This window comes from Photobacterium sp. GB-210, from assembly GCF_003026075.1.
Classification (GTDB): Bacteria; Pseudomonadota; Gammaproteobacteria; order Enterobacterales; family Vibrionaceae; genus Photobacterium.
The window spans coordinates 634,385-807,792 of sequence record NZ_PYNU01000001.1 but is presented as its reverse complement, the minus strand read 5'-3'; the positions used below and the strand labels follow the sequence as shown (position 1 = coordinate 807,792).

General features: G+C 39.2%; 151 protein-coding genes, 5 tRNA genes, 1 pseudogene and 2 riboswitches (1 of these 159 cut by a window edge). Of the genes and pseudogenes, 78 read left to right on the top strand and 79 right to left on the bottom strand.

What is annotated here, in order from left to right; translation table 11 throughout:
* The coding region (locus C9J38_RS03685) for a transposase (protein ID WP_199195407.1) at positions 1–619 on the top strand (619 nt) is incomplete at its 5' end.
* Positions 620–867: 248 nt separating this feature from the next.
* On the opposite strand, the gene C9J38_RS03680 is transcribed toward C9J38_RS03685, so the two are convergent.
* From C9J38_RS03680 to C9J38_RS03670, 3 genes are all read right to left on the bottom strand, one after another.
* A complete protein-coding gene (locus tag C9J38_RS03680) occupies positions 868–2,112 on the bottom strand; it encodes an Atg14 domain-containing protein (RefSeq protein WP_233218465.1) in 1,245 nt (414 codons plus the stop codon).
* Between the two features lie 334 nt (positions 2,113–2,446).
* Entirely contained in the window at positions 2,447–2,902 is a 456-nt protein-coding gene (locus C9J38_RS03675; protein WP_006645769.1) for a YaiI/YqxD family protein, read from the bottom strand.
* Between the two features lie 126 nt (positions 2,903–3,028).
* Complete coding sequence (locus tag C9J38_RS03670) at positions 3,029–4,624, bottom strand: ABC-F family ATPase (protein WP_105060337.1); 1,596 nt, start codon at positions 4,622–4,624, stop codon at positions 3,029–3,031.
* A gap of 332 nt (positions 4,625–4,956) precedes the next feature.
* Between C9J38_RS03670 and C9J38_RS03665 the strand changes: the two genes are divergently transcribed.
* Positions 4,957–6,309 (top strand): phosphatidylserine decarboxylase family protein, encoded by a 1,353-nt coding sequence (locus tag C9J38_RS03665; protein WP_107205914.1) that lies wholly within the window; start codon positions 4,957–4,959, stop codon positions 6,307–6,309.
* Positions 6,310–6,434: 125 nt separating this feature from the next.
* Here the strand turns inward: C9J38_RS03665 and C9J38_RS03660 are convergent, their stop codons facing one another.
* The 3 genes from C9J38_RS03660 to C9J38_RS03650 form a co-directional block, all read right to left on the bottom strand.
* Positions 6,435–6,908: a VF530 family DNA-binding protein gene (locus tag C9J38_RS03660; protein ID WP_005367537.1), complete on the bottom strand. Its 474-nt coding sequence runs from the start codon at positions 6,906–6,908 to the stop codon at positions 6,435–6,437.
* 250 nt (positions 6,909–7,158) lie between these two features.
* Positions 7,159–8,190: an L-threonine 3-dehydrogenase gene (gene tdh, locus C9J38_RS03655; protein ID WP_107205913.1), complete on the bottom strand. Its 1,032-nt coding sequence runs from the start codon at positions 8,188–8,190 to the stop codon at positions 7,159–7,161.
* A 135-nt stretch (positions 8,191–8,325) separates the two neighbouring features.
* Entirely contained in the window at positions 8,326–9,519 is a 1,194-nt protein-coding gene (locus C9J38_RS03650; RefSeq protein ID WP_107205912.1) for a glycine C-acetyltransferase, read from the bottom strand.
* A 265-nt stretch (positions 9,520–9,784) separates the two neighbouring features.
* On the opposite strand from C9J38_RS03650, the gene C9J38_RS03645 reads away from it, so the two are divergent.
* Both C9J38_RS03645 and C9J38_RS03640 read left to right on the top strand, forming a co-directional pair.
* On the top strand, positions 9,785–10,696 hold the full coding sequence (locus C9J38_RS03645; RefSeq protein ID WP_107205911.1) for a LysR family transcriptional regulator: 912 nt from the start codon (positions 9,785–9,787) through the stop codon (positions 10,694–10,696).
* Positions 10,697–10,883: 187 nt separating this feature from the next.
* A complete protein-coding gene (locus C9J38_RS03640) occupies positions 10,884–11,171 on the top strand; it encodes a hypothetical protein (protein ID WP_107205910.1) in 288 nt (95 codons plus the stop codon).
* A gap of 245 nt (positions 11,172–11,416) precedes the next feature.
* Here C9J38_RS03640 and C9J38_RS03635 read toward each other — a convergent pair whose 3' ends face one another.
* Entirely contained in the window at positions 11,417–11,935 is a 519-nt protein-coding gene (locus tag C9J38_RS03635; RefSeq protein WP_107205909.1) for a hypothetical protein, read from the bottom strand.
* Between the two features lie 81 nt (positions 11,936–12,016).
* Complete coding sequence (locus C9J38_RS03630) at positions 12,017–12,379, bottom strand: hypothetical protein (RefSeq protein WP_146144054.1); 363 nt, start codon at positions 12,377–12,379, stop codon at positions 12,017–12,019.
* Between the two features lie 178 nt (positions 12,380–12,557).
* On the opposite strand from C9J38_RS03630, the gene C9J38_RS03625 reads away from it, so the two are divergent.
* From C9J38_RS03625 to C9J38_RS03615, 3 genes are all read left to right on the top strand, one after another.
* Positions 12,558–14,318 (top strand): ABC transporter transmembrane domain-containing protein, encoded by a 1,761-nt coding sequence (locus C9J38_RS03625; protein ID WP_107205907.1) that lies wholly within the window; start codon positions 12,558–12,560, stop codon positions 14,316–14,318.
* A 218-nt stretch (positions 14,319–14,536) separates the two neighbouring features.
* Positions 14,537–15,652 (top strand): anhydro-N-acetylmuramic acid kinase, encoded by a 1,116-nt coding sequence (locus tag C9J38_RS03620; RefSeq protein ID WP_107205906.1) that lies wholly within the window; start codon positions 14,537–14,539, stop codon positions 15,650–15,652.
* 119 nt (positions 15,653–15,771) lie between these two features.
* Complete coding sequence (locus tag C9J38_RS03615) at positions 15,772–16,740, top strand: LD-carboxypeptidase (RefSeq protein ID WP_107205905.1); 969 nt, start codon at positions 15,772–15,774, stop codon at positions 16,738–16,740.
* Positions 16,741–16,800: 60 nt separating this feature from the next.
* Here the strand turns inward: C9J38_RS03615 and def are convergent, their stop codons facing one another.
* From def to C9J38_RS03600, 3 genes are all read right to left on the bottom strand, one after another.
* Positions 16,801–17,313, bottom strand: a complete 513-nt coding sequence (gene def, locus C9J38_RS03610) for a peptide deformylase (RefSeq protein ID WP_005367524.1) — start codon at positions 17,311–17,313, stop codon at positions 16,801–16,803.
* 187 nt (positions 17,314–17,500) lie between these two features.
* Positions 17,501–19,378 (bottom strand): ATP-binding protein, encoded by a 1,878-nt coding sequence (locus C9J38_RS03605; protein WP_233218464.1) that lies wholly within the window; start codon positions 19,376–19,378, stop codon positions 17,501–17,503.
* Positions 19,379–19,530: 152 nt separating this feature from the next.
* The gene (locus tag C9J38_RS03600; RefSeq protein WP_233217601.1) at positions 19,531–20,421 is read right to left on the bottom strand and encodes a sulfurtransferase; all 891 of its coding nucleotides are present in this window, start codon (positions 20,419–20,421) and stop codon (positions 19,531–19,533) included.
* A 342-nt stretch (positions 20,422–20,763) separates the two neighbouring features.
* On the opposite strand from C9J38_RS03600, the gene C9J38_RS03595 reads away from it, so the two are divergent.
* Both C9J38_RS03595 and C9J38_RS03590 read left to right on the top strand, forming a co-directional pair.
* Positions 20,764–21,045: a hypothetical protein gene (locus tag C9J38_RS03595; protein ID WP_173425657.1), complete on the top strand. Its 282-nt coding sequence runs from the start codon at positions 20,764–20,766 to the stop codon at positions 21,043–21,045.
* A 121-nt stretch (positions 21,046–21,166) separates the two neighbouring features.
* The gene (locus C9J38_RS03590) at positions 21,167–22,534 is read left to right on the top strand and encodes a DEAD/DEAH box helicase (RefSeq protein ID WP_107205902.1); all 1,368 of its coding nucleotides are present in this window, start codon (positions 21,167–21,169) and stop codon (positions 22,532–22,534) included.
* 102 nt (positions 22,535–22,636) lie between these two features.
* Here the strand turns inward: C9J38_RS03590 and fruA are convergent, their stop codons facing one another.
* Genes fruA through fruB form a run of 3 tightly spaced genes read right to left on the bottom strand, consistent with a single transcriptional unit; the run spans position 22,637 to position 26,496 of the window.
* Positions 22,637–24,376, bottom strand: coding sequence for a PTS fructose transporter subunit IIBC (fruA, locus tag C9J38_RS03585; protein WP_107205901.1), 1,740 nt, complete (start codon positions 24,374–24,376; stop codon positions 22,637–22,639).
* Positions 24,377–24,415: 39 nt separating this feature from the next.
* On the bottom strand, positions 24,416–25,366 hold the full coding sequence (gene pfkB, locus C9J38_RS03580; RefSeq protein WP_107205900.1) for a 1-phosphofructokinase: 951 nt from the start codon (positions 25,364–25,366) through the stop codon (positions 24,416–24,418).
* An 11-nt stretch (positions 25,367–25,377) separates the two neighbouring features.
* Positions 25,378–26,496 carry a fused PTS fructose transporter subunit IIA/HPr protein gene (fruB, locus tag C9J38_RS03575; protein WP_107205899.1) on the bottom strand — a complete coding sequence of 373 codons (1,119 nt, stop codon included), beginning with the start codon at positions 26,494–26,496 and terminating at the stop codon, positions 25,378–25,380.
* Positions 26,497–26,802: 306 nt separating this feature from the next.
* On the opposite strand from fruB, the gene cra reads away from it, so the two are divergent.
* The 3 genes from cra to C9J38_RS03560 all read left to right on the top strand — a co-directional run bounded on the left by cra (position 26,803) and on the right by C9J38_RS03560 (position 29,469).
* The gene (cra, locus tag C9J38_RS03570; protein ID WP_107205898.1) at positions 26,803–27,786 is read left to right on the top strand and encodes a catabolite repressor/activator; all 984 of its coding nucleotides are present in this window, start codon (positions 26,803–26,805) and stop codon (positions 27,784–27,786) included.
* A gap of 140 nt (positions 27,787–27,926) precedes the next feature.
* Entirely contained in the window at positions 27,927–28,976 is a 1,050-nt protein-coding gene (locus C9J38_RS03565) for an FUSC family protein (protein ID WP_107205897.1), read from the top strand.
* Positions 28,977–29,094: 118 nt separating this feature from the next.
* Positions 29,095–29,469, top strand: a complete 375-nt coding sequence (locus tag C9J38_RS03560; protein WP_107205896.1) for a hypothetical protein — start codon at positions 29,095–29,097, stop codon at positions 29,467–29,469.
* 97 nt (positions 29,470–29,566) lie between these two features.
* On the opposite strand, the gene C9J38_RS03555 is transcribed toward C9J38_RS03560, so the two are convergent.
* Entirely contained in the window at positions 29,567–30,451 is an 885-nt protein-coding gene (locus C9J38_RS03555; RefSeq protein WP_107205895.1) for a putative PEP-binding protein, read from the bottom strand.
* A gap of 339 nt (positions 30,452–30,790) precedes the next feature.
* On the opposite strand from C9J38_RS03555, the gene C9J38_RS03550 reads away from it, so the two are divergent.
* The 5 genes from C9J38_RS03550 (at position 30,791) to C9J38_RS03530 (ending at position 35,995) form a co-directional block, all read left to right on the top strand.
* Positions 30,791–31,849 carry a 3-deoxy-7-phosphoheptulonate synthase gene (locus tag C9J38_RS03550; RefSeq protein WP_107205894.1) on the top strand — a complete coding sequence of 353 codons (1,059 nt, stop codon included), beginning with the start codon at positions 30,791–30,793 and terminating at the stop codon, positions 31,847–31,849.
* 147 nt (positions 31,850–31,996) lie between these two features.
* Entirely contained in the window at positions 31,997–32,479 is a 483-nt protein-coding gene (locus C9J38_RS03545; RefSeq protein WP_005367504.1) for a YajQ family cyclic di-GMP-binding protein, read from the top strand.
* A gap of 593 nt (positions 32,480–33,072) precedes the next feature.
* Positions 33,073–34,362 (top strand): HAAAP family serine/threonine permease, encoded by a 1,290-nt coding sequence (locus C9J38_RS03540; RefSeq protein ID WP_107205893.1) that lies wholly within the window; start codon positions 33,073–33,075, stop codon positions 34,360–34,362.
* Between the two features lie 139 nt (positions 34,363–34,501).
* Complete coding sequence (locus tag C9J38_RS03535) at positions 34,502–35,128, top strand: DNA-J related domain-containing protein (protein WP_107205892.1); 627 nt, start codon at positions 34,502–34,504, stop codon at positions 35,126–35,128.
* A gap of 114 nt (positions 35,129–35,242) precedes the next feature.
* Entirely contained in the window at positions 35,243–35,995 is a 753-nt protein-coding gene (locus C9J38_RS03530; protein ID WP_107205891.1) for a YdiY family protein, read from the top strand.
* A gap of 102 nt (positions 35,996–36,097) precedes the next feature.
* Here the strand turns inward: C9J38_RS03530 and lpxL are convergent, their stop codons facing one another.
* Both lpxL and C9J38_RS03520 read right to left on the bottom strand, forming a co-directional pair.
* The gene (gene lpxL / locus C9J38_RS03525; RefSeq protein WP_107205890.1) at positions 36,098–37,030 is read right to left on the bottom strand and encodes an LpxL/LpxP family Kdo(2)-lipid IV(A) lauroyl/palmitoleoyl acyltransferase; all 933 of its coding nucleotides are present in this window, start codon (positions 37,028–37,030) and stop codon (positions 36,098–36,100) included.
* Between the two features lie 227 nt (positions 37,031–37,257).
* Positions 37,258–38,184 (bottom strand): LpxL/LpxP family Kdo(2)-lipid IV(A) lauroyl/palmitoleoyl acyltransferase, encoded by a 927-nt coding sequence (locus C9J38_RS03520; protein ID WP_107205889.1) that lies wholly within the window; start codon positions 38,182–38,184, stop codon positions 37,258–37,260.
* A 364-nt stretch (positions 38,185–38,548) separates the two neighbouring features.
* On the opposite strand from C9J38_RS03520, the gene C9J38_RS03515 reads away from it, so the two are divergent.
* Both C9J38_RS03515 and C9J38_RS03510 read left to right on the top strand, forming a co-directional pair.
* Complete coding sequence (locus tag C9J38_RS03515; RefSeq protein WP_107205888.1) at positions 38,549–38,842, top strand: helix-turn-helix domain-containing protein; 294 nt, start codon at positions 38,549–38,551, stop codon at positions 38,840–38,842.
* Positions 38,843–38,921: 79 nt separating this feature from the next.
* A complete protein-coding gene (locus tag C9J38_RS03510) occupies positions 38,922–40,007 on the top strand; it encodes a site-2 protease family protein (RefSeq protein WP_107205887.1) in 1,086 nt (361 codons plus the stop codon).
* Positions 40,008–40,094: 87 nt separating this feature from the next.
* Here C9J38_RS03510 and C9J38_RS03505 read toward each other — a convergent pair whose 3' ends face one another.
* The gene (locus C9J38_RS03505; RefSeq protein ID WP_005367488.1) at positions 40,095–40,451 is read right to left on the bottom strand and encodes a YajD family HNH nuclease; all 357 of its coding nucleotides are present in this window, start codon (positions 40,449–40,451) and stop codon (positions 40,095–40,097) included.
* Positions 40,452–40,906: 455 nt separating this feature from the next.
* Between C9J38_RS03505 and C9J38_RS03500 the strand changes: the two genes are divergently transcribed.
* The 4 genes from C9J38_RS03500 to C9J38_RS03485 all read left to right on the top strand — a co-directional run bounded on the left by C9J38_RS03500 (position 40,907) and on the right by C9J38_RS03485 (position 46,945).
* On the top strand, positions 40,907–41,575 hold the full coding sequence (locus tag C9J38_RS03500) for a DUF2760 domain-containing protein (RefSeq protein ID WP_199188044.1): 669 nt from the start codon (positions 40,907–40,909) through the stop codon (positions 41,573–41,575).
* Complete coding sequence (locus C9J38_RS03495; protein ID WP_107205885.1) at positions 41,575–43,410, top strand: Hsp70 family protein; 1,836 nt, start codon at positions 41,575–41,577, stop codon at positions 43,408–43,410. The genes C9J38_RS03500 and C9J38_RS03495 overlap by 1 nt, the downstream gene beginning before the upstream one ends.
* A 151-nt stretch (positions 43,411–43,561) precedes the next feature.
* Positions 43,562–46,414, top strand: coding sequence for an Hsp70 family protein (locus C9J38_RS03490; RefSeq protein ID WP_107205884.1), 2,853 nt, complete (start codon positions 43,562–43,564; stop codon positions 46,412–46,414).
* Positions 46,415–46,741: 327 nt separating this feature from the next.
* A complete protein-coding gene (locus tag C9J38_RS03485) occupies positions 46,742–46,945 on the top strand; it encodes a hypothetical protein (protein WP_005367479.1) in 204 nt (67 codons plus the stop codon).
* Positions 46,946–47,071: 126 nt separating this feature from the next.
* On the opposite strand, the gene C9J38_RS03480 is transcribed toward C9J38_RS03485, so the two are convergent.
* From C9J38_RS03480 to C9J38_RS03470, 3 genes are all read right to left on the bottom strand, one after another.
* Positions 47,072–47,905: an ABC transporter gene (locus tag C9J38_RS03480; protein WP_107205883.1), complete on the bottom strand. Its 834-nt coding sequence runs from the start codon at positions 47,903–47,905 to the stop codon at positions 47,072–47,074.
* The gene (locus C9J38_RS03475) at positions 47,902–48,774 is read right to left on the bottom strand and encodes an ABC transporter ATP-binding protein (protein ID WP_107205882.1); all 873 of its coding nucleotides are present in this window, start codon (positions 48,772–48,774) and stop codon (positions 47,902–47,904) included. The genes C9J38_RS03480 and C9J38_RS03475 overlap by 4 nt, the downstream gene beginning before the upstream one ends.
* Positions 48,775–49,340: 566 nt before the next feature.
* Positions 49,341–49,646, bottom strand: coding sequence for a hypothetical protein (locus C9J38_RS03470; RefSeq protein WP_107205881.1), 306 nt, complete (start codon positions 49,644–49,646; stop codon positions 49,341–49,343).
* Between the two features lie 555 nt (positions 49,647–50,201).
* Here C9J38_RS03470 and C9J38_RS03465 point away from each other — a divergent pair.
* Positions 50,202–51,215: a ribonuclease T2 gene (locus C9J38_RS03465; protein WP_107205880.1), complete on the top strand. Its 1,014-nt coding sequence runs from the start codon at positions 50,202–50,204 to the stop codon at positions 51,213–51,215.
* A gap of 564 nt (positions 51,216–51,779) precedes the next feature.
* Positions 51,780–53,282, top strand: coding sequence for a sodium:alanine symporter family protein (locus C9J38_RS03460; protein WP_107205879.1), 1,503 nt, complete (start codon positions 51,780–51,782; stop codon positions 53,280–53,282).
* Positions 53,283–53,350: 68 nt separating this feature from the next.
* Here C9J38_RS03460 and C9J38_RS03455 read toward each other — a convergent pair whose 3' ends face one another.
* Both C9J38_RS03455 and C9J38_RS03450 read right to left on the bottom strand, forming a co-directional pair.
* Positions 53,351–53,932, bottom strand: a complete 582-nt coding sequence (locus tag C9J38_RS03455; protein ID WP_107205878.1) for a glutathione peroxidase — start codon at positions 53,930–53,932, stop codon at positions 53,351–53,353.
* 108 nt (positions 53,933–54,040) lie between these two features.
* On the bottom strand, positions 54,041–54,322 hold the full coding sequence (locus C9J38_RS03450; RefSeq protein ID WP_005367462.1) for a hypothetical protein: 282 nt from the start codon (positions 54,320–54,322) through the stop codon (positions 54,041–54,043).
* 290 nt (positions 54,323–54,612) lie between these two features.
* On the opposite strand from C9J38_RS03450, the gene C9J38_RS03445 reads away from it, so the two are divergent.
* Together C9J38_RS03445 and C9J38_RS03440 are read left to right on the top strand one after the other, a co-directional pair.
* Positions 54,613–54,978 (top strand): hypothetical protein, encoded by a 366-nt coding sequence (locus C9J38_RS03445; RefSeq protein ID WP_107205877.1) that lies wholly within the window; start codon positions 54,613–54,615, stop codon positions 54,976–54,978.
* A gap of 221 nt (positions 54,979–55,199) precedes the next feature.
* Positions 55,200–57,140 (top strand): FUSC family protein, encoded by a 1,941-nt coding sequence (locus C9J38_RS03440; RefSeq protein ID WP_107205876.1) that lies wholly within the window; start codon positions 55,200–55,202, stop codon positions 57,138–57,140.
* A 30-nt stretch (positions 57,141–57,170) separates the two neighbouring features.
* Here the strand turns inward: C9J38_RS03440 and C9J38_RS03435 are convergent, their stop codons facing one another.
* From C9J38_RS03435 to C9J38_RS03420, 4 genes are all read right to left on the bottom strand, one after another.
* Entirely contained in the window at positions 57,171–57,869 is a 699-nt protein-coding gene (locus C9J38_RS03435; protein WP_107205875.1) for a hypothetical protein, read from the bottom strand.
* Between the two features lie 95 nt (positions 57,870–57,964).
* Entirely contained in the window at positions 57,965–58,432 is a 468-nt protein-coding gene (locus tag C9J38_RS03430) for a hypothetical protein (protein ID WP_107205874.1), read from the bottom strand.
* A 54-nt stretch (positions 58,433–58,486) separates the two neighbouring features.
* Complete coding sequence (locus tag C9J38_RS03425) at positions 58,487–59,089, bottom strand: HAD family phosphatase (protein WP_107205873.1); 603 nt, start codon at positions 59,087–59,089, stop codon at positions 58,487–58,489.
* Positions 59,090–59,118: 29 nt separating this feature from the next.
* Entirely contained in the window at positions 59,119–59,727 is a 609-nt protein-coding gene (locus C9J38_RS03420) for a TetR/AcrR family transcriptional regulator (RefSeq protein WP_107205872.1), read from the bottom strand.
* A 134-nt stretch (positions 59,728–59,861) separates the two neighbouring features.
* Here C9J38_RS03420 and C9J38_RS03415 point away from each other — a divergent pair, with 134 nt between their 5' ends.
* Complete coding sequence (locus C9J38_RS03415) at positions 59,862–61,013, top strand: efflux RND transporter periplasmic adaptor subunit (RefSeq protein WP_107205871.1); 1,152 nt, start codon at positions 59,862–59,864, stop codon at positions 61,011–61,013.
* Position 61,014: 1 nt separating this feature from the next.
* Positions 61,015–64,107 (top strand): efflux RND transporter permease subunit, encoded by a 3,093-nt coding sequence (locus C9J38_RS03410; RefSeq protein ID WP_107205870.1) that lies wholly within the window; start codon positions 61,015–61,017, stop codon positions 64,105–64,107.
* A gap of 55 nt (positions 64,108–64,162) precedes the next feature.
* On the opposite strand, the gene C9J38_RS03405 is transcribed toward C9J38_RS03410, so the two are convergent.
* Positions 64,163–65,143, bottom strand: a complete 981-nt coding sequence (locus tag C9J38_RS03405; protein WP_107205869.1) for a DnaJ domain-containing protein — start codon at positions 65,141–65,143, stop codon at positions 64,163–64,165.
* An 87-nt stretch (positions 65,144–65,230) separates the two neighbouring features.
* Entirely contained in the window at positions 65,231–65,932 is a 702-nt protein-coding gene (locus tag C9J38_RS03400; protein ID WP_107205868.1) for a DNA-binding response regulator, read from the bottom strand.
* Positions 65,933–66,433: 501 nt separating this feature from the next.
* Between C9J38_RS03400 and C9J38_RS03395 the strand changes: the two genes are divergently transcribed.
* The 3 genes from C9J38_RS03395 (at position 66,434) to C9J38_RS03385 (ending at position 70,256) form a co-directional block, all read left to right on the top strand.
* A complete protein-coding gene (locus tag C9J38_RS03395; protein WP_107205867.1) occupies positions 66,434–67,759 on the top strand; it encodes a glycoside hydrolase family 18 protein in 1,326 nt (441 codons plus the stop codon).
* Positions 67,760–68,124: 365 nt separating this feature from the next.
* Positions 68,125–68,217, top strand: a riboswitch (glycine riboswitch).
* 77 nt (positions 68,218–68,294) lie between these two features.
* Positions 68,295–69,689, top strand: coding sequence for a sodium:alanine symporter family protein (locus C9J38_RS03390; protein WP_107205866.1), 1,395 nt, complete (start codon positions 68,295–68,297; stop codon positions 69,687–69,689).
* Between the two features lie 258 nt (positions 69,690–69,947).
* Positions 69,948–70,256 carry a high-potential iron-sulfur protein gene (locus C9J38_RS03385; RefSeq protein WP_107205865.1) on the top strand — a complete coding sequence of 103 codons (309 nt, stop codon included), beginning with the start codon at positions 69,948–69,950 and terminating at the stop codon, positions 70,254–70,256.
* Between the two features lie 53 nt (positions 70,257–70,309).
* Here C9J38_RS03385 and yegD read toward each other — a convergent pair whose 3' ends face one another.
* Positions 70,310–71,662, bottom strand: coding sequence for a molecular chaperone (gene yegD / locus C9J38_RS03380; protein WP_107205864.1), 1,353 nt, complete (start codon positions 71,660–71,662; stop codon positions 70,310–70,312).
* Positions 71,663–71,886: 224 nt separating this feature from the next.
* Here yegD and C9J38_RS03375 point away from each other — a divergent pair, with 224 nt between their 5' ends.
* The 3 genes from C9J38_RS03375 to C9J38_RS03365 all read left to right on the top strand — a co-directional run bounded on the left by C9J38_RS03375 (position 71,887) and on the right by C9J38_RS03365 (position 75,660).
* Positions 71,887–72,513, top strand: a complete 627-nt coding sequence (locus C9J38_RS03375) for a thiol:disulfide interchange protein DsbA/DsbL (RefSeq protein WP_107205863.1) — start codon at positions 71,887–71,889, stop codon at positions 72,511–72,513.
* A gap of 242 nt (positions 72,514–72,755) precedes the next feature.
* Positions 72,756–74,441, top strand: a complete 1,686-nt coding sequence (locus C9J38_RS03370) for a methyl-accepting chemotaxis protein (protein ID WP_107205862.1) — start codon at positions 72,756–72,758, stop codon at positions 74,439–74,441.
* A 178-nt stretch (positions 74,442–74,619) separates the two neighbouring features.
* Positions 74,620–75,660, top strand: coding sequence for an FUSC family protein (locus C9J38_RS03365; protein WP_107205861.1), 1,041 nt, complete (start codon positions 74,620–74,622; stop codon positions 75,658–75,660).
* Between the two features lie 40 nt (positions 75,661–75,700).
* Here C9J38_RS03365 and rlmC read toward each other — a convergent pair whose 3' ends face one another.
* From rlmC to pheS, 7 genes are all read right to left on the bottom strand, one after another.
* On the bottom strand, positions 75,701–76,846 hold the full coding sequence (gene rlmC, locus C9J38_RS03360) for a 23S rRNA (uracil(747)-C(5))-methyltransferase RlmC (protein ID WP_107205860.1): 1,146 nt from the start codon (positions 76,844–76,846) through the stop codon (positions 75,701–75,703).
* Positions 76,847–76,997: 151 nt separating this feature from the next.
* Entirely contained in the window at positions 76,998–77,756 is a 759-nt protein-coding gene (gene btuD / locus C9J38_RS03355; protein ID WP_107205859.1) for a vitamin B12 ABC transporter ATP-binding protein BtuD, read from the bottom strand.
* A gap of 4 nt (positions 77,757–77,760) precedes the next feature.
* Positions 77,761–78,753 (bottom strand): vitamin B12 ABC transporter permease BtuC, encoded by a 993-nt coding sequence (gene btuC, locus C9J38_RS03350; RefSeq protein WP_199195406.1) that lies wholly within the window; start codon positions 78,751–78,753, stop codon positions 77,761–77,763.
* Between the two features lie 100 nt (positions 78,754–78,853).
* Positions 78,854–79,897 (bottom strand): succinylglutamate desuccinylase, encoded by a 1,044-nt coding sequence (astE, locus tag C9J38_RS03345; protein ID WP_107205857.1) that lies wholly within the window; start codon positions 79,895–79,897, stop codon positions 78,854–78,856.
* Between the two features lie 203 nt (positions 79,898–80,100).
* The gene (gene ihfA / locus C9J38_RS03340) at positions 80,101–80,397 is read right to left on the bottom strand and encodes an integration host factor subunit alpha (protein WP_005367406.1); all 297 of its coding nucleotides are present in this window, start codon (positions 80,395–80,397) and stop codon (positions 80,101–80,103) included.
* 489 nt (positions 80,398–80,886) lie between these two features.
* Positions 80,887–83,274: a phenylalanine--tRNA ligase subunit beta gene (gene pheT, locus C9J38_RS03335; RefSeq protein ID WP_107205856.1), complete on the bottom strand. Its 2,388-nt coding sequence runs from the start codon at positions 83,272–83,274 to the stop codon at positions 80,887–80,889.
* 20 nt (positions 83,275–83,294) lie between these two features.
* Positions 83,295–84,278 carry a phenylalanine--tRNA ligase subunit alpha gene (gene pheS / locus C9J38_RS03330; protein WP_005367402.1) on the bottom strand — a complete coding sequence of 328 codons (984 nt, stop codon included), beginning with the start codon at positions 84,276–84,278 and terminating at the stop codon, positions 83,295–83,297.
* A 745-nt stretch (positions 84,279–85,023) separates the two neighbouring features.
* Between pheS and C9J38_RS03325 the strand changes: the two genes are divergently transcribed.
* From C9J38_RS03325 to C9J38_RS03315, 3 genes are all read left to right on the top strand, one after another.
* The gene (locus tag C9J38_RS03325) at positions 85,024–85,269 is read left to right on the top strand and encodes a phenylalanyl-tRNA synthetase subunit alpha (protein WP_107205855.1); all 246 of its coding nucleotides are present in this window, start codon (positions 85,024–85,026) and stop codon (positions 85,267–85,269) included.
* A 145-nt stretch (positions 85,270–85,414) separates the two neighbouring features.
* The gene (locus C9J38_RS03320; RefSeq protein ID WP_107205854.1) at positions 85,415–85,672 is read left to right on the top strand and encodes a YiaA/YiaB family inner membrane protein; all 258 of its coding nucleotides are present in this window, start codon (positions 85,415–85,417) and stop codon (positions 85,670–85,672) included.
* Between the two features lie 14 nt (positions 85,673–85,686).
* On the top strand, positions 85,687–86,136 hold the full coding sequence (locus C9J38_RS03315) for a hypothetical protein (RefSeq protein WP_107205853.1): 450 nt from the start codon (positions 85,687–85,689) through the stop codon (positions 86,134–86,136).
* Positions 86,137–86,235: 99 nt separating this feature from the next.
* On the opposite strand, the gene rplT is transcribed toward C9J38_RS03315, so the two are convergent.
* The 5 genes from rplT to yqfB all read right to left on the bottom strand — a co-directional run bounded on the left by rplT (position 86,236) and on the right by yqfB (position 89,942).
* Positions 86,236–86,589 (bottom strand): 50S ribosomal protein L20, encoded by a 354-nt coding sequence (gene rplT, locus C9J38_RS03310; protein WP_005367388.1) that lies wholly within the window; start codon positions 86,587–86,589, stop codon positions 86,236–86,238.
* 44 nt (positions 86,590–86,633) lie between these two features.
* The gene (gene rpmI, locus C9J38_RS03305) at positions 86,634–86,828 is read right to left on the bottom strand and encodes a 50S ribosomal protein L35 (RefSeq protein WP_005367387.1); all 195 of its coding nucleotides are present in this window, start codon (positions 86,826–86,828) and stop codon (positions 86,634–86,636) included.
* Between the two features lie 99 nt (positions 86,829–86,927).
* Positions 86,928–87,479 carry a translation initiation factor IF-3 gene (gene infC / locus C9J38_RS03300; protein WP_107205852.1) on the bottom strand — a complete coding sequence of 184 codons (552 nt, stop codon included), beginning with the start codon at positions 87,477–87,479 and terminating at the stop codon, positions 86,928–86,930.
* A 3-nt stretch (positions 87,480–87,482) separates the two neighbouring features.
* Positions 87,483–89,414: a threonine--tRNA ligase gene (thrS, locus tag C9J38_RS03295; RefSeq protein WP_005367384.1), complete on the bottom strand. Its 1,932-nt coding sequence runs from the start codon at positions 89,412–89,414 to the stop codon at positions 87,483–87,485.
* Positions 89,415–89,615: 201 nt separating this feature from the next.
* Entirely contained in the window at positions 89,616–89,942 is a 327-nt protein-coding gene (gene yqfB / locus C9J38_RS03285; RefSeq protein ID WP_107205850.1) for a N(4)-acetylcytidine aminohydrolase, read from the bottom strand.
* A 358-nt stretch (positions 89,943–90,300) separates the two neighbouring features.
* Between yqfB and C9J38_RS03280 the strand changes: the two genes are divergently transcribed.
* Both C9J38_RS03280 and C9J38_RS03275 read left to right on the top strand, forming a co-directional pair.
* Positions 90,301–91,170 carry a fructosamine kinase family protein gene (locus C9J38_RS03280; RefSeq protein ID WP_107205849.1) on the top strand — a complete coding sequence of 290 codons (870 nt, stop codon included), beginning with the start codon at positions 90,301–90,303 and terminating at the stop codon, positions 91,168–91,170.
* A gap of 230 nt (positions 91,171–91,400) precedes the next feature.
* Positions 91,401–91,604: a CPXCG motif-containing cysteine-rich protein gene (locus C9J38_RS03275; protein ID WP_107205848.1), complete on the top strand. Its 204-nt coding sequence runs from the start codon at positions 91,401–91,403 to the stop codon at positions 91,602–91,604.
* 61 nt (positions 91,605–91,665) lie between these two features.
* On the opposite strand, the gene C9J38_RS03270 is transcribed toward C9J38_RS03275, so the two are convergent.
* A complete protein-coding gene (locus tag C9J38_RS03270; protein WP_107205847.1) occupies positions 91,666–92,274 on the bottom strand; it encodes a riboflavin synthase subunit alpha in 609 nt (202 codons plus the stop codon).
* 294 nt (positions 92,275–92,568) lie between these two features.
* On the opposite strand from C9J38_RS03270, the gene C9J38_RS03265 reads away from it, so the two are divergent.
* From C9J38_RS03265 to C9J38_RS03215, 11 genes are all read left to right on the top strand, one after another.
* Positions 92,569–93,216, top strand: a complete 648-nt coding sequence (locus C9J38_RS03265; RefSeq protein ID WP_233218463.1) for a riboflavin synthase subunit alpha — start codon at positions 92,569–92,571, stop codon at positions 93,214–93,216.
* A gap of 10 nt (positions 93,217–93,226) precedes the next feature.
* Positions 93,227–94,249 carry a glycosyltransferase family 2 protein gene (locus C9J38_RS03260; protein WP_107205846.1) on the top strand — a complete coding sequence of 341 codons (1,023 nt, stop codon included), beginning with the start codon at positions 93,227–93,229 and terminating at the stop codon, positions 94,247–94,249.
* Entirely contained in the window at positions 94,242–94,622 is a 381-nt protein-coding gene (locus tag C9J38_RS03255; RefSeq protein ID WP_005367375.1) for a GtrA family protein, read from the top strand. Before C9J38_RS03260 ends, C9J38_RS03255 begins: the two co-directional genes overlap by 8 nt.
* Complete coding sequence (locus C9J38_RS03250; RefSeq protein ID WP_107205845.1) at positions 94,619–95,773, top strand: hypothetical protein; 1,155 nt, start codon at positions 94,619–94,621, stop codon at positions 95,771–95,773. Before C9J38_RS03255 ends, C9J38_RS03250 begins: the two co-directional genes overlap by 4 nt.
* A 225-nt stretch (positions 95,774–95,998) precedes the next feature.
* Positions 95,999–97,369: an MATE family efflux transporter gene (locus C9J38_RS03245; protein ID WP_107205844.1), complete on the top strand. Its 1,371-nt coding sequence runs from the start codon at positions 95,999–96,001 to the stop codon at positions 97,367–97,369.
* Positions 97,370–97,461: 92 nt separating this feature from the next.
* Positions 97,462–98,544, top strand: a complete 1,083-nt coding sequence (locus C9J38_RS03240; RefSeq protein ID WP_233218462.1) for a DUF3080 domain-containing protein — start codon at positions 97,462–97,464, stop codon at positions 98,542–98,544.
* 131 nt (positions 98,545–98,675) lie between these two features.
* Positions 98,676–98,936: a DUF5062 family protein gene (locus C9J38_RS03235; protein WP_005367367.1), complete on the top strand. Its 261-nt coding sequence runs from the start codon at positions 98,676–98,678 to the stop codon at positions 98,934–98,936.
* A gap of 219 nt (positions 98,937–99,155) precedes the next feature.
* Positions 99,156–99,232: transfer RNA gene (locus C9J38_RS03230), tRNA-Val, on the top strand.
* Between the two features lie 38 nt (positions 99,233–99,270).
* A tRNA-Val gene (locus tag C9J38_RS03225) sits at positions 99,271–99,347 on the top strand.
* A 42-nt stretch (positions 99,348–99,389) separates the two neighbouring features.
* Positions 99,390–99,466 (top strand) — tRNA-Val (locus C9J38_RS03220).
* A gap of 43 nt (positions 99,467–99,509) precedes the next feature.
* Positions 99,510–99,586 (top strand) — tRNA-Val (locus C9J38_RS03215).
* Between the two features lie 257 nt (positions 99,587–99,843).
* Here C9J38_RS03215 and C9J38_RS03210 read toward each other — a convergent pair.
* From C9J38_RS03210 to C9J38_RS03155, 12 genes are all read right to left on the bottom strand, one after another.
* Entirely contained in the window at positions 99,844–100,170 is a 327-nt protein-coding gene (locus tag C9J38_RS03210) for a hypothetical protein (protein WP_107205843.1), read from the bottom strand.
* 47 nt (positions 100,171–100,217) lie between these two features.
* Positions 100,218–101,504 (bottom strand): hypothetical protein, encoded by a 1,287-nt coding sequence (locus C9J38_RS03205; RefSeq protein WP_107205842.1) that lies wholly within the window; start codon positions 101,502–101,504, stop codon positions 100,218–100,220.
* The gene (locus C9J38_RS03200) at positions 101,504–102,766 is read right to left on the bottom strand and encodes a hypothetical protein (RefSeq protein WP_107205841.1); all 1,263 of its coding nucleotides are present in this window, start codon (positions 102,764–102,766) and stop codon (positions 101,504–101,506) included. The genes C9J38_RS03205 and C9J38_RS03200 overlap by 1 nt, the downstream gene beginning before the upstream one ends.
* A complete protein-coding gene (locus C9J38_RS03195) occupies positions 102,759–105,845 on the bottom strand; it encodes an AAA domain-containing protein (RefSeq protein ID WP_158259493.1) in 3,087 nt (1,028 codons plus the stop codon). Before C9J38_RS03195 ends, C9J38_RS03200 begins: the two co-directional genes overlap by 8 nt.
* Positions 105,846–105,850: 5 nt before the next feature.
* Positions 105,851–106,675, bottom strand: a complete 825-nt coding sequence (locus tag C9J38_RS03190; RefSeq protein WP_107205839.1) for a protein kinase — start codon at positions 106,673–106,675, stop codon at positions 105,851–105,853.
* A complete protein-coding gene (locus tag C9J38_RS03185) occupies positions 106,666–108,714 on the bottom strand; it encodes a protein kinase family protein (protein ID WP_107205838.1) in 2,049 nt (682 codons plus the stop codon). Before C9J38_RS03185 ends, C9J38_RS03190 begins: the two co-directional genes overlap by 10 nt.
* Positions 108,715–108,745: 31 nt before the next feature.
* Complete coding sequence (locus tag C9J38_RS03180; protein WP_107205837.1) at positions 108,746–109,630, bottom strand: hypothetical protein; 885 nt, start codon at positions 109,628–109,630, stop codon at positions 108,746–108,748.
* The gene (locus tag C9J38_RS03175; RefSeq protein ID WP_107205836.1) at positions 109,630–111,381 is read right to left on the bottom strand and encodes a DUF3696 domain-containing protein; all 1,752 of its coding nucleotides are present in this window, start codon (positions 111,379–111,381) and stop codon (positions 109,630–109,632) included. Before C9J38_RS03175 ends, C9J38_RS03180 begins: the two co-directional genes overlap by 1 nt.
* Positions 111,382–112,020: 639 nt before the next feature.
* On the bottom strand, positions 112,021–113,205 hold the full coding sequence (locus tag C9J38_RS03170) for a restriction endonuclease subunit S (protein ID WP_107205835.1): 1,185 nt from the start codon (positions 113,203–113,205) through the stop codon (positions 112,021–112,023).
* Positions 113,202–114,779: a type I restriction-modification system subunit M gene (locus tag C9J38_RS03165; protein ID WP_107205834.1), complete on the bottom strand. Its 1,578-nt coding sequence runs from the start codon at positions 114,777–114,779 to the stop codon at positions 113,202–113,204. The genes C9J38_RS03170 and C9J38_RS03165 overlap by 4 nt, the downstream gene beginning before the upstream one ends.
* Positions 114,780–114,954: 175 nt before the next feature.
* The gene (locus C9J38_RS03160; RefSeq protein WP_107205833.1) at positions 114,955–118,392 is read right to left on the bottom strand and encodes a DEAD/DEAH box helicase family protein; all 3,438 of its coding nucleotides are present in this window, start codon (positions 118,390–118,392) and stop codon (positions 114,955–114,957) included.
* 79 nt (positions 118,393–118,471) lie between these two features.
* On the bottom strand, positions 118,472–119,956 hold the full coding sequence (locus C9J38_RS03155) for a sigma-54-dependent Fis family transcriptional regulator (protein ID WP_107205832.1): 1,485 nt from the start codon (positions 119,954–119,956) through the stop codon (positions 118,472–118,474).
* Positions 119,957–120,220: 264 nt separating this feature from the next.
* A riboswitch (TPP riboswitch) is annotated at positions 120,221–120,321 on the top strand.
* Positions 120,322–120,421: 100 nt separating this feature from the next.
* On the opposite strand from C9J38_RS03155, the gene thiD reads away from it, so the two are divergent.
* The gene (gene thiD / locus C9J38_RS03150; protein ID WP_107205831.1) at positions 120,422–121,267 is read left to right on the top strand and encodes a bifunctional hydroxymethylpyrimidine kinase/phosphomethylpyrimidine kinase; all 846 of its coding nucleotides are present in this window, start codon (positions 120,422–120,424) and stop codon (positions 121,265–121,267) included.
* A gap of 81 nt (positions 121,268–121,348) precedes the next feature.
* Here the strand turns inward: thiD and C9J38_RS03145 are convergent, their stop codons facing one another.
* The 3 genes from C9J38_RS03145 to C9J38_RS03135 all read right to left on the bottom strand — a co-directional run bounded on the left by C9J38_RS03145 (position 121,349) and on the right by C9J38_RS03135 (position 131,614).
* Positions 121,349–124,606 (bottom strand): M66 family metalloprotease, encoded by a 3,258-nt coding sequence (locus C9J38_RS03145; RefSeq protein ID WP_107205830.1) that lies wholly within the window; start codon positions 124,604–124,606, stop codon positions 121,349–121,351.
* A gap of 155 nt (positions 124,607–124,761) precedes the next feature.
* Positions 124,762–126,996, bottom strand: coding sequence for a penicillin-binding protein 1C (gene pbpC / locus C9J38_RS03140; RefSeq protein ID WP_107205829.1), 2,235 nt, complete (start codon positions 126,994–126,996; stop codon positions 124,762–124,764).
* Positions 126,986–131,614 (bottom strand): alpha-2-macroglobulin, encoded by a 4,629-nt coding sequence (locus tag C9J38_RS03135; protein WP_107205828.1) that lies wholly within the window; start codon positions 131,612–131,614, stop codon positions 126,986–126,988. The genes pbpC and C9J38_RS03135 overlap by 11 nt, the downstream gene beginning before the upstream one ends.
* Before the next feature lie 259 nt (positions 131,615–131,873).
* Here C9J38_RS03135 and C9J38_RS03130 point away from each other — a divergent pair, with 259 nt between their 5' ends.
* Positions 131,874–132,209, top strand: a complete 336-nt coding sequence (locus C9J38_RS03130; RefSeq protein WP_107205827.1) for a hypothetical protein — start codon at positions 131,874–131,876, stop codon at positions 132,207–132,209.
* A gap of 121 nt (positions 132,210–132,330) precedes the next feature.
* Here C9J38_RS03130 and C9J38_RS03125 read toward each other — a convergent pair whose 3' ends face one another.
* The gene (locus C9J38_RS03125; RefSeq protein ID WP_107205826.1) at positions 132,331–132,807 is read right to left on the bottom strand and encodes a GNAT family N-acetyltransferase; all 477 of its coding nucleotides are present in this window, start codon (positions 132,805–132,807) and stop codon (positions 132,331–132,333) included.
* A gap of 165 nt (positions 132,808–132,972) precedes the next feature.
* Between C9J38_RS03125 and C9J38_RS22110 the strand changes: the two genes are divergently transcribed.
* The 4 genes from C9J38_RS22110 to C9J38_RS03110 all read left to right on the top strand — a co-directional run bounded on the left by C9J38_RS22110 (position 132,973) and on the right by C9J38_RS03110 (position 136,605).
* The gene (locus tag C9J38_RS22110) at positions 132,973–133,098 is read left to right on the top strand and encodes a hypothetical protein (protein ID WP_255418319.1); all 126 of its coding nucleotides are present in this window, start codon (positions 132,973–132,975) and stop codon (positions 133,096–133,098) included.
* Between the two features lie 244 nt (positions 133,099–133,342).
* The gene (locus tag C9J38_RS03120) at positions 133,343–134,812 is read left to right on the top strand and encodes a C69 family dipeptidase (RefSeq protein WP_107205825.1); all 1,470 of its coding nucleotides are present in this window, start codon (positions 133,343–133,345) and stop codon (positions 134,810–134,812) included.
* Positions 134,813–134,980: 168 nt separating this feature from the next.
* Positions 134,981–136,096 (top strand): cytochrome-c peroxidase, encoded by a 1,116-nt coding sequence (locus C9J38_RS03115; RefSeq protein WP_107205824.1) that lies wholly within the window; start codon positions 134,981–134,983, stop codon positions 136,094–136,096.
* Positions 136,093–136,605: a hypothetical protein gene (locus C9J38_RS03110; protein ID WP_107205823.1), complete on the top strand. Its 513-nt coding sequence runs from the start codon at positions 136,093–136,095 to the stop codon at positions 136,603–136,605. The genes C9J38_RS03115 and C9J38_RS03110 overlap by 4 nt, the downstream gene beginning before the upstream one ends.
* A 43-nt stretch (positions 136,606–136,648) precedes the next feature.
* Here C9J38_RS03110 and C9J38_RS03105 read toward each other — a convergent pair whose 3' ends face one another.
* The gene (locus C9J38_RS03105; protein WP_005367305.1) at positions 136,649–136,930 is read right to left on the bottom strand and encodes a hypothetical protein; all 282 of its coding nucleotides are present in this window, start codon (positions 136,928–136,930) and stop codon (positions 136,649–136,651) included.
* A 213-nt stretch (positions 136,931–137,143) separates the two neighbouring features.
* Here C9J38_RS03105 and C9J38_RS03100 point away from each other — a divergent pair, with 213 nt between their 5' ends.
* Together C9J38_RS03100 and C9J38_RS03095 are read left to right on the top strand one after the other, a co-directional pair.
* A complete protein-coding gene (locus tag C9J38_RS03100; protein ID WP_005367304.1) occupies positions 137,144–137,524 on the top strand; it encodes a hypothetical protein in 381 nt (126 codons plus the stop codon).
* Positions 137,525–137,668: 144 nt separating this feature from the next.
* A complete protein-coding gene (locus C9J38_RS03095; protein ID WP_107205822.1) occupies positions 137,669–138,322 on the top strand; it encodes a nitroreductase family protein in 654 nt (217 codons plus the stop codon).
* A gap of 260 nt (positions 138,323–138,582) precedes the next feature.
* On the opposite strand, the gene C9J38_RS03090 is transcribed toward C9J38_RS03095, so the two are convergent.
* The 4 genes from C9J38_RS03090 to C9J38_RS03075 all read right to left on the bottom strand — a co-directional run bounded on the left by C9J38_RS03090 (position 138,583) and on the right by C9J38_RS03075 (position 140,486).
* A complete protein-coding gene (locus C9J38_RS03090; RefSeq protein WP_107205821.1) occupies positions 138,583–139,029 on the bottom strand; it encodes a GyrI-like domain-containing protein in 447 nt (148 codons plus the stop codon).
* Positions 139,030–139,383: 354 nt separating this feature from the next.
* Entirely contained in the window at positions 139,384–139,860 is a 477-nt protein-coding gene (locus C9J38_RS03085; RefSeq protein ID WP_107205820.1) for an N-acetyltransferase, read from the bottom strand.
* A gap of 128 nt (positions 139,861–139,988) precedes the next feature.
* Positions 139,989–140,222 carry a hypothetical protein gene (locus C9J38_RS03080; protein ID WP_107205819.1) on the bottom strand — a complete coding sequence of 78 codons (234 nt, stop codon included), beginning with the start codon at positions 140,220–140,222 and terminating at the stop codon, positions 139,989–139,991.
* 3 nt (positions 140,223–140,225) lie between these two features.
* Positions 140,226–140,486 carry a hypothetical protein gene (locus C9J38_RS03075; protein WP_146144053.1) on the bottom strand — a complete coding sequence of 87 codons (261 nt, stop codon included), beginning with the start codon at positions 140,484–140,486 and terminating at the stop codon, positions 140,226–140,228.
* A 419-nt stretch (positions 140,487–140,905) separates the two neighbouring features.
* Between C9J38_RS03075 and C9J38_RS03070 the strand changes: the two genes are divergently transcribed.
* Complete coding sequence (locus C9J38_RS03070; protein ID WP_233217869.1) at positions 140,906–141,118, top strand: hypothetical protein; 213 nt, start codon at positions 140,906–140,908, stop codon at positions 141,116–141,118.
* A gap of 227 nt (positions 141,119–141,345) precedes the next feature.
* Here C9J38_RS03070 and C9J38_RS03065 read toward each other — a convergent pair whose 3' ends face one another.
* From C9J38_RS03065 to C9J38_RS03045, 5 genes are all read right to left on the bottom strand, one after another.
* Positions 141,346–141,924: a hypothetical protein gene (locus tag C9J38_RS03065; RefSeq protein ID WP_107205817.1), complete on the bottom strand. Its 579-nt coding sequence runs from the start codon at positions 141,922–141,924 to the stop codon at positions 141,346–141,348.
* Positions 141,925–142,328: 404 nt separating this feature from the next.
* Positions 142,329–142,419: transfer RNA gene (locus C9J38_RS03060), tRNA-Ser, on the bottom strand.
* Positions 142,420–142,505: 86 nt separating this feature from the next.
* On the bottom strand, positions 142,506–143,297 hold the full coding sequence (locus C9J38_RS03055; RefSeq protein ID WP_107205816.1) for a phosphorylase: 792 nt from the start codon (positions 143,295–143,297) through the stop codon (positions 142,506–142,508).
* A 21-nt stretch (positions 143,298–143,318) separates the two neighbouring features.
* Positions 143,319–143,714: a hypothetical protein gene (locus C9J38_RS03050; RefSeq protein ID WP_107205815.1), complete on the bottom strand. Its 396-nt coding sequence runs from the start codon at positions 143,712–143,714 to the stop codon at positions 143,319–143,321.
* Between the two features lie 453 nt (positions 143,715–144,167).
* Positions 144,168–144,629 carry a hypothetical protein gene (locus tag C9J38_RS03045; protein ID WP_233218461.1) on the bottom strand — a complete coding sequence of 154 codons (462 nt, stop codon included), beginning with the start codon at positions 144,627–144,629 and terminating at the stop codon, positions 144,168–144,170.
* A 259-nt stretch (positions 144,630–144,888) separates the two neighbouring features.
* On the opposite strand from C9J38_RS03045, the gene C9J38_RS03040 reads away from it, so the two are divergent.
* Together C9J38_RS03040 and C9J38_RS21965 are read left to right on the top strand one after the other, a co-directional pair.
* Positions 144,889–145,242: a DUF6404 family protein gene (locus tag C9J38_RS03040; protein ID WP_107205813.1), complete on the top strand. Its 354-nt coding sequence runs from the start codon at positions 144,889–144,891 to the stop codon at positions 145,240–145,242.
* A 12-nt stretch (positions 145,243–145,254) separates the two neighbouring features.
* A pseudogene (locus C9J38_RS21965) lies at positions 145,255–145,668 on the top strand (MFS transporter); the annotation flags it as partial.
* 88 nt (positions 145,669–145,756) lie between these two features.
* Here C9J38_RS21965 and htpX read toward each other — a convergent pair.
* Entirely contained in the window at positions 145,757–146,644 is an 888-nt protein-coding gene (gene htpX, locus C9J38_RS03035; RefSeq protein ID WP_107205812.1) for a protease HtpX, read from the bottom strand.
* 448 nt (positions 146,645–147,092) lie between these two features.
* On the opposite strand from htpX, the gene C9J38_RS21865 reads away from it, so the two are divergent.
* Entirely contained in the window at positions 147,093–147,254 is a 162-nt protein-coding gene (locus tag C9J38_RS21865) for a hypothetical protein (RefSeq protein ID WP_199186999.1), read from the top strand.
* An 88-nt stretch (positions 147,255–147,342) separates the two neighbouring features.
* On the opposite strand, the gene bioD is transcribed toward C9J38_RS21865, so the two are convergent.
* The 4 genes from bioD to bioB are packed head-to-tail and all read right to left on the bottom strand — an operon-like array spanning position 147,343 to position 151,056.
* Positions 147,343–148,023, bottom strand: coding sequence for a dethiobiotin synthase (gene bioD / locus C9J38_RS03030; RefSeq protein WP_107205811.1), 681 nt, complete (start codon positions 148,021–148,023; stop codon positions 147,343–147,345).
* Positions 148,016–148,840, bottom strand: a complete 825-nt coding sequence (bioC, locus tag C9J38_RS03025; protein WP_107205810.1) for a malonyl-ACP O-methyltransferase BioC — start codon at positions 148,838–148,840, stop codon at positions 148,016–148,018. Before bioC ends, bioD begins: the two co-directional genes overlap by 8 nt.
* A complete protein-coding gene (bioF, locus tag C9J38_RS03020; RefSeq protein WP_107205809.1) occupies positions 148,833–150,017 on the bottom strand; it encodes an 8-amino-7-oxononanoate synthase in 1,185 nt (394 codons plus the stop codon). Before bioF ends, bioC begins: the two co-directional genes overlap by 8 nt.
* Complete coding sequence (gene bioB / locus C9J38_RS03015; protein ID WP_107205808.1) at positions 150,004–151,056, bottom strand: biotin synthase BioB; 1,053 nt, start codon at positions 151,054–151,056, stop codon at positions 150,004–150,006. The genes bioF and bioB overlap by 14 nt, the downstream gene beginning before the upstream one ends.
* A gap of 215 nt (positions 151,057–151,271) precedes the next feature.
* Here bioB and bioA point away from each other — a divergent pair, with 215 nt between their 5' ends.
* From bioA to C9J38_RS02970, 9 genes are all read left to right on the top strand, one after another.
* A complete protein-coding gene (gene bioA, locus C9J38_RS03010) occupies positions 151,272–152,555 on the top strand; it encodes an adenosylmethionine--8-amino-7-oxononanoate transaminase (protein WP_107205807.1) in 1,284 nt (427 codons plus the stop codon).
* A gap of 157 nt (positions 152,556–152,712) precedes the next feature.
* Positions 152,713–153,282, top strand: a complete 570-nt coding sequence (locus C9J38_RS03005; protein WP_107205806.1) for an LON peptidase substrate-binding domain-containing protein — start codon at positions 152,713–152,715, stop codon at positions 153,280–153,282.
* A 124-nt stretch (positions 153,283–153,406) separates the two neighbouring features.
* Positions 153,407–153,979 carry a sigma-70 family RNA polymerase sigma factor gene (locus C9J38_RS03000; RefSeq protein ID WP_107205805.1) on the top strand — a complete coding sequence of 191 codons (573 nt, stop codon included), beginning with the start codon at positions 153,407–153,409 and terminating at the stop codon, positions 153,977–153,979.
* On the top strand, positions 153,969–154,670 hold the full coding sequence (locus C9J38_RS02995) for a ChrR family anti-sigma-E factor (protein ID WP_107205804.1): 702 nt from the start codon (positions 153,969–153,971) through the stop codon (positions 154,668–154,670). Before C9J38_RS03000 ends, C9J38_RS02995 begins: the two co-directional genes overlap by 11 nt.
* Positions 154,671–155,317: 647 nt before the next feature.
* Complete coding sequence (locus tag C9J38_RS02990) at positions 155,318–156,901, top strand: L-lactate permease (protein ID WP_107205803.1); 1,584 nt, start codon at positions 155,318–155,320, stop codon at positions 156,899–156,901.
* A gap of 99 nt (positions 156,902–157,000) precedes the next feature.
* The gene (locus tag C9J38_RS02985; RefSeq protein ID WP_107205802.1) at positions 157,001–157,720 is read left to right on the top strand and encodes a (Fe-S)-binding protein; all 720 of its coding nucleotides are present in this window, start codon (positions 157,001–157,003) and stop codon (positions 157,718–157,720) included.
* A 12-nt stretch (positions 157,721–157,732) separates the two neighbouring features.
* The gene (locus tag C9J38_RS02980; protein ID WP_107205801.1) at positions 157,733–159,145 is read left to right on the top strand and encodes a LutB/LldF family L-lactate oxidation iron-sulfur protein; all 1,413 of its coding nucleotides are present in this window, start codon (positions 157,733–157,735) and stop codon (positions 159,143–159,145) included.
* A gap of 16 nt (positions 159,146–159,161) precedes the next feature.
* Positions 159,162–159,914 carry a lactate utilization protein C gene (locus C9J38_RS02975; RefSeq protein WP_107205800.1) on the top strand — a complete coding sequence of 251 codons (753 nt, stop codon included), beginning with the start codon at positions 159,162–159,164 and terminating at the stop codon, positions 159,912–159,914.
* Positions 159,915–160,077: 163 nt separating this feature from the next.
* On the top strand, positions 160,078–160,980 hold the full coding sequence (locus C9J38_RS02970; protein ID WP_107205799.1) for a LysR family transcriptional regulator: 903 nt from the start codon (positions 160,078–160,080) through the stop codon (positions 160,978–160,980).
* A gap of 49 nt (positions 160,981–161,029) precedes the next feature.
* Here the strand turns inward: C9J38_RS02970 and C9J38_RS02965 are convergent, their stop codons facing one another.
* Positions 161,030–162,244: an ROK family protein gene (locus tag C9J38_RS02965; protein ID WP_107205798.1), complete on the bottom strand. Its 1,215-nt coding sequence runs from the start codon at positions 162,242–162,244 to the stop codon at positions 161,030–161,032.
* 275 nt (positions 162,245–162,519) lie between these two features.
* On the opposite strand from C9J38_RS02965, the gene queE reads away from it, so the two are divergent.
* The 5 genes from queE (at position 162,520) to C9J38_RS02940 (ending at position 169,310) form a co-directional block, all read left to right on the top strand.
* Positions 162,520–163,188, top strand: a complete 669-nt coding sequence (queE, locus tag C9J38_RS02960; RefSeq protein WP_107205797.1) for a 7-carboxy-7-deazaguanine synthase QueE — start codon at positions 162,520–162,522, stop codon at positions 163,186–163,188.
* A gap of 274 nt (positions 163,189–163,462) precedes the next feature.
* Entirely contained in the window at positions 163,463–164,863 is a 1,401-nt protein-coding gene (gene asnS, locus C9J38_RS02955; RefSeq protein WP_107205796.1) for an asparagine--tRNA ligase, read from the top strand.
* Positions 164,864–165,853: 990 nt separating this feature from the next.
* Complete coding sequence (locus C9J38_RS02950) at positions 165,854–167,155, top strand: GGDEF domain-containing protein (RefSeq protein WP_107205795.1); 1,302 nt, start codon at positions 165,854–165,856, stop codon at positions 167,153–167,155.
* A 102-nt stretch (positions 167,156–167,257) separates the two neighbouring features.
* Entirely contained in the window at positions 167,258–168,013 is a 756-nt protein-coding gene (locus C9J38_RS02945) for an enoyl-CoA hydratase-related protein (RefSeq protein ID WP_107205794.1), read from the top strand.
* A 106-nt stretch (positions 168,014–168,119) separates the two neighbouring features.
* On the top strand, positions 168,120–169,310 hold the full coding sequence (locus tag C9J38_RS02940; RefSeq protein ID WP_107205793.1) for an amino acid aminotransferase: 1,191 nt from the start codon (positions 168,120–168,122) through the stop codon (positions 169,308–169,310).
* Positions 169,311–169,418: 108 nt separating this feature from the next.
* On the opposite strand, the gene C9J38_RS02935 is transcribed toward C9J38_RS02940, so the two are convergent.
* Complete coding sequence (locus C9J38_RS02935) at positions 169,419–169,724, bottom strand: hypothetical protein (RefSeq protein WP_107205792.1); 306 nt, start codon at positions 169,722–169,724, stop codon at positions 169,419–169,421.
* Between the two features lie 275 nt (positions 169,725–169,999).
* Positions 170,000–170,410 carry a MarR family transcriptional regulator gene (locus C9J38_RS02930; protein ID WP_107205791.1) on the bottom strand — a complete coding sequence of 137 codons (411 nt, stop codon included), beginning with the start codon at positions 170,408–170,410 and terminating at the stop codon, positions 170,000–170,002.
* A 296-nt stretch (positions 170,411–170,706) separates the two neighbouring features.
* Between C9J38_RS02930 and C9J38_RS02925 the strand changes: the two genes are divergently transcribed.
* A complete protein-coding gene (locus tag C9J38_RS02925; protein ID WP_107205790.1) occupies positions 170,707–171,378 on the top strand; it encodes a DUF2982 domain-containing protein in 672 nt (223 codons plus the stop codon).
* On the opposite strand, the gene C9J38_RS02920 is transcribed toward C9J38_RS02925, so the two are convergent.
* Positions 171,365–172,657, bottom strand: coding sequence for an MFS transporter (locus tag C9J38_RS02920; RefSeq protein WP_107205789.1), 1,293 nt, complete (start codon positions 172,655–172,657; stop codon positions 171,365–171,367). The genes C9J38_RS02925 and C9J38_RS02920 overlap by 14 nt on opposite strands.
* A 29-nt stretch (positions 172,658–172,686) precedes the next feature.
* On the bottom strand, positions 172,687–173,408 hold the 3' portion of the coding sequence (gene uhpB / locus C9J38_RS02915) for a signal transduction histidine-protein kinase/phosphatase UhpB (RefSeq protein WP_107205788.1). The gene runs 850 nt beyond the window's last position; the window shows 722 of its 1,572 coding nt (coding positions 851–1,572); its start codon lies off the right edge, out of view; its stop codon occupies positions 172,687–172,689.

Here is a 173,408-nt window from a genome sequence, read left to right as displayed (position 1 = left end):
TAATCGGCGTCGAGATTTACATCCTCATATTCATATGGTGATCACTGGCGGTGGCTTTGATGACAAGAAACGACAATGGAAAAATTGTAAAAACCACTACCTCTTTAATGCATTTGCTCTCGCAAAAATATGGCGAGCAAGATTATTAACCTATATCACTACTGAGCTTTCACTTCCTTTGCCTAACCTCATCGCAAAGAAATGGGTGGTTGATTGTCGGCATGTAGGGCAAGGAAAGCCTGCATTATTGTATTTATCGACATACCTTTATCGAGGGGTAATTGCGGATAAAGACATTCTGTATATCAATAATGAACAGGTGACATTTCGTTATAAAGATAGCCAAACTCAAACGATGAAGACACGCACGTTACCCGTGTTGCAATTTCTTTGGTTGATATTGCAACATGTGTTACCAAAAGGGTTTCGACGAATACGTGATTATGGTCTGCTGCGGGGTCATGAAAAGAAGCTGCTTCAAGCAATCCAATTTATGTTCATGTTAGCCGGGCAACTAACGTTGCCCTCACCGAATAAAACGGTACGTATAAAAGCCCAACCCTTTTGCCCCTGCTGCCAACATGTCATGCAACTAACGGGAATATTTCGACCCAGATAACCGACGCTCAATAATAAGGATAATGGCTTTCACGCTGCAGAACTAAAGAGGGTTTTATTACAAATCAGAGTGTTAAAGTTATTGGTTCACACCAAGGATAACGTTCGACTTCTTTTTAGCATCACCCTTCATGATATTTCCAATATTTACTTATATAAGGTAGCTTAGGCTTGTCCAACACTTCGGATAGGTGCCGACTGCGCGACACATATCCTTATTTGTTAATTGCCTTTCTCCAGTACATAGTGCTATTTGGTATTCTTAGATTCACCAGCTTTCATTACTCCTATGATATCTTTAAGTTTATCGAGAGTCTGTGGCTGAAAATCGACTTGTTGAATTTCTTTAAATGCGCTTTGACTTTCCATGTTCCAGTTTTCAAAAATGGACTTCATATCTTCTTTACTTACATCGTTGCCATATATTTCCAAGTACAGCTTACCGAAGCTAATAGCATGTGTACGTTCGGTACGTTTGAGAGCTTCGTGCATATAAGCATTTGATTGGTTATATGCATGCTTAGCCCACGCACCAAATAAGCCAATGACAATTAACCCCTTGAGCATGAGGTAACCGAAGAACAACCAACTAACATCCGCTTTGTCGGTGTTGCTGAATTCATAAGCACCGTAGGCTAGTGCTAGTAATGACGCACCTACCGCGCAAGCTAATGCTACATTACCCTTGAAACTCCAGTCGTGAGCTTTTGTTTTGTACTCCGTTTCCTTGGCTTCTAGTGCGGATAACGCATTTGACACATATTCAGGTACTTTTGCATCAATTCTGTTCTGTATCTGCTTTTCGTGTTCTTCTTTTAGTTTGAGTAATTTGGCTGACAGGTCATTTTCACGTTTTTTAAGCGTGTCATGCTCTTTTTGAGCTCGAATTTGCTGATCATGTAAGTGCTTTTCTGATTGAGCAATCTGCTGCTGTATCAATGACAACTTATGTTCAGATTGTTGAATGCGCGCCTCTGCCTGTTCTTGTCTTAATTGGGCTTGCTGCTCCAACGAGCGGATGCGATCTATCGCTTCTTTTTCTAATGAGTTGTCAATTCGGTTTGCTGTAATATGGCTAAGTTCCTTATTTAGAAGAGTTTCTTCGTTAATTAAACGCTTCCACTCTTCGCGGACTTTTACCGGTAGTGTGTTTAACAACTTAGTTCGAAGACTCGACGAAGAACAAGACAGAACCCTAAATTTAGCTTCATTCGATAAGCTAGAAATAATTTTTCGAATGTTAGCTTCCGAAGCTAACAACAGGTATTTGTTTATTCTATTTTCAGGAATTCGCTCGAATATTGCGTTCAACGATTTTGGGGATTGCGAAGAGAACAAATCATTTAAATTGCGCTCACTCATATGTGATAGAAACCTGTTTAGCTCTTGCCCACTGCTTTTTACAAGCAGTGCATCAAGCTCATTCGTTTCCATAGAATGATAAAGATTTATCAATTTGTCTTTAGGCATATTACCTATTCTTACGTCTTCCAAACTATCTACCTATTATGAAATGTTCTGCTCTGGCAACTAACAGTATATTAATAAGCATTCTTACTTTTACGCTTTATTAATACTTTAGATAACCCACATTTTACTAAATAAAAGCACTAAGTTTCATAGTTTTAGTCGCAAAAAATCACATTCAATCGATATTTTTACTGTGATAAAAGTAAGAACTGTATTTCGTCCGTCGGATTAATAACTAAATGGTTTAATTACCAGCAAACAAAAGCATTTCGCCTAAATAGGAATGACTGAAGTATTAAAGAAGGAAATAAAGATAAGAAAAATGGAGAAAAACGGCGTTCATCTCCATATTTAGGAGTTATTGTGGTTTGTGATTTTTAGCTAAAAACGTATCTAGTTTGTTAGCGAAGTTTTGACGATCCGCTTGGCTTAATGGTGCTGGGCCGCCCGTTTGTACGCCACTGCTGCGCATAGTTTCCATGAAGTCACGCATTTGTAAACGCTGCTTAATGGTATCTTTAGTATACAGTTCACCACGAGGGTTTAATGCATGTGCGCCTTTGGTGATAAGTTCGTCTGCCAATGGGATATCAGCGGTAATCACCAAGTCCCCTGCTTCGGCTTGTTGCACAATATAATTATCCGCAACATCAAAGCCTTGCTCTACTTGAATCGAACGTAAAAACGGTGAAGGTGGCGTGCGAATGTATTGGTTAGCCACCAGCGTTACGTTCACTTTTGCGCGATCAGCAGCGCGAAATAGAATCTCTTTTACAACGTTTGGACATGCATCAGCATCTACCCAAATTTTCATAGATAATCCTTTCATTCTTTCTCTACGTGCCATAAAACACGTAAGCTTTATTTGTAAAAAAGCCGCCCTATCTAAAGGCGGCTTTCAATTAACTTTTTGGCTTAGCCTGTTTTATTAAGTAAAAACTTAACCAACAAGACCTTTCTTCGCGATGTACTCATCGTAAGTACCGTGGAAGTCTTCTACACCGTCTTTAGTGATCTCAAGAATACGTGTTGCAACCGATGTTACAAACTGGCGATCGTGAGATACGAACATTAATGTACCTTTGAAGTTCTCTAACGCAAGGTTAAGTGCTTCAATAGATTCCATGTCCATGTGGTTTGTTGGTTCATCCATTAGTAGGATGTTAGGACGTTGCATGATTAACTTACCAAACAACATACGACCTTGCTCACCACCAGAAATCACTTTAACTGATTTCTTAATGTCGTTTTGTGAGAACAGCATACGGCCTAGGATACCACGAACAGTTTGCTCGTCATCACCTGGCTTTTTCCACTGGCTCATCCACTCTAGCAATGTAATATCTTCTGCGAAATCAGCACTGTGATCCTGTGCGTAGAAACCAATGTTATTGTTTTCTGACCACTTAACCATACCCGCCATTGGCTCCATTTGGCCTGCTAGCGTGTTTAGGAATGTTGATTTACCGATACCGTTCTCACCGATAATCGCGATGCGCTCACCTACTTCTACCAGTAAGTTAACACCGTTGATTAGGATGTTTTCACCGTAACCTTGCTTCAAACCTTCTACTTCTAATGCGTTACGGAACAGTTCTTTTTCCTGATCGAAACGAATGAATGGTGTTTGACGGCTAGATGCTTTTACTTCTGTTAATTGGATTTTATCCAATTGCTTTTGACGAGACGTTGCTTGTTTCGCTTTAGATGCGTTAGCAGAGAAGCGGCTTACGAACGTTTGTAGTTCAGCCATTTGTGCTTTCTTCTTCGCATTATCTGCATGTAACTGCTCACGAGCTTGCTCTGCAGCCATCATGTATTCGTCGTAGTTACCAGGGAATAGACGAAGCTCACCGTAATCTAAGTCAGCCATGTGTGTACATACACTGTTTAAGAAGTGACGGTCGTGCGAGATGATGATCATAGTGCAGTTACGCGCTAGTAGGATCTGCTCAAGCCATGCAATGGTGTGAATGTCCAAGTTGTTCGTTGGTTCGTCAAGTAGCATGATGTCTGGGTTAGCAAACAGTACCTGTGCAAGAAGCACACGAACTTTAAGACCCGGAGCAACGGCACTCATTAGGCCGAAGTGCTGATCTTCTGGAATACCAAGACCAAGTAGTAATTCACCTGCACGCGCTTCTGCTGAGTAGCCGTCCATTTCTGCAAATTCTACTTCTAGATCCGCAACACGCATGCCGTCTTCTTCTGACATTTCAGCCATTGAATAGATGCGATCGCGCTCTTCTTTTATCGTCCATAGCTCTTTGTGACCCATGATCACAGTGTCTACTACGCTGTAGTTTTCGAATGCAAATTGATCCTGACCTAATTTAGCCATACGCTCATTAGGATCAAGTGAAACAGTACCTGCAGACTGCTCTAGCTCGCCACCCAAGATTTTCATGAATGTCGATTTACCACAACCATTCGCGCCGATTAGGCCGTAACGGTTGCCGCCACCAAATTTTACTGAGATGTTTTCAAACAATGGCTTATCGCCAAACTGCATTGTGATATTAGCTGTTGAAATCAATGTACTGTTCCAAAATTTATGAATATATCAAGCATTAAAAAAGCCGCCTACTACAAGCGACTTTTCTCTAAATTGATGCAGAGTATAACAGATTTAGTGACTTACATCACCTTTAAATTAACAACAAAATTGTAACTAGTAATATTGCTGATAACTGTCCTCTTTTTCTTATTTCATACTTACCTTATTTCAATTAAGTATGTATTTACATTGAGTTAATAAGATTCGAAAAAAGAATAATGAAATATGAAGTTATGTTTTTGTGTAATGATAATGTTTATTCAAAGCGTATAGTAATTTTCAAACATTAGGTTAATAAATAGGGAGTTATTATGAATATCCATTCTTTCGGTAACTGGCTACCAAAAAGCAAAGCACATGTTAATGCTTGGATCCAACACTTAAAAACACACACTGAGCAACATCCAGCAGAGCTTGTTCAACCTATCCAAGAATTTAAAGATTTGGTTGATAATGATGAAAGCCTAAAAGAACTCGCTGAACGTATGTTTAGCTATGCGGGTAATCAAAAAGAATTAACGCCGCTAGGTACACCAGAAGTCATGAGTTTTGATGAATTTATTGTGCTATTAAACGCGATTATGACGCAAGCGCCTGAATGTACTGAATATACCGACCCTAAAACCGGCGAACTCAATCCTTGTGGTTTAATTGGTTTTCCTATTAATGCGTTATTAGATTGGCCGATGGCTACACCTGCTGGCTACACTTTTTTCTCAAATGCATTAGTCAATCAGCAAATTAAGAAAATATTAACTTACTGGTCTTCTTTCCTTTCAAGCTCTGACTCCCGTTACGTATTAGTAAACGATGATCTTAATCGCACACCAAAAGTACTAGGTTGGTTAAATCCAACAGCTAAACGTGAAATGGTCGGAGTCGCTTGCCAAGCCACTTCTGATCCAGCACTTAAAGCATTACCGTTTGAGCACTTTTTCCAATGTGATCCTGATGATAAGTATTATGGCTTTAAATCATGGGATGACTTTTTCACTCGTGAGTTCGTAAAAGGTGTTCGTCCAATTGCTGAAGGTGATGACATTATTGCTAATGCATGTGAATCAGCACCGTTGCAAGTGGCTGAAAACGTGGCTGAAACATCCGAGTTTTGGCTAAAAGGTCAACCTTATTCACTACAGAATATGATGGATTTTGATCCACTCGCGAAACAATTCGTGGGCGGTACAATTTATCAAGCATTCTTAAGTGCATTAAGTTATCACCGTTGGAATAGCCCTGTTTCAGGAACAGTGAAAAAAGCCTTCATTGTTAACGGTTCATATTACTTAGGTAATAAATACCAAGGTTTTGATAATCCAGAAGGGGCTGATGACAGCGCGCCGAATAACTCTCAGCCTTTCTTAACCGCAGTTGCAACTCGCGCAGTGATCTTTATTGAATCAGACAATCCAAAGATTGGTTTAATGTGCTTTATTGCAGTAGGTATGGCAGAAGTGTCGTCTTGTGAAATTACCGTAAAAGAAGGTCAACACTTAAATAAAGGCGATGAATTGGGTATGTTCCACTTTGGTGGTTCTACACATTGTCTTGTATTTGGACCAGATGTGAAGTTAGCGTTTGACTTCCACAATACAACACCAGGTTTAGATGCAACCAATATTCCTGTTTGTTCACGTATTGCAACCGTATTATCCGATAAATAATACCAAGATTTAAATTAGCTGATCACTAAATACAACAACGCCTTATTACTATGTCACTTTGTAATAAGGCGTTTTTTTATTGCTTAAATATCAGCTTACTCGTAACTAATACTTACTAAACAAAATTATCGACGGTTACGACCACCGCCACGGCTATTACTGCGACCGCGAGAAGCACGTTCTTTGTAAGCTGAAGCCGCTTTTGCTTGCGATGCTAGAATTGATTCAACGGTTAGTTCCATTGGCTCTTTTGGTACAATGCCATCAGCAAAGGTACGCATACGTGGTGGAATTTCTAATTCAGCGGCTGTTGCTCGTGGCATACGCTTAAAACGTGATAGGTAGAAAGCTTCTAGTTTCTCTCTCGCCCACTCTGTTTTCTTCAAGTATTTCACACTACTCGCAATAGACGGTTTAGTATTGAAACAGTTAAAACGCATTGCCGTGTCTAAAATTTCCCAACCGTAGTGATCGACGAGTTCGGTTAGCATTTTTTCAAGGCTCAAGCCATGAAGCGGATTATTTTGTAAAAGTCGCTGCTCTAGCGTTAATTCTTTTTCTTTTTTTGCTGGTTGAGCAGGTTGCTGTTGTTCTTGCATTACCTTTCCTAACGGATATTTACAGATATCTTTGTAGTATAAAGGCTACGAGCAAGAAGTTATAAACAATTTAATTTGTAATGGAATGAAATTTTAAAAGCGAAGGAAAGTATGACGAATAGTGGCAGTCATAAACAGTCAAAATATGTCTGTGGTGTTCGATTTGAATAGCACCGTCAATTCAACCTATTAATGAGATATCGTTGACGGTGCCGTTTTTATTATGTCGATTAAAAAATAACGTTAAATGTTATTCCCAATCAAGAATAACCTTACCAGACTGACCAGAGCGCATAACATCAAAGCCCTGTTGGAAATCATCAATCTTGTAATGGTGAGTAATGATTGGTGATAGATCTAAACCTGATTGGATCAAGGTTGCCATCTTGTACCATGTTTCAAACATTTCACGGCCATAGATACCTTTGATGATCAAACCTTTGAAGATCACTTGGTTCCAATCGATTGCCATGTCTGATGGTGGAATACCTAGCAGGGCAATTTTACCGCCGTGGTTCATGCTTGATAGCATGCTGTTGAATGCCGCAGGGTTACCCGACATTTCCATGCCCACGTCAAAGCCTTCTTTCATGCCAAGCTCTGCCATCACATCCGTCAGGCTTTCTTTAGCTACGTTAACCGCACGGGTCACGCCCATTTTACGAGCAAGATCTAAACGGTATTCGTTCACATCCGTGATCACAACATAACGCGCACCCACATGTTTTGCTACAGCCGCAGCCATAATACCAATTGGGCCTGCACCTGTGATCAGCACATCTTCACCCACTAAGTCGAACGACAGTGCGGTGTGAACAGCATTACCAAACGGGTCGAAAATAGACGCAACATCATCTGAAATATCATCAGGAATTTTGAATGCGTTAAATGCCGGGATCACTAAGTATTCCGCAAATGCACCTTCACGGTTTACACCCACACCAATGGTGTTACGGCATAAGTGAGTACGGCCACCACGACAGTTTCGGCAGTGACCACACGTGATATGGCCTTCACCCGAAACGCGATCGCCAAGAGCAAAGCCACGCACTTCCTGCCCCATCCCAACCACTTCACCGACATACTCATGACCAACAACCATAGGTACAGGGATCGTTTTTTGTGACCACTCATCCCAGTTGTAGATATGAACGTCAGTACCACAAATTGCTGTTTTCTTGATGCGGATAAGCAGATCGTTATGACCGACCTCAGGCTTATCTACTTCAGTCATCCAGATGCCTTCTTCAGGCTTTAATTTAGAAAGAGCTTTGATTTTCATTATATTAATCGCTTATTTCTTTAGGATACAACATGCTTTTCAGCGTCCATCTACCACTGCATGTTATTGAACCTTTGCCTTACCATGCAGTAGTAGCAATATGTTTTCGTCACATTGAATAACGTAAAGCTTTAATTAGATAATGCCCATCTCTTTACCCACTTCGATAAAGGCATCAATCGCTTTATCCAGTTGTTCTGGTGTGTGTGCTGCTGACATTTGCGTACGAATACGTGCTTTGCCTTTTGGTACAACAGGGAATGAGAAACCAACCACGTAAATGCCTTTTTCTAGGGCGCGCTCGGCAAACTCTGCCGCAATTTTTGCATCACCTAACATGATAGGAATGATCGCGTGATCAGCCCCTGCCATCGTAAAGCCAGCTTCTGTCATGCGAGTACGGAAATGCGCCGAGTTTTCCCATAAACGATCGCGAAGTTCGCCGCTTTCCGCTAATAAATCAATAACGCGATTTGAAGCAGAAACAATTGCAGGTGCTACTGAGTTAGAGAACAGGTATGGACGTGAACGTTGACGTAACCAGTCAATCACTTCTTTCTTACCTGCGGTATAACCGCCTGATGCACCACCCATCGCTTTACCTAATGTGCCGGTAATAATGTCGATACGATCCATAACGTTATGGTATTCATGCGTACCACGACCATTTTCACCCATAAAGCCAACTGCGTGAGAGTCATCAACCATCACTAGTGCGCCGTATTTATCCGCTAAATCACAAATCGCAGGTAGGTTCGCTACAACACCGTCCATTGAGAACACGCCATCAGTTACGATTAATGTATTACGCGCACCTGCTTCTTTTGCTGCAATTAATTGTTGCTCTAATTCTGCCATATCATTGTTGGCATAACGGAAACGCATCGCTTTACATAAACGTACACCGTCAATGATTGACGCGTGATTTAATGCATCAGAAATAATCGCATCTTCTGCACCTAAAATCGTTTCAAATAAACCCGTATTTGCATCAAAGCATGAGGTATAAAGGATCGTATCTTCCATACCAAGGAAATCAGACAGCTTACGCTCTAACTCTTTGTGCGCATCTTGCGTACCACAAATAAAACGTACAGACGCCATACCAAAACCGTGCTCATCCATCCCCTCTTTAGCCGCTTTGATCAACTCAGGGTGGTTGGCTAAACCAAGGTAATTGTTGGCACAGAAATTTAAGACTTCTTGACCCGATTGGATATATACCGCTGCTTTTTGCGGTGATGTGATCACACGCTCAGATTTGTATAACCCTTCACTTTTTACATCTTCAATTTGTTTTTGGATTTGGGTATAGAATGCAGAAGTCATGATGTCCCTCACAGTATTATTATGGTTAATGTTGGTTAGCAAAAATTAGCTCACAACATTCTCGTCACATGATATAAACAACTATCATAGCAACTATATCTGAATAAAAATCGTAGCTAGACCTTGTTTTAAGCTATTTGTATTCCTAAATCACAATTAATCCAATACAGATAACTACAAGCTAATATTGCCATTCTAAATCATGCTAAAAACAACTATTATCCCCTGCGATGGAAAATGATTAATGAACTGTAGGCACAAATAAATGGATACACATAAGCTCATCGCACTAATGCCAGATTTAGCCACCTTCATCGTTATTGTAGATGAAGGCAGTTATACTGCCGCTTCACGCAAATTAGGTGTTACGCCATCCGCACTCAGTAAACAAATCGCACGGTTAGAAAAAGCCTTATCGGTAAAGCTGTTAGAACGTACAACACGCAAATTGATGATCAGTGAGTCGGGTAATCGTATTTATAAACAATGTACTCAGATGATTGATGCGGCTAAACAAGCCATTGAAATATCAAGCTCTGAGCATACTGTGCCCTCAGGGACTGTCACAATTGCAGCACCAAAAGCCTTTATGAACATTCTTCTTCAACCTTTAGTTAAACCTTTCTTAACACAATATCCGGAAGTAAATTTAAAACTAAAAGCCTGTGATGGTGATATTGATATTATCGCTGAAGGTATTGATGTGGTATTTCGTTTAACAGAAAGACCCTCTGAAGGCTTAGTACTAAAGAAAATTGGCAAAGTGAATCTGACGTTGTGTGCCAGCCCTAACTATATTGCCCAGCGTGGGATGCCAATACATCCGCGCGATTTGAAACATCACGATTGTTTATACCTTGGTGAAAATAACATCGATCACATATGGGATTTTGATAAGAACGGAGAACAAATAACCGTTGCTGTTTCTGGTCGATATGCCGTCAATCACTCTCAAATGCGATTGAAAGGCGTAATAGATGATTTGGGTATTGGGATATTTCCTGACTTTGTGATTAAACACGATCTTGTTGCTGGTAAGGTGATCCAAGTGTTACCAGATTGGACTATTCGAGGCAATTATCACGGTGATATTGCACTGCAATACGCGCAAAGTAAGTTTATGCCAGCAAGAATTCGTGCAGTCATTGACTATTTTACGGCTCATTTGACTCTTTAATGAAAATTGAAGTTGAGTAATTTGCTCAATCTCTCCTTTTTGGCGTTAGAGTAATTATTTTAATAACAATTCATCGATTATTTTTTCGTGATGGTTGATACTCTATCATCACTAAGTAATTATAAATAAAAGCATTTTTATACAATTAGACGTTAGAAAATGCACTAATACATCAAGGATAGAGCATATGAATGCTAAAATTATCGAAAACCACGATGAGTTGATGTACTGGATGAATTTAGTTGAAAAAGAGTATGGACACTCAATTTTGATTAATACTTCGATTCATTTTGTATCTGGTACATATGAAGATGGCACCACAGGCCATGCGATTGAAATCACTAATGATCAAGAAGAGCTGATTGCACGCTCTCCAGTTAGCCTTGAACTAATGAATTTTGCCAATAAGATGCAATCAGTCGTTTCGGATCAAGGCGTACAAAGTTTAAAAGGCAATACGACTAGATTACATTAATGAATAATTCACATTGTCTTTCTAATGAACAATAAAAAGCCACTAACCCAGTCAAGCCTATACGGATAATTGGATCTCAAGCAGGTGTCAAATAGAAAGCCATGCAGAAAAATGTATGGCTTTTTCGTTATTTAGTTACAATGCAGATACTACAAATACTTTAGCTTTTATATTAACTGGTATTAATCGGCAATAATTTGGGCTTTGATTAGAAGGAAGCAACACCGTTCTCGGCTAAAGTAAGTTTATAAAGTTGCTACATATGTAATACAGTAACTAACTTCTGAAGGCTCATTTTCATTGAGATATAATGGAACATACCTAATCTCGGATTCTTTGTTATTTGAGCCAGAATACTTTATTAGATCTGGATAACAAGCATCTGGTAAGTACTTGTCATAAACTGGAGCAATTCTCCATAAAGTATGGCTCCCTATTTCAATTACCTCGTATAAATGCCGGCCTTTCTTCTCTCTTCTCGCACTAACAACGCCTTTAAGTACTTGTGCATCTTCAAGTACTAATTTATCCCTGCCCCATTTAGAGTTAAACATCACATCATCAATCGCGAGTAAGCCAACCAAAGCTATAAAAGCAATAGCTGCTGTTAACGAAACTAAAACTTTTTCCTGCTTTTTCAGGTTTAATTTAATAGAGATTAAATAGCCGATTACCCCGAATATGAATAGACCGGGCAACATCCAAAGAAACTCAATTAGTAACTTACTAGTTCCAGATTCAGAATATAAATTAAATATTTCCATAACTATTTGTCTCTAAATCAATTTTTAAATGTCCGTTTATCGCTCAAAGAAGTCATACAGTACGACAATATATCAGCTATTTTATTTGTATTTATCAAAATAAATTATCTTCTCAACCTTTACAGGACCCTTAGCTAAGCCCAATTTCATTGCAGGCGTTGACTTGTGCTTGTCATCTACATTGCAATAGTTGTAGTAGACTCTAAATATCTCGCCAAGCTTAATGTAAATCTCTGGATTATAGGGTTGATAACCGTACCAAGTACCTTGGTTTGTGTTGGCTGTTCGAGTTGGTCTTGAAAATGGGTTAAGTGAAGTCCTAACCTGATTAAAGAATCTATCAATCGCATTTAGAGAAGCTTTCTTATAGAGGTTTGCCTGATGGTCTAAATCATACCTTTCGATGTTCGTGACCGCAGCGATACGCTTCTCAATTTCATTCATGCTAGGCATTGGGTTTCTAACCCAAGCTTCAAATCCAATTATCCGTATAGGCTTGCTAACCCAGTGGCTTTTTTGTTAGATGTAAAGCATGATTCAATGACTGATATGAAGTGATTACGATCTTTCAACTAGAAAAGTACGTATTAAGCTATTTATAACGAGGTTTCTTTCCCACACAATGAGTAAGAATAACAACAAAAAGCTCAGTATCCTTTTAAAGCTTAACACCTACATTACACCTTATAAGTGGCGTGTAGTTGCTGCTTTAGCTGCGCTTCTCACTACAGCAAGTCTTACACTTTCAATTGGTTACGGGGTTCGTATTTTGATTGATCAGGGTTTTGCCCAACAATCACTAACCGACCTTCGCCATGCCATTCAATTTATTATTGGCGTGACTATCTGTATCGCAGTTGGCACATATTTCCGTTTTTATCTCGTCTCTTCCGTTGGTGAGAGAGTGAGTGCAGATATCCGTCTTGCCGTATTTAACCATGTTATCTCACTACACCCTAGTTACTTTGAAACTAACAGTAGTGGCGACATTATGTCACGACTAACGACTGATACCACTTTATTGCAAAATATAATTGGCTCCTCATTTTCAATGGCCATGCGCAGTGCATTATTATGTTTCGGCGCCATAATCATGTTATTTGCGACCAACTTTAAACTGACATTTATCGTTCTTGCTTCTGTTCCTTTTATCTTGATACCTATTTTATTTTTCGGACGACGTGTACGCGCATTATCAAGAAAAAGCCAAGATACGATGGCAGATATTGGTAGCTATGCAGGAGAAGCCATTGAGCATATTAAAACAGTACAAAGTTTTAGTGCTGAGCAATATGAAAAGCAAGCTTTTGCGGAGGAAGTAGAAAAAGCCTATGAGGTGGGGCGACAACGAGTAAAACAACGCGCTATTTTAATAGCCGGTGTCATTGCCATCGTTTTTAGCGCAATTGCAGGCATGCTATATGTTGGTGGCAGTGATGTAATAAAGGGTGAAATGTCAGCTGGTGATTTAGGGGCTTTCGTTTTTTATGCCATCATGGCTGCATCATCAATGGCAAATATCTCAGAAGTGCTTGGTGAGTTACAAAGAGCAGCTGGCGCGACGGAAAGACTCATAGAAATCCTGCAAGTAAAAAGTGATATTTGTACGCCACATGATCACGAATCAATTGACTGTTCTCAGCCATCAGACATTCGTTTTAACAATGTGAGCTTTCACTACCCTTCTCGCTTAAATCATCCCGCTATCAATCAATTAAACTTAGTTGCTGAACAAGGAAAAATTTTAGCTCTTGTAGGACCGTCAGGTGCTGGTAAAACAACGCTTTTTGAATTACTTCAACGTTTTTACGATCCACAACAAGGCCAAGTTTTAGTTGGTAATAAAGATATTCGCCAATTTGCTCCAAATGAACTTCGTCAACACATGGCACTCGTTCCGCAGCAACCTGCATTATTCAGTAATGATGTATTCCATAACATTCGTTACGGCAACCCAGATGCAACAGATGAAGAAGTGATTGAAGCGGCAAAAAAAGCCCATGCCCATGCGTTTATTGAAAAACTACCTAATGGTTATCATAGCTTCTTAGGCGTGCGAGGCGTGCGTTTATCTGGTGGTCAAAAACAAAGAATTGCGATTGCACGGGCTATCCTTAAAAACCCTAAAATTCTTCTACTTGATGAAGCAACCAGTGCGCTAGACAGTGAGAGCGAACACCATGTACAGCAAGCGCTTGAAGAACTAATGAAAGATCGTACTACATTAATCATTGCTCACCGACTATCAACGATACAGCACGCAGATAAAATCGCTGTATTAGAGGGTGGCGAACTTATTGATGAAGGCGATCATGAATCATTACTTAAAAGCTGCGAACTATACCAGCGCTTAGTCCATCTTCAGTTCAAGCATTTAAAATAAGACTATCTCGATATTACTTATTCACTCGTAATATCACTTCAATAGCCGACACTCCGTCGGCTGTTTCTTAGATCAATTTCAAAACCTTTTGGGCTATTCGCCTATATTTTGGTTTCACTTTTAAAATATATGCAAAGCACTTCGTTAAAATCTATTTAATTATGAAACAGTAAGCTCTAAAGTATGGCTACAGCCTTGTAATATGTATGGAATTTGCGATGGAAAAGTATATTGGCCTAATGTCTGGCACTAGCATGGACGGTGTTGATGCTGTGTTGGTTGAAATAGATAACACTAAAATCACCCTATTAGGCAATTATGACCACCCAATGCCGAGTGATTTAAAGCAAGCATTACTCGACGTTTGTATTGGACAGTCAACCAATCTCCTAGCCATTGGCGAGCTTGATCACCGTTTAGGCCATTTATTTGCAGATGCAGTAAATGGATTACTTGAGAAAACAGCTACCTCAGCAGAGAGTATCAAAGCCGTTGCCAGTCACGGTCAAACCGTTTTCCATGCTCCCGATTCACCCTATCCTTTTACCATGCAATTAGGTGACGCCAATATCATCGCTGCTAACACAGGGATTACTACCGTTGCTGATTTTCGCCGTAAAGACATGGCATTTGGCGGTCAAGGTGCGCCATTAGTGCCTGCATTCCACCAGCAACTATTTAGCGATAAAAACATTAATCGTGTCATTTTAAACATTGGCGGTATTTCCAATATAACCGTTCTGACACCGAATAAACCCGTAATAGGTTTTGATACTGGTGTTGGCAACATGTTAATGGATGCATGGATCAACCTACACCTTCAACAAAGCTATGATAAAAATGCACAGTGGGCATTATCAGGAAAGGTTAACTCAAAGCTATTAGCTAACCTACTCAGCGAACCTTACCTATCACTATCTGCACCGAAAAGTACTGGACGAGAATTGTTTAACTTGCCTTGGTTAGAGCAACATTTATCAGGTTTAACCATTAAGCCTGAAGATGTACAGGCAACCTTAGCGGAATACACTGCAGTAACCATTGCCAACGATGTAAGAAAAACAGCGCAAGATACGCCCGATAACATGCCTAATGAGTTATTAGTGTGTGGTGGCGGAGCCCATAACCCATTAATAATGCGTCGTTTAACAGAACTGCTAATTGATTGGACAGTGACGACCACCAATGAGCGTGGTGTCGATAGCGATAACATGGAAGCAATGGCATTTGCATGGCTTGGCTATCGCACGCTACATGGATTATCAGGTAATTTACCCGAAGTAACTGGCGCATCACGATTAACCACATTAGGTGCAATTTACCCTGCGCCGTGATTTCTGACGCTGACCTAAAATAACGAAGAAACAATCTGTTATACTCATTGCCATCTTTAAAAACCACGCTTTTCAGTGGTTTTTAACATGGCACACGCTAAATTGAAGACAGATCTAATATGAATACAATGAACAATAATGCGTTAGATTCCGATCATATTTGCGCAAAAGATTTGAACCAAATCGCCCTAATTTCATGTTCAACTCAATATGATGAACAAAGCGTCAATAACGTGGTTGATACTTTTATTGCCCATGGTTACATGGTTACCACCAAATATTTAAACCAAGTGATTTCCGACATCGGTTATGTGAATACAGATCAAGAACGAGCAAATAACCTTATTGCCGCTTTACTGGATCCTACGATTGATGTCCTATGGTTCTTCCGTGGTGGTGGTGGCGCGTTAAACCTCTTGCCATTTTTGCACGCTTACAAGACACAGTTGCAGGAAATAAAACCAAAAATGATTGTTGGTTTTAGCGATGTTACAGCTATCCATAGTTTTATTAATAACGAATTAGGCTGGCAATCAGTCCATGCTGTGAACGCCTCAACCAATCAAGCGACCAACGGCGGTAATGAGCAACCTATTCCTGATTTAAAAACCTTAATAAATGACGGGGTGAGCTACAACAACGTATTGCCTCTCAATGATTTAGCTAAGAGCGCATCTGTATCGGGTCAGCTTATCGGTGGTAATCACACATTAGTTTCAGCCACCTTTGGCACACATTACCAACCTGATTTTTCAAATAAAGTCCTACTGCTGGAAGATATTGGCGTTACTTACCGCCAGCTTGATCGCTATCTTCAGCAATTACTGTTCTTAAAAGACTTTGACGTTAATGCGATTGTGTTTGGTCAGTACTACAACATGGATCCTAACGATCAAGACCGTCTAATGTATAAACATGTGCTTGAACAATTTGCTAAACAACTTGGCAAACCCGTGTATTACTTCCCTTTTATCGGTCACGGTAAATATAACCAACCGGTTATTTTTGGTCGTCAAGTTTCGTTACAGCGTCACGAATTAAACGAGCATGGTATGCCATCTGATTACTGTAATTTGACGCAAAATTAAGACATAAAAAAACGGTGAGAGGCTATCAACCTTTCACCGTTTTTTCTAAGCGAGAGTGAATTACTTCGCTTGTGCCTTCAAGAATTTCTTCACTTTCTTCATTGCCATTTGGCGCTTAAGAGGTGATAGATAATCAATGAATAGAATACCTTTTAGGTGATCAATTTCATGCTGTAATGCGATAGCAAGGAAATCATCACGCTCAAGGTGAATATCATTACCATCACGATCAAGCGCTGTTAATTCGATTTTTTCAAAACGCTCTACATCTGCGTAGTAATCAGGAACAGATAGACAACCTTCTTGACCAACAACAGGATTTTCACCACGAACAATCTTAGGGTTTACGAATACCTGTGGCTCGTTGCGCTCTTCAGATAAGTCGATAACAATGATAGATTCTTTACGGCCAACTTGAGGTGCCGCTAAACCGATACCATTACCCGTTTCGTACATGGTATGAAGCATGTCATCAATCAGCGTTTGAATGTGCTCAGCTTTCACGTCTACAACATCTTCTGCTTGAACGCGTAGCTTTGGATTTGGTTCGGTTAAAATTTCTAAAACTGCCATTTTCTCTCTACTTACTTAATGGTGTTAAATACCTTGCTGGGTCGTAACTTATCAGATAGGCGCTAACTCTCAAAGTGATAATTCATATCGATACTTTATGACTAATAAATTACAGAAAATAGCGTGTAAAAAACAATCGTTTTTTTCAATTAGACTGATAGGCAGTATTAATAGGTAGGATAATTTTTTAAATATTGGCAGCCCAATATTCACCATGTTCATTATCAAATGCACGTAGTAAGCTTTTATAAAGCATGATTTTTTCAATCGGTTTCGATACATAATCATCCATACCGACACTTAAACAACGTTTCTTCTCTTCCTCCATGACGTTTGCTGTTAAGGCTATGATGATAGGTCGAGACATTGACGGCATCTTTCTAATTAATTCTGTCGCCTCTAATCCCCCCATATTAGGCATTTGACAATCCATTAATATCACATCGGCGGTATTTTCTATCATATACTCAACCGCCTGTACCCCGTCATTAACAATGGTGATGTTTTTCAAACCAAATGCTGTTAAAAATGCCTTAATTAATTGTTGATTAACCATACTGTCTTCAACCACTAAAATCTTACGATCTTCATACATGCTAAGATTAGTGATTAATGCATGATCTTCGCCATTTTCATTTCTCTGAATATCCGATTGTTTTAGTGGAATATCGAACCAAAACTCTGTGCCATTACCAATCGTACTTTCAACCTGTAATTTTGCTGACATTAATCGACATAAGCTGTTAGATATAGATAAACCAAGCCCTGTTCCACCAAATTGGCGAGAAATAGAGCCATCAGCTTGGGTATAAGAATCAAAGATAAATGCGAGTTTTTCTTCAGCAATGCCAATCCCCGTATCTTTCACTTTAAAGCGCAGCCATTGAATATATTTATCGTTATATTTTTTTAATTCTTCGCACTGCTGCTCAGGCGGTTCTCGCTTTTCAACCACTAATGTCACAGAGCCTGTATGGGTAAATTTAACCGCATTACCAATAAGATTAATCAGAATTTGTCTTAATCGACCTTCATCTGCAGTATAGCTATCTGCCAACCCCTCACCTATTTCTGTTGATAATTGTATTTTTTTTATCTTGGCTTGATGGATAAATGGAGTCGCACAGCTATGCACAAACGGCTTTAAATTAAATGGCGTCATGTGTAATTCCACATTACCCGACTCTAGTTTAGAGTAATCCAATATTTCATTAATAATAACTAACAATGAATAAGCCGACTCTTTGATATAACCAATCTGCCGTTGTGATTCTTGATCTAAATTTCGCTCTTCTAAGCATTGTACAAAGCCAAGGACTCCATTCATTGGCGTTCTTATTTCATGGCTCATATTCGCCATAAATTCGGCTTTTATTTTTATTGCTTCGCTTAAATCGTTGGCCTGCTCTCGTAATTTTCTATTTAAGCCTTGTAGCTTGCTTTCCGTATTGTAAATACACTCATCAGCTTTTTTTAATTCACTGGCTAATAATGACACCTCCCCTTCTGCATCTTCAACTTCCGCAATATTCACACCACCCGAACCAATTTTAGGAAGTTGACCAATCAAAAACGTTAGTGGTCTTGTCACTTTGCGGTACATGTACACTAAAATAAAGATAATAAAAAACAAGAACGGGAGAATAAAAACAAAAAGCTGTATTAATATCGTCCGAATAATGTCAGCCGAACTGTAATATATAACGTAATTAAAAATATTATCGCCATTAAAAGATACTGGATAAGTAAGGGTATAGTTCCCATCATAAATAGATAAACCAGGGGCTTGTGCTAATGGTGTATAAGTGTTGCCATCATTCTTCTCATAAAAATGGATTAAATCCCCATCTAAATCATACAATGATAAAGAGAGTATTTTTTTATGGGTTTCCAATGAGCGATTTAATTCTATCGACGTTTCTGTATCTTTATAAATAGCGGCATCAATGATTAATGGTGAAAAGGTATTCATCATTACTTTAATGTCTTTGACGACTCGCTGGGTATTGTTGTAATAACTAATATATAGCGCGGTTAACATCACACACAGTAGAACACTGCTCATTACCAGCGCTATTTTACTGAATAAACTCGTTTTATGGTACAAATGATGCACATCAATATCATGTGATATCTTGGCGTTTAATCGCTCATTCTTTCCATTTTTAAGACAATTATCGTCCAATTTATTTTTCATCATTAACCCTTTAGATAATATTACTTCTCTATGGGTAGTCCTTTTGCAGACCAATCTAACCATGAACCATCATAATGAGCGACATTAAATCCAGCTTGTTTAAATAAGAAATAAGATAACGTTGAAGCCGTACCTTTATTACAGTATGTAATTGTTTTCTTGTTATTATCTAATTTACTTAATATGTCAGACAATTCTGATTTAGGTTTTAAGATTTTTTGACCATCTGCATTAGTCGTAAAAAACTCATTCAACTCGATATATTTAGCTTTAGGTATTCGACCATATTTATCAGTCACGGATTTTTTCCCTAAATATTCATCATATGTGCGGCTATCATAAAGCTCATAATTAGGGTTATGGACAGCGACTTTTGCTACTGTCGTACTCGCATAAATATTCGATTTTAAGACAGGAACAAAATCAGACTTAGGTAATCTATTTGCTGTTTGGGACAAAGCATTATGTTGTTGCCATGCATTCAATCCGCCATTGAGTATGGCGACATTTTTCACGCCATATAGCTCTAATACCCAAAATAAGCGTGACGCATGCATAAGTTCACCTTGATCATAAACAATTATCTTGGTGTCTTTTGTTACCCCTTTTTTACGTAAAAGAGGGGCAATAGTGACCTTATTTTTAACGTAATAAACACCGTCTTTGATAACGTAAGTATCATCCACAGGAAAACTGATTGCGGTAGGTATATGGCCTTTATCATAATCTTCTTTCGCACGGGCATCGAAAATCACAACAGGCTGTTTATCTGCAATCTGCGCTTTTAACCAATCAGGCTCTGCGACCATATCTTGCTGTGCAAAGGCATTACTACTCAATAACGCCCAAGTCATAAACATAAAAGATGCTACGAATTTCGAGAGATCTCGCCTTTGAATCATTCTTGCCATCCTTATCACCCTGCAATACTGAATTTTATCAACACACAATCAAGTGACTTACCTAAAAACAGAGCAATTAACCAGCCAATTTATCAAACAGGCAACTTATTGATTTATCAGGTAATTAAGTCTTATTAATTAAAACTGTTATTCTCAAAATGCATTTTGCAAAGCATATTTGCGCTTTATGGCTAATTTTTTAGACATGATCATTGAATAAAAATAGTGTTTTATATCAATATGATATTTATCTATATCTTCGTTTTATTACCTTTCATAAGTATAGGATGATTACCAATAGATATTTGTTTTATGCTGTTTTAGAATATTATTTTATCGGAAGTCTTTATGATGAATAAGAAGCCCGACCGTAAAACGGCGATGTTGAGTATAATCAGCCAAGTAAAAGAACAATTTCCTCTTTATGATGAAAGTACGTTTGTCTGTGGCCCTGATAACAAATGCGTCGGTTGTCCTAAAAAATTGTTAGAGCTCGTTGATACTGATTTAACCTATTGGGAATCCGCTATTTCACGAGGTGAAACACCGCAATTTGATGAGATCCGTCGATTTGGCAAACTTTGTAATAATGTCCGCCGCGCATTAGTGAGAAACAACATCATTAGTAACTAGTTGCTTTTGTCTTCTCTGCCTGACTACATACAGCTGATTGTTAAGCGTGGTATAATATGTACGTATTTGCGTTAGTTAGTGCTCCGCATTAGCTATTTAATGATTTATTTTGAGATTCTACATGCCATTCTCTAAGCTTGGATTAAACGATTCTATCGTTAAAGCCGTAACCGAAATGGGTTACACCTCTCCTACTCCTATTCAAGAAAAAGCCATTCCTGTTGCACTAACCGGTAAAAACTTGATGGCAGCAGCACAAACAGGTACGGGTAAAACCGCCAGTTTTGTACTGCCTATTCTACAAATGCTAGATGATGGCACCAAAGTTCGCGCAAAACGTATACGTGCGCTCATTCTTGCGCCTACACGTGAATTAGCCGTTCAAGTAGAAGACAATATTAAGCAATACAGTAAGCACTTAAATTTAACGTCAATGGCAATGTACGGTGGTGTTGATTACGAACCACAGAAACGTCGCCTAATTGAAGGTGTCGATATTCTTGTCGCTACCCCTGGTCGTCTATTAGATATGTACACTAAGCGTGCAATCCACTTTGATGCCATTGAAATTCTTGTTCTTGATGAAGCTGACCGTATGTTAGATATGGGCTTTATTGAAGACATTAATAAGATTGTTGAGCGTTTACCTGTTGATCGTCAAAACATGCTGTTCTCAGCAACGCTTTCTGATCAAGTACGCTTTCTTGCAAAAACAGCGGTGCGCAATCCCATTGAAATCTCAGTTGCAAAAGATGCTTCTGCTGATCCAAAAATCGAACAATGGCTTGTTACTGTTGATAAAGACATGAAATCGGCTTTGTTGAGCCATTTGATCCAAGAACAAAAATGGGATCAAGCATTAATCTTTATCGAAACCAAACATGGCGCAGCAAAACTGGTTACCCAGTTAGAAAAGCGTGGCATTTCCGCTGAATCTTTCCACAGTGGTCGTAGCCAAGCAGTACGTTCTCAATTACTGGAAGATTTTAAAAACGGTAAATTGCAATACCTTATTGCTACAGGCGTCGCTTCGCGTGGTATCGATATTGAGCAACTGACTCGTGTTGTTAACTACGATCTACCGTTCCCACCAGAAGAATATGTGCACCGTATTGGTCGTACGGGTCGTGCAGGAGCATCGGGTGAAGCGATTTCATTTGTTTCACGCGATAACTTTAAAAATCTATGCATGATTGAAAGCCTACTTGGCCATTTGATCACACGTAAAGAAATCGAAGGTTTTGTACCGAAAAAAGACGTACCCGTTTCGGTTTTAAACTATAAGCCTAAGTTTAAAAAACCAATGGCACCTCGTGACGGTGATAGCGATAATTCTGAGCGTAAACCTCGTCGCGATACACGCTCGAAAAACAATGCGCCACGTGGTGAAAGTACAAAATCAACTAAGCCTAAACGTCGTAAACCAATTACTGATCGTGATACGGGCATTCCACGTAACCCACGAAATAAAGCGAAACCTGCGCAGTAAGTACAGCGTTAAACTTTAAACAAAAAATGGCGAGATGGACTGAATATACTTTCTAACAAAGTGTATTCAATACATCCCGCCATTTTTATATCTGTCGTTATATTACGCTTTTGCTGTATCTAATGCCGTTGCCGAATTTTGCTCTGGACGCTTTAATATAGCGTAAGAAATACCCGTTACTAATGTACCTGCAATAATTGCAACAAGGTAAAGTAGTGGCGGTGTGATGGCGTTAGGGATCAACAGTACAAACAATCCACCATGAGGTGCCATTAGTTTTGCACCAAACAACATCGATAATGCACCTGTTAATGCGCCACCTAGCATACAGCATGGAATAACACGCATAGGATCACGCGCTGCAAATGGAATCGCACCTTCAGAGATGAAACATAAACCTAATACGAAAGAGGCTTTACCTGCTTCATTTTCACTTGCCGCAAATTTACGTTTTGCAAGGAACGTCGCTAAGCCCATGCCCATTGCTGGCACCATACCTGCAGCCATAACCGCAGCCATTGGCGCATAAGTATGTGAAGCTAATAAACCCACACCAAAGGTGTAAGCCGCTTTATTTACTGGACCACCAAGGTCAAAGCACATCATACAACCTAGAATCACACCTAAAAGCACAGCATTTGCAGAGCCCATTGTATTTAGGAAGTGGGTTAACCCTTCCATTGCTGCCGATACTGGACCACCAACAATGTAGATCATTACAAGACCGGTAATTAAACTCGCCACCAGCGGAATGATTAAAATAGGTTTTAATGCATCCATTGATTGTGGCAGTTTCACTTTTTCAGCTAAGAATTTTGCACTGTAACCTGCGAGGAAACCTGCAACAATACCACCTAAGAATCCCGCACCTGTCGCACTTGCTAACATACCGCCAATTAAGCCAGGTGCTAGACCCGGGCGGTCTGCAATAGAGAAAGCGATAAAGCCAGCTAATACAGGAACCATCAATGCAAAGGCAGATTCACCACCAATTTTCATTAAGGCCGCCGCTAATGTGCCCTGCTCTTTAAATGCCTCGATACCAAAAACAAACGACAGTGCAATAGACAAACCACCCGCAACAACTAATGGCAGCATGTAAGATACACCTGTCATTAAGTGTTTATAAACGCCTGCTTTTTCTTCTTTCTTCTCGCTATTTTCTTTAACGGTATGTGTATAAGGCGTTGCTTGTTCAAACGCCTTCTCTATTTCTTGAGATGTTTTCTTTAGTGCCAATCCAGTACTGGTTTTATACAGTGCTTTGCCATTAAAACGAGATAAGTCGACATCAATGTCGGCGGCAATAATTACTAAATCAGCAGCTTCAATTTCCTCGGCTGTTAACTGATTTTTAGCGCCTACTGAACCACGTGTTTCAACTTTAATCTCATAACCTTGACGTTTCGCTTCCGTCTCTAGCGCTTCTGCTGCCATAAACGTATGCGCAACACCTGTTGGACACGCGGTGATTGCTACAATCTTTTTCTTGGTCGATATAGCTTGAGTTGCCACACTTTCAACAGTCAGCTCTGATGCCTGTTCAACCGCTTTTTGTAACCACGCGGTTGGGTTTTCCATGCAAGCGGTAACATCAGCACGAAAGACTCGCTTACCAACAAAACGTTGCTCATCAATAGCGAGATTTTCATTGGCGGCAATCACAATACAGTCAGCTTGTTCGATCTGTAGTTGTGTTAGCAAATTGGTTGCTTTTAACGAGGAATGGCGCTCAATATTGGCTTGCCATTTTAATTCGGCGGCAGCTTTTTCAAGTAAACCTGCAGCAATTAAACTTGTTGCGATACCGCTTGGACATGCGGTAACAATACTAATATTCATTATTCGACCCCTGCACTTTTCACGTTATATTTTTATGAGTTATGAAAGTTGAACGTTATCTTCGATTGCTTTGACTGCGCTAATATCATCAACACCAACACCCACTTGTGTTACTGCATACGCCGATAGCGCCGTTGCAAAACGTAATGTCTCTGATTTTGTCCAATGCTGTAGGTGCCCCCAACACATACCAGCAACTAAGGTATCACCTGCACCAACAGTACTAACTACCGTCATTTTAGGCGGCTCGGCACGTAACCAACCTTCATGATTGCGCCACATCACTCCTTTCGCACCCAGTGACACCACTACATTTTCAATGCCTTTAGTAGCAAGCTGCTCTGCCACTTCAATGATTTCTTCATCGCTGTGTAATTCGCATTTTGCCCAGTCCGCTAATTCTTCATCATTCGGTTTAACCAGCCATGGTTTTGCGTCTAACCCTTCAGCAAAAGCCGCTTTACTGCTATCAAACAACACTTGCTTACCTTGCTGTTGAAGTTGCTCGATCCATTTCGCACATTGCTGGGTTGAAATTCCACGGGGTAAACTACCTGCGATAACAAAAACGTCATGGCTATTTGCCAGTTCAAATAATGTCGCTTCAAATTTCGCAATGTCAGTGGCATTTACTTCAACACCGGGGAAGTTTATGTCGCTTACTCGCCCATCTTGCTCAACCAATTTAACGTTAATACGTGTTGCGCCTGATACCCTGACAAATTTATCAATAACACCGATCTGTTCAAATAACTGACAAAAACCGTCTTGATTTTCACGGCCTAATAATCCCGTTACCGTTACTTCCGCACCTAATTCCGCGAGTACTTTTGCAACATTAACGCCTTTACCTGCTGGATGAAGTGAACCTGAATCCACCACATTTACCGTACCGGCAGTAAGAGATGATAGGTGCCCAGTTAGATCCAAGGCAGGATTTAACGTCACGGCGACAACTTTAAGTGACGGTTTAATTTCTGTTTCGCTCATTATTTTCACCCTTAAAGTTTCTCGCCTAAACCATCGGCAATAGCTTGTCCGATCGCCGTTAGTGCTTGTTCAGCATCACTACCACTGGCTGTAAATTTCAATTCGTTACCACATTTAACACCAAGCCCAATCACTTTCATTAAGCTCTTTGCATTAACCGCTTTGCTGCCGCCAGAAACATTAACGACTTGTATATCTGCATCAAACTTCTTGGTGGTATTAACCAGCATTGCCCCCGGACGAGCATGTAAGCCATGCGGGTTTTTAATCGTAAATATTGCGCTATTGCCTTCTAATTGAGTTTGAGAAAGCACTGCACACATTTGCTCTGGGCTTGATGACAAAAACGCATCAACCGTTTGGCTATAAATCAGCTGAGTGAGTCGTTCAATATTGGCAATATAGCTACTGTTTTTCGCCGCAATAACAATTACCCCTTTAACTGGATGATTGTGCTCTTCAAAGATTACTGATGGTGTCACAATAGCAATCGCTGTTCGCTCAACCTCTTGATTGCAACTTATTAACCACAATCCCTGACCTAAGTAACTCGGCTCTTTTGCGACAACATCCGCCACCATTTGCTTGCTCGCAAAGCCTTGATGCTTTATTAAACCGGCAGCAACCGCACTTAGCTGTAATAAATCAGTTGCTGGAAAATCTTTTAAAACAAGTTGAGCATTGCATTCTGCTTCCGATTGCTCTGAACCCATTAAAATCGTAATAACTTCATCTGCTGAATCACAACGCTTTAATTTCTCATCGATACCATCTGCTGACAGCACTTTGGTTAATTGCTTTAAAATCTCAAGGTGCTCATCGGATTTAGCAGCGATCCCAATGGCTAAATAAACAGTTTGCCCCTCGCCCCAGTCTACGCCTTGAGGAAAATGATGAACCTTTACACCTGTTTTATTAACAAGATTTCGCGTCTCTGTTGTACCGTGTGGGATCGCTATACCATTACCAAGATAGGTTGAGTTTTGGGCTTCACGCGCCAACATACCATTGACGTATCCCGTTTTAACTAAGCCTTCTGACTCTAACTCTGATGCCAGTACTTTGATTGCATCTTGTTTATTGTTTGCTGATTTACGCAAAGCAATATCGTGTTTTGATAATGACAACATCTCTAACTCCGATAGTATCGAATCTTATTCATATAGGCTGAATCGTTTCAGCAAATGGGCAAATTAAAAGTTTCAGTCGAATTATGGGAACATTTTATACCTATAGATTCTGCTGAAACCTTTCAGCTTGAATACTGAATCGTTTCAGCTTAAATTACAATTGATCAACGCATAGCGATTATTAGATCTATGATGAGACGCACAAATTGGCCTTAAATCTATATCTAGTGTTATGAAATAAGGATAGGAATTGCTATTTATAGCAAAACGCGCTGCGCAAACAGCTTTAAATGGAAGTATCAACTGATGACATTGAATGAAATTGCCAAGCTTGCTGGTGTATCAAGAACAACAGCTAGCTATATTATTAACGGTAAAGCTGAGCAATATCGAATCAGTAACAAGACACAGCAAAAAGTCCTCGCTGTGGTTAACGCGCACAATTATCGCCCCAATCACGCGGCGTCTTCCCTTCGTGCAGGAAGTAGTCAATCGCTAGGTTTGATCATCCCCGATCTCGACAATACGAGCTATGCAAAGATTGCTAAGTTACTAGAATTGAATGCTAGAACTGCAGGTTATCAAGTTATTATCTCGTGTAGTGATGATGATCCTGTCACTGAAGTAGACGTCGCAAATCTATTATTAAGTCGTAAATTAGACGCACTTATTGTTGCGAGTGCCCTTCCTGCTGATAATGAGTTTTACAAAAAAGTACAGGCAAAAGGTACCCCTGTTATCGCCATTGATCGCGCGTTAGATGACGAATACTTTGCATCCGTTATCAGTGAAGATCTTGATGGTGCTTATGCATTAACGAACGCATTATTAGATCAACCTATTTCATCGATCGGCTTAATTGGCGCCGTTGCGGAACTGGGTGTTTCTATTGAGCGAGAGCAAGGTTTTCAAGCTGCAATCAACAATCACCCTAAAACAATGAATGTTAGCCTTGCCTATGGTGAGCAATTTAGCCAACACCATGGTGCACTAATTGCTCAACAATGGATTGATGAAAACTGTTTTCCTGAAGCTATCCTTGCCACTTCTTATACCTTGTTTGAGGGTATTCTAGATTGTTTGTTAAAGTATCCCGATGTAATGGCAAAAACATACTTGGCAACCTTTGGTGATAATCGATTACTTGATTTTTTACCCAATAAAATCCAATCACTCCCACAGCAATTCGATTTAATTGCTGATCATGCGCTACAACTCGCCCTCTCTGCAATTCAAGGTCATTATCAGCAAGGCGTTGAAGTCGTACCAAGAAAAGTGATCCGCCGATAAATAAATATCCATTACAAAATAACAGCATAATTTTTAGTAACCCGTTAGATACCCGATACCTACAACACATAAATAGGTGGATAGACTATGATTTTAATCGCATAATCACAGCAAGTAATTACCTAACTTTATGGCACGCTATGTATCTTCGTTTTAAAAATTTGCTGTTAACGCACGCACAATTTTCTCATGCCCTTCGTGTCACTATGGCTATCGCATTTAGCTTGGTCTTTTATCACTTTATTCCAGTACCTCATTCAATGTGGGGACCAGTCACAGTCGCAGTGGTGTTAATGCAGCCTTATGCAGGCGTGATCAAACAAAAAGGCTTTCAACGTGTAGGTGGAACATTACTCGGCGCCATTTTAGGTTTAGTTACTGTCTTTTTTCCACAAAACCTCGTTGCATTTATTCCTATTTGGATACTAACCTGGTGTTTTTTACTGTCGCTTAAGTCACATGGTAAAAATACATATATCTTTTTCTTAGCCGTAATGACACTGATCATCGTGGCATATCAAGGTAACAGTGCCCAAGAAGTCTCTGTTGCATTATGGCGAGTCACTAATATCATTATTGGTAGTTTGATCGCGATGTCTTTTTCAATGCTCTTCCCTATTCGCGCTAAATATTCATGGGATATGCTATTTAATCAAAACATGCATGATTTACGTCAGCTTTATCAAGCACATGCATCAGCCCATATACCAAGTATTAAGATCCTAGCGCGGATCAAAAACCAAGTGAATGAACGCCAAATAAAAATGATTAGTTTGCTGGCGAATGTACAAAAGGAAAACCCAAAGTCAACAGGACACTATAAAGCGATTGTAACGATTCAAAGTTCAATGATTAGCTTAATTGAACAACTCATCGAAACCCATTGGAGCTCAGATATCGGTCGCCGTAAGTTATTAGAGCAAACAGGATTGAAAAACTATCAGCAGCAAATTGTGTTGATTTTAAATCAATTAGCCGATGATAAAGATCTTAATATTGAACTGCCGGACATTCATCAACTAAAACAGATGGCATTACAAATATCACAACCAAAAGACTCGATTTTATTGGGCCCTTATGGTTATCTATGGCTAACACGTCAATTGGTTTATCGTTTAGATGAGTTAATTGTGCAATTGAAATTAATTAAGAATACAAAACCTTATCATGATGATACGAATGGTGAATAATCGGTTTTGATAACAATTTTGACACTTGCATTATGTCTAAATAAAGAAATGCCAAACGGTAAACAACAACGTAAATTGACTCAATAATATATTTACAGCTATGTCGGGAGAATCAGCAATGACTCATAAAACGAAAACAATGGAAGTACCTGTAGCCATCGCCGATCGAGTACAGGCTTTAATTGATGCTTTTGAAGCCAAACAAAAGTTTAATGCTAAGCAGAAAGAAATAGTAAACAACTTCCTTGCTATGGATGGTTTGAGTTGTGAAATGGCCGTTTATAGCCTACCTCAAGCAGAATTAATGGATACATTACGCTTTGCTTATGAGCTCTCAGGTACGAACAGTAAATTTGTCACCAGTATTTTGACGCTAACCCGTGAAAACCCGAAAAAAGTTTTATCTGACGCTCAACGCGCTTCAGCAAAAAGCTTGTTATTTAACCTAATCAACGATCCTTCTGTTGTTTCTGCTATGCAAGAAATGGATTAATTCAGCCTATTCTCTTTATAAAATACAAAATATAACGGCATGGTTAAAATTAACCATGCCGTTTTTAATTCTATAGCACTAACTATTTAGCATTAGCTCAACATATAACGTGAGTGACACCTTGCTCTTGTAACCATGAACTAAAACGTGGTGAGTCTTCAATAAAACGACTGTATACCAAGCACGGCTTATTCGAGTTTCCAACCGAGGTTAATAACATTTTCACTAACAAAAGTAGCGCGTCGTTTTGTGCATCCGACATGTAGTTTAACGATGTATTCTCAATATCTTGACCAAGAGTAAATTGCGCTAATTGTTCAACATCAACAATAAAACCATCAAAATACTGCAAGAATGTTTCTGCTAATAATGCATTAGAAGGGACACTACACATCATAAAGACTTTTAAATCATCAGCACCGCGACATAATCCTTGCTCAGCCAATAAATCAATCACTGTTGCCGCTTCACTGAACGTACGAACAAACGGTACAACAAGTTCGATATTTTTCGCATCAAGGCGTGCGCGTTTAATCGCTTCACATTCTAGCTCAAACTCTTTTCGGTAATCGGCATGACCTAGTCGAGATGCACCACGTAATCCCATTGCTGGGTTAATTTCGTCTGGCTCTACTTCCGCACCTAATAAATGGCTACGAGAATATGAGTTATCACTGGTTAAACATACTTTTAACGGCGCATCACCTTGTGTGGCTGCCGCTGCAATTAATAACTGGCTAAGTTTGGTTACAAATAACTCAGCGACAGGCGTTTGATTATCGGCTTCTAGCGCATCAAAAATAGCCGCTGTCGTTTCAGTAGAAAGTGATTCAGGCTTTGTAACAGCACAAGGGTGAACACCAATATCATGAGCAATAAGATCATCGAGTGAGACAATCCCCACCTCACCACTTTCAAGTCCAGTTAACTGCACTGATGACGTCAACATTGCAGTTAACGTTAATTCATTTTCAGTTGTCATAAAACACCAATACTTCCTTGTTAATAAGACGAGTATTTAAATAAATCGTCATCTAAACCCTGTGTATTCAAAAATACATTAAACACCATTACTGTATATCGACCTTACTTTGTGTTGAATTATGAGGCAAGAACTAAAGCTAATTACTGATAACTTATTCATATCAATCAAACTTTAAAGTTAGATCATTTCTTGATTACAAAATCATCATTAGTTTTCAATCGTAGTCATAGGATGGTTAGAAAGCTAAGTGATATCACAAGTTTGGTTTATTAAAATCGATTTTTGGGATATCTTAGCGGTGTTATTACAGAGATCCCCAAGGTAGGCAAACATATTATGCCAATGAAAACAGATGAACTTCGCACCGTGAGTTTAGGCTTGATGCCAACTCCTGCTGAAATTGAAGCAACATCACCAATGACTGATGAAATTGCGGCGCATGTAGACCACTCTCGCAAACAGATTGAAGCAATTTTAACGGGTCAAGATTCCCGTTTACTGGTGATTGTTGGTCCATGTTCTATACATGATACCGATGCCGCAGTTGATTATGCGAAACGCCTTGTTGCTGTACAAGAAACATATAAAGACCAATTGTTTATCGTAATGCGTACCTATTTCGAAAAGCCACGCACTGTTGTTGGCTGGAAGGGTTTAGTTACTGATCCACATTTAGATGGTAGTTTAGATTTAGCAACTGGTTTAAAAAAAGCACGCAAACTATTAATTGATATTAACTCGCTAGGCTTACCTACTGCGACTGAATTCCTCGATATGATCACTGGTCAATACCTTGCTGACCTTATCAGTTGGGGAGCCATTGGTGCGCGTACTACCGAATCTCAGATCCACCGTGAAATGGCGTCAGCACTGTCGTGTCCAGTTGGCTTTAAAAACGGCACTGACGGTAATACCAAAATTGCGATTGATGCTATTCGCGCCACACGTGAATCTCACCTTTTCTGCTCACCGGCAAAAAATGGACAAATGACAATTTACCGTACTTCCGGTAATCCTTACGGTCATATTATTTTACGTGGCGGTAAAATGCCAAACTACCACGCTGAAGACATCGCAACAGCATGTGAGGCATTAGCCGAGTTTGAATTACCACAGCGATTAATTGTCGATTTTAGTCATGGTAATTGCCAAAAACAGCATAAACGTCAATTAGATGTTGCTGCTGAAATTTGTGAACAATTGAAAAATGGTAGCCATTCAATTGCGGGCATCATGGCAGAAAGCTTTATTGAAGAAGGGAATCAAGCGGTTATTGAAAACAAACTTGATGAGCTTGTTTACGGCAAATCTATTACTGACCCTTGTATTCATTGGAAAGACACGCTTAAGATGCTCGATATGCTAGCGGATGCTGTTAAAACAGCACAACGCTAAAATATCAATAAAAACAATTTGATGATATATAATACCGAGATAGAAAGAGAGGCATAGATTGCTTCTCCTTCATTAATAAACAGTATACTATTCGTGTTAATGTAGATGGGAAATATTCCCTTAGACTTATGATAAGAGGCCATAAACATGCCATCTTTTGATATTGTTTCAGAAGTAGATTCCGTAGAAATCAAGAATGCGGTAGACAACTCAAAGCGTGAATTAGACACGCGTTTCGACTTCCGTAATGTTGAATCAAGCATTGAATTAAATAAAGAAATCGTAAAAATCACATCTGAGTCTGAATTCCAAGTAGACCAAATTGTTGCAATTTTACGTAGTAACCTTGCTAAACGTGGTGTTGATGCTAATGCGCTTGAGCGTAAAGCAGTCACTTTCTCAGGTAAAACTGCGTCTCAAAATATTGAATTTAAGCAAGGCGTAGAAACCACAAACGCGAAGAAATTAGTGAAAGCGATTAAAGACGCTAAACTGAAAGTTCAAGTTTCTATCCAAGGTGAGAAACTGCGCGTAACGGGTAAGAAGCGTGATGATCTACAAGCGACTATGTCACTGGTGCGTGAACAAGAGTTAGGCCAACCATTCCAGTTTGATAATTTCCGCGACTGATTTTATCCAAATAGTTAAAAAAGGAAGGCTCTTTGCCTTCCTTTTTTTAAACTTTTTTTGCATGGATTAAAATAATATTGTAAAAAATACACTCAAGACGCATTATTCAAAAATATAGTTTAAAAGTCATTTTAATCATACAAATTGCATATTTTATCCAATATATACACTCTTATGACATAAAACCCCTACCATTATCACTACATAATAATGTTATTAATATAACGTTAACGCACTTGCATGCTTTTTAAGCAAACGTAAATTTTTTCTCTGCAAAATTTGTTGAACCCAAGTTTATTCCCCTATAATGCGCGCTCTTCGATAAGGGGACTATTTACAAGGTTATTATAAGAGAGAATCACAGCAGACATTGTTTATAACTTGCTTGATGTAAGTATGGAAACACAAGATCGACAACGGACCCGTCACTGAATATAGTGTATATATCCTATATTTCACCATCAAATCGCACGTTCACTACTTCTTATTTTTTGAAGCTTTATCTGTTGCTCTTCGCGTATGCGACCAAGGAAGATCAGAATAACTCAGCCCTTTGAAAGTTAAACATAATACTTATAAAGGAGATGTCCATTATGGACACCGCACAAAATTTAACGGCGACGACTTCTGCACAAAACAAAAAATTAGGGTGGAGCAAAAGTGATACATTATGGATGCTTGGCCTATACGGTACCGCCGTGGGTGCAGGTACTCTATTTTTACCCATTAATGCGGGTGTTGGCGGTTTAATTCCATTACTTGTAATGGCCGCTCTTGCATTTCCAATGACATTCTTTGCCCACCGTGCGATGACACGTTTTGTGTTATCAAGTTCGAATCCGGGTGCTGATATTACAGAAGTTGTTGAAGAGCATTTTGGTAAGGGCATGGGCAAAGTGATCACATTACTTTATTTCTTTGCTATCTACCCCATTCTATTAGTTTATAGTGTTGCACTAACAAATACTGTTGAAAGCTTTATGCTTAACCAGTTAGGTATCGAGCCACCAGCACGTGCAATTTTAGCGTTAGTATTGATCCTTGGTTTAATGGCAATTGTTCGTTTAGGTGAGCAGTTAATTGTTAAAGCGATGAGTATCTTAGTATTCCCATTCGTTGCTGTATTATTAATGTTGGCACTGTTTCTTGTACCGTACTGGAATGACTCTATCTTCCATAACATCATCCCAGCAGACGGTGGCTTAAACTCAGTAATGCTTGCTGTATGGTTAATCTTACCGGTAATGGTTTTTTCGTTTAACCACTCACCTGTTATCTCATCATTTGCTGTAGCTAAGCAAAAAGAATACGGCGAAAACGCAGAGCGTCAAAGTTCACGTATTCTAGCCCGTGCACACATTATGATGGTATTAACCGTAATGTTCTTCGTTTTCAGCTGCGTATTAAGCTTATCACCTGAAAATCTAGCAGAAGCTAAAGCAAATAACGTATCGATTCTAACTTACTTAGCGAACCACTTTGATACACCGATCATTGCTTACGTTGCGCCGATTGTAGCGATTATTGCAATTACTAAGTCTTTCCTTGGCCACTACTTAGGCGCCAGTGAAGGCCTAAATGGTTTAGTGATCAAAGTTACTCGTGATAAGAATAAAGAGATCTCAAAAAAAGCACTAAACCGCTTTACAGCAATCTTTATGCTAGTAACAACATGGGCTGTAGCGACACTAAACCCAAGTATTCTCGGTATGATTGAAAGCTTAGGTGGCCCTATTATTGCGATGTTGCTTTTTATTATGCCAATGTACGCAATCAAAAAAGTACCATCCATGAAGAAATACTCAGGCGCAATCAGCAATGTATTTGTGACGGTTATCGGCCTTGTTTCTATCTCTGCAATCTTCTACTCATTATTTATATAATGTATAAACAATGAGTTAAAAGGCTAGCTTAGTGCTAGCCTTTTTTATTTTTAACTCTTACCACTCTCAATATTGTTAAAAATTTGCTACATTAATCATAACGTATGCCATTTTTTATGACTTAAATATTGGGAAGCCAATGACTAATCAGCCAATTGATTTTCAACTCGAACACGAGAACCCGCTTATTTGGCCGATCCTGTCCTTACTGCAACACCAACCAAAAAACTGGATGATCCACACCCTTAGCCAAGCATTACGTGAAAAAGAAATGTTAGATACGCTTGATAGTGACAGCAATAAGGATCTCTTCAAACGTAATTTCTTATTAATGAATGCACTCTACCAACTGCAGATTTTATTGTTTCCAAAACAGTGGCTACAAGTTCAAGCAATGGATATTCAACTGCTTAATATTGTTTATCAGACCCATCATATAGAACAAGAAGATCCGCTACGGGAGTATTATTTAGACTGGAAGAACTATCATGCTAATGGCGATGCGATAGAGCAACTACTGAGCTCTTTTTGGCGACGATACCAGCAACATATTAATAACCAGCCAATTAATATTACCACGACATCCATTGATGATGATTTTGATTTATTTTCTTTATCCAATACAGCATCACTAGCGGAAGTCAGAAAACAATGGCGTCGTTTAGCATTACAATGGCATCCTGATCGTGAAAATGGTGATAGTGAGAAATTCAAACTACTTTATAACGCTAACCAACGATTAATTAATTACTTAAAGAATAGATAGCGACACTGATAATCATACGGCTGATATTTCACACATAGCTATCACACAGTTCTGACAGCACATTAACCTTCATCACCTACATTGTCCGCGACATTTATTTTTGGCTGCGAGACAATGAAACGATACTCTATATTGCTACTTTCCCCCCTTTTGTGTCAGATGGCTTTCGCAACAACGTCATCCAATACAGCACAAAGTACCCCAACCCCAGCCTTTGATGGTTCAGCAAAGCTGGGCTTTATCTATTCAAAAACGACCAACACTTCTATGTCGTTAAATTCCGGTACTGATTTTAATTACGATAAAAATAATTGGTCGAATAAATTATCATTAAGCTCTTTTTATACCGATAGCACTAAAGAAGAAGATGGTGTTAATAAATACCAAATAGCACTAAAAAATGAATATGCTATCGGGCCTCATTCTTTTACTTATTTAAGTAATACCTATAACCACGATCAATTTGGCACATACCACAGTGAATATATTGTCTCGACCGGTTTAGGCTACAAATTTTATAACACCAAAACAACAAAACTAACAGTTGGTGGTGGTCCGGGTTATCGTCATAGTCGTCGCCAAAAAAATGATCCCGATTATCCAAATCAAACTGAAAAAAACATGATTGCCAATGTATTCTTGCGTGCAAAAAAACAGTTCACTCCGACTTTTTCTGCTGGGCTTGAAAGTAATATTGACTATGGTCGTTCAAATACAACCTATGATGTAAAAGCCTTTGTAAAGAACCGATTAATTGATCATATTGCACTCATGTTAGATACCCAATATATCTACAATACAGAAGTAGCAAGTGATAAAAGTAACGATGAGATATACAGTACGGTCAGTATTACTTACGACTTTTAATATTTTCCCTGATAGAAAATATTAGGTTAGATATAAAAAAGCCGAAGATAATAACCTTCGGCATTTCTATTCTCTCTTTATATATTCGCTATCTTTGTCTAACTACTTATATAAACATGGTTCACCCTCTGGGCGGGTTTTAAAGCGGTGATGTAACCACATATATTGCGAAGGTGCCGCCAAAATAGAGTGCTCTACCGCTTTATTAATATAAGCTGCAGCGGCATCTGGGTCGTTGTGTGGAAACGCTTCCAAAGGTGGAAATATTTTCAACGTATATTGACCGCTATCAGTATCACGGATCATCGCAAAAGGTAATGGCACCGCATCAGTATTATCTATCAATAAACTGGTACCTGTCGTTGTACACGCTTGCTCTACCGCAAATAAAGGTGCGAATGTGGAATTTCGGCCACGACCATAATCATGATCGGGTGCATACCACAGCATTTCACCCTGTCTTAAATCCTGAAACATGCCTTTTAAATCTTTACGATCACGCATATGTTTATTTGAACGGACACGCCCTTTAAATTGAAAGAAATCAAAACATGGATTGTTATTAGGACGATATACGCCGACACCTGGCGTATGTAAACCAAAAGCACGCGCACCTAATTCAAGGTTCAGTGAATGAACAGCAATTAACAAGATCCCTTTTCCTTGTTCTTGCAGCTTATAAACATGCTCTAAACCTTCAACCTTAACGTGGCGCTCAACCCGTAAGTCAGGCCAAAACCATGCCATGCTGGTTTCAAATAACGCTAGGCCAGTATTATCGATATTTTGTTTAATAAGCTTATTACGCTCATTAATATCCATATCTGGAAAGCACAACTCTAAATTACGCTCAATCGTTTTACGTCGGTCACGCATAAAATGCATTACTAAACGTCCAACATTTTGACCTAAGCGAAATTGTATAAAATAAGGCAACCAACTAATTAAATACATCACTGCCATAGATATCAGAACAGGCCAATATCTAGGATGTAAAAAAGATGAAGTAAACGTTGGAGCTGTGAACTTTCTCATAGCGACGATAATCCCGTTACAATGTATGTCTGCTTAGTGAAGTATAAATTTCTAATTATATTGATAGTATTTCTAAGCAGTTAGTAACAGTATTTTATGTTGAGTTGTGGAATAGTTGCAAGCTCAAGTGTGATCATCATCGCAAATAGACAGCTTGCGTTAAGATTTTGAAAAATAAAAAACCTGCAATATTTGCAGGCTTCAAAGTATTAATCAGATAGCTTAGGTTATTTATACAAGCATTCTTGCCCTTCTGGGCGAGTTTTAAAGCGACGATGTAGCCACATATATTGGCTAGGCGCAGCCATAATTGATTCTTCAACAATTTTATTGATGAAGGCTGCAGCTGCATCAGGATCTTTTTTCGGAAACCCTTCAACCGCTTTACGTAAGGTTAGTGTGTAATGCCCTTTATCGTCTCTTACCATAGTAAAGGGTACGATAACGCAATCAGTATTATCAACTAACAAACTTGTACCTGTTGTTGTACACGCTTGCTCTACTGCAAATAATGGCGCAAATGTTGAACGACGACGACCATAATCATGATCGGGTGCATACCATACTCGCTCACCCGTTTTTAATGCCTGCAACATTGATTTTACGTCTTTACGATCAATCAAAGTACGGTTTGAGCGTGAACGACCTAAATACTGAAAGTAATCAAAACAAGGGTTACTATTAGGACGATAAACCCCCATACCTGACATTTTAATGCCAAACGCACGCGCACCTAATTCAAGATTCATTGAATGCACAGCAACCATTAATGCGCCTTTGCCTTCTTTGGCAAGTTGTTCCATTTGTTCAAGACCCACAATTGTCACATGGCGATTCACGCGTTCATCAGACCAAAACCATGCCATGCCAGTTTCAAACAGCCCCATACCTGTATTATCGATATTTTCTGCAATTAAACGTTGTTTGTCTTCTTCCAGCATCGTAGGAAAACATAGCTCTAAATTACGCTCAATTGTACGGCGACGTTTTTTCATCAATTTAATCGCTAGGCGACCGATGTTTTTACCCATCGTTAATTGCCATGAGTACGGAAGACAACTCAGCAGATACATTACGCCAACGAGAATAAGCGTCCCCCAATAACGGGGATGAAGAAGAGATAGGGTAAATTTTGGAGTGTTATTTTTTGTCATATTTATAGCCTTCTGCCTCCTATCGTGCAAAAAGACAACAGAACGCATAATCATGTAGACGGACATAATAAGCGGTTAACAACTAATGAGGTAGTAAAATATTGTAAATAAATTATTTCCCCTAATTCATTTGATATACATCTCAATATTTACTCATAACATCGTACTAAAAGAATCATTATTGTAAGTTGGTTTTATTTAAAAATTCGTTAACCAATTAAAAAATAAATGTTTATTATTTAAAATTAGCTCATAATTAAAGGTATTAGTTCATTTTGTAATAAGTTTAAATTTTTACAAAAATAGAACATAAGTTTATTGACTTATCCCCCAGGATAATTTTTCAACTCAACGGAATCTGTATATGGAATTAAGCAAAACAAAATCGAGTTTTTATCGTCGTCTTTATATCGCTTATTTAATCGAAAATGGCATTAATAATGTCCCTAAAATTATTGCCTTTTCAGGTATGCCTCGCCGTACTGCACAAGATACTATCAAGAGCTTGATTGAACTTGATATTATTTGTCAATTTACCCAAACCAAGGGTGAGCGACATCAAACAGGCCATTATAGCATTGAACAATGGGGAGCGATTAATAAAGACTGGCTTAACCAGAATATTGAACAGATAAAAGTAGCACTAGATTATCCATAACTCGTTACACATTTACGCTATAACATTGTGCTTTTTTCCGTATAATTTTCTCACTAACCTTAGATAGACAGGTAACGCATTGGAACTGCTTCAACTAGATGACTTTTTAGGTAAACCGCTTCGTTTAGAAGGTTCACTTGCAGGCTGGCAACAGTTGTTCTGGGACAACACGCTAGTTTCACAAAAAGATGCTTCAGCATCAGATAATAACAATTTTCATCACCAATTTGCGCTTCAAAATGGCGATGAAACCATTGAATGCCAGCTATCAGGTAATCTTTCATGGCAACCTTTTTTGATCAGTTACCAAGCGCAAGTGAATAACCAAGTTATCGCGCAGGGTGAGCGTAACGAAAAAGACATAGAGCGCCAAACGCCTCATACACCAATTGTTGCTGAAAGAAGATTCAGCATAATTGGTCTAGTCTCGCTCGGTATGAAGGCATTAAAAAGTGCCAAGCTGATCAAAGTGGTATTAGCGTCAGCCAGCCTTGCTGCCTATTCTTGGCTTTTCTCATTTCAGTTTGCTTTAGCACTTATCGCTTGTTTAGTTTTTCATGAATACGGTCACGTCCGTGCCATGAAATATTTTGGTATGAAAACCAAAGGTATTTATCTTGTGCCTTTTCTTGGTGGGCTTGCGCTAAGTGATGAGAAAATAAATACTCGCTGGCAAGATGTGGTTATCTCTATTATGGGACCACTCTTTGGTTTGATCATGTCTTTGATCTGTATGGTTGCCTATTGGATCACAGGCGAGATGTTCTTTGCAGGTCTCGCGGTATTTAATGCTTTACTGAATTTATTCAATCTACTGCCTATTTTACCGTTAGATGGTGGACATGTACTGAAAAGTATCAGCTTTTCTATGAACAGTAAGCTTGGCATTATTCTATGTGCCGGCGCGGCTATTGGTGGTGTCATTCTCAGCTATAAACTAGGATTAACCCTCTTTGGTTTTTTACTTATCATGGGCTGTATTGAAATCGTTTTTGAATGGAAACAGCGCCATCATAGTCATTTGCTTCCACTTGATCGCTATGGACAGATTTTCTCTTTCGTTTGGTATGTCGGCCTTGTTTCGTCGCTAATGGCAATTATTTGGTACTTTGCAAGTATGGGCGATACCTTACTGAGCCTGCCATTACAGATTCTAGGCACCTAATAGATATTCCAAAACGACAGAAACAAAAAAGGGACGAATTATCGTCCCTTTTATCTTTCTAGCTGGCATAAGCAAGTTATTACTTTTTTACTTTTTGCCTTTTTCCATCATTGCTTTTAAATCTGCAAATGGGTTGAACGTAGCAGCTTCATGCTCATTTTCACCGGCACGGATAACACTACTTTGACCGTTATCCGCATCAGTATATTTCTCATGCTCATGGTCGTGACAGAATAAACAAAGTAGCTCCCAGTTACTGCCATCTTCTGGATTATTAGTATGATCATGATCTACGTGGTGAACGGTTAATTCACGGAGATTTGAATATACAAATTCACGAGAACAACGACCACATACCCACGGGTAAATTTTTAATGCTTTTTCACGGTAACCCGCTTCTTTACGTGCATAAGCGGCACTGGTGCCGTAGAAATCAGATGACATATCTTGACCTATCTTCTAACACAACAGCCCATACACTTAAGAACTATCATGCTTTAGTACTAATTTTGCTGTATTGAACCACCACCAAAGTGGTTATATCAAGCAATTCTTTTAAGATTAATGACCTTGTTATCGAATTTTAAGCCATATCTTTTTAATACAATCAGTTAGCTTGAAAACGTCACCCTCCATCCCCATTTTAGCTACATGTCAGAACATCGATGTGTCAAATACGCTAAATACACTAGTATTTAACGTAATATATTGATTGCAAATTAGGCTAAGAAACCGTTTGTTCTCGCTTTTAAGCAAAAAAACACGCTCTAGTAGGCATCTTTTGCATACGTCTATGTTAATATTCGACTAATTATTTGAAGCTGATTCACACTTAATATTTAACCGAATCGCCCTTTAACCGCTAAGAGTAAACAAATATGGCTTTTGATTTTTCTAAGATGCACGTTGATTTGTCGGCTGTGCCAACTACTATCGACATGGGTCACGCATGGTTAGGCGCTCTAGTTCTAATTCTATTGGTTATGTACCTAACGAAAAAAGGTAAGCCAGTCGAAGTTGAAAAGATTATCGAAAAAGAAATCGAAGTAGAGAAAATCGTCGAAGTTGAAAAACCGGTTGAGAAAATCGTTGAGAAGATTATCGAAAAACCCGTCGAGAAAATTGTCGAAGTTGAAAAAGTTGTTGAAAGAATCGTTGAGGTTGAAGTTGAACCTAAGCTAAAAACATCGACCCCTGATGCTGCATTACAACTTCTTTCTCTGCTTCAACAAGAAGCGCGCTTTATCGACTTCATGCAAGAAGATCTTAAAGGCTATGCTGACGCCGATATCGGTGCCGCAGCACGTGTTATTCACGAAGGCGGTCATAAAGTATTAAATGAATACTTCAGTTTTGCGCCAGTTCGCACTGAAGAAGAAGAGACACGTATTACCCTGCCACAAGGCTTCAACGCATCTGAAGTTCGCCTAACAGGTAATGTGGTTGGTGAAGCACCATTTAACGGAACTTTGATCCACCGTGGCTGGAAAGTAACAGAAGTTAAATTGCCTAAATTGGCAGAAGGCCACGATGCACATATCATCGCAGCCGCTGAGGTAGAATTATAATGCAAGACACACAACAACACCGTTACAGCGTTGGTATCGATTTAGGTACAACACACTGCGTACTCTCTTATGTTGATCTTCAAGATGAGAACGCTGATGTTACGGTTATGCCCATCCCACAATTAACCAATCCGGGTAATGTGGAAGAAAAGAACCAGCTTCCATCGTTCATGTATCAAGCACATGAATCTGAACTGGCAGAAGGTGATACTGCACTTCCTTGGAATGCAAAACCGAATGCGATTGTGGGGGCAATGGCACGTTCATTAGGCAGTAAGACTCCTATCCGTCTTATCTCTAGTGCGAAAAGCTGGCTATGTCACGGCGGCGTAAACCGTCGTGATGCATTCTTACCATTAAATAGCCCAGAAGAAGTGGTCAAAGTATCACCTCTTGAAGCCACACAACAATATCTTGAGCACATGGCTGATGCATGGAACTTCCAGCATCCTGAAACGCCTATTTTTGATCAAGACGTAACGATTACTGTCCCAGCGTCGTTTGATCCCGCAGCGCGTGATTTAACCGCAGAAGCAGCACGTAATGTTGGCTTTAAGTACCTTACGTTGCTTGAAGAGCCGCAAGCGGCAGTATATAGCTGGATTAAAAACAACGATGAAAGCTGGCGTGATCAAGTGTCTGTTGGCGATATTATCCTTGTGGTTGATATCGGTGGTGGTACAACAGATTTATCGTTAGTCGCTGTCACTGAAGAAGACGGCAACCTTACTCTGAATCGTGTAGCGGTTGGCGATCACATCCTACTGGGTGGCGACAATATGGACTTAGCTCTGGCTTATCGTTTAAAAATGAAGCTAGCGCAAGAAGGCAAACAGCTACAACCTTGGCAAGTATTAGCGATTACGCATGCATGTCGTGATGCTAAAGAAGCATTACTTAATGATGCTGAATTACAAGCAATGCCAATTGTTGTTCCTAGTCGAGGTTCTAAATTACTTGGCGGCACACTTCAAACTGAACTGACTCAAGAAGAAGTGCAACAGACACTTGTTGAAGGTTTCTTCCCACAAACATCTGTTGAAGAGCACCCAGTTCAAGCTCCACGTGGCGCATTAACCCAAATGGGCTTACCTTACGCACAAGATGCTGCGGTTTCTCGCCATGTGGCAAGTTTCCTTAGCCGTCAAAGCCAAGCAGTTGATGAGCTTTTTGAACAATTTGAACAAATGCACGACGGCTTCATCCGCCCAACTGCAATTTTGTTCAACGGTGGTGTTTTAAAATCAAATCTATTATCTGATCGCCTACTGGGTATCATTAATAGTTGGTTAACTACAGGTGGTTCAGAGCCAGCAAAATTACTTCAAGGTTTAGATCTTGATTTAGCGGTTGCAAGCGGCGCATCCTACTACGGCTCTGTTCGTCAAGGTAAAGGCGTTCGTATCCGTGGCGGTATCGCAAGTAGCTACTATGTCGGCATCGAAAGTGCTATGCCTGCAATCCCAGGTATGGAACCACCACTTGAAGCACTATGTGTCGCACCATTTGGTATGGAAGAAGGCTCTCAAGCTAACGTACCAAGCCAAGAGTTTGGCTTAATCATTGGCCAACCCGTACAGTTCAAGTTCTTCGGTTCTACAGTTCGCCGTGACGATGTTGCTGGTACTCATCTTGATTGGTGGCAACCGGAAGAGATGGAAGAATTACCATCGATTCAAATGACACTGCCAGTATCTGATGGCCGTACCGTAGGTGAAGTGGTTCCTGTTAAGTTAGCATCACGCGTAACAGAATTAGGGACACTTTGTCTTGAAGCGATTTCGACTGATAACGGTCAGAAATGGCAGGTAGAATTCGACGTTCGCGAAAGCTAATATCGAACTAACGGCGCATCTTTTGATGCGCCGTTTATCTATATACATACTCGTGGGTTTATAGTTATAACAATACACAATCATCTACCTTCTGTAGGGCTTTCATTTATTCCCACTTGTCAATTTTCCTATTTTACTTTGTGGAGTCGTCATGCCTTCATCTTCCCCTCGATATTTAGTCGGTATCGACCTAGGGACAACGCACACCGTTGTAGCTTACGCTGAAATTACAGATGATCTTGAAAATAGCCCAATGCATATTTTCAATATCGATCAACTCATTGCACCGGGCGAAGTCGCTCGTAAACCTCTACTACCCTCTTTCCGTTATCACCCCGCTCAAGGTGAAATGGATGCAACTCAACTTGTCTTACCATGGAACCCTGAACCGGTTAACGGCGAAATTGATACCGTGATCATTGGTGAATTAGCGCGTGAACTGGGCGCAAAAGTTGAAGGTCGCCAAGTGGTGAGTGCGAAAAGTTGGCTATCTCATCCCAACGTTGATCGTAACGAAGCTATTTTACCTTGGTCATCAACAGCATCTAAATCAGATGTTAAGAAAGTTTCTCCTGTCATTGCTAGTGCCAGTTACTTAAACCATGTTCGTCAATCATGGGATTATCACCATAAGAATGCCAAGCTTGCCGATCAAGAAGTAGTGATAACTGTGCCTGCATCATTTGATGAAGCCGCACGTGCGTTAACACTACAAGCAGCAGAGTTAGCAGGACTAAAAAAAGTCTTACTGCTAGAAGAGCCGCAAGCAGTATGTTACGACTGGTACGCGCAAAATAAAGATAACGCTGATGAATTATTAAAAGACATACCACTATTAATGGTGTGTGACGTAGGTGGTGGTACAACCGATTTAAGCTTAATAAAAGTCGGTAGCAAAGATAATAAGCTCACCCTTGATCGTATAGGTGTTGGCGATCACTTAATGCTTGGTGGGGATAACCTTGATTTATCCCTTGCGCATGTTGCCGAGCAACGTCTGAACGGTGAATCAAACAAACTCAGTCAATCTGCGCTGTCAAAGCTTATACAGCAAACACGTAAAGTGAAAGAAAGCTTATTATCAGGTAATGCTCCAGATACAGCAAAAGTAACCATGTTAGGTAGCGGCTCACGATTGATTGGTGGTGCCAAAAGTATTGAGTTAAATCGTGACGAAGTGCATCGCATTGCGCTTGACGGTTTCTTCCCTATGACAGCATACAGCGAACAACCAAGCCAACGTCAAGCGGCTATGGTCGAATTTGGCCTACCCTATGCGGCAGATCCTGCTATTAGTAAACATATTGCACAATTTATCGATCTTCATGATCATGTGTGCCGTGATGCGTTCAAAGAAAATGGTATTGAAATCGATGACGATCAGCCAGCGATTCCTGTTGCCGTACTGCTAAATGGTGGTGTCTTTAACAGCCCATTACTGACTGAGCGCACACTTAACGTCATTTCATCATGGCGCGACGATAGCAGTATTACAGAGCTTAAAAACCTACATCCCGATCTTGCGGTTGCCTTTGGTGCGGTTGCTTATGCCAAAGCCCGTCATGGCGCACAACTAAAAATTGGCGGTGGCTCTGCCCGTTCTTTCTTCCTTGTTATTGGTCAAAATAAAGACGTAAAACAAGGTATCTGTTTATTACCAAAAGGTATTGAAGAAAGTACTGAAGTTAACTTAACTCATCGTAAATTTGCTTTAACCTTGGGTGAGCCCGTGCGTTTTAACCTTGTTTCTACCACTGATGAAAAATACTCAGAAGCCGGTGAACTGGTTGAAATTATTGGTGATGGTTTTGTTACTCTACCGCCATTTATTGCGACTCTTGATAGTGAACGAGATCGTAGCGAATTAGCGGCAAACCAGAAAGATCGTGAAGAGGTAACCTTAGCATGTCAGCTAACTGAAGTCGGCACCCTTCAGATCGAAGCGGTTAGCATAGCAGATCCCAAAAAACGCTGGAAAGTTGAATTTGCGATCCGAAAAGATCTCGCAAAATTACATCGTGGTGATGTCGACAGCACCCTTGCTGAAAGTGAGCTTCCTCCACGAATGAATGACGCCATTGATGCTATCAAAAAAGTTTATGGTGGCAGCAAGAATAGCGATAACAGTAAAGCGGCGAAAACGTTGCGTAACGATCTGGATAAGATGCTGGGAAAACGTGATAACTGGGAAACCCCCTGTTTACGTGAATTAGCTAACGCTCTGTTAGAAAGTAAAAAGCGTCGACGTCGTTCAGATCTTCATGAGCGTAACTGGTTAAAACTTATAGGCTTTACCATGCGTCCGGGTTTTGGCTACCCTGCTGATGATTTCCGTATGAATGAAATTTGGGCATTGTACCAACAAGGTATTCAATTTGAATCCAATACCCAAACTTGGTGTGACTGGTGGACCTTCTGGCGTCGTGTTGCCGGTGGTTTAACCCAAGAGCAACAATTAGTGATCTATAAAGACATTGCTAAATACATCACTCCTGGTGCTAGTCGTAATGCCAAACTGAATAAAGAGCTTCAAGAACGTAGCTATGAAGACATGGTACGTTTAGCCGCCTCACTTGAACATTTGCCTTTTGACAAAAAGCTTCAACTTATTGAGTGGTTATTTGGACGCTTACAGAAAACCCAATACGCACAAGCGCATTGGTGGGCGATTGGACGTATTGCTACACGTACGCCTTTCTATGGTTCAACTCATAATCTTCTCTCGGCAGAACATGTCTCTTTCTGTTTACCAGAGCTGATGGAGCTTGATTGGCGTAAAGAACCCTATATTGGCTTTGCGGCTGTTATGATGACGCGTAAAACGGGTGATCGTAACTTAGATATCAATGATGCTTTACGACAGCAAGTTATTGATAAACTTAAAGCAAGTCGTGCACCTGAAAGCTGGATTGAAATGGTATCAGAAATTAAAATATTAACTGAAGATGAAACCAAGCGCGTCTTTGGTGATGCTTTACCTAATGGTTTAAGATTAATTGGCTAATCTGCTAATTTATAAAAGTTAACCTTACTTTTAATTAAAAGGGTGAGTTTTTACTCATCCTTTCATCATTTATGAAATATAACATCTGTATTTTATTACTTATCCGTTGATAAATATAAATAAACAAAGAGAATCTATTAAAATTATGAATCAATATCTACTTTTAATAACGAAAGCCTAATCTATTAATCTTCTGTTAAGGTTCATCTTGTTATTGTCTTATTAACAGCATTTGTTTGCTTGTTTTATTAACAAGTAAAGCTATTGGGGGACTCCCTTTAGCCCCTCAATAAAGACATTTAAATATATAGAAGAGTAGAAGTCGCTATGAATAATTCTCAATTCCACATCATCGCACAACGTATTTTTAAGTCAGAAAATCAACGTGTTGCAGTAGCAGCTGTTGTTTTTGATGGTCTATCAAGCTATGAGGCTGAAAAACGTTACGAACTTCCTAAAGGCACATTATCACGTAACGTGCGCAAATATAAAAATGAAGTAAAGTACATTGAATCTGTAACAGCAGCTTAATCTAAATTATAAAATAATAAGCTTTCCCATGCATATAACTGTATAGATAAAAAAACAAACGAAAGCTTAATACCGGTGCGTATAAAAAAAGGAGAGTTGATACTCTCCTTTTTTATTGTCTACTGTTTATTTTCCCGATCTAAATCTGACAGTGAGAATAAAGAAAATAACCGCAATAATGAATAATCCCATCAATGTTGGGCTACCTATTGCCATTAATGTCCCCCATGGGTGATCACTCATTAATATATTAATTGACAGATTGTTGACTTGACTTATCCAATCACCAATGGCACTTGAATTAAAAACAATAGATCCCATTATTTTAATAAGTAAGATAATCACAAATATTGTAATTAATGGATGCTCATTAAATTGAGAAATAAAGAATATAATACAAGCGACAGGCAATAACGCTAAACTCATGGCTGCCATTGTCGATATAAATTCGCCATAATGCTGTCCCAATGCCACAAGATTAACTGAATAGTCCGTTAATAAACTTTGTGGAAGAAACCATTGTCCGACACACCAAACAGTAAGATCAGCAAACAACAATAGGAAAGAAGTAATAATCGGTATAATCACTAAGGCAAAAATAAGTTTTACAGCTATCGCTTTAGCATCCGATACTGGCATTGAATGCCAAAACGCTAAACTGCCCTCTTTTCTCTCTTTCGACAGTGTTCTTGCTGTATAGGTGAAAAAGCTCACTAATGTCACCAACCCTGCCAGCATGAAATTAATTAGCCCGGCAATACCCGCAAAAGAATCGCTATGAGTAAAATTTGGCGACCAATTTTCTAACCCTGATGATTGCACATTAAATGAGAAGTTCTGGCTATTACTCATAATTAATATGATGCAAATAATCGAAAAAGCAGCAAGAAACAGTGGTAAGCGAGTGACAAGCTTATGCTCAAGCAATTCTTTAGTTAACAATGCTTTTATTGGGTTCATAAAGCCTCCTGTTGCTTGGCAATAAATATATCAGCAAGACTTGGCTTAGTAACTGTACCTAACATTGCTAATTCAGTTGGTGAAATATTTTCAAACAATAAACGGTGTTGGCCTAAACCTACTTTACAACTAATCGGTTTTAACTTTTTCGCTTGATCAATATGTTGATCATCAACCGAAAGGATATTAAAACGCTCAGATAAATCGCTAAGTTGTCCTTGTAAAACAGTTCGCCCTTTTTTCAACACCAACACATTTGTCAGCATATGAGCTATTTCATCAACTTCATGACTTGCAATAATCAACGCTCTTTCGCCCTCATGAAACCATTCCATTAAATAACGATAGAAGGTTTCACGGTACATTAAATCAAGGCCTAGCGTAGGCTCATCAAGAATTAAAACATTCACATCTGTCGCCATCACAAGTGCAAGATGCAACTGTACTTTCATCCCTTTAGATAGCGCAGCAATTTTACTTTTTAATGAAATATTGGTTTGAGCTAAGTATGCTGTCATCTTCTGTTGATCATAGCGAGGATGTACACCTTGTACATATTTCATCACTTGCTTAACAGTCATCCATTCAGGTAATACTGCAACATCCGATATATAGCCAAGACGCTCTACAATTTTTTCCCGTTGTTTTTGTGGCTCTAGACCAAAAATAGTTAATTCACCACTATGGTTATGCATCCCCAGCATTGCTTTAATTAATGTCGACTTTCCTGCGCCATTATGCCCAAGTAAGCCTAAGACTTGTCCCGATTTCAACTCAAAATTAACATCACTTAATACTTCATTATTTTGGTACGCTTTACTGATGTGTTGGGCTGAGATAAATGTTAGATCTACAAAACTTTTATTCACGTCCGCTTCCTTTGGAAATACCTAATAACGGTTATTTATTGGCTTGCTTATAGTAAGAGTAACGAGAAGTTCGGCAATGAATCAACTGTTAATAAAAGAATGGCTTTGCATCGTTTGATTTTTATAATGAAAATCGACAAAATTTGAAAGTCTTTGTATTTAGATGAAATATATGAAGATAAAAGTTAATCGTACTCAGCCTAGCAATAAAAGATCTCATTTATGCAAACGGATAAATAAGAAACGCCTTTATGAGGGTAAATAGCATTATAAATTTATTCTTCTCACGATTATTTAGCTAATGTCGAATTATCATTTCATTAAAAGAAACATCGTGGAAAATTGGACTATCAAGTAATATAGATAGGCTAATAGAAGGCATGAACAAGCGTACGCAGAGCATTGAATAATGCATACGCTCTGCATACGACAGCAATTCGGAGTAATAAAGCAATCTATTATGAATGCGATATATAATTTACATATAAAAGACGATACAAACCTTGTTGTATATTCTATATATAATTATCATTCTTTTTATAAATCAATAAACTGCTTGTTACTGTTTAATCTTCATATTCATCATCTAACAGCTCATAAGGAGAAACATCATCTTTTTCCATCATGGCTAATATTTCAATCATACGCGTTTGGCGTGATTCTTGTTTAAATTCATGCAGAACAGCAATAAGGTTGTTTATTTTTTGGAGTGGTATTCTTTTAATCACTGCTTTTTGACGACCTGGGACTTCATCGGCAAAATCAATCAAAATTTGGCGGTAGTCGACACGTGTTTCTTTAACAACGCCCGTCTCTTCTACACTCTTTAACATTGCACTCAGCGCTTTTTCTGCAGCTGCGAAACTATCCATTAATTACCTCGAGGACACAAATTCGCTACGGTAAAAGTACCGTATCATTTATTCGTAAAATTACTAATACCAAGCTTGATTTTGCATTAGTTTCTACATATTTAGTCTTAATGATATTAACCTCCCAACAAAGGATCGTGGGATGATAACTGTAAACACTAATGAGTTGTTCACCAAGTAGGTCTTATGCTTTAATTATAATTGAAATTTACAATTTCGTATAACAGGGAGTGTTACTTAGACAGATATTACTCTCTGTTTTGATGATTGTGAATACATAATTAAGTAAAAATTTAATTCATAACTTAGAACACACTGGCCACTAATAGAATTGTACAAAAAAAAAGGGCACAATAATGACTCGTCATTCATATTTATAACCAGAATCACATATTGATTATTGTCACTATCATGATGTTTCAATTGAGATTTGTCTAGATAGACTGGTCGATAGCTAAAATCTAACTTTTACAACGACAAAAAGTCACAACTATTAAGGTTTATAAAATAATAGACTATAGTTAGCGCCATATCATCTTTGTTATAGGTTTTACTGTGCGTAAACATCAACAAACACTAACAGCGCTTTGCTTAGGTACACTTTTCTCTTTCTCTAGTTTTGGCTCTTATGCCTCTATTGCCACATCTGGTGGTTTTACAGCAACACAAAATTGCGAAGCCTTCCAATCCTTTCGTAAGCAAACGAACCCTGACGACACTAAACTTGTCGTCGGTAAACAATATCAAATAAAGGCACTCAATGAACGCGATTATCGCTGGGTTCATATACTTGTGCCAGATGCTAAACCTGCTGTTCGCTGGGTAAGTAAAGATTGCGGTACTGTGGATTTAAGCCAAAGCATCAGCGCCCCCGTCAAAAAGCATGACAACAAATATTCGAACTCTCGTAAAAGTTGCAGCACTGTGGGAGATTTTGATTCTTATGTCTTAGCACTTACTTGGCAGCCAGGTTTTTGTGAACACTTTCGCTATAAAGGTACAAAGCCTGAATGTAATGCAATTAACGATGGTAAGTTAAAAATCACCAACCTAACATTGCATGGCTTGTGGCCGAATAAAGCCAGTTGCGGAACCACCTATGGTTACTGTGATCGTTACGCTCGATTAGACCTTTCTCGTAATACCATAAACCAAATTGCACCGTGGATGCCTAACTTCTATTACCAAACAAAGTTTGGTGAATATGAGTGGAAGAAACATGGTACTTGTCAAACGCGTGATGCTAACGACTACTTTATAACAGCAACAAAGCTGGTTGAAAAAGTAGACGCCTCTCCTATTGGCTTATTTATTAAAGACAATATAGGTCGTAACGTTTCTGTATCTAGTTTCAAGAAGAAACTCGTTGCCAGCTTTGGTAACAATGCCGTTGATCGTATCAGTCTATCTTGTACTCAGGGTAAATACCTCAATGAAGTACGCCTCAATTTAGGAAAAGATATCGATTTGAGTAAACCTATTGTTGATTTACTTAATTCTGGTCCAAAAGGCAGAGCGTTTTACGGAAACTGCCGTAAAATAATTTATATCGAAGATTCTGGTAAATAATATAAAAGGGATAAACATTGTTTATCCCTTACTCTTCACATGTATATTCTTATACAATGTAAATGTCATTCAATATAATCATATATATGACTATTTATCTCCATTTACACTCCTCTCAATCTACTGTTAATTCTCTTATCTCGCGCGTTATAAAAAAATAAAATGCCACTTAAAAAGTTTAAATCGCTCGAATATTCTTAACCTGTGATAATGCACAGTGTTTATTTGAGTAAGTTCACTATCACCGCATACAAAAATATAACTAATTGATTAAAATAAATAAAACACTGTAACACACAGCGAAATGTAACGCGTTACATAGAATTGATTCTTTTTTTGTGATATAAACCCACTTGGATTTTTAGTGATTCGTGCTACCTTTCATCGCCTTTAGAGCAGCTAAGTCGGTGAGATGGTTGTGATATGTTCACTATAGAATATTCATTCATATTAATTATAAAAAATACCATCATACAAGCCGATAAATTAAGAACACTCACTAAATATGAATGTTCCTATTCACTTAATTATCTTGATGATTAAGTTTTATTTACAGGAAAAATTATGAATTCTACGAATGAAAATTTGCTTACAACTATTAACGATAGTCTGTTAGCAATCATTGGTTCAATCAATGGTGTACTGTGGGGACAGGTATTAGTGTATTTACTCGTAGGCGTGGGTATTTATTTCTCTCTACGTTTAGGTTTTATACAAATCCGTCAATTCGGACATGCGATTAAGGTGCTTAGAAGTGGCCGTGAACTTGAAAATGGAATCAGTTCATACCAAGTATTTTGTACATCAATGGCGGCGCGTGTTGGTACCGGTAATATGGCAGGTATTGCAGTAGCCTTAAGCATTGGTGGACCTGGTGCTATTTTCTGGATGTGGGTTATAGCTTTATTTGGTATGGCAACCGCGTTTATTGAATCCACTCTTGCGCAAGTATACAAAGTAAAAGACGTTGATGGTCAATATCGTGGCGGCCCTGCTTATTATATGGAAAAGGGCTTAGGCAAGCGTTGGATGGGAACGCTATTTTCTATCTGCTTAATTATCGCGTTTGGCTTTGTATTTAACGCAGTTCAAGCAAATACGATTACAGATGCGCTTCACCACTCTTTTGGTTTTAATGAAACAACTCAAGGTATCGTACTCGTCATCTTTTCTGCTTTCTTTATTATGGGCGGTCTTCGCCGTGTTGCTTCAGCATCAGCTAAAATTGTTCCTGTGATGGCAATTGGTTACCTCGCTATTGCTGTTATCGTCGTAATAATGAATATCACAGAAATCCCTGCTGTTCTTTCTCTTATTGTGAAGAGTGCATTTGGCTGGCAAGAAGCGGCTGCAGGCGGTGTAGCATTTACAATTTCACAAGCAATGCAAACCGGTATTGCACGTGGTTTGTTCTCAAATGAAGCGGGTATGGGCTCGGCTGCTAATATCGCAGCAAGTGCAACACCAAACCCTAACCACCCTGCCTCACAAGGCTTTGTACAAATGCTAGGTGTATTTGTTGATACTATTGTTATCTGTACTGCATCTGCTGCGATGATCATGCTTTCTGGTGTGATGGATATGCCAAATGCGGGTCAAGGTATTAGCTTATTACAAACCGCACTGTCTAACGAATTAGGTAACTGGACAACATACTTTATTGCCGCAGCAATCTTGTTATTTTGTTTTTCATCAATTATTGCAAACTACTCATACGCTGAAACAAATATCATGTTCCTAAATGGTAATACCAAAAAAGGTCTGATGCTTTTCCGCTTGTGTGTACTAGGTATGGTGATGTTTGGCTCAGTCGCTTCTCTACCTGTGGTATGGAACTTAGCTGATGCATCCATGGGCTTAATGGCATTTGTTAATATCGTAGCGCTAATTTTCTTATCAAAATTAGCTATCCGCGTTATTAAAGATTACGAGCATCAGATAAAACAAGGAAAAACGCCTGAGTTTGACCGTTCTAAATTCCCAGAGCTTGAAGATCTTGACGGTGCATGGCACCCAGATACCATTGCGAAAGCGCGCCGTAAACACGGCAACCATTTCACTAAATAATCTATAAGCGTTTTTAAAAGCCAGTATTGATATTCAATACTGGCTTTTTTCTTTTCTAATCTCCGGTATTACATCTTCAATTGTTGCGTAATTGCAGCAACCATTTCATCATTTGTTGGTGATAGACTTGATGGAAATACGCCGACTACTTGACCTTGTTTATTTAATAAATACTTTTGGAAATTCCACCCAACCGACTTACCAGACTGTGCGATTAAATGTTTATAGAATGGATTGGCCTTACTTCCCTTAACACTTGTTTTTGTCATCATAGGAAACGTTACGCCATAATTGCTATAGCAGATATTAGCCGTTTGCTGATCGCTGCCTCTATCTTGCTTAAAGTCATTAGATGGAAAACCAATAACCACCAATCCCCTGTCTTTATACCTTTTATATAATTCTTCCAGCTGTTTAAATTGAGGTGTAAAACCACATTGGCTAGCCGTATTCACCACTAATACCACTTTGCCAGTCAATTGCTGGCAAAAATCATAATACTCATCGCTATTGAGTTTCTTTAAAGGATGTTGATAGAGCATTGGGCAACTTGAAGCATTCGCTGATGTTGTAACAAGAGAAGTAAAAAGGATCGAACTTATTAATAAAATAAGTCGTAAAATAAAACGATTATTACTAACCACTTGCATGCTGTTTCCCTTCTATTTATCAATTAATTATTTAGCTAATTAGTCAACAATACGAAAAAGGGCTAAAGAAAGTTTATTTCTTTAGCCACTATTGAAGAGAATAAAACATTAGATATAACCGTTTTGAAATTTCCACGCCTCGCTCATCTTATCAATAACACAAGCAGGCAATGGTCGATGTGCTTTAGCTGGCTGCGTAGCAATATTTCGATAACCGCACCGTTTTAAGCGCAAATCAAACGCACGATCGATTTGCATTCCAGCACGAGCGAGATCCCAACGAAATACTCGGAGTGCTAAATATTCATGCTGCTCTAATTCACCTCCAAATGGGTATTTAAGCACTTTATTGTACGCCGTTTTTGCTAAATCGAAGTTCACTTGAATCATAAGTTCCTCCTTAGCTTTCAGCCATTAATATAAATTATCGGCTAACTTCAAGCTAAAACGTTACAGTGTCGCAAGCAAGCTTTTTCGCAATAGAAATGACAAGAAAGTGCAAATTTAGATAAATAATGTGATGTAAATCCGCTGATAATTGGTTGTTAATAGTAAATATGGCTAACAATAAAACAAAGCATAAAGAGATCTACCATCGATTTTGCTTTTCGGTAAGAAAGGCTTTTATCCGTAATTAAGCTGAATTATTATGCTTTATCGAACAACGCTAGGAACTCAATATGCAACAAATTAAAATCGCCGCTAATTCGCAGATTGCCGTTATTTTTAAGACTTGGTCATCTGAATGGGAATCGGAAGTGGAAGCAGATAAAAAAGATGCTGCGAACAAATTCCATACAGTTTATAACATTGCCGCTGAGTTGTTCGCAAAAGGCGGAGAAATTGAAATTTCTTTTATTTCTGCGCTATTTAATGATTGTAAGCAAAAGACTGAAATGGCAGAGCAAATGATCAGCAAGATCAAAGCTAGCCTAAAAGATGATCCAGAACGAGCAGAGAAATACATCGCTAAAGTTAATACCGCAGCGCAAGATGCTGCATTTTCGATGAACTACCTTGGCCAACTACTCTTAAAATCAGCTTAATGTCGCCACTTTCTAGAGCCCTTAACACAAGGGCTTTATTGCATTTATTTGCTGCTATATTCAGCAATATTTAACTAATAAGCACTAAATAAGCCTTATACTGAGAATCCTCTTGTAAAGCCTCTTTCATGGGCATACATTACGCTATAATATACCTCTTACGAATTCCGTTAGTTTTATACTAACTCATCTCTATATTTCTTGCGTTTGTACTGTAACTAATGAAAAAGCACTCTCTTCGCTCTCTATGGTCTCGTTGGTTTTCTAATGCGGCAGATATACCTGACTCTATTCGCATTACCATTCCTATGGTGATGTCACTCGGCTTATTCTATTTTTTTGGTTTTACCGCTGCTGGAATATCAGGACTCATCACCGCTTGGCTACTCGGCACTCAAGCGCGCGATCTCCCCTATTTAAAGCGCTTACAAATCTTATTGATCTCAGTGCTTTTAACCGCTTTATCAACCTACCTCGCTTTTAGTGTCTTTGATAACTTATGGCTTAGCGCCATTACATTATGTAGCATTGCAATTGTATATGGCTTGATGTCTAACCAACGTCCGCATATTCGTTCGTTTGGTTATAATTTTGGTTTCACTTACATTATGTCCATTCATTTTGCGAGCACCGAAAATTCCTTTTTCATCATTCTGTTCGCGAACCTGTTTGCCGCAGGCAGTGTAATACTAACGTCACTGATCTTATGGCCTTTTTTCAAAGGACGTATTTTACAAAACCATATACACTCAGTGACGTTTACTCTTGCTGACTGGCTAAATACAGTCCGTTTAACCGATGATGAATCTGTTCTAGAAGAGAAACGACAGCAATTTTATTTATGCGCGCACAAAGTCGCTTACTACAGCAATTCAATTACTTCAGTTAAACGAACTGAACAAGTGCGTATGGATTTACAACGTTCACTTGAAGTTGCTGAATATGTAATTAGTCTTGAGCGTATTTTAAGTTTCAATTTACAAGAAAATACGCGCAGCCGTTTATCTAATTGGATTGAGCAAGCTGCGAGAGAAATCAAACACCACCAGCAAATTACAGCGATCTTTGATGTCAACGAGCATAAAAACAACCAATACATTGTCGATTTATTAGAACAACTTAAGCGCTGTTATAATTTCTCAACCTTTTCTACACTCGATTACAGTAAAAATATTTATCTTTTCACCTCAGATACGGTGTCCTTTTTACGTAATTTTAAGCATGCTTTACATCTTAAATCTAAAGAATGGCGACACGGTGGTAAAATAGCCATTACATTAGCGATTACGCAATTTTTAACGATTTTCTATCAAATCCCTCAAGGTTATTGGATTTCATTAACAGCCTTTATTGTATTACTCACCTCGTCAATAGGTGTAACTAACCACCGCATTTGGCATCGTTTTTATGGTACTGCATTAGGCGGTTTATATAGCTTTGTATGCTTATATTTTTTTCCAAATCAACACTTGATTATACTAACTAGCATCTCTGTCTTTTTTGCTTTTACGACATACCATAAAGAGCGCTATGACATTCACGTATTCTGGTTAACATCGATGATTGTATTCTCTATCAGCTTACTCTCACCGGATAATACCTATGTGACGTTTTATCGTATTATTGATACCTTATTTGGTGTAACCATTGCCTTTTCTATTAATTATTTTGTCGCGCCGAGTTGGACAATGCGTTGGTTAGATCTCTATATTGCACGCATGATACGCTCACAGATTTTGTATGTAACAGTACTCAATAAGCCACTGTTTGAGCAGAAACTAAACCTGTACAAAGCACAGGATAATTATTATGCCCTTAAAGCTGAGATATTTAATTTACTAAAAGAACCAAATCTTAGCCCTCGTACCTCTCAAGATTGGAAGAGTTTGTTGGTTATCTTACGCCGTTTAAGTGATTCACTTTTATTAGCAACCAAGCTTGGACTGAATACTCCTGATGATAATAACTATACCCAGAAGTGGATTAAACAGCTTTCTGACATTGAAAAACGATTCCCACAACGATATGAGATAGATCAACCTATTGATATTGATACGGATAATTATGAACATTCGGCTGATATGCTATGTTCATTAATTGAAGAAGATATTAATCAATTAGAATTGTGGCTATGTTATCAACAAGCATTTCCATTAAAATAAGCTAGGTTTACCGTTCAGAAAAATCTACTTTCACTGTTTATTTTGAGAGTCATTCACCCTTCTAACACTGCCAGTCGCAACATTCACTGCTAAGTAATGTTGCTGACTGTTAGCATTATCAAGTTCTTCATAACTAAATAAATAGCAGGTTTGACAATCAAAAATCGGCTGGTTGTAATCAAGCTCTAAATTCGTCCCGTTCGCTTGATAATATTCACTGTTTATTGCTAATCCTACGGCTTCTAATGCTTGTGCTTTATCCGTATGTTTAGCAGCTGTCGTTATATTTTCATTATAGGTTTTATCTACATATTTAATGAGATACGTTTGATTGTCAGATGTTAATAAAATATCTTTCCAACCGTTACTCATATCATTACCCACCAATACGGGTTGCTGAATTTTTTCCCACTTTGCCATTAATTGATATTGGTCATCAAATAAATAGGCCTTACACTCATCTTTCTCACAATAACGTTCGCTCTGCATAAGTACAAAGGTTTCGTCTTTACCGTTATTATTTAAATCCGCTCGCCCATAGAGGTAATAAGGTAGTTTCTGGTCAGTATTAGGTAAGGTTTTATCTGAGGGTAAGATCTGTTTTTTTATCGCGGAGGCTAACTTTTCTTCCATACTTTGTTGATGTACTTCTTGTTCCCTTAACGCAAACACAACAAGAGCAATTATAGTGATGACAATAGAATAAAATACAATGTGGCGTTGTCCCATAATGCCTTCCTATTGATAACAACACACTCGCTCCTATTAGTGTAAGTCTAATTCAGCATCCTTGCTTTTATTGCTATAAGAACAGTTGTAATAATCTATCCATTCAACTGTTTTTTCTCATCAATGCGTTTACGGTGCCAGATAGAATAATGACGTAATCCCGCTGGACCATGGGCAATAAATACTGAAAGTAAAATCACTGCTATATAGATATGTGCTTGATGTGCTGGAAGCCAAATAATAGATAACAACATGAATAATTTAACAAAGGTTAAAATACCTTTAAGCTGAATGAGCCATAGTTTTGAACGATAAATTTCTAGCGACATCATGGTAACACCGCTCATCATGGCTAAAACCCACCAATTGATCCAAAGTGCTTTATCAACAGCGAACATAAAACCAGCACTAGATACTGCAACCCCTAAAATATGTAGTGCTCTGATGGTTGTTTTTGCTAAACGCTGGCACCAAAATCGCGTTTCAGAAATAGTGTAAGGCTGGCCTTTATTCGGGTGTGGTTTATGTGTTCCACGTTGATGCGTTGATTTTTTATCGGTCATAATCGTCGGTATTAAGCGAGTAGGCGCGCAAGCATAACTGATCTTCAGTTAACACTACATATTTGCAGGGCGGAATTCTTTCATTTCTCCACCAGCGACTAAATAACAGTCCATGCCTGCCGATTTAGCTGCTTGGCAACCTAATTCGGTATCTTCAAACACCACACAATCTTGTACTGCAATACCTAATTTTTGTGCCGCTAATAAGAACGTTTCAGGAAGCGGTTTATGCTGTGTAACATCATTGGCAGTGACAATAGCATCAAGATACGGCATTAAGCCTGCACTGGTTAAAATTTCTTCAGTGTGGCGACGCTGACATCCCGTCCCTATTGCAGTTGGAATACCTTTCGATTTTGCTTGTTTCAATACCTCGAAAGTCCCCGTTATCACCTCACCTTTATGTGTAATATCATCAAAGTGATGGAGTTTTGATTCAGCAAGATAAACAGGATCTACATCTAACTGATATTTTTCAATGAGAGCTTTTGCCGTATTTAAGGTTGGTGAACCGCCCATGGTATAAAACCAATCGAGATCAAAAGGAATATTGTGCGCTTCACACGTGAGTTGCCAAGCATAAATATGAGCTGGCATAGAGTCCACTAAGGTTCCATCCATATCAAAAATGACTGCTTTGTATTTACTAATATCCATTGATTAAATCCCTTCTCAATCGTTTATCGTTACTTTTTTGCGGCGTAACCTGTCATAAATAAATCAACACAGCTTTCAATATAAGCATCATTTTCTTGCTCTGTCATATCACAAGGTTGACCTAGTTGCGCTAAAAATACCATTCGACCATGCAACATTAATAATAACTGCATCGCTGCGTCAGAGGCTGAAATTGAAAAATTCAACACACCTTGTTGCTGTTGAACAGATAAGTATTGAGCCAACATTTCAATAGTCGTTTCAGGTCCGGCAGAAACAAACACTTTAGCCAGATCAGGATGCGATTCTAACTGACGAATCGCTGTTCTATAGGTCAAAATAGCTTCTTCTGTTCGTAAAATCGTTTGAAAACGTTTAGCAAAATCACACAATACATCTCGTGGCTTTCTTCTATCATCTAATGGCAATTTATCCATCTGGCTTTCCATGCATTTAGCACGAATACACGTTTCAAACAGATCATCTTTAGTTTTGAAATGCGCATAAACCGTTTGTTTAGAAACATTCGCAGCCAATGCAATGCTATCCATAGAAATCGCATAACCATGTTGAGTAAAGAGCTCAGTCGCCGCATCTAATATTTGTTGTTTCTTTAATTGACTTCTTGCTGTTAGCAATTTTCCACCTACGAGCACATAAATGCTAATTATTTACATAAATACACGCATTCAAACTAGACAGTCTAGTTTGAATGGTATACTTTTTAGTCATATGGACTTGCCAGTCTAGTTTAATATTAGGATAGCCATTAATGCAACGGATAACCAAATCTTCTTTAGCGTTATATGTGATAATGAGCACTGCTACGCTAACTGGGTGTGATGCGCCAGCAAAAGAAGAAAATAAAGCATCATTACAACTGCTTAGTGTAGACACTCATCAACTCAAGCAACAACAAGAGTTTGCGATTGAGCGTGAATACGTTGGATTTGTTCAAGCAGGTCAACAGGCAAACCTTGGCTTTGAACTCGGCGGTAAAATTGACAGTATTTATGTCAATGTGGGTGACACAGTTCAGCAAGGTGATCCTCTTTTAGCGCTCGATACTTTATTACTTGCCACTGAAGCCGACCAATTAAAAGCCCAACAAGCTCAAATATCAGCGCAACTTGAGTTAGTTAATGCTAATTTAAAACGCCAAAAATCACTCAAATCCAAAGGCTTTAGCGCGGCATCGGACATAGATAGCCTGACAAGCCAACGTAAAGAGCTTCAAGCGAACTATCGTCAACTCTCAGCGACCCTTGCAGCAAACCAACTACGGTTAGTGAAATCCACCATTATTGCTCCCTACAGTGGGGTCATCAGCGCCCGTCATGTTTCCCATGGCGATGTTGTAAACGCAGGCTCTCCTACTGTTACTCTACTGGCGAATAAAAACAAAGAAGTACATATCGGTATTCCTATCGACAAGGTACAAGGCGTGACCCAACAAAAAACATGGACAGTACGGGTGGGTAAAGATACATACCCTGTCACTTTGCTCAATCCGGGTGCTACCGTGAACCTTAATAGTCGTGCAATAAATTTCCGTTTTTCATTGCCAACGAATGCCAATGTTATTAATGGTGAATTAGCGTATCTCAATTACAACGATACACAACAGCAAGCAGGATTTTGGGTTCCCTTATCAGCGTTAACTGACGGTATACGCGGTACATGGAATATTTTTGCGGTTGTTGAAAATGGTGCGGGGCCGGAAGTTGAACGACGCTCAGTACAACTCCTCTATGCTGCAAATGATAAAGCCTATATCCAAGGTGCCGTTGATGAAGGCGAACAGATTATCGCAACAGGATTACATCGTTTAGTACCAGGCCAAATCGTAACCATAACCCCAAGCGTAACACCGAAACAAAAAACAGCCACCAAGCCAGCATTAACTGATGATAATGGGGCTTAAAATGAAACGTATTCTTTCTAATACCCGCCTACTGGTTTTGGCTGTCGCTTTATTGATCGTGAGTGGTCTTTCTGCTTTATCTTCGTTGCCAAGAGCTGAAGACCCAATTATTAATAATCGTAACGCTTCAATTATAACCCATTATCCGGGGGCAACGGCTGAACGTGTTGAAGCGCTCGTTACCGAGAAAATTGAAAATAAACTACGACAAATAGATGATATTAATAACATTACATCGGTTTCTCGTCCGGGTATTTCGCTTGTCAGTATAGAACTAAAAGACAGCGTTACCGATTCAGAACCAGTATGGTCTGATGCAAGAGATAAACTCTCTGATATCACACCGAACCTACCAGAAGGTGCTTCTGTTCCTAATTTAGACAGCGATCATTCTTATGCCTTTACCGTCATTACCGCGCTTACTTGGCAAGGTCGCTCTCCCACAGATTTACTCACTCTACGCCGTTATGCCATTGAACTAGGTAACCGCCTACGTGCACTTAATGGTACAGAGTTTGTTGATGAATATGGCTTACCCGAAGAAGAAGTGGTGGTAAAAATTGATCCTGTTGCCGTTAGTGCATTAGGACGCTCAGCCATTTCTATTTCTTCTGCCATACAAGGTGCAGATGCAAAAAATGCTGCCGGTGAACTGGTAAATGGACAAAGTCGATTTAGTTTAGAAATTGCCGATTCTTTAGACTCACTCGACCGTATCAGACAAGTACCTATCACTATTGATAGTAACGGTCATCTTGTGCGGTTAGAAAATATCGCCACCATTCAACGTCAGCAAACAAACCCAGCAGCTGAGATAGCTGTTATCGATGGAAAGCTCGCTGTTATTGTTGCTGCGCGTATGCAGCCTCATCTACGCGTTGATCAGTGGACAAAAAACGTTAATCACTTTCTGTCTCAATTTGAACAAGAGCTTCCGAGTAATATAAAACTCAATCGTATCTTTGAGCAGCAAGGTTATACCCAAGTTCGACTTACTGACTTAGCCCACAATTTATTGCTCGGCTTCTCGCTCATCTTAATCGTATTATTTATTACGCTTGGGATCCGATCTGCGTTTATTGTTGCACTATCATTACCACTTACTTGTTTATTCACCCTCGCTTTAATGCATTTTACTGGGTTACCGATGAACCAAATGTCGGTAACGGGGTTGATTGTTGCGCTTGGGATCATGGTCGATAATGCGATTGTAATGGTAGATACTATTCAACATTATCGTAAGAAAGGTCTTGAACGAATCGATGCAGCCTTAAAAGCTATTCAGCATTTATGGATACCATTACTCGGTTCAACACTAACAACCATTCTTGCCTTTGCCCCTATTTTCCTAATGCCAGGTCCTGCTGGTGAATTTGTAGGTGCTATTGCTATCACCGTATCTTTTTCTCTGATCGGTTCTTATCTTATTGCTCATACTCTGGTTGCAGGATTTGCAGCGCGTTGGCTTCCTAAACAAACCCAACATAATGAATGGTACCAAACAGGCTTAACCCTACCATGGCTTGCCAATGCATTTGGCAATACCGTAAAAATGGCAATTAAGCGTCCGTTATTAGCGCTCATTACAATGTCAGTATTACCTTTTGTTGGTATCTGGAGTGCATCTCAGTTAACCGAACAATTTTTCCCACCTTCTGATCGTGATATGTTCGAGATCCAAGTGTTTTTACCGCCACAAGCGAGTATCAATGCAACAGAAGCAACCACGAAAAAAATCGATCACTTACTTAAAGAATATAAGGATATCGAACAAGTTAATTGGTTAATTGGGACTAATTTTCCCTCGTTTTACTACAACATGGTCGCCAACCAACAAGGCACACCTAACTTTGCTCAAGCGATGATCAAAACCACTAACTTTAAAGTTGCTAATACGCTGATCCCTAAACTGCAAAAGCAATTAGATAAAGCGATCCCAGAGGCGCAAATTTTAATACGTAAGTTAGAACAAGGCCCTCCGTTTAATGCGCCACTTGAAGTACGTTTATACGGCAATAACCTTGATATGTTGAAAACCATTGGTGAAGATATCCGCTTATTGATGGCGAGTACGCCAAATGTCACGCATACCCGTGAAACATTATTATCAGGTTTACCGAAAGTCAGTGTGGATGTGAATGAACAAGCCAGCCAATTAAGTGGTTTAAACCTCTCTCAAATCGCAGATCTCTTGCAAGCATCACTGATTGGGATCACTAACGGCAATATTATCGAAGGTGCAGAAGCAATCCCTATTCGTGTTCGTGTGGATAACCTCTCTCGCGAAAATATGACGAACTTAGCAAACCTTCATATTCCAGTGGTTAATAACCATGCAAGTGAGCAGTTTTCAGGTATTGCTATTTCATCCATTGCTGATCTATCACTGACCCCAACACGTGGTGCAATACCACATCGAAATGGTCAACGCATTAATGTTATTGAAGGTTATTTAGAAGCCGGTGTTTTACCGCAAACAGCATTGAATGCATTTAAAGTAAAGCTCAATCAATACATGACGACATTACCTGCTGGATATACTGTTGAAATTGGGGGGGAATCTGCACAACGAAATAAATCTGTAGGCAACCTCATCACCAATTTATCCATGGTATTTACACTCATGATCATGGTGGTTGTGATTTCATTTAATTCCTTTAGATTAAGTTTGATCATTTTCACCGTTGGCTTTATGGCATCAGGGTTAGGGCTGCTCTCAGTATGGCTGTTTAATTATCCGTTTGGCTTTACCGTCATTATTGGTTTACTCGGTTTAATTGGTTTGGCAATAAATGCCGCTATTGTCATCCTTTCCGAGCTAAAAGCAGATCCTAATGCATTAAATGGCGATAAACAGGCCATTCATATTGCCGTAATGAGTTGTACGCGACATATAACCTCAACCACGATTACAACCGTTGGTGGATTTATTCCTCTGATGTTAGAAGGTGGTGGTTTTTGGCCTCCATTTGCCGTCACCATTGCTGGCGGTACAGTATTGACCACATTACTTTCTTTCTACTTTGTGCCTGCAGCTTTTACACTATTGATGAAACCTAAACAGCAACATGTAATGCCATTACAAACGGCCTAATAAAACAAAGCCCAATGTTATCACTTCAAGTGAGACATTGGGCTTTATTTATAAGCTACCCCCTAGCACAGTGCTGTTTCATTATATTGTTAGAATCCAAAAAAGAGGTATTAGAAAAATACTCTTTGTTAATTTTAATACTCAGACTATTTACCCAATGATCCCGTTCTGAACCTATTCCATAGGCAATGTTATAAACCAAAAAATTCTGCTGCTGGTACATAAAACGTAAATTAGCGGGTAATGCCGTTCGTTGCTGAGTCATATTGGCATAATAATAAAATTGGAGATCACAGCGCTGCACAATGTAAGAACCTGTTTGATTACGTATAGCAATATAAGGTGACCGATCTATTGGTTGGAATAAACGCCATTCTCCGACGATTTGTGTTAGATCCAACGGTCGATATGTCGTTAATTCTGGCTTAGGGGAAATAAGCTCTTCAACAGCGACTTTTTGTGGAACTACCGATGGCTCTATCAACCTATTTTCTCTTTTGAAAATTACACGATCAACAACATTAGACTTGGTAAGTGTTATTGCGGCAACTGCTAATCCAACATTTAATACAACAGAAGATATAACTAATCCATATTTAATTATTCGATATCTTTTTTCCCACGTCTTATTTTCATAAGGCAGCACTGTACTAACAATCTTTTTTCTTTGTTTCTTTTCTAACGTTTCCGTTAATCGTTTATTCTCACACGATTGATGTTCTAATTTTTTTCTTAATTCTAAGACTTGTTGTTCTAACTCAACATTCTTTCTTTTTTGCAGTGCTAACTCTTGCTTTACTTTTTCTGCATACTTCTTTGTTAATAATATTTTTTCATGATTAATATGGGTTAATTCGCAATGCCTATTACCATTACCACATAATACTTCATTATAAGCATGCGAGATTAATTGCATTAAAATAACAGAACCTGATTTATCAGGATGCAATCGATGAGATAACAATTTATAACGTTTTTTGATATCACTTCTTGTGAAGTCTTCTGTTGTTCCCAGCAGTTCATGGTATGTTGTCATTGTGAATATTAGTAACGGTGACGTTAAAATACTCTGCAATGAAGATGTTCGTTAGGCAACTATTAATTAAATTTACTACAAAAAAATTCATTTTTTTTGACGACTGGCACGAAATTCACCAGGGGAACAACCAATATGCTTTTTAAATACTCTTGAAAAGTAAGACACGTCTTTAAATCCAGCAGATGAGGCAACGGCTGATATTTTTTCTTGATCTGAACTTAAGAGGCCACAAGCTAAATCTAACCGCTTTTTAATAATGTACTGCTTGAGTGTCACTCCCATTATGTTGTGAAATAAACGAGAGAAATACGTCGATGAAAATTGACACGCACTTGCTAACTCTTCTTCCCGCAAGGGGGCACTGATATCTTTATCGATAATTGTTAAAGCAGGAAGGATCGAAAGTTCTCGCTGAGAAATATCTTCAACATTTATCATATTATCGTCATGGGTATGTAAGCGCGTTAAGCAGGCATCAACTTTTTGACGGATTGCATTACTCGATAAAATATCTTCAGCACCAGATCGCAAAGCAGACACAGCCAATTCAGCGTCTAAATCATGATAAACAATAACAATCTTCACATCAGGAAAGCGCTGCTTTATGGTACGTAATAATTTAAAGCCATTTGATTGTGAGTCTTGTATTTCAATGAAAATTAATTCAAAACCAGTCATTGTTGATAGTATTTCAAATGGCGATACATCAACGAGATTGTGATACTGCAGTAGAATATCTTTAGTGCTGGTATGTTTTTCTTTATGACAACAATTTACCCAAATCACATCATCACCTGTTTGGTTATTCTCTTAATAAAATTCTTTAATGATCATCCTTTATCAAAAAATAATATTGTTCCTAATTTACTCAGATATTAATTATTAGATACTTATTAATATGGCTAATAATGGTTATAAACACTAATTTATCCAGTCATATTACATATTCTTAATTATTAATAACGAGATAACTATTTTGTTCTAGTCCGAATTAATTATCAACTATATACATATATTTGTTATTTATAGTGATTCCTTTATAACATAACGAACCATCCAACATCCGTTAAAATAACAATTCAGTATAAAAAAAAAAGAAATACTTTGTAGCAAAAAAAAAACAAATACCGTATTTCTAATACAAATTTTTACATATAAAATTTGCGTTTTAGTGTATCTTTGTGATCATTGTCATAATATATAACAAATCACATAACTCAATAAAAACAAACAACGATAGTATACTTGTTTGATATTAATTTATGTTTCGCGATTAGGGATCTATCAATGCGTTATTTCTCACGGAATTATTATCTTTCCGTTATTACCGCAACTCTTGTTAGTTGTTTTTTTTCCAATCAAGCTGCAGCTCAGCCAATAACGCATTCGTCACCTGTTATTGCAGCCTATTATCCAGATTGGAAAGTATATACTCCTAAAACGCCCTACAGTGCCAACATGCTTCCTGTTAATGATTTAACGCATGTTATTTATGCCTTTCTTGCTGTGTGCGGACCTGTTGATGCCTCTCCCGACAACATAAAAAAAATAATGAAAACCCAATGTAAGGATAAACCAATAGGTACCGCTATTGTCTTAGATGACTATGCCGCACTTCAAATGAAACTAAAAGGTAAGACATCAAGTAAAGTTAGTTACCGTGGTAACTTCGGTCAACTAAAGTTACTTTCAGACGAAAATCCAAATTTATCTATTCTTCCTAGTTTTGGCGGCTGGACATTATCAGAGCCTTTCCATACAGTCGCGTTAAACGATGAATACAGAAAAACATTTGTTGATAGTGCTATAAAATTAATCCAAAAATATGATTTCTTCGACGGCATTCAAATCGATTGGGAATACCCCGGTGGACATGGTTTATCAGGCTTAGGCAATGATAATGTGGAAAGTGAACGTCTTGCATACACAAAGTTAATTCATGAACTTCGTACCCAATTAAATACGTTGGCTATAAAAAATAATCGCACTTACCAACTTTCAGCGGCAGTAAATGGTGCACCTAAAACATTACCCGGTATTGATTGGAAAAAAGTATCACAAGATCTCGATCAAATATTCTTAATGAGCTTTGACTTTTTAGGCAGTTGGGGTCCTACGGTTGGTCACCATAGCAATTTATATAGTACGCCTTTAACGCCTGATGACATGTCAGTTGACAACCAAGTAAACGCTTTATTAAAACAAGGCGTTGACAGACAAAAAATCATTATTGGCAGCCCCTTTTATGGTCGTGGATGGAAAGGTGTCGACAAAGCTTCTGCTGAAAGACTCGAAGGGCTAAGTAGTAAAGGAACAATGGAGAAAGGTTCAGATATTGCTGACCCTGGTTATTTTAACTACTCAGATATTATGAAATATCTAATAAATAATAAAAAATTGGGTTACCAGTACTATTACGACGAAAAAGCTGAAGCTGCCGTCTTATTTAGCCCAAAGAAAAATGAATACATTAGTTTTGAAGATAAGCGTTCGTTACAAGCTAAAGCTGATTATGTGAAGAAACATCAACTCGGTGGCGTTTTTGGCTGGGAAGCTACATCAGATAACAACCATGAGTTAATAAAATTACTCAGTAAAAACTTCAAACAATAACGACGTCTTGTTTATATAAACTGATCCCACATACTAATAAGCTTACTTTCCCGATAAGTAAGCTTGTTTTTTGTCCACCAACAAATTTCTGCCCCCATCACCCGCTTATTTTTTTCACATTTAGACTTTTTTTCACTGTTTGCACATTTTTTTTGCTGACAATCACATTTCATTCCCCTAACATTGCAATCCGAAATATGAGTTCCGATGAAGACAGCAGGAGAGCGGCAAAAGAAATTACCATGATGGTATCTCTTACGCCCGCCGAAGAAGTAAGCGTTTTTAATAAGTTGAGCCCTCAATTTATTAAATCGTAAATCTTTCAGGCACCATGTCGTATTTTACGATAGGTATGGACTGTTGTTGGAGGAGCCTCTGGAGAGACTCGTTAAATCGAGCGCCGAAGGAGCAAGCCCTATATGGGTGAAACTCTCAGGCAAAAGGACAGAGGAGATAAGAGCAGCAACCAGATATTATCTGCATCCAACATTTATGTTGTTCTATATCTCTTCCTTTGAAGTTTAAAGGAGGAATAATGAATCCACTACACGATACAATTTTTAATTTTCTTAAAGCCTTTGACAGTCTTGTTTGGGGACCGCCATTACTGATCTTACTAGTCGGTACAGGTTTGTACTTAACCATCCGTCTTGGTTTTATCCAAGTCCGTTATCTACCACTGGCATTGCGCTATGTATTTGGTGGCAAAAAAGATGCTGATAGTAAAGGTGAAGGCGATGTTTCTAGCTTCGCCGCACTATGTACTGCCCTTTCTGCAACAATTGGTACCGGTAATATTGTTGGTGTAGCCACAGCAATTAAACTTGGTGGCCCTGGTGCACTTTTCTGGATGTGGCTTGCTGCTGTACTAGGAATGGCAACGAAATATGCAGAATGTTTATTAGCGGTAAAATACCGCGAAGTTGACAGTAACGGCCAAATTTTAGGCGGCCCAATGTACTACATCGAAAAAGGTGTGGGTAGCAAGTGGCTTGCGAAACTGTTCGCACTTTTTGCTGTTGGTGTTGCATGTTTTGGTATTGGTACTTTCCCACAAGCGAACGCCATCGTTGAAGCCGCACAGCTTTCTTTCAATATACCGAAAGAAATCACCGTTGTTATTTTAACCGTATTGGTTGCGACAGTGACACTGGGTGGTATTAAATCCATTTCAAGTGTTGCAAGTACTGTTGTTCCACTCATGGCTGGTTTTTACATCATTGCTTGTATCAGTGTATTAGCGAGTAATTTTGACGCCATTCCAAATGCTATTAGCTTAGTTATTGAATCTGCATTCACAGGGCATGCCGCTACAGGTGGTTTTGTTGGCGCAGGGATCATGCTTGCTATTCAGTCTGGTATTGCGCGCGGGGTATTCTCTAATGAATCTGGCTTAGGTAGCGCACCTATTGCAGCGGCTGCAGCACAAACTGATTCTTGTGTGCGCCAAGGCCTTATTTCTATGACAGGTACTTTCTTTGATACCGTCATTATCTGTACGATGACAGGTCTAACATTGATTGTTACTGGCGCTTGGTCTTCTGATTTTGCTGGTGCTGCAATGACAACCCATGCTTTTGCTGAAGGTCTACATTCGAGCTATTACGGTCCATTAATGGTCTCTGTTGGCTTAATGTTCTTTGCCTTTACCACTATTTTAGGTTGGAATTACTATGGCGAACGTTGTATTACTTACCTTTTCGGTGTGAAAGCAATTTTACCTTACAAGTTATTTTTCCTTGTACTTATCGCTGGCGGCGCCTTCATGCAGCTAGATATGATTTGGGTAATTGCAGATATTGTTAATGGCTTAATGGCTATCCCTAACCTTATTGGTCTCGTTGTATTACGCCACGTAGTCATTGCTGAAACACAGGCTTTTTTCGCAAAATTAAAGCAAGAAAATAGCCAACCTATTTCAGCACTATAAAATAGAATATCTATGGGCCTCACTATTGTGAGGCCCATTCTTCACTCTTTGCTTACTTTTACACAGCAAAAATCATCTTTTTTGACATTACTTACGTAATATTGATTTAATCTATAAGTAGATTAAACAATCAGCTTTATCCATCACTCGTCTATATTAGTAGTAGATGATGCGTAGGTCACTTATTGATTATCCCCTACTTTAATAATTAATAAGTTAAATGAGTTGAAACTCATGTGCTTAAAAAAGGACATTGCAATGAAAAATCAATCTTCACGTCGACGCTTTTTACAATTGACTGTTGGTGGAATTATTGGTCTGAGTATTGGAAGCAAGCTATTAGTAAAACCGGCCCAAGCGGCTGAACTTCCACATTTGTCTACCGATGATCCACAGGCAAAAGCACTAAAATATGTTAACGAATCCACTAAAGGTGACAGTAATTGTAATAGCTGTATGCTTATTGAAGGTGATGCAAGCGCGGCATGGCGCCCATGTAAAATATTCCCTGGTAAGCTTGTTAATGCTAAGGGATGGTGTTCTGCTTACGCCCCTAAACCTGCCTAGCTCTTTTCAAATAAAAAGGCCATATCAAAGGCCTTTTTATCACTTTATTAGAATTAACGGTAACAACGTTCAGCCCAACGTGCTAATCCAGCAGTAACTGAACCAAAAAAATTACCACTTACAATAGGAATATCTGGCAACTGCAGCTCAATACACTGCCTCAAAATTGGAGAACGTGCGGTTCCTCCCGTCATAAACACCACATCTGGTTTTTTATTACTCTGTGCTAGCACTTCCACGATAAGATCACGCATCTTATCTGTCGGGGTTGCGATCGCTTCTGCAAATTGCTTAACAGTAATATCGACTGCAAATACGTCGTTGATTATTGCCATATCAACACGATATTTATTTTGCTCAGATAACGCTATTTTAGCTTCTTCTGCACGTCGTACAATTTGGTATCCCAAGGTCTCATGATAAACATGAATAAGGCGGCTTAGTTTTGCAGGATCTGCAGCGTCATAACGTAACTTTTCTAACGCGCGTAAATTGGCTTCAGAATAAAACTCAGTTTGTGCCGCAACATTATTAATCGCGATAGGATTCCAAAATTGATTAAACGGCATATCAATGCCTCGTGCAGTTCTGCTCCCTAAACCAAATTCTGGCATCAATTGCTTAAAAGCAAGATGAATGTCTAAATCATTCCCACCCACACGCTGTCCGCTATGTGCAAGTAGAGACTGTGTTCTATCTTGCTCATTAATCCATTTAGGCCCCATTTCTATGAGTGAGCAGTCTGTAGTACCACCACCGATATCAACCACAAGTACTGTCTTATTCTCAGTTAATGTTGATTCAAACTCTAAACCAGCTGCAACGGGTTCGAACTGAAACGAAACATCTTTAAAACCTGCGCGTTTCGCTGCTTGAGAGAGAATTTTTTCAGCCTGAATATTTGCAGCTTCCCCCCCTGTCCCTTGAAAGTTGATCGGACGACCAATCACGGTTTGTGTAATATCTGATTGAAGATGCTGCTCTGCATTATGTTTAATATTCGCCATCATAGCGCAAACAAGATCTTCAAAAAAACTGATCTGCGCGTCACGTAAGCCATTGGCACCAAGAAAAGATTTAGGAGATTTAACGTAATAGACTTCTTCAGGATCAGACAAATAGGTATTTAGTGCGGCTTCACCAAACTGTAAATCACCACGGAAAATTTCAATATCTTCTTCACGGTTAACAGCCATTGCGCGACGTAATACTTGCTCTCCAACACTGTCTGTTGGGGATATCCCCATAAAACGGTATAGATACTCTGATACCGCCTCTCGTGTAGGGGCACACAACGTTGATGGAATAAAATGATTATTGTGTTCTAGCGGTAACAGTTCGGGGTTACCATTTACCATTCTTGCGACTGAACAATTTGCCGTCCCATAATCAAATCCAATAAACATTTGAAGCACTCAAAGCAATAATAAAGCCAGCAATAATAAAGCCAGCAATAATACCCCATCAACATAGGCTTTTCACTTAGTTATTCACACTATTTCTTTACGTTTATTCATCAACAAAATAACGCTAACATTAGACAATTTGGTGTTATTTTGTAACTTTACGATGCAATGTTATTTAATTATCGCCATAATACTCTTTATTTAATTCTATAAAGAAGACCACAATGAAACGTATTTACCAATCTTTCTTCGTTGTACTATTAGCAGCACTAACATTAACAGCATGTTCTGATTCTAAAACACCCCAAGAAGGCGATAAGTATTCAATAATTCCAACCCCTATGCCTAACATGCCCGCTGTCACAGAGATTTTTTCACTGTCTTGTGGGCACTGCCGTAATATGGAAGGTATGCTGCCAGAAATTCAAAAATTAACAAACACTAAAAACATCAATCAAGTACACGTGACTTTCAATGAAAGCGCGCAAAAAGCGGCTTTTATTTTCTACGCAGCAATGATTCAAACGAATAACGAACCTAGCCATAAACTAGTAGAAGCGTTATTTTCTTTCGTACAAGACTCACCAAAAGATATGACAGATGCGCAACGTAAAGTCGCATTATCGAAAATCTTCCATGATAACGGTTTAAAAAGTCCGTATGAATTAACAAAACAACAACAAGCTGAAATCTTTAAGCTACTCCAACAATCTGAAGATACCGTTCGCAATGCTGCATTACAATCAGTGCCCGCATTCCTGATTAATGGCAAATATCTTGTAAATACAAGTGCTCACGACAGCTTACAAGATATGGCAAACACAATTACATACCTTAAAAACAAAAAATAAATACATGCTCTAAAAAAATACCTACCTCATTGGTAGGTATTTTTTTATCGATCCAACCCTTATTTTTATTCCCCCCAATGTAAAAGTCTGCAACAACCGCACTATTAATTGAATAAATATCAAAGATACATCTATCAGTAATATTTTTCTCTTATCATTACATAAACTTATATGTGCATACTACACAGCAAACGCTCTCGTATGCATATCAGTGATTAATAATGGATAAGGCAAATGGAATTATGATCAACACACTTAAGCACAAATTATTACTACTAAGCTTATTGCCTATGATCGCTATTCTCGGTATAGCGATGTGTATCGTCATCTATTTAGAGAACCAATCTCTAACAAAAAATGTGGCACATTATAAGCAAGAGCTTATTTCAGAAAGACAACAAGAACTCAAAGACGCGGTTATTATTACCAAGCACGCCATTGAAAATATCATTTCTAAAAACAGTGATGAAGCAACACAGCTTGTAGAAATCCGCCAACTTATTACGCCTATTCGATTTGCAGCCAATGATGCAGGTTACTTTTTTATCTACACAATGGAGGGAGTAAATGTTGCTCACCCTCTTAAGCCTTCAATTCAAGGTACTGATCAAATTGGCGCGACGGATGCTAACGGCGTTGCGTACATCAAAGTATTAATTAATGCGGCTAAAAATAATGGACAGTTTGTTAAATACAGCTTTCCTAAAAAAGCGAACCAGCCAGCCCAACCAAAAGAAAGTTATGCGATTACACTTAATAACAATAAATGGTTTATTGGTACAGGCTTATATCTAGATGACATAGATAACAGTGTTGAACAATACACAGCACAGATTCATGCTGATATGAAAGATCGTATCAATACCGTCGCTTTTATTTCGATCATTTTAGCCGTAATTTCTGCCATGATTATTTTATTGATCACAAGCCGTATCATTAAACCAGTTGAGCGTATGGTTAAAACACTTAATGATATTGCAGATGGTGAAGGTGATCTAACCAAACGTCTGGTGGTTGAAGGTAATGACGAAATTGCACAACTTGGAAAAGCATTTAACCGTTTTGCTAATAAACTACAAAGCATTATTTCCCAAGTTTCAGCGACGACAGATAGCCTGACAACAACGGCGCATAATGTACATAATCAAACTAATGCCTTAACTGCTAAACTGAACGAGCATAATTGCGAGACTGAACAAGTCGTTGCTGCCGTTGAACAAATGAGCCTAGCTGCAAATGAGATAGCAGAGAACACAAACGATGTTGCTTCTGGTACTGAAAAAATGAGTGATGTTGCGCTTATCGCTCAACAACAAGTGGATACATCATTAGTATCAATAAATACATTAGTAGATGAAGTAACCCAAGCCTCTGGCTACATTGATGCACTAAATCAGCAATCGCATAATATTAACAATGTACTAAAAGTGATTGGTGATATTGCTGAGCAAACAAACCTACTAGCATTAAATGCCGCTATTGAAGCCGCACGTGCTGGTGAACAAGGTCGCGGTTTTGCCGTTGTTGCTGATGAGGTTCGTGGGCTTGCGAGTCGTACTCAAAGTAGCACATTAGAAATTAATGAAATGCTAGACCAATTACATAACTTGGTTACACAAGCCGTTCAAGCGATGGATAAAAGTCAGACATCTTGTAATGATGCGGTAAGTTCGACAAATCAAATCTCGAATAACCTCATTTCTGTCACAGAAGCCGTAACCGAAATAAATGGCAAGATTAATCAAATTGCAGCTGCCTCTACCGAGCAAAATGCAGTAACTGGTGAGATAAGCGGCAATATGGGTTCTATCCAAAGTATTGTGACCGACTTGATTCGCGAAAATAAAAACTCTGAACTTATCGTAAGCCAACTGGATGACGCGGGTCATAAATTACAGCAACTAGTTGGACAATTTAAAACACAATAATTGCCATTTAAGTTATTTATAAAACCCACTAAAGGCACTATCTTGTGCCTTTATTTTTATCTAAAACTCACCAATGTCGCACATATTTCAGATAACTGACTAGTTCAGCTGACACAATTAAATAGTGACTTTCATCACGTTCTTTGTATGATTTAGAAAATTTTAACGAATGTTTTGTATGAAGAATTATTCTCGCTTTGCAATCAAATATTTCCGCCAACTACTTGTGTTTCGCGTGTTTGTTGCACTTAGTATTATTGTCTCTATTATTCAAATGTTTAGCTTACCTTATGGCTCATGGGCGCTGATTACTACAGTAACAATCATGGGCAGTATTCACTTTCTTGGTGGTGTTTTATCCAAAGCTAATCAACGAATAACAGGAACTATATTAGGGGCGATTATAGGTTTATCTCTCTATTTAATACCCACTTCATACAGTTGGCTCCACCACATTATTTTAATCACTACGGTGGTTACAGCAATTTACTATACACAAGGTAAGTATTCTTATGCGGCACTTGTTGTTGCTATTACTGTTGTTGTGGTTGCCGGCGGTGGCCCAGAGGATTTACATGCTGCAATGTGGCGCACAATCAATGTGTTTTGGGCCGCTATCGTTGCTATTTGTTGTAGCTTATATATTTTTCCTGCTCGTGCAACGGAGCATTATCTTAATTACACTCATCAGTTCATCAAGCTCTGTTGTAACTATTATCATCAGCATAACCAGCAAATAGCGGCAGAAAACTTTCAACTTATAGATATCAATCCCCTATCAAACATACTTGATAAACAAACTAGCCTTCAGCCACATACTAAAAATGAGAATATTGCCAGTAAACAGCTCTTAACTGAGATCATGCTGACAGAAGAACAAATATTTACCATGATGGGATCAATGCTACACACAAGGTGGGATAAACAGTTAGGACAGAATAAAATTAACGACATGCCTGGTCTAATGGAGGCAAAAGAGCAATTAGCAGACCGATTCTCACGTCTAGCTATTCAAATAGAAAACCAACATATTTTACCTGTTAAACAAGAAGAAATAAAAATGCTCTCACTTTTACCTCCGGCAGAAAACCATGAGCAAAGTGATGCCAGTAATATTAGTTATTATGGTTATTTATGGCTTAACCGTGAGATAGCTCGCCAATTTTCAGTGCTTACTCATTTATTAAGTGAATACTACTCTCACTTGAATAACAAATAAAAATAAGGGCATAACGTTATGCCCTTTTACCTTATAAACATTAAATATGTTCAAGTAGCACCATAACTTCAACATGCTCTGTGTGCGGGAACATATCAAACCATTGTAACTTCATTACCTTATATCCTGATAACCTCGCTAAGTCTTGCTCTAGCGTATAAGGGTTACAACTTGAATAAATAATATGTTTTGGTGCAAAATCATTTAGTTGTTGGCACAGTTGTTCACCAATCCCCCGCCTCGGTGGATTCACCAATACTAATTCTGGCGCACTTTTATTTGATTGCGAAAAACTGGTTGAATCTAAAGCTGCAAACCGTAAATTCGTCACCCCCATAATTTCAGCAGAATGTTTAGCACTCTCAATGGCTTCTAGCTCTATTTCGATACCAGTAACATGCTCTACCTCTTCAGCACAATGTAACGCAAAACCACCAACACCACAGAATAAATCCCACATAGAAGCTGGCTTTATCTCACTAACCCAACGTTTTGCTGTTGCATAAAGGCTCTCTGCCACTTTTGGATTGGTTTGAAAAAAGCTTTTAGGTCTTACAACTAATGGAACATGATTAAATTGTTCTAATAAATAATGATCAGAGGTTAAGAAAATTTCTTCTTCCCCTTCTAAGCGTGCCATGTGTACGGGCTGAATATTCACCGATACGACTTTTACCGTAGGAAATGCCGCCATTAGTTCAGGTAAATTATTAACAATACGAGCGATAGCCTCATGGCTTCTCAATACAAATCGAAGCATAAACTCACCTCGACTATCACTGCGTGTTAATAACACAAATTTCAGCTCACCTTTCTTTTTCTTTACGTTATAAGGTGGAATACCAGCACAACGAATCCAACGCTCAATATAGATCAACAACGCTTGCATATCTGCGGGATACAAAGGACAAGTACACAAACTAATCGGTTTAGATCCTGCCGTTGAATCCTCAGTCTGCTTTTGAATACCTAAACATGGTTCATGAGCTGCGCCCAGCACCACCATTTTGGCTTTATTACGATAGCCAGAAATGGCACTTTCTACTGGTGCTAACCATTGCTGTGGGTGATGTTCTGAAAACAAACTACGTAACACATCATCTTTTTGTTTAATCTGCTGCGGATATGAAAGCGAAGCTAAAGGGCACGATTGGCATACCCCTTGAAGTGAGAATGGACAATGCATAGTTAAAACGTTTACAGGAAAAAATGGTAGTCTAACCTGTGAAATAAAAATGACTATTTAGATTACAAATCATCATAATTAAAAATTTTTATCACCCATTTAAATGTCGCATTTTATTACTGCATATCATCAATAAATCAATACCATTTGCCTAATCAACAAATACTAAATTTTCAATGCCTTGATAATTCACTTTTACAATCCCAGTACTAAATACCTTCTCTAACTGTGAAACAATCATTACCTCCTGCGTCCTGCCAACAGCAAAACAATGGCCTGCTTCTAGCAATACCACTTTGTCGGCTTCGCGTAATGTCCGATTCAAATCATGGTTAGCCATAATCACTGCGATCCCTTGTGACGCAATCTTCCGTATCAATTTATACATAGACGCTTCTTGGCCAATATCTAAAGATGCAGCGGGTTCATCAAGTAATAGAAATTTAGCGTCGGGATTTAATGCAGGCCAAACTTGTAAACAAGCGGAAGCTAATCTGACTCTCTGCCACTCACCACCAGAAAGTGTTTGTATACTTCGCGATAATTTATCAACAATACCTAAATACCCACACACTTCATCAATTGCAGCTTGTTTAATCACGTCTTTTACTTCACCCAACGCCGTAAAAGACATTAGAAGATACTGGTATACAGGAATGGCAAAATTTGGCTTATCTTGCTGAGACATATAACTACGCACACGCGCTAATGAAGCAAGATCATAATCCATTAGATCAATTCCTTCCAAAGTGACATTGCCAGCCGCAGAAAATAACCCAGAAATAAGCCCTATTGCGGTACTTTTGCCACTACCATTAGGACCAATAAAATGCACGATCTCACCGCTATCAACAGAAAAGGTTAAAGGCTCTAATCGATGTTCAGCAGCAATACGATTAATCATTAACATATTATTAATCCAGTTGTGCTCGCATAAGCATCCAAATAAACACTGGTGCACCCAGTGATGTAGTCACAACGCCAACAGGAAGATCAGCAGAAGGCAGTAAAATACGTGATAACGTATCGGCGAAGGCTAATAATACCCCTCCAGCTAAAGCAGATAACGGCAACAAAAAACGATTTTCTGTGCCTAACATCAAACGTATCAAATGCGGAACAACAAGCCCAATAAAGCCAATAATCCCAGCTAACGCGACAGCACTACCGACTAATAACGATACCATTAAGATCAATTTCCAACGTAGAGTCGCTACGTTCAAGCCAAGTTGCCGCGCATGGAGCTCTCCCAACATTAAAATATCGAGTTTTTTCCCCTGACAACATAAAACAGCTAACACAGGAACAATAAAAAATAGCAAAGAGAGTTGCTGCCAATTAACCCCACCAAGGCTTCCCATAAGCCAGTACATTAACTGTCGCATATTAAGATCATCACTAAAATAAAATGCCCAAGTAATAGCAGCACTAGACAAAATACCCAACGCGACACCAATCAGTAATAAACGAGTCATTGAAACACTACGTCGACGTGAGAGCCCTACGAGAATTAATGTAAATAATAATGCGCCTCCCATCGCTGTAAACATGGTAAGCATTGGAGATGGTGCAAATGGCAAAAAGAATAATACTGCAACTAGTGCTAAACTTGCACCACCGGAGATACCCAATACACCCGGCTCTGCTAATGGATTACCAAGTAATACTTGCAGAACGGCACCAGAACTTGCTAAAGCAGCCCCTATAGCCAGAGCAGCTAATAACCGAGGCAGACGTAACTGTAGGAGTAATTGTTGTTCTAAGCCGCCTTCAGGTGCCCATGGTGTGATCCACAACTCCCCAACGGATAAGGAAAAAAAACAAACAAGAATAAGTAGTAAAACTATTAGCCAAAAACTAAACCGCCAGCGTGATTGCTGACGGGCTAATAATGCATTAAGAGACATACGATCCATCGTCAAAATGGTAAAAGCCCCCTACCCTACAACCTTCGTAAAAGAACAAAAGTATGAGATTGTAATAATGAAAAACATGATTTTTTAAAACTTATCCACATAACCGTATCTGCTCATCAAAGATGATATGTGCTTTTTTTACCATTAATGCTGCTCGTTGGCCTAAAGCTACATTCGCATTAGGAAAAACAACAGCCTCTCCTTTTTCATCCGCAATAAACTCTTGTTCTTTATCGCTACCTAAATAGGTGCCTTCTTCGAAAAATGTAAAATTTGGCAAGTCATTCGGAAAAGAGAAATTGAAATCGTCAGATTGCTTCAGCAGAGTGCGGCTAACGCGGTAGACCTCGACATCATTATTCCATGTAATAGGCAAGGAGCTTTCAGTCACCAACTTCATCATCGCTCTACTAAAATGCGCCAATAGCGCTAAATTGTTATTGCCAAAATCTGCAACTTTACCCAGTTCAATCGTCAGCGCTTGTGCGCCATGATATTCCGCACTAAACCAACTAAAAGTAGAAGAAGGATCGTTTGCCAATAACACCGCTTCTATTTTTGCATGCTGAATAAAACTAAACAGACTATTGCTACGTGATAACTTATGGCTATATGGACTAATCGCAAAGGTATAGTGTTCTGAGCGTCGAATTGCACAGTGAAGGTCAAGATGCCACTTTTCTGGTTGAATAGCTGTAGAAGAACCATAAAAGCTATTTACAGCCTCTTGCAGTTGATTTGCAATCGTACAGTCAATGTTCCTTTCTTGATTCCGAACTTTGAATAAACGATTCATATTTTCATCAATGAAGCGTGTTTTGTTATTAATAGCTTCAGGGTGAGCAATAATTAACAGTAACCGATGAACCGGTTCAATATGCCCAAGTAAAATACCTTCCGCTAACTGTTGTATTAATTCTATTGGCGCCGTTTCATTACCATGCACACCAGAAGATAAAACAATATCTTTTGCCGTACTCATTTGCTCTACCGGCGTGATTTGTAGTACACCACGCTGCAACAATTTACAATGAATACCAGATTCCAATATCCATTCGCCGACCGTGAATGGTAATGATAAATCACAAGTTGCCGATAAAAAACGGCCTTTTTTCACTTCATCAACAAACGTCATATTACCTCCATGTACATAAACGTTATGAAATACAATCGCCCAATAGCTTTAACCTCTAGTATAAAACACCAAACTTTAAACACAATAGCAACATAATGACAACCCACAGCCTCATGAAGGTTCACTTATCTCAGCAAGAGGTAATAAAAAACCCAAGAGAATAAATTCACTTGGGTTTCGATTTGACTAAGCGTTAAACGGGCTTATTTAGGTACTTCTAATGTTTCTACACGTGCTTTTAGTTTCTGACCTGGACGGAAAGTGACTACACGACGCGCAGAAATTGGAATATCTTCGCCAGTTTTCGGGTTACGCCCTGGTCTCTCGTTTTTGTCTCGTAAGTCAAAATTACCAAAACCAGACAGTTTTACTTGTTCGCCATTTTCTAGAGCCTTCCTAACTTCTTCAAAGAAGACTTCCACCGTATCCTTGGCGTCCCGTTTGCTTAATCCAACATTCTCAAACAGGTTCTCAGCCAAATCGGCTTTTGTGAGCGCCATAGATAACTCCCTCAAGACTATGTTGAATGTATAGTAACAACACTGGCATCATTCCAATTTGTTACTGTGAATAAGGTTACGTTAATAAGGCTAATAACACCTATAGTTGGTGCTTGAAGAGATTAACATCTCAACTTCCTTATCAACTAGAGTCAAGTCTAAGCCAACTTGCTGATTTCCGCCAACTTTTTTACGTAAACTTCACGTTAATTTCTTAATATATTTTTGCTTCACACACTTTCCATTGTGCAATCAGTTGAAATAAAAACAAAACAGACCAACAATAAAATCATTTAAAAACAAACAGTTACCATCTTATATATTTTATAAAACATAGAAAAAGTAAAAAATATCTATTAATCAGAGTCTTATTAATTTTTTGGAGAAAGATCAAAAAAAAAAGCAGCCGTTGCTGGCTGCTTTTAAAAAACAAGGAGTTAAACGCGTCAATATTTTGTAATTAACGCTATTAACTTTTATTGACGAGTCTTAGTCACGTAGTGATGCACCGAACTTTTCAGCAAGTGCAGCAACAATAGCTTCTACTGCTGATGCAATATCGGCTTCTTCTAATGTGCGCTCCGCTGATTGTAGCGTTAGTGCGATTGCAAGGCTCTTGTTACCTTCTTCAACGCCTTTACCCGTGTAAACGTCAAATAGGTTAACATCTGTCAGTAGCTCGCCACCGTTTTCACGACAAGCAGCAACAACATCACCAGCTAATACATCTTCGTTTACCACAACGGCGATATCACGACGGTTTGCAGGGAACTTAGATACAACTACCGCTTCAGGAAGCATACGAGTGTTAATTGCCGCCCACTCGATTTCAAACATAATTGTACGACCATTCAAACCGAACTTACGCTCTAGCTCTGGGTGTACAGTACCAATGAAACCAACTTCATTGCCGTCAACAACGATTGCTGCTGATTGGCCAGGGTGAAGTGCTGGGTGCTTAGCGGCTTTGAAGCTAAATGCAGCTTCATTAGCTGTTAGCTCAAGTACGGCTTCTACGTCACCTTTAAGATCAAAGAAATCTACAGTGTTAGTTGCAATATCCCAGTGCTCATCACTACGGTTACCTGCAATCACACCAGCAAGCATCATTTCTTGACGCATACCGTTTTCTGCTGATTGCTCAGGAACAAAACGTAAGCCAGCTTCAAATAGACGAACACGTGGTTGCTGACGCTTCTGGTTGAACACAACTGTATTTAGTAAGCCAGTCCACAAGCTTAAACGCATTGCTGACATATCTGCAGAAATTGGGAAAGGCAGAATCAATGGCTCAATTTCAGGCACGATAAGTTTTTGTTGCTCAGGCTCAACGAAGCTGTAAGTAATCGCTTCTTGGTAACCACGATCAACAAGCAGATCACGTACACGCTTAAGCGGAAGGTTCGCTTCTTTGTGTAAGTTCATGCTTAGTGCAGCAACTGGCGATTGATTTGGAATGTTGTTGTAGCCGAAGATACGACCCACTTCTTCCACTAAATCTTCTTCAATTGCCATGTCAAAACGCCACGCAGGTGCTGTTGCTTTCCAGCCAGCATCTGTAGTTTCAACGTCACAGCCTAGACGTGTTAGGATTTCAACCACTTCCTCAGAAGCAATTGAGTGGCCTAATAGACGGTCTAACTTAGTGCGACGAAGTTCAATCGTTGCAGCTTTTGGCAAATCAGCTTCTGATTCAGCTTCAACGATTGGCGCAACTTCACCACCACAAATTTCAACGATAAGTGCTGTTGCACGCTCCATCGCCTTCATTTGTAGTGTTGCATCAACACCACGCTCAAAGCGGTGTGAAGAATCAGTGTGTAGGCCATAGCTACGAGCACGACCACGGATAGCATCAGGAGCGAAGAATGCACACTCAAGTAGTACGTCTTTCGTCTCAGTGTTAACACCAGAGAACTCCCCACCGAAGATACCAGCAATCGCTAGTGCTTGCTTGTTATCAGCAATGACTAGGGTGTTGTCGTTAAGTTCAGCTTCGTTACCGTCAAGAAGTGTTAGTTTCTCACCTTGCTCTGCCATACGAACAACGATGCCACCGTCGATCTTAGCAAGATCGAATGCGTGCATTGGTTGACCCATTTCAAGCAATACGTAGTTAGTGATATCTACAATTGGATCAATTGAGCGTGTACCACAACGACGTAGTTTTTCTTGCATCCATAATGGTGTTTCAGCTTGAACATTAACATTACGAACAATACGACCAAGGTAACGTGGACATGCCGCAGGTGCTTTAACATCAATAGCAATAGTGTCAGCAGCTGTAGGTGCAACGATCTCAAATTGAGGCTCAGTGACTTCAGCACGGTTAAGTACGCCAACTTCACGAGCAAGACCTGCAATACTTAGACAGTCAGCACGGTTAGCAGTTAGATCAACGTCGATAGTAACATCGTCAAGACCTAGGAATTCACGGAAGTCAGTACCTAATACTGCATCCTCTGCAAGTTCCATGATGCCGTCAGATTCAACATCAATACCTAGCTCAGTGAATGAACAAAGCATACCGTGAGAAGGTTGACCGCGTAGTTTTGCTTTCTTAATTTTAAAATCACCAGGAAGCACAGCACCAACCGTTGCAACCGCAACCTTGATACCTTGACGGCAGTTAGATGCGCCACAAACGATGTCTAGAAGCTCTTCAGCACCTACATCCACTTTTGTAACACGAAGTTTATCTGCGTCTGGGTGTTGTGCACACTCAACCACTTGACCCACTTTAACGCCAGTGAATTCACCAGCAACTGCTTCAATACCGTCAACTTCCAGACCAGCCATTGTGATCTGGTGAGCTAGCTCTTCGCTGTTTACTGCAGGATTAACCCACTCGCGTAGCCAAGATTCAGAGAATTTCATAGATTTCTAGCCCCTAGTGCTTACTTAAACTGTTTTAGGAAACGTAAGTCGTTCTCAAAGAACGCACGTAAATCGTTAACGCCGTAACGAAGCATAGTTAGACGCTCAACGCCCATACCAAATGCAAAGCCTGAGTATTTCTCAGGATCGATGTTAACTGAACGTAGAACATTAGGGTGTACCATGCCGCAGCCTAATACTTCTAACCACTTACCATTCTTGCCTTTTACATCAACCTCAGCTGAAGGCTCTGTAAATGGGAAGAACGAAGGACGGAAACGTACTTCAACTTCTTCTTCAAAGAAATTACAAAGGAAATCGTGAAGAATACCTTTTAGTTGCGCAAAGTTTACGTTTTCATCAACTAACATACCTTCCACTTGGTGGAACATTGGTGTGTGAGTTTGATCGTAGTCATTACGGTAAACACGACCAGGAGCAATGAAACGGAATGGCGGTTGACCATTTTCCATTGTACGGATCTGAACACCTGATGTGTGCGTACGTAGCATTAGATCTGGGTTAAAGAAGAACGTATCGTGGTCGGTACGTGCTGGATGATCTTCAGCAATATTTAGCGCATCGAAGTTGTGGAAAGCATCTTCGATTTCAGGGCCAGCTTCAGTTGTAAAACCAAGCTCACCAAAGAAACTTTCAATACGCTCAATGGTACGTGTTACTGGGTGTAAGCCACCATTTTCAATACGACGACCAGGCAGAGAAACATCGATAGTCTCAGCCGCAAGCTTAGCTTCAAGCTCTGCACGTTGTAGGCCATCTTTACGCTCTACAAGGAGTGTTTGCACTGCTTGTTTCGCTTTGTTGATCTCTTGACCAGCAGTGCGACGTTCTTCTGGTGGTAATTTACCTAGGGCTTGAAGTTGAAGAGTTAAGTGACCCTTCTTACCTAGGAATTGAACTCGGACTTCGTCCAGAGCGACTAATGAATCAGCCTGCTCAATAGCTGCCGTTGCGTTGGCAATAATCTCGTCTAGATGTTGCATCGTATCCTCATCCACCCACAGGTGGCGTCCTTAAGGGAGATATAAAATCGCGTATTGATACATACTAAAGAAAGCAGCGTCTAAATCCAAATTGAATCGTACTAAAAGCGCAAGTTTGGACGAAAAAAAAACGTCTTTATCAGTTGAACGGCAAAAATTGAGGATTTCAATCAATTAGCGCCTAACAATAAGAAAATCATTACATTGTATGAGCATTCCTATTTATCATTTTTTACGTATCAAACTTTCTCTACTGAGAGTAATTTTATTACGTCTTTTTTGAGGGAATAACAGTGGACATTAAAGATTTCACAGCACTATTAAAAATCTTAAGAGTCACATTACTGCTTTGTATTGCCCTCATAATCATGGCCAATATGGGTATGCTCTCTAGCATGCCTATTATGGTTTAAGAACCGTTAATAACTCAGTTTCATATCGACTATATACATGTGCTGTATTACTTTGCTTTTAATGGTTTATTTGTGGGATTTCTCATCTCTTTATTAATGAGTTTTAAACACACTAAAACACAGACCAAAAACTATATTCAGCAACATTGAGACCCTTTTATTTGTTAAATAAAAACCAAAATTGATAACAAAATATCAATATAGATACGCAATAATTATCGTCGCTTTTTTTATACTTCTGACGATAAATAGTGAAATTAATTATCAAACCTGTTTTAAAATTACATTTTTCAGTGTAAATTATGATCAAAATCAAAGTTAGGAAGTCTCTGATGAACAATAAAGATCTAGCTGCACTATTAAAAATCTCAACAATTGCAATGATCCTTTGCACCGCATTACTTGCTCTTGGTAACTACGGCCTAGCGCATTCAATGCCTATTAACTCAGCTGCAGGATTTAACATTGTTAACCTTGTATTCTTCATTGGTCTTAACGCTCTTTTAGTTCCATTCCTTGCGTTTCTATTTAAAACTCGTGCTCGCGCAAACAAGCAGCGTCGTATGATTAAAGCATAAGTTTTATTTTCTTTAATTTTTAAACCAGCACCTCTTTCTAAAGTGCTGGTTTTTTTATATCTGATAAAAATAAAATACACTGTTGAATTATTTAGCAATATCACACACCATAATCGAACACTGTTTTATTTAATTAGGATATAACATGAAAAAACAAGATAACTATTGGTTAACGTATGCTAAGGCTACTTTTGTTATTGCGACCATCGCAATGATCATTAGTATCGTCAAATTACCGGGCGATTTAATCGTGAAAGGCTATTACAGTATTTGTAGCTTATTTCTTGTCAGTGCAACGATCACTTTAAGTAAAGCTATTCGTGATGAATCTGAATCAAATCGTTTAATCAATCGAATAGAAGAAGCGAAAACAGCTAAATTACTTAATGAGCTCGATGAATAACATAGCTATCAGCCATGACGAATATTTCCTTCAAATACCTCTACTTTCAATATTCGCAATTAAAACAAGTCATAACAACATTGGAAGTAAAGAAGAGTCAGTTGCTTGAGGATGAAAAATGCCTCAAGCAGCAACTTACCGATGCTGATCAACATTTCTTAATGCTTATTAACAATCCACTACCAGAGCCTCACCCTTCTAGACCAAGAATATTAAAAGATAACCCTCAATTAAAACCTAAATGTACAAAGCCTATTCACCATGCTTTATTTGCATTAAGTAAACAGCAACAACAATTAAACAAAGATCTCATCAAACGACAAAAATATAAGGAGAAGACTAAACGCCTTTTAATTCTTTTTAAAAAAGCAATATCTAATGAAGCTTACTTAGATATGGAGCATAGAATGCAAATAGAACAATTGAGTTTACAGTTAGAGCTATTACTTGCAAGCCATCTATAAATCAATAGAGAAGTGAATATTTAGAAGAAATAAGTATGATATACAACGAAAAAAGGAGAGCCGAGGCTCTCCTTTTAACTTAAAAACTAAACTGAGAAATTACAGTGCAGCTTTTGCCTTTTCCACAAGAACAGTGAAAGTAGCTTTGTCGAATACAGCGATATCTGCAAGGATCTTACGATCGATTTCGATAGATGCTTTCTTCAGACCGTTGATTAGACGGCTGTAAGACATACCATTTTGACGTGCAGCAGCGTTGATACGTGCAATCCAAAGTTGACGGAAAGTACGTTTCTTCTGACGACGGTCACGGTAAGCGTATTGACCAGCTTTAGTAACAGCTTGGAAAGCTACGCGGTAAACACGTGAACGTGCACCGTAATAGCCTTTAGCTTGTTTAAGAACTTTCTTGTGACGTGCACGCGCTTGTACACCACGTTTTACGCGAGGCATAGGAGACTCCTAACTAAAATAATAAAATATAAAACTAAAAACGATTAAGCGAACGGAAGCATACGAGCAACTGCAGCCACTTCACACTTAGGAAGGATTGCATTTGGACGAAGCTGACGTTTGTTCTTAGTAGTACGTTTAGTCAGGATGTGACGCTTAGTAGCGTGCTTAAACTTAAAGCCACCAGCTGTTTTTTTGAAGCGCTTAGCTGCGCCACGATTTGTTTTCATCTTTGGCATGAGATGATAACTCCGCATTGTTGATAGTTAATAATCACAGTAATAGGGCGAACAAAAAGCGCTGCTTAAGCAGCGCTTTTAGCTACTTGAATGCCTTTATTACTTCTTCTTTGGGGCAAGCATCATGGTCATTTGACGACCTTCTACTCGATTAGGGAAGCTTTCACAAACCGCGATTTCTTCAAGCTCACTCTTAATACGATTTAGAAGTTCAATACCAATGCCTTGGTGGGCCATTTCACGACCACGGAAACGTAGCGTTACTTTACCCTTGTTGCCCTCTTCTAAAAAGCGAGTCAGGTTGCGTAGTTTTACCTGATAGTCGCCTTCGTCTGTACCAGGTCGGAATTTAACTTCCTTGATCTGGATTTGTTTCTGGTTTTTCTTTTGCTCTTTAGCAGCCTTGCTCTTCTCGAACAGGTACTTGCCATAGTCCATCACACGACAAACTGGTGGCTCGGCATTAGGGCTAATTTCAACTAGATCCACACCAGCGTCTAGAGCAACTTCCATTGCTTCATCAAGTGAAACAACACCAACTGATTCGCCATCAAGGCCAGTCAGGCGAACTTCACGTACGCCACGAATTTCTTCATTTAGACGATGCGCGTTTTGCTTAACTGGTGCTTGGGTTCTTTTTCCGCCTTTAATACCTTATTCCTCCACAATATTGAGCTTACGACTGCTAATTTCTTCTTGCATAAATGCAACAAGTTCATCAATCTTGAATTTACCCAAATCTTTACCCTTGCGAGTACGAACTGCTACAACGCCTGCTTCGACTTCTTTGTCGCCACAAACCAGCATGAAAGGTACTCGCTTCAAAGTATGTTCGCGGATTTTAAAGCCAATCTTCTCATTTCTCAAGTCCGCATTGACTCTAATTCCACATTTTTTCAATTTTTCTACAATTTCTTGCACATATTCTGACTGAGCATCAGTAATATTCATCACTACAGCTTGTTGAGGCGCTAACCATGTTGGGAAGAAGCCTGCATAATCTTCGATAAGAATACCGATGAAACGCTCTAGTGAGCCAAGAATTGCACGGTGAATCATAACCGGTGTGTGACGTTCATTATCTTCACCTACATAAGTAGCGCCTAAACGCTCTGGTAATGCAAAATCTAGCTGAACGGTGCCACACTGCCATGCGCGATCAAGGCAATCGTGAAGAGTGAACTCGATCTTAGGACCGTAGAACGCACCCTCACCTTCTTGAATTTCAAATGGAATTTCCATTGATTCAAGCGCGGTAATTAAGTCTGATTCAGCTTTATCCCACATTGCATCAGAACCTACACGTTTTTCAGGACGTGTTGATAATTTAACAACAATGTTGTCGAAACCGAATGTCTTGTAAGTATCATACACCATTTCGATGCAAGATGTAACTTCTTGTTGTACTTGAGCTTCTGTACAGAAAATATGCGCATCATCTTGGGTGAAACCACGTACACGCATAATGCCGTGAAGTGAACCTGATGGTTCGTTACGGTGACATGAGCCAAACTCAGCCATACGCAATGGAAGATCACGGTATGATTTCAGACCTTGATTAAAGATCTGTACGTGACCTGGGCAGTTCATTGGCTTGATAGCGTATTCACGGTTCTCAGAACTTGTTGTGAACATCGCATCTGCGTACTTATCCCAGTGACCAGAACGTTCCCAAAGCACACGATCCATCATTAGAGGACCTTTAACTTCTTGGTAATCGTATTCATTTAGTTTTTCACGAATGAATACTTCTAGCTCACGGAAGATAGTCCAACCGTTGTGATGCCAGAACACCATACCCGGTGCTTCTTGCTGCATATGGAACAGATCAAGTTGCTTGCCGATTTTACGGTGATCACGCTTAGCCGCTTCTTCTAAACGAGTAAGGTGTGCTTTTAATGCTTTTTTATCGTGGAATGCAGTACCGTAGATACGTTGAAGCATCTTATTGTCGCTATTACCACGCCAGTATGCACCCGCAACGCTTAATAGTTTGAAGTTTTGACAGAAGCCCATGTGAGGTACGTGTGGACCACGACACATATCAATGTATTCTTCGTGGTGGTAAAGACCTGGACGGTCATCACGCGCTACGTTCTCATCAAGAATTTCAATTTTGTAAGTTTCGCCGCGAGCATCAAATGCATCACGTGCTTCTTGCCAGCTTACTTTTTTCTTAACAACCTGGTATTTGGTTTTAGCAAGCTCAACCATGCGCTTCTCAATCACTTCAAGATCTTCTTGAGTTAGTGATTGCTCTAAGTCGATATCGTAGTAGAAACCGTTATCGATTGTAGGACCAATAGCCATTTTTGCATCTGGGTAAAGCTGCTTAATTGCATGGCCTAATAGGTGAGCACATGAGTGACGTACAATCTCTAAACCATCGACTTCATCTTTTGCAGTGATGATTTCAAGGCTTGCGTCGTTTTCAATTAGATCACATGCATCTACGCGTACACCATCAACACGCCCTGCGATCGTTGCTTTAGCAAGACCAGGACCGATTGAAAGTGCCACGTCCATAGTTGATACAGGCGCGTCGAATTGACGTTGACTACCGTCAGGAAGAGTAATTACAGGCATGAATAATGTCCTTTAACAGTGGTGCCACACACCAAGTAGCACATGTTGAATTTATAAAGCTTTCAGAAGCTTTTACGAATAAAAAACGCCTTACTTTCGATACCGCAATACTGAGCGGCACACTAAAAGAAAAGCGAGGCTGTACTATAGCAAACGGATTAAAAGGATTGCAAAGAATCCTCTTAAATTAATAACAATAATTTAGTCAACGAGGGTGTAACTAACAACGTACAGTTTTTCTATCCCAGGATAGATATCTTGAATAACGCTTTTAAGGACATCGAGTGTCATATTTTCTTGTTTAGCATGAAAATCATTTAGTTCAGAAAACAAGATAGGCTCTACCCTATCGATTTGTAAGGTACAAAATTCACGGCCATCTTCAAATGTGGAGACTTTTACTTGTGAACCTGGAACATAATGACTTTCAGACTCATCACGAATAGTGATTGTCTTTTTTCCTGAAAGAATATCGGCTTCAAAACGTTCAAAAAATGTCATGTCTGTTGGTATGATTTTCTGGTTCATATTTTATATCTTTTCCTAAAAGTAATGTGCTGTAGATTACCTGCATTCTCAACGTGAATACATTTTGTTTTGTAAGTATCTTTATCAATTAGTGTCTAATTACTTTTTATTGAATCGCCATCTAAGATTTACGCATATTTTTACGATGTGATTATTTTTTATTTAAAAAAGAAGAACATATATTTTATGCGGTGGTTTATTTTAATACTTTGTTTTTGTTGTTCTTTCTATCGTCTGAATTCTAAGTTTTTAAAAACAGTAACTAAAATCACACTGAGTTCACATTTATTCACTCGATATATAGTCTAAGATGTTGATAGACAAGTTGTATACATACGTTTCAGTGCGGAGGATGATTATGTGGCAAGCCATTTCTCACCAACTGTCAGATGTACTAGGTCGACCATTTAAGATTATTGAGCGACAAACGCTTGAAGGGGGCGATGTCAATGAATGCTATTGCGTTAGCGATGGTGATCAACGTTTTTTTCTCAAACTCAATGATAAAGAACAGCTCGTTGTCTTTGAAACTGAATCAGAAAGTTTACGTATTCTTAATGAAGCCAATTGTGTTCAAGTACCTCAGTATATCCATGTTGGTACATGCCGCGATAAATCCTTCCTCACACTGAATTATTTACCAACAAAAAAAGTCGATGATAATGCTGGTTATCAATTAGGTCAGCAATTAGCAAAACTGCATTTATGGGGTGAGCAAGCTGAATACGGTTTTGATTTTGATAATTATGTTGGTTTAACGCCACAACCTAACCGTTGGCATCGCCGGTGGTGTCGTTTTTTTGCAGAGCAACGTATCGCATGGCAATTACAACTATGTGAAGAAAGAGGCATTATATTTGGTAATATTGACATTATTACTAGCAATGTCATTAAACACTTAGTTAACCACCAGCCAAAGCCTTCTTTATTACATGGCGATTTATGGCATGGCAATACTGCTCTAACTGTATCTGGCCCAATTATTTTTGATCCCGCCACATACTGGGGGGATCGCGAATGTGATATTGCTATGACAGAACTGTTCGGTGGTTTCCCAAACAGCTTTTATAAGGGTTACAATTCAGTCTATCCTCTTCCCCCCGAGTATCAAGAGCGTAAAGAGCTTTATAACCTTTATCATATTCTTAATCACTGCATACTCTTTGGTGGCGAATATATGGGCCAAGCTGAATACATTATAGCCAAGCTTAATCTATTAGATGAGTAATTAAATTCTATGTATGTGTCGACGTAAGGTATGTATAAGCTTTTGCATATCTTTCGTCGTACATTAGTTTTCATTGATAGCTATTATCACCACAGTAAAATAAGTTTACCTGCAAACGCTTTTGCCAGCGTCTAGGCTATCAATAGTATTTTTAGTTATAGCGAATATTATCAACATAACCTAAATTAAATTTGCTGCTGATAACTGACTGCGAGTGAAGGAGTGCAATAATGAAAAACTATTCAGAACAAAGCGTTAGCTGTCCCCATTGTGGACAAATCATACGCATTGAATTAGATGCAAGCGCTGGTAGCCAAGAGTTTTATGATGATTGCTCTGCATGCTGTAATCCGATTCATATCAATATGCAGGTTGATGATCTCCACAAAACCATTAATTTATTTATCGATGCTGATGACGAGCAAATTTTTTAATACTAATTCCATGATCAATTAACTAGACCAGTTACGCTAAGCGGTCTAGTTAATCTCTCGTTTATGATTTTGCTGCCATTACACGCTCAACAGTATCAACTATCGCTTGGGTTTGAGGATCTATTTCAATATTAATCACATCACCAATCACACGACTTTTTAAATTTGTACGCTGTAATGTTTCAGGGATTAAATTCACATTGAAGCGATTTTCGACCACATCACCTATGGTGAGGCTTATACCATCTATCCCTATATAGCCTTTAGTGAATACATACTTCATCTGTGCTTGCGGTAAAGTAAACCAGATCTGGTGATTATTTTCTGATGTAACAACATTAGATACTTCTGCTGTACACATAATATGTCCAGACATAGAGTGCCCACCGATTTCATCGCCAAACTTTGCTGCACGCTCAACATTGACGACATCACCTTCTTTAACTAAACCAAGGTTAGTGATATTTAGTGTCTCTTGCATCAAATCAAATGACCACAAATCATCATTAATCTCCGCCACTGTCAGACAACAGCCGTTGTGAGCAACCGAAGCCCCTAACTCTACATTACTTAATAAATTAGCAGGCATACGTATTACGTGAGTTTGAAAATCTTGTTTCTTACTAATCGAAATAATTTCTGCTGTTCCCTGTACAATTCCCGTAAACATAACGCTCCTAACTGAGTTAATAATTAACTTAGGCTGTTAATCAGTATCTTGATTTTATAGCTCTTTTTTATAGAAAAACTATCAAATAAGCCAATATTTAAAAGTGAGTATTCAATGTCTTACTTTTACTTTTCTTATACAGCATTGATTAACCTTTTCTATGTTATTTACCAATGACAATTAATTGTCAAAAAAACAACTTGGCAATGAAATCCATATCCCTTCTGGGAATAAAGTTATAAAGTGTATTCTTACAGCAATAAGATAACGAATACAAAATAATATAGGTATATTATGACTATTGATGTCGCTAATGATGCCATGCCAATAAGCACTAAAAAAAACCATTCTTGTACAACATTACGTATTACGCTACTAACGTTAATTACGATCTTATCGTGTTATTATCTTTGGGTTTTATATAAAGCAGTAACCCCGAACGTAAGTATTGCGTACAAGGCTTATTACATTAAAACTCAGACTCTCTTTTGGCAGCCTAAAGAGCCTAACCTTGCTCTAAAGATTCCATCATCGCTAGAACTTTCAACAAAAGTTCCCTATTTATCACGCGCAGGATGGAATGAAGACGCTGATAATGGTGCTCGATTATTAACAAGTACTGGCGGGTTTTATTTCACGCTTCCGCATAAGGTAAAGCAAAAGGTTAAAGTCAGTATCACATTAGCATCTTCACTATCCTCACCATTGCACTTTTCAGTAAACCAATGGCATGGCATTTTTGCACCAACAAAACAATCTAATGTGTTTGATGCCATTATCCCAGCATCTGCATTTAAGTCTGGCGATACATTACAAACATTGCAGATAAAGACATTAACACCGTTGGCATTTAAGTTGGTGGACTTTGCCTTTTTATCTAAAACGATAGTCATCAAGCAACAAAACCAACAATCGCGTCACCTTTTAATGATCAATTACTAAGGTAAATAATATGAATAATAACCTTAAAAATACAGACTATACCCTGTCACTTATCGTTCCTGTATATAACGAAGAAGTCGCTATTGAGCCATTTATTAACGAAATCAATAATAAGCTTTCCTCCATCCGCTCACATATTGATATTGTTTTCATTAATGACGGTAGTAAAGATAAAACACAGTCTGTAATTGAAGCTCAAATAGCCAAAGATGATTCAATTAGCTTAATTAACTTCGCTCGTAATTTTGGCAAGGAAGCAGCCATGACCGCAGGCCTTAATTACGTAAAAGGTGATGCTGCTGTGATTTTAGATGTTGATTTACAAGACCCACCAGAACTGATCCTTGAATTTGTCCAATTATGGCAAACAGGGGAATACGATACAGTTTATGGTGTTCGTGTTGACCGTTCACAAGATACTTTGTTAAAGCGTGTGACTGCAGGCGGTTTCTATCGTTTCTTCAACTTTTTATCTGCAGAAACAATCTTACCCGAAAATGTCGGTGATTTTCGTCTCATTGACCGATGTGTTATTGAAGCAGTAAAACAATTACCTGAACGTAACCGCTTTATGAAAGGTTTATTGGCTTGGTCTTCATTCCGCTCAATCGGCGTCGATTTTCAGCGTCCTGAGCGAAATGTTGGTGATACTAAATTCAACTATTGGAAGTTATGGAACTTCGCAATGGATGGTATTACAAGTTTTACTGCTTGGCCTCTACGTGTCTGGGGGTTTGTTGGTTTTGGTATTTCGTGTTTATCTTTTACCTTTTTAATGTATGTATTAGTCAGTACTGTTTTCTTTGGTATTCATACACCAGGGTACGCATCAACCATTTCCGTTGTTCTGTTCCTTGGGGGGATTCAATTAATTTCATTAGGCGTAATTGGTGGCTATATCAGCCGCATTTATACCGAACTAAAGCAGCGCCCTATTTACCTTGTTGAAGGTGTCTATGGGAAATATAGTGAAAAAAACACACAACCTCTTGTTACAGAGACAGAAAAAGAGTTAGAAACCATCAATGAATGAGTCATTTTTAAAGCACTTTTGGCAATTAAATCGATTTGCAATTATTGGCTTACTTGCAACAGCCGTACACTTGTCTGTTGTTAGACTATATTTTTTCCAAATCCAAGATCCATCAGAATACAGTGCCAACGTGATCGGTTTTAGTATTGCTTTTTTAGTGTCTTACTTTGGACATCGCCACTTTACGTTTGGACAGAAAGGATCATTTTTAAAATTTTTGGCCGTATCATTGATGGGCTTTTTTATTAACAATTTAATCCTTGCTTCATTGTTGAAATCTGCAATGTTCTCAGGTTGGCTGGCGGTAACAATATCAACCCTTTGCGTACCTGTAATTACCTTCATCTTGGCTAAATTTTGGGTGTTTAAATGACTACATTAAGCTTACCTTCAATCAAAATTAGTCAACAAGAATGGCTGACCATTATATTTGCCGTTATTGTGAGTCGCACCGTTATCTACTGTTTAGGTTTATGGGGAGTAGCCGAGTTTGCTTCTGGACATTATGCTGAACAGCCTTTATTGCAAACTATTTGTCGCTTTGACTGTGTCTGGTTTTATCGGATCATCGAAAATGGCTATGATTTAGTGCCACAATGGCTAAGTCAAAAGAATGCGGCTAACTGGGCATTTATGCCTCTACAGCCCTTTATTGGTTGGATCTTTTCAAAATTTTTCTTTTTTGAAAACCCAATTAACAATGCCCGCTTAGGTTTAGTCATAGCGTCAAACTTAGCGTTTTTATTCAGCCTGCCGATTATTTTAATGGCGTTAAAGCAGCTTAATTTCAGCAAAGCAACGCAGTCTGCTGCTATCTGGTTATTGTGCTTTTCACCTTATACTGTGTATTCAACTGCAGGCTATACCGAACCGCTCTTCATTGTTTTCGTGACTGGTGTATTCCTGTTTAGTTATCGCCAACAATGGGGATGGGTCGCTATTTTAGGTCTATTAGCCGCTATTACCCGTAACCTTGGCGTGTTCTTGGTTTTTCCTGTACTCATTATTGCGATTCAACACTACGGTATAAATAGCTTTTTTCGCTTAAAAACCCCGGCACTGAAAGCAATTTCAGCCATATGGGTGATCCCTTTCGGCTTTTTCACCTATATGGCTTATCTCTACTTTCATGTAGGTGATGCGCTGGCTTTTGGGCACATCCAAATTGCATGGGGACGTCAATTAACCAATCCGTTTCACTGGATCCTCTATGGTTTTGAAACAGGCGGCCCTAAGCTTTACTTAGCCATCATGGCGATACTCGCGTTTATACTAAATATCTATTTGGTCGTGCGTAAATACTACGCTGAAGCCATATTTATGTTCATTTGTTTGATATTACCGCTGTCATCAAATTTAAATGCGATGCCTCGTTATGCGTTTGGGTTGTATCCAACCTTTTTTGGCTTACTTTTACTTATTGAACGTTATCCGAATATTAAAACACCAATGCTATGTGTCTTTAGTGCAGCAAGTACTTTTATCGCGATTGGCTTTTACAGCCATATGATGTTTACGGTTTAACTTTCTCGATAAAACAGCAGCTTAATGAGTAAACACTATCTACTAAGCTGCTGTTATTCCCACCCCAAAGCAATAATTATGTAAATTGCCAATATTCTGTTTTGGTTATACGCCTTTTGTTTATATAATCCTGAAAAATCATTGGCAGTACAAAATAGAATGCCATAGAAGCATTTTAATACTTGACTCCTCCCCTTTATATTCCTCTTTTTGGAGCCAAAAATAGTGCATAACTATAAAAAAGAAACCGCGCAGCTTATAAAGCTTGCCGTGCCTGTGCTCATTGCCTCTGTTGCACAAACATCGATGGGCTTTGTTGACACAGTGATGGCGGGTAGTGTCAGTGCGACTGACATGGCAGCCGTTGCTGTTGCTGCAAGTATTTGGTTACCTTCTATCTTATTTGGTGTTGGTTTACTTATGGCACTTGTGCCCGTGGTGGCACAACTTAGCGGCTCAGGTAAAAAAGAACGTATTCCGTTTGAAGTTCAACATGGCTTCTACCTTGCGATCTTAATATCCATCCCAACCATGTTGATATTGTATAACGCGGGTTCTTTAATCCATTACATGAATGTAGAGCCTGTATTAGCAGAAAAAACGGTCGGTTACTTATATGCCGTACTTTTTGCTGTACCTGCTTTTTTGTTCTTCCAAACTCTAAAGAGTTTTTCTGAAGGTTTATCTTTTACCATTCCAGGCATGGTGATCGGCTTTTTAGGCTTACTGGCCAATATCCCACTAAACTGGGTTTTCGTTTACGGAAAGTTTGGAGCGCCTGAATTAGGCGGGATCGGCTGTGGTGTGGCAACAGCTATCGTCTATTGGTTCATGTTTTTTGCGTTACTAGCGTATGTCTTAATTAATAAACGGTTAAAGAGTGTTGGGGTATTTAGCACATTTTATCGCCCTCAATTAAAAGCGCTTTCACGTTTATTTAAACTAGGCTTTCCCGTTGCAGCTTCGCTATTCTTTGAAGTTTCACTGTTTGCTGTTATTGCCTTACTGATTTCACCATTAGGCCCAAATAAAGTAGCGTCGCATCAGATAGCGATGAACTTCTCATCACTGGTGTATATGCTGCCAATGAGTATTGGTGCAGCGGTGAGCATTCGTGTTGGCCACAAAATGGGACAACAAGATATTGATGGTGCACGTATTGCAAGCCATTGCGGTTTAATTGTCGGTACGGCTTTAGCTATTTGTACCGCTATGATGACGGTTATTTTCCGCGAAGACATTGCCGAGCTCTATACTCATAATCCACAAGTCATCGTGCTTGCTGGGCAATTATTACTACTTGCAGCGATCTATCAATGCAGTGATGCCGTTCAGGTTGTTGCTGCAGGTGCGTTACGTGGTTATAAAGATATGCGTGCCATTTTCTTTTGTACATTCATCGCTTACTGGCTAATAGGACTACCATCAGGTTACGTCTTAGGCCTAACAAACTGGATTGTGCCAGCAATGGGCCCGCAAGGTTTTTGGATTGGTTTTATTCTCGGCTTAACTGCGGCAGCCATTATGCTTGGTTGGCGAATACACCATGTGCATAAACTTGATGCTGAAAAGCAACTTGAAATGTCATACCGATAACACAAAAAGGCGATCATCAGATCGCCTTTTTTGATCTAATATTGATAATAATCAGTATGATGAATATTCACTTAATGCTTTAAGAGACGCCTATGCCTGTATCTATCTCTATTTTCCCACATAGACTGTCTCTGATTCTTTTCATTTCAATAATGCTGATAGGCTGTAAGCAAAATGACAATGAAGACGCCTTTGATACCTATCATCAGCGTCTGGCTAATGTACTCGATATAGACAAAACCCCCTTTCCTGAAACGCCCTTACAACTTTTACCCGCGAAACGAGTGCTTATTCAGCCTTTAGCGGATATTAGAATTGGTCTACTTGATGCCTATGAATTACGGCAATGTGGCTTATTCCAATTGATTGCAGAGCGAAATTCGATTTTGGGTAAAGTTCAAGATAAAACCCGCGGTCTCCGCTATGAACTTTTACTATTAGATGGGCTACAGTATTGTTTAGAAACACTGCCTAAAGACTCTGATTTATTAACCGAGCTAGCACCTATTTATCAACAAAAGAAACAGCAGCTCCCATTGGTTTTTTGGAACACGCTTTTTACTGGAGAAGAATGGCGTAAACAGTTAACGCTAGGCCATCATCTACTTGAAAGTAATCAAACCACTCAATTTAACGCTAGCCTAAGCGCATTTAGCTATATCAATAATTTACTTTCAAATAGCATCAAACGCTCAAATAACATCACTGCACCTTATTCTAACAAGGATAAATATCAGAATCTTTTTGAGCACCAACAACAAATTTATAATAGCCGATATATTGGTGATCTTTTCTATTCAATGCAGCGCACCACAACATTGCTGAACACAATTACAGAACAACTTACTCAGTCACAAGATGCAATTTTGTGTGGCAAAAATATGAATCAGCAAAAAGCACAATATCTTCGTAATGTTTTCTATAAGTTTTATGTTCCAACTATCCAGCCTTATTTATCAACACTTGATTCACAATATCGACAAATACAGCCCGTTTTACAGCAGATACTTCAACAATTGAATCAACCGAATATTCACCTCTCCTCACCGATGCAAACCTATATAGCATTCTATGTTGATGGCGATCTGTATCAGCAATTTCATGAAGCCACATTAGCGCACGTTAAATTCTGGCAACGTCTGTTTAAACAATGTAAATTCAAAGTTGGACAATAACTTTATTCTAATTTGATAGAATAACTTTGCTTCAAAAATTTGAGCTTTAAACTAAAATTTAAACTCAGCTTCTACAGTCGCGAAGACAATAAATTTGTATATATTTTCGCTAAGGGATATAGGAGATACGCATGAAGAAAACCAAGAATGAAGCAAAACTTCTCAAAAAAGCATTAGAAATAGGCTTTGCATTCGCGAAAAAACAAGGTTTTGGCGATTTAGACCGCAGTGTTGGCTCTACCGACCGTGTTGAGTGTATTTATCGCTTACTGGTTGATTGTAAACAAATCACTCCTCTTGCCGTGGATCAAGAGGACGGCGTTCATATGAAACATAAGCTGGTTTTATGGATCAGCCGCTTACTTCCGCCCGATCACGAACTTTTAAACTAACCTATCTGCTTGTGTAGCGCACATTCTGTTGCGCTACACATTACATTTAATTGGCAATGCCCTACTTAAAAATATGACTTCGACTATTTCATCACCATAATTTTATTAAAACTGGCTATTGTGCAAGCAAACGCACTGAATTTACTAAAAAATCCAACTTTAATACTTGCCTCGTTACAAGTGACTCGCTAATATGCTTGTCGTTCAGTAGAACATATTACGAGCGTAGCTCAGCTGGTTAGAGCGCTACCTTGACATGGTAGAGGTCGGTGGTTCGAGTCCACTCGTTCGTACCAATTTATGATTAAAACCAGAAATCATAAATATACAATTTGCGTCTGTAGCTCAGCTGGTTAGAGTACTACCTTGACATGGTAGGGGTCGGTGGTTCGAGTCCACTCAGACGCACCATTTATATGTGCATACTTATTTAAGTAAACGCTATAGAAAATTGGAACCGTAGCTCAGTTGGTTAGAGTACCGCCTTGACATGGCGGGGGTCGGCGATTCGAGTTCGCCCGGTTCCACCAAATTTCATTCGTTGTTTTAAGATGCCGTATAGATAACATATTTGGATCCGTAGCTCAGTTGGTTAGAGTATCGCCTTGACATGGCGGGGGTCGGCGATTCGAGTTCGCCCGGATCCACCAAATTTCATAAAAAAGCCAAGCGTTATGCTTGGCTTTTTTGTATCTCTATCAAACAAATCTTAAATTCCTACTTTATCAATAAGAATTAATGTGAATTTATCTTCATTACCCTTTTTCACTATCTTCGATTTAAAAATCAAAAAACAATCAATGTGACCAAAAATCACGAATTACTGAGCACCTTTTATTTTGCAATTAAGTCAGACTCATGTAACCGTACTATAAATCAATAAATCTCATGACTTTCTCAACATAAACTACTTTGAGTTATTGTCCCAATCTAATTTATTTTTCTCTTTACGGTCGTTATCGACTTTGAAATTCGCTGTATCATAATCCAAGGACGCCACTCGAAATCTATAATCTTTTTCGATTTCAATGAGTTCCTCATTCGTAATTGGGTCTAGCTTTTCATTACAGAACCGACACTTTTTTGCCTCTAACTGAACTCTTTCTGCACATGTCGGACACTTTCGTAATTTATCTATTTGCGCTTGTTGTAACTTAATATTATTCCTTTTTCCAGCATTAGAAAAATAACCTAAAACTAAAAATAAAATGATAAATAATAAAACCCAAAACATACCTCACTCCTTAATGATTGATTATTTTTAAAATTAGAAATAACTCTTTACAGCTTCTCTAATTTTCTATCTTTTAGGTAACGCTTAAATGGCGGCCAAACCATAACAACGATTGTGATAAGGGTAATAAAACCCGACAGAATCCAATAAACAGGCGTCATCTGATCGTCGCTAAGAGCCATAATTGTTGCAATCGAACTCGCTGGCACTAACAGTGCAGCCACAAGGGAAACCAGTAAAAGCACCGTATTTGTAGATTCTTCTCTCTCCTGTTTCCAAAGCGCATGATTGTGCTCTAATTCAATAAACGTTTTATCTTCAATCGACGATAAATCAGCTTGAACGCAAAAATACTGGTAAAGCCTTTCAGCAAAGGGATATGTCGAAATATGCGCTATTTTGTATTGCCTTCTGAAATTAGAAATACGCTCATATAACTCGCCACGCTTCTTATTACTACAAAGCATCATTTCATCTTTAAAGCGATTTAATATCGTTCTTTGATAAATAACAGCGGCAAATAAATCGAGGTAATAGTGATTATTAGATAGATTCCACTTCAAGGACGATTCTTCAGGCGTTTGATCCACAAAAACTAAACGATTTAGATTAAATTGACAGCGCCAATCTGCCCAATAATCGAATTGTGAATCGACCAATCTCTGCTTCTCTGTTTTAGACAGTTTATACCTTGGATCATTGCAATTAATGCCTGCACTCAACTCACTAACGCAAATAGACTTATCGTCTTCGAATCCATTTATTTGCTTAATCCAAGTACAATTAACCAGTTCATGTCCGAATGTATCTTCTTCATAATGACTGTCTTGCTGTAGGGAAATATCTAGCAACTCGCTAATATGCTGTTTTAAGCCTTGGGTCTTATCTTCAGCACTAAGCCATTGGCTTACTTTATGTTTTTCAGTTCTTGGCTCCCACTGAAAAACGGTTTTATTTAGATTAGAAATATCAGATTCAGTAAATGTTAATGGTGAGTCAAAATGAATATACAGCAAGCTCACCTCACCTAAAGCAAGTAACTGTAGCTGAGTAATATTAATAACTTTTTCATCATCTTCATTTTTACTGGGTAGTGACAACGAAAATAGTGGCTTAGTATCACTGTCCTGACTTATCACGTACCTTCCAGACTCAATTGGCCTTAATAAATCAGCACAAGATCGCGAATAAAACCTTCTTTTATCCTTAATTTCATCAACCGTCAGATCCTTTGTCCAATGTTGCCACTTTCCATCACTGACAATTTTTGCGAATGCTTGCTTAGAAATAAAGAGGGGGAAAAACCCCCACCCTTGCCATTTATATTCCGTCATTAATCTACCACTACTTCCTGTTTGGGTAAGGATTTACTAATCCGTGTAATCGAGTATCGCTCTGCAAGTTCTCGTAACTGTTCAATTTCCTTACTCGGTAGTGTCTTCTCTACATATTTCGCAATCGTTGGGTACTCTCTTTCATCCCTTGGCGTTAACATATATGCGTCACACATCTCCACATATTTACGCAACTTAGCAGCGTCATCTTGCAAATTCTTTTCTCTAAGAAAATAGCGAATTGTCAGCCCAGATAAACTTGAAAACTTGCCCCATGCTTTTAAACCTATTGGTTTAGCGGCTAAATGATCAGTACCACACATTAGAATACCTTGTTGTCCTGACTCTACGCCTTTAGATAACCACTCAACATTCGCTTTAGTAATGTTGATAATAGGTAAGCCAAATTCATCAAGCGCAATCTCACCTTCACCAAATAATAGTTTTTGTTTTTTCTCTTGTTCCTGATTGAACTCACCCAGTTTTCGTACAATGTTAGGATCTTTTAATGCTGTAATCGTCGCTAAGATTTCCTTTAAATCATATTCGATACACGTCTTACCAAAAGCGACCATCGCTCTCTCTGGCTTATTCCGACCCACTAAAAATAACCTTGTTTGCAGGTATCCTGAGGAATAACCCACGATATCACCAAATGCGAGTGCTTCATCTGTAATGCCAAGGTCTCGTTTAGATTCAATTAGCGAGAGATCCATCCCTTTCAAGTTAACTAGCTGTGACTCTTCTAAAATATGGCTTGATTTTATTTTTCCTGTGAATTCCTTACTTCGTAAGCTATCCAGCTCTGTATAAGGTAATTGGTATGCCTCTCGCGGCAACAATTGTTCTGATACCGCACAATAACGAAAAGCTCGCTGTACAATTCTGACTGGCACACCATGCTCAAGGGTTTCTTCACCAAGCTCCGTCAGCAGTAATTTACCTTCATCCATTTCAACAAATGAACGGCCAGCCATTTCACTGATATGTTTTGTCACCAACTTCTCAGCAAGGCCAGTTAAGACCACAATTGAATTAATAGAGCTAATACCTTGTTCAATTAACTTGAAGATCATCAAGTCAATATCACTGAGCTCCTCTCGGCTACGCTCTTTGACTAAAATTTTCACGTTGAGTATTGGTAATAAATTATCACGAACGTAAAACAGCGTTTCATCTGGCTTTATTTGAGAATTCAAAACCTCAGCGTAGCTTTTTGACATATTGAAATAAGGGTTAGTTGTTTTCTTTTTTTTAGCCATTTTCACTCACCAACGTTTTCTTAGCAGATCGAGTATTTGAGTTTTTACGGTTATTTGATGCGGTATTATATTTTGGTCTTTGAACCGTTTTTGCATCAGGAAGGAAGCGTGAAGCTTGCAGCAATGCGCCTTTCTTATGACACTGACTTTTTAGCAATACCATTGCTTTTTTAAACTCAACATCATGGGCATTCTGTCTGTCAGCACCTTTGGTCAACGTCTGGGAATCACCTATCATTACCAATTGTTTCTTAGCACGTGTTTGCGCCACATTCAGACGTCTCCAGTCTGATAAAAATCCCACTTTGCCCTGTCGATTTGAACGCGTAAAAGTGAAAATAATCAGATCGCGCTCTTGCCCTTGAAAGCTATCTACTGATGCAACTAACTCATTTAGAGGCATGGTTAACTCAGACAATTGCCCTCGTTTCTGCTCTCTTCTTATTGCTTTTTGAATCGCCTTTACGTGATTAGCGTAAGGAACAATAATCCCAATCTCGCGATTTTCAGCAAGCTCAGGCATCTCTTTTATGGAAGACTTAAGAAGCGCGATAACAAGTTCAGTTTCACAGACATTGTCTTGTACAACAGCGCGTCCATCTTCAGACGTTGCTTTTTCAGCCTTTTCTTGGAGCCAAGTAGTATCAATCCAGATCATTGGCTGAGGACAATAAGACAGTAATGGTTGCTTCTTATCCATCCCTACACCCGCAAAATACTTACCTTCATAGAATGCTTCAGAAACAAAATCACTGATCATAGATGGACATCGGAATTGCGTGTCTAACATAATTTTGCGGTCTTCAGGGGCGCCATTCCAAAGATGTTCAAACCAGCTAAGACGATAGAGATCTTTATAATCACCAAAATCTTTAGCTTCGACTTCTTCTAGAACTTCATCACTCACAACAGGTGGAAGTTGTTTGTGATCACCAACAAGAATTGCCTTATTAGCACGTGATAACGGAACGATTAAATTATGAAGTTGGATTTGTCCTGATTCATCGACAATAACAACATCAAAATCGAGTTCCCTAAACAACGCCTTCGTATTGATACCAATACAGGTAGCCCCAACCACGTTTACATTTTCCATTAAAATCTTATATAAGGCTTGCTGACGTTCCGTTTTTAATTTATTGAACCATTCGGTAAGGTTGGTATGAATACTGGAAACCTTTACTAGTAGCTCATCAAGACTTTCCATCTCGAATTTAGTCACTTTTTTTCCACTGCTTCCTGGAATATTAATATCATCAACCAGTGAGGTGACTTGTTCGAAATAGCCTTCAATCTGACAATGAATACTGTCCATAAGGCTGTGAGCTTGAGTAATTTTCGATTCAGTTTCCTCAATAGTATTGCCAAGCTGAAAACGCTGATCTTTTAACTCACTCGTCTTGAGATTAACTTTATTGATCCGATAATTAATTAAACTTATTTTTTTGTTATTGAGCCAACGCGACACAGATTTAAATATTGGCCATTCTTTTTGTTGAGTCTCAATGATTTGTTTACTTAGTTGCTCTAAGGTATTATTTTTTAAAACAATATCTCGCTCAACTTCAACCAAGTTATCTTTAAGTTCTAATAAGGTGTTGGTATGGTGAGTATGATCACTTTGAGCCAGTTCTGCAGCGTCTAGTTGTTCAATGATCTCATCTTTACTAACGAGTAACCCCTTTATATGCGCCAATTGCTGCTCAAGCACTTTCAGCGTTTCATCTGCTGAACTGAACATCCGCTCCTGTAACTTCGCTGCTTTGTTGTCTAATGTAATATCTTCAAGGCATGAGCTGATCTTATTCTCATTACCGATACGAAGACATTCAAAATCATCCTCTTCAGCAAGGCGCTCTAAAACGTTATCAACGGCTTTATTATTTTGCGACGTAACAAGTACCCGTTTACCTTGTGCAGCAAAGTACTTCACCCATTGAAGAATAACTGTGGTTTTTCCCGTCCCAGGAGGCCCTAGAACAAGGGTATAGTCATCACTACCCGCTCCACTATCAATCGCTTTAACTTGAGAAGGCGTTGGTGGGAACTTGCTTGGAGGAACAGGTACTTTTACTGGCGTTAATGGGGAGTGATCGTATACACCTGCAGCCAAAGATAGCAGCCAAGGGTTTTTAGATGTTTCTGACTCAAGCGAATCAACCACTGCATTACGCACCTTCTTCAAGGTTGGTAATGCCGCAACATTCAATAACGCTTGCTCTGGTATTTGCGAATCTAATGCTTGTTTTTCAATACTGACATGGATAATAGGTTCATTCTCAACAGGGTTAAGATCTGCTATCTCCATTAAGATATCTGTCGGTTCACGCATCTCATTCAGCATTTCCAACAATGTTGGCTGTGTCTCAACAAGGCGAGAATAGTCAAACTCATCAAATTTCAATTCATAATGAAGTCGGTAAGTCGTCCTTTCACTTCGCGCAGTGATAGACGTCGCTTGAAAAGGCATACATTGCTGGGCGGCTATCCTTTCAAGTTCGTACTCCGAGTCAATAAAACAGCGAAGTACTTCAACCATTTCTTGCTCTTCAAAAGACAACGACTCTTGTGTTATATCATTCTGCTCTCGCTCTTCTCCTTCAACATTCCAAGGTGACTTAATAATATCCAAAAGCTCTGAAGCGTATTCTCCTGAGCTGTACCTATAGTCAGTCTTTTCTAAACCAACACCGAACTCTCGGCCAGATAAAAGCCGTACACCACCAAACTCTAAAAGTACGCCCTTTTCAAGCATACGTTGGCGATCTTGGTTGTTTGCATAATAAATACGACCTAACCACAAGCGAGGATTATCATCACTTTTGGCAACATTCATGGTTACTTTGTACTTACCTACAAGCAAGGTAACAAATATGGAATCATTCCTTTTAAATGAGGTAACCCATCCCTTTTGAGCCGATCTTATTTGTTTAATAACCGCTTCTTGAGACTCACCATTATCAGGCCAATTTTTATCAAGATAATTTTTCTCCACTTTATAAAGTAAAGGCAAAATTGATGGGTATTTAGCGGTTTTTTCCTCTGGCCAAAAAGGAACGGTTTGATTGTGTGCCAACATAGTCATTACCTTTTGCTATTTAATTGTTTTGATACGTCTTGTAGCGCTTTCACAATGGTAAATACCTGCTTACTGCGCTTTCGTACGTCAAATTCCAAACCCTGCATTAAGGTATCTTTGAGTTTCTGAGGAATGAGTGGCGGTAATTCAAGGTTCAATTCATCCCAACCAGAACCATCAAAATTAGGTTGAAGTAGAATCGGTGAACCCGTTAATAAAAAATGAATTAACTGAGAAAATGAGAAAATATCAGAAGAATGTGTAAGCCCTGTCTGCCTTACAAATTCCTGTTCGGGCGAACGATAATGTGCAGTTCCCTCTTCCATCTGGCGTTTTTGGTTAGATAAACCAAAATCGATAAAACTCACATCTCTGACATTGGCGTTTTTATCACAATGAATGATGATGTTTTCCGGTTTCAAATCCCTGTGGGTGACGTTGTAACGATGAAGTTCAACTAACTTCCATCCCACTTTTTCCGCTATTTTAATTCGCTGAGCGAACTCACGGCGATTTGTTGGTGCTGAACGGATAAATTCATTAAGAGGAATCCCCTCTATCCAGTCCATCAATAAAAAATGCTTATTTCCTTCTTGCCAATACTGATGACATTTTGCAGCAATGCCAAAAGGTAAACGGTTTAACGCAATGATTTCATTTTTAATTTCTTTTATTGCTCTCGCTTCCGCTACCTCAATTTCTTTAAGCCCGTAATACAAGCCAAGTTGAGGAAGCTTGACACGATAAAAAGCCCGTTTAGTTGCATGGCATTGATAAATTACTTTATCTCTAGGGTACTGTTGTGCATAACCACTTGTTGTCATTTCCATGTCTTTAAGACCTCTAACACTTGTTCAATGGTTGGGCGATATTTTGGTGTCACATGAAGAATTCGCTGCCAGAATTCAGCATGTTTTGGTGATACATCCAGCTGTTGACATAACTGCTTCCAAAATACAGGGCGGCGTCCTTTGGTTACCAATTCCTTGGCAGATTGTTCAAAAGGCAATTCGCCAGTTAATGAAAACAATATAATTAAGCCAAAACTGAAAATATCGGCCGCAAAAGTCAGTGATTGACCAGGCTCATTCACTTCTGGCGCTTGATATTTTTGCTCAAACGTTCGGCGTGCATTAAGCGGTAACGTTGCCACCATTTCTTGTTGGCAAAGCTCAAAGTTAATCAAAATAGGGTTACTGTCGTCACCAACACGAATATTCGATAAGTTAATCGCACGGTGAATGATCTCTGGTTCGCCAACAGACTGAATTTGTTTCATTGTCTCAGCGATAGCAATAAGAACATTAAGCCGTGCTTCTTTCGCTGGCTGCGTTTGTAACCATTGTGCCAACGTTGTCGTAGGGGCTTTTTCAACAAACACATAGAATTTATCGTCAACCAACTCCTTATCTTGATAACGTTGCACGCCTTCAACTCGACTCAACCTTTTCAGTACTAACGCTTCTCGACCTAAACTTTGAAGTTCACTTTGACGATGAACCGCACTCAAATGGTCTAAATCAAAACACTTGGCCCATACCTGTTCATTAAATAAATGGGCGTTATATACGGTGAAATAATCGGTCGATTCAGCTTGTATGGGTGCTAATTCCAGCTCGTAGTCACCTACCGTAATAGCTCCCTGTGCAGGTTGCGTTGGCAACGTAGTCAAATCTTTTACTAACTGATTAATCTCAGAATCTGTCAGTCTTTTCTTCAACTTTTTGCCAAACCTTGCACGGCAGAACTGAAATAGCAGCTCGCTTAATTGCGTTGATTTAGCCACCATCACCTCACCAGCCTGCATAAATGGCGCAGGTGTCGATTGCCCATCAAACACACATTCAACATCAGCATGATGCGAAGTAAAAATCACAAGACCGGCGTTCTTTAACTCAGGTGTTAAGCCTTTTAATTGAGGCAAGTCGCCAAATCGCCTTAACGATTCGCGTAATTTTGTGGCTGGGTTTGATAAATAGCTTGTGCCAAGATCGTTTTCCACCAGCAAGCTATTACGCTTATTCGTTCCCATATCAATGGTAATAGCGCCATGGTGATCTTTTAATTCCAGCGGAATAACCCCGAATGGGTACACCAATAACCCATCAAACAGCCGGGACGAATTTTCATTTAAAATCGGCGGGCACGAGACAATGCGAAACCCTTCAAACATTGGTTGTTTAAATAGTTCTGTCGCTATTTCAGCCAGGCCTCTTCGTTCATGTAAGCGATCTTCCTGTGGCCCAACAAAAGGGTTATAAGGCCAGTGATGATTAACAAATGATTGGGCATTTGCCATTGGGAAAACAAGTGCCGACCAATCTTGATCACACACTGCTGGTAGCAATTTGCGATGTAACTGACCACCACTCAGTGTTTCTGAACTCAGCGCTAATGAACGCATAAGTGAACTGTCTAGCCCGTCACTGGTCACTATAAATTTAGTGTGATGCTCGGGGGTTAATACTGTGTGCTGAATAACTGGAGAATATTCACTGCCAACAACAGACAAAGGATGGATCTCATCCCCCACCTCTTTGATCTGCTCAACCTGTTTTTCTACTCTGTAGAGCCTTATATTGCCCACGAAGTGAAGTTCAAAACAGGCCTGTTGTTGCGTGATAATACCTAGCGTCGATTGAACGTTGTTTGCCTGAAACAAATCATGCAGTTCCGCAATCACTTGTTCAGCATTAAAAGGTTCATTCGTTTGGTTAACTGTCAGCCAACTGCTTAATAAATCGAGACCTTTGTGAACATCAGAACCCGATACCATGTCCGCAATTAACGCTTGACGTCCAGACTGGTGTATCCACGTAAAATCCCCTACGTTGTCTTTACCCGAGACATTTTTAAACTGCAATTCCATTGTCGTTTTCTAGCCATTTTTATATTTATCTTTATCCCAAAAGCTCACAGCTTTCAGGGTATTGTTTTTGGTATTCTTCGATCCGTTTTTTGGTCTCTCTGTATTCTTCCAAACCACATAAGCTGATGCTTAAATGGTCAGACTGAAGCCCCTTTTCTGGCGCAACAGCAAAGCCTTGCCCAGCCTTAATTGCTGCTTTATCAGTCAGTACATATCTATCGTGGATAAACTGATTTGGTACTCGTACATAACTGATTTTTATTGCTGTATCGAGCAAGTGTTTATATTCACGGTCAAACACCCCCGAAAGATTGCTGCACTCCATCGTAGTAACAAGCGTTACTTTCTTTATTTCACCTAACATCGCTTTTTTTAAAATGGCTTTAAATAACGCGTTGTTTGGCAATTTAAAGTAGGGATCGGCAATAATAAGCTCTCTACCAACATGTATTAATGGCTCCACCACCGATACAATGTCTTCGATACTTTTATCAATCCAACGTGTTGGCGGCATTGCCCATATTTCCGCCCCCTCGATGATTTGCTCATAATTAATGTAAGCAGAACCATCTTTTTCAGAAACAACGGCATTAAAACGTCGCAACGATTGTTGTGCCCCAATCCATTGCAGCCAATTCTCATAACCCTTTTGGGTCGTTAAACCCGCGCGATCTGTAGGTAACACAATTAACGGATGCGCCTTTTCCCTTTGTAACTTATTAAGAAAATTCGTCACCGATTTTTGTTTTGTCGGCGAGATACTAGAAGCCTTAACACATTTGTAAGCCTCCCTGACCCATTCTTTGGTAGGCGCAATAACATAACGCCCGCTTTCAAACCCAAACGCACTTTTTAACAGACCGTAATAATGAAATTCAGACATACAGTGAGGATCGAGTGCTATCTCTTTATACATCAGAACAACTCCTCATCCCTTTCATCAAAGAAGCCGTTAGGCCAATCCGTTTCAAGATCGCCATCATCAGTTAATAATGTTCTATGCGCGATAACGCCAGACTCAGCAGTTTCGAGATAAATAATCGAGATATCTTCTTTTTTAACCGGCGTTAAATGTTTAGCCAAAGTGCCCTCAGTGGTTTCACGCACACGACGGAGTAAACGTAAAATTAAATGTTCGCTGTGGGTTTCTATCAAAAACTGATTTTTCTCATCAACTTGGGTTAATAAATCCCCCAGCCCAACTTGTGCTTTGGGATGTATATGTAACTCGGGTTGCTCAACGCAAATTAACCCTTTATTCGCGTAAGCGGCTGCGACAATTAAAGGAAATACCTGAGAAACACCGGCACCAATATCTGCGGCTGATACTTCAATATCATTATGCAGATCCCAAAGCGTAATATTTTTTTTACGGTAATCCATGGTGGCAATATAAGGCGCAGGCAACGCTTCATCGCGCCCGCTGTCAATTAACTCCTGCGTTGCCTCGCTGAAACTATCGGGATCATGGATATATTCAATCTGGCCTTGTTCACATTTACGAACCAGCGCATAGCCTAAATCCAACTGATCTTTACCTGCCAACCAATGGTTTATTTTTGATAACAACTTTTGCTCAGCATGAAAAACAAGATCCCAACTGGCTTTTCCGTTGTACCAGTCTCTTTGCTTAATATTGGTGTCTGCATCAAAGGTCGAATCAGGAATATGGCGCAGTGGACCAATGGTTAAGCTGTCTTGCAGCAACTCCTGTAAGTTATCTAAACTGGCAACAAAAATATCACTGAATATTTCTTCTATACGTTTGGTATTTAATGCATCATCCGCTTCAATACTGGTTGTTAGCACTTTGCCAAGCTGAGGAAGTACTCCCCCCATCGATTTGTACTGAAATAACGCATGTTGCTGTTCTTGTTGAAGGTGTCGACTGTACATGGTTTCTGCTTCTGAGGTTGCAGACGCCAAAACAAAATCATGAAATTCTCCACAAAACCCCAAAGTACTCGCTTCATGCCCACTAGATATTGATGAATGAACACCTTGCCCCTTGTCTTGACTAGCAAAGTCAGGATGAAATACACCACCAGCCTCTGTTGACGCGACCCACTCATCTTGCTGATCGGTAATTAGCAATGGATGGAGATAATTCACAGCATGGACCTGCGCGTTCGGTGAATATTCCGTATTGACAGATTCAGCAATAAACTCGTCGTCTAACCACACAGCCTGACGACACACAAAGGCGGTATTTGCTGCCTGCGACCAAGCAATTTCGATTTCGACAGCAATCTTATTGGCCCACTCTATCGGGCTACTCATCGATAACAGCTTACGTTGTGTGCCTAATGGATCGTTATTTTCTCTTTCTTTACAATCATCAATAAAAAACAAACTATCGTCATAGCTATGACCAGCCATGACTTCAGGTTTTTGATATTCCACCTTGATCGTAATATTTTTAGATAAATCTTTGCCATGAACGAGATGTTGAAAACCACCGACATACTTGTTATTCATCGCTTCAAGGCGCTGTGGGTTGCACTGGCCTTTTTCGACTATCTGTTGCAGGTAGAATAGCGCCATCAGTACCGTACTTTTCCCCACACTATTAGGGCCAAAAAGCAAAGTAACAGGGGCAAACTCAATGGTTTGAGTTTGTTTAAAAGAGCGGAAATTGGTTAGTGATAACTTTGTAATCTTCATCATTCATTATTTTTCGTTATTGATTATTCGATTTTTGCCTATATAAAAACAGTCACTTAGATAAAAAGCTAACACCTGCTTAGATATAATCACAGTTTGAACATCACAATTTATAAATAATTTTAATTTTAAAGTTTCGCAATGTTATGCAAAGCAAACATTTGAAATTAATTGCAAAAAATAACTTGTCACTTCCAGCCTTTGTTCTAAAAATTTCACTGCCTAGCAGCAACACTTCAATCGTCACCAGAGCCAGCCTATATAAAGCGCCTATCCTCTGTTGTTCTTAGATACTTCCAATAAACACGCCAAGTTGTAATCAATTGTTTTTACAAGAAATAGATGAAAATCACCCAGTATAAAAAGTAAAATAATTTACTAATAGTAAATATTTTTACAGACATAACAGTGAAGAAAAGTATGAGGGCAGGAATCGACTAGAGTGCGGATTTTCAAAGCAATAATAGATAAATGAGTGTTTGATGACGTAGCGACAGATGCTTGAGACATATCCCGATCTCTGGGCTTTAGGATTATAGGAAAAATGAGAATTGAGGGTTTACGATTGAGAAATTATTAGCGCAGCTTAATTGAAACAATAAACGTTAATTAAAAAGAGGCATCTGAAGATACCTCTGAAATTTATAGTTGGCCTGAGAAAGCTTTTTGGGAAAGAGCACTAAAGTTGTCGTCCGAAAGCGAACCTGCATCGTTCAACTTTTCTACCTTATTTTTGACTAGTGACGCGATTTCCATAAATTGCAGCCTAAGACTTTTTGGGGGAAGTAGTATGTTTAGTCTTCTTAAGTCTGTTAGATGTAGGTGCTTAATAGCGACTCCTTTTGTACTTTTAAGCATCATATATTTCGTGGGATTTGAACGCAGGTAGTGGAGTAGATATTCAGGTTCAATAAGCTCTTTGTTTAATTTAAACAAAGCAGCACTTTCGAACAGTGAAAATTCTTTATCAACTTCAACTATTGCAGGTGTACCCAAGGAACCACTTTTGCTAAGAAGTACATCACCTTTTTCGGGATTACAACGCCTAATCAAGTCATTGTGCTCATCCGTTGAAACAAATTTAGTGTCACTCCAATCAAGCCCCCAAGGTTTAATATTTTTTGCTGACAAAAACGGTACACCTTCGGAAGTATAGGTAGGAGTTTTATGTGTTCCATCAGTAACCTTATGGGTAACATCTGCTAACTCCACTACCTCCCACCCCTTCGGATTCGTCACCGGATCACCAAACATGTCCAAAAACACGCTGCGTAAAAACTCATCGGCAAGTTCTATCGCTTGCTTACGCTTTTGGCGAATGGCATCCGCTTTATCCAAAATAGCCGCAATGCGTTTTTGTTCTTTTAGTGGTGGCAGTGGGAGCTCTATTTCCTCTATTCGAAAAAGCGCTAATTTTGGTTGACTGGTCGCTTTTTTCTTTGATTGAATTTGATCTTGACCTTGCGTCGTCAAAAACCAAATCAGGAAATTTTGATCAAGCAATTGACCGTCTTTAATTACTAATTTTGCGGCATTTTCTGTTAAGTTGGCTCCATCAAGCGATGACGGTATTTTCCCAACAATTCCTATACTGCCAGCAATTGAAATATATACATCGTCTTTACTAATGGTGTACCTCTGAATTTTATTATGAGTTTCCTCTGTGATATATTTCAAGCCTTGGACATTCACAGATCCATTTATAAAATCAGTAACTCGTATATAAGGGTGCTTGGTTTCTGAGTTGTGATAAGTATCCCCCTTCGGTAATCGCTTTCCTCCTTTTACATCAACAAGATTACCCAGTTTTACAATTGGCCAACTCATAGCATCGACTCCAACTCATTAAGATCAGCCAGAATCTCATTTTCTAACGCTTTTAGTTTTCCAAGGATCACTTTTGGTTCTTCGTAGCTTTCTTGCTCGTACACCACTTCTTTATAGCGATTGATCGACAAGTCATATTTGTTCGACGTAATGTCATCTTTTGCTACCAAGAAGGCTTTTTGGGTTTTGTCCGCCCATTGCTCGGTTGACTCACCTGTCATCACCGCCGCTTGGTAGGCTTTGTACTGCTTAACCAAATCAGGCAAGTCGTTGTCTTTAATTGGGGTGCGCTTATCATCGAGCGATTTACCATCGGCTTGTACATCGTAGAACCACACATTATTGGTGCTACCACCTTTGGTGAAAATAAGAATCGCCGTTGAAACGCCCGCGTATGGTTTAAACACCCCGCTTGGTAACGAGATCACCGCTTCCAACTGGTTATCTTCCACTAGGTGTTTACGCAGGGTTTGGTGCGCTTTTGAACTACCGAATAACACGCCATCAGGTACGATGGTGGCGGTGCGGCCACCTACTTTCAACATGCGTTGAATAAGTGCCACAAACAGTAATTCAGTCTTTTTGGTTTTCACCACTTTTAAAATCGCAGGATCAACATCTTCTTCATCTAAGCTGCCTTTAAACGGCGGGTTCGCTAAGATGATATCGAAACCGTTTTTCGCTTCATCAGGGAAACGCTCAATAAAGCTTTGGCTCAATGTGTCTTGATAGTGGATATCAGGCTGTTTCACCCCGTGCATCACCAAGTTCATTGCTGCTACACGTAACATGGTTGAGTCAAAATCAAAGCCGTGGAACATGTCGTAATCGATATGCGTGCGTTTTTCGAGCAAGTCACCTGCGTATAAATAATTGAATACTGGCTTACCATGCACGTCTAGTACTGGCTTACCTTCTTTATCAAACGCTTGTTCTTTTTCGGTGCCTTCTGGTGAAGAGTACTTTTCTAGTAAGTATTCATAAGTCGATGATAAGAAACCGCCCGTACCACAAGCTGGATCACAAATGCGGTGAGTCTCTTCCACGTCTAACATTTCGATCATCGCACGAATAATATGGCGCGGTGTACGGAACTGACCGTTAATGCCGGCGGTGGTCAATTTAGACAATAAATACTCGTATAAATCGCCTTTTACGTCTTTGTTTTCTAAAGGCAGTTCACTGACTAACTCCACCGCTTTGACTAATAGTGATGGCTTTTGGATCATCAGTTGCGCATCTTTCATGAAGTCCGCAAATAGCGTGTCATCAGATGTGAGATCTTTGAAGTTCGGGAAGACTTCATCTTTTACGAGTGGGTATAACTTTTCTGCGCCAAGGTGACGGAAGTTTTCCCAGCGAATATGTTGTTTATCGTCTGCAAAGCGGCGGTTAAAAGGCTTACCTGTACGAGCACTGCGTTTTTCATCATTACGCTCATTCATGTCTAACATACGGGCGTACATTAAATAGGTAATTTGCTCAACAACGGTTAATGGGTTGGTAATACCGCCAGTCCAAAACTCTTCCCATAACTTGTCAATTTGGCTTTTTAATGCGCCTGATGTGATCATTTTTATTCTCTTTGTTTATTGCGCCAGCCCTTCAAAGTGAGGCCAGTGCGTTTTTATTGTTGTTATGCGCGTTAACGCTTTCTCGTGTAAAAAGAGTTTCGCGCTAAAGCGGCTGTTATCAAGCCGCTTATAATAATGCGTGGTAGTTTACTCGCTTGTTTCTTTATACCAAATGCTAATTTACGACTTTCTCGACACTTGTTTGTTTATCCCCCAAATGGACACTGAAGCGACGTACAAATTGTTCAACCACGTCGGCTTGTGCCGGGTTGGGGAATACGCCATCTAGCCCTGCATCATCAATTTGATTAAACGGCGCATCGTAGAGCTGTTCAATATCAACGCTACCGTAGCGACAAAGGTGGTTTTTAAGCATACCGATAAAACGCTGCTGTCTTGCGTTTAAATGGGTATGCACGTTTTGCACAAAAGCCGTAAACTCATTTTCTATTTGTTTTGCATCCATACCGACAATCGTGCGCAGGATTTGATCCAGCCCTGAGGTTGATTCAGGGAAGAACTCTTTAAGGGTTCGCAAGTCAACATTGGGGTTTTGGGTCAGTACCAAGGCGCTTAATGTCGCTAAGTCAGCTTCTGTTACCGCTTGCCCACCACGGATTTTTTGCAATACGTCGTTAGTGTCAAACAGTGGCGTTAAGGTCTTTTCTACCTCTTGGCGGTAGATTTCATAATCAACCGTGATGATGTCTGTTTTTATCTCTTCTGTTTGATAACGGCTTTCATCTTCACGTACATCAATCACAGGGATTTGAGTTGATGCTGGTGCTACCCCTTTATCACGTAAGTGAATCACACTGCGCAAGTTATGACGACAGGCCTCAACGGCAAAGTAATCGGCATCACTTAAGTAGTTCTGTTGTTGTATCTGTTTGATGGTTGTCGCTTTACTTCGCACTTCATTTAGGTGCATCGACAAGCTAGTCACCTTATCTAAAATAGGTTGCGCTTCAATATCTACCTTACTTGGCTGTTGTAATTTAGTCAGTTGCAGTTGAAGAAATTGCAGATCTAAACGAAGGGCTTCGCTTTCGCCTGTGGTTTTCTTCCATTGCATCAACGGCGCCATTTCATCAAACAACAACGTTTTGGTATCTGGCGCCATTTGCATTAAGCGTTTTTCTTCGCTCAATTGGGCTTTCAGCTTCCACTTTTCACGCACAGCAATGGTTTTATCATTGAGCGAATCGATATCCGCTTTGATCTGGTGAACAGCATCAGCAAAAATCTCCATTTCTGCTTTCTTTAGTGCTTCAACAGCCAAGTTGAGTTTGGCTTCAAACACTTTTTGCGGCAGAGATTTAGTTTGCGAACCTTCATCTTCTTCTGGGTTCATTTTGAAGTAATCAAAGTTTCCCCAATGGTCAAAAATTAAGAAGTGCTTTTTATCTAAACCAGGACCGTAGAGATTTGCACACAAGCGAGTACCACGCCCCACCATTTGCCAAAATTTCACTTTCGATTTAATCGGTTTCGCAAACACCAAGTTGACACATTCAGGGACATCAATACCGGTATCTAGCATATCGACCGATACCGCGATGGTAATGTCATCATCGTTCCCTTCTGCGCTTTTGAAGTTGTCGATTAACTCTTCAGCCCGTTCGTATTTAGAGTGGATCACGCGGCAGAAATTACCGCCTAAATCTGGGTACATTTCGCTAAATAGTTCAGCCAATAACTCTGCATGGGCAATGCTGCGGGCAAAGATGATCGATTTACCCGGCAGTTGGTTATCTTTATCTTTTAAGCCCTTTTCCATTAAGTTACGAATAATGGCTCGGTTGGTGTCTTTATTGAATATCGCTTTATCAATTTGCTTAGAATCGAAATCCAAGGTATTGGGATCAATGCCCTGATCTTCTAGCTCTGCAATTTGCTCATCCGTCAGTTCGCTTGCTTTGATCCCTTCACGTAAAAATTGCGTGGTATGGGTAACCACCTTAAACGGGACAAGGTTCTTCTCTTCAATCGCTTGTTCTAATGGGTAGTTTGCTGTGGGCAGTTTATAGTCACAGCCAAACAGTTGACTGGTAGAGCGTGAGATCATCTCAACTGGCGTTGCTGTTAGCCCCACTTGTAGCGCATCAAAGTATTTAAATAACTCGCCATATTTGTTGTAGATAGAGCGATGAGATTCATCGGCAATGATCAGATTAAAGTGACCGACATCGAACTCTTCATAGTTTTGGATCATGCCCGGGTAAGTCGCGATTACGATACGTGCATTGGAAGCCGCATCTTTTTTACTTTTCCCTTTGATGAAAAGTGGCTCTTTGGTGTGTTCATTAAACGCATGACCTGCCTGTTTACGTAACTCTTTTCGGTCACACAAAAACAGAACACGCTTCGCCCATCCCGCATCAAGCAGACGTTTTGCTAATGCTATAGATACACGGGTTTTACCTGTCCCTGTTGCTTGTACCACTAACGCTTTGCGGTGTTTGTCTGAAAAGCGTTCACAGACACGACTTATGCTTTCCATTTGATACATACGCCCTGCAACCTTGGTGTCGATAGGCGTGGTATTAAGATCTTGTTTAAGAGTACGTTGTTGGATCAGATATTGAAGGCTGTCTTTAGCGTAATAGCCAAAGATCGCGCGTGGTGCATAGCCTTGAGCGTCATCCCAAATATAAATTTCATAGCCGTTGGTGTAGAAAATCACAGGACGTTGGCTATAACGTTTTTCTAGCGCATCAGCATACAATTTTGCTTGTTCGCGCCCTGCTTTGGCATCTCTCTGTGTACGCTTCGCTTCAATGACCGCTAACGGTTTACCATTGTCGTCCCAAAGTACGTAGTCACAATAACCAATGCCTGTTTGCGTTGGCTGCCCATCAACTTCAACTTCTTTGGATACTTGCTCTGTACTCTCTTCATCAAGTGCAACATCCCAGCCACAGCTACGCAGATCTGCATCAATGATTCGCTTGCGAGTCTCTTGTTCATTAAAATCAAAGCTGCTCTTCATTGCTAGCGTATTGCTACGAAGTTTATCTGCTTTGGCTTGATCCACTTGTGCTTTAAGCTGTGCCGCTTCTTTCTGAGCCTGTAATTGAGCAAGCTTAGTTTCTTCCAGCTCTTTCAATGCCTGTTTTAAGATCTCATCATGCTGTTTAAGCTTTTGTTGTAATTGCTTATTCTTGCGCTTAAATTCGCCTTTGGATTCATCTTCTCTTTGGCTATTTTCAGGTGTGGTAAACGATGGGCAATCTTTTAGTTTACCCTCGCCATATGCCATAAATAGCCAGCAGCCAATGAAATAAGATTCTTTTAGCAACCAAATGGCATCGTGTTGGCTAACTTCGCCTTCATGAGCGGCTTTGTTTCCGCCTCGACGAACAGCGTGAAACTTATCAACAATGGTTTTATCAACGATAGATGTGAATGAACCGCTCACCAACTTATCATGCATAGAGGCGTTAGGTGCAACAGGAAGGTGAAGCTCGCGGTATAAGTAGCCTACGATTTTTTCAACGTAGCAGCGCAGTTTAACCAGTGCACTTTGCGGATCACTCACGGCATAGGTTTCAGCAAATGCGCCAAGCTCTGCCAACTCTGGCCACTGATTACGTAAATGTTCGAAATTCATGGACGTTTTCACCTTAGTTGCTCTCCTTTGATACCTATGCCTATCGCAACGTTTATGCCATTCGCTTTTCTTTGTTTCATCAAGCATCTAAATCGTACGTTTTAAGCCAATTATTCAATGTTTGATGATTTTTTAAACCTAATGATTTAGCAGCCTTAGATTTGTTTCCACTGGCAAAATCCATGGCAGAGATAATCGCATCTTTTTTAATATTATCAATATATTGCTGCAAATCGCCCGGAATATGGAACTTATCTTCAGCGGACGGTGTATTATCTAAACTTAATGTTGCTTTTTCGATATCCGCACGGCTTAGCTCTTTATTTTCAGACCATAGCGTAGCACGGTTCAATGTATTCCAAAGCTCACGAATATTACCCGGCCAGTGATGTGAAACGGTAAAATTTATTGCAGCATCGGAAATGTTTTTACTTTCAAACAGCGGATGCTTTTCCATCTGTTGATTGATGTCTGCCATGAACGTGGTAATGATGTCGGGAATATCTTCAGCGCGCTGCCTTAATGGCGGTAATGTGATAACGCCAACAGCGAGGCGATAAAATAAATCTTCACGAAACGTTTCATCAGACACCATACGAAATAAATCACGATGCGTCGCTGCGATTATCCGTACATCGATGGTGCGGGTAACGGTATCACCCACACGCGTGATCTCTTGTTGTTGTAACGCTCGTAATAGTTTGACTTGCACCACTAAAGGAAGCTCACCGACTTCATCTAAAAACAGTGTGCCGCCGTTTGCTTGCTCAAACAGTCCTTCATGATCACGCTCAGCTCCCGTGAAGGCTCCCTTTCTGTGACCAAATAAAATTGAATCGACGAGGTTTTCAGGTAGCGCACCGCAGTTGACGGCTTTAAATGGCTTTTGCTGTCGGAGGCTGGCTTGATGAATAGACTTTGCAAGTACCTCTTTACCCGTTCCGCTTTCACCTAATAATAATGCTGGTAGATCCGAATACGCTAAACGTTGCGCTTTTTTGACGGTTTCTTGCATTACGGCTGATTTGGCGGTTATTGAGCTAAAAGCACCCTCATTTTTAGGGTGTTTGGATACCAGTTGTGAAATCGCAGTAGATGAAGATTTCGCATACTCAGAGGCAAAATCTACCGGGATATCGACATTATTGATTTCCCCTTTTGGCGATGTTTGAACGAACTGACATTTAGCATTACCCTTGCCCAGCAGCACTGATACAACAGTCATGGCTGGGGTACCTGATGTCAGATTGATATACACCTGAGTCGCATCTGAGGAAACGTCACTCAATTGCTTTTGCATGACTTTCGTTATTGATAAATAATCAATCGGTGAAGTTAATCTGACACGTTTTATCTCTACTGATGTTTTAGAACGCCCAGCACATGCTAACTTTCTTTTTAACCAGTCCTTGTAGTCAAACCATTCGTCATCCCATGTACTCGCAAGAATAACGACGCTATCAAGCATCGGCCCTCTAAGAGCGAGGGTTGCAATGGAAGCTGGTTTATCTAGCTTCATTTGATCTAAATCTGTTCTACCAAGCCAGCTAAGCAGAGTTGCCATTTTAACGTCCGTGATTTTAGTTTTGTTTATTTTAATCAATCTGATGCGGTAAAGGTGTGAGGTAATCTACAGTGTCTTAACCGAGCAGTTGCATAATACATAATATGTCAATGAAACTAATATTGTTTTTATTGCTCGGGTTCTTTGTCGGGGAATGATTATTTCACCTGACCATTACATCTTTGGTTTTTATCTAACATGAATGCTGATGTAACCCCTTATTTTATAAGTACGTGACAACAAAACGTTTATCTATTAGGATTTGAGAGTTAGTCGGGGGGCATTACGCTGAGATCACAATTTAAGTGGGACCCGTTGAACCTGAACCAGTTAACACTGGCGGAGGGAACTAAATAAACAATATCCGTATTGTTTAGCCAAGTTATCACTGGATCTCATCACTTCACATCAACCGATCCTTTCATTACTTGGCACCGGTTCCTAACGCGTAATTAGGAATCTGTTATGTCATCACACACCAATAATACATCCCATGTTACAACGCCTATCGTTTTAACTATTGCTGGCTCTGACAGTAGTGGTGGCGCGGGTATTCAAGCCGATATCAAAGCTATTTCAGCAACTGGTGGCTATGCTTGTTCGGTGATCACTGCAATTACGGCGCAAAACACCCAAGGTGTTAGTGGTATTCTTCCTATTCCTCTTGTGATGATAGAACAACAGTTAGATGCTGTTTTTACCGATCTAAATATTCAGGCAGTTAAAATAGGCATGCTTGCCGATAGTGACATCATCACGCTAGTTGCGAACAAAATAAAAGAGTACAAGCCACGCTATCTTGTGATTGATCCCGTTATGGTTGCCACCAGTGGTGACTTATTATTACAACAGTCAGCCATTAGTACATTAAAACAAAAACTACTTCCATTAGCTGATCTCATCACGCCTAATTTACCTGAAGCCGCTGCGCTGACAAACAGCGAGATCCCACACAATCATACAGATATGTTGGGATTAGTCAGCAAACTGCGTGACATACAAACAAAAGCCATACTGCTTAAAGGTGGGCACCTAGAAAGTGATTCAGAAAGTAATGATTTATTGATATTAAGTGACGATATTATCGAGCTAAAAACAAAACGTATTGATACCCACAATACCCATGGTACTGGCTGTACCCTCTCTTCAGCTATTGCTTCTTACCTTGCTCAAGGTTATTCGATCGAACAAGCAACACAGCGTGGCAAAGAATATATTACCTCTGCCATTTCAGCCGCTGATCAGCTCAATATTGGTCGTGGTCATGGCCCTGTGAATCATTTTTTCACTCATGATCCAAATAGATCGTAATAAGTGGAATATCATATAGCGTGATATAAAAAAGCGGTGATTTTACTCACCGCTTTGATTTATATAGTAAATATTATGTGATTACAGTTTTGTCCAAGCATCTTGCCAATAAGCACTGCTTGCTGGGGCATAAGAAGCACTTGAGCACCAACCTGAATTAGGCCACGGTTTACATTGGTATAACTGCTCATCGCTAGCACGAACAATATCCCCTTGTTGGTAAACTGTGCCCGCTTGATACGTTGGATATTCTCCCGGCGCAGGTGGCGTCACTTCTGGTTTGACTGAGGTACACCCTTCGGTTGCAATTTGTTTCCAAACACCCCACTCACCCGTTGTTCCCGGCTCTTCACCTTTTGTCCACCAACCTGCTAGCCATACCACACCATTGTGGCTGACTTCATCTCCTGCCACATAAATACTTTGTGCACTCCATGTGTTTTCGCACACTGCGCTACCTTCAACCGTCACAACACGTTGCGCTTCTGTGGTTTGTTGTGCGCTGTCAGTAATACGGTAATTCAAGGTGTAGTTACCAGCTAGGCTCGTATTGACTTCACCTTCGATAATAATATTGGCCGTTATGTCGCCATCTTCTGCATCTTTTGCGGTAATACCTGTTTTTGCATCAAAGGTATCACCGAGTTGAATAGTCGTATCGCTAATCCCTTCTAACACAGGTTTTGCACTAAACACTTCAACTTTACGCACAACAACAGATTCACTTAAAGCACTGTCATAAGCTTTGTAAGTTAGCGTGTAATGACCCACTTTATTGGTATCAACAGTACCTTCAACCACGATAGAGGCAGTGACATCACCATCGTAATCATCTGTCGCTGTTACTCCTGCAAGTGGCGCAAATAAATCACCATGTGCAACAACAATATCGTCAACACCTGTGATAACGGGTGCTTTTCCTGCCTCCGTTGTCACAATACTTGCTTTTAACGACGCTTTTGCCGGCACTATATCCATTGTATTTAATACTTCACCACCACAGCTAACTTCTGCGCGGTATGGTTTCAGTGCACTTTCAATATTGATGTGAAAACGGTTCATGTGACCATCTTGCAAACGACGGTTATACAGGTTGAACGTTTTGGTGCCACCGTTTTGCGTCAACACATCCAACTGACATGTTGAAGCCGTGAAGTTATCAACGTAAACATTACCGTATGCACCATGCAGAGCTGGGTAGATGTAGCTTGGTAGTGTTTTCTGTGGATCGTAATACCCTACCAAGGTTGTTACCTGTACGCCTTGCGCGTATGGGATCAAATCCACGTTGCGCTCTAATAGCGCATTATCTGTTAACTGCCAAACACCATTGGTAAACATAAAGACATGTTTTTGACCATGGCTTAATGTCATTTGTTGGTCGTTATAATGGATAGTTGAATTCCAACCCGCCCATGATTCAAATAGCGCCACTTTCCCTTCTAATTTCGCATCAGTCGGTAAATAAAAGTCACGAGCCCAAGCGGCATTAGCCGTTGTTAAGTGAACCACTTGATGTTTAGCAAATAACTGTTGAAATTTATCGCTATTTTCACCAAATTCACTAAGCGGGCCGTTACCACTGACCGTAACAACCGAAAACGCTAAATCATCAGCCACTGAATGCGTCCATGGCTTCATCACTTTTTCTGTGTGATCCCACTTGCTATAACCTGTTGGTGACGCTGGATCAAAATTCGCTTTATTTTCTACAAAATCTTGGAATACACTCAGCTCATACGGCGCGTGTAATGTATATGCATTGTATTTAGGGTAAAGCGGTTGACCGCCAGACATGGTACCAAAACCAAAACTGTGACCTTCAAAAGGTGCAACACATTCCCCTTCATAGCATGACTCTTGGTTCGTTACACCTTTAGTAAAATTAGGAATAAAGATATTTTTATAACCATCCCACCCCCATGTAGAGTTCGCTTCGGTAGAACTTTTGTGAATCGATCCCATAAAGCCACCAGGGTAATGGGCACCGACTCCTAGTTCATGACCGACTTCATGGCTAAATTCGTTACCCGTTGAGCTCACGACAGAAGCAACACCTGCGTAAGAACCCAACATACCGTGTGTAATTAAACCATCAGTATAATTACCAATTGAGTTATTCACCGTGACTTGTGTTGCATGGTATGGCGCTTCAATATTCCACTGGCTTTCGGGGCGTACTTTTGATGAATTGACACCATAGTTAGCACTGTTAATACCTGAAGAGATAAGTTCACGTGCAATACGGTAATGTGAATCACTGCCGTAACCGTCTGCATCACTAGGATCAACACCTTGAAGTAAGCGACCATCTGGCAACATGATCTCTTTAAGATGCACGGCTTCATAAGGGTTAACGATCAATTTACTGATCTGAAGACTTTGGAAATACTGACGGTGTAATTCTGGATCATCGATAAAGATAAATTGATCTCTTGGCTCTGTTAATAAACCAATATCGATTGTATTTAAGATCATACTGGTATTCGCACCGATCTTAATATCTGAAACCGTCCCTTCTTTCTTATTTCCACTGGTGAAAGTTAAGCGTAAACCCAACTTAACGGCTTCGGCTGGAAGTACCGCTGAATAAGCTTTATCGCTATATGAAATTCGGCTGATTGCCATATCCGACTCACCATACCAAACGCCATCAATATTTTGATAGGTCAATTGGTTACCACGGCTGATTGTATCTGTACCTTGTGCATATTCAATTTGAGAATTGTAGCCAGCATCTGAAATAAAGGTGATCTTCTTATTATTGAAGCTCTTATCATCAGGCAAAATAAAATGCCCTGCCCAATGGCCATCTCCAGTTTTAACTAAAACGGTATCGTGTTGAGCAAGTAGTGCTTTAAAATGTGTTATACCCGCTTCACCAGAGATATCACTAAGATCGTGATTGCTAGTGATAGTTAGAGAGAACTGTGATGGCTTCGTTATCTCAACATACTTGTCAAGCTTACCCGCCACTTGTGGCAACTGTTGTGGTTGACGCATCACCGTGTGATAAACCACGTCGTTTTGTTTATTTTTAGCAGTCACAGTAACCACTTCGTCTTGCTCTAGCATATCTGCATGAGGCTCAAACAGCACCAGTGTACGACGAAGAGAAACAAGATGTGGTTGGCGATCATTTTCAATCTTATTGCTCGTTTGCATGATCACGCTTTGAGCAACACTAACACTACCTTGCAGTGTGCCTTGAGTGTCTGATGGCAACGCTTTTTTATTAAAATAAAGTGTTTCTGGTACTGTGGATCCGATTGTTTCTGCTTGTCCATATTGCGCCATAAGCAATACTGGCAATAGGCTGACTAAATACTTCTTTTTCATTATTTTCGCACAATGTTAATAATATGTATTTGGCGAAATATAAACAATAACAATACAATTTAGAATTAATTTATCTATTTGATTTGTAATAATTTATTTTTAAATAAACCGTCAAAAACACCACTTAATAAACACTGTTTTCTTGACGCTTTCGATTACGGATGAACAACAATTTCACGTTTATCACATACTCCATTAATACAAGCAGTGATACGCACCTTACCCGAGTAATCCACTAATTTAATTTCATTACCGGTAAATGGTTGGTTATTAACATACCAATCAACCTTTACGTTTTCATCTAGCGTTTGTAGCGGTAATACGTCTAATTGATCTTTATAGTAATGCTGTCCTGTCACTATTTGCTTAATATACGGCACAACTCGTGCGTTCCTTTTCTCTAGCTCACCTTGTCCTTTAGGCGTTGCAATACCTCCTCGTTGTTGTTGCCAATTTGCTAGACGTTTCGGCCACGTTGTTTGAGCCGTATCCAAACTTGGAAGTAAAAAACGTCCATCGGTTTCCAACGTGGGTGGCGTAATTCCTCTTACGGTATAGGCTTTTCTTTGCGAAACACATTGTGCAAGAGGCGTAATTTGCTTATCACGCCCACTCGGCCAACAAATGGTCTTTGTCACAACGTCTTTAGGTTTTATTCGTTGGTGTTGATCGCGGGGTAACTGATCAAAGGCGTCAAACATAATAGGTGCGGCTTGTGTCGCTCCTAAATAACCCACAACAGGGCTAGAGTCTGGGCGTCCTATCCACACGCCAACGGTAAAATCAGGGCTAACACCTATCGACCAAAAATCACGATAACCATAACTGGTTCCTGTTTTCCAAGCAATTTGACGTCTTATCGATGGTACTACTCTATCTGGTGCGCTTATTTCACTCAGTGTTTTAAAAATAATCCAACTTGAAGCCGGTGAAAGTAGTGGTTTACTCACAACTGATTTGGCATTTTGTAGCAGTTGTAAAGGCTGATATTGCCCATTCGTTGCCAGTGTTCGGTACATAGCTGCCAGTGTGATTAAATTGGTTCCTGTCCCACCTAACCCTACCGCTAAATTTGGTTTTATATGCTGTAATTGAATCCCAGCATGTTGCAGTTTTTGATCAAAAACCTCTGGTGTTTCTTTATTAAAAACTTGTATTAAAGGAATGTTCAGTGATTGTTTTAATGCCTCACTCATACTCACTGCGCCTTGAAATTTGCCATTTAAGTTTTGTGGCTTATAACCTGAAAACGATGACGGAATATCACTGAGCAAACTTTGAGAATGAATGATCCCAAGATCAAGGGCCGTACCATAAATGAATGGCTTTAAGGTTGAACCTGGCGATCGAACCGCTTGCACCATATCAACATAAGAAAAACGGCTAACATCATTAAAATCAGCTGAGCCTTGATAGGCAATAACATTAGCAGACACATTATCAACCACAACGATAGCCGCAGAGCTTTTTGCAGGTAAGCGTTGAGAAACAGTCGTGAGCAGACGGTGAATTCGCTTTTGAATATCCGCTCGAATAGTGGTTTTCATCACCGCTTGGTGTGGATAGCTTTGCTGTAGCATTCGGCTCAATAACGGCGCTTGCAGTGGTTGAAAATAAGGAACAACAACGACGGGTTCCTGTTGCAAAAAGTTCTCACTGTATTGATCGAGCTTGTTATAACGCACTAATCGTTCAAGCACTTTATTACGCATCGCTTTTGCACGTTCAGGGAAACGGTCTGGGCGATATAACGATGGTTTTTGCGGTAATACCACCAGTAATGCCGCTTCTGACTTTGTGAGCAATTGAGCAGACTTTCCAAAGTAACGTTGCGCCGCAGCCTCAACCCCTTCGATATTGCCACCAAACGGGGCGAGATTTAAATATAAGGTTAAGATCTGATCTTTACTAAAAAACCACTCTAATTGAAGCGCTCGAAATAACTGGGTTAGTTTGCCTGATAATGAACGTGAATGCGGTGATATTAAACGCGCAACTTGCATGGTTAATGTTGAGCCACCAGAGACGACATGCCCATTAACACCCCATTGCCATGCAGCACGAAAGATCGAAAAAGGGTTAAACCCGGGATGGAAATAAAACCAACGATCTTCATAGGTTAATAACGCTTGTCGATAAAAAGGATCAACTTGATCCGGTGATGTTAGTTGCGTTCGACGAACCCCTTGCATATCTGCAAATGCTCGCAGTACCTCTCCCTCTTGGCTTTTAATAACAACCGCAGAGCCATTCGGATAAAGTGGCGGTAATGGAAATACGTAATTCAGCACCACACCACAAGTAGCTAATAACACAATGGTTATACAACAAGCCCGCATCCACCTTTTATAACGTGATGCAGGCTGTTGAATAGAGTGATTACTTTTCAATGGTTACCGTATCTTGCTTAGGCCAGTACACTGCATGTTGTGATGGCTGGTACATCGACTCCATGTAAATTGGCGGAATAGTAAAGGTTCCCGGTACTTCAGCACGAAGTAAATACGCAAATGAATAGGTTTTATCCTTATCAAATGACTGAGAAATTACATAACGGTCATTACGATATTCACTATGCTCTGGTGAACTTAATGTCACATCGTTAGGCGCTAATGCTGCTACATCAAGCCCTTGATTAAGTGCAGGGTTTTCTAACACAAAACCTGCTGGGATCATCTTAGACAGTAACCCTTCATTTACTCGTTGGTTGAGACTAACACTCAATACAACCAATAATCGCTGACCGACTTTTACCGTATTTCCAGTAAATGGCTTGCCGTCTAATTGATAAACAGAGCGTGAAAGCGTATTCACTTTTAATGTATTCAACGGATTATCACTATTTGATTCCGATTTATTTCGTTGCTGGTACCCCTCACCCTGTAATTTAACGTACAGCGGCTTGGTATTATGATTGGTAATTGTTAATCCTTCCGTTAATGGTACTGAAAATGGACCCGTATGTTGCTGATCATGACCATTAATTGTCACATCAAACGGCTGATCTTTATTCAATGTTTGGGTCAATATCGCAGCTTGTAACAATGCACCACGCTCTTGGGTGCTCAACCACAATTTATCGCCCGACTCTGCAACAAGTTGTTCTAATAACTGCTTTTGAATTTCCGCCGCTTTATGAGCCAAAATACTATTCGATTTTAGTTGCTGCAAAATCAATACAGACAAGGCGCTATCACGCAGGTTAGATCCATAATCTTGAAAATAGCTGCTGTAACGTTTAACCGTATGGTAATTATTTAACAGTGCTAATGCCTTATCACTATCTCCCACATTGGCATAACTTGCCGCAAGCTGTAATTCACTTAGTCCAGATGGGAAGAGTTTAAGACCTAAATTATCAATATCGCTCCACTGGAGCAGTCCTTGTTGAGACAACACATATGCCGCATAGGTTAATGCACTATCCGCATTTTGTTGGTTATACGCCCATTGCTTCATGCGTGTTGGGTTCTTCACATATTCGAGGATCTCGTCTTGCGCTCGTTTCAGCATGGCTTTCGGTACTATATTTGGAAATTTTTTATCAGCACGTAGCAAAAAGTCAGTCACATAAACAGTTAACCAAGGCTGATCGTTAACACGACTGCTATAGCCATCACTTGGCCACAAAGAAAAACCACCTTGTGATGTTTGCATTGGTTTCAAGTTCATTATCACTTGATAAATCATATCCCTATCAGATGGCATCGCTTCAGCATTCGGTGCTTTTCCTTGCGCTTTCAATCGCTGCTCAAACGCGGCTTTTTTAAAGCGGGTTAATTCTGGTAAATCATATAAATACGGTAATGCTTTACTGGTTATTTGCTCTGCACAGCCATACGGATATTGATAAAGATCTCTTGCTTGCTCTATCACGCTTAGCATCGGTGTTTGGCTGATATAAGCAAAGCCTAATTGATCTGGAATCGTATCAAGTCCTTGCCACAATGATGATGTCACTGTCAGCTTTTGTTGCGGCTCTAACAGATCCGAATGCATCTTATAAACCCACGGCATTACTGACTTGATCGGTGTTGTCCATGAACGATCAATATGGATCTGATTGTTGCTGTTTTGTGACAGCGAGTGAGCTTGCAGTTTAAACTCCGCACGATTTATTTGTATTGGTGAATCAACCGTAAACGGGACGTTGTAACTTATATGCTCGCCATCTTGTAATGTCACCTTAGCAGGCAGTAGTGAAATCGCTAAGTTCACGCCTTTGTTGGCGCTCAATGCCAGTGATAACATCTGTGCTGTTCCACTAATGTTGTGAATATCTACCGTTACGCTCGATTTATCTCCCGCTACGAGAAAACGAGGAATACTTAATTCAGCGACAACGGGAGCTGCAATTTTATTACTTGATACACTTCGACCCACTTGTGAATCGTTAAATGTCGTAATGATTAACTGACCTTCACCATTGTAATCAGGGATAGCTAATTTCACATTCGCCTTGCCGTTTTTAACCATTATCGGCTTGGACATCAAAATGACGGTTTTACTTTCAACGAGATCGTCGTTTTTATTATCAGTACGCGTAACGCTATCGCTGCCGAAACGAGATTGAGCAAAGGGATTAGGACGCAAATCATAGAGACGTGAATACAGATCAACCACATCCGCGCTATAACGACGCTGTGCAAAGAAGTAGTTAAATGGATCTTGTGGTTTAAAACGGCTGAGGTTAATAATGCCTTTATCCACCAGCGAAACCGTTACCCAAGTATTATCATTTTGTTGCTTCTCAATACCAGCAACGGTAATTGGGATATCTAAGGTCGTTAACGGACGAATAATTGGCGGTACTGTCGCTTTGATTGAGAGCTTTCTCGCATCACGATTAAGCTTAACGGGCTTAATGCCAAAATAACGTTTCGGCGCATTATCAACATTACCTGTTAACGTAGCGGTTAAATAAATATCGTGACGATTTAGTCCCTGTGGCAGTGGGATCTCAATATCTTGTTTGCCTTTCGTTACCTTAATGCGTTGCGACCAGATCACTTTATCTGTTTCTAGCGTCACTAATAAGCTACCTGCAATTGGTGCGGTGATCGCTGAACGGATATTCTCGCCTGCGTGATAACGTGATTGATCAAAAGCAATATCAAGATGTTCAGGCTTGGCTTTTATTTGCTGATAACCATCATACCAACCGGCATAGAATTGATATTCAGTGACTGTTTTACTCGCTTGATCAGTCACTGTAATACGGTACTGCCCCCATTTAGTCGCAAAAGATAATCGATGACTTTTTCCTGCTTCAACATGAATCGTTTGCGAAGAGATCGCTTTCCAACGCGCTTGTTTCTTACGCTGCCAACCAACACCTTGCTCATATAACCAATAATAAGGCCCCTGATCGTAATCCACTTTTACGGTCAAATCACCAGCAAGACGATGTTGACCATCATGGCTTAATAGTGCGATATCAAATTGTGGTTTAGCATCATAACCAACACTTTTTTGCAGCGGCTTTACTCCAGCTATTGGACTATCTTTCCACACCGTGTAACGTAAATCCCGTTGTACAGCGGCCCCACCCGTTTCTAATAAACTGAAATTAACGACCGCATTAACTGGTGATTGAATTTTAGCAGCAGGAGGTGTCGGTAAAACTATCTCTGCTTTCCCTTCTGCTGATAATGTTTGCTTATCTAATTGCTGATAACGGCTAGCCAATGAAAATCGCTTACCGACTCGATAATCACTGTATTTACCGCTAAAGCTCGACGTTGGGTTATACATAACCTCGGCAGTAACTTTATTACCTGCCGCTGGGCTACCAAATAGATAGCGCCCATTTAGTTCAACCTTGGTTTGACTGCCCGCCATAACAAGCTTTGCAGGATCGAAAAAGGTTAAGTCCATCCGCTCAGGAACAAACTCTTCCAGCTCGAAGAAGTATTGGCTGATCGGCTTTTGCGCTTCAGGATCGAGCCTTACTTCAACGGTATAGCGCCCCGTACGCCAACTAGATGTCGTGTTCAGTTGCTTAGAATAAAAACTCGCTGCTTGCGGAGAGAGTTGCTCAGATAACACAACATCATTACGTGGATCTAATACCGTTAATGTGATCGGCTGATCTTTAATCGCCAGACCGTCTTGATCACGCAGCAAAATATTTAACGGTAATGATTCACCCGGCTTAACCAAATCACGGTTGCTGTAAATAAACGCTTCATAAGGTTGATAAGCTCGCCCTCCTACTTTGCTATCCGATAAATCTAAGGGCGCTTCACGCAGAGGTAAAATACCGATCTCTTGTTGTGACTTCTGTTGTAATGAAGGAGCGAGTTGGCGTTCTGCTGTTGTTTTATTGGTACGAGCAATAACGATATCGGTGTTTTTCGCCACAACATCAAAGTTAGCTTCACCTTTATGGTCGATGGGTGCTGTTCTAAACAGTTTATGATCGCGATAAATATCAACGCTACCTGAAGTAACAGCGTCACCCGTAGATAAACGTGACACAGAAAAACTCGCTTGGTGGGTATTTAACCGTGCTTGAATACCAATATCTGTTAATAACACATGTTTAACTTTTAGCTCATCAAACGCGCCAGGTGCCTTTAACACCACAACATACCAACCTGACGGCAAATGATGTGAAAGAGGGATACGTGCTGCAGTTTGTTGATTTAACTTGCTTGGTGGCAGTGTAAAACGATCAGCATAAACACTTTCATAAGCGTGTTGTAAACGCTCTAAACCATAAGGGCTTAGGTTATCTAATAGGTAACTGTCATTTAAAAAGGTGTCGGGATCAGTTATATGTAAAATTTCAACATCAACTTTATCAAGATTCATAAAGTTAATTGGAATTGATTGGTGGTGAGATTGCGGAACTAAAGGGCCATTACCAATCACTTCCACCATGGGTGGCTGACGAATGGGATCTTTCTCTTGATTAGCGTAAGCGGTGCCAAACAACATAAAACTAAAAAATAACGCTATTAAATATAATCCCGCTACCGATCGTTCTGATCCCATTATTCGCATCACTTTCCCCTTTAAGAACCACTCAACTCTATGCACTGCATACGGTGTAATTCTATACAGAAAAGCAGATATATTCATCCGAACATCGCTATATGTTTTCTAAAACATTCTAAATTTTCTAATAAAATTAATAATATATTTCGCCATTTCTTCATGGCTAGCTGTATACACAGGCAATTGTCCTTTTTATCTTGGTGTCATTATCCGTTATAATCACTGCCACTTATTTAAAGATATTACCTACAGGTGTAGCGACAATATGGCTAATCAACCTAATTTTACTGATGAAGAATATAAAGCATTCGCGGAATTAATGGACTCATACAATCGTACGTTCGCCGTATCTATCACGACATTAGTATTAGCCGTAATTGGTTTTATTATTGCAGAAGTTCAGGTTGGTTATTTAATGACTAACAATATTCGTTGGCTGTTCGGCTTACTGGTTATGCTCCCTCTTGCCGTCACCTCAATTGGGACAAAATACGACTTCAACCATCTGACTTTTAGTATGCCTAAAACTATCTTATATAGCGTACTCAATGTCATTGCTCTCATTACAATTATCGCGATCGTGGTTATGCTTAATCGCTGAGTCCATATTGATAAATATCGTACAGACAAAAATCTCCTTGATCGTATAACGCTCGCTTAGATGTGAGCAACGAAATACCAAAGCCGCGCATAGTGAAAATGCTATGCGTTGTTAATCCCTCTTAAACAATTTTTTCTGTTCTCAACCTACGCAAAAATAGATTACTCCTGTCATTCAAATCAAGCTGAAGCTCCAATATTCCTTTCGACTCACTTAACTTCTGAAAACCAACTAAACTATACATTTCTTTAGCCTTATTATTGCTAAACACACAACACTTGATGTACGGAACGCCAAGTGATGTAGCCTCTTTCACTATGTGTTTAAATGCCCGATAGCCTAATAAACTGCCTTGCTCTGACTTTGTAATTTGTAGCGAATGTATAAATAAACACTTTTCATTAGCTTCAATTGAAAATCCAGCAACAATAATATCGCCACTTTTAATTACCCAATTATCTTTAGCCCTATAATGGCGCTTTATACCCTCGGCATTCCAAGGTAAGCCAAGCTCGGATTGTAGTTGATACATATTTTGATAGATCAAATCGTATAGCGATTCAAAATCAGAATCACCAGCTTTATTAATTGTAAACACGTAACCCCTTCTAATCACTTATGCCAATGTATTAATAGGCATTCTTATCACGCAAAAAAGACCTATGAGTTTATCTTTATCATACGCGATATAATCATTATTATTGACGTTGAATTCTCAAGAAATTCAACGAACGTTGACATTCACACAAGCCAACGCGATTTGATGAATACTTCTCAAATTTATGAAATTAACCAGCAAACTCGCGCAAGCAATATGTCGATTAATTATCATGATGAAGAAATAGGTGGTTATATTCATCGTGAAAACGAAGAAAAAAAACCACAATAATTTTTTAAGTTCAACTTCATATAAAAAGGAGAAAGTATTTAATTATTTTCTCCTTTTTATTTTTATTCGTCATATTTAATTAAATCAGAGTCACGCTATACAAAATAATTACGCATTTTTACTCCCGTAATCCATGCAATATTAGTGTGCATCAAGCTAAAAAAATTATATGACGAATATCACGTTTTATATTTCATTCAACTGCAAGAATATTCGTTCAATGCCTATAACTTAACGATAATTAATGAAAAAGATAACATTACTTTCCGCACTTATTACTTCAGCTATTAGTGTACCAGCATTTGCCTGCACTACGATTTTAGTGGGTAACCAAGCAACAACTGATGGGTCTTTTATTGTCGCACGTAATGAAGACTATCAAGCCACTAATGCAAAACAGTTTATCTACCACCCCGCTGAAGCAAAACAAAAAGCTGATTTCAAATCTAACGCCAATGACTTTACTTACCCTGCAGCAAAAAATGCACTGGAATACACGTCATTGTCAGATTTTGACACCCATGGTACCAGTATGGGTGAAGCTGGATTTAACTCTGCTGGGGTTGGTATGTCTGCAACCGAAACCATTTATAACGGTACTCAAGCACTCGCGGCGGATCCGTATGTAACCAAGACTGGTATTGGTGAAGATGCGATTGAAAATGTCATTTTGCCACGTGTAAAAACAGCCAAAGAAGGCGTTGAACTGTTAGGTAAGATCATTGAAAAACAAGGCGCATCTGAAGGGTTTGGCGTTGCCTTCGTTGATAAAACCGGTATTTGGTATTTAGAAACCGGCAGTGGTCACCAATGGATGGCACAAAAAATCCCAGCTGATAAATATTTCGTTTCAGCTAACCAAGGTCGATTAACTACCTATAAACTGCATAATCCCGATTATTTAGCTTCTCCTACGCTAGTTAGCTTTGCCGAACAACATGCTTTATATACTCCAGTTACAGGAGAGGCTTTCAATTTCCACAAAGCTTACTCGCAAGATACCAAGAATGATCAAACGTACAATTACCCCCGTGTTTGGACGTTACAACACATGTATACAAAGGGCTTAAATACCAAGATAACGCAAGGTGAGAGTTTCCCTGTCTTTTTAAAACCAAGCCATAAATTATCGGTTGCAGATGTTGAACAAGGGCTACGAAATCACTACCAAGGTACGTCACACGACCCATACGCGAATAGCAATCCGAAAGAACCATACCGACCAATATCTGTATTTAGAACCCAAGAATCACACATATTGCAAGTTCGTCCTAATCTACCTATCGCTATCGGTGAAACCGAATACATGGCGTATGGGATGACAGCACTTAGCGTTTATATTCCTTATTATCAAGGCATGACAGAAGTGCCTAAAGCATTAACGATTGGTACAGATAAAGCAGACAATCTATCTGCTAACTGGCAATTCCGTAAGTTACAAACCATTGCCATGACCAACTGGAATGAGTTCTCACCCATTGTTCAAAAAGCCTATCAACAATTTGAGCAACAAACAGCCGTTAAACAACAAGAGCTTGAAAAGCAGTACCTTGCGATATACAAAACGCAACCTAAAAAAGCACAAGCATTAATTAATCAATTTGAACAAAAAACAGTTGATAACGCATTGGCATTAACCAATAAATTAACCAATACCTTATTGACCAAAATGACCCACAACACCGATATGCTGTATCACTTTGAAGGCGCTTAAGTTGCTAACACATCAGCATTAGTAATAAACGAGAGATAGCCCAAGGTTATAAAATTAAAGGTTATTTCTCGTTTTATCTTTTAATGTCGCACTTTGAAACAATATTTATTCCTATTCTTTTTCCGTATCTTATATCATTTGCTCATTCTGTTAAGAGCACTCTCGACAATGCGTCCACTACTCACCTTTCTTAGCCTTATTTTTGTTGTCTTAGTTCCTCATTTTGCATTGGCAACAACCAGTGAGCAGCAAGCTCAGATCACCTTAGGTCGCTATTTATTTAATGATGTTCGCTTGTCAAAGCTCGGCAACCGCAGTTGTGCCCTTTGTCATGCCGCCGATCTAGGTTGGACCAATCGATTTAGCAAAGTGCCAGATATCCATGGCAATCCAACAACGCTAAACACGCCAGCATTACTCAATGTTGCCCACTATGATCAATTCATGCAAAGTCGTGAAGGATTACAGACATTAGAACAAGCTATTTTGTTACCTTTATTTGGCACAGCCCCAACAGAAATGGGGATGACAGAGCCGTTATTACTGCAACGCTTACAACAAGCGTCTGATATCTACACCCCACTATTTGAAGCCAGTTATCAATCAGCAGATTTCACAACCCAAAAAGTCATTAACGCATTAGCGAAGTATGTAGAAACAATTCAAAGTGTTGATACCCCCTATCACCGTTATTTATCCGGTGATACTGATGCGCTAAATAAAGAGCAACAGCTAGGATTAGCTCTGTTCAATAGTGATCGCCTAAAATGCTCCCAGTGCCATGGTGGTGAGCTATTAAATACCCCTAAAAACAACGCCGATCCACTTTATGTCAGCACAGGTTTGTACGGCATAAAAAATAAAGATGGCAAATACTTATACCCTGAAAATGAACGTGGCAAAGCCAGTTTTAGCCATAAAGAAACTGACGACGGAAAATACCGTATCCCTTCATTGATCAATGTGAGCGAAACAGCACCTTGGGGACATGATGGCAGCGTACAATCACTCGAGCAGTATATTGAACATTATGCCGCCGGTGGACGAATACTGACGATAGGTAAAAATGCAGGAGATGGTCGTTATCATCTCAATAAAGACAACAAGATCTCAGGTTTTAGTTTATCGAATAAAGAGAAAAAAGCGCTCGTTGCCTTTCTCAATAGCTTAGCCATAACTCGACTACCAACACAGCAACACCAAGATCCTTTTTGCCAGTTAGTCCCATTAAAAAATAAAAAAGACAGCCCGAACTGTCTTCCACCTTTTAAAGTGAAGTCATGAAGACCATAAACAAGACCATGAAAAAGACGATTAAGTTAATGACATTAAGCGCCTTACTAAGCCAATCAATGGCCGTAAGCGCAAACACCGACATTAACCCTGAACATAAAGGGCGGAATGATTATTTTGCCAAAAGTTATCAGCCACTATGTAACTTGCCAACAAAACACATTGCGACAGCTTCAACACTTGAAGAGGCCAGCCAACAAGAATTTATTTTAGATAAAGAATTAGGCTTATCCACCCAACTAAATTCCCAAGGTGAAGCTTATATTCAATTGGCGATCAAAGAATGGAATGAAAAGTTTATCGTCGGTGTCACACCAAAAACCCACGTATCGATGGCGGGAGCTGATATTCAAGGCGCAGATATTGTTAACTTGCAATGTGCCGAGCCATCACAATACCTGACCCACTTAAACACCCACGAATGGGGAAGCTATACCCTGAAACTGACAGGTAAGCCAAACCAGTTGGTGAAAGTACAAATCATCACAACAGATAAGTAGAAACAAGCCTGAGCAATCATTGCTTAGGCTTATTGTTTCAAACTTATAAACCTGTGTTGCGGTGGTATTCTTGCTCAGCAAATTCTTTGCCTTTTTGTGCCGCCGCCGCACAAGACTCTGGCGCAATATCACCACGCTCCGTCACATATTGCTTAAGCTCCGCCGCTTTCTCTGTGCGATTAAAAAACTCATGATAGCCAATGTTTTTACATAGTTCCCATGACGATACACCCGCTGCATTTTTTAATGTGTAGCTATTTGATGGCGTTCCAGCGCAACCCACTAGCCCAAATGCAATCAGTGAAAATAACACCTGCTTTTTCATCAAAAATCCTTTATTTCAACTTTATCTCAATGATTTGACATACAATATCACATCATCTCTTACTTATGTTTTAGTATAAACATGATACTGATTCAAAGCCTCATTATTGATTAGACGTGAATAGGATAATTTCCTAATATACGCATGGTTCAAATACGTTTATGATCGTTGCTAATATAACCTTCATCGCTAGAGCTATTTTTAGGATTCACCATGAGCAATTTTAATCTTTATACCGCCCTTTTACCTTGTTTCGATTGCCGTCAACAAAAAGCAGAAGCAAGCTTAGGTTGGCTAACCCCTGCTATGCATGAAGCGGTTCTTGCGCAAGTAAATACCATTATTACAGCGAGCAATGATTACCCTGATGATCTTGTTACCACTATCACCTGTTCTGTTGATGAAGCTAAGTATTACCTATTGTTAAATGCCTTCGCTTATTCAGAAGAAGAAATGCAAACAACAGGTGTAGATCCAGACGACCTTGTTGAAATTGAAAAAGAAATCAAAGCAAACAAGAATGCTGATGGCATGATTGAGCTTGAGCATGACATTGCGCTACAAGGCTGCACTGCTTGCTGCCCTGACGCATAATTCCATACTATTTACTATGGTGTACGCGATGTATGCCATAGTCATATTCCCCCCTCTCGCCTCAACATACCGCCTAAACCTTGAAATTGTGCTGACTAGCCCCATTTTATTAATACGACAATTAATAATAAGAGCAAAAGTAAGATGAACAGCCCTATTTTAGATGACTTAAATTGGCGTTATACCACCAAGAGTTACGATCCTAATAAAACCATCTCAACAGAAAATATTGCCATCATTTCAGAAGCACTACGCTTATCAGCATCATCAATCAACTCGCAGCCATGGCGCTTTATTATTTTAGAATCAGATGATGCTAAACAACGATTTAGCAATACCTTTGAGACTAAGTTTTTAGCCAATAAACCTCACGCAACTAACGCCAGTCATATCATTTTATTTACTCACAACCCTCATTATTCGATTGAAGATTTTGAAGCCGTGATTGATAAAAATATTCTTGATGGCCGCATTAAACCAGAGAAAAAAGATGATGCTGTGAGCAAATTTAGCTTTGCAGACTTATACACCGAGCCGAGTGGCTACAATGCTAATTGGACAAAAGCACAACTGTATCTGGCTTTCGGTAATATTCTGCACGTTCTTGCACGATTAAAAATAGATTCAACACCTCTTGAAGGTATTGACGTAAAGCGTGTTGAGAAAGAATTCAGCCAAGAGTTAGATGGATTTTCATGCCCTGTCGCACTCGCGATTGGCTACCATGATGAGTCTGATTTTAACGCTCGCTTACCTAAATCTCGTATGCCATTAGAAACCGTTGTTCATAAAATCTAACAGCATGTGGAATGATAAAGTGATAGGTGAAACTTAAATAATAAGCCAACACACTAATGACATTCTTCAACCAGTCGATGGTTGAGAATCTAGTAACTATAAAAAAGCCACTGATTAATTAGTGGTTTTTTCTTTTAAAACTTGGCGGAGAGACAGGCTTTGAACTCTCGATACAATATAAAACCATTGTAACCACCAAACGTTACGCATAGTAAATGTGCCACGCGTGCGAATCACGCTTTAGCTATTTGTTATGTCAATTATTTCAGCGCAATGTAGACGCTAACTTTACTAGCACTTTCGTAGTGCTCAAAATCTGTTGTATAAGCTCTTTCATGCGCACAATTAGAAGAAGCAAAGTACGACCAAACTGACTGCCACGCGGCGATAACAGCAGCAGGAAACTCACCTTCGGATTCAAACTTAAGGTAAGAGCCAGGAAGAACAGATACCGATGACAGCGCAACATTTGAAGAAGATATTTCGTTTGACCCCATCAAAACATCAAAGTAGCCATCAACATCTGACTCGTAATTGCAGTAGACACTATAAGCCCTTGCCCCCGATTGATAGTTGATGACTAAGTTCGAGTCAACGTATGCAACATGTTTTGGGATATTCGCCGTTTCAGGATTCATCTCAATTTCATTGCGAGTTCTTAGAACTAAACCTTCGATTTCAAAACCTTTTACTTCAACAACTTCCATTTTTTACTCCATTTATATAGCGTTAGCATAACGGGCGTCCTCACCGAATAAAACGATACGTATAAAAGCCCAACCCTTTTGCCCCTACTGCCAACATGTCATGCAATTAACGGGAATATTTCGACCCAAATAACCGACGTTCAATAATAAGGATAATAGCTTTCTCGCTTCATAATTAAAGAGGATTTTATTATAAACAAGGGCATTAATATTATTGGTTCACACCAAGGATAATGCTCGAATTCTTTTTGGCATCACCCTTCATGCTATTTCCAATATTTACTTATATAAGGTAGCTTGGGCTTGTCCAACACTTCGGATAGGTGTCGGCTACGCGACACATATCCTTATTTGTTAGGTGCGTAGCCAAAGTTGGTAAAAGTCGGTTTCATCGTGCTTGGGATTCTTGCGCACGAACTCCCAACCATGGCGCTTGTAGAATGTGAGAGCTCTATGGTTAGTTCGGCTTACTAAAAGTACAGCACGCAAACAACCCGCTGTACTCAATACGCTTACAATATAATCCTGCAATTTTGCAGCGAGTCCTGAACCACGAAAATTCGGTTTTAAGTAAATGAGATGCACATAGCCAGTCTCCGGCTCGGGTGAAAAGCTACGAAACTCTAACTGCCCTGCAAACTGACCATCCACAAATATATGGATATAGAACCATCCTGATGTTGCTAGCCGGTCTAATACTCGTTCACGATAACCACTGATGAAGTCGTCGAAACCATCGTAATGCCCAAAACTACAAAAGTATGCATCTTTTCTCGCAGCTACGCACAATTCGAAATCATCAATGTTTATCTGCTGAAAAGCAATTTCCATACTTACCTTTTCCTTCAAGCACCTAACGCCCGCCTTAACAGGCGGAAAATAGCAGGCTAAAATTAGCGACGAAGGAGCGCAAAGCCTGCTGTTTTTGCGTCCTTGTTTAAGCTTTTGTTATATGCACTCTACTTGCAGGCCAAACATTCTGAGTCATCAATTGTTGAATACTCTGCATGCCAATAGTGTGAGTCTTTAATTTCACGATAAACTAAATTACCGCAATCATATTCTTTAGCAAACCGATTGTTAAGAATAATTAGCGACTCACACTTAGGTGGCCAAGAAGAATTTTCAGCAATTTGATTACCTTTTATCAATTCTTCTTCAAGAAGCAAATTGAGCTCTTTGGATTTAAACATACATTACCACCCAAATACTGAAGTCTTTAACCTACTAATTAAGGTTGCAGGTCTTATATTATCTATATCTTCACTTTGGAAGTTGTATTTAGATTTACTTTCACCTGCAACAGGGACTATAACTTTAGTAGCGTGGACAGATAAATCATTAACAATTTCTCCGCTTTTAAGCTTTACATCTACTTTGTAGTAATCCCAATGTAAGTTCCTACCGCAGTTACCTTGTAAGTGGTTTGGGATAATTATAGATGTCTCGGTTTCCAAGCGACTTCCTTGTGCATATAACAGTATATTAATAAGCATTCTTACTTTTACGCTTTATTAATACAGCAAATATTCAACATTCTAATAAATAAAAACATTTATTTTCATTACCTTAATCGCAAAAATTAGCATCCACCCGATATGTTTACGTTGGTAAAAGTAAGAACGGTATTTTGTCCGTCGGATTAAAAACACAACCATGAATATTACATCCTATATATCAATGCCTTATAAATAGAAGTTGAAATAATTAAGCATTTTTTCTTATTTAAAACGAAGTCTAAGCGTAAAAATTTACGACTTGCATTATAACTGGACAAATAAACAGGTTGCTTCGTTAGCAGAAATCAAAAATATCTCGCCTAAATTGATATAGGAATAACACAAGTACTAAAAGAAAGAGAATGGAGATAAGAGAGATGGAGACAAAGCAGGGTTCATATCCATGTTTAAGAATTATTGTGGCTTGTGGTCATAATAAGAAACAGCTTCAAGCGATCCAATTTATGTTCATGTTAGCCGGGCAACTGACGTTGCCCTCACCGAATAAAACGGTACGTATAAAAGCCCAACCCTTTTGCCCCTGCTGCCAACATGTCATGCAATTAACGGGAATATCTCGACCCAGATAACCGACGCTCAATAATAAGGATAATGGCATTCACGCTGCAGAACAAAAGAGGGTTTTATTATAAATCAGGGTATTAATATTATTGGTTCACACCAAGGATAACGTTCGACTTCTTTTTAGCATCACCCTTCATGATATTTCCAATATTTACTTATATAAGGTAGCTTGGGCTTGTCCAACACTTCGGATAGGTGTCGGCTACGCGACACATATCCTTATTTGTTAGCCTTACAGGTTACCAGACGAAGACAATTTGGTTTTTGTAACTACATTTTCAGAATTAAATTCAACAACCAAAAGATCCGTTCTAGTTTTAAACCCTTTTGTCTGTGAAAACATATACACTAGTGCGTAGCCAGTTTGATCCTCAATAATAGGATACAAATACTTACCTTTTGGCTCACCCATAACAGATACTACATTTTCTCGATTTTGACCTTCCTTTATGGTTTTAGCAGTATCTAGATCAAATTTTGTGTTATCTAAAGCGAAGGAACTTGTATACTCTTTACCCGCTAAAACTTCACCATTGAATAGTAAGCCTTGAGCTCTTGCTGGCGTTACACCAGGAAGGACTGCATCCCCACCGACTTTCGCGTACGAATAAGTCATTATGTCCAATGTTTGACCGTTAAATGTGTTTGTGCCATTTATATTAGCCTTCCCCATAGAAGCGACTACTTCTGCTTTTGTAGTAGAGCCAACCACTAACTGCTCTTCGCTCATTTTTTTGAAATTAACCCCTGCAGCACACCCCGTAATAACACTAATGATTGCACCAATTAATAACAATTTAACTTTTTTCATTTTTCTACCTCTAATTGTTGTTTAAAAATTTTGTAAGGCATATAACAGTATATTAATAAGCATTCTTACTTTTACGCTTTATTAATACAGTAAATATTCAACATCTTACTAAATAAAAGCACTAATTTTCATAGTGTTAGTCGCAAAAAATTACATCCAACCTATATTTTACTGTGATAAAAGTAAGAACAGTATTTCGTCCGTCGGATTAAAAAAATTATTGCGGCTTGTGGTGATGATAAGAAGATGCTTCAAGCGCAGTACTTTAGGTAGAGAAAGGTATGTAATAAATACAGGAAAGTAGTTTGTATTGAACCCTTTGTATCACCCCATTGGCATGGGCAGTTTCAATACGCTAGATACAAAAAAGCCGCTGATTAATCAGCGGCTTTTCGTTTTAAATATGGCGGAGAGATAGGGATTTGAACCCTAGATACGCTATAAACGTATGCCGGTTTTCAAGACCGGTGCTTTCAACCACTCAGCCATCTCTCCATGGCGCGAATAATAGCGAAGTGAATACCGAGTGTAAATAGTAATAAGTGCTATCTGGACAGACTTTAATCGAATTTAACGGATTATTATTTTGGAACACCGCAATCTGTTAAAAAACGTTCAAAACCGTAATTTTCTAGCCATTCCAATTGTTCAGTTGAACTCACCAAAAAGCGGCCAATAAAATTCACCCCATGCCCTTTTATTTCGCCAACTTGATTCTTTGTGCGAGGAATAAGCAACATCCAACGTTGTGTTAATAATATATTATACGGGTGACATTCTGTTAAGCCATTGATACTCGATGTCATATACAACTGCATTGATTCCATAACCGACAAATAATGCTGGTAAAGCTCTGCTGCATTTAAATATTCGAATCTCATCAAGTTATGTTTAAAGGGTAATAGTCCCTGAAGAATTGTCTTTTCTAAAGGCAGTGATGTTCTAATAAGCTGCATATGCCGATGCATTTGACTAGAACCTGCTATCGCACCTGAATTAAAAAAACCTAAGACGCTATCATCCGTTATTCCTTCTATCCAAGCTTCAAAATCCTTTAACACTAATGGCGACGTTTGCGGAATATAATTTTTCGCACAGATAAGTAGATGAGGAACAACAATAGGAAATTTATTTAATAAACAAACGTGTTGCTCTCCAATCGTGTTGATATATGCTGAAGGATTATATGGTGATACAAACGGATCATGAGTGGCTACAGATGGAGAATGTTTAACTTTCATATTCTCTGTCTCAACATTAACAATAAACTCTATCCCATTTTGCTCAATGATAAGATCGTTTGTTATTAACGGTAGTAACTCGCCTGACGCTAAACCCTTGTTCGACTTTTCATAACCGATATCCCACAGCATATTCTTTCCTTTACCACTTATTTAATAGTCTTCATCAATCTCAGGAGTACACTCTTCACAGCTTTGTAACGCAATCTCATGTTTAAACATTGCAACACCTTCTGATGTCATATGCTCTGAAATGAGATCATTCACTTCGGTTGAATCTTCTGAGTTAACTTGTCCATGGTTAATTTCATGTTCAGAATAACCATAATAGTTCAGTAGCAAATAATCGCGCGCTTCATCTTCTGAACATATGATACTGACTGAAAAATACTCTTCATAGTCTGTATTTGATTGAGAGATAACGCTTTTTATCTGTTCAAGCACATCGTCTTTCATACTTGGTGTAAACCATCCAAGTTCAGTTTTAGCCATTCGTTTATGACAGATAAAGCAAGGTAAATCTTCGCTGTAATATTTAAAGTTAGTCATTGTGAAACTCCATAAAAGAGGTACACGACAAAATATTCCTAATATAAATAAAATAATAGCTATAAAAATGGAATTTTGTGTTGCGTTTTGAGCTTTTATTCTAAAAATAATAACGTTAGCGAGATCATATGTTTTATAAATATAATCTCTTTACTTATTTTATTGACTCGAGATCACAAGTTAACAACTTTGTTATAAATTTTATGTTTTTAATAGCTATTCTTAAATAATCATAAATTGAATGCTTAACAGGATGTAAGATAAGCATTAGCTCTTAAATGGATTAGGAGGTTCAATCGGAGTGCAAAATAATAAAGAAACAAAAAAACAATGGATTATACCAGCAGGGATCAGCTTACTTATGGCTGTTCTCGGAGTAGTTATTCTATCTCCATTTATTAATATTTAATTTAAATGGGGAGTTCCTTCTCCCCATTTACTTGTTACTAAACATTAACTTACAGATTCCATATTGAATGGATAATAATATTTTGGCATCTTCGCAAGCCGATTAATGTTTTGTCGTTCTTCTTCTGTTAATGCTAAATTATCTCTTGCAGTATATAAAGCGGATTGAAATATAAGCCAACTATTTAGAAATAATTTATCTCCTGTTTTAGCTGTATAATCCAATAACTTATATGTAAAATCTTTTTCTTTTTTTATAACACACCGCTGAAGAGCCATATTATTCAATTCATTAAGTATTATCTTTTTTCTTTCTAAAGGTTGGCTACTTAACCATGAGTCATTAATAGGTTTTAATTTTCTATTTTCAAGTAATTGACATTGATGAATTTGGTTCTCATATTCTTGTTTAACTTTTAACAACTGCATTTTCTCTGAAGAGCTATTTATGCTTAATGAAAATGAAGGAAAAGAGATAATTAAAAATATATACAATAACTTATACACTTATAGCTACTCAATAAGAAATAATGCTTCGGTGAGAAACATTAATTAAATGATATTTTATATCTCGGTCGGCAACCTTACAGCAATAATTAATGCAAAACAATAAAGACATTTATCGATAAAAAATACAAATCACAACCATAAAAATTTCTTTATTAATTTATTAGCTTTTCATTTTAATTTGATTGTTTAAACTCATTTTTTACTACAAAATAATAACGCTGTCTTTTTCACATACACTATGTTTAGGGATAAAATAATGCATTTCGAACAGCAATTAGCCTTAGCACATCAAGAATTAACGCGCTATGGCATTCAGCCATCGAATAGTCATCCTATCAGCTTTCAATTATTGCACTGGTCAGGATTACAAGCACCTCTCCCTCATTATGGCCATTTCAAAACCAACTTTTCCATTTTTACTGCATGGTATAGTCTTATTTTTGCGATTATTTTCATTCTTGCAGAGATAATCAGCGATACGCCTATTGCTCTTTTTTCTGCTATTTTTACCTCTCTATTTGCAGGCATAACCGCAGGTATTTCAATGGCTACGTATTATTACTACAGCGCAAAGCGTTTTAATTTAAGCCCTTGGCATCAGTTAAAATAATATTAATTATAGAGCCAAACACAACCAGAAGCCTTAAAGGAGTATTTCAAAACAAAAGCTTTGATTTATTCACTTAGGTTTCTTGTCTGCGGTTTTCAGGTTATGTTTATCGCGACGCACTTACCAAACTATTTCGCAGATAAAGACTTACCTGCACCAACCGCTGCTATTGCGCAGACCTATGTCGGTATCTTTAATATCCAGGATCTTATTTTTGGGGCATTTGGGGTGACCGATTCAACAAAAGCGACGAAATAGCATCACTCTACCTGCAAGAACAGGCGTCATTACTGCGTTTTTATACTGCCTGTAACTGAAAATACTGCGGTTATTTCTGATGGGACTATCGTTTTTTGCTGGCTGGGGACTGTGCCATTAACTTCTGGCGTAGTTCGACAAGCCTCTTTCTCGTTTTACTTGCTCACTACGCAAGTTAAACGCAAAAAAAACCCTACTAATTTTCATTAATAGGGCTTTATTTAACGCTTTCTAGTTGAGAAAGTGTCTTTGTCGATTACTTGTTTAAGTACTCGCCTTGACGAAGTGCTTCAATACGTTTTTCTAGTGGTGGGTGAGTCATGAATAATTCAGATAATGACTTCTTACCATTAATACCAAACGCCATCATTGAACCTTCTAATTGTGGCTCGTGGCTCACTTTTAGACGCTCAAGTGCTGCGATCATCTTCTCACGACCAACAAGCTTTGCAGAACCCGCATCAGCGTAGAATTCACGATGGCGGCTGTACCACATTGTTAGAATACTTGCTAAGAAACCAAATAGAATTTCCATGATGGTCGATACGATAAAGTATGTCATGTAGCTACCGCCACTTTCACCTTCTTCATCGTTATTGTTCACACCACTGATTGCGCCAGCCACTAAACGTGAAACGAAAATAACAAAGGTATTCACAACACCTTGCATTAACGTCATTGTTACCATGTCACCATTCGCCACGTGACTCACTTCGTGAGCAAGTACAGCTTCAGCTTCATCACGTGTCATACTGTGTAATAAACCTGTAGAAACAGCGACAAGTGAATCATCACGTTTCGCACCTGTTGCAAATGCGTTAATATCTGGCGAATCATAAATCGCGACTGTTGGCATACCAATACCCGCCTGTTGTGCTTGGCGAGATACTGTTTCCATCAACCAGTGTTCTGTTTCGTTACGTGGGCTTTCGATAACCACACCACCAACAGAACGAAGGGCCATTGACTTTGACATCATCAAAGAAACCAATGAACCACCAAAACCAAATAGTGCAGCCATAACTAGCAAACCAGAAAGGCTACCGGGTTGCATCCCTGTTACAGCATAAACAATGTTCAATACAACACTGAACACCAGCATTACTGCTAAGTTTGTTAATAAAAACAATGCAATACGCTTCATATTTCTAATATTCTCCACTTAGAAATTATTTCAATTCCTACCGTTATCAGTAGAATCGATGCTATCTCTTAATACTGACTCTATAGTAAACAAAGTCTGTAACTTAACACTATATTCAATGAATATACGTATGATTTAAAGAGTTTAATTGTTACTAATTCTTTATATATGTTCAAAGTGGCAATTTATCAATAGCGAACACAGACAAAGGTTTTGCTTTATTTTTTTAATATCCTCAATCTATGACGTTCTTTAATCCTCTTATCCCTCATTAATATAAAATTAATATCATATTCACCATGATCATTAACTACATAATATCAATAAGTTATGAACAATAAATGTGCACTATCTTACTTGTTAGACTTTAGTCTTATTGCCTCAGAAAACATTCTCTACTATTGTGGCTGTGTTTATATTAGACAAAATGTTGAACCAGGGAGGATTCATGGCTAGTAAAGAGAATTACCAAGTTGCCGTTGATATTTTACGTTGTCACCTTGGCATGTCTTTAGAAGAAGCACATAAAGAGCTGGGTATTGATCAGGTATCAAAATCATCAGCAACAGAAACACAAGAATTACTCATTGGCCTTAACCAAGATAATTAATTGTGTAATACCGCGGTCAGTTATAAAGATAAAGGCACTCAATGAGTGCCTTTATCTTATTCTGTGTATAAAAAACGATGATTAAACGCTATAACCCAAGCTTTTCTAATTGAATATACGATGATAAATCACGCCTATTAATACCTGGCATATAAGGAATTTCCCCTAATTTCACACCCGGTAAATTAAGCTCTAGCATTTTTATCATTTCTGCGTAATTTTCAACTCCAGGGTTAACCCGATTAGCAACCCAGCCAACCAGCTCTAAACCATCAGCTTCAATAGCTTCAGCCGTAAGCATGGCGTGGCTTAAACACCCTAATTTAATGCCTACCACTAAAATGACAGGTAACTTTTCTTGTTTAACCCATGTAGACAAGAAATCGGTACGTGTAACGGGCACACGCCACCCCCCCGCTCCTTCCACTAATACCACATCAGATTTCGCTTTAAGGTGTGCTAAGCCCTGTGAAAGCACATCAAAATCAATGGTTTTACCTTCTCTTTCTGCAGCCAAATGCGGCGAGACCGGATCTTTAAACGTATAAGGGTTCACTTCTTGATAAGTAAGCTCAACCGGCGATGCTTGTTGTATAAATAAAGCATCTGAATTGCGAAGTCCTTCGGCTGTTTCTTCACTGCCTGAAGCGATAGGCTTGTAACCTGCCATTTGAATATTGTGCTGACTGGCCGCTTGTAAAATAGCGCGACTACTGACTGTTTTACCGACTTCGGTATCCGTCCCAGTAAGGAAAAAAGCATTAGTCATTAATTAAAACTCCAAAACAAACTTGATACGTGGCGGGTAATAAATAGCTTTCATCACGATAGGCATCATAGGCATGCTCTAACGCGTTCAATGTTTTACGACCTAATAACACATTTTTCCTTTTTTGTTGCAAATGTGTAGCGCCAATGCCTTTTAGATCTTTCATTAACCCCAATGCTGATGGGTAATGAACGACTATGGGTGAGAATACTAATTTATCTATCTGTGTTCCTGTTTGCGCCAGCGCAACTTTTATTTCATTTTCTGTTTTAAAATCATTAACATGTTGATATTGATCAACTTGTGCCCACGCATCTTTTAACTCATTTAACGAACCATCAACCAACGTTGTGAAAAAGATCATACCGCCCGGCCGAACAATACGCTTTAATTCTTGAAGTGGTACAGCTAAGTCATCACACCACTGTAACGCCAAGCTACTAAAAGCAATATCATAGCTATTGTCTGCCAATGGCAAATTTTCAGCATCAGCCAATAGATAATCACAATCACTATTACAGCGTTGCTTGGCTTGCGCTAACATTTCTAAAGACAGATCAACTGCCGTCACATTAAAGCCAAGCTTTACCAATTCCGCACTAAAATAGCCCGTACCACAACCTACATCGATCGCTTTTTTATGGCTTCCTACGGCATGAAGATGAGGTAATTCCTCTAATAATAAATGCCCAACTTTACGTTGAAATGCCGCGGCGTTATCGTAATTTTTTGCCGCTTTACCAAAAGCCGATGCAACCGCTTGTTTATTTATTGGCATCGCTGGCTCGGTATTTAACGCCGTATTAAATTTATCCATTATATTGCTCATTAATTACCTCATTTAATGATGCAGCAAGCAGACGAATATCTTTATCATTATGTGTCGCTGTTAATGTGACGCGAAGACGAGCTGTATTTTGAGGAACCGTCGGAGGACGAATTGCACCTACCCATAATCCACGCTGTTTTAACTGCTCAGATATCGCGATAGTTTGTTCACTACTACCAATAACTATCGGTTTTATAGGGGTAATGGTGTACTGCAAAGGTATAGAAGCATCGAGGTGCTGGGTGAACAAATCACTTAACGCTGTTAATTTTTCTCGTCGCCAAGGTTGTTGCTGTATCACTTCACATGCTTTACTTAATGCATAGGCTTGAGCTGGCGGCATTGCTGTTGAGTAAATAAAGTGTCGTGCAAACTGAATCAAATATTCAGCAGTGTCGTTATCACATAATATTGCAGCGCCTTGAAGCCCAAACGCTTTACCGAATGTGATCACTAAAATATCTGCTTTTATTCCGCTCGCTGCACAACTCCCTCTTCCTTCATCGCCAAGTACACCACACCCATGTGCATCATCAACCACTAACCAACTTTTTTGTTTATCACAAACATGACGTAATGCTTTAAGCGGTGAACAATCACCATCCATGCTAAATACGCCTTCTGTAATCACCATTCGTGCTTGGTTAGGCTCGAGGACTTGTTTATCAAGTAATCTATCTAGGGCATCAATATCATTGTGTGGAAAACGCTTCATCATTGCTGGTGATAACATGCCCGCTTCCATCAATGAAGCATGATTCAACTTATCTTGGTACACACTGTCGTGCTTTTGTAATAGCGTAAAAAGCAAAGCTTGATTTGCGCTAAATCCGCTACTGAAAAGTAACGCCCTGTCATAACCGAGCCATTCCGATAATTGCGCTTCTAGATTTGCATGGGGAGAGTGATAACCTGTCACTAAGGGTGATGCGCCACTGCCAGCACCATATAGGCTCAACCCTTGCTGCCATGCTTCGATGATTTCAGATGACTGTGCTAATCCCAAATAATCATTACTTGAAAAGTTAACAAATGATTGTTGATCCGCAGAAATGTGTCCTGATTCATTACCCAGCTTACGAGATAAACAGGTACGGCTACGATAAAGCCTTTGTTTATCTCGTTCTGCTAACGCATGGCGAAAGCGTTGACTAAACAGAGGCATCGTAAAAGATGTCATCTTTAGTCGGGCGAGATGCCACACGTTGTGCCACTTTGCCTAATAATTCATGTTCTTGAACTTCATCAGGTTTCGCTGCTTGTTGCTCACTGTTAATCCCTAACTTAGCAAACAACTGCATGTCTTTATCTTCACCTGGGTTTGGTGTTGTCAGTAATTTGCAACCATAGAACACAGAATTAGCACCCGCCATGAAACAAAGCGCTTGCATCTGCTCATTCATGTCTTCACGACCAGCTGATAAACGTACCGCTGACATTGGCATAATAATACGGGCAACCGCAATAATACGTATAAAGTCAAAAGGATCGACATCATCAACACTTTCTAACGGTGTCCCTTTCACTTTTACCAACATATTAATCGGTACACTTTCAGGGTGAACAGGCAGGTTCGCTAGCTCAACCAATAATCCGGCGCGATCACGCGAGCTTTCACCCATTCCAATGATCCCACCTGAACAAATTTTCATCCCAGCATCACGAACATGAGATAACGTATCAAGTCGATCTTGATAAGTACGTGTGGTGATAATATTGCCGTAGTATTCAGGGGAAGTATCAAGGTTATGGTTGTAATAATCTAAACCAGCATCGGCAAGCGTATCGGCTTGATCACTGGTGATCATACCCAGCGTCATACACGTTTCTAAACCCATTTCTTTTACGCCTTTAACCATATCGAGTAGATACGGCATGTCGCGCTCTTTCGGGTTCTTCCAAGCCGCTCCCATACAGAAACGGGTTGCGCCTGATTGCTTTGCTTTATTTGCAGCGTCTAGGACACGCTCAACTTCCAATAAGCGTTCCTTATCTACATCGGTACGATAATGAGCACTCTGTGGGCAATACTTACAATCTTCAGGACATGCGCCTGTTTTAATCGAAAGCAAAGTACTGACTTGTACTTGATTAGGCTGATGATATTGACGATGTACTTGCTGTGCTTCAAAGACTAAATCCATAAAGGGTTTATCGAATAAAGCTTGGACTTCCTCTACTGTCCAATTATTACGTACTTCCACAGTCTGACCTCAATTATAGTTATCTTACGACTCACAAGGACTTGCTCGATCCTTCATGTTTACCTTATGTTTCACAGCTCTATTTGTTAACGTCTTGTTTCACTTTTACTAAGTAAAAAGCTATTAAATGATAACTCTATGAACTATTACTACTTGGCTAGTCTACTAACAGCACGTAGACTGTCAACTATGGATAATAACAGAGGTTTACATCTGTGCAAAAAACAAACAATATAGATGTTGATTTTGATAAAGAACACGTTTGGCATCCCTATACATCAACAGTTACTCCCCTACCTTGCTACCCTGTTACATCAGCCCAAGGCGTTTATCTCACCCTTGAAGATGGTACGCAGTTAATCGATGGTATGTCATCATGGTGGTCGACTATTCATGGTTATAATCACCCAGTTTTAACTGAAGCGGCAAAAGCGCAGCTTGATAAAATGTCACATGTGATGTTTGGTGGTATCACCCACCAGCCAGCCGTTGATTTGTGTAAAAAACTCATTTCCATCACCCCAGATCCTTTAGACAAAGTGTTTCTTGCCGATTCTGGCTCTGTTGCCGTTGAAGTTGCTCTCAAAATGGCATTGCAATATTGGCACGCACAAAATGAATCTCGTGCAAAATTTCTAACGGTTAGCCATGGCTATCATGGTGATACTTTTGCCGCAATGTCTGTGACTGATCCAACAAATTCCATGCACCGCATTTATAAAGGTTTTTTACCTGAGCATATTTTTGCCAAATCGCCAGAATGTGGATTTGGGGATAATTGGGATGAATCTGACATCGCTGACTTTGAACAAAAAATGCGTCTTCATCATCAAGATCTTGCTGCGGTGATCATTGAACCCATTGTTCAAGGCGCAGGTGGCATGCGTTTTTATCATCCAACGTATTTAAAACGTATTCGTGAGCTCTGTGATCAATACAATGTTTTACTTATTGCTGATGAGATTGCTGTCGGATTTGGTCGAACAGGTAAATTATTCGCCTGTGAACACGCAGAAATAAGCCCTGATATTATGTGCTTAGGTAAAGCGTTAACGGGTGGATATATGACCTTGTCAGCCACGCTGACCACCAAGCATGTCGCCGATACCGTATGCAGCGGTGAAGCGCAATGCTTTATGCATGGACCAACATTTATGGGGAATCCCCTTGCTTGTGCCGTCGCAAACGCCAGTTTAGATTTATTAGCAGAAAATAAATGGCAACAACAAGTCAAAAATATAGAGCAGCAATTAGCGCAGGAACTGCCAGTAATTGCAGAACTTGAAAATGTAAAATCTGTCCGTTGGTTAGGTGCAATCGGTGTGGTTGAACTGCATCACCCTGTTGAAATTAAAAGTATTCAAGAGAAGTTTGTTCAACAAGGCGTTTGGGTTCGCCCCTTTGGCAAACTTGTCTATATTATGCCGCCATTCATTATTAGCTCTTCACAGCTAACCCTACTGACGACTGCAATTAAAAAAGTTATAAGTTCAATATAACGGTCATTAATTCTAGCGAAAATATCGCATGATTTATCATAAAGCAGACAAAAATCTTATTTATGTCTGCTTATACTTTAGGTCATGATGCCAGTACTAAAAATAATAATAATTTAAGTACAGTATCGATGAGAGTACGTCAGCTAGGGCTAAGATTATGCAAATACCTCTGTTTCCACTAGATGTTTATCTATTACCAGGCGGGATCAGCAAATTAAGGATCTTTGAACCTCGTTATATCAAACTGGTAAAAATTGCAGCTACAAACAAAAATGGATTCGGTTTGTGCATGTCAATCGATAATACGATCTGCCACTTTGGCACACGCGTAGTTATCACTGATTTTGATTCCTTACCAGACGGTGTATTGAGTATCACAATTCAAGCCGTTGAGTTATTTCTTATTGACGATCATTGGCGTGATGAAGACGATCTTTTCTTTGGCAGGATATCTTCCGTCCCTAATTGGCAAAGTACTGATATTAACTATACCGATGTTGAGATAGCAAACAGCCTTAAAGTACTTTTCCAAGAACATCCAGATCATGCAAGCTATTACCCTGCCCCTAATTTTGAAGACATGACATGGGTATGTCAGCGCTGGCTTGAAATTTTACCCTTAGAAGTCAACCAAAAGCAGTGGTTCATGAGCCGAAACGACCATACTGCCGCCTTATCTTTTCTACACACGGTAATTGATGATAATTTGCAGAAAAATGATCCATAACTAAATTAATGACGTATCACTATGTAACTATTCACTATTTATATCAATACACATTGAGATTATGTCTATTATTACATACCCTAATTCTCAATCTAGTCATCATTATAGGTTGAGAACACCCACAATGAATGAGATCAGTATTGAGCAACAAAAACAATTACTCGTTAGTGTAGCAACAGACCGTGATAAAACGGCCTTTTCCGCTATATTTTCTCATTTTGCGCCAAAAATCCGCTCTTATGGTTTAAAACACCTCAAGCATGATGCGAATGCGATGGAGCTTGTTCAAGAAACAATGCTTACTGTTTGGCGTAAAGCACACCTTTTTCATCCTGAGAAAGGGGCAGTATCAACATGGGTTTATACAATAATGCGTAACCAATGCTTTGATATTCTACGTAAGCGTCAAGCAACAAAAGAAGATAATTACAGTGATGATATCTGGCCTATTTTTGAACAGAGACTCGTCACAACATCTGATGATCCAAGTAACGAACAGCTCAGTGATGAGCTCGTTACATTAATAGCAACATTACCAAAAAATCAACAAGTTGTAGTGAAGGAAATTTATCTCAATCAGCGTTCACATCAAGAACTTGCCGATCAGTTAGGACTCCCAGTGGGGACCGTAAAATCAAGGTTACGCTTAGGCTTGCAAAAGCTGCGTTCGCATTTGGAGAGTGACGATGCCTACTAATAATATATCGTTAATCAAACATCACCCCAATAAACAATTACTCGAGCAACACATAGAAGGTAGATTACCCCTTTCTATGTCGCTGGCTGTGGCAGCACATATTGAACTTTGCCCTCATTGCCAACAGTTAGAATCACAATTAACACCTCAAATTGCCAATGCTTCTTGGGCGCAAGCAAAAGATGCACAACGTGATTTACAGCATGATCTTAAAGTAGATGCATGTTTTTCTGCCATGCTGAGTGACATTACAGAGAGTAGTGATGACAATACGCCATACCATGAGCCAGAGTCCCTTACTATTGAATGTAAAGGTATAACCTATGCATTACCGAGAGCATTCACTAAATTTCATCAGTTAAATTGGCGCAATTTAGGGAAAATTAGTCGTGCTCGATTACCCTTTGAAGAAGGTGAAGTCAGATCCAGCTTATTGCACATAGGCAAAGGCGGTACTATCCCGACTCATACTCATAAAGGCTACGAACTTACGCTGTTGCTTGCTGGGGATTTCGAAGATGAAAACGGGCACTATGTTGCTGGTGATTTTATCTTACTTGATGAGTCACATTCAGGACACAGCCCAAAAACTTCTGAAGGGTGCCTTTGCTACACCGTCTCAAATGCCCCACTTCATTTTACTCAAGGTGTGAGCCAACTGTTTAACAGTATAGGTAAAGCCATATACTAAGACTTACTTACAGCCTCTCGCTAAATTCCTTATAGCTAGAAATACCGTTGAGAGGCTCTATAACCCTATTCATTTATTGACTCATTGCATTTATAATTTTTCACTTCACCTCGACAATATATATTTAACCTGACCATTCATTTACAATTTCAAATATAAAAACAACCTTATTTATAATATAAACAAAATAACGTCGTTTTATATTTCCATTCTTATACAAAAATAAAATCGCACTTGTAGTTTAATTACAACAAATACGATTTCATTTGAAAATAAGTCTTATTTTATTTTTTACTAAACTTATCTATTATTCAAAAAATTAGCATCTTTATTAGGTTGGAATCGCAAAATGTTTGTTTCCAATACTCACCTAATCAATTATTAAACACTCTCTCCAGAAACACACAACCCATTGATTATAAATAAATATAAAAATAACCGCTGATACATAACTGTCAACTAGCATCACATTTCTTTTATTTTTCATCACCTTTGGGATTAAAAAATAGATAGTCATCATCTATTTCCAACCTAAAATACTCTCCCCACTGCGGTTATGCGTTCAGTTATTACGTGTCACTCAGTAAATAATTAAAAATAACAACAAAACAATTTCGTGAAACAACGAAATAACCTAGGTGGGAAATATGTTAAATCTTGCAATATCGGTTATCCCTATTTTGCTTTTAATTTGGATGATGACAAAAAAGAATGCGTTACCATCACATATCGCATTACCAGTGACGGCACTCATCGTTGGTTTTTTACAACTTGTCTATTTTGGTACAGACAGCCAACTTTTAGCCGCAAACGTCATTTCTGGTGCATTATCCGCGATAACGCCAATATCAATTATTGCAGGTGCTATTTTATTAAATCGTACGTTAAACGTATCTGGTGCTGAAGATGTGATTCGCCAATGGTTAGAAGGCATCAGTAAAAACCAAGTCGGTCAGTTGATGATTATTGGATGGGCATTCGCTTTTATGATTGAAGGCGCATCAGGGTTTGGTACCCCGGCAGCAATTGCAGCGCCGATATTAGTCGGTCTTGGTTTTAATCCATTACGTGTAGCCATGCTAGCACTGGTTATGAATTCTGTTCCAGTCTCTTTTGGTGCAGTGGGTACACCTACATGGTTTGGTTTAGGCAACTTAGGACTTCCCGATGCAGAATTGCTTGATGTCGGTCGCCTATCAGCAATTATGCATACAGCGGCAGCGGTGGTTATTCCCGTCATTGCGCTTAAGTTTGTTGTTAACTGGCAACAAATAAAACGCAACTTTGTGTTTATCCAACTAAGCATTTGGTCATGTACTATACCTTATGTATGTCTAGCCCAGTGGAACTACGAGTTCCCAGCATTGATCGGTGGCGCAATTGGCTTAACGCTGTCGATTATTTTTGCTCGTTACAATATTGGTTTAGAAAAGCAGACAGATGCTCATAACAAAGAAAAATTAGCAAGATTACCATTTGGTACTGTTTTTAAAGCAATGGCGCCAACACTGTTACTGATTGTTATTTTAATCGTAACCCGTATTAAGCAACTTAGTCTCAAAGGCCTATTAAATGATGCAACGCCGATGTTACATCTAAATGTAGGTTTTGCTGATTTACATCTTAGCCAAGCGTTAATCATTCAGCTTAGTCATATTTTAGGTACAGATACATCTTGGGCATATAAAACACTCTATGTGCCAGCATTAATTCCGTTTTTTGTGGTAGTGCTTATTTCAATTCCTTTCCTAAAAATGAATATGCAGCAAACAAAACAAGTATTTAGTGATACCGCATCACGCATTAAAACACCGTTTATCGCCCTAGTAGGCGCGTTAATTATGGTGAAGTTTATGATGATTGGTGGAGAGCACTCACCCATTATGACAACGGGTAATGCCTTTGCTGATCTAATGGGTAAAAACTGGCAATACTGCGCCGCTTATTTAGGTGCGCTTGGTGCTTTTTTCTCAGGATCAGCAACCGTTTCAAACCTAACCTTTGGCGCAATTCAGCAGAGTATCGCGCACAATGTTGGGTTGCCTGAAACCACTATTTTAGCCATGCAATCTGTTGGTGGTGCGATGGGTAATATGGTGTGTATTAACAATATTATTGCGGTATCGACCATTCTTGGTATTGCAAATAAAGAAGGCTACATCATTAAGCGTACAGTGATCCCTATGATTTTGTACGGTGTGATTGCAGCATGTGTCAGCATTTTTATCTAATTGTCCCTACATAACATTAGATAAATGATTGGCTTGCTTTCGGGTAAGCCAATCTCAAATATGAACAATCAGGCGGTAACCCGCCACTGGAGCAATAAAATGAAGGTAAACTTTTTTGTCACCTGCCTAGGCGATACAGTAAAAGCTGAAGTTGCCAAAAAAACAGTAGGTTTACTAGAACAACTTGGCTGCGATGTGATCTTCCCAGAACGTCAAGGTTGTTGTGGTCAGCCTGCATTAAATAGTGGCTACATTGAAAAAAGTAAGCCGGCAATGAAAAGTATGATCCAAGCTTTTGAGATCAATGACTTCCCTATCGTAACCCCTGCCGGTTCTTGTGCGGCTGCGGTTAAAAAGTACCCTGAGTATTTAGCAGATGAACCAGAATGGGCAGAGCGCGCGAAAAAAGTCGCTGATCGTCTGTTCGAACTAACACAATTTGTTGTACGTCAGCTAGGTGTTGAAAACGTCGGTGCTCGTCTTGAAGGTAAAGGTGTTTACCATCCTTCTTGTAGCTTGATCCGTAAACTTGGCGTACGTGAAGAACCTCTACTTCTTCTAAGCAACGTTGAAGGACTTGAGCTTTTACCTATCGAAAACCAAGAAACATGTTGTGGTTTTGGCGGTACATTCTCTGTGAAAATGTCTGAAATCTCCGGTGAGATGGTGACAGAAAAAGTGCGTCACATTAAAGCAGCAGAGCCTGATTTCTTAATCGGCGCTGATATTAGCTGCTTATTAAATATTGGTGGTCGTATTAGCCGTGAAGGTCAACCAATCAAAGTGATGCACATTGTTGATGTGCTGATGAGTCGTTAAGAGGTCATTATTATGTCAATGAAAACAAGCAACCAAAAATTTAAAGATCGTATTCATGTAATAATGAAAGACGAGTCTATGCGTGCCGCTGTTGCTAATGCACAAGAACGTATGTTCAAAAATCGCGCTGTTGCTGCGGAGAAACTCGGTAACTGGGAAGAGTGGCGCGAAATGGGTATGGATATCCGTAACCATGTGCTTGAAAACCTAGACTACTACCTACAACAACTTAGCGATAACGTTGAAAAGAACGGTGGTCATGTATTCTTTGCAGCAACAGCTGAAGATGCAACTAACTACATCGAAAAAATTATCCAGCAAAAGAATGCGAAAAAAGTGGTTAAGTCTAAATCCATGGTGACCGAAGAAATCGGTATGAACCAAGTGATTCAGCGTAATAACTGTGAAGTGATTGAAACCGATCTTGGCGAATACATTCTTCAAGTCGATGATTGTGATGCGCCATCACACATCGTTGTACCAGCACTACATAAAAACCGTACTCAAATTCGTGATGTTTTCAACAAGAAACTCGGTTACGAAGGCTCTTCTGATCCAGAAGAAATGACACGTTTTGTTCGTAAACATATTCGTCATGATTTCCTTGAAGCAGAGATCGGTATTACTGGCTGTAACTTTGCTATCGCAGAATCAGGCACCGTTACCCTTGTGACCAATGAAGGTAACGCACGTCTTGCAACCAGCCTACCGAAAACGCATATCGCGGTAATGGGTATGGAGCGTATCGTTCCTACGTTTGAAGAATTCGATATTGTTGCGAGTTTGCTATGTCGAAGTGCAGTAGGTCTACCTCTAACAGGTTATGTGACAGCACTTACAGGTCCTCGTGAAGACGGTAACTGTGATGGTCCTGAAGAGTTCCACTTGGTGATTGTAGATAACGGTCGTTCTGAAATTCTTGGTTCTCAATTCCGCTCTATCCTACGTTGTATCCGTTGTGCAGCGTGTGTTAACACGTGCCCTGCATACCGCCATATCGGTGGTCAATCTTACGGTTCAATCTATTCAGGCCCTATTGGTGCGGTACTTTCGCCACTACTTGGCGGCTATGAAGATTTTAAAGATCTACCCAATGCTTGTAGCTTATGTCGTGCTTGTCATGACGTATGTCCGGTGAAAATCCCATTGTCTGATTTGCTACTTAAACACCGTCAAATCATGGGTGAAGAGAAAATCACAGATTCCATGGAGCGAGCTTCCGTCAGTGGATTTAGCTTTGTGAATGCTCACCCTGCACTATGGGATAAAACCGTTAAGATCGGTGCTATCGTTGCAGGTAAACTGATTAAAAATGGTCAATTACCATTTAAAGTTGGTCTACTAAACGCATGGACTCAGACGCGTGATTTACCAAACCCATCGGGTGAGTCATTCCGCAGTTGGTTTAAAAACAAAAATAAATAATTAAGGAGCTTTCCGTATGTCATCTCAAAATGAGCAACGCATTTATAATCGCGATAGTTTCCTTAACAACATCGCTAAACAACTTGGTCGTGAGCGTATTACTACCCCAGTAGAGCGTCCGAACCTAAAATATAACTGTCACAAAGACGTATTTGCTGATAAATCACAAGATGAATTAAAAGATATCTTGATCGAATACACGCAGTCTTCTTTAGGCGCACAAGCTGTTGTGACAACCAAAGCACAGTTAGCAGAAGCACTGCGTAATGTTTGTTTCAAATATTGCAGCGAAGACGAAACAAACATTGATCCTGTTGGTGAAACCATCTTTACCGCAGATACTCGTCTACTTAACATTATTGACCCGAAAGACTTGAGCGCCGATAAGCATGGTGTTTACATTTGGGATCACTCGGCGGGTTACGAAGCAAACATCACAGTAGCTGAACGTGCAAAAGTTGGTGTTGTATTCGCTGAACAAGCGTTAGCAGAATCAGGCACAATGGTACTTTACAGCAACCCAGCACAGGGTCGCGCAGTAAGCCTATTACCAGAAGCTTCTGTATTCGTTGTACCTAAAAGCTCAATCGTTGCTCGTTTAACACAAGCAACTGAGATTCTGCATCAAAAAGCCATGAACGGTGAACGTGTACCTTCATGTGTTAACTTTATTTCAGGTCCGAGCTCGACAGCAGATATCGAGCTGATCAAAGTTGTTGGTGTGCATGGGCCCGTCTTTGCCACCTACATCATTATTGATGATATGTAAGCTTACTTATCACCAATAGTGATAGCAAACTAGTAGGATACTAGTGGTTAAGCACATTACGGGAATACGAATAACGCAGTCTTCGGGCTGCGTTTTTTTATCTAGAATTTAATCTTTTTAAGTATATAATCCTTCGCCTATTAGGCTTTAAGTGGGATAAATAATGCCAGCTATCGATGATCTCGTTTTATTCACTCAAGTTATTGAACATGGCTCATTCAGTAAGGTTGCTGAACTCAATAATGTGACTAAATCCGTTGTTAGCAAGCGTATTAGTAAACTTGAAACCGAATTAGGCTTACAACTTATATATCGCACCACACGAAAGCTAACACTCACAGAACCCGGTGAAGTCCTTTACCATCGTGCTAAAAGTATCAACCATGTTGCTCAAGCTGCTTTTGACTCTGTGAAGGGCTACAGCGAAGCACTCTCTGGTAAAATTCGGATGTCAGTACCGACAATTTCAGGCGAATTAGTATTAGCAAAAGCCGTGTCTGATTTTTGTCAGAAACACCCCGGTCTTTCGGTTGATATGTCGCTAAACAATCACTTTGTCGATCTCGTTGCTGATAACTACGATTTGGTGATCCGTACCGGTTATCTCGAAGATTCAAGCTTAATCGCTCGTCATATTTTTAATTCTCGCTGGGTAATATGTGCCTCACCCGCTTACATTGAACATTATGGCAAGCCAGAAAAACCTAAAGATCTCAATAGCCATAATTGTCTAGGTTATAACCCTCAAAGTACTGGCCCTTTTGACTGGCAATTTATTAAACAAAATAAAATTTACACTCAAAAAGTCAGCGGAAACTTTTCATCCGACAATGCGATAGCGTTGAAAAAAAATGTCCTCGCAGGTAATGGTATCGCTTATCTACCCAATTGCTTAGTTCATGATGAATTAGAGCGCGGTGAGTTAGTTGAATTGCTCTCGGCACATGCGGGTAAAGTGGTGGGGATTTATGCTGTCTATCCGTATACCAGAAAACCTGCTAAACGGATTCAAGCACTGATTGAACATATTCGAGAAAGCTACATGGAAATTAAAGAAAAATTCTAATATCCATGTAGTATCAATTAGTTATAGCAATCAGTTAAATCAAATATAATTAACCGTCGACGAGTTTCATCAATAAATGTCCATCGTACAACGCTTGTTTAACCAAAGCCGCTCCCGGCATCGTCGCTTGAGTGTAAAAACAGCTTTCTTCTATTTCTAAGCCATCGAAATAAACAGGTAAGGTTTGCGAGCTAATACGATCCATAATCGCAGGATAGAGTACCGATTTAGCACGATTAAACTCCCCACCAATCAAAATGCGCTGAGGGTTAAATAGGTTAACCATTATCGCAATGGCTTGCCCTAAATTATGACCTAACTCCACAATAATTTGTCGCGCTAAACTGTCACCTTCTACTGCCGCATCACATACTGATTCAATCGTTAAAGGCATATGATTCAGCATAGATTCATGTCCTGCTTTAAGCTGCGTTTTCACTTGTTCTAAAATGGCCTGTAAACTCGCAACGGTTTCTAAGCAGCCATGATTACCGCAAAAACAACGTTTGCCAAACGGCTTAATTTGAATATGCCCAAGCTCACCCACGTTACCGGTTTTCCCTTGCAGCACATTATCATCAAGGACAATCCCCGCCCCCACACCATGATGAATAGAAATCAAAATGGAGTTTGCAATACCACGAGAATTACCGAACAATTTTTCTGCTAAAGCCCATGAACGTGTGTCATTACCGATAAAAACAGGCAATCCAGTTTCATTGTGAATAATTTCACCCAAGGGTAAATTAGACACATTATAATGTGGCATCTGTAATACCATACCTTCACTGGAATTAACTAACCCCGGTAATGACACCGCAATCGCTGTCATTCTGTCTAGTTCGCTAACATGATTGGCAAAGAAAATGTTTATTTCAGCTAATAACTTTTTAACCACATCTTCTTGATGCAGTTGCTCAATATCTTGACGTTCTTCTACTAGAATTTCGCCGCCAAGTGCATGTAAAGCAATAGTAAGATAACCACGACCTAAACGAATAGATAAAAATTGCCACCCTTCATTGGCAGGAACTAGCCCAATAGCAGGTCGTCCACGGCTGCTCGGTTCTTGAAATTGCGTTTCTTTAATTAAATGCGCATCAATTAATTCACGGGTGATCTTAGTAATACTTGCGGGGGCAAGTTGACTGCGTTTAGACAATTCAATGCGCGAGATCGGCCCATACAAATCAATTAGTTTATATACGCTGCCGGCATTATTTCTTTTTATATGATCGATATGGCCTGGCTGAGCGACGTACATGTCGATACTCCTGAGAAAAATCAGCTTAAAAACCTTCGGAAACTAATTTTTTTACTTTGCGAAGTAATTGTGAAGCCTCTTATCGTCAGTACGTGACAAGTATCACTATCAACGACTAAAGACATTGAGTTTCGCTTCTGCGATAATGAAAAAAAGGCTTTTTTGCCTACTCTTTTTTTTAATTAGCGGATTTATTTCACGCAGTAACTTTTCTAATAATGATCATGTTTCATTGACACTAGAATGGTTATAGACGTGAAAATAAGAGGTTCAACGTGTACAAAATTAACGAAGTATTCGAAACAATTCAGGGTGAAGGTGTATTTACTGGCGTGCCTGCAATTTTTGTTCGATTACAAGTCTGCCCTGTTGGCTGCTCATGGTGTGACACCAAACAAACTTGGACAGCAGAGCCACAAGATTTAGTTAGCTTAGAGCAGATCATGGCTAAAACTGGGGACTCACCACTTTGGACTAATCTTGACGCTAATGGTGTAGTGCAATTATTACAAGATCAAAAATATACGGCTAAACATGTTGTTATTACAGGCGGTGAACCTTGTATTTACGATCTTCGTCCTTTAACTCATGCACTAGAAGATGCTGGCTTTAATTGTCAGATCGAAACCAGTGGCACATCTGAAATTCAAACCAGTGATAATACTTGGGTAACGGTATCGCCAAAAATTAACATGAAAGCAAAGTTGCCCGTTTTAGCTTCTTCCCTCGCGCGCGCTAACGAGATCAAGCACCCTGTCGGCACTAGCAAAGACATTGAACAACTTGATGCGCTCATTGATGGCGTGACGCTAAAACCTGATGTCACGATTGCGCTTCAACCTATCAGTCAAAAGCCACGTGCAACAGAACTATGTATTGAAACATGTATTCAACGTAACTGGCGTTTATCGATCCAAACACACAAATATCTAGCCATCGCTTAATCGCTCTGTACTTTGCTTGATTTATAAAACATTTATCAAAAAACCGCTTCGCTTTAATGTTTTACAACGCTAAAGCGAAGCGGTTTCTTGCAAATGACCGATAATTAACCAACTATCACCTCAAATTGCCTATTTCTTTCATCAATTTATCATTTGATTGATATCAATACTTGATGCTTGTCGTAAGAAAGGTAATATTGCTAATACATAAATATCTTTAAGCACGAGATACTTTAATTCCAAAGTCAGTGCCTAAACGGAGAATGATTTAAACATGACTTACGCGCCTGTAACAGACGTATTAAGCGGCAAACTAGCGGTAGACAGTGAAGTTACTGTTCGCGGTTGGGTTCGCTCACGTCGTGATTCCAAAGCTGGGATCTCTTTCCTTGCCATTTATGACGGCTCTTGTTTCGACCCGATTCAGGCCGTGGTCCCTAATGAGTTAAATAATTACCAGGATGAAGTACTTAAGCTTACAACTGGTTGCTCTGTTGAGGTTACCGGTACAATCGTAGCATCTCCTGCTAAAGGTCAAGATTTTGAACTAGCAGCAACCAACGTGAAAGTCGTTGGTTGGGTTGAAGATGCAGATTCTTACCCAATGGCTAAAACTCGTCACTCAATTGAGTACTTACGTGAAGTTGCACATCTTCGTCCACGTACTAACGTGATCGGCGCTGTTGCACGTGTTCGTAACTGTCTATCTCAAGCGATCCACCGTTTCTACCACGAGCAAGGCTTCTTCTGGATGTCTGCACCACTTATCACAGCATCTGACTGTGAAGGTGCCGGTGAAATGTTCCGTGTATCTACGCTAGACATGGCTAACATTCCAATGACTGATAAAGGCGAAGTAGACTTTGACAAAGATTTCTTTGGTAAAGAAACTTTCCTAACAGTCTCTGGTCAGCTAAATGCTGAAGCATATGCGTGTGCACTAAGCAAGGTTTACACTTTCGGCCCAACATTCCGTGCTGAAAACTCAAACACAAGCCGCCACCTAGCTGAGTTCTGGATGGTTGAGCCTGAAGTTGCATTCGCAGAACTTGACGATGTAGCTAAACTTGCTGAAGACATGCTGAAGTACGTATTCAAAGCGGTACTTGAAGAGCGTCGTGACGACCTTGAGTTCTTTGCTCAACGTATCGACAAAGACGCAATTTCTCGCCTAGAGAAGTTCGTAACATCTGACTTTGCACAAGTTGATTACACTGATGCAATTAAGATCCTTCAAGACTCTGGCCGTAAATTCGAGTTCGATGTTGAGTGGGGCATTGATATGTCTTCTGAGCACGAGCGTTACCTTGCAGAAGAACACTTCCAAGCACCTGTAATTGTTAAGAACTACCCGAAAGACATCAAAGCATTCTACATGCGTTTGAATGACGACGGTAAGACAGTAGCAGCGATGGACGTATTGGCACCTGGCATTGGTGAAATCATCGGTGGTTCTCAACGTGAAGAGCGCCTAGACATTCTAGATGCACGTATGATTGAGATGGGTCTAGATCCTGAGCACATGGGTTGGTACCGCGACCTACGTCGTTACGGTAGTGTTCCACACGCTGGTTTCGGTCTAGGCTTTGAGCGTCTAGTCTCTTACGTAACTGGTATGGGTAACGTACGTGACGTGATCCCATTCCCACGTACTCCACGCTCTGCAAACTTCTAATCGTATTTAGTTTAGAATTGCAAAACGCAAAAAGGCTGCCCTATTGGCAGCCTTTCTTTTATCATCCATTTTGAAGAAATCTGATTAACAATGACATTAAACGACGTTAATCATTAAAGTCTAGGTTGTTAAACGGCACAGGTTTTGAGTAATAATACTCTTAAATCTTCTTATCAAGAGATATAATAGGTTGATAATATGAAATAAATTCATTATTTTCACACCCTAATCCTAATAACTTTTTAATCCCAGCTAAGAATGAAATAGTCAATAATACCCGCTGCGATCAAGCACAATAATAAGAAATATATTAACCAGTAATAATAAATATTTCTCTGGTTTAATTTGTCTTTTAAATAACGATTAACGACAACCAGTCCATTCAAATGATCTAAATCAGAACAGATTATGAACCAACTTGTGGGTGTAAAACTATCATCATATTCAGAATGAAAAGATAAACACTTATTACAAAAATGATTGGAAAGTCAATGAGTCCGTTCGAAGTGCTTAGTTTATCCGCTCCTATTTTTACACCAATATAGCGGATATCATGACTATCATATTCTAACACTCTTAATTGTATTTGAGCGGCTTTGCTACACGTTGATATTTTTCGATTTATTGTCTTTCTAACCAATAATCTGTATCTAATTTTTTGCCATAATCTTTTATATCAGAAACAATAGTCGAATAGGTAATAAGGTAAGATAACCAAGATGCAGTTATCTTTTCGAATCCATAACTCATGAAAATAAGAATAGCAGTCAGCTGTCTTGATATTTTTACAATAGGATTAAAAACACCGCTATGACCTTACTCAAAACCCATAAATGTGCTTTAATTGCATCTAATATGAATAAAAAAAATTCGATAGATTTTACTTGTTGATACAATAAAATATCCTCATCAAAGAGATGGCAAATATGATTGAATTTATACTTTTAAGATATAAAATCCCATCCTTCATTTCTTGTATTGATATTGCAAATGTTTGGTAAGTTGACAAATAAAAACAAAAGTTTAATCAGTAGCCTTAAACTTTTCTCTCTTTTATTCATAGGAATATCAGGTGGATATTTCGCTTACAACGCCTATCATTTAGACGAATTTCATGAGCAATATTTTGAAAAAATTAATTCTATTTACTCTGTAAGTCGACGTTTTAGTTCATATTACAACAATACAAGCACCACCTTTATCCCAAAAGGGTTACACGATTACAATGACGTTGACGTTTGGGTAAAAAAACCTTCAGATGTGAAATTATTATCAACAGGAATAAACCGTCTTCGCTCTCAACTCGATGAGCTTACAGATAATAACATCTGGACGATTGCTGTTTTTGAAAATCCTGCTGACTATGTCCATTTTGATCCCGCTAGACCCCTTTATTTAGAACTTTATAAAAATAATCATGACAACGATATAATAAAGCGAATTATTAAACGAGAGGGTCTTGGTGAAACTTACCGCTATTTTTATGGCTGTAATTTAAAATTGACTGAAAGGTATGTAGAAGAAGGATCTAACCAAAATATCAGATCATTATACTACCCTATCTACAATAATCGTAAGTTAGATGCATTGCTGGCTATTGATATAAAAAGTAACTTACTTCATGAAGCACTTAAAAGTTACAATAACGAATTCAAAACGGTGCTTTATGAAAACCCAGCAAAGCATGGCTATAACATAAAAGAACTATTACCTTGTGCTAGCCAAGATCCCTTTTATGTAGGTGTAAACTTATTGGCTATTTTAAAAGTATCGCTTACGCCTGCATTATTTTTAACCTTCATGATTCAGCTATTACGTTCAAGATTGAAAAGAAGAAAATTTTCGTTACAACGCGATCTTATGACGCATTTCTATCGACGTGATTACTATGAGAAAAAGCTTCTTTCTCAAAAAAGCTTCTATTTGTTAATTATTGATATTGATAACTTTAAGTCTATAAATGATACCTATGGTCATGAAATGGGCGATGAAGTAATACGTACTGTCGCGGAAAGAGTTAATCAATGTATCCGCCAAAGTGATATCGCTATACGTTGGGGCGGGGAAGAATTTATTTTAAGCTTCCCGGTTATGACAAAAGAGCAATTAGAGCTGAAGGCAGAAGAAATACGACATATTATTCAGGTATACCCAATCCATGGGATTGATGTCACAATTTCAATTGGGGGTACGGTGTCGGACACATTATCATTTACTGAAGCATATAAAGTCAGTGATGATGCGTTATATCAGTCAAAACATAACGGCCGTAATCAATCAACGATTATTTAATGACGTTATTGCTGACGACTGCTTACTTTTGATACTAAATTAGCAAATAATGACTGTTATATGCCATCCTTGATAGATCACTCATTGTTCAAGGATGGCAACATGATCACTTCATCTTTATCAAATCATATTCTTACGCTCTCTATTGACCGCCCTTCCGCAAAAAATGCACTTAGCCTTGCTATGTATCAAGATCTTGCTCAACAGTTAGAACGAGCAAAAAATGATGATATATCCGTCGTTATTATTACAGGCAATGCTAATATTTTTTGCAGTGGTAATGATATTGAAGATTTTATTCAGTTAGCACAGGCAGATAGCACTCAAACACAAAAAAATAGAGCGATTATTGAACGCTTTATGTTCGCTATGATTGACTGTCCTGTGCCTATTATTGCTGCGGTTTCTGGTGCTGCTATTGGAATAGGTATGACACTGTTACAACACTGTGACTTTATTTTTGCCACTCCTAATACAATCTTCACTCTTCCCTTTGTAAAGCTCGGATTATGCCCTGAATTTGGTTCAAGCTTATTATTACCGCAATTACTCGGCGAACGAAAAGCCAAAGCAATGTTACTGCTTGGCGAGGAAATGACAGTAGAAGAAGCGCTATCTCTTGGTTTTATCAATCAAATAACCATTCAACCTGAACAACACGCTGTGCACTGTGCTAATGCACTTATCGCTTTACCTAAAGAAGCATTGCAGCACACTAAAAAACTCCTATCTGACCATTCACGCCAACAGCTAATTGATTGTATTGACAAAGAGAATGACCTTATTTTTAAGCTGATTAAACGCTCAGAAGCAACCAGTGCATTGTCTCGATTTAAGGAAAAAAAAAGTCAGACTTAATTCATGAATAAAAATTATGACTAATTTGTTGCATTTTCTTGTAAAGGTTCTATGACAAAGGGTATAAATAGACATTACCATTTATTAACGCCACGGATGACCAAATATGTTTGAGAAAATTACAGCAGCTCCTGCTGACCCAATTTTAGGTTTAACAGAAGAATTCAAAGCAGATACACGCGCAACAAAAATTAATCTAGGCGTTGGTATTTATAAAGATGAAACAGGTAATACGCCTGTCCTTGCCACAGTAAAAAAAGCAGAAGCTATTTTACTTGAAAAAGAAACAACAAAGTCATATTTAAGCATTCCTGGTACGCCTGAATACGGCCTAGCGGTTCAAGAGCTACTTTTTGGTAACGATGCAACAATCATCACTGAAAAACGCGCACAAACCGCTCAAGCACCTGGTGGTACTGGTGCATTACGTGTTGCCGCTGAATTTATTAAGCGTCAATTGGGTGATGTAAAAGTATGGATCAGTAATCCTACTTGGGCTAACCACCATGGTGTCTTTGGCGCTGCTGGTCTTGAAACACAGCAATACTCTTACTATAACGCTGAAACAAGTGATATTGACTTTGACGCGGCTATTGCTGATTTAAGCCAGGCTAGCGAAGGCGATATTGTTCTTCTGCATGGTTGCTGTCATAACCCAACGGGTATTGATCCAACAACAGAACAATGGCAAGTGTTAGCAAAACTCTGCATTGAGAAAAAACTACTACCAATGTTTGATTTTGCTTATCAAGGCTTTGCACGCGGTGTAGAAGAAGATGCGCAAGGTTTACGCATCTTTGCAGATCAACTGCCAGAATTACTGGTAGCAAGTTCATTCTCTAAGAACTTTGGTTTATACAATGAACGTGTAGGTGCATTTACACTTGTTGGTAAAACTGCAGAGCAAGCAGCCACAGCATTTAGCCAAGTGAAATCTATCGCACGTGTTATTTATTCTAACCCACCTGCTCACGGTGCTGCGATTGTTACAACCATCCTAAACAATGCTGAGCTGCGTGCAGAATGGGAACAAGAAGTTGCTGATATGCGTGATCGTATCCAAGAAATGCGTACGCTATTTGTAGCAACATTAAAAGAGTTAGGTGTCACTAACGACTTTAGCTTCATTGAACGCCAAAACGGTATGTTCTCGTTCTCTGGTTTATCAAAAGACCAAGTTACACAACTTAAAAATGATTTTGCTATTTATATTGTTGGTTCAGGCCGTATTAGTGTTGCGGGTATGACAAAAGATAATATGATGCCTTTATGTAAAGGTATTGCTGCCGTCTTATAATATAAAAGATGAGCAATAAAAGAGGACATTATGTCCTCTTTTTTATTTCCTACCGTAACAGCTATATGTCTTTTTTATGCAAGTTTGACTAATTTAAACAACATAAAATTAGCCAGATTTATTTAATGGTAATACATTACAATATAAATCTCGCTCGTAATTTCTATTTAGTTGTTCCTTCCAAGGCCTTTTTGCAATAGGAACAAGATAGAACATTTCACGTGTAGTATCAGTTACAAAAGCCATATTATGGCGCATCACTTCATAGTGAATATCATGAACAAACCCTAACGAGAAACTTTGTCTACCCGTTAATATATTTATATCTTCCCGCGTTAAAGAAACGCCTTGATTATCTTCAGCAAAACGATCAATCAACCAATCTGAAAATTCTCTCGCACTTATCATTGTCATAGATCATTAACTCCAAATGCTTCGAGCTCCTTGAAATTAACATCCAAATAAACGCTATATAAAACGTAAGCTAATAAATATTAAATGTAATCTAATAAATTATGGATATTAATTCATTATTATATTTATAGCATTAAAATAATTATTATTATAAATAATCGGAACGATGCATAAATAATAAAGTAGAACTTAATATTAGCAGAAGAAAATATTTTAGAGGGGATATAAATAAGAATAAAAACCCCCGCTTCTTAAAAAGAAGCGGGATTGGCTGATTAAAGTGCTTTGTATAAAACTTTGTTGCCAGCCAATTGGATGCGCTCAACTAACCCTTCTTCGGTCAATTTTTTTAACGCACCTGTAGCCCAAGAAGCCGCTTTCGCATCTTCCTGGCCAGCTTCTAAGCCAATGCCTTTAGGGTTTAAACCTTCAGCATTTTTCACAACAATATCTAACACTTGTTGCTGCTTAGGAGTTAATGATACTGCCGTTGTTGCTTTAGCAGGTGTCGGTTTAACTTCTTTTTTTGCTTCTACAGCTTTTGCCGCTGGTGCAGCTTTCACTGTTTCAACACTTGGTGCTTGTTTAGCTGCTTTTTTAGGCGCTGCTTTGGTCGCTAATTCAGCAAAAACAGGCGTCTGTTTTTGAAGTTTTAGCTGTACTTTACGTTTGTGAGAGATTCTCATTAAATTTCCTACTCCGTTGCACTACTTTCAGTCACCACTATGCCAGCGGGAAAAAGTAAGCGCGTTTTATATCAAGTATGTCAGAGAAATGCCAGCAAACGACGACATATCAACCGATAAATATGATTTTAAGCAAAAAATTCCTTCTATATTCTTCATATATACTTAATAAGTACAAAACATGTAGGCATCTATCATGAACATGCCGTTGATGTGCAATATTTTGAGTAATCAAAACGATCGCTACGCATTTCCATAACGTAAGATAAATTGATGATTTGATTTGGAGTAAAACAATGGAAACCTATCATGTAAAGTCAGCCCCTATTACCCCTAATGTAATGCTGTTTGTTTTTTGTTTTACAGCGTCGATTAGTGCTAGCTGCCTTACCTTTTTTATTCCTAATATGACACTGCAAACAACCATTTTTACCACTATTATTATTGGGGTTAGTGCCGTTATCGTTATTCGTTACATCTGTGACTCAAAATATCTGTTCACACTTACATTCATGCATTGCCAATATCATAGTCGTTACGGTGGTTGGTCAACCACTTGGAATAATATATCTCAATTAGGTAAAGCTGAAATAAACCACCAAGGCTGGCAACAGCCTGTTCCTTGGATCGGTATTAAACTCAACGATTATGATGATTTTATTAACAGCATCAGTCCTCGATTGGCCGCACGCATTATTATTGAGCAGCGTATTTTATTAGTTATGGCCATTAAAAATAGTGACGTTGCGAATAACACAATAGAAGATGTGTTATTTGATGATGAACCTTACCAAACGCCAAATGGTCATGTCTTTAAAGGCTTAAGAGCGATGCTAGCACACCGTATGAAATATAATCGTGAGTTCTTAGGCTTTGATTTCTTCATCTCTGAAGACACATTAGATAGGCCAATTAATGATTTTATTGGCCTATTAAGGCGTTATAAAGCGGCCGCTATACGCCAATAGCGTCGCCATGTTGCGCTCTTAAAAATGGTAATAACAATAACCCTATCGCAGCAGCCGCTACAGAAATAACGACAAAGAATCCCATCCAATGGTAATGCTGCATAATTATCGCTAATGGGTAACCCGCAAGTGCTGCGCCCATATAGGCAAATAGCCCTACAAATCCGGTTGCAGCACCGACAGAGTCTTTATGTGAACACTCAGCCGCCGCCATCCCAATAAGCATTTGAGGGCCAAATACAAAAAAGCCAATCGTAAATAAACACACCGCCTGTAAAACAAAGCTCGAGATTGGAATTAACCACAGCGCGGCGACAGACAAAAAGATACCGATTGAAAACAATAAGATCATCGGCCCGCGATTGCCTGAGAATATTTTATCCGATCCCCACCCAGCCACCAGCGAGCCTAAAAAACCACCAATTTCAAATAATGACAACGCGCTATTAGCCGTGATCAAGCTATAATCATATTGTTCGGTAAGGTATAAATTACCCCAGTCGTTAATCGCGGTCCGAACGATATAGACCAGAATATAGCTAAGGCTTAATAGCCAAATATATTTATTATTCAGTACATAACGAAACAGGATCTGCTTTTGCGATAAGCCCTTGCCTGTATTTTCATGGGCAATTTCTAAGTGATCTTTGCGCCAGTGTCCAATACTCGGTAATCCCATTGACGTCGGTTTATCGCGTAAACGCCAACAAAGAAATAAACCGATAACCACAGCAATGATGCCAGGAATATAGAAACTGTAACGCCAGCCAAAATGGAGCACAGTGAAACCAACAATAATGGGGATCATTGCGCCCCCCATATTATGTGCAGTATTCCAGATAGACCACCACCTGCCACGCTCAGAGCGTGAATACCACGTTGTTAATAACTTGGAACAGGCAGGCCATCCCCAGCCCTGAAACCATGCATTTAATATCCATAATATGCTGAGCGCGACAATCGAACTAGATAAGCCAAATAGAATATTAATTACACCGGTCGCAATCAGCCCAATACCCATAAAGTAACGAGGATTAGAACGATCACTAACAATCCCAGAGATGAATTTCGAGCAGCCGTAAGTGATATAAAATAATGTGCCCATTAGGCCAATATCGGCTTTATCCCACCCCAAATCAGTAATAATTGCAGGCATGGCATAACTGAAGTTTTTACGGGTTAAATAAAAGGCAGCATAACCAATATACATACTCACCATAATGTGAATACGCCAATAACGATAACGTTGAGCCGTGTCTTGAGTCGCGTCTATATTCATAATTCTATTATCGTCTAAAGGTTCTAAACCTATGAGAGAGAGCTAAGCTGTGGCAGTACAACACGAATGTTAGTCCCAGCTAAAGGCGGATGGTCATAGTACATCTGTAATTCAGCTTTTGGCTGAGTATGACTGGTAATAACACACTGACCGCCTAATGCTTCAATACGCTCTTTCATCCCACGTAAACCAAAGCCTTTCAATGTATCACTGGTTTTAAAACCCACGCCGTTATCTTCTATTTCCATCGTGATATTGTCATCAACCGACAATGTGATCAGCACTTCCGTTGCCTTTGCATATTTTGCAATATTATTAAGTGCTTCTTGTGCGACACGAAACAGCGTGATTTGCAGCATATCTGACATCACATCATCAATACCTTTTGGATAAGACATTGCGACATCAATCTCTTGTGCTTCAAAGTGTAAATCTCTGATCACTTGTTCAATCGCTGCTTTTAAGCCTAAATCATCCAGTGTTTTTGGTCGTAATTGCGACAATAAGCCTTTTGTTGTGTCATAAATATTTAGCGATAATTGCTCTATCGAAGAGGCACAAGATTCACCAGCCTGTGATGTTTCGACACGTTTTAAAATACTGGCTTGAGTGCGTATTGCGGTAATATTTTGTCCAATTTCGTCATGTAATTCTCGCGCGATATTTTGTCTTACAGACTCTTCAGCCGTAACCAACTGACGTGATAAGGAATAATTGCGTTTTAATTGTTTCGACAGTTTTTTATTTAAAT

Coding starts and splice junctions, on each gene's coding strand:
- C9J38_RS03675 (WP_006645769.1), bottom strand. CDS start 2,902: ATGAAAATTTGGGTAGATGCTGATGCATGTCCAAACGTTGTAAAAGAG.
- C9J38_RS03665 (WP_107205914.1), top strand. CDS start 4,957: ATGAATATCCATTCTTTCGGTAACTGGCTACCAAAAAGCAAAGCACAT.
- C9J38_RS03660 (WP_005367537.1), bottom strand. CDS start 6,908: ATGCAAGAACAACAGCAACCTGCTCAACCAGCAAAAAAAGAAAAAGAA.
- tdh (WP_107205913.1), bottom strand. CDS start 8,190: ATGAAAATCAAAGCTCTTTCTAAATTAAAGCCTGAAGAAGGCATCTGG.
- C9J38_RS03650 (WP_107205912.1), bottom strand. CDS start 9,519: ATGACTTCTGCATTCTATACCCAAATCCAAAAACAAATTGAAGATGTA.
- C9J38_RS03645 (WP_107205911.1), top strand. CDS start 9,785: ATGGATACACATAAGCTCATCGCACTAATGCCAGATTTAGCCACCTTC.
- C9J38_RS03640 (WP_107205910.1), top strand. CDS start 10,884: ATGAATGCTAAAATTATCGAAAACCACGATGAGTTGATGTACTGGATG.
- C9J38_RS03635 (WP_107205909.1), bottom strand. CDS start 11,935: ATGGAAATATTTAATTTATATTCTGAATCTGGAACTAGTAAGTTACTA.
- C9J38_RS03630 (WP_146144054.1), bottom strand. CDS start 12,379: ATGAATGAAATTGAGAAGCGTATCGCTGCGGTCACGAACATCGAAAGG.
- C9J38_RS03625 (WP_107205907.1), top strand. CDS start 12,558: ATGAGTAAGAATAACAACAAAAAGCTCAGTATCCTTTTAAAGCTTAAC.
- C9J38_RS03620 (WP_107205906.1), top strand. CDS start 14,537: ATGGAAAAGTATATTGGCCTAATGTCTGGCACTAGCATGGACGGTGTT.
- C9J38_RS03615 (WP_107205905.1), top strand. CDS start 15,772: ATGAATACAATGAACAATAATGCGTTAGATTCCGATCATATTTGCGCA.
- def (WP_005367524.1), bottom strand. CDS start 17,313: ATGGCAGTTTTAGAAATTTTAACCGAACCAAATCCAAAGCTACGCGTT.
- C9J38_RS03605 (WP_233218464.1), bottom strand. CDS start 19,378: ATGAGCAGTGTTCTACTGTGTGTGATGTTAACCGCGCTATATATTAGT.
- C9J38_RS03600 (WP_233217601.1), bottom strand. CDS start 20,421: ATGGCAAGAATGATTCAAAGGCGAGATCTCTCGAAATTCGTAGCATCT.
- C9J38_RS03595 (WP_173425657.1), top strand. CDS start 20,764: ATGAATAAGAAGCCCGACCGTAAAACGGCGATGTTGAGTATAATCAGC.
- C9J38_RS03590 (WP_107205902.1), top strand. CDS start 21,167: ATGCCATTCTCTAAGCTTGGATTAAACGATTCTATCGTTAAAGCCGTA.
- fruA (WP_107205901.1), bottom strand. CDS start 24,376: ATGAATATTAGTATTGTTACCGCATGTCCAAGCGGTATCGCAACAAGT.
- pfkB (WP_107205900.1), bottom strand. CDS start 25,366: ATGAGCGAAACAGAAATTAAACCGTCACTTAAAGTTGTCGCCGTGACG.
- fruB (WP_107205899.1), bottom strand. CDS start 26,496: ATGTTGTCATTATCAAAACACGATATTGCTTTGCGTAAATCAGCAAAC.
- cra (WP_107205898.1), top strand. CDS start 26,803: ATGACATTGAATGAAATTGCCAAGCTTGCTGGTGTATCAAGAACAACA.
- C9J38_RS03565 (WP_107205897.1), top strand. CDS start 27,927: ATGTATCTTCGTTTTAAAAATTTGCTGTTAACGCACGCACAATTTTCT.
- C9J38_RS03560 (WP_107205896.1), top strand. CDS start 29,095: ATGACTCATAAAACGAAAACAATGGAAGTACCTGTAGCCATCGCCGAT.
- C9J38_RS03555 (WP_107205895.1), bottom strand. CDS start 30,451: ATGACAACTGAAAATGAATTAACGTTAACTGCAATGTTGACGTCATCA.
- C9J38_RS03550 (WP_107205894.1), top strand. CDS start 30,791: ATGCCAATGAAAACAGATGAACTTCGCACCGTGAGTTTAGGCTTGATG.
- C9J38_RS03545 (WP_005367504.1), top strand. CDS start 31,997: ATGCCATCTTTTGATATTGTTTCAGAAGTAGATTCCGTAGAAATCAAG.
- C9J38_RS03540 (WP_107205893.1), top strand. CDS start 33,073: ATGGACACCGCACAAAATTTAACGGCGACGACTTCTGCACAAAACAAA.
- C9J38_RS03535 (WP_107205892.1), top strand. CDS start 34,502: ATGACTAATCAGCCAATTGATTTTCAACTCGAACACGAGAACCCGCTT.
- C9J38_RS03530 (WP_107205891.1), top strand. CDS start 35,243: ATGAAACGATACTCTATATTGCTACTTTCCCCCCTTTTGTGTCAGATG.
- lpxL (WP_107205890.1), bottom strand. CDS start 37,030: ATGAGAAAGTTCACAGCTCCAACGTTTACTTCATCTTTTTTACATCCT.
- C9J38_RS03520 (WP_107205889.1), bottom strand. CDS start 38,184: ATGACAAAAAATAACACTCCAAAATTTACCCTATCTCTTCTTCATCCC.
- C9J38_RS03515 (WP_107205888.1), top strand. CDS start 38,549: ATGGAATTAAGCAAAACAAAATCGAGTTTTTATCGTCGTCTTTATATC.
- C9J38_RS03505 (WP_005367488.1), bottom strand. CDS start 40,451: ATGTCATCTGATTTCTACGGCACCAGTGCCGCTTATGCACGTAAAGAA.
- C9J38_RS03500 (WP_199188044.1), top strand. CDS start 40,907: ATGCACGTTGATTTGTCGGCTGTGCCAACTACTATCGACATGGGTCAC.
- C9J38_RS03495 (WP_107205885.1), top strand. CDS start 41,575: ATGCAAGACACACAACAACACCGTTACAGCGTTGGTATCGATTTAGGT.
- C9J38_RS03490 (WP_107205884.1), top strand. CDS start 43,562: ATGCCTTCATCTTCCCCTCGATATTTAGTCGGTATCGACCTAGGGACA.
- C9J38_RS03485 (WP_005367479.1), top strand. CDS start 46,742: ATGAATAATTCTCAATTCCACATCATCGCACAACGTATTTTTAAGTCA.
- C9J38_RS03480 (WP_107205883.1), bottom strand. CDS start 47,905: ATGAACCCAATAAAAGCATTGTTAACTAAAGAATTGCTTGAGCATAAG.
- C9J38_RS03470 (WP_107205881.1), bottom strand. CDS start 49,646: ATGGATAGTTTCGCAGCTGCAGAAAAAGCGCTGAGTGCAATGTTAAAG.
- C9J38_RS03460 (WP_107205879.1), top strand. CDS start 51,780: ATGAATTCTACGAATGAAAATTTGCTTACAACTATTAACGATAGTCTG.
- C9J38_RS03455 (WP_107205878.1), bottom strand. CDS start 53,932: ATGCAAGTGGTTAGTAATAATCGTTTTATTTTACGACTTATTTTATTA.
- C9J38_RS03450 (WP_005367462.1), bottom strand. CDS start 54,322: ATGATTCAAGTGAACTTCGATTTAGCAAAAACGGCGTACAATAAAGTG.
- C9J38_RS03445 (WP_107205877.1), top strand. CDS start 54,613: ATGCAACAAATTAAAATCGCCGCTAATTCGCAGATTGCCGTTATTTTT.
- C9J38_RS03440 (WP_107205876.1), top strand. CDS start 55,200: ATGAAAAAGCACTCTCTTCGCTCTCTATGGTCTCGTTGGTTTTCTAAT.
- C9J38_RS03435 (WP_107205875.1), bottom strand. CDS start 57,869: ATGGGACAACGCCACATTGTATTTTATTCTATTGTCATCACTATAATT.
- C9J38_RS03430 (WP_107205874.1), bottom strand. CDS start 58,432: ATGACCGATAAAAAATCAACGCATCAACGTGGAACACATAAACCACAC.
- C9J38_RS03425 (WP_107205873.1), bottom strand. CDS start 59,089: ATGGATATTAGTAAATACAAAGCAGTCATTTTTGATATGGATGGAACC.
- C9J38_RS03415 (WP_107205871.1), top strand. CDS start 59,862: ATGCAACGGATAACCAAATCTTCTTTAGCGTTATATGTGATAATGAGC.
- C9J38_RS03410 (WP_107205870.1), top strand. CDS start 61,015: ATGAAACGTATTCTTTCTAATACCCGCCTACTGGTTTTGGCTGTCGCT.
- C9J38_RS03405 (WP_107205869.1), bottom strand. CDS start 65,143: ATGACAACATACCATGAACTGCTGGGAACAACAGAAGACTTCACAAGA.
- C9J38_RS03395 (WP_107205867.1), top strand. CDS start 66,434: ATGCGTTATTTCTCACGGAATTATTATCTTTCCGTTATTACCGCAACT.
- C9J38_RS03390 (WP_107205866.1), top strand. CDS start 68,295: ATGAATCCACTACACGATACAATTTTTAATTTTCTTAAAGCCTTTGAC.
- C9J38_RS03385 (WP_107205865.1), top strand. CDS start 69,948: ATGAAAAATCAATCTTCACGTCGACGCTTTTTACAATTGACTGTTGGT.
- yegD (WP_107205864.1), bottom strand. CDS start 71,662: ATGTTTATTGGATTTGATTATGGGACGGCAAATTGTTCAGTCGCAAGA.
- C9J38_RS03375 (WP_107205863.1), top strand. CDS start 71,887: ATGAAACGTATTTACCAATCTTTCTTCGTTGTACTATTAGCAGCACTA.
- C9J38_RS03370 (WP_107205862.1), top strand. CDS start 72,756: ATGATCAACACACTTAAGCACAAATTATTACTACTAAGCTTATTGCCT.
- C9J38_RS03365 (WP_107205861.1), top strand. CDS start 74,620: ATGAAGAATTATTCTCGCTTTGCAATCAAATATTTCCGCCAACTACTT.
- rlmC (WP_107205860.1), bottom strand. CDS start 76,846: ATGCATTGTCCATTCTCACTTCAAGGGGTATGCCAATCGTGCCCTTTA.
- btuD (WP_107205859.1), bottom strand. CDS start 77,756: ATGTTAATGATTAATCGTATTGCTGCTGAACATCGATTAGAGCCTTTA.
- btuC (WP_199195406.1), bottom strand. CDS start 78,753: ATGTCTCTTAATGCATTATTAGCCCGTCAGCAATCACGCTGGCGGTTT.
- astE (WP_107205857.1), bottom strand. CDS start 79,897: ATGACGTTTGTTGATGAAGTGAAAAAAGGCCGTTTTTTATCGGCAACT.
- ihfA (WP_005367406.1), bottom strand. CDS start 80,397: ATGGCGCTCACAAAAGCCGATTTGGCTGAGAACCTGTTTGAGAATGTT.
- pheT (WP_107205856.1), bottom strand. CDS start 83,274: ATGAAATTCTCTGAATCTTGGCTACGCGAGTGGGTTAATCCTGCAGTA.
- pheS (WP_005367402.1), bottom strand. CDS start 84,278: ATGCAACATCTAGACGAGATTATTGCCAACGCAACGGCAGCTATTGAG.
- C9J38_RS03325 (WP_107205855.1), top strand. CDS start 85,024: ATGAACAATAAAGATCTAGCTGCACTATTAAAAATCTCAACAATTGCA.
- C9J38_RS03320 (WP_107205854.1), top strand. CDS start 85,415: ATGAAAAAACAAGATAACTATTGGTTAACGTATGCTAAGGCTACTTTT.
- C9J38_RS03315 (WP_107205853.1), top strand. CDS start 85,687: ATGACGAATATTTCCTTCAAATACCTCTACTTTCAATATTCGCAATTA.
- rplT (WP_005367388.1), bottom strand. CDS start 86,589: ATGCCTCGCGTAAAACGTGGTGTACAAGCGCGTGCACGTCACAAGAAA.
- rpmI (WP_005367387.1), bottom strand. CDS start 86,828: ATGCCAAAGATGAAAACAAATCGTGGCGCAGCTAAGCGCTTCAAAAAA.
- thrS (WP_005367384.1), bottom strand. CDS start 89,414: ATGCCTGTAATTACTCTTCCTGACGGTAGTCAACGTCAATTCGACGCG.
- yqfB (WP_107205850.1), bottom strand. CDS start 89,942: ATGAACCAGAAAATCATACCAACAGACATGACATTTTTTGAACGTTTT.
- C9J38_RS03280 (WP_107205849.1), top strand. CDS start 90,301: ATGTGGCAAGCCATTTCTCACCAACTGTCAGATGTACTAGGTCGACCA.
- C9J38_RS03275 (WP_107205848.1), top strand. CDS start 91,401: ATGAAAAACTATTCAGAACAAAGCGTTAGCTGTCCCCATTGTGGACAA.
- C9J38_RS03270 (WP_107205847.1), bottom strand. CDS start 92,274: ATGTTTACGGGAATTGTACAGGGAACAGCAGAAATTATTTCGATTAGT.
- C9J38_RS03265 (WP_233218463.1), top strand. CDS start 92,569: ATGACTATTGATGTCGCTAATGATGCCATGCCAATAAGCACTAAAAAA.
- C9J38_RS03260 (WP_107205846.1), top strand. CDS start 93,227: ATGAATAATAACCTTAAAAATACAGACTATACCCTGTCACTTATCGTT.
- C9J38_RS03255 (WP_005367375.1), top strand. CDS start 94,242: ATGAATGAGTCATTTTTAAAGCACTTTTGGCAATTAAATCGATTTGCA.
- C9J38_RS03250 (WP_107205845.1), top strand. CDS start 94,619: ATGACTACATTAAGCTTACCTTCAATCAAAATTAGTCAACAAGAATGG.
- C9J38_RS03240 (WP_233218462.1), top strand. CDS start 97,462: ATGCCTGTATCTATCTCTATTTTCCCACATAGACTGTCTCTGATTCTT.
- C9J38_RS03235 (WP_005367367.1), top strand. CDS start 98,676: ATGAAGAAAACCAAGAATGAAGCAAAACTTCTCAAAAAAGCATTAGAA.
- C9J38_RS03210 (WP_107205843.1), bottom strand. CDS start 100,170: ATGTTTTGGGTTTTATTATTTATCATTTTATTTTTAGTTTTAGGTTAT.
- C9J38_RS03205 (WP_107205842.1), bottom strand. CDS start 101,504: ATGACGGAATATAAATGGCAAGGGTGGGGGTTTTTCCCCCTCTTTATT.
- C9J38_RS03200 (WP_107205841.1), bottom strand. CDS start 102,766: ATGGCTAAAAAAAAGAAAACAACTAACCCTTATTTCAATATGTCAAAA.
- C9J38_RS03195 (WP_158259493.1), bottom strand. CDS start 105,845: ATGTTGGCACACAATCAAACCGTTCCTTTTTGGCCAGAGGAAAAAACC.
- C9J38_RS03190 (WP_107205839.1), bottom strand. CDS start 106,675: ATGGAAATGACAACAAGTGGTTATGCACAACAGTACCCTAGAGATAAA.
- C9J38_RS03185 (WP_107205838.1), bottom strand. CDS start 108,714: ATGGAATTGCAGTTTAAAAATGTCTCGGGTAAAGACAACGTAGGGGAT.
- C9J38_RS03180 (WP_107205837.1), bottom strand. CDS start 109,630: ATGTATAAAGAGATAGCACTCGATCCTCACTGTATGTCTGAATTTCAT.
- C9J38_RS03175 (WP_107205836.1), bottom strand. CDS start 111,381: ATGATGAAGATTACAAAGTTATCACTAACCAATTTCCGCTCTTTTAAA.
- C9J38_RS03170 (WP_107205835.1), bottom strand. CDS start 113,205: ATGAGTTGGCCAATTGTAAAACTGGGTAATCTTGTTGATGTAAAAGGA.
- C9J38_RS03165 (WP_107205834.1), bottom strand. CDS start 114,779: ATGATCACATCAGGCGCATTAAAAAGCCAAATTGACAAGTTATGGGAA.
- C9J38_RS03160 (WP_107205833.1), bottom strand. CDS start 118,392: ATGAATTTCGAACATTTACGTAATCAGTGGCCAGAGTTGGCAGAGCTT.
- C9J38_RS03155 (WP_107205832.1), bottom strand. CDS start 119,956: ATGGCAACTCTGCTTAGCTGGCTTGGTAGAACAGATTTAGATCAAATG.
- thiD (WP_107205831.1), top strand. CDS start 120,422: ATGTCATCACACACCAATAATACATCCCATGTTACAACGCCTATCGTT.
- C9J38_RS03145 (WP_107205830.1), bottom strand. CDS start 124,606: ATGAAAAAGAAGTATTTAGTCAGCCTATTGCCAGTATTGCTTATGGCG.
- C9J38_RS03135 (WP_107205828.1), bottom strand. CDS start 131,614: ATGCGAATAATGGGATCAGAACGATCGGTAGCGGGATTATATTTAATA.
- C9J38_RS03130 (WP_107205827.1), top strand. CDS start 131,874: ATGGCTAATCAACCTAATTTTACTGATGAAGAATATAAAGCATTCGCG.
- C9J38_RS22110 (WP_255418319.1), top strand. CDS start 132,973: ATGAATACTTCTCAAATTTATGAAATTAACCAGCAAACTCGCGCAAGC.
- C9J38_RS03120 (WP_107205825.1), top strand. CDS start 133,343: ATGAAAAAGATAACATTACTTTCCGCACTTATTACTTCAGCTATTAGT.
- C9J38_RS03115 (WP_107205824.1), top strand. CDS start 134,981: ATGCGTCCACTACTCACCTTTCTTAGCCTTATTTTTGTTGTCTTAGTT.
- C9J38_RS03110 (WP_107205823.1), top strand. CDS start 136,093: ATGAAGACCATAAACAAGACCATGAAAAAGACGATTAAGTTAATGACA.
- C9J38_RS03105 (WP_005367305.1), bottom strand. CDS start 136,930: ATGAAAAAGCAGGTGTTATTTTCACTGATTGCATTTGGGCTAGTGGGT.
- C9J38_RS03100 (WP_005367304.1), top strand. CDS start 137,144: ATGAGCAATTTTAATCTTTATACCGCCCTTTTACCTTGTTTCGATTGC.
- C9J38_RS03095 (WP_107205822.1), top strand. CDS start 137,669: ATGAACAGCCCTATTTTAGATGACTTAAATTGGCGTTATACCACCAAG.
- C9J38_RS03090 (WP_107205821.1), bottom strand. CDS start 139,029: ATGGAAGTTGTTGAAGTAAAAGGTTTTGAAATCGAAGGTTTAGTTCTA.
- C9J38_RS03085 (WP_107205820.1), bottom strand. CDS start 139,860: ATGGAAATTGCTTTTCAGCAGATAAACATTGATGATTTCGAATTGTGC.
- C9J38_RS03080 (WP_107205819.1), bottom strand. CDS start 140,222: ATGTTTAAATCCAAAGAGCTCAATTTGCTTCTTGAAGAAGAATTGATA.
- C9J38_RS03070 (WP_233217869.1), top strand. CDS start 140,906: ATGGAGACAAAGCAGGGTTCATATCCATGTTTAAGAATTATTGTGGCT.
- C9J38_RS03065 (WP_107205817.1), bottom strand. CDS start 141,924: ATGAAAAAAGTTAAATTGTTATTAATTGGTGCAATCATTAGTGTTATT.
- C9J38_RS03055 (WP_107205816.1), bottom strand. CDS start 143,297: ATGCTGTGGGATATCGGTTATGAAAAGTCGAACAAGGGTTTAGCGTCA.
- C9J38_RS03050 (WP_107205815.1), bottom strand. CDS start 143,714: ATGACTAACTTTAAATATTACAGCGAAGATTTACCTTGCTTTATCTGT.
- C9J38_RS03040 (WP_107205813.1), top strand. CDS start 144,889: ATGCATTTCGAACAGCAATTAGCCTTAGCACATCAAGAATTAACGCGC.
- htpX (WP_107205812.1), bottom strand. CDS start 146,644: ATGAAGCGTATTGCATTGTTTTTATTAACAAACTTAGCAGTAATGCTG.
- C9J38_RS21865 (WP_199186999.1), top strand. CDS start 147,093: ATGGCTAGTAAAGAGAATTACCAAGTTGCCGTTGATATTTTACGTTGT.
- bioD (WP_107205811.1), bottom strand. CDS start 148,023: ATGACTAATGCTTTTTTCCTTACTGGGACGGATACCGAAGTCGGTAAA.
- bioC (WP_107205810.1), bottom strand. CDS start 148,840: ATGGATAAATTTAATACGGCGTTAAATACCGAGCCAGCGATGCCAATA.
- bioF (WP_107205809.1), bottom strand. CDS start 150,017: ATGCCTCTGTTTAGTCAACGCTTTCGCCATGCGTTAGCAGAACGAGAT.
- C9J38_RS03005 (WP_107205806.1), top strand. CDS start 152,713: ATGCAAATACCTCTGTTTCCACTAGATGTTTATCTATTACCAGGCGGG.
- C9J38_RS03000 (WP_107205805.1), top strand. CDS start 153,407: ATGAATGAGATCAGTATTGAGCAACAAAAACAATTACTCGTTAGTGTA.
- C9J38_RS02995 (WP_107205804.1), top strand. CDS start 153,969: ATGCCTACTAATAATATATCGTTAATCAAACATCACCCCAATAAACAA.
- C9J38_RS02990 (WP_107205803.1), top strand. CDS start 155,318: ATGTTAAATCTTGCAATATCGGTTATCCCTATTTTGCTTTTAATTTGG.
- C9J38_RS02985 (WP_107205802.1), top strand. CDS start 157,001: ATGAAGGTAAACTTTTTTGTCACCTGCCTAGGCGATACAGTAAAAGCT.
- C9J38_RS02980 (WP_107205801.1), top strand. CDS start 157,733: ATGTCAATGAAAACAAGCAACCAAAAATTTAAAGATCGTATTCATGTA.
- C9J38_RS02975 (WP_107205800.1), top strand. CDS start 159,162: ATGTCATCTCAAAATGAGCAACGCATTTATAATCGCGATAGTTTCCTT.
- C9J38_RS02970 (WP_107205799.1), top strand. CDS start 160,078: ATGCCAGCTATCGATGATCTCGTTTTATTCACTCAAGTTATTGAACAT.
- C9J38_RS02965 (WP_107205798.1), bottom strand. CDS start 162,244: ATGTACGTCGCTCAGCCAGGCCATATCGATCATATAAAAAGAAATAAT.
- asnS (WP_107205796.1), top strand. CDS start 163,463: ATGACTTACGCGCCTGTAACAGACGTATTAAGCGGCAAACTAGCGGTA.
- C9J38_RS02950 (WP_107205795.1), top strand. CDS start 165,854: ATGTTTGGTAAGTTGACAAATAAAAACAAAAGTTTAATCAGTAGCCTT.
- C9J38_RS02945 (WP_107205794.1), top strand. CDS start 167,258: ATGATCACTTCATCTTTATCAAATCATATTCTTACGCTCTCTATTGAC.
- C9J38_RS02940 (WP_107205793.1), top strand. CDS start 168,120: ATGTTTGAGAAAATTACAGCAGCTCCTGCTGACCCAATTTTAGGTTTA.
- C9J38_RS02935 (WP_107205792.1), bottom strand. CDS start 169,724: ATGACAATGATAAGTGCGAGAGAATTTTCAGATTGGTTGATTGATCGT.
- C9J38_RS02930 (WP_107205791.1), bottom strand. CDS start 170,410: ATGAGAATCTCTCACAAACGTAAAGTACAGCTAAAACTTCAAAAACAG.
- C9J38_RS02925 (WP_107205790.1), top strand. CDS start 170,707: ATGGAAACCTATCATGTAAAGTCAGCCCCTATTACCCCTAATGTAATG.
- C9J38_RS02920 (WP_107205789.1), bottom strand. CDS start 172,657: ATGAATATAGACGCGACTCAAGACACGGCTCAACGTTATCGTTATTGG.